At 67.8% G+C, this 222373-nt stretch carries 229 protein-coding genes, 5 tRNA genes, 1 other RNA gene, 15 pseudogenes and 1 riboswitch (2 of these 251 only partly in view); of the genes and pseudogenes, 104 read left to right on the top strand and 146 right to left on the bottom strand.

Translation table 11 applies throughout. The annotated features are described in order from the left end of the window. The 6 genes from ACFQBT_RS02340 to proC form a co-directional block, all read right to left on the bottom strand. Window positions 1-22 carry the start of an alpha-hydroxy-acid oxidizing protein gene (locus ACFQBT_RS02340; RefSeq protein WP_377820214.1) on the bottom strand. 1142 nt of this gene lie to the left of the window's left edge, so the window shows 22 of its 1164 coding nt (coding positions 1-22); the start codon lies at window positions 20-22; its stop codon lies beyond the left edge, outside the window. A gap of 68 nt (window positions 23-90) precedes the next feature. Then, entirely contained in the window at window positions 91-189 is a 99-nt protein-coding gene (locus ACFQBT_RS02335) for a 30S ribosomal protein bS22 (protein WP_003792170.1), read from the bottom strand. An 87-nt stretch (window positions 190-276) separates the two neighbouring features. Next, window positions 277-468: a helix-turn-helix domain-containing protein gene (locus ACFQBT_RS02330; RefSeq protein WP_377820213.1), complete on the bottom strand. Its 192-nt coding sequence runs from the start codon at window positions 466-468 to the stop codon at window positions 277-279. 182 nt (window positions 469-650) lie between these two features. Further along, a complete protein-coding gene (locus ACFQBT_RS02325) occupies window positions 651-1844 on the bottom strand; it encodes an acetoin utilization protein AcuC (RefSeq protein WP_377820212.1) in 1194 nt (397 codons plus the stop codon). A 5-nt stretch (window positions 1845-1849) separates the two neighbouring features. Then, window positions 1850-2362 (bottom strand): GNAT family N-acetyltransferase, encoded by a 513-nt coding sequence (locus ACFQBT_RS02320; protein WP_377820211.1) that lies wholly within the window; start codon window positions 2360-2362, stop codon window positions 1850-1852. Window positions 2363-2396: 34 nt separating this feature from the next. Beyond that, the gene (gene proC / locus ACFQBT_RS02315; RefSeq protein ID WP_377820210.1) at window positions 2397-3200 is read right to left on the bottom strand and encodes a pyrroline-5-carboxylate reductase; all 804 of its coding nucleotides are present in this window, start codon (window positions 3198-3200) and stop codon (window positions 2397-2399) included. Window positions 3201-3316: 116 nt separating this feature from the next. Here proC and ACFQBT_RS02310 point away from each other — a divergent pair, with 116 nt between their 5' ends. Continuing rightward, entirely contained in the window at window positions 3317-3673 is a 357-nt protein-coding gene (locus ACFQBT_RS02310) for a MazG nucleotide pyrophosphohydrolase domain-containing protein (RefSeq protein WP_377820209.1), read from the top strand. Here ACFQBT_RS02310 and ACFQBT_RS02305 read toward each other — a convergent pair. The 5 genes and pseudogenes from ACFQBT_RS02305 to ACFQBT_RS02285 all read right to left on the bottom strand — a co-directional run bounded on the left by ACFQBT_RS02305 (window position 3666) and on the right by ACFQBT_RS02285 (window position 8749). Further along, window positions 3666-4511 carry a transglutaminase family protein gene (locus ACFQBT_RS02305; RefSeq protein WP_377820208.1) on the bottom strand — a complete coding sequence of 282 codons (846 nt, stop codon included), beginning with the start codon at window positions 4509-4511 and terminating at the stop codon, window positions 3666-3668. The genes ACFQBT_RS02310 and ACFQBT_RS02305 overlap by 8 nt on opposite strands. Continuing rightward, complete coding sequence (locus ACFQBT_RS02300; protein ID WP_377820207.1) at window positions 4508-5434, bottom strand: alpha-E domain-containing protein; 927 nt, start codon at window positions 5432-5434, stop codon at window positions 4508-4510. Before ACFQBT_RS02300 ends, ACFQBT_RS02305 begins: the two co-directional genes overlap by 4 nt. Then, window positions 5434-6950, bottom strand: a pseudogene (locus ACFQBT_RS02295) (circularly permuted type 2 ATP-grasp protein). The gene ACFQBT_RS02300 and the pseudogene ACFQBT_RS02295 overlap by 1 nt, the downstream one beginning before the upstream one ends. Before the next feature lie 105 nt (window positions 6951-7055). Further along, a complete protein-coding gene (locus ACFQBT_RS02290; RefSeq protein ID WP_377820206.1) occupies window positions 7056-7832 on the bottom strand; it encodes a sugar phosphate isomerase/epimerase family protein in 777 nt (258 codons plus the stop codon). Next, on the bottom strand, window positions 7829-8749 hold the full coding sequence (locus tag ACFQBT_RS02285) for a Ppx/GppA family phosphatase (RefSeq protein WP_377820205.1): 921 nt from the start codon (window positions 8747-8749) through the stop codon (window positions 7829-7831). The genes ACFQBT_RS02290 and ACFQBT_RS02285 overlap by 4 nt, the downstream gene beginning before the upstream one ends. A gap of 32 nt (window positions 8750-8781) precedes the next feature. Here ACFQBT_RS02285 and ACFQBT_RS02280 point away from each other — a divergent pair, with 32 nt between their 5' ends. The 4 genes from ACFQBT_RS02280 to ACFQBT_RS02265 all read left to right on the top strand — a co-directional run bounded on the left by ACFQBT_RS02280 (window position 8782) and on the right by ACFQBT_RS02265 (window position 11519). Continuing rightward, complete coding sequence (locus ACFQBT_RS02280; RefSeq protein WP_377820204.1) at window positions 8782-9576, top strand: DUF3109 family protein; 795 nt, start codon at window positions 8782-8784, stop codon at window positions 9574-9576. An 82-nt stretch (window positions 9577-9658) separates the two neighbouring features. Then, the gene (locus ACFQBT_RS02275; RefSeq protein ID WP_377820203.1) at window positions 9659-10261 is read left to right on the top strand and encodes a class I SAM-dependent methyltransferase; all 603 of its coding nucleotides are present in this window, start codon (window positions 9659-9661) and stop codon (window positions 10259-10261) included. 68 nt (window positions 10262-10329) lie between these two features. Then, window positions 10330-10908 carry a hypothetical protein gene (locus tag ACFQBT_RS02270; RefSeq protein ID WP_377820202.1) on the top strand — a complete coding sequence of 193 codons (579 nt, stop codon included), beginning with the start codon at window positions 10330-10332 and terminating at the stop codon, window positions 10906-10908. Window positions 10909-10973: 65 nt separating this feature from the next. Beyond that, on the top strand, window positions 10974-11519 hold the full coding sequence (locus ACFQBT_RS02265; protein ID WP_377820201.1) for a hypothetical protein: 546 nt from the start codon (window positions 10974-10976) through the stop codon (window positions 11517-11519). 7 nt (window positions 11520-11526) lie between these two features. On the opposite strand, the pseudogene radA reads toward ACFQBT_RS02265, so the two are convergent. Next, window positions 11527-12887 (bottom strand): annotated as a pseudogene (gene radA, locus ACFQBT_RS02260) (DNA repair protein RadA). Window positions 12888-12973: 86 nt separating this feature from the next. Between radA and disA the strand changes: the two are divergent. Continuing rightward, a pseudogene (gene disA, locus ACFQBT_RS02255) lies at window positions 12974-14046 on the top strand (DNA integrity scanning diadenylate cyclase DisA). Continuing rightward, window positions 14043-14903 carry an HhH-GPD family protein gene (locus ACFQBT_RS02250; RefSeq protein WP_377820200.1) on the top strand — a complete coding sequence of 287 codons (861 nt, stop codon included), beginning with the start codon at window positions 14043-14045 and terminating at the stop codon, window positions 14901-14903. Before disA ends, ACFQBT_RS02250 begins: the two are co-directional and overlap by 4 nt. Window positions 14904-14914: 11 nt before the next feature. On the opposite strand, the gene ACFQBT_RS02245 is transcribed toward ACFQBT_RS02250, so the two are convergent. From ACFQBT_RS02245 to ACFQBT_RS02235, 3 genes are all read right to left on the bottom strand, one after another. Then, window positions 14915-15199: a hypothetical protein gene (locus tag ACFQBT_RS02245; RefSeq protein WP_377820199.1), complete on the bottom strand. Its 285-nt coding sequence runs from the start codon at window positions 15197-15199 to the stop codon at window positions 14915-14917. Between the two features lie 128 nt (window positions 15200-15327). Further along, window positions 15328-15678: a gluconokinase gene (locus ACFQBT_RS02240; protein ID WP_377820198.1), complete on the bottom strand. Its 351-nt coding sequence runs from the start codon at window positions 15676-15678 to the stop codon at window positions 15328-15330. A 23-nt stretch (window positions 15679-15701) separates the two neighbouring features. Next, complete coding sequence (locus ACFQBT_RS02235; protein WP_377820197.1) at window positions 15702-15875, bottom strand: hypothetical protein; 174 nt, start codon at window positions 15873-15875, stop codon at window positions 15702-15704. A gap of 65 nt (window positions 15876-15940) precedes the next feature. Here ACFQBT_RS02235 and ACFQBT_RS02230 point away from each other — a divergent pair, with 65 nt between their 5' ends. The 4 genes from ACFQBT_RS02230 to ACFQBT_RS02215 all read left to right on the top strand — a co-directional run bounded on the left by ACFQBT_RS02230 (window position 15941) and on the right by ACFQBT_RS02215 (window position 19464). Continuing rightward, window positions 15941-16747 carry an ABC transporter permease gene (locus ACFQBT_RS02230; RefSeq protein WP_377820196.1) on the top strand — a complete coding sequence of 269 codons (807 nt, stop codon included), beginning with the start codon at window positions 15941-15943 and terminating at the stop codon, window positions 16745-16747. Beyond that, window positions 16740-17531 carry an ABC transporter permease gene (locus tag ACFQBT_RS02225; RefSeq protein WP_377820195.1) on the top strand — a complete coding sequence of 264 codons (792 nt, stop codon included), beginning with the start codon at window positions 16740-16742 and terminating at the stop codon, window positions 17529-17531. Before ACFQBT_RS02230 ends, ACFQBT_RS02225 begins: the two co-directional genes overlap by 8 nt. Beyond that, the gene (locus tag ACFQBT_RS02220; RefSeq protein ID WP_377820194.1) at window positions 17528-18460 is read left to right on the top strand and encodes an ABC transporter ATP-binding protein; all 933 of its coding nucleotides are present in this window, start codon (window positions 17528-17530) and stop codon (window positions 18458-18460) included. The genes ACFQBT_RS02225 and ACFQBT_RS02220 overlap by 4 nt, the downstream gene beginning before the upstream one ends. A gap of 140 nt (window positions 18461-18600) precedes the next feature. Continuing rightward, complete coding sequence (locus tag ACFQBT_RS02215; RefSeq protein WP_377820193.1) at window positions 18601-19464, top strand: type IV toxin-antitoxin system AbiEi family antitoxin domain-containing protein; 864 nt, start codon at window positions 18601-18603, stop codon at window positions 19462-19464. Between the two features lie 98 nt (window positions 19465-19562). Here ACFQBT_RS02215 and ACFQBT_RS02210 read toward each other — a convergent pair. The 3 genes and pseudogenes from ACFQBT_RS02210 to ACFQBT_RS02200 form a co-directional block, all read right to left on the bottom strand. After that, a pseudogene (locus ACFQBT_RS02210) lies at window positions 19563-20048 on the bottom strand (amino-acid N-acetyltransferase); the annotation flags it as partial. A gap of 73 nt (window positions 20049-20121) precedes the next feature. Continuing rightward, the gene (locus tag ACFQBT_RS02205) at window positions 20122-22656 is read right to left on the bottom strand and encodes an ATP-dependent Clp protease ATP-binding subunit (protein WP_377820192.1); all 2535 of its coding nucleotides are present in this window, start codon (window positions 22654-22656) and stop codon (window positions 20122-20124) included. A 318-nt stretch (window positions 22657-22974) separates the two neighbouring features. Beyond that, the gene (locus ACFQBT_RS02200; RefSeq protein ID WP_377820191.1) at window positions 22975-23115 is read right to left on the bottom strand and encodes a hypothetical protein; all 141 of its coding nucleotides are present in this window, start codon (window positions 23113-23115) and stop codon (window positions 22975-22977) included. A 254-nt stretch (window positions 23116-23369) separates the two neighbouring features. Here ACFQBT_RS02200 and ACFQBT_RS02195 point away from each other — a divergent pair, with 254 nt between their 5' ends. After that, entirely contained in the window at window positions 23370-23936 is a 567-nt protein-coding gene (locus ACFQBT_RS02195; RefSeq protein WP_377820190.1) for a hypothetical protein, read from the top strand. Here the strand turns inward: ACFQBT_RS02195 and ACFQBT_RS02190 are convergent. Together ACFQBT_RS02190 and ku are read right to left on the bottom strand one after the other, a co-directional pair. Further along, window positions 23890-24450, bottom strand: a complete 561-nt coding sequence (locus tag ACFQBT_RS02190; RefSeq protein WP_377820189.1) for an arsenate reductase/protein-tyrosine-phosphatase family protein — start codon at window positions 24448-24450, stop codon at window positions 23890-23892. The two genes, ACFQBT_RS02195 and ACFQBT_RS02190, sit on opposite strands and share 47 nt — an antisense overlap. 2 nt (window positions 24451-24452) lie before the next feature. Beyond that, complete coding sequence (gene ku, locus ACFQBT_RS02185) at window positions 24453-25394, bottom strand: non-homologous end joining protein Ku (RefSeq protein ID WP_377820188.1); 942 nt, start codon at window positions 25392-25394, stop codon at window positions 24453-24455. 93 nt (window positions 25395-25487) lie between these two features. Between ku and ACFQBT_RS02180 the strand changes: the two genes are divergently transcribed. Next, window positions 25488-26339: an ATP dependent DNA ligase gene (locus tag ACFQBT_RS02180; RefSeq protein ID WP_377820187.1), complete on the top strand. Its 852-nt coding sequence runs from the start codon at window positions 25488-25490 to the stop codon at window positions 26337-26339. Beyond that, a complete protein-coding gene (gene ligD, locus ACFQBT_RS02175) occupies window positions 26339-27223 on the top strand; it encodes a non-homologous end-joining DNA ligase (protein WP_377820186.1) in 885 nt (294 codons plus the stop codon). The genes ACFQBT_RS02180 and ligD overlap by 1 nt, the downstream gene beginning before the upstream one ends. Here the strand turns inward: ligD and ACFQBT_RS02170 are convergent. Next, window positions 27220-27792, bottom strand: coding sequence for a dienelactone hydrolase family protein (locus ACFQBT_RS02170; RefSeq protein WP_377820185.1), 573 nt, complete (start codon window positions 27790-27792; stop codon window positions 27220-27222). The genes ligD and ACFQBT_RS02170 overlap by 4 nt on opposite strands. A gap of 136 nt (window positions 27793-27928) precedes the next feature. On the opposite strand from ACFQBT_RS02170, the gene ACFQBT_RS02165 reads away from it, so the two are divergent. Continuing rightward, window positions 27929-28882: a helix-turn-helix transcriptional regulator gene (locus ACFQBT_RS02165; protein WP_377820184.1), complete on the top strand. Its 954-nt coding sequence runs from the start codon at window positions 27929-27931 to the stop codon at window positions 28880-28882. Here the strand turns inward: ACFQBT_RS02165 and ACFQBT_RS02160 are convergent. The 5 genes from ACFQBT_RS02160 to ACFQBT_RS02140 form a co-directional block, all read right to left on the bottom strand. Beyond that, entirely contained in the window at window positions 28827-29021 is a 195-nt protein-coding gene (locus ACFQBT_RS02160; RefSeq protein ID WP_377820183.1) for a hypothetical protein, read from the bottom strand. The genes ACFQBT_RS02165 and ACFQBT_RS02160 overlap by 56 nt on opposite strands. A gap of 4 nt (window positions 29022-29025) precedes the next feature. Further along, window positions 29026-29529 carry a methylated-DNA--[protein]-cysteine S-methyltransferase gene (locus ACFQBT_RS02155; RefSeq protein ID WP_377820182.1) on the bottom strand — a complete coding sequence of 168 codons (504 nt, stop codon included), beginning with the start codon at window positions 29527-29529 and terminating at the stop codon, window positions 29026-29028. Continuing rightward, a complete protein-coding gene (locus ACFQBT_RS02150) occupies window positions 29526-30989 on the bottom strand; it encodes an AlkA N-terminal domain-containing protein (protein ID WP_377820181.1) in 1464 nt (487 codons plus the stop codon). The genes ACFQBT_RS02155 and ACFQBT_RS02150 overlap by 4 nt, the downstream gene beginning before the upstream one ends. Before the next feature lie 63 nt (window positions 30990-31052). Further along, window positions 31053-31910 (bottom strand): pantoate--beta-alanine ligase, encoded by an 858-nt coding sequence (gene panC / locus ACFQBT_RS02145; protein WP_377820180.1) that lies wholly within the window; start codon window positions 31908-31910, stop codon window positions 31053-31055. Between the two features lie 14 nt (window positions 31911-31924). Continuing rightward, window positions 31925-32809 (bottom strand): Rossmann-like and DUF2520 domain-containing protein, encoded by an 885-nt coding sequence (locus ACFQBT_RS02140; RefSeq protein WP_377820179.1) that lies wholly within the window; start codon window positions 32807-32809, stop codon window positions 31925-31927. A gap of 19 nt (window positions 32810-32828) precedes the next feature. On the opposite strand from ACFQBT_RS02140, the gene ACFQBT_RS02135 reads away from it, so the two are divergent. After that, window positions 32829-33785, top strand: a complete 957-nt coding sequence (locus ACFQBT_RS02135; RefSeq protein ID WP_377820178.1) for an SAM-dependent methyltransferase — start codon at window positions 32829-32831, stop codon at window positions 33783-33785. Here the strand turns inward: ACFQBT_RS02135 and ACFQBT_RS02130 are convergent. After that, a complete protein-coding gene (locus ACFQBT_RS02130) occupies window positions 33745-34284 on the bottom strand; it encodes a CGNR zinc finger domain-containing protein (protein ID WP_377820177.1) in 540 nt (179 codons plus the stop codon). The two genes, ACFQBT_RS02135 and ACFQBT_RS02130, sit on opposite strands and share 41 nt — an antisense overlap. Window positions 34285-34409: 125 nt before the next feature. On the opposite strand from ACFQBT_RS02130, the gene ACFQBT_RS02125 reads away from it, so the two are divergent. Together ACFQBT_RS02125 and ACFQBT_RS02120 are read left to right on the top strand one after the other, a co-directional pair. Then, a complete protein-coding gene (locus ACFQBT_RS02125) occupies window positions 34410-35390 on the top strand; it encodes an EamA family transporter (protein WP_377820176.1) in 981 nt (326 codons plus the stop codon). A gap of 5 nt (window positions 35391-35395) precedes the next feature. Beyond that, window positions 35396-36555, top strand: a pseudogene (locus tag ACFQBT_RS02120) (NADH-quinone oxidoreductase subunit D). A gap of 8 nt (window positions 36556-36563) precedes the next feature. Here the strand turns inward: ACFQBT_RS02120 and ACFQBT_RS02115 are convergent. The 13 genes and pseudogenes from ACFQBT_RS02115 to ACFQBT_RS02055 form a co-directional block, all read right to left on the bottom strand. Further along, window positions 36564-37346, bottom strand: coding sequence for a class F sortase (locus ACFQBT_RS02115; RefSeq protein ID WP_377820175.1), 783 nt, complete (start codon window positions 37344-37346; stop codon window positions 36564-36566). Beyond that, entirely contained in the window at window positions 37333-38682 is a 1350-nt protein-coding gene (locus tag ACFQBT_RS02110; RefSeq protein WP_377820174.1) for a DUF6801 domain-containing protein, read from the bottom strand. Before ACFQBT_RS02110 ends, ACFQBT_RS02115 begins: the two co-directional genes overlap by 14 nt. 87 nt (window positions 38683-38769) lie before the next feature. Continuing rightward, window positions 38770-39297, bottom strand: coding sequence for a DUF3180 domain-containing protein (locus ACFQBT_RS02105; RefSeq protein WP_377820173.1), 528 nt, complete (start codon window positions 39295-39297; stop codon window positions 38770-38772). Continuing rightward, window positions 39294-39788 (bottom strand): 2-amino-4-hydroxy-6-hydroxymethyldihydropteridine diphosphokinase, encoded by a 495-nt coding sequence (folK, locus tag ACFQBT_RS02100; protein WP_377820172.1) that lies wholly within the window; start codon window positions 39786-39788, stop codon window positions 39294-39296. Before folK ends, ACFQBT_RS02105 begins: the two co-directional genes overlap by 4 nt. Continuing rightward, on the bottom strand, window positions 39785-40165 hold the full coding sequence (gene folB, locus ACFQBT_RS02095) for a dihydroneopterin aldolase (protein WP_377820171.1): 381 nt from the start codon (window positions 40163-40165) through the stop codon (window positions 39785-39787). Before folB ends, folK begins: the two co-directional genes overlap by 4 nt. After that, window positions 40162-40953, bottom strand: a complete 792-nt coding sequence (gene folP / locus ACFQBT_RS02090) for a dihydropteroate synthase (protein ID WP_377825311.1) — start codon at window positions 40951-40953, stop codon at window positions 40162-40164. The genes folB and folP overlap by 4 nt, the downstream gene beginning before the upstream one ends. Window positions 40954-40994: 41 nt before the next feature. Further along, window positions 40995-41579: a GTP cyclohydrolase I FolE gene (gene folE / locus ACFQBT_RS02085; RefSeq protein WP_377820170.1), complete on the bottom strand. Its 585-nt coding sequence runs from the start codon at window positions 41577-41579 to the stop codon at window positions 40995-40997. Continuing rightward, window positions 41557-43591 (bottom strand): annotated as a pseudogene (ftsH, locus tag ACFQBT_RS02080) (ATP-dependent zinc metalloprotease FtsH). The gene folE and the pseudogene ftsH overlap by 23 nt, the downstream one beginning before the upstream one ends. A 179-nt stretch (window positions 43592-43770) precedes the next feature. Beyond that, complete coding sequence (gene hpt / locus ACFQBT_RS02075; protein WP_377820169.1) at window positions 43771-44322, bottom strand: hypoxanthine phosphoribosyltransferase; 552 nt, start codon at window positions 44320-44322, stop codon at window positions 43771-43773. A 5-nt stretch (window positions 44323-44327) separates the two neighbouring features. After that, a complete protein-coding gene (gene tilS / locus ACFQBT_RS02070; RefSeq protein ID WP_377820168.1) occupies window positions 44328-45302 on the bottom strand; it encodes a tRNA lysidine(34) synthetase TilS in 975 nt (324 codons plus the stop codon). A 4-nt stretch (window positions 45303-45306) separates the two neighbouring features. Continuing rightward, window positions 45307-46344: a zinc-dependent metalloprotease gene (locus ACFQBT_RS02065; RefSeq protein WP_377820167.1), complete on the bottom strand. Its 1038-nt coding sequence runs from the start codon at window positions 46342-46344 to the stop codon at window positions 45307-45309. 17 nt (window positions 46345-46361) lie between these two features. Continuing rightward, the gene (gene dacB, locus ACFQBT_RS02060; protein WP_377820166.1) at window positions 46362-47519 is read right to left on the bottom strand and encodes a D-alanyl-D-alanine carboxypeptidase/D-alanyl-D-alanine endopeptidase; all 1158 of its coding nucleotides are present in this window, start codon (window positions 47517-47519) and stop codon (window positions 46362-46364) included. Next, entirely contained in the window at window positions 47516-47764 is a 249-nt protein-coding gene (locus ACFQBT_RS02055) for a hypothetical protein (protein WP_377820165.1), read from the bottom strand. Before ACFQBT_RS02055 ends, dacB begins: the two co-directional genes overlap by 4 nt. 109 nt (window positions 47765-47873) lie before the next feature. On the opposite strand from ACFQBT_RS02055, the gene ACFQBT_RS02050 reads away from it, so the two are divergent. Then, the gene (locus tag ACFQBT_RS02050) at window positions 47874-48419 is read left to right on the top strand and encodes an inorganic diphosphatase (RefSeq protein ID WP_377820164.1); all 546 of its coding nucleotides are present in this window, start codon (window positions 47874-47876) and stop codon (window positions 48417-48419) included. Window positions 48420-48572: 153 nt separating this feature from the next. Further along, window positions 48573-50345 (top strand): S9 family peptidase, encoded by a 1773-nt coding sequence (locus ACFQBT_RS02045; protein ID WP_377820163.1) that lies wholly within the window; start codon window positions 48573-48575, stop codon window positions 50343-50345. 92 nt (window positions 50346-50437) lie between these two features. On the opposite strand, the gene ACFQBT_RS02040 is transcribed toward ACFQBT_RS02045, so the two are convergent. After that, on the bottom strand, window positions 50438-51742 hold the full coding sequence (locus ACFQBT_RS02040) for an MFS transporter (RefSeq protein WP_377820162.1): 1305 nt from the start codon (window positions 51740-51742) through the stop codon (window positions 50438-50440). Window positions 51743-51763: 21 nt separating this feature from the next. Here ACFQBT_RS02040 and ACFQBT_RS02035 point away from each other — a divergent pair, with 21 nt between their 5' ends. After that, a complete protein-coding gene (locus ACFQBT_RS02035; RefSeq protein WP_377820161.1) occupies window positions 51764-52573 on the top strand; it encodes an alpha/beta fold hydrolase in 810 nt (269 codons plus the stop codon). On the opposite strand, the gene ACFQBT_RS02030 is transcribed toward ACFQBT_RS02035, so the two are convergent. Then, window positions 52570-52788, bottom strand: a complete 219-nt coding sequence (locus tag ACFQBT_RS02030) for a hypothetical protein (protein WP_377820160.1) — start codon at window positions 52786-52788, stop codon at window positions 52570-52572. The genes ACFQBT_RS02035 and ACFQBT_RS02030 overlap by 4 nt on opposite strands. 24 nt (window positions 52789-52812) lie before the next feature. Here ACFQBT_RS02030 and ACFQBT_RS02025 point away from each other — a divergent pair, with 24 nt between their 5' ends. Further along, a complete protein-coding gene (locus ACFQBT_RS02025; RefSeq protein WP_377820159.1) occupies window positions 52813-53229 on the top strand; it encodes a VOC family protein in 417 nt (138 codons plus the stop codon). Window positions 53230-53238: 9 nt separating this feature from the next. Beyond that, the gene (locus ACFQBT_RS02020) at window positions 53239-54057 is read left to right on the top strand and encodes a Cof-type HAD-IIB family hydrolase (RefSeq protein WP_377820158.1); all 819 of its coding nucleotides are present in this window, start codon (window positions 53239-53241) and stop codon (window positions 54055-54057) included. A gap of 70 nt (window positions 54058-54127) precedes the next feature. Here the strand turns inward: ACFQBT_RS02020 and ACFQBT_RS02015 are convergent, their stop codons facing one another. Further along, window positions 54128-54679, bottom strand: coding sequence for a hypothetical protein (locus tag ACFQBT_RS02015; protein ID WP_377820157.1), 552 nt, complete (start codon window positions 54677-54679; stop codon window positions 54128-54130). Window positions 54680-54776: 97 nt separating this feature from the next. On the opposite strand from ACFQBT_RS02015, the gene ACFQBT_RS02010 reads away from it, so the two are divergent. Genes ACFQBT_RS02010 through ACFQBT_RS02000 form a run of 3 tightly spaced genes read left to right on the top strand, consistent with a single transcriptional unit; the run spans window position 54777 to window position 58685 of the window. Further along, window positions 54777-55970 (top strand): NAD(P)/FAD-dependent oxidoreductase, encoded by a 1194-nt coding sequence (locus ACFQBT_RS02010; protein ID WP_377820156.1) that lies wholly within the window; start codon window positions 54777-54779, stop codon window positions 55968-55970. Then, on the top strand, window positions 55886-57763 hold the full coding sequence (locus ACFQBT_RS02005) for a glycoside hydrolase family 15 protein (protein ID WP_377820155.1): 1878 nt from the start codon (window positions 55886-55888) through the stop codon (window positions 57761-57763). The genes ACFQBT_RS02010 and ACFQBT_RS02005 overlap by 85 nt, the downstream gene beginning before the upstream one ends. Window positions 57764-57788: 25 nt before the next feature. Beyond that, on the top strand, window positions 57789-58685 hold the full coding sequence (locus ACFQBT_RS02000; protein WP_377820154.1) for an SDR family oxidoreductase: 897 nt from the start codon (window positions 57789-57791) through the stop codon (window positions 58683-58685). Window positions 58686-58745: 60 nt separating this feature from the next. On the opposite strand, the gene ACFQBT_RS01995 is transcribed toward ACFQBT_RS02000, so the two are convergent. Next, window positions 58746-59291, bottom strand: coding sequence for a Dps family protein (locus ACFQBT_RS01995; RefSeq protein ID WP_377820153.1), 546 nt, complete (start codon window positions 59289-59291; stop codon window positions 58746-58748). A 79-nt stretch (window positions 59292-59370) separates the two neighbouring features. On the opposite strand from ACFQBT_RS01995, the gene ACFQBT_RS01990 reads away from it, so the two are divergent. Genes ACFQBT_RS01990 through ACFQBT_RS01975 form a run of 4 tightly spaced genes read left to right on the top strand, consistent with a single transcriptional unit; the run spans window position 59371 to window position 63078 of the window. Then, window positions 59371-60267: an SDR family oxidoreductase gene (locus ACFQBT_RS01990; protein WP_377820152.1), complete on the top strand. Its 897-nt coding sequence runs from the start codon at window positions 59371-59373 to the stop codon at window positions 60265-60267. After that, complete coding sequence (locus ACFQBT_RS01985) at window positions 60186-61538, top strand: alpha/beta fold hydrolase (protein ID WP_377825309.1); 1353 nt, start codon at window positions 60186-60188, stop codon at window positions 61536-61538. Before ACFQBT_RS01990 ends, ACFQBT_RS01985 begins: the two co-directional genes overlap by 82 nt. A gap of 11 nt (window positions 61539-61549) precedes the next feature. Beyond that, window positions 61550-62512 carry a GMC family oxidoreductase N-terminal domain-containing protein gene (locus ACFQBT_RS01980; protein WP_377820151.1) on the top strand — a complete coding sequence of 321 codons (963 nt, stop codon included), beginning with the start codon at window positions 61550-61552 and terminating at the stop codon, window positions 62510-62512. Next, window positions 62416-63078, top strand: a complete 663-nt coding sequence (locus ACFQBT_RS01975; RefSeq protein ID WP_377820150.1) for a GMC oxidoreductase — start codon at window positions 62416-62418, stop codon at window positions 63076-63078. The genes ACFQBT_RS01980 and ACFQBT_RS01975 overlap by 97 nt, the downstream gene beginning before the upstream one ends. A gap of 29 nt (window positions 63079-63107) precedes the next feature. On the opposite strand, the gene ACFQBT_RS01970 is transcribed toward ACFQBT_RS01975, so the two are convergent. The 3 genes from ACFQBT_RS01970 to ACFQBT_RS01960 form a co-directional block, all read right to left on the bottom strand. Next, a complete protein-coding gene (locus ACFQBT_RS01970; protein WP_377820149.1) occupies window positions 63108-63788 on the bottom strand; it encodes a cobalamin B12-binding domain-containing protein in 681 nt (226 codons plus the stop codon). 91 nt (window positions 63789-63879) lie between these two features. Next, entirely contained in the window at window positions 63880-66111 is a 2232-nt protein-coding gene (locus ACFQBT_RS01965; protein WP_377820148.1) for a YhgE/Pip family protein, read from the bottom strand. Next, complete coding sequence (locus ACFQBT_RS01960; RefSeq protein ID WP_377820147.1) at window positions 66108-66572, bottom strand: hypothetical protein; 465 nt, start codon at window positions 66570-66572, stop codon at window positions 66108-66110. The genes ACFQBT_RS01965 and ACFQBT_RS01960 overlap by 4 nt, the downstream gene beginning before the upstream one ends. Before the next feature lie 432 nt (window positions 66573-67004). Between ACFQBT_RS01960 and ACFQBT_RS01955 the strand changes: the two genes are divergently transcribed. The 6 genes from ACFQBT_RS01955 to ACFQBT_RS01930 are packed head-to-tail and all read left to right on the top strand — an operon-like array spanning window position 67005 to window position 72731. Further along, window positions 67005-67565, top strand: coding sequence for an HAD family hydrolase (locus ACFQBT_RS01955; protein WP_377820146.1), 561 nt, complete (start codon window positions 67005-67007; stop codon window positions 67563-67565). Beyond that, on the top strand, window positions 67562-68791 hold the full coding sequence (locus tag ACFQBT_RS01950; RefSeq protein WP_377820145.1) for a sedoheptulose 7-phosphate cyclase: 1230 nt from the start codon (window positions 67562-67564) through the stop codon (window positions 68789-68791). Before ACFQBT_RS01955 ends, ACFQBT_RS01950 begins: the two co-directional genes overlap by 4 nt. Beyond that, a complete protein-coding gene (locus tag ACFQBT_RS01945) occupies window positions 68788-69606 on the top strand; it encodes an O-methyltransferase (RefSeq protein WP_377820144.1) in 819 nt (272 codons plus the stop codon). Before ACFQBT_RS01950 ends, ACFQBT_RS01945 begins: the two co-directional genes overlap by 4 nt. Further along, window positions 69491-70384: a TauD/TfdA dioxygenase family protein gene (locus tag ACFQBT_RS01940; protein WP_377820143.1), complete on the top strand. Its 894-nt coding sequence runs from the start codon at window positions 69491-69493 to the stop codon at window positions 70382-70384. The genes ACFQBT_RS01945 and ACFQBT_RS01940 overlap by 116 nt, the downstream gene beginning before the upstream one ends. Beyond that, window positions 70381-71706 carry an ATP-grasp domain-containing protein gene (locus tag ACFQBT_RS01935; protein ID WP_377820142.1) on the top strand — a complete coding sequence of 442 codons (1326 nt, stop codon included), beginning with the start codon at window positions 70381-70383 and terminating at the stop codon, window positions 71704-71706. The genes ACFQBT_RS01940 and ACFQBT_RS01935 overlap by 4 nt, the downstream gene beginning before the upstream one ends. Continuing rightward, the gene (locus tag ACFQBT_RS01930) at window positions 71706-72731 is read left to right on the top strand and encodes a D-alanine--D-alanine ligase family protein (protein ID WP_377820141.1); all 1026 of its coding nucleotides are present in this window, start codon (window positions 71706-71708) and stop codon (window positions 72729-72731) included. Before ACFQBT_RS01935 ends, ACFQBT_RS01930 begins: the two co-directional genes overlap by 1 nt. A 515-nt stretch (window positions 72732-73246) precedes the next feature. On the opposite strand, the gene ACFQBT_RS01925 is transcribed toward ACFQBT_RS01930, so the two are convergent. After that, window positions 73247-73332, bottom strand: a tRNA-OTHER gene (locus ACFQBT_RS01925). 267 nt (window positions 73333-73599) lie between these two features. Between ACFQBT_RS01925 and ACFQBT_RS01920 the strand changes: the two genes are divergently transcribed. After that, a complete protein-coding gene (locus tag ACFQBT_RS01920; protein WP_377820140.1) occupies window positions 73600-74007 on the top strand; it encodes a nuclear transport factor 2 family protein in 408 nt (135 codons plus the stop codon). A 65-nt stretch (window positions 74008-74072) separates the two neighbouring features. Here ACFQBT_RS01920 and ACFQBT_RS01915 read toward each other — a convergent pair whose 3' ends face one another. The 3 genes from ACFQBT_RS01915 to ACFQBT_RS01905 all read right to left on the bottom strand — a co-directional run bounded on the left by ACFQBT_RS01915 (window position 74073) and on the right by ACFQBT_RS01905 (window position 75566). After that, window positions 74073-74291: a hypothetical protein gene (locus tag ACFQBT_RS01915; RefSeq protein ID WP_377820139.1), complete on the bottom strand. Its 219-nt coding sequence runs from the start codon at window positions 74289-74291 to the stop codon at window positions 74073-74075. Between the two features lie 144 nt (window positions 74292-74435). Beyond that, window positions 74436-74840, bottom strand: coding sequence for a nuclear transport factor 2 family protein (locus tag ACFQBT_RS01910; RefSeq protein ID WP_377820138.1), 405 nt, complete (start codon window positions 74838-74840; stop codon window positions 74436-74438). Between the two features lie 90 nt (window positions 74841-74930). Continuing rightward, complete coding sequence (locus ACFQBT_RS01905; protein ID WP_377820137.1) at window positions 74931-75566, bottom strand: TetR/AcrR family transcriptional regulator; 636 nt, start codon at window positions 75564-75566, stop codon at window positions 74931-74933. 67 nt (window positions 75567-75633) lie between these two features. On the opposite strand from ACFQBT_RS01905, the gene ACFQBT_RS01900 reads away from it, so the two are divergent. The 5 genes from ACFQBT_RS01900 to ACFQBT_RS01880 all read left to right on the top strand — a co-directional run bounded on the left by ACFQBT_RS01900 (window position 75634) and on the right by ACFQBT_RS01880 (window position 81203). Beyond that, the gene (locus ACFQBT_RS01900; RefSeq protein ID WP_377820136.1) at window positions 75634-77391 is read left to right on the top strand and encodes a CocE/NonD family hydrolase; all 1758 of its coding nucleotides are present in this window, start codon (window positions 75634-75636) and stop codon (window positions 77389-77391) included. 72 nt (window positions 77392-77463) lie between these two features. Then, window positions 77464-78084: a DJ-1/PfpI family protein gene (locus ACFQBT_RS01895; protein ID WP_377820135.1), complete on the top strand. Its 621-nt coding sequence runs from the start codon at window positions 77464-77466 to the stop codon at window positions 78082-78084. A 268-nt stretch (window positions 78085-78352) separates the two neighbouring features. Beyond that, window positions 78353-78982 carry a hypothetical protein gene (locus ACFQBT_RS01890; protein ID WP_377820134.1) on the top strand — a complete coding sequence of 210 codons (630 nt, stop codon included), beginning with the start codon at window positions 78353-78355 and terminating at the stop codon, window positions 78980-78982. Then, window positions 78898-79491: a hypothetical protein gene (locus ACFQBT_RS01885; protein WP_377820133.1), complete on the top strand. Its 594-nt coding sequence runs from the start codon at window positions 78898-78900 to the stop codon at window positions 79489-79491. The genes ACFQBT_RS01890 and ACFQBT_RS01885 overlap by 85 nt, the downstream gene beginning before the upstream one ends. A 179-nt stretch (window positions 79492-79670) precedes the next feature. Then, complete coding sequence (locus ACFQBT_RS01880; RefSeq protein ID WP_377820132.1) at window positions 79671-81203, top strand: class I adenylate-forming enzyme family protein; 1533 nt, start codon at window positions 79671-79673, stop codon at window positions 81201-81203. On the opposite strand, the gene ACFQBT_RS01875 is transcribed toward ACFQBT_RS01880, so the two are convergent. From ACFQBT_RS01875 to ACFQBT_RS01860, 4 genes are read right to left on the bottom strand one after another with little or no spacing between them, the layout of a single operon-like run. After that, on the bottom strand, window positions 81178-82716 hold the full coding sequence (locus ACFQBT_RS01875; RefSeq protein ID WP_377820131.1) for a LuxR C-terminal-related transcriptional regulator: 1539 nt from the start codon (window positions 82714-82716) through the stop codon (window positions 81178-81180). The genes ACFQBT_RS01880 and ACFQBT_RS01875 overlap by 26 nt on opposite strands. A gap of 32 nt (window positions 82717-82748) precedes the next feature. Then, window positions 82749-83876, bottom strand: coding sequence for an AAA family ATPase (locus tag ACFQBT_RS01870; RefSeq protein ID WP_377820130.1), 1128 nt, complete (start codon window positions 83874-83876; stop codon window positions 82749-82751). Between the two features lie 43 nt (window positions 83877-83919). Beyond that, window positions 83920-85623, bottom strand: a complete 1704-nt coding sequence (locus tag ACFQBT_RS01865) for an FUSC family protein (RefSeq protein WP_377820129.1) — start codon at window positions 85621-85623, stop codon at window positions 83920-83922. A gap of 18 nt (window positions 85624-85641) precedes the next feature. After that, window positions 85642-85803: a hypothetical protein gene (locus ACFQBT_RS01860; protein WP_377820128.1), complete on the bottom strand. Its 162-nt coding sequence runs from the start codon at window positions 85801-85803 to the stop codon at window positions 85642-85644. Window positions 85804-86056: 253 nt separating this feature from the next. Between ACFQBT_RS01860 and ACFQBT_RS01855 the strand changes: the two genes are divergently transcribed. The 4 genes from ACFQBT_RS01855 (at window position 86057) to ACFQBT_RS01840 (ending at window position 88393) form a co-directional block, all read left to right on the top strand. Further along, entirely contained in the window at window positions 86057-86269 is a 213-nt protein-coding gene (locus tag ACFQBT_RS01855) for a hypothetical protein (RefSeq protein ID WP_377820127.1), read from the top strand. Window positions 86270-86327: 58 nt separating this feature from the next. After that, window positions 86328-86564, top strand: coding sequence for a helix-turn-helix transcriptional regulator (locus tag ACFQBT_RS01850; RefSeq protein ID WP_377820126.1), 237 nt, complete (start codon window positions 86328-86330; stop codon window positions 86562-86564). Between the two features lie 497 nt (window positions 86565-87061). Continuing rightward, window positions 87062-87820 (top strand): site-specific integrase, encoded by a 759-nt coding sequence (locus tag ACFQBT_RS01845; protein WP_377820125.1) that lies wholly within the window; start codon window positions 87062-87064, stop codon window positions 87818-87820. 102 nt (window positions 87821-87922) lie between these two features. After that, entirely contained in the window at window positions 87923-88393 is a 471-nt protein-coding gene (locus ACFQBT_RS01840) for a hypothetical protein (protein ID WP_377820124.1), read from the top strand. 308 nt (window positions 88394-88701) lie between these two features. Here the strand turns inward: ACFQBT_RS01840 and ACFQBT_RS01835 are convergent. The 5 genes and pseudogenes from ACFQBT_RS01835 to tmk all read right to left on the bottom strand — a co-directional run bounded on the left by ACFQBT_RS01835 (window position 88702) and on the right by tmk (window position 93209). Then, window positions 88702-88778: transfer RNA gene (locus tag ACFQBT_RS01835), tRNA-Thr, on the bottom strand. 87 nt (window positions 88779-88865) lie between these two features. Beyond that, on the bottom strand, window positions 88866-89795 hold the full coding sequence (locus ACFQBT_RS01830) for a hypothetical protein (RefSeq protein WP_377820123.1): 930 nt from the start codon (window positions 89793-89795) through the stop codon (window positions 88866-88868). A gap of 87 nt (window positions 89796-89882) precedes the next feature. Next, complete coding sequence (locus ACFQBT_RS01825; RefSeq protein ID WP_377820122.1) at window positions 89883-91439, bottom strand: alpha/beta hydrolase; 1557 nt, start codon at window positions 91437-91439, stop codon at window positions 89883-89885. Window positions 91440-91453: 14 nt separating this feature from the next. Then, on the bottom strand, window positions 91454-92605 hold the full coding sequence (locus ACFQBT_RS01820) for a DNA polymerase III subunit delta' (protein ID WP_377820121.1): 1152 nt from the start codon (window positions 92603-92605) through the stop codon (window positions 91454-91456). Beyond that, window positions 92602-93209 (bottom strand): annotated as a pseudogene (gene tmk, locus ACFQBT_RS01815) (dTMP kinase). Before tmk ends, ACFQBT_RS01820 begins: the two are co-directional and overlap by 4 nt. Window positions 93210-93257: 48 nt before the next feature. On the opposite strand from tmk, the gene ACFQBT_RS01810 reads away from it, so the two are divergent. After that, window positions 93258-94601 carry a serine hydrolase domain-containing protein gene (locus ACFQBT_RS01810; protein WP_377820120.1) on the top strand — a complete coding sequence of 448 codons (1344 nt, stop codon included), beginning with the start codon at window positions 93258-93260 and terminating at the stop codon, window positions 94599-94601. 97 nt (window positions 94602-94698) lie between these two features. After that, window positions 94699-95850 carry a Fic family protein gene (locus tag ACFQBT_RS01805; RefSeq protein WP_377820119.1) on the top strand — a complete coding sequence of 384 codons (1152 nt, stop codon included), beginning with the start codon at window positions 94699-94701 and terminating at the stop codon, window positions 95848-95850. 2 nt (window positions 95851-95852) lie between these two features. On the opposite strand, the pseudogene topA reads toward ACFQBT_RS01805, so the two are convergent. Together topA and ACFQBT_RS01795 are read right to left on the bottom strand one after the other, a co-directional pair. After that, window positions 95853-98623: pseudogene (gene topA / locus ACFQBT_RS01800) on the bottom strand (type I DNA topoisomerase). Between the two features lie 168 nt (window positions 98624-98791). Beyond that, a pseudogene (locus tag ACFQBT_RS01795) lies at window positions 98792-99819 on the bottom strand (pyridoxal-dependent decarboxylase); the annotation flags it as partial. A gap of 184 nt (window positions 99820-100003) precedes the next feature. Here ACFQBT_RS01795 and ACFQBT_RS01790 point away from each other — a divergent pair. Further along, window positions 100004-100783 (top strand): dioxygenase family protein, encoded by a 780-nt coding sequence (locus ACFQBT_RS01790; protein ID WP_377820118.1) that lies wholly within the window; start codon window positions 100004-100006, stop codon window positions 100781-100783. Between the two features lie 104 nt (window positions 100784-100887). On the opposite strand, the gene ACFQBT_RS01785 is transcribed toward ACFQBT_RS01790, so the two are convergent. The 4 genes from ACFQBT_RS01785 to ACFQBT_RS01770 are packed head-to-tail and all read right to left on the bottom strand — an operon-like array spanning window position 100888 to window position 102689. After that, window positions 100888-101049, bottom strand: a complete 162-nt coding sequence (locus ACFQBT_RS01785) for a hypothetical protein (protein WP_377820117.1) — start codon at window positions 101047-101049, stop codon at window positions 100888-100890. Between the two features lie 8 nt (window positions 101050-101057). Then, a complete protein-coding gene (locus ACFQBT_RS01780) occupies window positions 101058-101909 on the bottom strand; it encodes a methyltransferase (protein WP_377820116.1) in 852 nt (283 codons plus the stop codon). After that, the gene (locus ACFQBT_RS01775) at window positions 101842-102351 is read right to left on the bottom strand and encodes a DUF7059 domain-containing protein (RefSeq protein WP_377820115.1); all 510 of its coding nucleotides are present in this window, start codon (window positions 102349-102351) and stop codon (window positions 101842-101844) included. The genes ACFQBT_RS01780 and ACFQBT_RS01775 overlap by 68 nt, the downstream gene beginning before the upstream one ends. Continuing rightward, on the bottom strand, window positions 102348-102689 hold the full coding sequence (locus tag ACFQBT_RS01770) for an STAS domain-containing protein (protein ID WP_377820114.1): 342 nt from the start codon (window positions 102687-102689) through the stop codon (window positions 102348-102350). The genes ACFQBT_RS01775 and ACFQBT_RS01770 overlap by 4 nt, the downstream gene beginning before the upstream one ends. 143 nt (window positions 102690-102832) lie before the next feature. Here ACFQBT_RS01770 and ACFQBT_RS01765 point away from each other — a divergent pair, with 143 nt between their 5' ends. Next, window positions 102833-103309, top strand: a complete 477-nt coding sequence (locus ACFQBT_RS01765) for a DEAD/DEAH box helicase (protein WP_377820113.1) — start codon at window positions 102833-102835, stop codon at window positions 103307-103309. Continuing rightward, window positions 103231-105123 (top strand): DEAD/DEAH box helicase, encoded by a 1893-nt coding sequence (locus ACFQBT_RS01760; RefSeq protein ID WP_377820112.1) that lies wholly within the window; start codon window positions 103231-103233, stop codon window positions 105121-105123. The genes ACFQBT_RS01765 and ACFQBT_RS01760 overlap by 79 nt, the downstream gene beginning before the upstream one ends. A gap of 78 nt (window positions 105124-105201) precedes the next feature. On the opposite strand, the gene ACFQBT_RS01755 is transcribed toward ACFQBT_RS01760, so the two are convergent. From ACFQBT_RS01755 to ACFQBT_RS01715, 9 genes are all read right to left on the bottom strand, one after another. Next, the gene (locus ACFQBT_RS01755) at window positions 105202-105558 is read right to left on the bottom strand and encodes an Rv3654c family TadE-like protein (protein ID WP_377820111.1); all 357 of its coding nucleotides are present in this window, start codon (window positions 105556-105558) and stop codon (window positions 105202-105204) included. Then, the gene (locus ACFQBT_RS01750; RefSeq protein WP_377820110.1) at window positions 105555-105884 is read right to left on the bottom strand and encodes a TadE family type IV pilus minor pilin; all 330 of its coding nucleotides are present in this window, start codon (window positions 105882-105884) and stop codon (window positions 105555-105557) included. Before ACFQBT_RS01750 ends, ACFQBT_RS01755 begins: the two co-directional genes overlap by 4 nt. A 53-nt stretch (window positions 105885-105937) precedes the next feature. Continuing rightward, window positions 105938-106132 (bottom strand): DUF4244 domain-containing protein, encoded by a 195-nt coding sequence (locus ACFQBT_RS01745; RefSeq protein ID WP_377820109.1) that lies wholly within the window; start codon window positions 106130-106132, stop codon window positions 105938-105940. Window positions 106133-106220: 88 nt separating this feature from the next. Continuing rightward, window positions 106221-106853, bottom strand: a complete 633-nt coding sequence (locus ACFQBT_RS01740; RefSeq protein ID WP_377825308.1) for a type II secretion system F family protein — start codon at window positions 106851-106853, stop codon at window positions 106221-106223. Next, entirely contained in the window at window positions 106853-107560 is a 708-nt protein-coding gene (locus tag ACFQBT_RS01735) for a type II secretion system F family protein (protein ID WP_377820108.1), read from the bottom strand. Before ACFQBT_RS01735 ends, ACFQBT_RS01740 begins: the two co-directional genes overlap by 1 nt. Beyond that, a complete protein-coding gene (locus ACFQBT_RS01730) occupies window positions 107557-108717 on the bottom strand; it encodes a TadA family conjugal transfer-associated ATPase (RefSeq protein ID WP_377820107.1) in 1161 nt (386 codons plus the stop codon). The genes ACFQBT_RS01735 and ACFQBT_RS01730 overlap by 4 nt, the downstream gene beginning before the upstream one ends. Further along, complete coding sequence (locus ACFQBT_RS01725; protein ID WP_377820106.1) at window positions 108714-109373, bottom strand: CpaE-like family protein; 660 nt, start codon at window positions 109371-109373, stop codon at window positions 108714-108716. Before ACFQBT_RS01725 ends, ACFQBT_RS01730 begins: the two co-directional genes overlap by 4 nt. Before the next feature lie 573 nt (window positions 109374-109946). Then, window positions 109947-110522, bottom strand: coding sequence for a hypothetical protein (locus tag ACFQBT_RS01720; RefSeq protein WP_377820105.1), 576 nt, complete (start codon window positions 110520-110522; stop codon window positions 109947-109949). A gap of 104 nt (window positions 110523-110626) precedes the next feature. Further along, complete coding sequence (locus ACFQBT_RS01715; RefSeq protein WP_377820103.1) at window positions 110627-111277, bottom strand: hypothetical protein; 651 nt, start codon at window positions 111275-111277, stop codon at window positions 110627-110629. A gap of 52 nt (window positions 111278-111329) precedes the next feature. On the opposite strand from ACFQBT_RS01715, the pseudogene acs reads away from it, so the two are divergent. Then, a pseudogene (acs, locus tag ACFQBT_RS01710) lies at window positions 111330-113353 on the top strand (acetate--CoA ligase). A gap of 75 nt (window positions 113354-113428) precedes the next feature. Here the strand turns inward: acs and ACFQBT_RS01705 are convergent. Next, a complete protein-coding gene (locus ACFQBT_RS01705; RefSeq protein ID WP_377820102.1) occupies window positions 113429-113884 on the bottom strand; it encodes a nitroreductase/quinone reductase family protein in 456 nt (151 codons plus the stop codon). Between the two features lie 129 nt (window positions 113885-114013). Here ACFQBT_RS01705 and ACFQBT_RS01700 point away from each other — a divergent pair, with 129 nt between their 5' ends. The 4 genes from ACFQBT_RS01700 (at window position 114014) to ACFQBT_RS01685 (ending at window position 116411) form a co-directional block, all read left to right on the top strand. After that, window positions 114014-114709, top strand: a complete 696-nt coding sequence (locus tag ACFQBT_RS01700; RefSeq protein WP_377820101.1) for a TetR/AcrR family transcriptional regulator — start codon at window positions 114014-114016, stop codon at window positions 114707-114709. Then, window positions 114699-115916, top strand: coding sequence for a Na+/H+ antiporter NhaA (gene nhaA / locus ACFQBT_RS01695; RefSeq protein ID WP_377820100.1), 1218 nt, complete (start codon window positions 114699-114701; stop codon window positions 115914-115916). Before ACFQBT_RS01700 ends, nhaA begins: the two co-directional genes overlap by 11 nt. Window positions 115917-116013: 97 nt before the next feature. Continuing rightward, window positions 116014-116247 carry a phage holin family protein gene (locus ACFQBT_RS01690; protein ID WP_377820099.1) on the top strand — a complete coding sequence of 78 codons (234 nt, stop codon included), beginning with the start codon at window positions 116014-116016 and terminating at the stop codon, window positions 116245-116247. After that, on the top strand, window positions 116151-116411 hold the full coding sequence (locus ACFQBT_RS01685) for a phage holin family protein (protein WP_377825306.1): 261 nt from the start codon (window positions 116151-116153) through the stop codon (window positions 116409-116411). Before ACFQBT_RS01690 ends, ACFQBT_RS01685 begins: the two co-directional genes overlap by 97 nt. Here ACFQBT_RS01685 and ACFQBT_RS01680 read toward each other — a convergent pair. Beyond that, entirely contained in the window at window positions 116408-117061 is a 654-nt protein-coding gene (locus ACFQBT_RS01680) for an NUDIX hydrolase (RefSeq protein ID WP_377820097.1), read from the bottom strand. The genes ACFQBT_RS01685 and ACFQBT_RS01680 overlap by 4 nt on opposite strands. A 139-nt stretch (window positions 117062-117200) precedes the next feature. Here ACFQBT_RS01680 and ACFQBT_RS01675 point away from each other — a divergent pair, with 139 nt between their 5' ends. From ACFQBT_RS01675 to ACFQBT_RS01640, 8 genes are all read left to right on the top strand, one after another. Next, a complete protein-coding gene (locus tag ACFQBT_RS01675; RefSeq protein ID WP_377820096.1) occupies window positions 117201-117506 on the top strand; it encodes an urease subunit gamma in 306 nt (101 codons plus the stop codon). Further along, entirely contained in the window at window positions 117487-118359 is an 873-nt protein-coding gene (locus ACFQBT_RS01670) for a hypothetical protein (RefSeq protein WP_377820095.1), read from the top strand. Before ACFQBT_RS01675 ends, ACFQBT_RS01670 begins: the two co-directional genes overlap by 20 nt. Continuing rightward, a complete protein-coding gene (ureB, locus tag ACFQBT_RS01665) occupies window positions 118334-118747 on the top strand; it encodes an urease subunit beta (RefSeq protein WP_377820094.1) in 414 nt (137 codons plus the stop codon). The genes ACFQBT_RS01670 and ureB overlap by 26 nt, the downstream gene beginning before the upstream one ends. Then, entirely contained in the window at window positions 118747-120471 is a 1725-nt protein-coding gene (gene ureC, locus ACFQBT_RS01660; protein ID WP_377820093.1) for an urease subunit alpha, read from the top strand. The genes ureB and ureC overlap by 1 nt, the downstream gene beginning before the upstream one ends. Further along, entirely contained in the window at window positions 120464-121108 is a 645-nt protein-coding gene (locus tag ACFQBT_RS01655) for an urease accessory protein UreF (protein WP_377820092.1), read from the top strand. Before ureC ends, ACFQBT_RS01655 begins: the two co-directional genes overlap by 8 nt. 95 nt (window positions 121109-121203) lie before the next feature. Continuing rightward, window positions 121204-121653, top strand: a complete 450-nt coding sequence (locus ACFQBT_RS01650; protein WP_377820091.1) for a GTP-binding protein — start codon at window positions 121204-121206, stop codon at window positions 121651-121653. Beyond that, window positions 121605-121832 carry a GTP-binding protein gene (locus ACFQBT_RS01645; RefSeq protein ID WP_377820090.1) on the top strand — a complete coding sequence of 76 codons (228 nt, stop codon included), beginning with the start codon at window positions 121605-121607 and terminating at the stop codon, window positions 121830-121832. The genes ACFQBT_RS01650 and ACFQBT_RS01645 overlap by 49 nt, the downstream gene beginning before the upstream one ends. Further along, on the top strand, window positions 121829-122782 hold the full coding sequence (locus ACFQBT_RS01640; RefSeq protein ID WP_377820089.1) for an urease accessory protein UreD: 954 nt from the start codon (window positions 121829-121831) through the stop codon (window positions 122780-122782). The genes ACFQBT_RS01645 and ACFQBT_RS01640 overlap by 4 nt, the downstream gene beginning before the upstream one ends. A 1-nt stretch (window position 122783) precedes the next feature. Here ACFQBT_RS01640 and nth read toward each other — a convergent pair whose 3' ends face one another. After that, entirely contained in the window at window positions 122784-123542 is a 759-nt protein-coding gene (gene nth, locus ACFQBT_RS01635) for an endonuclease III (protein WP_377820088.1), read from the bottom strand. 60 nt (window positions 123543-123602) lie between these two features. Here nth and ACFQBT_RS01630 point away from each other — a divergent pair, with 60 nt between their 5' ends. After that, on the top strand, window positions 123603-124280 hold the full coding sequence (locus ACFQBT_RS01630) for a Crp/Fnr family transcriptional regulator (protein ID WP_377820087.1): 678 nt from the start codon (window positions 123603-123605) through the stop codon (window positions 124278-124280). Here ACFQBT_RS01630 and ACFQBT_RS01625 read toward each other — a convergent pair. Further along, window positions 124277-125068, bottom strand: coding sequence for an MBL fold metallo-hydrolase (locus ACFQBT_RS01625; RefSeq protein WP_377820086.1), 792 nt, complete (start codon window positions 125066-125068; stop codon window positions 124277-124279). The two genes, ACFQBT_RS01630 and ACFQBT_RS01625, sit on opposite strands and share 4 nt — an antisense overlap. A 95-nt stretch (window positions 125069-125163) precedes the next feature. Here ACFQBT_RS01625 and ACFQBT_RS01620 point away from each other — a divergent pair, with 95 nt between their 5' ends. Next, entirely contained in the window at window positions 125164-126024 is an 861-nt protein-coding gene (locus tag ACFQBT_RS01620; protein ID WP_377820085.1) for a GH25 family lysozyme, read from the top strand. Window positions 126025-126032: 8 nt separating this feature from the next. Here the strand turns inward: ACFQBT_RS01620 and ACFQBT_RS01615 are convergent, their stop codons facing one another. The 5 genes and pseudogenes from ACFQBT_RS01615 to ACFQBT_RS01595 form a co-directional block, all read right to left on the bottom strand. Next, window positions 126033-126848 (bottom strand): NUDIX hydrolase, encoded by an 816-nt coding sequence (locus ACFQBT_RS01615; RefSeq protein WP_377820084.1) that lies wholly within the window; start codon window positions 126846-126848, stop codon window positions 126033-126035. Further along, on the bottom strand, window positions 126838-127299 hold the full coding sequence (locus ACFQBT_RS01610; RefSeq protein ID WP_377820083.1) for a RidA family protein: 462 nt from the start codon (window positions 127297-127299) through the stop codon (window positions 126838-126840). The genes ACFQBT_RS01615 and ACFQBT_RS01610 overlap by 11 nt, the downstream gene beginning before the upstream one ends. A gap of 3 nt (window positions 127300-127302) precedes the next feature. Then, the gene (locus tag ACFQBT_RS01605) at window positions 127303-127458 is read right to left on the bottom strand and encodes a DUF4177 domain-containing protein (RefSeq protein WP_170119925.1); all 156 of its coding nucleotides are present in this window, start codon (window positions 127456-127458) and stop codon (window positions 127303-127305) included. Window positions 127459-127582: 124 nt separating this feature from the next. Next, window positions 127583-128463, bottom strand: a pseudogene (locus tag ACFQBT_RS01600) (NAD(P)/FAD-dependent oxidoreductase). After that, on the bottom strand, window positions 128361-128795 hold the full coding sequence (locus ACFQBT_RS01595; RefSeq protein ID WP_377825305.1) for an FAD-dependent oxidoreductase: 435 nt from the start codon (window positions 128793-128795) through the stop codon (window positions 128361-128363). The pseudogene ACFQBT_RS01600 and the gene ACFQBT_RS01595 overlap by 103 nt, the downstream one beginning before the upstream one ends. Window positions 128796-129029: 234 nt before the next feature. Here ACFQBT_RS01595 and bagA point away from each other — a divergent pair, with 234 nt between their 5' ends. After that, window positions 129030-130040 carry an ATPase BagA gene (gene bagA / locus ACFQBT_RS01590; protein ID WP_377820082.1) on the top strand — a complete coding sequence of 337 codons (1011 nt, stop codon included), beginning with the start codon at window positions 129030-129032 and terminating at the stop codon, window positions 130038-130040. Further along, on the top strand, window positions 130040-131197 hold the full coding sequence (gene bagB, locus ACFQBT_RS01585; protein WP_377820081.1) for an ArsA family ATPase: 1158 nt from the start codon (window positions 130040-130042) through the stop codon (window positions 131195-131197). The genes bagA and bagB overlap by 1 nt, the downstream gene beginning before the upstream one ends. A gap of 27 nt (window positions 131198-131224) precedes the next feature. Here bagB and ACFQBT_RS01580 read toward each other — a convergent pair whose 3' ends face one another. Next, complete coding sequence (locus tag ACFQBT_RS01580; protein WP_377820080.1) at window positions 131225-131539, bottom strand: WhiB family transcriptional regulator; 315 nt, start codon at window positions 131537-131539, stop codon at window positions 131225-131227. 304 nt (window positions 131540-131843) lie between these two features. Between ACFQBT_RS01580 and ACFQBT_RS01575 the strand changes: the two genes are divergently transcribed. Next, window positions 131844-134114 carry a transglycosylase domain-containing protein gene (locus tag ACFQBT_RS01575; protein WP_377820079.1) on the top strand — a complete coding sequence of 757 codons (2271 nt, stop codon included), beginning with the start codon at window positions 131844-131846 and terminating at the stop codon, window positions 134112-134114. A 29-nt stretch (window positions 134115-134143) separates the two neighbouring features. Here ACFQBT_RS01575 and ACFQBT_RS01570 read toward each other — a convergent pair whose 3' ends face one another. Further along, window positions 134144-134593, bottom strand: coding sequence for a GatB/YqeY domain-containing protein (locus ACFQBT_RS01570; RefSeq protein WP_377820078.1), 450 nt, complete (start codon window positions 134591-134593; stop codon window positions 134144-134146). 55 nt (window positions 134594-134648) lie between these two features. Here ACFQBT_RS01570 and ACFQBT_RS01565 point away from each other — a divergent pair, with 55 nt between their 5' ends. Both ACFQBT_RS01565 and ACFQBT_RS01560 read left to right on the top strand, forming a co-directional pair. Further along, on the top strand, window positions 134649-135581 hold the full coding sequence (locus ACFQBT_RS01565) for a metallophosphoesterase (RefSeq protein WP_377820077.1): 933 nt from the start codon (window positions 134649-134651) through the stop codon (window positions 135579-135581). A 182-nt stretch (window positions 135582-135763) separates the two neighbouring features. Continuing rightward, window positions 135764-135837: transfer RNA gene (locus ACFQBT_RS01560), tRNA-Pro, on the top strand. Window positions 135838-136025: 188 nt separating this feature from the next. Here ACFQBT_RS01560 and ACFQBT_RS01555 read toward each other — a convergent pair. The 7 genes from ACFQBT_RS01555 to ACFQBT_RS01525 all read right to left on the bottom strand — a co-directional run bounded on the left by ACFQBT_RS01555 (window position 136026) and on the right by ACFQBT_RS01525 (window position 143971). Then, window positions 136026-136475: an RbsD/FucU domain-containing protein gene (locus ACFQBT_RS01555; protein WP_377820076.1), complete on the bottom strand. Its 450-nt coding sequence runs from the start codon at window positions 136473-136475 to the stop codon at window positions 136026-136028. 9 nt (window positions 136476-136484) lie between these two features. Further along, window positions 136485-137498 (bottom strand): ABC transporter permease, encoded by a 1014-nt coding sequence (locus ACFQBT_RS01550; protein ID WP_377820075.1) that lies wholly within the window; start codon window positions 137496-137498, stop codon window positions 136485-136487. Continuing rightward, the gene (locus ACFQBT_RS01545; protein WP_377820074.1) at window positions 137495-138460 is read right to left on the bottom strand and encodes an ABC transporter permease; all 966 of its coding nucleotides are present in this window, start codon (window positions 138458-138460) and stop codon (window positions 137495-137497) included. Before ACFQBT_RS01545 ends, ACFQBT_RS01550 begins: the two co-directional genes overlap by 4 nt. Beyond that, a complete protein-coding gene (locus tag ACFQBT_RS01540) occupies window positions 138457-140037 on the bottom strand; it encodes a sugar ABC transporter ATP-binding protein (protein WP_377820073.1) in 1581 nt (526 codons plus the stop codon). Before ACFQBT_RS01540 ends, ACFQBT_RS01545 begins: the two co-directional genes overlap by 4 nt. Window positions 140038-140117: 80 nt before the next feature. After that, window positions 140118-141206, bottom strand: coding sequence for an ABC transporter substrate-binding protein (locus ACFQBT_RS01535; RefSeq protein WP_377820072.1), 1089 nt, complete (start codon window positions 141204-141206; stop codon window positions 140118-140120). 243 nt (window positions 141207-141449) lie between these two features. Then, window positions 141450-142055 (bottom strand): LamG domain-containing protein, encoded by a 606-nt coding sequence (locus ACFQBT_RS01530; protein ID WP_377820071.1) that lies wholly within the window; start codon window positions 142053-142055, stop codon window positions 141450-141452. Beyond that, on the bottom strand, window positions 141986-143971 hold the full coding sequence (locus ACFQBT_RS01525) for a glycoside hydrolase family 2 protein (RefSeq protein ID WP_377820070.1): 1986 nt from the start codon (window positions 143969-143971) through the stop codon (window positions 141986-141988). The genes ACFQBT_RS01530 and ACFQBT_RS01525 overlap by 70 nt, the downstream gene beginning before the upstream one ends. 300 nt (window positions 143972-144271) lie before the next feature. On the opposite strand from ACFQBT_RS01525, the gene ACFQBT_RS01520 reads away from it, so the two are divergent. Then, a complete protein-coding gene (locus ACFQBT_RS01520) occupies window positions 144272-145021 on the top strand; it encodes a LacI family DNA-binding transcriptional regulator (protein ID WP_377820069.1) in 750 nt (249 codons plus the stop codon). A 5-nt stretch (window positions 145022-145026) separates the two neighbouring features. Beyond that, on the top strand, window positions 145027-145281 hold the full coding sequence (locus ACFQBT_RS01515; RefSeq protein WP_377820068.1) for a substrate-binding domain-containing protein: 255 nt from the start codon (window positions 145027-145029) through the stop codon (window positions 145279-145281). Here ACFQBT_RS01515 and ACFQBT_RS01510 read toward each other — a convergent pair. Beyond that, window positions 145278-146681 carry an ADP-ribosylglycohydrolase family protein gene (locus tag ACFQBT_RS01510; protein ID WP_377820067.1) on the bottom strand — a complete coding sequence of 468 codons (1404 nt, stop codon included), beginning with the start codon at window positions 146679-146681 and terminating at the stop codon, window positions 145278-145280. The two genes, ACFQBT_RS01515 and ACFQBT_RS01510, sit on opposite strands and share 4 nt — an antisense overlap. A gap of 9 nt (window positions 146682-146690) precedes the next feature. On the opposite strand from ACFQBT_RS01510, the gene ACFQBT_RS01505 reads away from it, so the two are divergent. Then, window positions 146691-147503, top strand: a complete 813-nt coding sequence (locus tag ACFQBT_RS01505) for an Fpg/Nei family DNA glycosylase (RefSeq protein ID WP_377820066.1) — start codon at window positions 146691-146693, stop codon at window positions 147501-147503. Between the two features lie 8 nt (window positions 147504-147511). On the opposite strand, the pseudogene ACFQBT_RS01500 reads toward ACFQBT_RS01505, so the two are convergent. The 3 genes and pseudogenes from ACFQBT_RS01500 to ACFQBT_RS01490 all read right to left on the bottom strand — a co-directional run. Next, window positions 147512-148768, bottom strand: a pseudogene (locus ACFQBT_RS01500) (DUF6177 family protein); the annotation flags it as partial. Window positions 148769-148890: 122 nt separating this feature from the next. Next, on the bottom strand, window positions 148891-150327 hold the full coding sequence (locus tag ACFQBT_RS01495) for a cryptochrome/photolyase family protein (protein ID WP_377820065.1): 1437 nt from the start codon (window positions 150325-150327) through the stop codon (window positions 148891-148893). Beyond that, the gene (locus tag ACFQBT_RS01490) at window positions 150324-151280 is read right to left on the bottom strand and encodes a cation diffusion facilitator family transporter (protein ID WP_377820064.1); all 957 of its coding nucleotides are present in this window, start codon (window positions 151278-151280) and stop codon (window positions 150324-150326) included. The genes ACFQBT_RS01495 and ACFQBT_RS01490 overlap by 4 nt, the downstream gene beginning before the upstream one ends. A 52-nt stretch (window positions 151281-151332) precedes the next feature. On the opposite strand from ACFQBT_RS01490, the gene ACFQBT_RS01485 reads away from it, so the two are divergent. Continuing rightward, window positions 151333-151812, top strand: coding sequence for a 2'-5' RNA ligase family protein (locus ACFQBT_RS01485; RefSeq protein ID WP_377820063.1), 480 nt, complete (start codon window positions 151333-151335; stop codon window positions 151810-151812). Here the strand turns inward: ACFQBT_RS01485 and ACFQBT_RS01480 are convergent. From ACFQBT_RS01480 to ACFQBT_RS01415, 14 genes are all read right to left on the bottom strand, one after another. After that, the gene (locus ACFQBT_RS01480) at window positions 151809-152291 is read right to left on the bottom strand and encodes a pyridoxamine 5'-phosphate oxidase family protein (RefSeq protein WP_377820062.1); all 483 of its coding nucleotides are present in this window, start codon (window positions 152289-152291) and stop codon (window positions 151809-151811) included. The two genes, ACFQBT_RS01485 and ACFQBT_RS01480, sit on opposite strands and share 4 nt — an antisense overlap. 2 nt (window positions 152292-152293) lie before the next feature. Then, window positions 152294-152563 (bottom strand): hypothetical protein, encoded by a 270-nt coding sequence (locus tag ACFQBT_RS01475; RefSeq protein ID WP_377820060.1) that lies wholly within the window; start codon window positions 152561-152563, stop codon window positions 152294-152296. Window positions 152564-152584: 21 nt separating this feature from the next. Continuing rightward, a complete protein-coding gene (locus tag ACFQBT_RS01470) occupies window positions 152585-152968 on the bottom strand; it encodes an SRPBCC family protein (RefSeq protein WP_377820059.1) in 384 nt (127 codons plus the stop codon). Continuing rightward, the gene (locus ACFQBT_RS01465) at window positions 152968-154029 is read right to left on the bottom strand and encodes an LLM class flavin-dependent oxidoreductase (RefSeq protein WP_377820058.1); all 1062 of its coding nucleotides are present in this window, start codon (window positions 154027-154029) and stop codon (window positions 152968-152970) included. The genes ACFQBT_RS01470 and ACFQBT_RS01465 overlap by 1 nt, the downstream gene beginning before the upstream one ends. Before the next feature lie 7 nt (window positions 154030-154036). After that, window positions 154037-154498, bottom strand: a complete 462-nt coding sequence (locus ACFQBT_RS01460) for a glycosyltransferase family 2 protein (RefSeq protein WP_377820057.1) — start codon at window positions 154496-154498, stop codon at window positions 154037-154039. Between the two features lie 415 nt (window positions 154499-154913). After that, entirely contained in the window at window positions 154914-155888 is a 975-nt protein-coding gene (locus tag ACFQBT_RS01455; protein ID WP_377820056.1) for a glycosyltransferase, read from the bottom strand. Then, window positions 155885-156025, bottom strand: coding sequence for a hypothetical protein (locus ACFQBT_RS01450; protein WP_377820055.1), 141 nt, complete (start codon window positions 156023-156025; stop codon window positions 155885-155887). The genes ACFQBT_RS01455 and ACFQBT_RS01450 overlap by 4 nt, the downstream gene beginning before the upstream one ends. Then, entirely contained in the window at window positions 156022-157107 is a 1086-nt protein-coding gene (locus ACFQBT_RS01445) for a glycosyltransferase family 2 protein (RefSeq protein WP_377820054.1), read from the bottom strand. The genes ACFQBT_RS01450 and ACFQBT_RS01445 overlap by 4 nt, the downstream gene beginning before the upstream one ends. Continuing rightward, entirely contained in the window at window positions 157104-158087 is a 984-nt protein-coding gene (locus tag ACFQBT_RS01440) for a glycosyltransferase (protein ID WP_377820053.1), read from the bottom strand. The genes ACFQBT_RS01445 and ACFQBT_RS01440 overlap by 4 nt, the downstream gene beginning before the upstream one ends. After that, window positions 158084-158842, bottom strand: coding sequence for a WcbI family polysaccharide biosynthesis putative acetyltransferase (locus ACFQBT_RS01435; protein WP_377825303.1), 759 nt, complete (start codon window positions 158840-158842; stop codon window positions 158084-158086). The genes ACFQBT_RS01440 and ACFQBT_RS01435 overlap by 4 nt, the downstream gene beginning before the upstream one ends. Next, window positions 158727-160112, bottom strand: a complete 1386-nt coding sequence (locus ACFQBT_RS01430) for a glycosyltransferase (RefSeq protein ID WP_377820052.1) — start codon at window positions 160110-160112, stop codon at window positions 158727-158729. The genes ACFQBT_RS01435 and ACFQBT_RS01430 overlap by 116 nt, the downstream gene beginning before the upstream one ends. Continuing rightward, the gene (locus ACFQBT_RS01425) at window positions 160078-161166 is read right to left on the bottom strand and encodes a glycosyltransferase family 4 protein (protein ID WP_377820051.1); all 1089 of its coding nucleotides are present in this window, start codon (window positions 161164-161166) and stop codon (window positions 160078-160080) included. The genes ACFQBT_RS01430 and ACFQBT_RS01425 overlap by 35 nt, the downstream gene beginning before the upstream one ends. Window positions 161167-161216: 50 nt before the next feature. After that, window positions 161217-162125, bottom strand: coding sequence for an FkbM family methyltransferase (locus tag ACFQBT_RS01420; protein WP_377820050.1), 909 nt, complete (start codon window positions 162123-162125; stop codon window positions 161217-161219). Next, window positions 162122-163144, bottom strand: a complete 1023-nt coding sequence (locus tag ACFQBT_RS01415; protein WP_377820049.1) for a DUF2332 family protein — start codon at window positions 163142-163144, stop codon at window positions 162122-162124. Before ACFQBT_RS01415 ends, ACFQBT_RS01420 begins: the two co-directional genes overlap by 4 nt. A 30-nt stretch (window positions 163145-163174) precedes the next feature. Between ACFQBT_RS01415 and ACFQBT_RS01410 the strand changes: the two genes are divergently transcribed. From ACFQBT_RS01410 to ACFQBT_RS01400, 3 genes are read left to right on the top strand one after another with little or no spacing between them, the layout of a single operon-like run. Next, window positions 163175-164350, top strand: coding sequence for an acyl-CoA dehydrogenase family protein (locus tag ACFQBT_RS01410; protein ID WP_377820048.1), 1176 nt, complete (start codon window positions 163175-163177; stop codon window positions 164348-164350). 20 nt (window positions 164351-164370) lie between these two features. Next, window positions 164371-164505, top strand: a complete 135-nt coding sequence (locus ACFQBT_RS01405; protein WP_377820047.1) for a hypothetical protein — start codon at window positions 164371-164373, stop codon at window positions 164503-164505. After that, window positions 164502-164834, top strand: a complete 333-nt coding sequence (locus ACFQBT_RS01400; protein ID WP_377820046.1) for a hypothetical protein — start codon at window positions 164502-164504, stop codon at window positions 164832-164834. The genes ACFQBT_RS01405 and ACFQBT_RS01400 overlap by 4 nt, the downstream gene beginning before the upstream one ends. Window positions 164835-164838: 4 nt before the next feature. Here ACFQBT_RS01400 and ACFQBT_RS01395 read toward each other — a convergent pair whose 3' ends face one another. The 6 genes from ACFQBT_RS01395 to ffs form a co-directional block, all read right to left on the bottom strand. Continuing rightward, on the bottom strand, window positions 164839-165897 hold the full coding sequence (locus ACFQBT_RS01395; RefSeq protein WP_377820045.1) for an aspartate-semialdehyde dehydrogenase: 1059 nt from the start codon (window positions 165895-165897) through the stop codon (window positions 164839-164841). Further along, the gene (locus ACFQBT_RS01390; protein WP_377820044.1) at window positions 165894-167162 is read right to left on the bottom strand and encodes an aspartate kinase; all 1269 of its coding nucleotides are present in this window, start codon (window positions 167160-167162) and stop codon (window positions 165894-165896) included. The genes ACFQBT_RS01395 and ACFQBT_RS01390 overlap by 4 nt, the downstream gene beginning before the upstream one ends. Before the next feature lie 116 nt (window positions 167163-167278). Next, window positions 167279-167875 carry a recombination mediator RecR gene (recR, locus tag ACFQBT_RS01385; RefSeq protein WP_377820043.1) on the bottom strand — a complete coding sequence of 199 codons (597 nt, stop codon included), beginning with the start codon at window positions 167873-167875 and terminating at the stop codon, window positions 167279-167281. Window positions 167876-167974: 99 nt separating this feature from the next. After that, window positions 167975-168643: a lysophospholipid acyltransferase family protein gene (locus tag ACFQBT_RS01380; protein WP_377820042.1), complete on the bottom strand. Its 669-nt coding sequence runs from the start codon at window positions 168641-168643 to the stop codon at window positions 167975-167977. Then, window positions 168643-170916 carry a DNA polymerase III subunit gamma and tau gene (locus ACFQBT_RS01375; protein ID WP_377820041.1) on the bottom strand — a complete coding sequence of 758 codons (2274 nt, stop codon included), beginning with the start codon at window positions 170914-170916 and terminating at the stop codon, window positions 168643-168645. The genes ACFQBT_RS01380 and ACFQBT_RS01375 overlap by 1 nt, the downstream gene beginning before the upstream one ends. A gap of 43 nt (window positions 170917-170959) precedes the next feature. Beyond that, window positions 170960-171056, bottom strand: an RNA gene (gene ffs / locus ACFQBT_RS01370) — signal recognition particle sRNA small type. Window positions 171057-171259: 203 nt separating this feature from the next. Between ffs and ACFQBT_RS01365 the strand changes: the two genes are divergently transcribed. Then, window positions 171260-171347, top strand: a tRNA-Ser gene (locus tag ACFQBT_RS01365). Window positions 171348-171470: 123 nt separating this feature from the next. Here ACFQBT_RS01365 and ACFQBT_RS01360 read toward each other — a convergent pair. Further along, on the bottom strand, window positions 171471-172097 hold the full coding sequence (locus tag ACFQBT_RS01360) for a nucleoside/nucleotide kinase family protein (RefSeq protein WP_377820040.1): 627 nt from the start codon (window positions 172095-172097) through the stop codon (window positions 171471-171473). 100 nt (window positions 172098-172197) lie between these two features. Between ACFQBT_RS01360 and ACFQBT_RS01355 the strand changes: the two genes are divergently transcribed. Beyond that, a complete protein-coding gene (locus tag ACFQBT_RS01355; protein ID WP_377820039.1) occupies window positions 172198-172986 on the top strand; it encodes a LytR C-terminal domain-containing protein in 789 nt (262 codons plus the stop codon). Between the two features lies 1 nt (window position 172987). Here the strand turns inward: ACFQBT_RS01355 and ACFQBT_RS01350 are convergent, their stop codons facing one another. Next, entirely contained in the window at window positions 172988-174640 is a 1653-nt protein-coding gene (locus ACFQBT_RS01350; protein ID WP_377820038.1) for a helicase HerA-like domain-containing protein, read from the bottom strand. Window positions 174641-174710: 70 nt separating this feature from the next. On the opposite strand from ACFQBT_RS01350, the gene ACFQBT_RS01345 reads away from it, so the two are divergent. The 3 genes from ACFQBT_RS01345 to ACFQBT_RS01335 all read left to right on the top strand — a co-directional run bounded on the left by ACFQBT_RS01345 (window position 174711) and on the right by ACFQBT_RS01335 (window position 175802). After that, window positions 174711-175004: a type II toxin-antitoxin system VapB family antitoxin gene (locus tag ACFQBT_RS01345; RefSeq protein ID WP_377820037.1), complete on the top strand. Its 294-nt coding sequence runs from the start codon at window positions 174711-174713 to the stop codon at window positions 175002-175004. Window positions 175005-175019: 15 nt separating this feature from the next. Then, window positions 175020-175565, top strand: coding sequence for a LytR C-terminal domain-containing protein (locus ACFQBT_RS01340; RefSeq protein ID WP_377820036.1), 546 nt, complete (start codon window positions 175020-175022; stop codon window positions 175563-175565). Between the two features lie 147 nt (window positions 175566-175712). Next, window positions 175713-175802, top strand: a tRNA-Ser gene (locus tag ACFQBT_RS01335). 1106 nt (window positions 175803-176908) lie between these two features. Here ACFQBT_RS01335 and ACFQBT_RS01330 read toward each other — a convergent pair. Then, on the bottom strand, window positions 176909-177136 hold the full coding sequence (locus tag ACFQBT_RS01330; RefSeq protein WP_377820035.1) for a hypothetical protein: 228 nt from the start codon (window positions 177134-177136) through the stop codon (window positions 176909-176911). A gap of 53 nt (window positions 177137-177189) precedes the next feature. On the opposite strand from ACFQBT_RS01330, the gene ACFQBT_RS01325 reads away from it, so the two are divergent. From ACFQBT_RS01325 to ACFQBT_RS01315, 3 genes are all read left to right on the top strand, one after another. Then, entirely contained in the window at window positions 177190-177663 is a 474-nt protein-coding gene (locus ACFQBT_RS01325; RefSeq protein WP_377820034.1) for a MarR family winged helix-turn-helix transcriptional regulator, read from the top strand. 25 nt (window positions 177664-177688) lie between these two features. Further along, complete coding sequence (locus ACFQBT_RS01320) at window positions 177689-178414, top strand: DUF4396 domain-containing protein (protein ID WP_377820033.1); 726 nt, start codon at window positions 177689-177691, stop codon at window positions 178412-178414. 79 nt (window positions 178415-178493) lie between these two features. Beyond that, entirely contained in the window at window positions 178494-179393 is a 900-nt protein-coding gene (locus ACFQBT_RS01315) for an LLM class F420-dependent oxidoreductase (protein WP_377820032.1), read from the top strand. On the opposite strand, the gene ACFQBT_RS01310 is transcribed toward ACFQBT_RS01315, so the two are convergent. Continuing rightward, the gene (locus ACFQBT_RS01310; protein WP_377820031.1) at window positions 179377-180831 is read right to left on the bottom strand and encodes an MFS transporter; all 1455 of its coding nucleotides are present in this window, start codon (window positions 180829-180831) and stop codon (window positions 179377-179379) included. The genes ACFQBT_RS01315 and ACFQBT_RS01310 overlap by 17 nt on opposite strands. A 163-nt stretch (window positions 180832-180994) precedes the next feature. Beyond that, window positions 180995-181870, bottom strand: a complete 876-nt coding sequence (locus tag ACFQBT_RS01305) for a LysR family transcriptional regulator ArgP (protein WP_377820030.1) — start codon at window positions 181868-181870, stop codon at window positions 180995-180997. Window positions 181871-181940: 70 nt separating this feature from the next. Here ACFQBT_RS01305 and ACFQBT_RS01300 point away from each other — a divergent pair, with 70 nt between their 5' ends. After that, window positions 181941-182591, top strand: coding sequence for a LysE/ArgO family amino acid transporter (locus ACFQBT_RS01300; RefSeq protein WP_377820029.1), 651 nt, complete (start codon window positions 181941-181943; stop codon window positions 182589-182591). Between the two features lie 5 nt (window positions 182592-182596). On the opposite strand, the gene ACFQBT_RS01295 is transcribed toward ACFQBT_RS01300, so the two are convergent. Continuing rightward, window positions 182597-183217 carry a response regulator gene (locus ACFQBT_RS01295; RefSeq protein ID WP_377820028.1) on the bottom strand — a complete coding sequence of 207 codons (621 nt, stop codon included), beginning with the start codon at window positions 183215-183217 and terminating at the stop codon, window positions 182597-182599. Beyond that, a complete protein-coding gene (locus ACFQBT_RS01290) occupies window positions 183214-184368 on the bottom strand; it encodes a sensor histidine kinase (protein ID WP_377820027.1) in 1155 nt (384 codons plus the stop codon). The genes ACFQBT_RS01295 and ACFQBT_RS01290 overlap by 4 nt, the downstream gene beginning before the upstream one ends. A gap of 149 nt (window positions 184369-184517) precedes the next feature. Here ACFQBT_RS01290 and ACFQBT_RS01285 point away from each other — a divergent pair, with 149 nt between their 5' ends. From ACFQBT_RS01285 to ACFQBT_RS01275, 3 genes are all read left to right on the top strand, one after another. Further along, window positions 184518-185594: an ABC transporter permease gene (locus ACFQBT_RS01285; RefSeq protein WP_377820026.1), complete on the top strand. Its 1077-nt coding sequence runs from the start codon at window positions 184518-184520 to the stop codon at window positions 185592-185594. Continuing rightward, the gene (locus ACFQBT_RS01280) at window positions 185591-186271 is read left to right on the top strand and encodes an ABC transporter ATP-binding protein (RefSeq protein ID WP_377820025.1); all 681 of its coding nucleotides are present in this window, start codon (window positions 185591-185593) and stop codon (window positions 186269-186271) included. The genes ACFQBT_RS01285 and ACFQBT_RS01280 overlap by 4 nt, the downstream gene beginning before the upstream one ends. 83 nt (window positions 186272-186354) lie before the next feature. Further along, window positions 186355-187371: a bile acid:sodium symporter family protein gene (locus ACFQBT_RS01275; protein WP_377820024.1), complete on the top strand. Its 1017-nt coding sequence runs from the start codon at window positions 186355-186357 to the stop codon at window positions 187369-187371. Window positions 187372-187416: 45 nt separating this feature from the next. Here ACFQBT_RS01275 and guaD read toward each other — a convergent pair whose 3' ends face one another. The 9 genes from guaD to ACFQBT_RS01230 form a co-directional block, all read right to left on the bottom strand. Next, window positions 187417-188712 carry a guanine deaminase gene (gene guaD, locus ACFQBT_RS01270; RefSeq protein ID WP_377820023.1) on the bottom strand — a complete coding sequence of 432 codons (1296 nt, stop codon included), beginning with the start codon at window positions 188710-188712 and terminating at the stop codon, window positions 187417-187419. Continuing rightward, a complete protein-coding gene (xdhC, locus tag ACFQBT_RS01265) occupies window positions 188709-189512 on the bottom strand; it encodes a xanthine dehydrogenase accessory protein XdhC (RefSeq protein WP_377820022.1) in 804 nt (267 codons plus the stop codon). The genes guaD and xdhC overlap by 4 nt, the downstream gene beginning before the upstream one ends. Further along, window positions 189509-191971, bottom strand: coding sequence for a xanthine dehydrogenase molybdopterin binding subunit (xdhB, locus tag ACFQBT_RS01260; protein ID WP_377820021.1), 2463 nt, complete (start codon window positions 191969-191971; stop codon window positions 189509-189511). The genes xdhC and xdhB overlap by 4 nt, the downstream gene beginning before the upstream one ends. After that, the gene (locus ACFQBT_RS01255) at window positions 191968-193422 is read right to left on the bottom strand and encodes a xanthine dehydrogenase small subunit (RefSeq protein WP_377820020.1); all 1455 of its coding nucleotides are present in this window, start codon (window positions 193420-193422) and stop codon (window positions 191968-191970) included. Before ACFQBT_RS01255 ends, xdhB begins: the two co-directional genes overlap by 4 nt. A 216-nt stretch (window positions 193423-193638) precedes the next feature. Next, window positions 193639-195570: a 2-oxo-4-hydroxy-4-carboxy-5-ureidoimidazoline decarboxylase gene (gene uraD / locus ACFQBT_RS01250; RefSeq protein WP_377820019.1), complete on the bottom strand. Its 1932-nt coding sequence runs from the start codon at window positions 195568-195570 to the stop codon at window positions 193639-193641. Between the two features lie 398 nt (window positions 195571-195968). After that, complete coding sequence (gene pucL / locus ACFQBT_RS01245; RefSeq protein WP_377820018.1) at window positions 195969-196895, bottom strand: factor-independent urate hydroxylase; 927 nt, start codon at window positions 196893-196895, stop codon at window positions 195969-195971. 5 nt (window positions 196896-196900) lie between these two features. Further along, entirely contained in the window at window positions 196901-197224 is a 324-nt protein-coding gene (uraH, locus tag ACFQBT_RS01240) for a hydroxyisourate hydrolase (RefSeq protein WP_377820017.1), read from the bottom strand. Beyond that, entirely contained in the window at window positions 197221-197727 is a 507-nt protein-coding gene (gene uraD, locus ACFQBT_RS01235; protein WP_377820016.1) for a 2-oxo-4-hydroxy-4-carboxy-5-ureidoimidazoline decarboxylase, read from the bottom strand. The genes uraH and uraD (ACFQBT_RS01235) overlap by 4 nt, the downstream gene beginning before the upstream one ends. Before the next feature lie 106 nt (window positions 197728-197833). Beyond that, entirely contained in the window at window positions 197834-198595 is a 762-nt protein-coding gene (locus ACFQBT_RS01230) for an IclR family transcriptional regulator (RefSeq protein ID WP_377820015.1), read from the bottom strand. A 124-nt stretch (window positions 198596-198719) separates the two neighbouring features. Here ACFQBT_RS01230 and ACFQBT_RS01225 point away from each other — a divergent pair, with 124 nt between their 5' ends. From ACFQBT_RS01225 to ACFQBT_RS01210, 4 genes and pseudogenes are all read left to right on the top strand, one after another. After that, window positions 198720-199970: a DUF6986 family protein gene (locus ACFQBT_RS01225; protein WP_377820014.1), complete on the top strand. Its 1251-nt coding sequence runs from the start codon at window positions 198720-198722 to the stop codon at window positions 199968-199970. Further along, a complete protein-coding gene (gene allB / locus ACFQBT_RS01220) occupies window positions 199967-201334 on the top strand; it encodes an allantoinase AllB (RefSeq protein WP_377820013.1) in 1368 nt (455 codons plus the stop codon). The genes ACFQBT_RS01225 and allB overlap by 4 nt, the downstream gene beginning before the upstream one ends. Then, window positions 201331-201812: pseudogene (locus ACFQBT_RS01215) on the top strand (hypothetical protein); the annotation flags it as partial. The gene allB and the pseudogene ACFQBT_RS01215, both read left to right, overlap by 4 nt. Window positions 201813-201824: 12 nt before the next feature. After that, window positions 201825-202385 (top strand): hypothetical protein, encoded by a 561-nt coding sequence (locus tag ACFQBT_RS01210; RefSeq protein ID WP_377825301.1) that lies wholly within the window; start codon window positions 201825-201827, stop codon window positions 202383-202385. Window positions 202386-202506: 121 nt separating this feature from the next. Here ACFQBT_RS01210 and ACFQBT_RS01205 read toward each other — a convergent pair whose 3' ends face one another. Both ACFQBT_RS01205 and ACFQBT_RS01200 read right to left on the bottom strand, forming a co-directional pair. Beyond that, complete coding sequence (locus ACFQBT_RS01205) at window positions 202507-203241, bottom strand: aspartate/glutamate racemase family protein (RefSeq protein ID WP_377820011.1); 735 nt, start codon at window positions 203239-203241, stop codon at window positions 202507-202509. A gap of 79 nt (window positions 203242-203320) precedes the next feature. After that, the gene (locus tag ACFQBT_RS01200; RefSeq protein WP_377820010.1) at window positions 203321-204967 is read right to left on the bottom strand and encodes an NCS1 family nucleobase:cation symporter-1; all 1647 of its coding nucleotides are present in this window, start codon (window positions 204965-204967) and stop codon (window positions 203321-203323) included. A 207-nt stretch (window positions 204968-205174) separates the two neighbouring features. Here ACFQBT_RS01200 and ACFQBT_RS01195 point away from each other — a divergent pair, with 207 nt between their 5' ends. The 5 genes from ACFQBT_RS01195 (at window position 205175) to ACFQBT_RS01175 (ending at window position 211481) form a co-directional block, all read left to right on the top strand. After that, on the top strand, window positions 205175-205810 hold the full coding sequence (locus ACFQBT_RS01195; protein ID WP_377820009.1) for a helix-turn-helix domain-containing protein: 636 nt from the start codon (window positions 205175-205177) through the stop codon (window positions 205808-205810). A 111-nt stretch (window positions 205811-205921) separates the two neighbouring features. Continuing rightward, window positions 205922-207337 (top strand): nucleobase:cation symporter-2 family protein, encoded by a 1416-nt coding sequence (locus tag ACFQBT_RS01190; RefSeq protein WP_377820008.1) that lies wholly within the window; start codon window positions 205922-205924, stop codon window positions 207335-207337. A gap of 246 nt (window positions 207338-207583) precedes the next feature. Next, the gene (locus ACFQBT_RS01185) at window positions 207584-208612 is read left to right on the top strand and encodes an EfeM/EfeO family lipoprotein (RefSeq protein ID WP_377820007.1); all 1029 of its coding nucleotides are present in this window, start codon (window positions 207584-207586) and stop codon (window positions 208610-208612) included. Further along, window positions 208609-209859 carry a Dyp-type peroxidase gene (locus tag ACFQBT_RS01180; protein ID WP_377820006.1) on the top strand — a complete coding sequence of 417 codons (1251 nt, stop codon included), beginning with the start codon at window positions 208609-208611 and terminating at the stop codon, window positions 209857-209859. The genes ACFQBT_RS01185 and ACFQBT_RS01180 overlap by 4 nt, the downstream gene beginning before the upstream one ends. Further along, window positions 209856-211481: a phospholipase C gene (locus ACFQBT_RS01175; protein WP_377820005.1), complete on the top strand. Its 1626-nt coding sequence runs from the start codon at window positions 209856-209858 to the stop codon at window positions 211479-211481. The genes ACFQBT_RS01180 and ACFQBT_RS01175 overlap by 4 nt, the downstream gene beginning before the upstream one ends. Window positions 211482-211528: 47 nt before the next feature. Here ACFQBT_RS01175 and ACFQBT_RS01170 read toward each other — a convergent pair whose 3' ends face one another. The 6 genes and pseudogenes from ACFQBT_RS01170 to ACFQBT_RS01145 form a co-directional block, all read right to left on the bottom strand. Then, on the bottom strand, window positions 211529-212245 hold the full coding sequence (locus tag ACFQBT_RS01170; protein ID WP_377820004.1) for a GNAT family N-acetyltransferase: 717 nt from the start codon (window positions 212243-212245) through the stop codon (window positions 211529-211531). Further along, entirely contained in the window at window positions 212242-213156 is a 915-nt protein-coding gene (locus ACFQBT_RS01165) for an FAD-dependent oxidoreductase (protein WP_377820003.1), read from the bottom strand. Before ACFQBT_RS01165 ends, ACFQBT_RS01170 begins: the two co-directional genes overlap by 4 nt. Window positions 213157-213188: 32 nt before the next feature. Then, window positions 213189-213434, bottom strand: a pseudogene (locus ACFQBT_RS01160) (FAD-dependent oxidoreductase); the annotation flags it as partial. After that, complete coding sequence (locus ACFQBT_RS01155; protein WP_377820002.1) at window positions 213362-214387, bottom strand: ABC transporter substrate-binding protein; 1026 nt, start codon at window positions 214385-214387, stop codon at window positions 213362-213364. The pseudogene ACFQBT_RS01160 and the gene ACFQBT_RS01155, both read right to left, overlap by 73 nt. A 75-nt stretch (window positions 214388-214462) precedes the next feature. Beyond that, a pseudogene (locus ACFQBT_RS01150) lies at window positions 214463-215241 on the bottom strand (amino acid ABC transporter ATP-binding protein). Next, window positions 215238-216206 (bottom strand): amino acid ABC transporter permease, encoded by a 969-nt coding sequence (locus tag ACFQBT_RS01145; protein ID WP_377820001.1) that lies wholly within the window; start codon window positions 216204-216206, stop codon window positions 215238-215240. Before ACFQBT_RS01145 ends, ACFQBT_RS01150 begins: the two are co-directional and overlap by 4 nt. A gap of 68 nt (window positions 216207-216274) precedes the next feature. Further along, window positions 216275-216390, bottom strand: a riboswitch (SAM riboswitch). Window positions 216391-216462: 72 nt separating this feature from the next. Between ACFQBT_RS01145 and ACFQBT_RS01140 the strand changes: the two genes are divergently transcribed. Then, on the top strand, window positions 216463-217149 hold the full coding sequence (locus tag ACFQBT_RS01140) for an enoyl-CoA hydratase-related protein (RefSeq protein WP_377820000.1): 687 nt from the start codon (window positions 216463-216465) through the stop codon (window positions 217147-217149). Then, window positions 217146-217343, top strand: a complete 198-nt coding sequence (locus ACFQBT_RS01135; RefSeq protein WP_377819999.1) for a Clp protease/crotonase-like domain-containing protein — start codon at window positions 217146-217148, stop codon at window positions 217341-217343. The genes ACFQBT_RS01140 and ACFQBT_RS01135 overlap by 4 nt, the downstream gene beginning before the upstream one ends. Before the next feature lie 10 nt (window positions 217344-217353). Here the strand turns inward: ACFQBT_RS01135 and tadA are convergent, their stop codons facing one another. Further along, window positions 217354-217833 carry a tRNA adenosine(34) deaminase TadA gene (gene tadA, locus ACFQBT_RS01130; protein ID WP_377819998.1) on the bottom strand — a complete coding sequence of 160 codons (480 nt, stop codon included), beginning with the start codon at window positions 217831-217833 and terminating at the stop codon, window positions 217354-217356. Here tadA and upp point away from each other — a divergent pair. After that, window positions 217832-218473, top strand: coding sequence for a uracil phosphoribosyltransferase (gene upp / locus ACFQBT_RS01125; protein ID WP_377819997.1), 642 nt, complete (start codon window positions 217832-217834; stop codon window positions 218471-218473). The two genes, tadA and upp, sit on opposite strands and share 2 nt — an antisense overlap. Here the strand turns inward: upp and ACFQBT_RS01120 are convergent. The 4 genes from ACFQBT_RS01120 to ACFQBT_RS01105 are packed head-to-tail and all read right to left on the bottom strand — an operon-like array spanning window position 218455 to window position 221763. Continuing rightward, window positions 218455-218943, bottom strand: coding sequence for an acyl-CoA thioesterase (locus tag ACFQBT_RS01120; protein WP_465252281.1), 489 nt, complete (start codon window positions 218941-218943; stop codon window positions 218455-218457). The two genes, upp and ACFQBT_RS01120, sit on opposite strands and share 19 nt — an antisense overlap. A gap of 29 nt (window positions 218944-218972) precedes the next feature. Further along, on the bottom strand, window positions 218973-220226 hold the full coding sequence (locus ACFQBT_RS01115) for an MFS transporter (RefSeq protein WP_377819994.1): 1254 nt from the start codon (window positions 220224-220226) through the stop codon (window positions 218973-218975). Continuing rightward, window positions 220226-220765, bottom strand: coding sequence for an ArsR/SmtB family transcription factor (locus tag ACFQBT_RS01110; protein ID WP_377819992.1), 540 nt, complete (start codon window positions 220763-220765; stop codon window positions 220226-220228). Before ACFQBT_RS01110 ends, ACFQBT_RS01115 begins: the two co-directional genes overlap by 1 nt. A gap of 32 nt (window positions 220766-220797) precedes the next feature. Continuing rightward, window positions 220798-221763: a small ribosomal subunit Rsm22 family protein gene (locus ACFQBT_RS01105; RefSeq protein ID WP_377819991.1), complete on the bottom strand. Its 966-nt coding sequence runs from the start codon at window positions 221761-221763 to the stop codon at window positions 220798-220800. Window positions 221764-221864: 101 nt separating this feature from the next. Here ACFQBT_RS01105 and ACFQBT_RS01100 point away from each other — a divergent pair, with 101 nt between their 5' ends. Both ACFQBT_RS01100 and ACFQBT_RS01095 read left to right on the top strand, forming a co-directional pair. Next, window positions 221865-222038, top strand: a complete 174-nt coding sequence (locus tag ACFQBT_RS01100; protein WP_377819990.1) for a hypothetical protein — start codon at window positions 221865-221867, stop codon at window positions 222036-222038. 12 nt (window positions 222039-222050) lie between these two features. Next, window positions 222051-222373 carry the beginning of a PH domain-containing protein gene (locus tag ACFQBT_RS01095; RefSeq protein WP_377819989.1) on the top strand. Its footprint extends 568 nt past the window's final position, so only the first 323 of its 891 coding nucleotides appear in the window; the start codon lies at window positions 222051-222053; the stop codon falls past the right edge of the window.

Below are 222373 nucleotides of genomic sequence, written 5' to 3'. Positions count from 1 at the left end.
GGAAATCGCCGTAGTTGCCCATACCGCGAGCCTAAAGACAACAGGGCCCACCCGATGACCGGGGAGCCCTGATGAATGCGAAGTCCGCAGTTACTTCTTGTTACGACGCTGGTGACGGGTCTTGCGCAGCAATTTGCGGTGCTTCTTCTTGGCCATGCGCTTGCGGCGCTTCTTGATGACAGAACCCATAGTGCCTACAACGTCCTTCGTGTGACTGCGGAAATACTGCGAGGAAAACTTCGGCCGAGTCTACGGCATGGGCGCGAATGAGCAGAATCAGGCAGTGCCCATGTAGGACTGGCGCAGGTACTCATCGACGGCGTTGGCCGGGACCCGGAAGGAGCGGCCCACCCGTACCGCAGGCAACTCACCGGAGTGCACCAATCGGTAGACCGTCATCTTGGAAACACGCATGATGGCAGCGACTTCGGCGACCGTCATGAAGTCGTCATGCCGCTCCTGCGTCATGCTCACTCCTCTTTCCAGCGCGACGTGCCGTCGCGAACCCTGAACACGAGAACATGCACACGGCTGGCGGTTGTGACTGCTGTGACGGACGTGCTCTCTGGGGAGCACGATAGTGGAGAGACACCCCAACTGGGAACACAATCCCGGGCGAAGATCCAGCCGACACGCCGGTCGGCCCTCCACTAGTCGAACCAAATGTCCAGGCCGAGGTGGGGGAAGACCGCTTCCCGGGTCGCCATGACCGCGTGATCGAGCGGGTCCTCGGGATTCACCCCGACGTTCCAGGACCTCCACCACACGCGATCCCCCTCGGCGACACCGTCACCCATCACCGTCGGGCCCTGCCGATCGGTCACCTGGTGCACGTAGTCACGCCACCCCTGCGGCACCGCAGTATTGAGCGGGACGGGTTGATGGGTGGCGATCGCGGTCAGGTGCGTCCAGGACCGGGGAACCACGTCGACCAGTTCGTAACCGCCCCCGCCCAGGGCTACCCAGCGCCCGCCGGTCACCTCGTGCGCGAGGTCGTGGATCGTCTCGTACGACGTGCGCTGGGCGTCCACGGTCAGTGCGAAGTGAGCCAGCGGGTCGGCGTAGTGCGAATCGCAACCCTGCTGGCTGACCAGGACGTCGGGCTCGAACGCGGCCACGACCTGCGGGATCACCGCGTGCATGGCGCGCAACCACGCCGCATCGCCGGTGCCGGGCGGAAGGGAGATGTTGACAGCGGTGCCGAGTGCGTCCGGACCGCCGATGTCGAGCGGGAATCCCGTGCCCGGGAAGAGCACCCGGCCGGTCTCGTGGATGGAAACGGTGAGCACCCGCGGGTCGTTCCAGAAGATCCGCTCGACTCCGTCCCCGTGGTGCACGTCCAGATCGACGTAGGCGACCTTCTCGGCACCGTGCTCCAGCAGCCAGTGGATACCGAGGGCCGCATCGTTGTAGATGCAGAACCCCGAGGCCCGGTCGGCCATCGCGTGGTGCAGCCCGCCGCAGAAGTTCACCGCGTGCTCTGTGGCGCCGGTCCAGACCCGCTCGCAGGCGTTGACGGTGCCCGCCGCGATCAGGGTGGATATCTCGTGCATCCCGCGGAAGGCGGGGTCGTCCTCGGTGCCCAGGCCTCGACGTACGTCGGCCGCGGCCGGGTCGGCACTGGCCTCCCGGACCGCCTGGACGTACGCCGGGTCATGCACCCACGTCAGGAATTCATCACTGCCGCCGGGCAGTTCGGGCTCCACGACGCGAGCCCGGTCGAGCACCCCCAGCGCATGGCAAAGCCGCCGGGTCAGGTCCAGCCGGACCGGATTCATCGGGTGCTGCGCGCCGAAGTCGTACCCGAGCAACCGGTCGCTCCAGGTGACATCGACCGAGGTCATGGCGGCTACTCGTTGACCGGGTCGTGCAAGGAATAGATCATCCGCATCTCTTCGTCGTCATCGCCGCCGCCGACGCGCATCGGCCGACGGGCGTCGGTCGGGCGGAAGCCGAAGCTGCTGGCGAACGCCACACCGCGGCCGTTGTCCGTGCCGACCCAGTAGGCAAGGAACCCGAAACCGTCCTCGCTGGCCTGACGGGCACCGGCCTTGACCAGTTGCCAGGCGACGCCGCTGCCGCGCTGCTCCGGCACGACCCACAGACCGAAGAGTTCCGTGGTGCGGTCATCGGTGTCCGGACGGCTGCCGACCGACACCACACCCACGGTCTTCCCGTCCTTCTCGGCGACCAGCCGACGCGACCTATTCATGCGATCGCGCCACTCGGACTCATCGAGCTTCTCCTCGTCTTCGTACGACGCGGCGAACGCGTCGGGTGAGTCCTGCAGCGCATCCAGGCGGGCCTGCCGGTACGTCTGCCAGTCCTCTTCGAGCAGGAGGCGTACGACGATGTCACTCATGGGACCACTGTCCCATGTCGCGGTGATCGTGTGGTCACTGACCGGACAGCTCTTGTGAGCGCCGCGCCGCCGCGCGCATCGCCTCGGCGACGTCGGCACGCACGGCCCCCGCATCGAGTGCGGCAATCGCGGCTGCGGTTGTCCCGCCCGGTGAGGTGACGCGCTCGCGCAGCAGGGTGGGATGAGCCTCCTCCTGACTCAGCAAGCCCGCGGCCCCACGGAGCGTCTGGGCAACCAGTTGCGTTGCCGTTGCTCGCGGTACGCCGAGCCCCACCCCCGCGTCGACCATCGCCTCCGCGAGGTAGAACAGATACGCCGGCCCGCTGCCACTCACCGCCGTGACGGCGTCCTGCAGGGATTCCGGCACGGTGACCACGGTGCCGGCGCCCCGCAGCAGGCGTTCGGCGATGTCCAGATCGGCATCGTCGGCGTGGGTCCCGGCGCTGATGGCGGTGACCCCCTCGCCGATCAGGGCCGGGGTGTTCGGCATAGCGCGGACGACGGCGACCCCGTCAGGCAATCGGCCTTCCAGGTAGGTCGTCGTCACGCCCGCAGCCACACTGACGACCACCGCACCGGCGCTCAGCCCGGGTGCGATCTGCTCCAGCGCCTGCGCCATGTACTGGGGTTTCACCGCGAGCAGGACCACGTCGGCATCGGTGACCGCGTCGGCGCTCGAAGCGGCCGTGGCGTCGTACTGCTGCGCAACCTGCTGGGCTCGCCCCGACGCGGCGTCAGCGACCACCACGTCGTCGAAGCCTGCCCGCCCGGCGCCGGCCAGCAGCGCCTCACCCATCACGCCGACACCGATGACGGCCAGTCGCCCCAGGTCACTCATGGCCGCCACTGTAGTTCTCGCCACCTCTGAACCGACCCCATCCCGGCTGCGGTCACGCGTTGTCGAGTTGCGGCAAACGGTCGCCATGCACCACCACCTGTTCCTAGTCTGTGGCCGTGGCGAGCTTCGCGGAAATGCACGAGAGAGCTCTCCAGGTCCGGCGGATGTACGCCGAGTGGGAGACAACTCGCTACGGGCGGGAGTGGACCGCGGAGGAACTAGCGCTCGGATTCGTGGGTGATGTCGGAGACCTGGTCAAACTGGTCCAGGGCAAAGCCGGCGTCCGCCCTCGGGAGGACCTCGACGAGGCGCTGGCACACGAGCTTGCTGACTGCCTGTGGTGTGTGATGGTCCTAGCTGAAAAGTACGACATCGACCTGGAACGCGCGTTCGCTGACGTGATGGCCGGCCTCGAGCAGCACCTGCGCACGGAGCGCAGCGGCGAACCGCGCCCGCACCCGCCGGTCAGCTGATCCGGCTGATCTCTACCGTCAGGAACATCTTGCTACCGGGTGCACCGGTGAAGATGCCGCGCAATGGCGCGACATCGTCGTAGTCACGCCCGTGCGCGACCTCGATGAAGAAGTCGTCGGGTACCTGGGCCCGGGCCGGGTCGTAGGCAATCCACGCGCGGTCGTACCACTCGATCCACGCATGTGACGATCCCGTGATGGTCTCCCCGATCTCGGTGTTCTGATCAGGCAGTACGTAACCGGTCACGTACCGGGCGGGGATACCCTGCGATCGCAGCGCGGCCAGCACCAGGTGCGCGATGTCCTGGCACCCGCCCTGCGCCGCCTGCCACGCCTCGGCCGCCGTCGGCAATGCACTGGTGCGGCCCGGGATGTAGTCGACCCGGTCGGTGACCATGGTGATGACCTGCTCGACGAATTGCGCCGGCGTGTCACTGCCGGCGCGTATCTCGCCCACCGCCGCCAGGAACTGCTCACCGGGGTCCGTGCGCTCGCTGTCCTGCAGGAGTTCGTCGAACTCATCACGGATCGCGACGTCGGCGTAGTCATTCCAGGTCATTCCCGCGCCCTCGACCGGTTTGCGGTCCACGGTGACCGTGCTGATCGAGACCACCTTGAGCTCCTCGTGCGGTTCGTGGACCTCGAAGGAGGTGACCGCCGTACCCCAGTAGTCGATCCAGCTCGCCGACCACGGGGTCGGGGTGACCTCCAATCGGGTGTGCAGGATGGTCTGCGCGGAGTTCGCGCGGGGCGCCAGGCGTGCCTCGTTGTACGACGCGACCGCCGGTCCGTTGTAGGTGTAACCGGTGCGGTGCACCAGTCGCAGCGTCCTGCTCACAGCGCTCCTCCCAACCATTCGGGTGCCGCGGCACCCTCGAAGTAGCGCTTGGCCACGGCATCGGTGGCGTCGGCGCAGACCAATTTCAGGGTGTCGATCTCACCGGGTAGGTCCGACAGCAGATCGGTCAGGGACAGGAACTCCAGACGCGCCCGTGCCTGCCCGATGATGCGTGCGGCGTCACTTCCGAAGCCGATGCGTCGCTGTCGTGGATCCAGGATCTCCAGACACGCCGCTGCTTGGTTCAGGCCGTAGGTGATGGATCGCGGGAAGGCCCGGTCCAGCAACAGGAATTCCGCTGCGGCCCTGGGCGATTCGATCGCACGGTAGGTGCGTGTGAACGCGTGGTGCGCACCGCAGGCCCGCAGCGTCAACTGCCAGGAGGCGGCCGAACCGGCGGAATACGTGGTCGTGAGGATCAACCGCGAGGTCATGTCCACCCGCTCGATGTAACGGCCGAGGACCGTGAACTGCCAACCGTCGTCGTGACTTTGCGTGTGGTCCATCAGCGCCGAGATCATGTTGGCCCGCTCGCGAGCGGTGCGGAACGCATCTGCTGGGCGCATCCGGGCCCAGCCGCCGCCGGCCATCGCGTTGTAAGTGGTGTTGATGGCTTCCCAGACCTCGGTCGAGACGACCTCGCGCGAGCGGCGGGCGTTCTCCCGCGTCGTCTCCACCGCGTAGGAAATGGACGCCGGGCTGCTGTGATCGGTCAGCAACTGCTCGAGGATGACGTTCTGGTCGACCGGTCCCTCGTATTCGATGCCCATCGCCGCCAACACCGACCGGCAGGTGGCTTCCTGGTCGATCGTGGGGTCTTCGACCAGTGTCTGCAGGTAGACGTCCAGGATGCGCGCGGTGCACTCGATGCGCTCGATGTAGCGACCGATCCAGAAAAGGGACTCCGCGATGCGGCTCAGCATCAGTCCAGCCCTCCCATCGTCTGGGTCATCGAGCCCATCGTCTGGGTCATGCCCGTCCTCTTCTCCCGAGCCCGCAGCGCCGGGTGCAGCACGGATCCGCTTCTGGCCGTGTCGGGTTCGGGGACGTCGCCGCCGACCTCTCCGGCCAGCACCCAGGTGTCCTTGGACCCGCCGCCCTGGCTGGAGTTGACGATCAACTCACCTTCGGGCAGAGCGACCCGGGTCAGGCCACCGGGAAGGACCCAGATCTTCTCGCCGTCGTTGATCGCGAACGGCCGCAGATCGACGTGCCGCGGGGCCATGTCGTTGTCGATCAGGGTCGGAACCGTCGACAGCTGCACCACCGGCTGCGCGATCCACCCGCGAGGGTCGGCCAGCAACCGGGCCCGCAACTGCTCCAACTGGGCGGCAGTTGCGTTGGGGCCGATGACGATTCCCTTGCCGCCGGCACCGTCGACCGGCTTGACGACCAGCTCGTGCAACCGGGGCAGCACCTCGGCCCGATGAGCCGGGTCCTCCATCCGCCAGGTGTCGACGTTCTTCAGGATCGGTTCCTGGCCGAGGTAGTAGCGGATCAGGTCGGGCACGTAGGTGTAGACCAACTTGTCATCGGCCACCCCGTTGCCGACCGCGTTGGCGACCGTGACGTTGCCGGCTCTGGCCGCATTCAGCAGACCGGGTACGCCGAGTACCGAGTCCCGCTTGAAATGAACCGGATCGATGAATTCATCGTCCACCCGGCGGTAGATGACATCGACGGGGTGCAGGCCGTGCGTCGTACGTACGTGGACCCGGCCGTTCTGGGCGACCAGGTCGCCGCCCTCCACCAGGCGCACGCCCATCAATCGCGCCAGCAGAGCGTGCTCGAAGTACGCTGAGTTGTAGGCGCCCGGGGTGAGCACGACGACCGTCGGGTCGCTAACCCCGCTGGGTGCGCAATTCCGCAGCGCGGCAAGCAGTTTCGCGGGGTACTGCGACACGGGGCGGATGCGGTGGTGGGCGAACACCTCCGGCAGCGCGGCGGACATGGCACGCCGGTTGGTCATGACATAAGAAACGCCGGAGGGAATCCGGACGTTGTCCTCAAGGACCCGGAAGTCGCCGTTGGCGTCCCGGATCAGGTCGATTCCCGCTACGTGGACGCGGACCTTGCCGGGGGCTGGATGCCCTTGGCGACCCGCAGGAAGTGCGGACTACTGGTCACCACGCGCCGGGGAATGACGCCGTCGAGGAAGACCTGACCCTCGCCGTAGATGTCGGCGAGGAAGGCTTCCAGGGCGCGGACCCGCTGGGCGACGCCGGCCTCGACGCTGGACCACGTCGCGCCGTCGATGAGGCGCGGGACGATGTCGAGCGGGAACGGGCGTTCCTCACCGCCGATATCGAAGGTGACGCCCTGGTCGATATAGGACTTGGAGAGGTGGTCGGCGCGCTGGCGCAGTTCCTGAGGGGTCAGGCGGGCAATCTGCCGCTGGACGCCGCGGTACTCCTCGCGCACCTGCGAGCCGTCGAACATCTCATCGAACGTGGCGGGACGACACTGATAGTCCTCGAACGATTGCTTCACAACACGAACTTAGCCAATCCGTGTTTCTGGCGGGTTGCCTGGCGATAACACCGCTTATCGCGGTGCCGCAAAATTCAACCTCGCGAAGGCGAGGGTCTCCGCCAACAACGCTTCCCGCTCGGAGTCGGATGCTTTACGGGTGGCGATCTCGGCGACGACCGTGCCGCTGAACCCGTCGCTGGCGAGGGTTTCCAGCACCTCGGCGCACGGCTGCCCGCCGCGTCCCGGCACGAGATGTTCGTCCTTGAACGAGCCGGAGCCGTCGGCCAGGTGCAAGTGGCGCAATCTCTCCCCGAGCGCCGCGACCATGGCCAGCGCGTCCGAGCCGGCGGTCGCCGTGTGCGATAGATCGAGGGTGACGTTGGCGTAGGGCAGCGGCGTCGGATCCCAGTCCGGCAGGTAGGCCTGCAACTCCCGGTTGCGCGCCCGCCACGGGAACATGTTCTCCACCGCGACCGCGACCCCGGTCGCCTCCTCGCGATCGGCTACCCCCTCCACGAACGACTCCGCGTAGCCCCGCTGCCAGCGGAACGGCGGGTGCACGACGACGGTGTCCGCCCCCAGGTCGGCCGCGAGCTGGATGGAGTTGTCGACCTTGTCCCACGGTTCGGTGCCCCAAACCCGCTGCGTGAGTAGCAGAGTCGGCGCGTGGATCGAGGTGACCGGCGTGCCGTAGTGCTCTGCGAGCGCCGCGAGCGCACCGGATTCCTGGGTGACCGGTTCGGTGGTCACCATGACCTCGACCCCGTCGTAACCGAGCCGGGCCGCCAGATCGAACGCGGCCGCCGCGCCGAGCGGGTAGACCGAAGCGGTCGACAGGGCGATGGTCACAGGCTGTCCAGCCGCCGCAGGATGATCCCTTCCCGCAACGCCCACGGGCACAGTGTGAGTCGGTCGACACCGAGCAGATCCATCGCCGCCTCGACCGCGATCGCCCCGGCGAGCAGTTGCGGCGCGCGACTGCTGGAGACACCGGGCAGCCCGGTACGTTCCGCGATCGTCATCGACCCCAGCCGGCCCACCAACTCACGCAGGTCGTCCAGCGCCAGGGTGCGCTCGACGTACGCGCCCTCGGCTCTGGGCGCCGCACCGCAGATCCGGGCGAGGGACCGGATGGTCTTGCTGGTGCCCACCGCCTGGTCGGGAGCGCCCACCTTGGACACGTCCCGCACGACCTTGGCGATCTGGGAACGCACCCGTCGGCGTACGTCGCGGATCACTTGGGCGTCGGGCGGGTCACCGGGCAGATCGAGGGTCAGGCGACCCGCGCCGAGCGGCAGGCTGATGGCGACGTCCGGATCCTCGTCGATGCCCGCGGCGAGTTCGAGCGAACCGCCGCCGATGTCGATCATCAGTACGCGCCCGGCCGACCAGCCGAACCACCGCCGGACGGCCAAGAAGGTAAGGCGCGACTCCGAGGATCCGGACAGCACCTTCAGCCGGACACCGGTCTGCTCTTCGACGTGTCGCAGGACCTCGTCGCCGTTGGGCGCTTCGCGGATCGCGCTGGTGGCGAAGGCCAGCATCTCCTCGACCCCGTTGTCCTCCGCGATCTGCAGGCACTCGCCGACGAACCGGGTCAACCGTTCGACGCCTTCGGGCCCGATCCGGCCGTCGGGCAGGACGTGCTCGGACAGCCGCAGTTCTTGCTTGTGCGAGGACGCAGGAGTGGGATGCGCGCCCTCGTGAGCATCCACCACGAGCAGATGGACGGTGTTGGAGCCGACGTCGATGACCCCGAGGCGCATGACGCAACGGTAGCGACACCTACAATCCCTGCGTGACCGAGACCCCGCTGGATACTCCCCGCACCTGGGTCGAATTCACCAATCCCGACGACCCGGCCGAGCGCTTCCGGTGCGACCTGACCTGGTTGACGTCGTCGTGGACCTGCATCTTCGGGCGGGGCTGCCAAGGGATCTATGCGACCGCGCCCGATGCGGGGTGCTGCACCCTCGGAGCGCACTTCAGCGGCAAGAAGGACCTCAAACACACCGCGAGCTTCGTCGACCAGCTGACGCCGGCGCGGTGGGAGAAGTACCGCAAGGGCCACCGCAAGAAGGGCTGGACCCAGCCCGAGGACGACGCGACCAAGACGCGGGTCGTCGACGGGGCGTGCATCTTCCTCAACTCCCCCGACTTCGCTGGCGGTGGCGGCTGCGCACTGCACCACCTGGCCGGCGACCTCGGCCTGGAACCGCACGAGACGAAGCCGGACGTGTGCTGGCAGTTGCCGATCCGGCGTACCTTCCGCACCGTCGAACTCACCGACGAGACGTCCTACCTGGAGATCAGCATCGGCGAATACGACCGCCGAGGGTGGGGCCCGGGCGGCCACGACCTGGACTGGTACTGCTCGGGAAATCCCGAAGCACACGTCGGCGCCGAGCCGGTCTACCTCGGTAGCCGGGGCGAGCTGGTCCGGTTGATGGGCCGATCGGCGTACGACGTGCTGGCGGGATACTGCGAAGCGCACCTTCTGCAGGTGGCGGCCACGGTCGCGGCCGGCCCGGCGGGCCGGCCGCTGCTGCCCCTGCTGGTACATCCGGCGACCCTTGCTGCGGAGGAACTGTGAGCTTCCAACCGATCCCTTCACCGAACATCTGGAACACCCCGGAGTTGTATGAGATCGAGAACCGGGGGTCGATCCCGACGGGTTGATCTGGGACGCAATGCGCTCGGTGCAGTCCTGGGACGGTGCGCGGGTGCTCGATATCGGCTGCGGCACGGGTTTCCACCTGCCGTTGCTCGCCTCCACCGCATCGTCGGTGATCGGCGTGGAACCCCACGAGCCGCTGGTCCGGCTGGCGCAGGCCCGCGTCGCCGATCTGCCGAACGTGGACGTCCGCCTCGGCGGGGCGGAGTCGTTGCCAGTGGAGGACGCCTCGATCGACGTCATGCACAACCGATGGGCCTACTTCTTCGGGGCCGGCTGCGAACCAGGGCTGGCCGAACTGGACCGGGTCATGGCACCCGGTGGCGTGGCGTTCGTGATCGACAACGACGCCTCCCGCTCCACCTTCGGCGGCTGGTTCGCAGCGTCGCTGCCGGCGTACGATCCGGCCGGCGTCGAGCGCTTCTGGGCACGGCAGGGTTGGACCTCGACCCCGGTGCTCATGCGCTGGCAGTTCGACAGTCGCGAGGACTTCGAAGCGGTGGTCGGCATCGAGTTCGCGACCCGGCACGCCGCGCAGATCCTGGCCTCCCACGAAGGCACCGGCGTCGACTACGCCGTCTACGTGCGTCACAAGCGGTACTGAGCAAGACTGCCTCCATGGGCGCTCCCAGTGCCCCGCCGCTACAGCGGGCGTGGCATCAGCAATCGTGGTTGAGCCCTGCACCGCGGTGGCTGCGGCGGACGCTGGGCGTGGCGTTCGCGGCGATGACGTTGCTTGCCCTGACCGCGTGTTTCCTGTGGTTCGAGGATTTCGGGCTGGTGATCCTGCGATCGGCCGCCCGGCCGGTGCCCCTGACAGTCCTTGCGGCGGCATTGCTGGTCGGCTGGTTGATCGCGCTCGGCGCGCACTGGCGGATCGGTGGGTACGTGCTCGGCGCGGTCTGCTCGATCGCGCTGGTCGTGGCGACGCCTCTCTATCTGCTCGTCACTTCGGGCACCGGCATGCCTGATCGCCGGCTGCTGTCACCGGACTCGTCCACAGTCCTGATCGTCGAGAACGACGCCGCAATGATCGACCCGATCTGGCCGGTGCGTCTGGAGCAGACCTCCGGCTTGACCGCCAAGTATTGGGACATCGGCTGCATCAACGGGGACTACCTGGAGTACACCGGTGCCCAGTGGATGTCGGACTCACTGATCGAATTCACTATCAGCGGAGAGCGCGTGCCGCTGCAGGTGGGACCGGACGGCCCGACAGGGACGACCGACCCACGCCTACGCAGTTGCTGAGGCGGCGGCTGGGCGACCACATGCCACAACCCACCCCGAAGCAACATCAGCTGTCAGAATGCGGGATGCCCGCAGCGTCGTTCCGTGACCCCGAGTTCACACCGTGGGAGGCCTTCACCGCGGACCCGTTGGTTGAGCGTCGCATCACTTCCTTCAGCGGTGCCGGCGGCGAAGCGGTCGACTCAGTGACGATGACCCTCGGCTCACGAGACGCCGGCACTCTCGTGATCGTCCGGACCAGTCTTCTCACCGATCGATTCATGTCGATCTGGGATCGCGGAGCAGAGCTCATGTTTCAACTTCTGGACTACGCCGACGACCCGCCGGACGCGGTCGGGATCGACACCATGCTGGCCATCACGCAACAAGCCAGTTCTGCTGAGTCGTGGCAGGGCACCGACGGGTTCCCGCACGTGGACCTCGCCGGGTCGAGCCACCTTTTCGAGGCCCTCGGTTTCCAGGTGCACCTCACCGTCGGCAGCGAGGTGGCCGTCTTCGTCGCCGGGACACCGGATGCTTTGCGCACAGTGACCAAGGTGTCGCCTATCTCGGACTGGAGCGCCTACCCGCCGCCACAGCCGTGGCAGAACTGGACCATGCCAAACCCATGACCCCGCGTCATCCGGTGATCACCGCGAGCGCACGGAACAGGTGATCGGCCTCAGTCACCTTGACCCCGGAGGGAATTCGATCCCGCCGCATACTGCCGGCCGGGACGATCGCGTGATCGAAGCCGATCCGCGCCGCCTCCGCCACGCGCCGCTCGACGCCGCCTACCGGACGTACCTCACCGGACAAGCCCACCTCACCGAACGCCACCACGCCCTTGCCGAGCGGACGATCGAGAGACGCCGACGCCACGGCGAGGGCCACCGCAAGGTCAGCAGCCGGCTCACGCAACTGGGCGCCGCCCACGGTCGAGATGTAACTGTCGTGATCGCCCAACGGCAGCCGTACCCGACTGGTCAGGACGGCGAGAATCATTGCCACCCGGGCAGATTCGATCCCGCTTACTGTCCGCCGTGGAGATCCCCCGTTGCCCTTCACCAGCAGTGACTGCACCTCGGTGACCAGCGGCCGCCGACCCTCCAACGCGACCGTCACGCAACTTCCGGCGACGCGGTCGCCGTGGGAGAGGAACAGGCCGCTGGGGTCCGGCAGCCCGACGATCCCTTCGTCGGTCAGATCGAAGCAACCGACCTCGTCGGTGGCTCCGAAGCGGTTCTTGACCGCCCGCACCAGCCGCAGCCGCGAATGTCGCTCCCCTCGAACTGGATGACCACATCGACCAGGTGCTCCAGGGTCCGCGGCCCGGCAATCGAGCCGTCCTTGGTGACGTGCCCGATCAGCAGCACCGCGATCCCGCGCTTCTTGGCCACCGAGATGATCGAGGCCGCGACCTCCCGCACCTGCGAGACGTTGCCCGCGGCGCCTTCGATCGAGGACGAGGCGACCGTTTGCACCGAGTCCACCACCAGCAGCGACGGCGACACCGCATCGATCTGCGCCAACACCGTCGCCAGGTCGGTCTCGCTGGCCAGATACAACTCCGGCGCCACGGCATCGATCCGCTCGGCCCGCGAGCGCACCTGCCCGGCCGACTCCTCACCGGAGACGTACAGCGCCCGCTGGCCGCACCGCGCTACCCGCGCCGACACGTCCAGCAGCAGGGTGGATTTGCCAATCCCCGGCTCGCCGGCCACCAGCACCACCGAGCCCGGCACCAAGCCACCGCCGAGCACCCGGTCGAACTCGCCGACACCGGTCGGAACCGCCGCGCTGGCGAGCAGATCCACCGAGCCGATCGGGACCGCGGGCTGCTCGATCACGGTGGCAGGCGGCGTACGGGCGATCACAGCACCGACCTCGGCGACGGTCCCCCACGCCTGGCACTCTCCGCACCGACCCACCCACTTGATGGCGGTCCAACCGCACTCACTGCAGCGGTAGGAGGTCGCGGACTTCTTGGTGATCGCCATGTGGGAGACGGTAATCGCAGCCTCCGACAACAACGATCTGTTAACGAACAGCAAGGATCGCAGCCCGCTCACCTACACTCGCCGCTGTGGAGCGCACCGACGAAGACGTGCTGCGCACGGTCCTTGCCGCCGTCGCACCGGGCACCCAGCTGCGTGATGCACTCGAGCGGATCCTGCGCGGTCGCACGGGCGCGTTGATCGTGATCGGCCACGACAGAGTGGTCGAGTCGATCAGCACCGGCGGCTTCCCCATGGACATCGAGTTCTCGGCGACGCGGCTGCGCGAACTGGCCAAGATGGACGGCGCGATCGTCGTGGACTCCGACGTCACGCGGATCATCCGGGCGGCCACCCAGCTCGTCCCGGATCCCTCGATCGAGACCGTCGAGTCCGGCACCCGGCACCGCACCGCGGAGCGCGTCGCCAAGCAGACCGGCTTCCCGGTCGTCTCGGTCAGCCAGTCGATGCAGATCATCGCGCTCTACGTCGGTCAGTTGCGTTACGTCATCGAGGGCAGCGCTGCCGTCATGTCGCGCGCGAACCAGGCGTTGCAGACCCTGGAACGCTACAAACAGCGCCTCGACGAGGTCACCGGCACGCTGTCGGCGCTGGAAATCGAGGACCTGGCCACCGTGCGCGACGTCGCGGCCGTGTTGCAACGCTTGGAGATGGTGCGCCGGATCAGCGAGGAGATCTCCGAGTACGTCATCGAGCTCGGCACCGACGGCCGGTTGATGTCCCTGCAGTTACAGGAGTTGATCAGCGGCCTGCACGACGACCGCGCCCTGGTGGTGCGCGACTACATCGAGGCGGCCGGGGACTCGGTGACCCTCGATGACGCGCTGAGCAACCTGGCCAACGTGGATTCCACCGCGCTGCTCGACCTCGCCGAAGCGGCCCGGGCCATCGGTTTCACCGGTTCGGACTCGCTGGATGACCCGGTCAGCCCCCGCGGCTACCGGATGTTGTCCAACGTCCCCCGGCTGCCCCAGACCATCGTCGAGCGCCTGGTCGACCATTTCGGCACCCTGCAGCGGCTGCTCGCCGCAGGGTCGACGACTTGATGGTGATCGACGGGGTCGGTGAATCCCGCGCCCGCACCGTTCGCGAGGGCATGTCGCGGTTGGCGGAGAGCAGCATCCTCGAGCGTTACGTGTGATCTCCCGGGTAATCGACTGGTACGGCGACCACCAGCGGGATCTGCCCTGGCGCCGGCCGGAGGCCAGCCCTTGGGGCATCCTGGTCTCGGAAATCATGCTGCAGCAGACGCCGGTCGCGCGGGCCTTGCCGGTGTGGCAGGAATGGCTGGAGCGCTGGCCGACGCCGCAGGCACTGGCGCAGGCCGCGCCCGGGGACGCCGTACGCGCGTGGGGTCGCCTGGGATATCCGCGCCGCGCCCTGCGCCTGCATGCAGCCGCTACCGCCATCGCCACCGAGCACGGTGGCCGGGTGCCGTCCGATCCGGACACCCTGCGGGCCCTGCCGGGCATCGGTGCCTACACTGCGGCCGCCGTCGCCTCCTTCGCGTACGGCGTGCGCATCCCCGTCGTGGACACCAACGTGCGCCGGGTGCACGCTCGTGCGGTCACCGGCGCGGCACAGGCCGCACCCAGTCTGACCGCGGCCGAAAGCCGTTTGGCCGCAGAGCTTCTGCCAGCGAACCCCGCCGAGGCGAAGGTCTGGAACGTCGCGGTGATGGAACTCGGTGCCCTGGTGTGCACGGCCGCCCGACCGGACTGCGATCACTGTCCGATCGCACGGCAGTGTGCGTGGCGGTCGGCCGGCTACCCGGCGTACGACGGGCCCACCAAGGCGGCGCAGCGCTGGCACGGCACGGACCGGCAGGTCCGCGGTCTGGTGCTGCAGCTGCTACGGGAGTCCCACGGTCCGGTCCCCGCGGCGCGTGTCGATCTGGTCTGGCCCGATGATGCGCAACGGCAACGGTGCGTCGCCAGCCTCATCGAAGACGGTCTTGTCGATCCGCTACCCGGAGGTCGCTACGCACTACCGGCCTGAGGGCGGACTGGTCAGGCTTCGAGTTTCGCCGCGATCGCATCGGCGAGCGCGATCAAGGTCCGCCCGCTGCCACTGCGGGCGGTCATCGTGAAGAGCACGTGCAACTCTTGCCCGAGGTCATCGACCTTCGTCTCTTGGCTCACGAGCTTCGACTCGATGGCCGCCAAGCGGTCCGCGATCTGCCCTAACAGCGCCAAGATCTGAGCATCGGGATCGACCTGAGGTAGGTCCGGAGTCGGACCCACGGGGATGAGGTGATCGAGACCCAGCCTGCTCAGGTCAGCGTCTTCAGACATGAAGTTCCCTCCGTCCCGGCCGGTCATGGTGGCGCAACACGAAACGACCTGCCGATTCGTCATCAATGGTTGCAGATCGGCCCGCGTGCTGCAGACGATCCGGACGGATCCGACCCACCCAGCGGTCGCTACGCCCTGTCGGCCTGAGTCGCCGAGCTCAGACCGAGCGCGGAAAGCGCCGCCGCCAGCACTGCGTCCGGGTCACCGGAGGCATCGACGACGATCCCGTCCTCGTCCGGCTGGAGCGGCTCCAGCGTTTCCAGTTGCGACGCGAGCAGTGAGGCGGGCATGAAATGCCCGGGCCGGTGGGCGACCCGGCGACGCAGTTCCTCGACCGGCACGGTGAGCATCAGGAAGCGCACGCCGCTGCGCCCCGCCCGCAAGCGGTCCCGGTAGCTGCGCTTCAGGGCCGAGCACGTGATCACCGCGCTGTCGCCGCGCACCTCGTGAGCGCTGATCCACGCCCCGACAGCGTCCAACCACGGCCAACGGTCCTCGTCGGTCAGGGGATTCCCGCACGCATCTTGGCGATGTTCGCGGCCGGATGGAAATCGTCACCCTCGACGTACGGCCATCCAGTGGCAACCGAAAGCCGTTGCGCGATAGACGTTTTACCCGATCCTGATACACCCATCACCATGACGAACGTGGGGTCGGCCAGGTCCATGGAACTCACGGTAACCACCTGCCGGGGCACATACGGCTGAAGCGGCCGGTCAATTCCGGTAGGCTCTCGTCTTTGTGTCTACCGCCCTGACGCCGTACTGGCTGATCTTCCGCGCGGGGGTGCGACGACAGTCGACGTACTGGCTGGCCACGATCGGCGGCCTGGTAGCCAACCTCACCTTCGGTTTCCTGAAGGCGGCGGTCTTGTTCGCCACGGTCGAGGCGGCCGGCGGGAATCTGCAGGGATACGACCTCGCGACCATGTCCGGCTATGTCTGGCTGTCCCAGGGATTGCTGGGCTGCATCAATGCGCACGGCCAGTCCGAGATCGGCGACCGGATCAAGACCGGCGACATTGCGATCGATTTCGCTCGGCCGACCAGCGTCTTCGGCTCGTTCGCGGCCAGTGATCTGGGCGGTGGCGCTTACTCGTTCCTGCCACGCGGATTGCCGGCGATCGTCGTCGGCTCGCTGACGACCGGGATCGCCCTCGCTCACGACGTGAGCGGCTGGGTGCTCGGACTGCTGGCCGTGGGGATCGGGATGATGCTGTCCTTCTGCGGCCGCTATGCGATCAACATACTCGGCCTGTGGTTGGTGGAGACCCGCGGTCTGCAGGTGTTCTACATGGTCGTCTCGACGTTCCTGATGGGATTGTTCATCCCGGTGGGGCTCTTCCCCGCCTGGCTCAAGACCCTCGCCCACGCCACTCCGTTCCCAGCCATGTTCATGACGCCCATCGATCTGCTGTCCGGGCGGATCGACGGCTGGGCCGGGATCGACGCGGTAGGGGTCCAGCTCGCCTGGCTCGCAGGTCTGATCGCGCTGTGTCTGGTGCTCACCGGCCTCGGGCGGCGCTACCTGGAGGTGCAGGGTGGCTGACGTCTCGGCGTACGCCGCGGTCCTGGCCGGTCAGGCCCGCGCCCAACGCTCCTACCGGACCAACTTCGCCATCGACCTGATCAGTTCCGGGGTGGTCGGCCTGGTCGAACTGGCCGAGGTGTGGATCCTGTTCCACAACGTCACGGTGCTCGGCGGTCTCACGTTCACCCAGATGATCCTGGTCTTCGGGCTGGCCGACGTCTGCTATTCCGTCGCGGACCTCGTGGTCGGGCACGTCGACCGGCTGCCGCGGTACATCCGGACAGGCACGCTGGACGTCTTCTACCTGCGCCCGCAACCGCTGCTGGCCCAGCTGATCTTCTCCGACATCTCGCTGCGCCGGATCACCCGGCTCGGCGTGGGTGTGGCGGCCGCCGCCTATGGCCTGCACGCCAACCAGATCGACTGGTCGCCAGCCCACATCGCGCTGCTGGTCATTACCCTGCTGTCCGGAATCGCCATCACCGGCGCCCTGTTCGTGCTGGCCGCGGGTTGCCAGTTCTGGCTGGTCGACGGCGCCGAGCTGACCAACTCCTTCGTCTACGGCGGCCGGTACGCCAGCACGCAACCGGCCACGGTGTGGCCGATCGGGATCAAGGTGGTCTTCGGCGCGATCTTCCCGGTGGCGTTCGTCGCCTTCGTGCCCGCCATGACGTTGCTGGGCCGTCCGGTGATCAACTCCTGGATCGGCTGGTGTGCGCCGCTGGCAGCCGGGTGGATCTGGGCGGTCGCGATGTTCATGTGGCGGGCGGGTGTGCGGCACTACCAAGGAGGCGGTGGATGATCATCGAGACCGACAGTCTGACGCGGACGTTCGTACGCCGGGGCAAGGGTTTGCGCCGCACCACGATGACCGCGGTGGACAACCTGACCGTTTCCGTCGCGGCCGGCGAGGCTGTGGGCTACATCGGCGCGAACGGTGCCGGGAAGTCCACCACGATCAAGATGCTGGTCGGGATCCTGGTGCCCACCAGCGGATCGGTGCGCACCTGCGGTCTGGATCCGGTACGCCGCCGCCGCGAGTTGGCGCGGCACGTGGGCGTGGTCTTCGGGCAGCGCTCGCAACTGTGGTGGGACCTGCCGACCCGCGACTCGTTCAAGATTCTTGCCGCTATCCACCGGGTGGACGGCACGCACCGACTGGATGAATTGGTCAGCGAGCTCGAGCTCGGGGAATTCCTGGACACACCGGTGCGGCAGCTGTCGCTAGGACAGCGGATGCGCGCGGAAGTCGCCGCAGCCCTGCTGCATTCACCCGAATTGGTCATCCTCGACGAGCCCACCATCGGTCTGGACGTCGTGTCCAAGCAGCGCCTGCGGCAGTTCCTGATCGCCGAACGCCAGCAGCACGGCACCACCCTGCTGCTGACCACCCACGACATGGGCGATGTCGAACGCCTCTGCGACAGAGTGCTGGTCGTAGATCACGGGCGCCTGGCCTACGACGGTTCGCTGGCCGGGCTCGCGGCATCCGTGGAGAGTCACCGGGTGCTCGTGCTGGACCTGGACGAAGCAGCGGCGCCGTTGACGGGAATCCCGGGCACGACGTACGTCGGCAGTGAGGTCAGTGGCGCCCGCCAGCGGCTCAGGTTCGATCCGGGGCAGACCACGATCGCTGCCGTCCTCGCCCAGGTGCCGGGGCTACGGGATCTGAGCATCGAAGAGCCGGACATCGAGGACGTCGTACGCCGGATCTACTCGGCGCAGCGCTGATCAGCCGCAGGCATCCGCGCGGGTTATCGACAGACGCGCGGGCTATAGGTCGCGCAAACGTCGACAACCCGCGCAAACGTTGTCCACAGCCTCGTAGGCAGTCCGCGTCCGCAGTCCTGCGCATCGGTCACGCTGTCCGGGTGGACGTGATCTCACGACGGCAGGCGCGCGAGCGTGGTCTCAGCGAGCGGGACCTCGAACGGCTGCTGGCGCAGGGGCAATGGACCAGACTGCGCCGCGGCTGGTACCTGATGCGGCCTGTCATCGATGAGCGGGACCGCCACCGTCAGCTGGTGGACACCTTCCTGGCCGAGCACGCCGGCACCGCAGTCGCCGGCTACGTCTCGGCTGCGGTGCACCACGGTCTGGCGCTGCATCGTGCGGACTTGTCGACGGTGCATCTATGCCGGCTCGGCCCCGGCCGGTCCAAGCGGGTGCCCGGACTGCACCTGCACACCGCGTTGCGCGGCCACCCCTCCTCGCACGGCGTCGAACACATCGCCACCACCGTCACGCAACTTGCGGCGGTCGATCTCGAGGCCGGACTAGTGGCCGCCGACGACGCGCTGCACCGTACTTTGCTGACGCCCGCGGATCTGAGGACGGCAGCGCAGGCGCGTCGCCTGGCGAACGGGGCCGAGCGGATGCGACAGCTCGTGGCTCGCGCTGACGGCGACCACGAGTCGCCGGGCGAGACGCTGTCGGCCGTGCGATTCAGCGAGGCCGGAATCCTGGTCGAAGCGCAGTTCACCGTCCCCGGCTCGCAGCGGTGGACCCGCAATGGGAAGGGCTACCGCGCAGACTTCCGGGTCGTCGGCACACGAGTGCTGGTGGAATTCGACGGCGCGACCAAGTACGACGAACCCGGAGCGTTGTGGCGCGAGAAGCAGCGCGAAGATCGGATCCGCTCCCTGGGCTGGATCGTGGTCCGCCTGGTGTGGTCCGACCTGTTCCACGGGCGGGCGGCGGCGAAAGTGCGGGCCGCGCAGGCGATGGCCGCCTGAGTTTGCGCGGGTTATCGCTAGACGCGCGGGTTGTCGACAGACGCGCGGGCTATAGGCCGGGCAAACGTCGACAACCCGCGCGAACGTCGACAAACCCCTCAGAGCTGAAGCAACATCCGGGCGTTGCCCAGGGTGTTGGGTTTGACCCGGTCGAGATCCAGGAACTCGGCGACACCCTCGTCGTAGGACTGCAGCAGTTCGGCGTAGACGTCGGGGGCGACGGGGTCGCCCTCGATCTCGGCGAACCCGTGCGCGGCGAAGAAGGCGGTCTCGAACGTCAGGCAGAAGACGCGCGAGACCCCCAGGGTCCGTGCCCGGTCCAGCAGGTCGGTCAGGATCGCCGAGCCGGCACCGTGGCCCTTGAGCGATGGATGTACGGCGAGGGTGCGGACCTCTGCCACGTCGTCCCACATCACGTGCAGGGCGCCGCAACCTAGGACGCGGTCATCGTCGGCGGGGTCGAGCACCACGAGGAACTCTTGCAGCGCCTCGAAATAGGACACCGCTGGTTTGGCCACGATGGCCCGGGAACTGACGTAGGGCTTGACCAGTTCCCGAATTCCTCGCACGTGCCGGGTGGTCGCAGGGACCGGGCCGCTCCACGCGGCGGCAGGCCCGGAGGAATCCCTCCGGGCCTGCCGTCAGTGTGCGCGTGGCTCACGCGTCGCTTTCGCCACCCTCGCCGATGGTGGCCGCCTCGACGTCAAGGCTGTCGGGCGCCTCCGGCTTCGGCGAGCCGACGAAGGTGAACGTGTCGTCGCGACCCTCACCGGTGGCATCGACCAGGACGATCTCGCCCGGGCCGACCTCGCCGTACAGGATCTTCTCCGACAGCACGTCCTCCACCTCGCGCTGGATCGCACGACGCAGCGGCCGGGCACCCAGAGCGGGGTCGTACCCGCGGATAGCCAACAACTTCTTGGCCGTCGGCGCGAGCTCGATCGCCATGTCCTTGTCCTTCAGACGCTCGTCCAGTCGCGCGATCATGTTGTCGACGATCTGGATGATCTCGTCCTGGGACAGCTGCGGGAAGACGATCGTGTCATCGACACGGTTCAGGAACTCAGGCCGGAAGTGCTGCTTGAGCTCCTCGTTGACCTTCGCCTTCATCTTCTCGTAGCCCGTCGCCGTGTCGTTGCCGGACGCGAAGCCCAGCGAGACGCCCTTGGCGATGTCCCGGGTACCGAGGTTGGTGGTCATGATGATCACGGTGTTCTTGAAGTCGACCATCCGGCCCTGGCTGTCGGTCAGGCGACCGTCCTCCAGGATCTGCAACAGCGAGTTGAAGATGTCCGGGTGGGCCTTCTCGACCTCGTCGAAGAGCACCACGGAGAACGGCTTGCGGCGCACCTTCTCGGTCAGCTGGCCACCCTCTTCGTAGCCGACGTAACCGGGCGGGGAACCGAACAGCCGCGACACCGTGTGCTTCTCGGAGAACTCCGACATGTCCAGGGTGATCAGGCTGTCCTCGTCGCCGAAGAGGAACTCCGCGAGCGACTTGGCCAACTCGGTCTTACCGACACCGGTCGGACCGGCGAAGATGAACGAACCACCCGGGCGCCGCGGGTCCTTCAGACCGGCGCGGGTACGCCGGATCGCCTGGGACAGCGCACGGATCGCGTCGTCGTTGCCGACGACCCGCTTGTGCAGTTCGTCTTCCATCTTGAGCAGTCGCTGGGACTCCTCCTCGGTCAGCTTGAAGACCGGGATGCCGGTGGAAGCGGCCAGGACCTCGGCGATGAGCTCCTCATCGACCTCGGCCACGACGTCGATGTCGCCGGCCTTCCACTCCTTCTCCCGCTGCGCCTTGGCGTTGATCAGCTTCTTCTCGTCGTCGCGCAGGGCGGCGGCCTTCTCGAAGTCCTGACCGTCGATCGCGGACTCCTTCTCGCGGCGGACGTGTGCGATCTTCTCGTCGAATTCGCGCAGGTCGGCCGGAGCCGTCATCCGCCGGATGCGCAGCCGCGCACCGGCCTCGTCGATCAGGTCGATCGCCTTGTCCGGCAGGTGCCGGTCGTTGATGTAGCGGTCGGCCATGTTGACCGCACCCACCAGCGCAGCGTCGGTGATCGTCACCCGGTGGTGGGCTTCGTACCGGTCGCGCAGACCCTTGAGGATCTCGATGGCGTGCGGAATGGTCGGCTCCTGCACCTGGATCGGCTGGAACCGGCGCTCCAGCGCCGCGTCCTTCTCGATGTGCTTGCGGTACTCATCCAGCGTGGTCGCGCCGATGGTCTGCAGCTCACCCCGGGCCAGCATGGGCTTGAGGATCGAGGCAGCGTCGATGGCGCCCTCGGCGGCACCCGCACCCACCAGGGTGTGGATCTCGTCGATGAACAGGATGATGTCGCCGCGGGTGCGGATCTCCTTGAGGACCTTCTTCAACCGCTCCTCGAAGTCACCGCGGTAGCGGCTGCCCGCCACCAAGGATCCGAGGTCGAGGGTGTAGAGGTGCTTGTCCTTGAGCGTCTCGGGCACGTCGCCGCGCACGATGTCCGCGGCCAGGCCCTCCACGACGGCGGTCTTGCCGACGCCGGGCTCCCCGATCAGGACAGGGTTGTTCTTGGTACGCCTGGACAGCACCTGCATGACCCGCTCGATCTCCTGCGATCTGCCGATCACCGGGTCGAGCTTGCCCTCGCGGGCGGCCTGGGTCAGGTTGCGACCGAACTGGTCGAGGACCAGCGAGCCGGCGGGGGTGCCTTCCTGGGGGTTGCCCTGGCCGACTCCTGCGCCAGCCTTCTCGGGGCCGCCCTGGTAGCCGGACACCAGCTGGATGACCTGCTGACGCACACGGGACAGGTCGGCGCCCATCTTGACCAGGACCTGGGCGGCGACGCCCTCACCTTCGCGGATCAGGCCGAGCAGGATGTGCTCGGTGCCGATGTAGCTGTGGCCGAGTTGCAGACCCTCGCGCAGCGAGAACTCCAGGACCTTCTTGGCGCGCGGGGTGAAGGGGATGTGCCCGGACTGGGTCTGCTGCGAGGGGCCGATGATTTCCTGGACCTGCTCGCGGACCGCTTCCAGGGAGATCCCGAGGCTGTCGAGCGCCTTGGCGGCAACGCCCTCACCCTCGTGGATCAGGCCGAGCAGGATGTGCTCGGTGCCGATGTAGTTGTGGTTGAGAAGGCGCGCCTCTTCTTGAGCGAGCACGACAACGCGTCGCGCCCGGTCGGTGAACCGTTCGAACATGAGGGCTCCTTGATCTGCCGTCGGTTCTTATGGATGCTAGCCCGCGCACTTGTGTCGTGTCCGGACTCTGGAGGGTGCAACGCAACACGGCACGCGCATGTTCCATGCATGCCATACGATGCCGCGCATGCCGGACCCGCTGTCGATCCACGCCCTGGGGTACCGGTTCGAGGTGGACCTGGAGGCAGTGCCGGCCGACGAGGTCGCCGCGCTGCGGCTGCAGTGGGCACGCTGCGCACCGGATGAGCAGGATCCCGCGCCCGCCGCGGACTCCCCGTCCGTCCCGCTGTCGGACGCGCAGGATCCCGTACGCCGTGACTACGCCCTGGCCTCCAGCGTCACCTTCGCGGCGATCCGGCAGGCGGCCGGCGCCGGGGTGATGCTGCACGCCTGCGGTATCGCTGACGACTCCGGTCGGGTCGCCGTGCTGGTTGCGGCCTCCGGCACCGGCAAGACCACGGCCGCAGCACGGCTGTGCGCCCGGGATTTCGGCTACGTGACCGATGAAACCGTGCTGATCCGGCCGGACCTGTCGGTGCTGCCCTATCCCAAGCCGCTCTCGGTGGTCCTCGAAGCCGGCGATCCGCACCACAAGCAACAACACGGACCCGACGAGCTTCACCTGCGCACCCCCAGCTTCCCTGCACGCCGGGGCGCTGCTGCTGCTGGACCGCATCGACCGCGCTTCGCGCGACGACGGTGCACCGCGCCCGATGGCGGTCCCGGCGCTGGAGCGGGTCGGCCTGTTCGACGCGATGCTGACGTTGATCCCGCAGACGTCGTCCCTGATGGCACTGGACCGGCCGTTGACCGCACTGGCCCAGCTCATCAACGATCTGGGCGGGGTGCAGACCCTGTACTACCGGGAGATCGACGAGACCGGCAGCCTCATCGAACAAGCCCTGCACGATCGCGGGGTCGTGACGCAATTCACATCGCTCACCGCGGACGGCGATCCCACTGACGCGCCGCGCGACCCGGGCGAGGAGCACCTGGTCCAGCGGGCGCCGTTCGACGACGCGGTGGTCGCCGACGACGAGGTGCTGGTGCTGGCCGGTTCGACGCCGCTGCGGCTGTCCGCCCTGGGCGCCACGATCTGGTTGGCCGCGGCGCAACCCCTGTCTGCCGGCGCCGCAGTGGAGGTGTGCCGGGCGGCGCACGGCGATCACCCGCAGGCAGCCGAACTCGTCGACTCGGCGCTCACCGAACTGCTCGAGGTGGGGGCGCTTGCGCCTATCCCGCGGGCTGCGATTGCGGGACCCCGGCCAGCCGTGCGGTGACGGCCGTGACGTGCCGATCCAGGAGTTCGGCGACCTCGGCCGCCTTCTCCGGTCCCTTGCGATACGGGTCCGCCACATCGAACTGCGAGCGCGTCGGCCTGCGATCTGCCCGAAGTGCACTCAGATACGCCTCGCCGACCACTTCTTCCGGCAGCGACCGGCTTGCCTCACCGGCGGTGCCCAGGGTCTGCACCCGCCGCACCATGGCCGGGAAGTCGCCCAGGATCACGTGCCGCTGGGCCTTTTCCATCGGCAGGACGAGGGTCGCGTCCTGGACGATCGCGCGGTTGACCTGCCGAGCGACGAAACCCGTCGCGTTGCCGCCCCGCGCCCTCAACTCTTGCGCCATCAGTTCATCCATCGGCGATCCGGCCAGCGCACCGACGCCGGCGCTGGCGAAGGTCCACCCGGCCAGCCCGAACTCCTCGGCACGCACCCGGGCCAGGCGCTCGGCGTACGCCGATCGGCAGATGTTGCCGGTGCAGATGAAGACGATGTGCCCTGCGACGGACATGGTCAGGCAGACTTCTTCCCCGCCGGCGCCTTCTTGGCGGAGGTGGTCTTCTTGGCGGGAGCTTTCTTCGCGGGGGCCTTTTTCGCCGGTGCCTTCTTGGCGGCTGCCTTCTTGGCCGGGGCTTTCGCAGCGGGAGCCTTCTTGGCGGGGGCGGGCTTCTCGCCGCGCGCGGCCTTGGCCCGGTCCACGCTCTGCTGCAGCGCCGCCAGCAGGTCGACGACCTGACCGCCTTCCTCCTGCGGTTCGGGTGCGGCCTTGACCTCGCCTCCTGCGAGTTTGGCCTCGACGACCTCGTGCACCGCCTGCTCGTAGTCGTCGGTGTACTCCTCCGGGTCGTAGTCGCCCGACAGGGACTCGACCAGCATCTGCGCCATCGCGGTCTCGGCCGGCTTCACCGACAGGTCCGCGTCGTCGAGCACGCCGAATTCTGGCGCGCGGACCTCGTCGGGCCACAGCATCGTCTGCAAGGCGATGACCTCATCACGCACGCGCAGCACCGCAACGGTCATCCGGGTGCGGATGGTGATCGTGACCAGCGCGACGCGGTCTGTCTGCAGCAACGCATCCCGCAGCAGCGCATACGGTTTCACCGCACTGGCGTCCGGCTCCAGGTAGTAGCTCTTGTCCAGGTACAACGGGTCGATCTCACCGGCCGGCACGAATTTGTCGACGGCGATCTCCTTGGAGGTCGAGATCGGCAGGTTGGCCAGGTCGTCGTCGGTGAGTACGACCATCTGGCCGTCCTCGGTCTCGTAGCCCTTGGCGATGTCGTCGTAGCTGACTTCCTCGCCGTCGATGGCGCACACCCGCCGGTAACGGATCCGGCCGCCGTCCTCGCGATGCACCTGCCGGAACTGCACGTCGTGGTTCTCGGTGGCCGAGTAGAGCCGGACCGGCACATTGACCAACCCGAACGAGACGGCACCCTTCCAGATCGCCCGCATTGTGCAAGAGTGCCCCATGCGTCCGATGCTTGCCACCCCTAGCGACGCAGTCCTGCGGGCGCCGATTGGCAGCACGAGGTGAAGTGGGACGGGATGCGAGTGCTCGTCGCGGTCGAGGGTGATCGGGTCCGCGTCACCTCGCGCACCGAACGCGACGTCACCGTCGCCTTCCCCGAACTCACCTGCGCCGGCAGCGGATTACCCGGCTACGACCACCTCCTGCTCGACGGCGAAGTCGTCGTGCTGAGGCAGGGGGCGCCCAGTTTCGCCGGTATCGCCGAGCGCTTCAACGTCACCAAGCCAGCCGACGCCGACCGGCTGGCGGCAACCGCTCCGGTGACGCTGATGGTTTTCGACCTGTTGCGCGTGGGCGGCCACGAGACGCTGTCACAACCGCTGCGGGTACGCCGCGAACTCCTGGAGGCGACCGGACTCACCTCCCCCTGGGTGCAGGTCCCGGCGGTCTTCGACGACGGAGAACTACTACTGGCTGCGACCGCCGAGCGCAAACTGGAAGGCATTGTGTCCAAACGTCTTTCGTCGCCCTACCGGCCCGGGACCCGTTCGCCGGATTGGCGCAAGATCGTGCACCGCCGCACCTCGTCGTACGTGGTCGGCGGTTGGCGCTTCGAGACCGACCGAGCGGACGTGCTGGGCAGTCTGCTGATCGGCTCCCCCGCCGAGGCGGGATTGAGGTACGTCGGCCGGATCGGTTCCGGGCTGGCCGGCGCCACGGGCGCTGCGCTGCTGCCACGCCTACGAGAACTACGGTCACCGACCAGTCCGTTCGAGACCCGCCTACCGGCCGCGGACGCTCGCGGCGCGCACTGGCTGCGGCCGGAGCTGGTGGTGGACATCGAGTACCACACGGTGACCGAGGACGGCCGGTTGCGCCAACCGAGTTGGCGCGGAGTCCGCTCCGATCTGACCCCGCGGGATCTGTGATGGCCGACGAGAAGATCAGTGTCGAGGTCGACGGCCAGCGACTGCAGCTCAGCAACCTGGACAAAATCCTCTATCCCGGAACGGAAACCACCAAGGGCGAGATACTGCACTACTACAGCCAGGTCGCGCCCGTGTTGCTGCGGGTGATCGCCGACCGGCCGGTCACGCGGGTGCGCTGGCCGCACGGGGTGGGCGACAACTCGTTCTTCGAGAAGAACGTGCCCAGTGGCACCCCTTCGTGGATCCGGCGGGTCACCGTTGCGTCCAGCGGCAGCCGCGGCGGCGGCGACAAGGTCACCTATCCCCTCATCGACGACGTGGCGGGCCTGACCTACTTCGCGAATCTGGCGGCGCTCGAACTGCATGTGCCGCAATGGAGATTCGTCGATGAGAAGCCGGTCAATCCGGACCGGCTGGTCATCGATCTGGACCCGGGCAAGGGCACCGGGCTGCCGGAGTGCGCCGCGCTGGCTCTGACGGTGCGGGATCGCCTGGCGCCGCTGGCCGTCGGCGAGGTCGTCCCGGTGACCAGCGGCAGCAAGGGCATGCAGTTGTACGCCACGGTCGATAGCTCCCGCACCAGCGACGAGATACGCGACTGGGTCAAGGAATTGGCGCAACGGCTCACCAAGGAACAACCGGACGCGGTGGTCTGGAAGATGACGACCTCGCTGCGCCCGGGCAAAGTCTTCGTCGACTGGTCGCAGAACACCGCCGCCAAGACGACGATCGCGCCGTACTCGTTGCGTGGTCGGGACCGGCCGACGGTCGCCGCACCGCGCACCTGGGAGGAGGTCGAGGACGGCGCGTCGTTACAGCAGCTGACTTTCGACCAGGTCCTCGCCCGGCTCGATGATCTCGGTGACCTGTGGCCGCTGGACTAGACGCGGTCGAGGAGGGCCAGAACCCGCTCTACCAGCAGATCAGTTGCCTTCGCATCGTATTGCGGCAGTGAGGAATCCTCGAAAAGATGCACATCACCGGGGTACAGGAACACCTCCGCGTCAGCGCCCGAGGCGACCAGTTCGCGCGCTGAATCCAGATCTCCTTCGTGGGCGAAGAACTCGTCGTCGTCCATCCCGTGGATCTGGGCGGGCACGCCGTCCGGCCACGGACCGAACGACCATTCGCCGGTGATCGGGAAGCAGGTCTCCAGCAGGACCGCGCCGCGGGCTCCGGGCCGGGTCTGCGCGAAGCGCTGGGCCTGGCCACCGCCCATGGAGATGCCGGCGTAGACGACGTGGGCGGGTAGGTCGGCTACCGCGGCATCGGAGAGAGCGTCGGTATCGAGTGCCTTCGAGAACTCGAAACCCTCGAGGATCGTCGCGAACGTGTGCCCGGCGTACAGGTCCGGTGTGTGCACCGTGTGCCCGCCCTCGCGCAGCCGCTCGGCCAGCTCGGCGACCCCGGGTGTCAGACCCAGCACGTGATGGAAGAGGACCACCGTGGTCACGACGCCACCGCCCAAGCCCCGACCCGGAAGTCATCGGGTTCCCGGGGCGGGTTGATGCGTTCGCTCGTCGTCATGAAACCGACATTACGGTCCATTCCGGACGGATCGCTGCCGGATTTGCTGCCAGTCTGGTCAGATGGACGAGACCAACCCGACGGCCCGGGCGCTGCGGACGCTGCAACTCCTGCAGGACAGGCCGGGGACGACCGCCGAGGAACTGGCGCGTCGGCTCGAGTGCTCGGAGCGCGCCGCGCGGCGATATGTGAGCATCCTGCGGGAAGCCGGCATACCGGTTCTCGCGACACGCGGCCGGTACGGCGGCTACCGGCTGGGCAGCGGGGTGCGATTGCCGCCGGTCACCTTCACCGCCGCTGAAGCACTCGGCCTGGTGATGGCGGTCCTTGACGGACACCACCGGGCCGGCGACGATACGGCACCGGTCGGCGCCGCCTTGGCCAAGGTGGTCCGCGCGATGCCTGCTTCGGTGTCCGGACCGGTGGAGCGCATCCGGCGCTGGATCGCGCCGGCACCCGACCGCAGTGCGGCGCGGCCGGATCCGGCCACCACCATGGAGTTGGTGCAGGCCTGGTCGGAACAGCAGGTGCTGCGCATCGGCTATCGCTCCGAACGCGGCACGACATGGCAGACCGATGTCGAACCCTGGGCGGTCGTGGTCCGCCACGGCCGCTGGTATCTGCTGTGCCGCGACCGCCGCCCGGATGCGGTCCGCGCCTACCGCGTCGATCGGATCACCGGCGTGCATCCGCTGGGGCAGACCTACGAAGCACCGAGCGACATCGATGCGGTCGCCCTCCTGGAGGAACATCTGGCCACCGGATGGGAGTACGACGTGCAGGTGCGGATCCACGCCGCCGCGGACCAGGTGCGGCGGGTACTCCCGGCATCCTCGGGTGGCCTCGAACAACTCGCGGACGACCTGACGCAGTTGTCGGCGACCACCGGCAATCCCTACATGTACGCCGAGTTGCTGGCCTGCCTGCCGTGGCCCTTCGAGGTGGTCGGTGGGCCGGAGGTCAGGTCCGCGGTGCGGGAGGTGGGTCGGCGGCTGGTGGCGTCGACGACGCCGTGACCTCGGCGTCCCTGGCGGCGTCCCACTGCGCCTGCGCGATCCGCTCGCGCCGGTCGGCCTCCATGATGTGCTTCATGATCACGTAGAAGAGGTAGACCAGCCCGATGGTCGGCAGCAGGGTCAGGATCGCGGGCCACACGCCTTCAGGATAGACCGGGCAGCAGCGACTCCTGACGCTCGAGGTCCAGCAGCCACCGCTTGCGCTCGACCCCGCCGCCGTATCCGGTCAGCGATCCGTCGGCGCCGATGACGCGATGACAGGGAATCACGATGGACAGCGGATTGCGCCCGTTGGCCAGGCCGACAGCACGGCTGGCGGAGGGGTTGCCCACGGCTGTGGCCAGTTCCCGGTAACTCCAGGTCACGCCGTACGGGATCTGTTGCAGGGCACGCCACACGCGCACCTGGAAGTCGGTTCCGATCGGCCGCAGGGGTAGGTCGAACTCTTGGCGCTCCCCCGCGAAGTACTCACTCAGTTGCGCAGCCGCCCGCGCAAGGACCGGGTCGCTCCCCGCCTGCCCCAGCGCCGTGCTGCCCGGGTGGTGGGCGTGGCCATCCATGTAGACCGCGACGAGGTCGTCACCGTCAGCGACGAGGGTGAGCGGTCCGATCGGGGTCGGTGCCAAGGTGGTGTGTCGTCGCGTCATGCGCTGGCCTCCATGGTCGGCAGGTGGTTGGTTTCGTGGTCGAGGGTGGCCCACAGGTGCTGGGTGACGTAGGCCCGCCAGGGCCGCCAGTTCCCGGCCGGCGGGCCGATGCGTTCGAGGATGCGCCGGACCGCCAGATCGGTCGCGGGAAACGCGTCCGGATCACCCAGCGCGCGCATGGCGATCGACTCGACCGACCAGGGGCCGATTCCCGGTACGTCGAGCAGCCGGGTTCGCGTGCGTGTCCAGTCCGCGCCGGGCGAAACATCGATCTCTTCGTCGGCCAATGCGCGAGCCAGTGATCGCAAGGTCCGCTTCCGGGTCGTCGGCATCGCGAGCACGTCGTCCGGGGCGCCGGCGACCACCTCTGCCGTGGGGAAGAGGCCGGTGAGGCGGCCCCCAGGGTCGCTGATGGTCTCCCCGAGCGCGGCCGTCAAACGGGCGGCGTGCGTGCGCGCAGCCCGGGTGGAGATCTGTTGCCCCAGCACGATCCGCAAGGCCATCTCGACCGGATCGGTGGTGTGCGGGACCCGGCGCCCGGGGGCGGCCGCGATCATCGGTGCCAGACGGGGATCGCGCGCGAGCGCCGCGTCGACCGCTTGCGGATCGGCGTCCAGATCCAGCAGGAACCGGCAGCGGCTGACTGCGGTCTGCAGATCGCGTACATCCCGCAACCAGACGGTGGTCCCCACGTGATCAGGTGCCGGTCGCAGCGCGACGATGCCCGCGCCGTACGTCAATCGCAGGGTGCGGCGATAGGCGCCGTCGCGCCACTCCTCGACCCCGGGCACCCCGGTGGCGACCAGATGACCGAAGACGTTGTCGGGCCAGAACGGCAGGCGCATCGGCAAGCGCAGATCGATGCGGTGCCAGGCAGGCGGGTCCGTGGCGCGCAGCGGCGACCGGCGGGCGCGCAACTGGGTGGGGGTGAGCGCGAACGTGGTGCGCACGACGTCGTTCATCGAGCGGATGCTGCCGAAACCGGCCGCGAACGCAATGTCCGCGAACGGCATCGCAGTGGTCTCGATCAGGATCCGCGCGGTCTGCGCGCGTTGCGACCGGGCCATGGCCAGCGGACCGGCACCCAGCTGTTCGCTGACCACCCGCTCGATCTGCCGACTGCTGTACCCCAGCCGCCGGGACAGGCCTTCGACGCCTTCACGCTCGACGACTCCGTCGGCGATCAACCGCATCGCCCGGGCGACCAGATCGTCGCGCACGTTCCACTCGGGCGAACCGGGTGTGGCATCGGGCAGACAGCGCTTGCAGGCGCGATACCCACGAGCGACCGCGGCAGCCGCGGACGGCAGGAAGTCGATCCGGTCGGCGCGCGGCGGCGTGGCCGGGCAACTGGGACGGCAATAGATCCTGGTGCTGCGGACCGCCGTCACGAACCAGCCGTCGAATCGCGCATCGCGACTGTGGACGGCGGCCAGACAGGTCGCGGTGCTCAAACGCATGCCCTCAGTCTGCGCCCCCGCCTGACCCGGGGCTAGCAGGAATCCGACATCGCGATGAGCGCCTCAGGCCGGCGCGACCGGCCCCACGGTGATCGGCAGGTTGTCGATGAGCCGAGTCGTTCCGACACGCGCAGCCACGGCAAGGATGGCGGTGCCGTGATACCACTCGGGCACTTCCTCCAGCCGGACCGGATCGACCAGCACCAGATAGTCGACCTGGGCCAGCGGTTCGCGGACGAGCACATCGCGGGCGGCCCGGCGGATGGCCGCCGGACCGCGCGCAGCCTGCGCCTCGCCTGCGCGCAGGGCACGCGACAAGGACAGCGCCGCCTCTCGGTCAGTGGAGGTCAGATAGACGTTGCGCGAGGACATGGCCAGATCGTCGGCCTCGCGGACCGTCGGCACCGCGATGACCTCGATCGGGAAGTCCAGATCGGTGGCCATCCGCCGGATGAGCAGCAACTGCTGGGCGTCCTTCTGCCCGAAGTAGGCCAGATCAGGTCGCACCAGATGGAACAGCTTGGCGACAACGGTGAGCACACCGTCGAAATGCCCCGGGCGCGAGGACCCTTCGAGCACCGACCCCAGTGCGCCGGCGCTGACCCGGATACCGGGCTCGCCGTCGGGATACATGACGTCGGGCGTCGGGGCGAAAACCAGATCCACGCCCTGCTCCCGGCAGATCTCCAGATCGGCCTCCAGCGTTCGCGGATACCGGGACAGATCCTCCCCGGCGGCGAACTGCAAGGGGTTCAGGAAGATCGTGACCACGACACTGTCGGCTTCCTTGCGGGCCTGAGCGATCAGTTGCGCGTGTCCGGGGTGCAACGCTCCCATGGTCATCACCACGGCGACCCGCCCGGGCAGCGCCGCCCGTGCGTCGCGTAATTCCTCACGGGTGTGCACCAACTGCGTCGTCATGGCGCTCACGGTACTCAGTCGCGGCGGCTCAGCAATTCGCGTAGCGGAAGCACCGCCTCGGCCGGCATGGCCCGGCGCAGCGCAGCGCGCTCGAGCGTCGCCGCGGCCAGCGCGCGATAGGCCGGCTCGATATCCGGACTGTGCTGGGCCAACGCATCCAGATGCGCACGCACCGTGCCGACATCCCCTCGGGAAACCGGACCGGTGAGGGCCCGGTCACCGCGTTCGAGCGCGTTGGCGGTCGCGGCCTCGACCAGCGGCGCGATGAACCTGCCCGGATCCTCGACCCCGATCTCGCGCAGCACCTGCTCGGACTGGGCGATGACCGTCACCAGATGGTTGGCCGCGTGCGCCAAGGCCGCGTGGTACGCCGCCCGGTCACCTTCGGCGATCGCGACCGGAACGCCGCCGAGGTCGAGTACGAGGGCTTCGGCGACGACTCCCACACCCGCGGAGGCGGTGATCGCGAACGGCGTGCCGGGTATCCGGTCCAGATCGGAGGCGGTGCCGGTGAACGTCATCACCGGATGCAGGGCGATCGCGTCGCCACCCACGACGGTCACGGCAGCCAGCGCGTCAACACCGTGGAATCCGCTGAGATGGATCACCAGTTTTCCAGGCTCCCAGAGGTTTTCGGCGGCAAGTCCGTTGGCGAGAGGTTCAATCGCATCATCCGGTACGCCGAGGATCACCACGTCCGCGTCGCTCACCACTTCTTGGACGGGCTTCACGGGGACGCCCGGTAGCAGTTCTTCGGCGCGCTGGCGGGAGGCTTCACTGACCGCGCTCGTCGCCACGATCTCGTGACCGGCGGCTCGCAACGCGGCGCCGATGACCGAGCCGGCGCGGCCCGCTCCCACGACACCGAAACGCAGATTGGGCCGGGACAGTTCGCTCACGCTGCCTACAGTAGTTCTCGTGCCCGCCCGACCGTTGATCGACGCGTGGGCCGAGGCGCTCTACGGGGACCGGGGTTTTTATCGGCAATCCGACGGCCCCGCAGCGCATTTCGCGACCGCCGGACAAGGCGTCCCGGGTGTCGGGGAGCTCTTCGCGTCGGCCGTCATCGCGCTGGCCGATCGGCTGGGCGCTACGCACATCCTCGATGTCGGCGCCGGTCGTGGAGAGTTTCTCTCGCTACTGCACGCCGCGCGACCTTCGTTGCGCTTGACCGGGGTGGACGTGGTCGCGCGGCCTTCCCGGCTCCCGGCGGCGGTCGCGTGGGTGCGCTCTCGCGGCGGATCGGCCATGCCTGCCCTCCCGGCCGACGCGCAGACCCTGATCGTCGCCAACGAATGGCTCGACGTGGTTCCGTGCCCGATCGCCGAATGGGATGGCGTGACCTGGCGGGACGTCCTGGCCGATGGCGCGCTGGGCGGCGAACTGGCCGGACCGGAGGATGCATGGCGTGAGCAGTGGTGGCCGGTGGCGGACCCGGCGGCGGGTGACCGTGTCGAGATCGGCCTGCCGCGCGACCGCGCCTACCGGGATCTGTGCTCGCGGGGAGCGCTGGCGGTGCTCGCCATCGACTACGGCCATCTGCAGGGCGACCGCCCGGCCGGTGGCACGTTGATCGGCTATCGCGGCGGCGTGACCGCGATCCCGCGATTCGACGGAAGCACCGACGTGACCGCGCACGTGGCGATGGACTCGCTCGGAGCCGGCGAACTCTTCACCCAACGAGAAGCGTTCTCGAGGTTGGGCATTCAGGCGCCGGCACCGTCGCTCGACCTGGCCCGCACGGCACCGGCCGATTATCTGGACGGCTTGGCTCGGCGTACCGCATTGGCTGCGGCCCGGGATCCGGGCGGGCTCGGCGGGTTCTGGTGGGCGCTCAGCTGCCCGCTTGCCGGGCCCGGAACGCCGCCACGTTGAGCCGGTTGCCGCAGCCGGCGTCGCAGAAGCGGCGGGAGCGGTTCCTGGTCAGGTCGATCAGCACGTTGTCGCAGTCGTCGGCCGCGCACACCCGCAGCCGGTCGAACTCCCGATCGCGGATCACGTCCACGACGGCCATGGCCGCCTCGACCACCATCCGGGTCGCCAGCGGCGCATCGGATGGGGTGGCGTGTAGATGCCAGTCGTATTCGTCGTGCTTGACCAGTTGCGGCACGGCATTGGCCTGATCCAGCAGCACGTTGACCCGCTCGACCGCGGCGTGCTCATCCGGCGCCCAGAGCGAGCGCACCTGCGCGCGGATGTCGCGCACCTGGCGAAGTTCGGCGGGGGTCCCCAGAACGGTGCCGGTCCACCCCCAGGCCAGTACGAAATCCGCGAGGTCCTGCACGGTGCTCAGCCCGTCGGGTGCGGCGTGCTCGGAGTTGGCCAGCGCCGCTGCGGCTCGCAGCGCCATGTCGGTGTCGTAGCCGAACGCCATGGGCGACTCCTTGATGAAGAGCGGCGGTAAGGGGCTAACCGCTCGTTGACCGGTAACCAGGCGGCACCCTAGGCTGACCTGGTTGTCAGGAGTATAGAGCTCGTTAGCCCATTACAGGAGGTGTCGTGAGCGCGACTGCCCCGGACGCCGTCGTCCCGGCACTGTCGAGTGACGAGGCCGCTCCTGGACACCACCGGTTCGCCGGGCTGATCCTCGCGATCGCGTCAGCCGCCGCGTTCGGGATGTCCGGGCCGTTCGCGAAGTCGCTGCTGCACGCGGGCTGGTCACCGGCCGCGGCCGTGACCGGCCGGATCGTCATCGCTGCGTTGGTGCTGCTGCCCATCACCGTCTGGCAGATGCGCGGCCGGTGGCATCTGGTCCTGCCTAACTGGCGGCCGATCACCGGCTACGGCCTGGCCGGTGTCGCGGGTGCACAACTGGCCTACTTCAGCGCCATCCAGACGTTGTCCATCGGGGTCGCCCTGCTCCTGGAGTACACCGCCCCGCTGTGGCTGGTGCTGCTCGCCTGGGTCACCACTCGCCGTACGCCGCACCGGCTGGTCCTGATCGGCGCCGCCGCTTCCATCCTCGGACTTCTGTTGGTGCTCAACGTGTTCGGCGGGGCGCAGCTGTCCGGCGCCGGCGTGATGTGGGGCCTGATCGCGGCCGCCTGCGCCGCGGCGTACTTCGTCATCGCCAGCAGTCCCGGTGGCGGCCTGCCCTCGCTGGCGCTCGCCGGCATCGGCATGCAACTCGGCGCGGTGGCCCTCATCGTCGCCGGACTGACCGGCGCCGTCGACGTGCACGCAAGCACGGCCCCGGTCCATCTGGCCGGGCACACGACCTCCTTCATCGTGCCGCTGCTCGGGATCGCGGTCATCTCAGCGGCGTTCGCCTACGTGGCCGGCGTCGTCGCAGCCCGGGATCTGGGCGCGCGCGTTGCATCCTTCGTGGCGCTGTCGGAGGTGCTCTTCGCGGTGCTGTTCGCCTGGCTGTTCGCCGGTGAGGTCCCCGCGGTCATCCAGTTGGTCGGCGGCTTGATCGTGATCAGTGGCGTGGTGCTGGTGCGGCTGGGCGAATCCCGGGACGTCCGACTGGCAGACTAGCCACCATGGCCACCCGCGAAGTCACCGTCGGCGTCGGAGCCGGCGGACTGGCCACCGCGGACATGGTCCTGAACATCGGCCCGCAGCACCCGGCCACCCACGGGGTGCTGCGGCTGCGCGTCACCCTCGACGGTGAGCGCATCGTGGCGGCCGAACCCATCGTCGGCTACATGCACCGCGGCGCGGAGAAGCTCTTCGAGGTCCGCGACTACCGCCAGATCATGGTGCTCGCGAACCGGCACGACTGGTTGTCGGCGTTCAGCAGCGAGATCGGCTTGGCCCTGCTGGTCGAGCGGATGCTGGGCATGGAGGTGCCCGAGCGCGCCACCTGGACCCGCACCCTGCTCGCCGAGCTGAACCGGGTGCTGAACCACCTGATGTTCGCCGGCTCCTATCCGCTCGAACTCGGCGCAATGACCCCGATCTTCTACTCCTTCCGCGAGCGCGAAGAGTTGCAGGCGGTCATGGAGCAGATCTCCGGCGGACGGATGCACTACATGTTCAACCGGGTCGGGGGCTGCGGGACGAACTACCGGCCGGCTGGTTGGACAACGTGTCGGCGGCTGTCGCCGCGGTGCGCCGGCGACTGCCGGATCTGGAAGGCATGTTGCTGGGCAACGAGATCCTCACCGCCCGCACCCGCGGGGTGGGGGTGCTCGACCAGGGCACCATCACGGCGTACGGCGTGAGCGGACCGATCGCCCGCGCGTCGGGTCTGGACGTGGACCTGCGCCGCGACCAGCCCTATCTGGCGTACGCCGAGTTGTTCGGCCCCAGCGGACCGGGCCGGGTCGTCACGCGCGCTGCGGGGGATTGTCTGGCCCGCCTCGAGGTGCTGCTGGAGCAGATCCACGTCAGCCTCGATCTGGCCGATGCGTGCGTCGAGCGCTTGAGGACGCTGCCGGAAGGACCAGTGAACGTGAAACTACCCAAGGTGCTCAAGGTGCCGGAGGGCACGGACTATCTCGCCACGGAGAACCCGCTCGGCTTCAACGGCTACTACCTGGTATCGCGCGGTGAGAAGACACCGTGGCGGCTCAAGCTGCGGTCGGCATCCTTCAACAACGTCTCGGTGCTGGCGGCGATGCTGCCGGGGCAATTACTCGCCGACATGGTCGCGATCCTCGGCTCGATGTTCTTCGTGGTCGGAGACATCGACAAGTAGCGGATGCCCTACGAGGAAAGGTTGGCCCAGACCACCCAGTTGCCCTCGAAGTGGCCGTCCTTGATCGGGGTCTTCGGATCGCAGGTGATCAGCCGCAGCACCGGCGTCGGGCTTGCGTTGTCCCACACACTGCCGTCCTTGCTCAGCGTCGATTTGGGCTTGGCCGCCGATTTGGTGGTCACGAAGGTGACCTGGTCACCGCTGCTGTAGCGAACGATGATCTTGTTGCCGGGCACCACCTCCGGCAGGTTGTAGAACGTGTCGGGCACGCCGCCGTACGTCACGTGTCCGGCCAGGATGGCTGCGCCCTGGTAACCGGGCATCGCCCAGCCGCGATCGCTCAGGACACCCGCCACGCCACCGGGTGGGGCGAGAATGCCCTGCGGATCGACGAAGATCGGCATCAGCGAGGCGTTGACGATGGTCTTGCCGGCCGCATTGAAGACGAACACCTCAGTGGGCGTGCCCTGCGGCGTGGCCGAGTTGTGACCGGACACCGCGGCGCCGCTGCCGTGGACGGCAGACCCGCCGGACGACGCCGAACCGGTCGCGGACGGTTTCGACCCGGCAGCCGGGGAAGATGCGGCAGGCGAGGACGCGGTGGGTGCAGAGCTGGTGGTCGGCGGGACGTACTGCGCGATCGAGGGCGGAGCCACACTGCCCAGGGTGGTACCCGGGGTCGCACTCTCAGACTGCGAGCACCCGGCGGCGGCGGACACCAGGCCCGCCGCCGCCAGGGTGGCTCCCGCTACTGCGAGAAAGCCGCGCTTCCTGGTGTTACTGCTGCTCACGCTTGCGACCGGCGAGGACCGCACCTCCCAGCGCAACAGCCCCGATGGCGGTCAGGCCGAAGCCCGCGGCAGTGATCATGTTGCCGCCCGTCGTGCTGGCGACGGAACCCGTCTGCACGGTGCTGGGCGTGACCACCGAAGCGGGGACAACGGTGAAGGTGGCGGACCCGGACACCGAACCCACGACCTCGATGGTGTGGGTTCCGGCCGCGAGGCTGTTCGGGATGGTGCCGGAGTAGGTCAGGTTGCCGTTGGCGTCCGCGGTCAGGTTGGTGGCCAGCGTGACCGGAGCCGAGTGGGCCACGATGCTGATGCCCTTCTCATTCGGCTTGAAGCCGGACGCGCTGAGGGTGAACGGGTCACCCGGCGCGTACGACGACCGGTTCAGCGTCACCGTCGCACCCGAGGGGCTCGGCGCAGTGGTGCCCGTCGGCGGCGGGGACGTGGGAAGGGTGCTGGTGGTCGACGGCGGCGGGGTCGTCGGCTCCGTGGTGCCGGTGGTCGACGGCGGCGGCGTCGTCGGCTCCGTGGTGCTGGTGGTCGACGGCGGCGGCGTCGTCGGCTCGGTGGTGCTGGTGGTCGACGGCGGCGGCGTCGTCGGCTCCGTGGTGCTGGTGGTCGACGGCGGCGGCGTCGTCGGCTCGGTGGTGCTGGTGGTCGACGGCGGCGGGGTCGTCGAGCCATTGGTGACGTTGATGTTGGTCAGGGTGCGATCCGCGTCGGTGCCCTGCATCGTGCAGTCGACGCCAAGGACGCTCGGAGGCTCGACGTTCCCGTCGTCGTCCGCGCTGTGGTGTGCGGTCATCTCCACATGGAAGTCACCGACGACCACCGGGTAGGTGCCCTCTGTGGGCGGAGCCGAGCCAGCAGCGCCCGAGCCCTTGGCGAGCGTCACCAGCGCGCCGGTGGCCGGGATCGTGGTCTGGGGGAAGGTCAACGCCGCGGTCTGGGTCGCACCGAAAACGGAGTACTTTGCCGCGCTCGAACCGTTATAGATGTAATCGACGTTCAGACCGCGGAGAGTGTTCGCCGCCTTGAGTGACGTCGTGACCTTCACCGTCAGCGCAGGGGCGTCGTACGCCGCGCCCGGAGCCACCGTGGTCGGCAGTTCGGCGGTGACGTCGACCGACCAGATGCCGAGGTCCTGACCCCAGTAGATGCAGCTGGCTTTCATCGACTTCGACACCGTCGTGGTGGTGGCCGCGTCCGCGCGGGGAGCCGCGACGGCGCCCATCCCGACCAACGCCAGTCCGCCAACCAGCCCGGTCGTCCCGACGACACCCAGCGTGCGGCGTACGCCATTGGATGCCGTGCGGCGAGTCGTGGTCCGTGTCATGAAGATGTCTCCTCCGTTGCGCGCGGCACCGTGCCGCCCTACGCTGCTGGAACTTACTAACAAGTAAGCCCCGGGGGACAACGTACGTCAGTGTGACCTAGATCGCAACGGCCTACGCGGGAATGGCCGGGTAACCATCCGCGGGTCGCTCGGAGTCCTCGTCTTCGGGGGCAGACGGCACCACGCCTGCACGATGAAACCGCACACTGCGACCACGGTCGCTGCCAGACCCGAGACCAGCGCGAGCCACAGCGGAGCCCGTTCGGCGCCGTTGGAGACCCGGTCGATGTGGACCAGCACCTGGGCCAGGTACCAGCCGGCGAACACCGATCCGGCCAGCGCGCAGGCCTGGGCCGCGACCAGCGTCGCCCGGGCCCGCTGGGGCGACGGAGGCGCGACGGCCTTCGGCGCACGTAGGTAGCGCCGGATCTCCCACCCGGCCACCATCACGGCGGCGGCGATCATCAGCAGCACGACAACGGTGATCCAGGAGTTCGTCGGCATCGAGTTGCCGTGCGAGGTCCACCACCGCAGTCCGAAGAAGGACAGCACCAGCACCACACCGGCCCCGATCAGCCCGTAGCGGATCCGCACACCCTCCGACAGGTCGATCACCAGCCACCTCCGGCCCAGTCCGGTCCTGGGCGGACACCCTGGTCCGGCAGCGCCTCGAGGAGTGTCGCCACCGGGAGTACTCCCTCCGGAGTCCGCAGCGCAGCAGCGGGGTCGGCCGACAGCCACGGCTGCAATACGAAGGCGCGCTCCCGGGCCCGCGGGTGCGGCAGGGTCAGCGTCGGCGTGTCCGATACGAGATCGCCCACCTGGATCAGGTCGAGGTCCAGACTTCGCGCGCCCCAGCGGGTCTCCCGCACCCGACCGAAGTCGGCTTCGATCCGGTGCAACTGTCGCAGCAGAGACGCCGGAGCCAGGCGCGTCCGGGCCAGGAGCACGGCGTTCAGGTAGTCCGGTTGCTCCGGTCCGATCGGGTCGGTTTCGACAATCGGACTCACCCGCAGTATCCGGAGACCGTCGATGGCGGCCACGGCTCGCACCGCGGCACTGAGGGTGCCCAGCCGGTCTCCGAGGTTGGCCCCGAGAGCGATCACCGCCCCCGGTCGGCCTCCCGGCGGATGCTGACCGATGGTCCGCCGCCAGGTGTGAAGTCGACCCCGGCCGGTGCATCAGGTTTGTGCAGCGTCACTTCGACGGCCTCGACCGCACTGCGGTCGAGGGCTGCCTCGGCGATGCGGGTGGCCAGGGTCTCGATCAGATCCACCGGCGGCCCGGCGAGGATCGCGACCGTCTCCTGGGCCACGTCCGCATAGCTGACCGTGTCCGCCAGATCGTCCCCGGCACCGGCGGGAGCCAGGTCGGTCTCGAGGATCACGTCGGCGATGAAGGGCTGCGGCTGGGTCTTTTCGAAGTCGAGGACGCCGTGGCAGGCGGTGACGGCGATGCCGTGCAGGGCGATCCGATCGGTCATGACGATCTCAACGCTGCCACGACTTCGACGGCCGCGAGGGTGGATCGGGCATCGTGCACCCGGATCCCCCATACGCCGGCCTGTGCCAGCAGCACGCTGACTGCGGCGGTGGCCAGATCGCGGTCCTGCGCAGGCACAGGTTCGACCCCGCGGGCACCGACGCGTTCAAGGAACCGTTTGCGCGAGGCACCCACGAGCACCGGCTGGCGCAGTTCGTGGAACCTGTCGATCGATCGCAACAGCAGCCAGTTCTGCGGTCCGGTCTTGGCGAACCCCAGCCCGGGATCGAGCACCAGCCGGTCCGGCAGCACCCCTGCTTCGAGCAGCGCGTCACGGCGCTCGGTCAACTCCCGCAGCACATCCTCGACCACGTCGTCGTAATGCGCCCGCTGCTGCATATCGGCGCTGTGCCCGCGCCAGTGCATGGCGATCATCGGCGCCTCGGCTTGGGCGACGACCCGGACCAGGTCGGGGTCGGCGAGCCCGCCGCTGACGTCGTTGACAATATGTGCGCCGGCCTCCAGCGCCGCCTGTGCGACGCGCGCCCGCATGGTGTCGATGGAGATCGGCAGACCCGCTGCGGCCAACGCCCGCACCACGGGTACGACGCGCCGCAACTCCTCGTCATCGCTGGGGCGACCGGCGCCCGGGCGGGTGGATTCACCCCCGATGTCGAGCAGATCCGCGCCGTCCGCGATCAGCTGGTGACCCCGCGCGATCGCATCGTCGGCAGCCAGGTACCGGCCACCGTCGGAGAACGAATCCGGGGTCACATTGACGACGCCCATCACCAACGGGCGATCGATCGGCCGGGCCGGCAGGGCGCTGGTCACCGCCGCGGTGCCGCGATCAGGCTCATCGCCTCTGCCCGGGTCGCCGCACTGCGCAACTGTCCCCGGACCGCCGAGGTGATGGTGAGCGCCCCGGGCTTCTTCACCCCACGCATCGACATGCACAGATGCTCGCACTCCACCACGACCAGGACACCCTGCGCACCGAGGTGCTCGACCAGAGCATCCGCGATCTGGCTGGTCAGTCGCTCCTGGACCTGCGGCCGTTTGGCGTAGACGTCCACCAGTCGGGCGATCTTCGACAGCCCGGTCACCCGGCCCGACTTCGCCGGGATGTACCCGACATGGGCGACTCCGTGGAATGGCACCAGGTGGTGTTCGCAGGTGGAGTACAGCTCGATGTCCCGCACGATGATCAACTCGTCGTGGGAGACGTCGAACGTGCGGTTCAGGACATCCTGGGGCTCCTGCCACATGCCGGCGAACTGCTCGGCGTACGCGCGCGCCACCCGGCCGGGGGTGTCGCGCAGACCCTCACGGTCCGGGTCTTCACCCAGTGCCAGGAGCAGTTCCCGGACGGCCGCAGCCGCCCGGTCCAGATCAACCTTCGGTGGGATTGACATGCCCGTTGCTGGACCCGTCGACGAAACCACCCTCAGGGACCTCGACGATCACTTCGGCCGGCAGCTTGTCCTCTTCCGGCTTCTCTCCCCGGGCGAGGGCTTCCTTCTCCGCCGGAGTCATGACCGGCGGACGGTCCGAGACCAAGCGCCGATCACTGGAGAGCCAGACCTGGCGCCGCGGGCGCTTGTGCACGTCCTTGAACAGTTCGGCCAGGGCGTCGGCGTTGAGGGTTTCCTTCTCGAGGAGTTCGAGGACCAGGTTGTCCAGGATGTCGCGGTTGTCGTTGAGTGCGTGCCACGCCTCGTCGTGCGCGGCCTCAATGAGCCGGCGCACCTCTTCATCGACGGTGCCCGCCAGCACCTCGGAGTAGTCGCGCTCATGACCCATGTCCCGGCCGAGAAAGACCTCGCCGTTACCGGAGCCGAGCTTGATCGCACCGATCCGCTCGCTCATCCCGAACTGCGTCACCATCTTGCGCGCCAGTCCGGTGGCCTTCTCGATGTCGTTGGAAGCCCCGGTGCTCGGGTCGTGGAAGACGATCTCCTCCGCTACCCGGCCGCCGAGGGCGTAGGCCAGCTGGTCGAGCAGCTCGTTGCGCGTGGTGGAGTACTTGTCGTCGGCCGGCAGCACCATGGTGTAGCCCAACGCCCGACCGCGCGGCAGGATCGTGATCTTGCTGACCGGCTCGGTGTGGTTCATCGCCGCCGCCACCAGTGCGTGACCGCCCTCGTGGTAGGCGGTGATCTTGCGTTCCTTCAGGCTCATCACCCGCGTGCGCTTCTGCGGGCCGGCCATCACCCGGTCGATCGCCTCGTCCAGCGCGCGGTTGTCGATGATCTGCGCATTGCTGCGTGCGGTCAGCAATGCGGCCTCGTTCAACACGTTGGCCAGGTCGGCGCCGGAGAAGCCGGGGGTCCGGCGGGCAACGGTCAGCAGGTCGACGTCGGGCGCCATCGGCTTGCCCTTGGCGTGCACCTGCAGGATGTGGTGCCGGCCGGCCATGTCCGGGGCCTCGACCGCGATCTGCCGGTCGAAGCGGCCCGGCGCAGCAGCGCCGGGTCCAGGATGTCGGGCCGGTTGGTCGCCGCGATCAGGATGACGTTGGTCTTGACGTCGAAGCCGTCCATCTCGACCAGCAGCTGGTTCAGGGTCTGCTCGCGCTCATCGTGCCCGCCGCCCAGGCCGGCGCCGCGGTGCCGTCCGACGGCGTCGATCTCGTCGACGAAGATGATCGCGGGCGCATTGGCCTTGGCCTGGTCGAACAGGTCACGCACCCGGGAGGCACCGACACCGACGAACATCTCGACGAAGTCCGAACCGGAGATCGAGTAGAACGGGACCCCGGCCTCACCGGCGACCGCGCGGGCCAGCAACGTCTTACCGGTACCGGGCGGGCCGTAGAGCAGCACACCCTTGGGAATCTTCGCGCCGACGTCGAGGAACTTCTTCGGGGCCTGCAGGAACTCCTTGATCTCGTGGAGTTCCTCGACCGCCTCGTCCGCACCCGCCACATCGGCGAAGGTCACCTTCGGCATGTCCTTGGTCGCGAGCTTGGCCTTGGATTTGCCGAACTGCATCACCCGCGAGCCGCCGCCCTGCATCTGCGAGAGCAGGAACCAGAACAGGCCGAGGAGCAACAGGAAGGGCAGCAAGCTCAGGAGCAGGCTCACAAAGACGTTCTGCTTCTGGGTGTCGTCATCGAAGCCCTGGGACGGGGGTTCTCGTTCAGCAGGTTGACGATGCTCGAACCGCGGGCGGTGACGTAGTTCGCCTGGACCTTGCTCAGGTTGGCGTTGCCGTCGATCTCCACCGGCTTGGTCAACGTCAGGCTCACCGAGTCGGGCGTCAACTTCGCCGACTCGACGTTCTTGTTCGTGATCTGCTCGATCGCCTGGGACGTGGTGATCTGGTTGTAACCGCCGACGCTGCCGACGCTGAACCAGATGACGCCCGCCACCACGACGAGCGCAAGCCAGAGCCCCGGACTACGGATGAGCTTCTTGAAATCCATGTACCTGCCGGGCTGTGCCCGATCCTCCCGGTCGGCGCGACCGGGGTCGCGACTGCCAAAACAACTGCGAATGAACTTGCTCAGGACGCTACACGCCGCCGTGAAGAGCAGCGAACGCCGTCCACCATCGCCAACGTCCGGGGCGTCGTGGGTGTTCCACAGCCCTCGGACCACCCAGTTTACGAATAAACGTGCGGAGCGAGTGTGCCGATGTCGCGCAGGTTGCGGTAACGCTCGTCATAGTCCAGCCCGTAGCCCACGACGAACTCGTTCGGAATGTCGAAACCGACGTACTTGCACTCGATGGTGACCTTGGCGGCGTCCGGCTTGCGCAGCAGCGTGCAGATCTCCAGGGAAGCAGGGCCCCGGGACAGCAGGTTGCTGCGGATCCAGTTCAGCGTCAGCCCCGAGTCGATGATGTCCTCGACGATCAGCACGTGCCGGTCGTGGATATCGGTGTCCAGGTCCTTCAGGATCCGTACGACGCCGGAGGATTTGGTGCCCGAACCGTAGGAGGACACGGCCATCCAGTCCATCGGCACACTGGTCGGGAGCGCCCGCATCAGGTCAGCCATGACCATGATCGCGCCCTTCAGGACCCCCACCAGCAGGACGTCCTTGCCCTCGTAGTCGACCGCGATCTGCGCCGCGAGCTCATCGAGGCGCTCATGGATCTCGCGCTCGGTATAGAGCACATGGTCGAGGTCACCGGAGATGTCCGAGGCATCCATGGCACCTATTCAACTAGACGTGACCGACCGGGTGAGGGGCCGACCTCGATCCGGCCCTCGCGTCGACTGACCCGGACCCCACCGGGTACGTCGATTCCCACCTGGCCGTGCCAGTCACCCAGGAGCCGCTCGAGTGCGTCGATGTGCACCTTGGCGGTCTCGGGAAACAGCCGGCGCCACACGCGCCGCCGGACGGGTTCGACCAGTCGGCTCAGTTCCCGCACGGGCCACGGCGGCGCACCCAGGGCAGCGGTTGCGGTAGCGGCCAACTCATCCAGGCCGTCGGCGTCGGACCGGGCCAGGCTCGCCGTACGGGCCAGACCGGCTACCACCCCGGGACCCAGGGCGTCCTCCAAGGCGGGCAGGATCTGCCGGGCGCGGACCCGGGTATACCGCGGGTCACGGTTGTGCGGGTCGTCCCACCAGGTCAGGCCCTGAGCTGCGCAGGCGGCTTCGGTCTGGGCGCGGGTGATGTCCAGGAAGGGCCGCACGAGCCCCCGCTGCGCATCGAAGGTGGCCATCCCGGCGATCGACCGCAGACCGGAGCCCCGCGCCAGCCCGAGCAGCACCGTTTCGGCTTGGTCGTCGCGGGTGTGCGCCAGCAGGATCGCGCTCGCGCCGAGGTCCTGCGCGGCATCGGTCAGCACGGAGTACCGGGCGTTTCGCGCGGCATCCTCCGGACCGCTGCCCTGCTGCGCCACCTGCACCCGCACCACCAGCGACGGCTCCAGACCAAGCGCTCCGCATTGCTGCGCGGCCCGGGCCGCGACCTGGCCGGAGCCGGACTGCAAGCCGTGGTCGACCACGACGGCGGCGCCCGCGACGGACAAGCGCGGTGCCTCGAAGGCTACGGCGGCCGCGAGGGCCAGCGAATCGGCTCCCCCTGAGCACGCCACGACGACTCGCTGTCCGGCCGCCCCGTCCAGCACCCGGCGTACCGCCGATCGGGTCGCGGCGACCGCGGGATCGGGTCCGGGCATCAGGTCAGGGGTGCACCCGCGCGACCCAGGCGGCGGGGTTCTCGATCTCCCGCGCGGTCGGCAGCGTCTGCGGCGAGGTCCAGACCTGGTTGAAACCGTCGATGCCCACCGCGTCGACGACCGCGCGCACGAAGACGGCGCCGTCGCGGTACTGACGCATCTTGGCGTCCAGGCCGAGCAGCCGGCGCAGCAAGCGGTCGACGCCGCCGGAGCCGCCGCGCCGGGCGGTGAACTTGCGACGGATCTCGGCAACGGTGGGTACGACCTGCGGACCGACGTCGTCCATGATCACGTCCGCGTGCCCCTCCAACAGGGACATGACGGCGGTCAGATCGGCCATCTTCTCGCGTTGCTGCGGCGTCGTGACCAGATCGGCCAGGCCGCCGCCGCCTTCGCGCAGCATTCCCGGCAGCGCCCGCAGCGCCTGCTGCAGCCGGTCGCCCAGTTGGTCGGGGTCGGGTACGAGGTCAAGCATCAGCTCCCGGGTGCGCTCGATCATGTGCTCGCGCAGCCAGGGCACTCCGGTCAATTGGACGCGGTGGGTCTCCTCGTGCAGGCACACCCACAGCCGGAAGTCGGTGGGATCGACCGCAAGCTCGCGCTCGGTGGCCACGATGTTGGGGGCCACGAGCAGCAGGCTCGGCGTGCCACCGGGGGCGATGTCGAACTGACCCAGCACCTTGCCGGCCACGAATCCGAAGACGGCCCCCACCTCTGCCGCGCCGACCTTGGCCGACACGGCGCGGCTCACCGGGCCGGGCTGCTTCTTGGCGAACACCTGCTCGATCACCGGGTCCAGCAAGGCCGATGTGGAGGCCAGGTTGATATCGGTCCAGACGGTGCGATCGACGATCAGCACCGGCGAATCAGCGCTGGACGGCGAATGCATGCGGGCGGTTTCCGCCACCGGACCCCGGGCCCGCTGCGCGGCATCGCGCAGATCCTCCACGGCGGCGTGCGCCTCGCCGAGGCTGACATCCGGGCCATCCTGGATCAAGCGGTGGGCGACCTTGCCCGCAGCGGCCCAGTCGACGAAACTCACGCGGCCAGCCTATGGCTTCACAGGGACACGACGGCAGCCACCACGTTGTCGATGGCGGCGCGCGCTCCGTACGGGCCCTGTGATTGCGGGCCGTTGGTGATGATCGCGAAGACCAGCAACCGTCCGCTCTGCGTCCGGACCGTGCCTGCCAGCGAACTCACCCCGGTCAGGCTGCCGGTCTTGGCCCGGACCTGGCCGGCGCCTGCATTGTTGGTCGATTGCAGGAACCGGTCGTCCATCGTGCCGTTCCAACCGCCGACCGGTAGCCGGCTCATGACCTCCTGGTACCGGGCGTCGGCACCGCTGGCGCCCTTCTCCAGCAGGTCGGCCAGCAATCGTGGCGGAAAGCTCGTGCCGTCGGCGAGCCCGCAGACATCCGCAAGTTTCACGCCGCTCACGTCGAAACCGCTCTGGGCGACGGTGTCCATCACCCATGCGGTCAGGGACGCGTCGTCGCCCGCGACCCCCTTGGTGAACGCCGCCTGCCGCACCAAGGACTCGATCATCGCGTTGTCGCTGTCCTGCAATGCCATCCCGAGTACGTCGACCAGCGGCGCCGACTGCACCGAACCCAGGGTGGTGCCGTCGGCCGGGCCCGACGAGGCGAACCCGGCGACGGTGATGCCTTGTGCGGTGAGGTTCTTGGCGAACGCCGCCGTCGTCGCCTTCACCGGGTCGGCGACGGCCGGAATGCCGGCCTTTGCGCGCTGCGTGGACAGGCCGAGCATGGCGATCCGGGCCGTGTATCCCATGCCCAGATAGGCCGGATCCCAGCCGGGGACGGTGAGCGGACCGGGAGCGTACGCCGTGTTGACCGCGATCACGACCGAGGTCTGCCCCTTCTTCTTCAGGGCCGTGGCGACCTGGGTCGCGAGGTCGCCGAGACCGGCGTATCCGTTGACGCTGCTGGGGTCGCCCTTCCCGGGGTTGAGCGCGGTGTCTCCCCCGGCCACCAGGACGATCTGGTTGCCGCTACCGGCGACGACCCGGGTGGTCAGTCGGTGCTGCAGGTCCATGGTGTGCGACACCGCCCACGCCGACAGCAGCTTGGTGACCGAGGCCGGCTCCATCGGGGTGCTGCCCGAAGCATCGAAGAGGGTCTGCCCGCTTCGGACATCCCGGATCACGACACCGGTCTTGGTGCCCAGCCAATTACTGGCCAGCGGTTGTTTCACCGCGGCAGCGACCTGTGCGGGCGTGATCGCAGCGTCCGGGGTCGAGGGATCGGAGGTGGGCGACGGGGACGGTGAGGGGGCGCGATGCTGGAGGTCGGCGTACCGGAAGCTCCCGGTGAGGCCAGCGGCGCCCGCGGCGCGTCGGCCAGGGTGAGGAAGCCGGGGACCTTGTCGAAGATGTCGAGGGTCAGGTAGCCGGCGAGCAGCACGAGGATCGTGGCGACGCTGAGCAGCGCCTTGCGCATATCACTCTCCTGCCCTGGGTTGGGGGCGCGCGCCCCGGTGCGCCAGACTGTCGGGCGGAAACCCGCAGCGACCCACCGGTCGCGACCCTACGTCAACGAGGCAGTATCGATGAGCACCGACAACAGCGCCCAGCTCGAATTCGACGTCAGCGTGGAGATCCCGCGCGGGACCCGCAACAAGTACGAGATCGACCACAAGACCGGCCGCATCCGGCTGGACCGGCGCCTGTTCACCTCGATGGTCTACCCCACCGACTACGGGTACATCGAGGACACCCTCGGTGAGGACGGCGACCCGCTGGATGCGCTGGTGCTGTTGACCGACTCGGTGATCCCCGGCGCGATCGTGGAAGCGCGGGCTATCGGTGTCTTCAAGATGGTCGACGAGGCCGGCGGCGACGACAAGATCCTGACCGTGCCGGCGGGCGACCCGCGCTGGGACGCCATCAACGACATCGATGACGTGGAGCCCTTCCTGCTCAAGGAGATCGCACACTTCTTCGAGACCTACAAGGCGCTCGAGCCGGGCAAGTCGGTCGAGGAGGGCTCGCACTGGGTGGGTGCCGCCGACGCGCAGAAAGTCGTCGCCGAGGCCATCGCGCGGGCGCAGGCCGAGGGCTTCTCGACCGCCCGCTGGGTAGTTCCCGGGCACTGATCCCATGCCGACCGCACCCTTCGGGTCCTGGGAGTCCATCGTCACGACCTCGATGCTGACCTCCCAGAGCGTCGGCCTGTCCAGCCCGATCCTCGACGGCGAGACGCTCTACTGGCTGGAGTCGCGTCCGTCGGAGCAGGGGCGCGTGGGTCTGTGGCGGCGGGATCCGGGGGCGAGCCGCAGCTGGTCGTCCCCGCGCCGTTCAACGTGCGCACCCGGGTGCACGAATACGGCGGAGGGGCGTACGCCGCCCGGCTCGGGGTCGTGGTCTTCTCCGACTTCGCCTCGGGCCAGGTCTTCCGGGTCACCGACGACGGCCCGATGCCGTTGACGCCCGCCGGTCAGGGCTTCCGGTACGCCGATCTGCGGGTGCACGCCGGACGCGGACTGGTGCTGGCGGTGCGGGAAGACCACTCCGGCGGCGGTGAGCCGGTGAATGAGATCGTGGCCTTGCGATTGGACGAGGAAGGCCCCGGCACGGTCCTGTGCACCGGCGCCGACTTCTATTCCGACCCGCAACTGTCGGCCGACTGCGAACTGGCGTGGACGCAGTGGGATCACCCGGCGATGCCATGGGACGCGACCCTGGTCCGACGCGGCGTACTCACCTCCGACCTGACCGTGGTCGACGTGACGGACGTTGCCGGTGGACCGCACGAATCGGCGATCCACCCGCGATGGGCTCCCGGCGGCGACCTGCTCTTCGTCTCCGACCGCACGGGCTGGTGGAATCTCTACGCTCAGAGCGGCTCCACCGTCACCGCGCTGCACCCCGATGAAGCCGAATACGCCGGCCCGCAATGGGTTTTCGGTCTGTCCCCCTACGTCGCCCTCAGCACGACGCACGTGCTGGCCACTCGCACTTTCGCCGGGGTCACCTCGCTGGTCGTGATCGAGCGGGGCACCGGGGAGGCGATGACCGTCCTGCCAGCCGGGGGAACCGAGTCACTGACCTCATGGGGCGGGACGGCCGCCGCGTTGATCAAGGCACCGGACGAACCGTTGCGGTTGGCCACGATCGGCCTGGAGTCGGGACAGTGGACCGACGTCCGTCACGCCAGCCCGCAATCCCTTCCGGCGGAATGGGTTGCGGCTCCACGACAGGTCAGTTGGGCCAGCACCGTGCCGTCGGTGCCGGGTGAGGTGCACGGGTTGTACTACGCGCCGACCAATCCCGACTTCGCGGCGCCCGAGGGTGAGTTGCCGCCGCTGATCGTGGAGTCGCACGGCGGTCCGACGGCTGCCGCGTCGTCCGGCTTCAGCCTCGCGGTGCAGTACTGGACGTCACGCGGCTTCGCGGTGCTGGATGTCGACTACCGCGGGTCGGCGGGTTATGGACGTCCGTATCGCGATGCGCTGCAGGGTAATTGGGGCATCATTGACGTCGAGGACTGCGCCGCCGGGGCAGTGGCGATGGCGCAGCAGGGACTCGCCGATCCGCAGCGGTTGATCGTGCGCGGTGGCAGCGCGGGCGGCTACACCACCCTGCAGTCCCTCGTTGCGACCGACACCTTCGCGGCCGGGGTCAGCTACTACGGCATCGGCGATCTGGAGATGCTGGCGCGGGACACCCACAAATTCGAGTCCCGTTACCCCATCGGCCTGGTCGGCCCGTATCCGGCCGCGGCCCGGACCTATCGGGACCGGTCACCGATCCACCATCTGGATCAGCTGTCGGCGCCGATGCTGCTGCTGCAAGGGGCCGACGACATGGTGGTGCCACCCAACCAGGCCGAGGCGATGGCCGATGCGGTGCGCGCCAAGGGCCTGCCGGTGGCGCTGATCCTCTTCGAGGGCGAGGGCCACGGCTTCCGTCGGGCAGACACCATCACGACTGCTACCCAGGCCGAACTCTCCTTTTACGGAAGGGTTTTCGGCTTCACACCGGCTGACTCGCTGCCGCCGGTCGAGATCGACAACCTGTAGCCGTTGCACTTGCTCGCAAATCTTCACATTCTCGGTCGTCCGGTGAGGCATCGTCCGAGAAAGCGCTGATTGCCGACAATGTGAGAAGCGCGTCAGCGGCCGAGGGGGCGCAGGTGGGCGTATTCGTCCTCAGTGTCGACCAGGGCACGGGTCTTACGCCGCAGCAGCAGGATCATCACGACGCCAACGCCCCACACGGCGTACTGGACCGACATCGCGGCGCGGAAGCCGTCCAAGGTGTACGCCGAGGCGCCGCCGGGATTGACCTTGTCCAGCACGACCCCGATCAGCCAGATCGTCGACAAGGATGCCGTGAAGCCGCCGACGTTGACGATGCCCGTCGCCGAACCGATCCGGGCCGGCGGGTTGAACGTGCGGGCCAGGTCGAAACCGACGACCGATCCCGGCCCGCCGATCGCGATCACCACGACCAGCAGGATCAGTAGCCACAGCGGCGCACGCCCGGGCCACAACAGCACCGCGGTCCACACCACTGCCATGGCCGCGACGATCCACAGCACGGACTGCGAGCGCCGGTAGGGGAACCGCGCGGAGAAGACCCCGATCAACGGACCGGCGATCGAGGAACTGACCACCATGATCGACAGCAACGTGCTGGCCATACCGGTCGACAACCCCTCCCCCGCGGTCAGGAACGGGAAACCCCAGATCAGCGCAAAGACTGTCGCCGCGAACTGTGAGGTGAAGTGGCACCACAGCCCGAGTTTGGTGCCCGGGTGCGCCCATGCCGCCCGCAGCGCCTGGGTCACCGCGCGCAGCCGCACCTCCTCCTGGCGATGGCTGACGTACGGCGAGTCCTTGACGATCGCGAGCAGCGCCACCCCGAAGAGGACGCCGGCCAGCGACGCCACCAGGAAGGTCTTCGTCCAGCCCCAGTCGTGCAACGCCACCGCGAGCGGGCCTGCGGCCACGAGCGCGCCGACCTGGCCGATGAGACCGGTGAACTGCGTGATCACGGCGGCCCGCCGCGAAGGGAACCACAGCGCCACGATCCGCAGCACCGACACGAAGATCATTGCGTCACCGGCACCGATCACGACGCGGGCGATGAGGCCCGCCGGATAGCTTGCGGCGAAGGCGAATCCGGCCTGCGCCACGGTCATCAGCACCAGCCCGGTGATGAGCAGCACCTTGGACCCGAACCGGTCCAACAACGCGCCCACCGGCACCTGCAACGCGGCGTAGACGAACAGTTGCAGCATCACGAACGTGCCCAACTGAGCCGAGGTGATGTGGAAGCGCTGCGCCGCGATGATGCCGGCGACGCCCAAGGAACTCCGGTGGAAGACGGCCAGGAAGTAGATGCTGACCGCGGTGCCCCACACCAGATAGGCCCGGCGTCCGCCGAGGGGGTATCTCAGGGCGGGATCGGTCATGACTCTGCCAGGCTAGTGCGCGTGGACTCCTTCACCCGAAACGGCCTGACCTTCGACGTCACCGACCGCGGCCCCGCCGACGGACCGGTCGTGATTCTGCTGCACGGTTTCCCCCAGGACCGCACCGCCTGGGACCAGGTGACACCGCTGCTGAACGAGGCCGGACTACGGACGCTCGCCCCCGATCAACGCGGTTACTCCCCGCGCGCCACGCCCCGCGGCCGATCGGCGTACGTCGTGCCGGAGTTGGTCAAGGACGTTGAGGCGCTGATCGATGCCAGCGGCCAGGAGAAGGTGCACCTGGTGGGGCACGACTGGGGCGGTGGGGTCGCGTGGGCCGCCCGCAGTGCGCTGGCCGACCGGCTCTGGGCGGTTACCGTGCTCTCGACACCGCACACCGCGGCGATGCTGAAGTCGCCCAGCCAGTGGCCGCACTCGGCGTACATGGTGGGGTTCCAGATCCCCTGGGTCGCCGAGCGGGCCGTCCAGCGCACCCTGCCGGGCCTGTACATCAAGGGCGGCGTCGCCAAGGAGCAGGCCCTGCACTACGCGGACCGGTTCAAGGATCCGAACTCACTCACCGGCCCGCTGAACTGGTACCGCGCGATGCTGAGCAAGACGCCGTCGACGCCGCGAGGCCCCAGGAGTCAGGTGCCAACCACGTATCTGTGGGGCAGCCGAGACCCGTTCCTGGGCCGGGCAGCGGCCGAGCGCACGGCTGAGTTCGTCTCGGGAGACTACGAGTTCCGGGAAATCAACGCGCAGCACTGGTTACCGGAGACCAACGCCCGCGATGTGGTCGATGCGATCACGCGGATCGCGGCGCCCTAATTCTTCTTCTGCGGCTCGCCGGGCTTGCCCAGGATCGGGTAGACCGGCGGCGGGGGCGGGCCGTTGCGCAGCCTGCGGCGGTGCCCGACGTAGGCCATGACCGCGAAGATGGCGATGAAGAACAGGGCCAACCCGAAGAAGCCGAGGGCGATCCCGATCGGATGGCCCGTCGGCTCATCGATACCGGCCATCGGTAGCGGAGACTGCGCATTCACCGCTCAAGTGTGCCACCGTGACCTATGGCTATTCGAGGACGGATCCCCCGCGGCTGGCTCGGTGTCGTGCTCGACGCTCCCGACGCGCGGGCGCTGGCGCATTTCTACTCCGATCTGCTCGGCTGGCCGTTGGCCGACGACGAACCGGACTGGTGCAGCCTGCAGATGCCGGATCTGCCGGTGAACCTCGCCTTCCAGACCGAGGCGGGGTACGTCGCGCCGACCTGGCCCTCGGACACCACCCACCAGCAGATGCAGCTGCATCTGGACCTGGAGGTGGACGACCTGGCCGGTGCCCTGGAGGATGCCGTCGCTCTGGGTGCCCGCCCGGCGGACTTCCAGCCCCAGCACAACGTGCGGGTGATGTTCGATCCGGTGGGACACCCGTTCTGCCTCTACGACAATGACCTGCCCGAGCCCGGGCTACCGATCACTTCCTAAGCTGGCCGGGTGCCTTCCCTGGATCTGCCCGATCACGCCGACGTCCGGCTCGTCGCCGCCGACATGGACGGGACCCTGCTCGACGGCGATGGTCAGGTCCCCAGCGACTTGTGGCCGCTGCTGGACGAGATGCGTTCCCGCGGCGTGGTTTTCGCCCCGGCGAGCGGCCGCCAGTACGCCACCCTCGAGCGCACCTTCGCCGCCCACTCGCAGGGAATGGTGTTCATCGCCGAGAACGGCACGTACGTCGTGCGCGACGGCGCCGAGATCAGTTCCGACACGCTGGAGGCGGGCGTCGTGGTGTCCATCGTCGAAACGCTGCGGACCCGGTCCGACCTGGATCTAGGCGTGGTGGTCTGCGGCAAGCGATCGGCGTACGTCGAGCGCAACGACCCGGCCTTCCGTGCGGAGGCGGACAAGTACTACGCCCGCCTGGAGGTGCTGCCCGACGTTCTGGACTACGAGGACGACGTGCTCAAGGTCGCGGTCTACGACTTCGAATCGTCCGCGACCGGTGCCGGTCCGGCGCTGGAGAAGTTCGCGCGCAGCCATCAGGTGGTGGTCTCCGGCCAGCACTGGGTCGATGTGATGAACCGCGGCGTGGACAAAGGCCAGGCGCTGCGGCGGCTGCAGGAAGCGCTGGGGGTGACCCGCGATCAGACCGTGGCGTTCGGGGATTACCTCAACGACAAGGAGCTCCTGGAGGCAGCGGGCATCTCGTACGCGATGGCCAACGCCCACCCCGACATCAAGAAGGTGGCCCGTTTCGAAGCACCCGCCAACACCGACGACGGTGTGGTGCGCGTCGTGCGCACGCTACTGGGTTAGCGCTTGCGCGCGCTGCGGTCCAGCGACCAGCGCACCAAGGCGGCTGAGAACACCGCGGTCCGTTGCGGCCCTACCAGGTCCGCCAACTCGTGCGGGTCGCTCGGATAGCCCAACTGCGTGGCCGCACGCCGGGCGCGAGTGTCGAAGAACGGCCGCACCGTGGGCCAGACCGCCTGCACCTCCCGGCAGAAGATGGCCGACCCGGTCGGCCCGATCCGGGGAACTCCTGCAACGCCTTGCGCAGCGCCGGCACGCCGCCTCGGTCATCGGGGGTGAGCCGGCGCAGATCGCCGTGAAGCCGGTCACGCACCTGTTCGGCCTGTTGCGCCAGGTAGTCCGCGGTGCTCTCGTCGTACCGGCGGTAGCCACCCCGCCCCAGCGCATCCACCCGCTCCTGCCAGGTCGACTCCAACAGATGTGTCGGTGTGCGCCACCCGGCCCGGAACAATTCGGACGCGGCGCGCGCGGCCGTGTCAGCCGAGATCCTGATCGACGAGAGCATCGTGAGAACGAGCAATTGATAGAGCGGAGCAGGCTTGTCCCGCAGAGTGATTCCTGCTTCTTGCGCGTACGTCGTGCCGTACGTGTCCAGCAGCCCGTCCGGCGTGATCCGATAGGCCATGGGACCAGCGTGCCCGGGTCAACAGCATTGGGACCACCTGACCGGGTACATACCCAGAGCCGTTGTCGGTCCCCGTCGGTCGTGGTTGCGTTGGACTATGGCCGATTCCACGCACTTCGACTACCTGATCATCGGCGGCGGAATGTCGGCAGACACCGCCGCGCGCGGTATCCGCGAACTCGACGAGACCGGGACCATCGGCATCCTCAGCGAGGACGTCGATGAGCCCTATACGCGCCCCGCGCTGAGCAAGAAGCTGTGGACCGATCCCGAATTCACCTGGGATCAGGTCCCACTCGGTACGGCCGCGGCCACCGGCGCACAGATCCGCCTGCAGTGCTCAGTTGCGGCCGTCCGACCGGACGAGCACGAGGTCGACACCACCGACGGCGACGTCGTCAGCTACGGCAAGGCGGTGATCGCGACCGGTGGAGCGCCCCGGCTGTTGCCGCTGCCCGCCGGCCCGAACGTGTTGCCGTTCCGGTCCGCCCAGAACTACCGCGAGTTGCGGGCACTGGCCGACCGACACGGCCGGATCGCCGTCGTCGGCGGCGGCTTCATCGGTACCGAGCTAGCGGCCGCGCTGGTGCAGAACGGTGTGGAGACCGTGCTGGTCCATGAGGGGTCAGTGGTCGGTGACAACGTCTTCCCGCCCGACCTGGCCAAACATTTCGAACAGCTCTTCGTCGACGCTGGCGTGGAAGTCATCGGCGGCACAAGGGTCGTCGGTGGTGAGGTCACCGAGGATGGCGTGCGGCTCGACCTTGCCGACCACGATCCCGTCACGGTGGACGCGGTCGTCAGCGGCTTGGGCATCACCCCGGTGGTGGACCTGATGGAAGGGTCGGGCGTCACGGTCGACGACGGCATCCTGGTGGACGAGCAGTTGCGCACGTCCGCGCAGGACGTGTGGGCATGCGGCGATGTCGCCAACTACCCCGACCGCATCCTCGGCCAGCGGCGGGTGGAACACGTCGACAACGCCGAGCAGATGGGCAAGGCCGCCGGCCGCAACCTGGCCGGCGCCGGACAGCCGTACGCACACACGCCGTACTACTACTCCGATGTGTTCACCGCCAGCTACGAAGCGGTCGGTCGCCTCGACGGATCCCTCGACGTCGTCGAGGACTGGCAGGAACCGTTCGACACCGGGGTCCTCTACTACCTGGACGACGGCAAACCGGTCGGCGTGCTGCTGTGGAACGTATGGGATTCCACCGACGCCGCCCGCGAGGTGCTGGCACACGCCGACTCCCTGTCCCGCGACGACCTGATCGGCAGGATCCGCTGAGCGCCTACCGGCCGATTGAGTCCTATGCCCCCATCGGCGACGGGCGCACGGTCGCCCTGATCGGCCGCGACGGACAGATCGACTGGTTGCCGTTGCCGGGCCTGGCCGCCCGGCCGATCTTCTCCCGTCTGCTGGATCCGGAGACGGGAGGCTGCCTGGAGTTGCGCCCGGTCGAGGACTTCGAGAGCACCCGGCGCTATCTGGAGGGCACGAACGTTCTGGAGACCACCTTTCGTACGCCGTCCGGTGCGGTCCGCGTGACCGACGCCATGGTCTCCGGGATCGCCGGGCGTCTGCCGTGGGCGCAGTTGTCGCGCCGGATCGAGGGCGACTCGGGGCAGGTGGCGATGCGCTGGACGGTGCAGCCCGGCACCTCCTGGGGTACCGCCTCACCGTGGGTCGAGCACACCGACGGTCACCAGGTCATGCGCTGCGCCGACGTGACTCTGGCGCTGGTGGGCACGGGCCACGGGCCGGCGGATCCGATCCACGATGCCCCCGGCGGCCCCGTCCTGCACGGCGGATTCACGACCCGCGAAGGCAGTCGGCATGGCCTGGCTCTGGTCGCGACGGAGGCCGAGCCGGTGCATCTGCCGGACCCCGACCTCATCGGTGACGGCATCGATCGGACCGTCGCCAACTGGCAGGACTGGTCGCAGGTCTTCCACTACGACGGCCCGTGGGCCAAGGAGGTCCAGCGCAGCGCGCTCGCCCTGAAGTTGTTGATCTACAGCCCGACCGGAGCGATCGCCGCCGCCGCGACCTCCTCCCTGCCGGAGAGCCCGGCCGGCGGCAAGAACTGGGACTACCGGTTCGCGTGGGTGCGCGACCTGGCGTACACCGCGCGTGCGCTCACCCGGTTCGGCCTGCGCGAGGAGACCCACGCGGCGTTGTCCTGGATGCTGCGCACCATCCGCGACGCCGGCCCGAAGATGCACGTCATGTACACCCTGGACGGTGGCCCGGTCCCGCAGCCCCGGCAGTTCGACGTACCCGGATGGCGTGGGATCGGCCCGGTCGTGCACGGTAATCCGGCGCAGGACCAGCTCCAGCTCGGCGCATACGGTGACCTGTTCGCGATCTGCCGCACCTATGTCGACGCGGGAAACCTAGTGGACCTCAAGACCGGCCGGTTGCTGGCCAAGGTCGCCGACACCGTCGCCGACCTGTGGCGACGCCCGGACTCCGGCATTTGGGAACTGCCCGAACTGCGCCACTACACCTGCTCGAAGATGAGTTGCTGGAAGGCGCTGGAGGACGCTGTTGCACTGGCGGAATCCAGTGCCATCCCCGGAAACAGCGAGCGATGGCAGACCGAACGCGACCGGATCCGGGCGTGGATCGAAAAGCATTGCTGGTCAACAGAACTCGGCTCGTACGTCGCCTACGCCGGCGGCTCCGACCTGGACGCTTCCGTGCTGCTCCACGCCCCGACCGGGTTCGATCGCGGCGAGCGCATGTCCGCCACCATCGACGCGGTCACCGAAGCCCTCGGCGCGGACGGCCTGCTCTATCGCTACTCCGGGATGCAGCAGGAGGAGAAGACCTTCGTGGCGTGCGCGTTCTGGCGCGCACAAGCCCTCGCCTGCGTCGGGCGGCACCAGGAGGCCGTGGACCAGATCGACCGCCTCGTGGCCGCCTCGAACGACGTCGGCATCTACGCCGAGATGATCGACCCCGACGACGGGTCGGCCTGGGGGAACACACCCCAGGCCCTTAGCCACCTGGGCCTGATCAACGCCGTACTGACCATCGCCGAACTCGTCCCCGACGAGATTCTCGGCAACCGCTGAACCACCCACCGCTGGAAGGAAAACCATGACCCGCGATCAATACACCCTCACCGACCCCACCACGATGTACCAGGACAACGAGCCCCAGGCGCAGAAGCTGGACGGTCCCGGCACCGACGCCGAGATGACTCCCGCTGCCGACCTGGGCGAGGAGACCTATCGCGGCACCGGCCGCTTGACGGGCCGCAAAGCGCTGATCACCGGCGGTGACTCCGGTATCGGCGGGGCGACCGCCATCGCCTTCGCCCGCGAAGGTGCCGACGTCGCCATCAGCTATCTGCCCGAGGAGGAAGAGGACGCCCAGCGCATCGCCGGACTGATCCGCGACGCGGGTGTCTCGGCGTACACCTTCCCCGGGGATCTGACCGACGCGGCGTTCTGCAAGTCGTTGGTCTCCGATGCGGTCGACGCGCTCGGCGGGTTGGACATCCTGGTCAACAACGCCGGCAAGCAGCAGTTCAACGAGGACCTGACGACGTTGTCCGACGAGGAGTTCGACGCCACGTTCAAGACCAACGTCTATGCGATGTTCTACATCACCAAGGCCGCGCTCCCGCACCTGAAGCCCGGGTCGACGATCATCAATTCGACGTCCGTGCAGGCGTATTCACCTGCGGCAATCCTGGTCGACTACGCCTCGACCAAGGCAGCGATCAACACCTTCACCAAGGCGCTGGCCCAGCAACTCGCCCCTAAGGGCATCCGCGTCAATGCGGTCGCTCCGGGACCGGTGTGGACCCCGTTGCAGCCGGCGGGCGGCCAGCCCCAGGAGAAGCTGAAGGATTTCGGCTCCGAGTCACCGATCGGCCGGGCCGGTCAACCCGCGGAGCTGGCCCCGGCGTACGTCTTCCTCGCCTCCCCTGAGTCCAGCTACGTCGCGGGCGAGACGCTCAGCGTCAACGGCGGGATGCCGACCCCCTGATCCCGCACGTACGACGCCCGCCCGGTCACGCGGACCGGGCGGGCGTTGGTGCGCCAGGGCTCAGTTCTTCTTGGGCACGCGGTTCTCCGCGGACACCATCCAGGACAGCTGCTCCAGCCGCTCGAGAATGCTGTGCAGGATGTCCGCGGTCGTCGGGTCCTCCTCGTCGACCGCGTCATGCACGTCGCGGCACGTGTGCGCGACATCGTCGATGCGCTCGGTCATGAGGTCGATCACGTCGGTGGTGAGGACCTCACCCTGCGGGAATTCCGGCAGCGTCGTGGACTGCGCCACGATGTCGCTGCGACCGTCGGGCAGCGCGTGCAGCGCCCGCATCCGCTCGGCAATCGTGTCACCGAATTCGCGGGCGGCGTCGATGATCTCGTCCAGCTGAAGGTGGGTGTCGCGGAAGTTGGTGCCGACGACGTTCCAGTGCGCCTGCTTGCCCTGAAGGGACAATTCGATCAGGTCCACCAGGACTTTCTGCATGTTCTTCGTCAAAGCCGCCGATGCCGCGAAACCGGTCTCGGCGTTCTCTTCCTTCGTGCGCTTGGCACCCACACCTCCGGGTGCTTTGCGATTGTTCGTCTTCTCGATCGTGGTCATGATTCGACGCTAACAACTCTCACCCGATGGGCTACACCAGCACGGGTGGGACAGCCGGATGTGGCCCTAGCGTGACTATGTGCCCGCCGATCAACTGACCTTCGACAACCCCCTCGAGCGTTACTCCCGGGTGGAGCCGCCGCTGCAGCACCAGGACGAGCCTGCGGTCCAGGACAAGATGTCGCCGGTTCCCGATCTGGGCGAGAAGACCTACCGCGGCACCGGCCGGCTACGCGGCCGTAAAGCTCTGATCACCGGCGGTGACTCCGGCATCGGCGGCGCGACGGCCATCGCCTTCGCCCGCGAAGGAGCCGACGTGGCCATCGTGTACCGCGCGGGAGAAGAGGACGACGCCGCGCACGTACTGACCGAGATCACCAACGCCGGTTGCACCGGTCACGCCATCGTCGCGGACCTCGCCCATGCGCCCGACTGCCAACGGGCTGTGTCCGAGGCCCTCGATGCGCTCGGCGGGCTTGACATCCTGGTCAGCAATGCCGGCAAGCAGACAGCCGTCGAATCCGTGCTCGACCTGCCCGATGAGCAGTTCGAACTGACCTTTCAGACCAACCTGTTCGCTTTCTTCCGGCTCGTCAAGGCCGCTCTGCCACACCTTCCGGCCGGGGCCAGCATCATTGCCACCGCATCGCTCGAGGCGTACAAACCCGCACCGGACCGACTGGACTACGCGGCATCGAAAGCGGCGATCAACAACTTCGCCAAGGGCCTGGCCCAACAACTGGCCCCCAAGGGCATCCGCGTCAACGTCGTGGCGCCCGGGCCGACCTGGACCGCCCTCCAGGTCTCCGATGGCGTCTCGGATGACCAAATGGTGCACTTCGACGACGAGAGCACCTATCGGCGGGCCGGGCAGCCGGCGGAGATCGCGCCCGCATTCGTATTCCTTGCGTCCGCCGAATCCAGCTACGTATCCGGGGAGACGCTGAACGTCAACGGCGGGATGGTGACCCCCTGAGCCGCCTGACCGCCGTCGCGCTACCCGGCCTCGGACTTGACGCGCACTACTTCGACCAGCTCGCCGTCGGCCTGCGATCCCAGGACATCGACCTGCTCGCGCTGGATCTGCGCGATGCCGGCTCGGTCCACGATCTCACGTCATCGGTGATCGCTCGGATCGCTGCCGAGGTGCGCGGTCAGTGGATCCTTATTGGACACAGTATGGGCGGCAAGATCGCCAGTTCTGTTGCCGCGCGGACACTTTCGGGGCAGATCGGACTCTTCGGGCTGCTCGGGACCGTGCTCCTGGCTCCCTCTCCGCCGACCCCGGAGCCGATGGATGAGGACCGCCGGGACACCATGCTGGACTGGGCTGCCGACGGTTCCATCGGTTCCTCCTCCGCCGCGGAGTTCATCGCCCAGAACGTCGCAGCACCCCTACCGTCCGCCGACCGGCAACGAGTCCTGGACTCTGTCACGGGGTGCCCCGCCAACGCCTGGCAACAGTGGCTGACCACCGGCTCGAAGGAGGACATCTCCGAGCAGGTCGGGACCCTTCCGTTGCCGGCGCTGATCCTCGGCGGGGACCAGGATGAAGACCTGGGAGCGGGCGCCCAGCCCGGGTTGCACGCAGGCACTTATCCGCGGGCGTCGTACGTGACGGTCCCGGACTGCGGCCACCTGATCGCCCTGGAACAGCCGGCGTTCCTGCTCTCCCGCGTCCTGGACTTCATCCGGACCCGGGTCCGGAGCGCCCCCGAAGTGCCCGACCAGTGGTGCGCGCTGCTCGCCTCCGAGCGGACCATCCCCGCCGTACGCCGATCGTTGGCGCTGCGAGCGATCCCCGACGACCCGGCGTACGCACCCAGCGTCCTGTCCCCGCAGCAACTGACCACCCTCCGGCTCCTCGCGGACGTCGTTGTCCCGCAGTCCGGTCCGGCGATCGATGTTGCCGCACGGGTCGATGCCCAGTTGGCCCGGGGCGAGGGCGACGGATGGCGGCCGAACGGGCAGCCCGCCGACCCGCAGGCCTACCAGGCAGGGCTGGATCATCTCGCCGACACCCAGATCGACCGGGGAACCGTCGAAGCTCTCATCGACGATGCGTGGTTCGAGGACGCTCGCGTCGACCTGGTCCGCCAGTGGCTCGGCCATCCGGCCTCGATGGCCCGGATCGGTTACGACGGATTCGCCGCCGGCTCCATCGCCACGGTCGGTCGAGGCTTCCATCTCATCGGCCCCGGGGAGCGCGACGCGTGGGAACCGAGTGAGTTGGGGACAGCGCTGTGAAGCTGGACGGGATGCGGCGGTTCGCACGCTCCGCCGAGGTCGACGCCGTCATCGTGGGCACCGGTGCGGGCGGTGCGCCCATCCTGGCGACGCTGGCTGCCAGAGGACTGGACGTCGTTGCGATCGAAGCGGGCCCGAATTTCGAGGTCACCGACTTCAGCGCCGACGAGGCGGACGCCGCGAAGATCAACTGGATGTCCGAGCGACTGTCCGGCGGCGACGACCCGACCGCGTTCGGTCCCAACAACAGCGGCCGCGGTGTCGGCGGCTCGACCCTGCACTGGGGAGCCTTCACGCCCCGGCCCGACCCGCGCGATCTACGGCTGCGCCAGACCACCGGCGAAGGTTGCGACTGGCCGGTGGACCCGCAGGAGATGACCGGATATCTGCGGCAGGCCGAACGCGACATCGGCGTGAGCGGCCCGACGCCGTACCCGTGGGATCCGGACCGGGTCTACGACCAGGCGCCGGTCGCCCGCAACGGTCCGGCCCGGTTGGTCGCGGCAGGATGCGAGGCGCTGGGCATCACCGCCACGGACGCCCCGGCTGCCGTGCTGTCCGCAGCGCGCACGCAACCCGGCTTCGGGCAGCGGCACACCTGCGTGAACTGCGGACAATGCCACCAAGGCTGCCGGTTCACCGCCAAGGGTTCGATGGACACCACCTATCTGCCGGCCGCGATCGCAAGCGGTGCTGAGATCCGGTCGGATTCGATGGTCACCGGCATCGAGCTCGATGCTCAGGGCCGTGTGGCTGCGGTGATCTACCAGCACGACGGCCGCACCCAGCGGCAGCGCTGCCGCACCCTGTTCCTGTGCGCCGGCGGGATCGAAACCCCCGGCTGCTCCTGCACACCGGCCTGGCCAACAGCAGCGGGATGGTCGGGCGCAACTTCCTGGCCCACGGCGGCACCCAGGTGTGGGCGCAGTTCGACGCGCCGATCCGCAACTACCGCGGTTATCCCTCCGCACTGATCACCGAGGATTTCGTCCGACCCCCGGATGCCGACTTCGCCGGCGGGTACCTGATCCAGTCACTGGGGGTGATGCCCGCGACGTACGCGACGTCCTTGGTGCGCGGCGGCGGCCTGTGGGGTGAGGAACTGATGACGGCGTTGGAGCACAGCCGGTTCACGGCGGGTATCGGGATCAACGGCGAGTGCCTGCCTTCGGATCGCAACCGACTCGAACTAGCCGACGAGACCGATGAATTCGGCGTCCCGCGGGCCTGCGTCAGCTTCAGCGCCGGGCCCAACGAACAGGCCATCGACGGCCACGCGACGCAGACCATGACCCGGATCATGGAGGCGGCCGGCGGACACCACCTGCGGGTGCTCGCGCGCACCGCGCACACCCTCGGGACCTGTCGCACCAGCGACGACCCGGCCGAGGGCGTCGTCGACGGCGACCTGCGAAGTCACGACGTGCCGAACCTGTGGATCTGCGACAACTCAGTTTTCCCCAGTTCGCTCAGCGCCAACCCGGGACTGATCACGATGGCCCTGGCGCTACGGACCGCCGATCGTTTCCTGGCGGGTTGAGAGGCCCGGCCGGCTGCTAGGCACCGACGTCAGGAAGCACCGACGTCGATCGGTATGGGGAGCTCGGTTGCCGCGGCGAGCACCTGGTCGCCCGCCACCCGCCAGTCGGCGGAGAGCGCGCTGACGCCGGGGATCGACGTACGGTCGCCCAGCGGACCGGCCACCAGTACCGGCGCCGAGTGCGCCAGCAGCTTCACCACGGCGGACCGGTGCCGCAGGCCGGCGGGCTTCATCCCCGACAGGACGCAGGCCTTGGCCGAGCACGAGCGCACCGCGGCGGCGGTCGCCTTCCACGGTGTATCGGCGCCCAGGACCACCGGGGTGAGCCCACGCTCCAGCAGCATCAGTGAGAACAGATGACTGGGCAGGTCGTGCAGCTCACCGGGCGGGCAGGACATCACGACCGGCGTCTGCACCTGGCTGCGGATCGCCGGGCGACGGAAGTCGGCCATGACCGAACGGATGATGCGCGAGGCATGGTGCTCGTGCAGAACGCTCAACTGACCGCTTGCCCACATGTCGCCGACCCGCCGCAGCACCGGAATGAGCACATCGGCGACCACGAGGTCGGTGCCGCCACTGCTCTGGAATCCCAGGATGAGTTCCCGCATCGTGTCGGCATCCAAACCCAGAATGGCGTCGAAGATCTCGTCGCGACCCTGCAACACGGTCGCCGCGTTGTCCGCCGAGTCGTGCACTGCCGGTCCCATCCGTAGGTGTGTGGCACAGCCGTACCAATTGCGAACCTATGCGCTCGCCCGACGGGCCCACCACGCCCCTACGGGGGAAGTGACCGATCCGTTACAGAGCGATCTCCGGCTTGATATCCGCGACCTTCCAGATCCGGCGCCGGTAGGCGGCCGCCGCCGTGAGCGCCAGGCTGCCGATCAGGTAACCGGCCAATACGAGTACGTCGGTGCGCACCTCACTGACCGGCGCGCCGTACATCAGGTGGCGCAGCCCGTCCACGGCGTAACTCATCGGCAGCACGTGATGGACGACCTGCAACGCCGGAGGCAGGGTCTGCCACGGGAACGTGCCACCGGCGGAAGCCAGTTGCAGCACCAACAACACCAGACCGAGCAGCTGGCCGACCGGGCCGAGCCACGCATTGAGTGTGTGCACGATCGCCACGAAGGTGACCGCGGTCAGCCCGAGGAACAGCAGCACCGGGATGCTCTCCAGCACGCTGATGTCCACGACCCGCACCACGATGGTCAACATCACCAGCACCTGTGCCACGGCGATCGCCGCCGGCGTGAGCCATCCGGCGAGCGCCGTGCGGCCCGGGCCCTGCCGGGCGGCGATGGCTCGCCGCGACAAGGGCCGCACCAGCAGGAACATCACGTAGGCGCCCACCCACGCGCCGATACAGCAGAAGAACGGGGCCAGCCCCGCGCCGTACGATCCGGCCTCGGCTTCGGCGACATCCTGGGTCTTGATCGGCGAAGCGATCGTGCTGGCCGTCGCGTTGCGACCGTCCTGATCGAGGTCGGGGATGGACCCCAGGCCCTCCCTCAGCCCGTCAGCCAGTTGCTTCGACCCGGTCACGGCCGAGCCGAGCCCCTTCTGCAGATCGCGCGCGCCGGTGGCCAGTTGCCCGGCACCGGTCTGTAGTTTGCGGGCGCCGCTGTCCGCCTGGCCGATGCCGGTCTGCAACTGGCGCGCCCCGCCGTCGACCTGCTGCGCACCCGAATGCAGTTGTTGCGCACCCGAGTTGGCCTTCGCCGCGCCGTCCTTGAGCTGGTAGGCGCCATCCCTTGCCTGTTGCTGGCCGGAGACCAGTCGGTTGCTGCCGCTCTGCGCGGTGCCGAGCCCGTCGACCAGTTTCTGGGAGCCGTCGACCAGCTGGTGGGCTCCCGTCGCAACCTGTTTCGAACCGCTCGCGAGCGTGTCCAGCTGTCCTTTGTCCTGCTGGACCTTGGTGTTCAGGTCGTCCAGCGGTTTGCGGACTTCGTCCAGTTTGGCCAGGATCTCCTGCTGCGTCGCTTCGGGTAGGCCCGAGGCCTTGAGCTTCTCGACCAGATCGGCGCGGATCGTGTCCAACTGACCGTGCGCGGTTTGCGAGGCGCCGGCGATCTTGTCGCCGATGTCGGCGATCTGCTGGTTGCCGGCTGCGACCTGGTCGGCGCCGCTCGCGAGTTTGACGGCACCTGTGTGCAAATCGGTGGCACCGGTCCGGGCGGTGCCGATCCCGGTGTTGAGCGTCTTCTGCCCGCTGAGCAACTGGTCCTCGGCGGTCGCGAGCCGGTCGGCGCCACTGGACAACGTGCTGGTGCCGTCGGCCAACTGTCCGCTGCCGGTGACCAACTGACCGGTCCCCGTCACCAGCTGACCCGACCCGGTCACCAGCTTGCCCGTGCCGTCGACCAGGGTGTCCGTGCCGGTCTTGAGCTGATCGGCTCCGGAGACGAGTTTGCCGGCCCCGCTCTGAGCCGAGAGCAGCCCCGTGTGCAGTTGATCGGCCCCCTCGCCGGCCTTCTTGATCTGCTGGTGGATGGTCGAGAAGCCCAGCAGGAAGCTGCTGGCTGCCTGTTCACTCACGTTCTGCTCGATCGATCGGGTGACCCTGCTCAGCACCTGGTCGGCGATGGTCGAGGACAGGTAGTTGTTGGCCTCATTGGTGGTCAGGATCAACGGGGCCCGGGTCGGGTTGAAGTCGGCGGTAGACGCCAGCGCGGCCGAGAAGTTCTTGGGAATGGTGAGCGAGAAGACGTACGAGCCGTCGCTGACTCCCCGGGCCGCCGTGTCGGCGTCGACCTCCTGCCAGTCGAACGAACCGTCGCCCTTCAGGTTCTGCGCGATCTGCGGGCCGACATGGATCGTGCCGCTGTTCTGCGACTTCGCCGGTTGATCCTGTACGACGACCGCGGCTTTGACCTGGCTCAGCGCGCCGTAGGGGTCTCGGTTGGCCCAGAGGTACAACCCGGCGTACAGCGTCGGGATCATCATGATCGCGACGACCGCCAGGGTCGGCCACTTACCGGAGGTCAGTCGGCGCCACTCGCTCAGCGCCATCCGGAATGCCTTCATGCCGCCACCCCGCCGATCCAGACCAGGCCTTCATGGGAGCGGACCGTGGGACTCGTCAGTTGCAAACAGACCGCCATCCCCTCGGCGGCAGCCGCTTGAGCGACCGTCAGTGCTTGGTCGTACGTCGTGCCGTACCGATCCGGGCAGCACACCACCAACGCTTCGATACCCGGGCGATGCGTCGCCATCTCGGTCAGCATCTCGATCCGGAACTGCCCGGACAGGTGCTCGATCCGGGTGTTGCGCAGCTCGTCGGCGTCGTGTTCGTGCAGCCAATGCGTCACGCCGGAGCGCCCGGCCGGCAGCTGGGCGATCGCCAGCTCCTCTCCGACGACGGTCTTGAGCGGCAGCACTTCGTCGGGGTCGCACACCTCGGGCACGTCCACCAGGGCGGTGATCCGGCGCAACCGGTGATTGTCCGACCGTCCGTCCACCAGGACCCGGCCTCGGTCCGGCGCCATCCGGCCCGACAGCACCAGGAGAGCGCGGTGTGGCCCGCACCCGGAATGCCCGCCACCACCGTGACCTCACCGGACTCGAGCGTCAGGCTGGTCGGCTCCAGGAGAACGCCATGCGGTCCGTCCACACTGACCTTGTCGGCATCGATCTGCATGACCATCAGTGTTTCACCGCTGCCCTACCCGCCCCGCCTCACGTGAGGGGCGCCGTGCCGCAGCTCACACCACCCGCCGGGGGATGTACGGGTCGAAAACCGGCTCGGTAGATTCACGACATCCCACCCCGCCCCGACACCACCCGCGCATCCTGCGCGGGTCGACGAAAGGGCACCACACAATGCCAAGTCTCCTGCTTGGTTCCATCAGCACTATCGCCGATACCTCTGAATTGCAACGGGATTCGTTCAACCAGGCGTTCGGCGAGCACGGTCTCGATTGGCACTGGGACCAGGCGAGTTACCGCGACCTCCTGACTGGCAACGGGGGAAGCAGCGGATCTCGCAGTACGCCGCCGACCACGGTGACAGCGTGGACGCCGGTGCGGTGCACGCCACGAAATCGTCGCTCTTCCAGGGCGCGCTGGCCGATGGTGTCCGCGCTCGGCCGGGCGTCGTGGATTCCGTTCGCGCTGCCCGAGAAGCCGGCTGGCGGGTGGCCCTGGTCACCACGACGGCGCGCGAGAATCTCGATGCGCTGTTCGACGGCCTGGGCGGAGAGCTCACCGCTGACGACTTCGATGTGATCGTCGACAGTGGCAGCGTCTCCGAGGGCAAACCCGACCCCGCCGCCTACGAATACGCGCTCGAAACCCTGGGCGAGGATCCCGCCGCCGCGGTCGCCGTCGAGGACAACGTCGGTGGTGTCGCCGCGGCGAGAGCCGCGGGGGTGAGCGTGTTCGCGTTCCCCAACGAGAACACTCGCGAGCATGATTTCGGCGCAGTCGAGACGATCGACGTGCTGGTGCCGGCGGACCTCGGCGTCTCGTTCGACGCATGAGCGCGACATCCCCCGACACCGTCCTGACGGTGTCGGACTCGACGTTCCGGGTTGCGGCCGTCGAGCGGATCGACTACTCGCTGAGCATCGTCGACAGCGTCTTCGCTCCTGAGCAGCCGCACCTGGCGGAGATCTTCCAGCCGTGGTCACGTTGCCTGGCCGTCGTCGACGACGAGGTGGAGCGCATCTACGGCGACCGCATGCGCTCCTACTTCGCCGCTCACGGCATCGCGCTGACCACCTTCGTGCTGTCCATCGACGAGACCGGCAAGACGATGCGCACCGCCGAGCGGATCGTCGATGCCATGGGTGCCTTCGGACTGGTCCGCAAGGAGCCGGTGCTCGTGGTCGGTGGCGGATTGTCAACGGACGTAGCCGGTTTTGCCTGCTCGATGTTCCGCCGGTCGACCAACTACGTGCGCATCCCCACCACGTTGATCGGACTCATCGACGCCAGCGTGGCCATCAAGGTGGCGGTCAACCACGGCCACGCCAAGAACCGGTTGGGCGCGTTCCACGCCAGCCAGCAGGTCATCCTGGACTTCGACTTCCTGGGCACCCTGCCGACGGATCAGATCCGCAACGGGATGGCAGAGATCATCAAGATCGCGACCGTCGGCAACGCGGCCATCTTCGAGCTGATGGAGAAATACGGCGAGGACCTGCTGGACACCCGGTTCGCCCGGGTGGACGGCAGTCCGGAGTTGCGGCGGATCGCCGACACCGTGACCTACGAGGCGATCCGCACCATGTTGGAGCTCGAGGTACCGAATCTGCATGAGCTGCAGCTGGATCGGGTGATTGCGTTCGGCCACACGTGGAGTCCTACGCTCGAACTGACCCCGCAGCCGCCGTACTTCCACGGTCACGCGATCAGTGTCGACATGGCGCTGTCCACGACCATCGCCGCGCTCCGGGGATACGTGGCGGAGAGCGAACGCGACCGCATCTTGTGGTTGTTCAGCCGGCTCGGCCTGTCGATCGACAGTCCGCACCTGACGGCCGGGCTGTTGCGGGACGCGACGCGGTCGATCATCCAGACCCGCGACGGGCTGCTGCGAGCCGCGATGCCGCACCCGATCGGTGACTGCATCTTCGTCAACGACCTGACCGACGAAGAGCTGGCTGCGGCGTTGCACGAGCACCGCATCGTCTGCGGCCGGTATCCGCGCAACGGGATCGGTGTCGAGGCCTTCGTCGGGTCCGGCGCCGTGTCCAAAACATGAGCACAGTGAGTGCCCCGGGGCAGGCCCGGCCGGTGACCCCGGTCGGGCTGCTCGCCGACCGGCTCGAGGCGCTGGCCGTCCGGGCCGAGTGCGAAGCGCCCGGGTTGGCCGGCGAACTCACCGAGCTCACCCGCCTGGCGGGTGGATTGGAGTCGTACGTCGATCGGCACACCTCACCCGCCGGCCGGAATCTGGTGGACCTCGCCGCCGCCACCGCTCGCCACGACTGGACTGCGCACGCCGGGACCGGGTTGGAGCAGGAGATGCTCTCAGGTCATGTCGAAGGACAATTCCTGCAGATCCTGACCGCGGCCACCGGAGCCCGGAGAGTTCTGGACGTCGGAATGTTCACCGGGTACTCCGCGCTCGCCATGGCACAGGCGCTGCCGGACGGTGGCCGGGTGGTCGCCTGCGAGGTCGACGCCCGGGTCGCGGCGATGGCGTCGGCATCGTTCCGCGCGGCGACCCACGGTGACCGCATCGAGATCCGCCTCGGGCCGGCCGGTGACACTCTCCGCGAGCTGGCCGGGGCCGGGCAGCGGTTCGACCTGGTCTTCATCGATGCGGACAAGGCCGGGTACGCCGACTACCTCAGCGTCGTCCTGGACGCGCTCCTGGCACCCGGCGGTCTGATCGTCGTCGACAACACCCTGATGCAAGGTCTGCCCTGGACCGCTCCAGGAAGTACGCCCAACGCGCATGCGATCGGAGCCTTCAACGACGCGGTCACGGCCGACGATCGCGTCCGGCAGGTGCTGCTACCGCTTCGCGACGGCATCACCCTCATTCAGCGAATCTCCGAAGGCTCGACGTGATCGTCCGCGAAACCCATCTGCAGCCCCTCGGCCTAAAGTCGAGGGGGTCGATCTGCGCACCATGGCCGACGATGACGTGCCGGGGCTGCGCTCACGACTGGCCGACCACGGCGTGCTGGTGTGGCGCGACCAGCAGGTCGACGACGACAATTTCCTGCACTTCCTGCGCTCCTTCGGAGATCTGCTCTTCACCGCCGGTGAGACCCCCGTCGACGGCTTCCCCGACCTCAATGTCATCACCAACGTGGCCCGGATGACACCGCCGCGCAGCGTGTTCCACGTGGACACCAGCTACGTGACCGAACCGCCGGCGTACACGGCGCTGCGGACCGTGCACGTGCCCGACCGCGGCGGCGAGACCCTCTTCACCAACCAGTACCGGGCCTATGACACTCTCCCGGCCGACCGGCGAGAGCTGCTCGCGGGACGCACCATCACCCACCGCGTCAGCGGCGTGAGCGCGCAGGACGCCGGTGATCAGACGCAGGCGGAGCACCCGGTCTTCCGGGTCCACCCGATCTCCGGTCGCACCAGCCTTTACCTGTCGACACCGGAGCGCTGCGTGGCGGTCAGCGGTATGGACCCTGCGCAATCGCAGGCCGCCGTCCAGGAGTTGTTCGAGCACTCGACGGCATCGCACAACGTGCTGCGTCACCGGTGGCGACCGGGAGACGTGGTGATGTGGGACAACGGGTGCGTCCTGCACAAGGCGGACCACTCCGGCGTGCACGGCGATCGGGTCATGCACCGGGGCATGGTGGCGAGGTACGCCGCGTGAGAGTGCCCGCGCAGCTCACTTCCCGCGCCCGGACAGCGGGTGCCCTCGTGCTATTGCAGTCCGCGTTGCCGGTGAACGCCGCTCTGACCGCTGCGTGGTGGCTGCGCGGCCTCGTTACAACGCCGCCGGTGATGGATCGCGCGGCGACACCGCTGACCGTTCTGCTCAGCGGGGGCAAGATGACCAAGGCACTGCAATTGGCCCGGTCGTTCCACGCCGCCGGTCACCGCGTCGTGCTGGTCGAGCAGGACAAATACCGCTGGAGCGGACATCGCTTCTCCCGCGCGGTCGACGCCTTCCACACGGTGCCGAAACCGCAGGACTCCGACTACGCCGCAGCACTCCTGCGGATCGTGCGGGCCGAAGAGGTCGACGTCTATGTGCCCGTGTGCAGCCCGGCCTCGAGTGTGCCCGATGCACAGGCTGCGGCGCTGCTCGCACCGTACTGCGAAGTGCTGCACGGGGACGCCGATATGATCGCCCGGCTGGACGACAAGGAGCGGTTCGTCGCATTGGCCGACACCCTGGATCTGCCGGTCCCGGATTCGGTGCGGGTGACCCAGCCAGCGCAGGTCGGTGCGTTCGACTTCGCGGGCGGCCACCCGCCGTACGTGCTCAAGAGCATCGGCTACGACCCCGTGAACAGGCTGGACCTCACCCCGTTGCCTCGCGAAACCAGCCAGCAGACAAACGAATTCGCGGAGAGCAAGCCCATTGACGAGGACCATCCGTGGGTGATGCAGCAGTACGTCGAGGGGACCGAGTTCTGCACCCACGGCACGGCCCGTGACGGCAGACTCCAGGTGTTCGCCTGCTGCCCGTCCTCGTCGTTCCAGGTGAACTACCGGCACGAGGACAAGCCGGCGATCGAGGACTGGGTGCGCACGTTCGTCGGCCGGCTCAGGCTGACCGGACAGTACAGCTTCGACTTCATCGAGGACCCCGACGGACACGTCTACCCGATCGAGTGCAACCCACGCACGCACTCGGCCATCACGATGTTCTACGACCACCCGGGCCTGGCGAGTGCCTATCTGGATGACCAGCGGGCAACGATCGTGCCGACCTCGACGTCCCGGCCGACGTACTGGCTGTATCACGAGGCGTGGCGGCTGATCCGCGGCGAAGGCTCTCGTCGCGAGCGGTTGGGCATCATCCTCGAGGGCCACGATGCGATCCTGTCCATGCACGATCCGTGGCCGTTCTTCATCGAGCACCACGTCCAGATCCCGCTGCTCTTGTGGCGAAACCTGCTGTCCGGCAATGGTTTCCTCCGGATCGACTTCAATATCGGCAAGCTGGTCGAGGCGGCCGGCGACTGATGCGGCGGGTCCTGCACCTGACCGGATCGCCGACCGACGAAGAATTCGCGGACCTGTCGCGGCTCTACGCCGCGGACTGTCTGCGCGCGGTCGCAGATCCCGGTCGCTACGAGATGTTGATCGCGGATGTGCAACCCGATGGGTCGTGGCGCTTTCCGGCGTCGCTGGAGGCGGCCGAACTGTCGGGCGCGCGCTCGCTGCCGATCACCGACGCATTGGTCCGGATCAGTCAGTGGCGACCGGATGTCATTGTGCCGCAATTGTTCTGCCCGGCCGGCATGACCGACTACCGCTCGATCCCGCCGCTGCTGGGCCTACCCATGATCGGCAACCCGGCCGCGGTGATGGCGCTGGGCGCCGACAAGCCGGCCGCCCGCGCCGTCGTCGCCGAGGCGGGCGTGTCCGTGCCGGACGGATTCGTCGTACGTCGCGACAAGACTCTCGCGGCCCATGACCGCTGGCCGGTCGTGGTAAAGCCGGCATCCTCGGACAACTCCTGGGGTTTGTCGCTGGTCACCTCGGCATCCGGGCTGCCGGCAGCGCTCGAACGTGCCTGGCAATGGGGCGATGCTGCGCTGGTGGAGGACTTCGTGCCCCTGGGTCGAGAGGTGCGTTGCGGGATCATCGAGCGCGACGGCGAGTTGGTGGGTCTGCCCCTGGAGGAGTACGCCGTGGACGCGCGCACCGCGCCGATCCGCACTGCCGAGGACAAGCTCCGCCGAGGAGGGGACGGCGAACTGGAGCTGGTCGCCAAGCAGGCGGACCGGGCGTGGATCGTCGACCCGCACGATCCGGTGGTCGGCCCGGTCCACGATGCGGCCCGTCGCGCCTACCGCGCACTGGGCTGCCGGCAGTACGGCCTGTTCGACTTCCGGATCGATCCCGCCGGGCGACCGTGGTTCCTGGAAGCGGGGCTCTACTGCTCGTTCGCGCCGAGCAGCGTGATCGTCACGATGGCGCGGGCCGCCGGCATCAGCGTGCGGGACCTCTTCGGTGAGTGCATCAGCGGCGCCATCGACGCCTGAGCCAGCCGATCGGCGTACGGCGATAATTCGCTTAGCGCAGGGCGTCAAGCCACCGGGGGCTGCCGCTAAGGTCGTCCGATCGACGTCCTTCAGCGCCGCATACTTGCTGGCACGCTGTCTACGGCGCATGAGGTTGAGCGGGGGTGAGGCGATGTTGCGGCGACCACGATTGCCTCGTACGCCGGCGGTTGCATCGTGGCGACCATCCCGCTGGTACTCCGCACCCCTGGCGGTCATCGCGATTTCCGCGGCGGTCGGGCTGCTCGTGATCGACCTGCGCTCGGTGTGGCCGTTCGCCATCGCTCTGCTGTTTGTCGCGGGATGCACGTTCGGACCACGGGTCACGTTGTACGAGGACTCCCTGGTCGTCCAGGGCATCCTCCGGCGATCAGTAATTCCTATCGAAGAGATCGCCGAGCTGACCAGCAGTCAACGGGGCGCCACCGTTGACTGGGGTCAATACCGCCTCCAACGCGAAGCGCTGACCGGCATTTTTGCTGGTCAGCGCCCTGTGATGGAGCCGCCTATCGGAATCGAACCGATGACCTATTCATTCCTCCCGAGCGTTTCCGCGAAGATGCACCACGGTGCAAAAGGCCGCCGTTCCGGGGAATTCTGGGGTTTCTACGGATCAGTAAGGAGCGCACGGGAGCACCAAAATCCACTCAAACGTGTCACAAACGTGTGACTCCTGGGACGTGGACCAGCGCGCCCACATCGATCAGGCCCTTCATCAAGCTGGTGGGGATGAGATGCGCGTGGCTTTCACCGACCCTGCTTAAAATCTCACCCTTTCGCGTCCGGTCGCTGGTACGGAGCGATCGACGTCCCTCTCGTTTGGTGACGCTGTATGGCAGGCTGAATCGCCATGAGCGCCAAAGACCTGCTGATCGAGATGTTCGACCGAATGGTCGTCGCCAAGGACGCCAGCCTGCTCGAGCACTACTACGACCCCGGCTTCCGGCTCGCCACCAACGGCGCAACCCAGACCTATGCCGAGTTCGCTGCGGGTCACGAAACCGTCTACGCAACTGCCATTGGCTACGACATCAGGTACGACGACGCGGCCTGGGTCGAGGGGGCCGACCGCGTGGCGGGTCGGGTATGGATCACCACGACCCGGCCCGGTGAGGAACCCACCGAGGTCGAGGTCGTTCTGATTGCGACCTTGAAGGACGGTCGCATCCACCGGCTGTGGGAGCTGACCTGGCCGGACTGGTCGCAGCTAAAGGCCTTCGAGTCCTACCAGGAGGCGGCCGGGTCGATGCGCACCTAACCGGGACGCAGACGAGCGAACCCGCTGCACCCAACGGGATGCAGCGGGTCCCAGCCCGAACCTCGTCAGACGATGGCCATGGCGGCCTTCTCTTCGGCCATTTCACCGTGCTTGATGGTGAGCAGGCTCATCACCAGCACCGTGCCCACCAGGACCATCATCGCCGACGCCCAGAAGCCGTGCGTGGAGCCGTAAGTTTGGGCCGTCAGCTGGATGTGGTGCGTTGCCGCAGCGATCTGCTCCCGGGTCGGTAGGTGACCTGCCGCAGCTGCCGTCTGCGCCACGACTTCGCGACGGCAGCTAGCTCGGTCCCACGCTGGGTGACGAAGTAAGTGAACACCGTTGTCAAAGCGGCAATTCCAAAGGACTACCGGGACGCTCAGAGCGCCGTGCCTCTGGACTTCCCACACTCGCCTCGGGGTTGCCAGTTACGAGAAAAGTTCGTGCACCTTGGTCTGGTCGTAGAATCCGATCACCTCACTGATCTGCTCTCCGGTGACGTGGATCAACCAGCAGTAATCGAGGCTGTAGTCCGTGCCGTTGCGCCCCTGACCGCCCGAGCCTCGGAACTGCACGGCGGCCCATTCGCCGTCGCCAATGATCCGAACCACGTCTGCACGCGGCCAGCTCACGAGATGGTCATCCAGCGGATGATAGACCCCACCGATGTAGGCCTGCTTACCACGGAAGACCCCCGAGACCGGTGACTCTCCGGTAGCCGTCCACACCATGTCGTCGCTCAAGACATCGAGAAATACTGCGGCGTCGAACCCTGTCCGACTCAGTTCAGCGAACCAACGCTGAAGGAACTGCTTGGCAGAAACTGTGGTCATCTGGTGATCCTTCGACATCGTGCTGCTGAGTGGTGGGCGTTGAGCTGGTTCTCGATGTGTTCCTGGCCGGTGGTGTATGGCGGCGGGCGCTCAGTCCAGCCGGCCGTCGACGTACCGCTGGATCGTGGGGCCGACCGCGGCGATCACTTCGTCGTCGGTCATGCTCGCGAGGGGCTCGACACCCCAGACATATCGCGCCATGGCGAAGCCCAGGAGCTGGGAGGCGATCAGACTAGCCCGGCGCTGGGCGTCGTCGGCGTCCGTCCCGATCGTCGCCGGCCCCATCAGCTGGTTCTGGATGAGACCGCGCAACAGGTCGCGGGTATCGGCGTGGTGGGCCGCAGTGAGCACCATCGCACGCAGGAAGGCGGAGGCATCCGGATCGCTCCAGTTGGCCATCGTGACGGTCACCAGGGCCGTGCCGAGCGCCCCCGCGGGGGTCTGCCACGCCTCGCGGATGCGGTCGCGCATCGCGGGAGGTACCTGGAGGCAGGCGGCGAGGAGCGCCTCTTTATCCCCGTAATAGTGATAGACGAGCCCCGGATCGACGTCGGCACCCCGTGCGATCGCGCGGATGCTGGTGCCCTGATACCCGTTCGCGGCGAACGCGTCGCGGGCGACGGCGAGGATGCGTGCGGCCAGCACTCCCCGTTCATCGCGCGGGCCCGGCTTGAGGTCATCCGAGTGCTCCGCGGAAGCTCTGCGCTCCCTGTCTGATCTTGACATTGTTTCATCATACCGTGAGACTAGTCTCACCGAACCGTGAAACACTGGCGCACTATAGGGAGACTCCATGCGCGTCGCAGGCATCGAACCGGGACAGCGCCACCTCAACGGCCCACAGACGACGGGGCGGACCTACCGCAATCTGTCCGCACCCGATCACGTGATGACCCATGACTTCGATGTCGCCGCCCCCATGCGCGACGGCGTCGACCTCATGGTCGACGTGTGGAGCCCGGAGGAACCGGGCCGGTATCCCGTGCTCGTCTCCGCCTCGCCCTACCCGCGACAGATCCAGGACCTCGGCGCACCCATGGGCTTCATCGAAGCCGGGGCGAGCGACTTCTTCGTCCCGCGCGGATACGTGCACGTGATCGCGAACCTCCGCGGTACGGGCGGCTCGGGCGGCGTGTTCACTCTGTACGACGGCCAGGAGCGCAAGGACATGTACGACCTCGTCGAGTGGGCGGCCGCGCAGGAATGGTCGGACGGCAACGTCGGCATGATCGGCATCAGCTACTTCGCGGGCACCCAGCTCGAGGCCGCCGTCGAGCAGCCTCCGCACCTGCGCGCGATCATGCCGGTGGCCGTGAGTTCCGATCTGTACGAGGCGACGAGCCACCACGGGCTCGTGAGCACCGGCTTCATCTCGCCGTTCATCTCCATGGTGGGAATCACGGCGGAACGGACGGACGCGCTGTGGCGCGGGAAGGTCCTCAATGCCGCTCGCCACGTCCTGAACACGCCCGCTCTGCACAAGAAGTTCGGGCGGATGAACGGCGAGGCGGCCGTGGTCCTGCTCAAGCGCCTCATGAAACTTCATCACGACCCGTACCCGTGGGACGATATGTGGCGCGACGGGGTCGTCGCCCATCAGCTGCACGACGAGTGGTGGGATGACCGCAATCTGCTCCCCCTGCTCGATCGGGTGCGCGTACCCGTCTACCTCGGCTGCGACTGGGAGAACGTGCCCCTGCACCTCCCCTCCACGTTCCCGACCCGAGCGGCGCTCACCTCGGCGCCTGAGGTTCGCGTCGCGATGCTCGGCGACTTTGGCCTCACCTGGCCGTGGGAGAGTCTGCACATCGAAGCGCTCGCCTGGTACCACCACTGGCTCAAGGGCCGGGACACCGGCATCCTCGAGGGTCCGCCCATCCGGTACGTCGTCCCCGGCGCCGATGTCGACGGAGATGCCGCGTGGCGCAGCGCCGATACGTGGCCGCCCGCCGAGTCGCACCTGCAGGAGTGGACGCTAGCCGCCGACGGGACACTCACCACGCAGGCGCCGGCGGACACCGACGGCGAACGCGTCTTCATGACGCTGGGCGCGGGCCTCAATCGGCCGGTGGCGAGCCCGACCGATCCGCCGTCGTCACTCGACTGGACGAGCGCTCCGCTCGCCGCCGACCTCGACGTCGTCGGCGACATCGAGCTGGCGCTGGACGCCACCATCACAGCCCCCGATGCAGGCTGGTTCGCGGTGCTCTCCGACGTCGGCCCCGACGGCACAGCGACCCCAGTGACCGCGGGCTACCTGCGCGCCTCGCTGCGGCGCGTCGACGAAGCGGCCAGTCGGCCCGGCGCTCCCGAACTGCCGTGCACCACAGCGGAGGCCGTGCCCGTCGGCGAACGCGTGCACTACCGCATCCCGATCGTGTCCAACGCGCGCCGCTTCCCGGGCGGCCACCGTGTGCGGATCACGGTGTTCGGCGACGATCAGCCCGACGACACGCCCGCGATCATGGGGTTCCGGCATGCCAGCGTCGGGACGAGCTCGATCAACCGCGTCGCCGCGACCTCCCGGCTGCTGCTCCCGGTGCTCGGCTGACCGCGTTCCCGCGGCTGGTCCTGGCATCGGATTGTCGGCGGGTACGTTGAGTCGAGGACGACAGGAGCGCGTATGACTGACGGAGCCACAGCGACGCAGCGAAAGGTGTCCGTGGTGCTCTTTGACGGCTTCGAACTCCTCGACGTGTTCGGCCCGGTCGAGCTGCTCAGCGTTCTGCCCGACCGGTTCCGTGTTGCGATGGTGGCCACCGAGGCAGGCCTGGTCGCGAGTTCCCAGGGCACCCGGGTGGAGGCGACCGAGAGTCTCGCAGCGGTCGCCGATGTCGACATCGTCCTGGTGCCGGGCGGCATCGGATGGCTGAAGGTAGTGCACGACAACGACTTCCTCGATCAGCTGCGGACCTTCGTCGCCGGTGCCGCTTTGGTGACCTCGGTGTGTACCGGCTCGGCCGTACTGGCCGCCGCGGGACTGCTGGAGGGGTATAGCGCTACGTCGAACAAGCGGTCCTTTGATCGCGTTGTCCAGCATGGCGATTCGGTGACATGGGAGCGTCGGGCCCGGTGGGTGCAGGACCGCGATCGGTGGACCTCGTCCGGTGTTGCCGCCGGCATCGACATGACCGCGGCACTCATCGGTCATCTCTTCGGGGACGAGGTGGCCAAGCACGCCGGAGAGGTCATCGAGTACGAACCGCAAACCGATCCCCACTACGACGTCTTCTCCGATCGCTAGGTGCCACCGGTGCGCGTCGAGATCAGTGTGCGACGCAGCAGCCTGGAGGCTGCGTGCAGCAATGCCGGACGATGGGGTTCCGACGACACTGCGGTCGTTGTTCGTCGTCCCCTGGACTGACTTGATCCCGCGACCGATTTCCGTACGTACCGGGTCACCGTCGAACCCCACCGCGATCTTTAGGGCACAACCCTAGGGTTATCCGTCAACGACCGGCCGACGATCAGATGGTCACTGATCGACCGACCCGAGGAAGCCCGAACCCGACATGTACACGACCAAGCACTCAGCCTGCTCCACCACCCACCGTCTGGCACTGGTGGCGGCCGTGCCGCTGTCGGCGGCACTGCTGCTCAGCGGCGCCGGCGCCGCCAGCGCCGCCCGCTTGCCGGAAGGGTCGTCGGGGACGACCTCGATCAGCTGGACCATCGTCAACACCACCGGGGTGAATCTGACCCTGGCCACGGCCAGCAACCCCTACGGGCACTGGCAGAAGCGGCCGGTGAACTTGGCCTCAGGTCAGTCCGAGACCATTTCGGACTACTCCGACAACATCGCAGGCGCGGAACTGAAAGTGACCTACACCGAACCCACCGGACAGAGGATCACGATGACGCTGACCGACCCGATCGCCGGGGACGACACCCTGACCGGGTCCTCCAACGACTCCACCATCGGGTTCGACAACTCGCTGAACCATGGCTACCACGTCTCCGGGACCACCGAGATCAACCAGGGACGCGTCACGTTGGACACCCCTGGGGGCCCTTCCAGTACGTCGTACCCGCCGGGGTCACCCAACTGCAGGTCAAGATGTCCGGCGGGGCAGGCGGCGGGTCCCACGGCCCGAACACGAGCAACGTCACGGATGGCTACGGCGGTGACGGCACGGAACTGAGCGGTATCATCCCGGTCACCCCCGGTGAGGTATTGGATGTCGCCGTCGGTGGTGCGGGTGGGACCAGCGGCTCCACCGGGGCGGCAGGAGGCTGGGGTGAGACTCTGAACGGCCAGAACTTCTCTGGTGGCAGCGGCGCCAACGGTGGCGGCGGCGGTGGCGGCGCCTCGGTCATCTCCGAGAACGGCACACCGCTCGTGGTGGCCGCCGGCGGCGGTGGCGGGGGCCTGGGCCAGCCGATCACCAGAATAAACAGCAACCCCCTTCAGGGGGCGAACGGTGGCTACAACGCCAATGGCAATTCGTTGGTCGGCATCCCTGGGTATGGTCCAGGCGGCACGGGCGGTCAGTTCGGCGGCCAGACCGTCAGCCAGGGACAGTCCGTGGCCACCGGGCAGGACGGGGAGCCGGCGGCGGCGGGGTGCTCGGCGGCGGCGCCGGCGGCACCGACAGCACGGACAAGGTCGGCGGCGGCGGCGGCGCAGGCACCTCACTGGTCGACACCCTGACCGTCGGCGCCGACTCATCGTCCTACCCGGGCAACGTCAACGGACAGATCCTCCTCACCCCATACTTCTGATCCCACCAAACAGGCCGCCCGCGGCCCATCGCATTGCCAACACCGGCCCCGGCAGCAGGCAGCGACGAACCCGAATCCTCATCCACCGTTCAGGTTTAGGTGACCATCATGACAATCACAGCCAACGAAGCCCCCATCCACTTCGCGTCCCACGCGCGGCTCACTCTCGATCGACTCGACGCCGACGCGCCCGACCGCATCGTCTGCACCGATTCGACGGGTCCTCATACCGCAGCAGACTTCGCGACACAGATCCGTCGGTTCCGGCGCGCACTAACCCGGCAGGGAATCGGCCACGGGCACATCGTGGCCCTCATCGCCCCCAACACCGCGGCCGCCGTGGCGATTCGCTTCGCCGCCGGCCTTCGCGGCGCGGTCACCGTGCTGTGCCCGGACGCCGATACGCCAACTCGACTCAACGCGTTTCTGGCCGCCATCGACCCACAGACGATCGTGGTGTTCGATGCGGCGGTCGCCGCCACCATCGCCGACGCCGAGAACCGACGAATCCTCCTGGCGGACGGACCGGACGGCATCGTGGCGGCGGACGATGAGGTAGGCGAGGACGAGAAGGAGAATGTCGCGGTCGCGCCCGACGACCACTTCGTACTCGTTGCCACCGGCGGCACGACCGGCGTCTCCAAGGCCAGCATTCGCGACGCCGCAACGTATTTACGCCTGATCAATGGACCCAGCGATCCGACGCGTCGGCAGTTGGTGTGCACCCCGCTGGCCTACATCGCCCAGACGGCCGTCGACCAGACCCTGCTGGCCGGCGGCGTCGTCGTGCTGCACGACAGCTTCGATCCGCGGCACGTCCTCCAATCCATCGATCGCGACCGCATCACCCACGTGGCACTTGTCGAACCTCTGCTCGTTGAGCTCGTTGACTGCCCGCAGCGTTCGGCACACGACCTGTCCTCGCTGCGTGCCATCATTCACGTGGGCGCCGACGCGCCGCCCGAGTTGCGACACCGACTGCTCACCGCGCTCGGCCCAGGAGTTCTCGTGCATGTATACGGCGCCAGCGAATTCGGCCCGGCATGTGTGCTCGCGGGCAACGACTACTCCTTGGATCGCCCTGACCTGCTCGGCAGTGCCGGGCGACCGTTACCTGGTTTCGAGGTGCGCGTCGTCGACGAGTCCGGTGAGCTGATCGGCCCCGGGCAGATCGGGCGCATTGAGGTGCGATCTCCAAGCGCGGCAAGCGGCTATCGGGGCAGCCCGACCGAATCCGACCGGTTCGGGGCTGACGGTTGGTTCCATGGCAGCGACTTCGGGGAGCTCGACGCGGCTGGGTACCTGCACGTGCGCGGTCGCGGAACCGACCGGCGGATGATCGACGGACGTCCGACCTGGCCCGTTGACATCGAGAACCCGTTGTGCAGCCATCCGGCGGTACGGTACGCGGTCGCGGCGCCGGTCGACGCCACGTCCTTCGCGGCCTGGGTTGTCCTTGCTCCCGGCCAGGCCATCTCCGACGTCGAACTGCGTCGGTACCTGTGCGCAGTCGGCGGTCCGCAGTTCGCCTCCGTTCCAGTGACCTCGGTGCCGGTCATACCGGTTACCGAGCAAGGTAAACCCGACCGTCAGACGCTGCTGCGCGGAGGCGGCTTCAGTGCTGGGCGGTTACCGCTCTGAGTTCTCGACGACCACGAATACCCAACTTGGCGTAGGAGTTTCCGAGATGGTACTCGACCGCCTTGACGCTGACGAAAAGCGTTGCGGCGATCTCCTTGTTGGTCCGCCCCTCGGCCGCCAAGGTCACCACGTCGCTCTCCCGGTCGGTCAGCCTGGCGAGCGTGGTGACGCGGCGATCCGGTGCCGGAGCTGCGATGACGGTGTCCGCTGAGTCGTCGAGTTCGGCGAGATAGGCGGCGGCGCCGGCGTCGGTGAGGAGGCGCCGGGCCACGGCCTGCTGTTCATGCGCCGACCGGCGACGACCACTCGCCCGCAGAAACGCAGCGTGGGAGCGGCGGAGCGCCGCCCGGTCCAAGATCGGGTGATGGGGAGTCTCGGTGTTCGACGCAGCCGCAAACTCTGTCGCCGCAGCCGAGGAGTCGCTTTCCATCATTGTCATTCGGGCCGCCAGCCAGTGCAGCTGCATCGCTAGATCGAGTCGCCGGCGAGTGGCCGCCGCACGCAACGCAGCCAGCTCGGTCCGGGCACCGTCGAGGTCACCCAGATCGAGGCGGGCGGCGATCAGCGAGGGCCAGAAGAAGAGGGGATGAGCCGGCGGCAATCGGGTTCCACCGTCGTGCGTCAACGGCGCCAGCGCCTCGACCACGCCGCGGCTGTCTCCACCGGCCTCGGCCAGTGCGGCACGTGCGCAGGCGATCATGCCGATGGCGTCGGCGGTTGCCACCAATCGCGCGACGTCCGTTCCCTGGTCGATGTGACGCCGCGCGACGACCTGGTCGCCACGGCCTGCATGGATCATCGCGGTGATGGCGTGGGCCTGCGGAGTGATCCACAGTTGGGATTCGTCAGCGGCGAGATCGAGGGCGGAATGAGCGCTGACCAGGGCGCGGTCCCAATTCCCGAGAACGTAGTCGCAGTGTGCCAGGATCACGTGACTCTGCGCCCGCCGGTCCCCCATCAGCGGGGAGAGTTCGCCTCTGAGCACACCCTCGGCCAACCGCAACCACCGTGCCGATTCGGCGAACCGGCCGGCGAAGTAGTTCTGCATCCCGCGAGCCCAGGCCAGGTTGACGTCGAGTGCGTCGGTGGGCCACGGGTCGGGGTATCGGGACAACAACAGGTCCAATCCGGCTACACCGCCCTCGGCTTGACCGGCCGCACCCACCGCCACGAAGGTCGCGAACTGCGCCTCAGGTGAATCGGGCGCGCTGAGAGCGAGCGCGGCGTTCGCATGCCGGATGCCGTCGTCGCCGCGGGTCTGGGTGTTGGACAGGACGCTCAGCGCCAAGTGAGCGCGAGCGCGCTCGGCGGCCGGCGCGTCCAGTTCTGCGGCCACCAGCAGGTACTCCTCAGCTTCGGGCAAGCGGCCGGATTGCCAAGCAAGCCAGCCCAATTCAATGTTTCGCTGGGCTGATACCGGGCACGCACGCAGCCGCGGCTCCAGGGCTCTCATCTCCGCCAGGTGCCGGCCGTTCATGTATCCCCGGCCGGCCGCCAGGACGCGGCGCGGCATATCATCACCCGCACCGATGTCGGCAGCCGCGGTCAGATAGGCACCAGCCAGTGTCGGATCAGTGGTGCGCGCCGCGACCCCATCCAGTTCGGCCGCCAGATCGGGGTCGAAACGGTCGGCCGCCGCAATGCGGTGATGAAGCCGCCGCGCGGGGTCAGTCGTCGCCGTTGCCCACGCCAGATGCAGGTCCCGTCGTCGCGCCGGTGCGAGGTTGTCGTAGACGGCAGCTCTGTAGAGCGGGTGGACAAACCGCACGCGGTGCATCGGATCGCGAGGTGTGTGGGCCAGGAGGCCGCCGCGCATTGCATCGGCGAGGGCGGCGGACGTATCCGGGGACCGTCGGCGACCCCCATCGCCGTACCGAGTTCGATGAGTCCAGCCGCTCCGCCCGCGACTGCCAGCGCCTCGACCAGCCGACGCGCCTGCTCAGGCAATGACTGCACGCGGCCTTCGACGCTCTGTGACAACGATCGCGGTGCGGGCAGCGGCGCGACGCCGTTGAGGTCGGCGGGACCGAGCTCGGTGAGCAGGGTGCGTACGTGCAGCGCCAGGCCCCCTGTCTGATGATGAAGGCGCGCAGCCGCATTCGGGCCCAGAAGCACGCCATGGGCCGCCGCCATGTCACCGACCTCGGAAACGCTCAGAGCGCCGACCAGAAGGTGCCGACCACGATCCGGGTCGTCGACGAGCCGCCGCCATGGCGAATCTGGCGGTAGCCCACCAGGTCGGGTGGTCACCACGGCAAGCACCCGGTCGCCCATCGTCAGCCTGCGCAGCGCGGTCGACAGGACAGCCGACGATATCGCATCGGCCCAGTGCAGATCCTCGATAACCAGCAGTACCGGCCCGTCGGACTGTCGCTCGCCCAGTAGAGCCAGAAGTTCCTGGCCAGCACCCAGCGGTGTGCGCGAATCGAATTCGCCCAGTTGCGCGACCAACCACATCGATGTGTGCGTGGCCAGTTCGTCAGCGTCGACGCGCAGGACGGTGAACGAATCGAGGTCAGCGATCGCCGCGCGGACCAGACTCGATTTCCCCACGCCGGCCTCGCCCTCGATCACCACAACCTGGGGCCGGGCGTCGGCGGCGGCCCGGGCGGCGTCGTCCAGCACGGCGCGCTCCGTCTCGCGACCGACCGTCGTACCGGTGGGTGGATTCATCGACCCAGTATGTCCTCGGCGACGACGCCAGGTCTGACAACGCTCATGGCGCGGCAGCAGCCGACGCCGCAGACCGCAGGTCGTGCAGACGCTCCCGCGTCCGGTCGACGGCTGGCGCGGTCGGCGGATCGGCGCCGTCGACCGACAGGGAGATGAGGGTGATCTCGTCCACGATCTCTTTTACTTCCATCGCCAACGGCAACATCTGGCGGGCTCGTGCCGGGATCGGCGGCGGCTCGGCAAACGCGGCCAGACACGCTGCCTTCGCCCCGTGCGCCCGCAGGTAGGCGTCGTCACGATGACGGACGAAGGCGGTCCGGTCGCGCGACGGGCCGGCGGCAGCATCATCGAGGTACCGCGTGGCCGCGTCGAGAGCATCGTCGAGGCGGGCCTGTTGCGGGAGGCGTCGGGCACCCGGCCAGAGGAGGTAGCCGAAGACGACGGCGATGACCGCGCCGATCACGGTGTCGAGGACGCGAATCGCTGGCGTCTCGATGTCCGCGTGGCCCATCGACGAGGCCAGGATCGCCGACAGCGTCAGCCCGATGACGCTGAGCGCGTACAGCTTGGGCGCGGTCAGCGCCGCGAACGCCAAGCCCAGCGATGCGGCGAAAGCAATCGCAAAGCCGTTGTCCCACAGCATGAGAACTGCGGCCGCCACCAGAGCGCCGATGATGGTGCCGGCGATCCGGTTCACCGTGCGCACCACGATCGAGGCGTACTCCGGTCGCACGATCACCGCGACGGTGAGCGGTAACCAGAAAGAATGGCGAGGATCGTGGGCGGCCAGGGTGACCGTGGTTGCCACGCCCAGACACACCGCCATACGGACGGCGTTCGGCACTGCTGCCCCGGTCAGCGACGGCAGCAGCGGTGGGTGCAGATCGTGATCGACGACCCGTGGTGGTTGTGAGCCAGGGCCGGACAACGCCTGCGTCATCGCGCGCAACCCGGCCGTCGCCGTCCATCTGGCCGAGACCTCGACAGGGTCTCCGGCCCGCAGTTGTCTTGCCGCCGTGCGGAGTCCGGCAACGACCTGCGGAGGAACCGGCGACCCCTCCGCATACAGGGCCGCGATGGCGTGGGCGACGCGTTCGGCTCTGGCGTCCCATCCGGCATTGCGTGCCTTCGCAGACGCGGCCGCCATCCGTGAGCGCGCCCCGTGGGCGTCCCGCCGTCCGATCGCCTCGCACAGGTCGGCGCCCGCGTCGTACACCCCGATCGTCGCGCGACGGTGCGCCACACCGCGACTGAAGGGCCAATCCGCGAAATGCACCACTCCGACGACGATCGCACCCACCAAGTACCAGAGCGCCTGCGCGATCGGCCCGAGGCTGGACCCGCCGAACTGGCCGAATGCGACACCGATGCTCAGCATCATCCCGAAGGCCGGTCCCGCCGGACCCACCGCGCCGACAAGGCCGGACACCGCACCCGCTGCGGTGGCCACCACGACCATCGTCATCGCTCCGCCGCCGCTGGATCCCGCCACAACGAGCCCGAGCACTGCGCCCGCGGCCTGCGCGCACAGGCCGGTCACCCGCCCCCGGTACGAATCGCCGACCACGAACGCAACCGAGCAGGCCGCGCCGAGATAGGCCACCCCCAGCCGGTCCCAATCTCCAATGGTCCATCCGAGAAGCAGCAGGGTCCCACCGGCGACCAGTGCGCGCACCGCCGATGACACGGCGAACGGGGCAGCCGACGGCCGGAAAGCCGCGGCCACTGCGTTCGCGACCTCCGACATATTCGGCAGGTTAATTGGTCACCCCGCGGTCGGCACACCAACACCGCCCACCTCATCACCGAGGATGCTGAGCACGCGCGCCGGCAGTGGGTCGACGTGTTCAACCGCAACCGCGCCGACGTCGGACCCACCCACGCCGCCCAACTCGCCGCCGACGACATCGAACGGTACGGCACCCAAGCACCCCGCGCCACACCACCAACGCCCGCGCTGCCCCGCCGGCCGCAACCCTCACTCCCAGGACCGGCCAGTCGCGGCGGGACCGGCGTCGGTCGGTGAGCGGACGTCTCAATCGGCAAGACCCGGTGACCGCTCAACCCACCCCCGACCCCTTGAGGAGACATCAGGGCACAACGGACGGCGCGAGATGTCACTGTCCGGGGGCCGCCACCAGCGCGAGCGAGTCGTTCGCCAGACCTCTACGGAGTAGCCCGTGACCATCAAACCCATTGGAGTCCCGAATGATTGGGACAACGACCACCTGCTCCTCTTCAAAGACTTCTGCACCATCATCCAAACCCCCGAGCGCACCGTCCGCGAATGGCGTCGCTGTGGACGAGGACCGCAGTGGCAGCGCTTCAACGGCAACGGTGCCCTCTATCTGACCGTCGGCGAACTGCGTCGCTTCCTCCAAGGAGCGGGGTAATGGTCTTTATCCATAGCCGCGTGAACTGCACCGACACGCCCTGCGGGAGGTGGCTACGTTGACGACTGAACCCGCCCAACCCGAGCGCAATCGGCCCGACGATCCGGTGCTGTCAGCGGCTGAGGTCTCGGCCATGCTCGGCGGCATTCCGCTGGCAACCCTCAAACGGTGGCGCACCGAAAGGACCGGTCCCGTGGCACTCCACATCGGCAGGCACGTCCGCTACCGCCGCTCGGAAGTAGAGAAGTGGCTGCAGCAGAAGGAATGCGAGGCCGCTGCGTGGATGGCGTCGTAGCTCATGGTGCAAACACGAATTCCGCGAGGCGAACACGGCTCTGTCATCTACCGCAAACAACCAGACGGCAAGTGGACGGCTCGGGTGCAGATCCGTGACTCTGACGGACGGATCAGATCTGTGCGGGTCGTGGCACCGACGAAGGGCGAGGCGGGGCGACGGCTGAAGGCTCGCCTGGCTGAACGGGGAGACCATAACGACAAGGCGATCCGAGCCCAAGACACCATACGGACACTCGCCGACGCCTGGATGCAGCACCGACGTGATCATGGCAAGACGCGCTCAAAGGGAACTCTTGCCCCACAGACGTTGGCCGCCTACGACTCCGAGATCCGCAACGTGATCCTCCCTGCGGTCGGCAGCGTCTTGATCAGGAGGCTACCGTGCCCTTCCTGGACCGCCTGCTGGCCGACATCGAACATGGCCCCCGGCGTGGCGATTACAACGCACGCGATGGTGGGCGAACGACACGACAACTGCGGGTGGTCCTCGCCGGAATGCTCGGCCTGGCGGTCACCCATGGCGCACTACCGGCCAACCCCATGCGGGACGTCGCTCCGTCCGCGCGGGAGCAGCGAGCCGAGGTCCAGCACCTGACCGTTGCCCAAGCCGTCCACCTGCGCCAACGGGTGCGGCGTGACACGATGCGCGTGCCCGACCGACGCAAGCCCAACGCCGACCTCGAGGAGTTCATCGACCTTCTCCCCGGCACAGGGTGCCGTGAAGGTGAAGGCCTTGCAATCCGGCCCGTCGATCTGATCGACCTCGATTCCGACACGCCGCTGCTGCATGTCTGCGGAACCGTCATCGAGCCCCGCACGACCTACGTCGAGCGGCTGCATCGACAGGACACCACCAAAACCCGAGACGACCGGACGCTGATCCTTCCGGATGCCGTTGCCACCATGCTTCGGGCGCGTATCGAACGTAATCAACCGGAACCCACCGCACCCATATTCGCCTCTCGCACAGGCAATTGGCTCTCTCCGGCAAATCTGCGAACCCGGTTGCGCCAAGCTGTTCAGCGGGCAGTCGAAAGCGGCAACGAGGAAGATCTGGCTCTCGCGGGTACTACCCTGCATACGCTTCGCCGCACTGTCGGCACGTTGCTTGCCCACGAGGTCTCCCTCGACGCAGCCCGCGAACAGCTGGAGCACCGCGACCCGTCCGTCACCTACCAGCACCACGTCGGCAAGCGGTTGATCGCTCCCGACGTCAGATCTACCCTCGACCAGCTCCTAACCCCGCTTCCCTAGTCCCCGGTGCCATTTGATCTCCGAGCGTGGGTCGACGAATCCGGCTCACATCACTCGCTCGACCCGGGCACCTATCTCCTTGCTGCGGCAATCAGTAATCCCGTGACCGAAGACGACACTCGCGAGCAGATCGCTCGGCTCAGACTTCCGGGCCAGGTCAAGCTTCACTGGCGCAACGAAAGCGACCGCCGACGCCGGGAGATCATCCGCGCCGTCGCCAGCTACAACCTGGCGCACCTTGTTGTCGTCCGCCCTTTGGAGCACCCAGAACGCAGTGAACGGCAGCGCCGCAAGTGCCTTCAGCGTCTTGTCGACGAGTTGGAACGGCTCAATGTGTTTGACATCCGATTGGAGTCGCGTGGCCGGGCGGACGATCGACGTGACGTCGAGATGCTGAATGTCCTCAAGACGTCCCAAGCCGCCGCTCGAACACGCCTGAGTCACTTCGTCGGCAGGACCGAGCCGATGCTGTGGATCCCTGATGCAGTCTGCGGCGCCGTCGTGAGCGCCCGAACCGGCAGCCGCGAGTACCAAGACGTGCTCCGCGATCGCCTGGCCGTTATCAACATCTGACGCTCAGCCCGCCCGCAAACAGACGCGAGCCCCGGGCCCTGCCGTCCGGCAGGAAATCCCGAGGCTCACTTTCCCGACCTCGAAAGACCAGGACTGCTCGATCATCATACGGCGGCAAGCGACTCGAGTCGACGGCTGTGGACACCGCCTCTGCGATTGAGGCGCCGCCGGTGAGCCACAGCACCCACTCCGGGCCGTCAAACGTGTCACTCCCGAGTTCAAACGTGTCACAAACGTGTCAATCAGGCGTTTTCCGCCTCCAACGCGAAGGGCGCTGACCGGCATTTCTGCTGGTCAGCGCCCTGTGGTGGAGCCGCCTATCGGAATCGAACCGATGACCTATTCATTACGAGTGAATCGCTCTGGCCAACTGAGCTAAGGCGGCGTCACCCGCCGGCTGAATCACAGCTGGACGGGCGCGACGAGTATACGCAGAGCGCCCCTTCGGCACCCAATCGGCGGCGCTGCGCCGTCAGGCGTAGTAGCCGATCACGTCGATGATCACCTGCGTCGAGCCGCCGGCTCCCCGCACGACCAATTGCGAGGCGAAGTTGACCGCGCACACGGTCGTAACCGCGATCGTCGTGCCGCTGGCGGACCAGTTGAGGTTCGAATTGCCCGGGTAGGAGATGCCGGCCTTGTAGAGCGCCAAATAGCCGCCGCCGGTGGTACCGGTCGCGGTGAGGCTGACCGTGACAGCGGACGAGCCGTTCGGCACACCACTCATGGTGATGGTGCGCGACCCACCGCTGAGAGCGCCATCGGAGCTGCGGGAGTCGTAGGTTCGGATGGCAGCCGGCAGGACATGGAACGCCCCGGTGCTGGCCGGGCCAGCGAGCTTGCGCCAGGAACCCGGCGAGCCCGCACCGACACATACCCACAGATTGCCGCCGCTGTCCTCGACGAACTCACCCACCTGATGCACGTCCGACCGGTTCACCGGTGCCGCACCCGACGGGACGAGCTTGAGCGCCGCCCGCGACCCCTGGGCCTGTACGCCGATCCCGCCGCCGCCGTGCACCCCGATGCCGCCGGAGTCGGAGTTTCCCCACAGACCCATGCCGTTCGGGCCCTTGCCGTCACCGCGGATCCCGTTGGCGTTGGCCAACGACGAAAGCCGGTTGTCACCCCACATCAGCGTCGGCTCGCTCGTCAGCGCGTTGCCCAACGCGGAGGAACCCACCTGGTTGGTCAGGTACGTCATGTTCTGGGCACCTTGGGAATACCCGATCCGCAGGTAGTCCCCGGTTGTGGCGTCCGCATCGCTGGACCGGCCGACCTCGAGCGCAGCGACACCCGCCACGGCGCCCGCGACGCCGAGGGTTCGCAGCATCGAGCGTCGTCCGAGTGCCTTGGCGGCGTCGGCGTCGATCGTGTCGTCTTCGACTGGAATGGCATTCATCGCGGTTCCTCCTTGACCGGCCGAGCACCCCTGCGCCCGGCTACGTACCGAAGAAGAGATCCGGCAGGTGCGATGAAATACCCCGGGTCAGCAGGCCTTACCGTCCGGCGGGACCGTGCCGCTGATCAGGTAGGCGTCCACCGTGTTGTCCACGCATGATGAGCCTTGGGAGAAGTACGCCGTGTGGCCGTCGCCGTCGTAGGTCAACAGGTGCCCGTCGGCGAGCTCGGCGGCCAGTTGCTGGGACCAGGCGTACGGCGTGGCCGGGTCACGCGTGGTGCCCACCACCAGGATCGGGCCGGAGCCAGCAGCGGTGATCTTGCCCAGCGGTTTGTCCGGCTGGTACGGCCACACCCCGCACACCAGCGACCCCCAGGCGAGCATCGGACCCCAGGTCGGGGCCTGCTTCGCGAACTCGGCGGCTTCCTTCTCGGTGGCCGCGAGGTCCGCTGAACCGCCGCGGTCCAGGCACGACACCGGGTTGATCACCTGCATCAGGTTGCCGGAGTAGCTGCCGTCGGCGTTGCGCTGCGCGTACTGGTTGGCCAAGTCCATCATCGGGTTTCCGTCGCCTTCGAAGGCGGATTTGAACGCATCGGTCAGCACCGGCCACAGGTCCTTGGAGTACATGGCTTCGGCGATGCCGTAGCTGGCCCAACCCTCCGTCAGCTTCGTGACGTCGGCATTGCCGGACACCGGCAACGGGTTGGCGTCCAGACCGTTGAGGAAGCTGCGGATCCTGGTCATCCCGGAGTCGACATCGGAGCCCAACGGGCACGATCCACCGGCGACGCAGTTGCTCACGTATGCCCGGGTCGCCTGCTCGAAGCCCTTGGCCTGGCCGAGGTTCATCTGCTCGCTGGTGATGTCCGGGGGCACGACCCCGTCCAGCACGAAGCGACCCACCTTGCCGGGGAACATCCCGGCGTAGACCGAGCCGATCAGCGTGCCGTAGGACTTGCCCAGGTAGTCCAGCTTGTCCTCACCGAGTGCCGCCCGCAGGATGTCCATGTCCTTAGCGACGTCGATGGTCGAGACGTGTGCCAGCAACGGCCCGGCCTTCGTCTTGCAGCTGTCGGCGAATTCCTTTGACTGCGTGAGTAATTCCTGCGCACCGGCGGTGCCGTTGGGCGTGGGATCGGCACCCAGCCACGAATCCATCGTCGTGTCGTCGACGCAGGTGATCGGCGCCGAGCGACCGACTCCGCGCGGGTCGAACCCGACGACGTCGAACTGGCTGCGGATTGCGCTGCTGACGATCTGATCGGCCGCTGCCGCGTAGTCATACCCTGAGCCACCCGGACCGCCGGGGTTGACGACCAGCGTGCCCTTCTTGGTGCCCGACGCTGCCACCTTCGACACCGCGATCTCGATCGAGGACGTGGGGTTCGCGTAGTCCACCGGGACCTTGAGCTTGGCGCACTGGACACCGCCGCAGTCCTGCCAGGTGAGTTTCTGGGAGTAGTACTGGCCAAGATCGGTCGCGCCCGGGCTCGAGGTGGCAGATCCCGTGGACGCGCTGGTCGTGGCGGAGGTCGAGCTCGAGGTCGCCGGTTGCACCGTCACGGTGCTGGAACACGCCGCCAGGCCGCCGACCGCCACGATCGCGGCGGCACTGTGCAGGATCGTGCGGGAGAAGCGCATGCTCAGACGGTATGTCATCGACGTGAGACGGCGGGGACCTGCAGACTGATCGCCATCGCCTCCAGCGCCAGTTGCGGCGGCACGTTTGCCTCGATCCGGGTCCGGGCCAGGCCGATGGCATCAAGCGCTTGCAGCAGACCCGGCGGATCCAGTCGCCCCGCCAACTCCTGCACCGCCGCGGCCTGGCTGGCATTGACCAGATCGACCTGCGCGCCGACGCTCACCATCAGGGCGTCCCGGTACGTCGAGGCCAGGTCGATCAGCGCCCGATCGACCATGTCCCGGGTGAAGCGGGTGGCCCGCGCCTTCTGCTCCTTCTCCAGTTGGGTCAGCGCCGAACGTACGGCGGGTGGCTGGGTCCGCGCGGCCGGGTCCGCCCCGAGCTGCAGCAGCAGCTTCTCCCGCTCGGCGGCGTTGCGCTCGGCCGCACTGGCGCCGGATTCCGCTCCCGCGACCTGCACCAACGCATCGGCCGCCGCCATGGCCGCGCCGAAGTCGGTGATCCGCAGCGGAAGCGCCACGATCTCATCGCGCCGCGCCCGGGCGTCGGGATCGCGAGCCAGTCGACGTGCCAAGCCCACGTGCGATTGGGCTGCTCGCGCCGCCGCTAACGCGGCCTCCGGATCGATGCCATCGCGCCGCGACAGCAATTCCGCGACCGCTTCGGGTGGTGGGGTCCGCAGTCCCAGGTGCCGCGACCGGCTGCGGATCGTGATGATCACGTCTTCCACGGACGGCGCACACAGCAACCAGATGGTGCGCGCGGTCGGCTCCTCCAGGGACTTCAGCAACGCATCGGCGGCCTGCTCGGTGAGTCGGTCGGCGTCCTCGATCACGATGACCCGCCACGCACCGACCGACGGCCGCCGCTGGGCCAGCTCGGTCAGCCGGCGGGCCTCCTTGACGGAGATCGACAGGCCCTGGGTCGCCACCAACTCGACGTCCGCGTGGGAGCCGTCGAGCGCCGTACGACACTCGGTGCACTCCCCGCACCCGCCGCGAGGGCACTCCAACGCAGCGGCGAAAGCCCGTGCCGCCGTTGACCTTCCGGACCCGGGCGGCCCGGTGAGCAACCACGCGTGCGTGTTGGCGGCCGGGTCGGAAACTGCTTCCCCCAGGGTGCGTACGACGTGTGGTTGCCCGATCACGTCCGTCCAGACACTCACGGAAACCGCTCCCGGACCGCGGCCTCGATGTCCTTGGCCAACTCGTCGGCCGGGCGGGTCGCATCCAGCACGAGGTACCGCTCCGGCGCGGCAGCGGCGAGCGCCAGGAAGTGCTCGCGGACCCGGGCATGGAAGTCATCGGCCTCCCGCTCCAGGCGGTCGTGAACCGCACCGCGCCGCTCGCGCCCGGTCTGCGCAGGCACGTCCAGCAACACGGTCAGGTCGGGCAGCAGCCCCTGCGTCCCCCACAAGGACAGATCGCGGACATCCTCGGCTTCGAGCGCACGCCCGGCCCCTTGGTAGGCGATCGAGGAGTCCAGGTAGCGGTCCTGCAGCACGATCGCGTCCCGCTCCAGCGCCGGCCGCACCACCGTGGCGACGTGATGCGCACGGTCGGCGGCGAACAACAGTGCTTCTGCCCGGGGTGCCACGTGCTCACCGTGCAACAGGACGTCGCGGATGGCCTGGCCGACCGGCGTACCCCCGGCTCGCGGGTGACCACGATCTCCCGGCCGGTATCGGCGAGCGCCTCACGCAGCGCGGTGAGCTGGGTGGTCTTGCCCGCGCCGTCACCGCCTTCGAAGACGAGGAAGTAGCCGGGCACGGCGCCACTCTAATCGGGTGGTCTGACAGCGGACGTAGGGTCGGTGCTGTGACCGATCTGCTGCCGTCCACCACCCGCGCCCTCGACCGGCTGGCCGTCGAGGCCCAGGTGACCAGTCGCACTCCCGCCCTGGTGGCCGGTGTCGCACGTCGCGGGACCCTCGTGTGGTCGACCGCGATCGGCGCGGCGGACCTGGGTGATCCGAGCGTTCCGCTGGGCGATAACACGCAGTTCCTGGTCGCATCGAACACCAAGACCTTCGTGGCGGTGCAGATCATGCAGCTGCGCGACGAGGGCAAACTGTCCCTGGACGACACGATCGATCAGCATGTGCCGTCGGCCCACACCGGGGTGACGATCCGGCAGATGCTCTCCCACCTGACCGGGATGCAGCGTGAACCGGTCGGCGACGTCTGGGACACACTGCAGTTCCCCTCCCGCGACGAGCTCATCGACGGCTGGGACGGCGCCCAGCGGGTGGGCCGCCCGCACGACCACTGGCACTACTCGAACCTGTGTTACGCGATGCTCGGCGAGCTCATCGCGCGTCTGGACGGGCAGTCGTGGGAGTCCTCGCTGCAACGCCGGCTGCTCGACCCACTCGGCCTGACCCGCACGACACTGTCGCTGCAGGCGCCGCACACGCAGCAGTACTACGTACCGCACTACACCGACGTGCCGGTCCGCGAACCGCTGATCATCAAGGGCGCGATGGCCTCGGCCGGGTCGGTGTGCAGCACGTTGTCGGACATGGTCCGCTGGCACGCGTTCCTGCTGGATCCCGATTCATCGATCCTGTCGCCGGACACCGCGCTGGAGATGCGTCAGCCGCAGGCGATGGTCGACGGGACCTGGGCCGCCGGTTACGGGCTGGGGTTGCAGCTGGTGCGGCACGAGGGGCGGACCTGGTTCGGGCACACCGGCGGGCTGCCGGGCGGGATCACCGGCTTCTTCTCCGAGGCGTCGTCCGGGACCACCGGCGCTGTGTTGATGAACAACTCCGCCGCCAAGGACCCGGCGGGGACCGCCGTGCGCTTGGGCACGTACGTCGAGACTCACGACCCGCTCGCGCCAACGCCCTGGGTGCCGGGCACAGAGGAGCCGCCGCAGCTCAAACCCCTTGTCGGACAGTGGTTCTCCGAAGGCGCTGGCTTCATCTTCTCGATCCGGGAAGGCCACCTCGAAGCGCGGGTCGAAGGCGCACCGGCGACCACCCCACCGTCGATCTTCGAGCAACAGGACCCCGACACGTTCCGCACGGTGTCCGGTCGCGAGCAGGGCGAGCTACTCGTCGTACGTCGTCGGCCGGACGGTTCGGTGCGTCAGTTCAACTGGGCCACCTACCGATTCACGCGCGACCCGCTGGGCTTCGGTGAGCCGACGCCGGAATGAGCAGTCTCGCCCTCGGGCCATGTCCCTATGTCCTTTACTGAGAGACATCACGCATCGCTTACTGATAGCCTTGTCCTTTATTTAAGGACATAGAGACATGCTGTACACAACACCAGACCTCGGACTCGATGATGTTCAGGTCATCGATGAGATCCAGCGTGTCCGAACCCAGCTCATCCAGGTTCTGCGGGCTCCACGCCGCTGGGACGGCGCACTCCGGCGAACCTCGACGGCCAAGGCCATTCAGGGCTCAAATACCATCGAGGGCTACTCGGTCACTGACCAGGACGCAGTAGCGGCAGTGGACGATGAGCCGCCTCTCACCGCCGACGAAGCAACCTGGGCGGAGATTGCGGGCTATCGGCGCGTCCTGACCTACGTCCTCAACGTGGCAACTCAGCCCGGATTCGTGATCGACGAGAGCGTGCTGGGATCCATGCACTTCATGCTCCTGGAGCACGACCTGACCAAGATGCCGGGCCGCTACCGGACCAGCGACATCTACGTGCGTGACGATCAGCGCGATGCCACGGTCTATCAAGGTCCGGCCCCCGAGATCGTGCCTGAATTGATGGCTGAGTTCGTCAAAACTCTTGCAGCATTGGACGGCGAAGAACCTCTGGTGCGAGCGGCGATGGCCCACCTCAATCTCGTCATGATTCATCCGTTCAAGGATGGAAACGGCCAAATGGCGAGAGCACTGCAAACAATGACCCTGGCCCAGGACCGCGTGATTGAGCCCGTCTTTTCGTCCATCGAGGAATGGCTGGGCAGCAACACCAGGGACTACTACGAGGTGCTTGCTGCGACAGGCCAGGGCTCCTGGAACCCGGAGCGAGACGCGACCCATTGGGTCAAATTCAACCTTCGGGCCCACTACTTCCAGGCGCAGACGGTCGCGCGCCGATTCGCAGAAGCCGACATCCAACTGCGCCGGATCGACCAGATCATCCGCGAACACTCACTTCCCGAGCGACTGAGCAGCGCCCTTTTCGACGCCGCGCTAGGACTTCGGGTGACCCGACCGTCGTACGTCAAACTGACCAACGTCGAGGAGCGGACGGCAACCCGTGATCTTGCCCTGGCGACGGACGCCGGCCTGCTCGATGCGCGAGGTGAACGGCGGGGGCGGCACTACGTGGCCGGCGAGGAACTGCGCTTGCTGCGGGACGAATTACGCTCACAACGCAAGCCGTTGGACGATCCGTACCCCGACTTGATAACGCAGATCCGTCGAGCACTGCCGTAAAGTCAGGCCTTCTTCGCAGCAGCCTTCTTGGTCGTCGCCTTCTTCGCAGCGGTCTTCTTGACGGTCCGCTTGGTCGTGGCCTTCTTAGCGGTCTTCTTCACCGGACCGCGCGCCCGCTTGTCAGCCAGCAGCTCGAATCCCCGCTCGGGCGTGATGGTTTCGAGCTCGTCGTCCTTGCGCAGGGTGGCGTTGGTCTCGCCGTCCGTCACGTAAGGCCCGAAGCGACCGTCCTTGACGACCACCGGCTTGCCGGACACCGGGTCGTCACCCAGTTCCTTCAGTGGCGGCTTGGCGGCGGCGCGGCCCCGCTGTTTGGGCTGGGCGTAGATCGCCTGCGCCTGCTCCAGGGTGATGTCGAACAATTGCTGCTCGGTCTCCAGCGAGCGCGAGTCCGTGCCCTTCTTCAGGTACGGCCCGTAGCGACCGTTCTGGGCGGTGATCTCGACGTCCTTGCCCTCGTCGTCCTGCACGACACCGACGACGCGCGGCAGCGACAGCAACTTCAGCGCCGTCTCCAGATCGATGGTCGCCAGATCCATGTCCTTGAAGAGCGATGCCGTGCGCGGCTTGGGGCCGGTGGCCTTCTTCGCCTTCTTCGGCGCCTCGTCCGAAGCGGCCGGCGCAGGCAACACCTCGGTGACATAGGGGCCGTATCGGCCTGCCTTGGCGACGATCTCGTGCCCTGTCGACGGATCGGTCCCAAGCACGCGGCCGTCGTCGTCGGAAGCCTCGAGCAACTCGCGGGCCTTGGCCGGAGTCATCTCATCGGGTGCGATGTCGTCGGTGATCGACACGCGCCGCGGGTCCTTGGGTTCCCCCGTGACCTCGCCGGTGGCAGGATCCACACCCGCCGGCACTTCTTCCTCGATGTACGGGCCGTAGCGGCCGACACGCACCACGATGCCGTCACCGATCGGGATCGTCGAGATCGCCCGGGCGTCGATGTCCGGCAGGTGCTCGACCATCGCACGCAACCCGTCGCCGGGCTCCTTCTGGTCGCCGAAGTAGAACTGCGTCAGCCACGCCACCCGGTCCGCGTCGCCGGCCGCGATACGGTCCAGGTCCTCCTCCATCGAGGCCGTGAAGTCGTAGTCGACCAGGGAGGGGAAGTTCTCCTCCATCAACCGGGTGACCGCGAAGGCCAGCCAGGTCGGGATCAGGGCGCTGCCCTTGCTGCGCACATAGCCGCGGTCCTGGATCGTTCCGACCGTCGCGGCGTACGTCGATGGGCGGCCGATCCCCTTCTCCTCCAGGGCTTTCACCAACGTCGCCTCGGTGTAGCGCGGCGGCGGGAGCGTGTCGTGGCCGTTCGCTGTCGCCTCGTCCACGTCGAGGGCAACCCCTCGGACAGCTTGGGCAGGCGACGCTCCTCGTCGTCGCCACCTTCGCGGGCGAGCACCTCGGTGTCGCGACCTTCCTCGTACGCCGCAAGGAAGCCCCGGAAGGTGATGACCGTTCCGCTGGCGGTGAACTCCGCGGTCTGTGCCACCCCGGAATCGGCAACGGGCACAGTCACTTTCACGGTTGCCGTGGAACCCGTCGCATCCGCCATCTGGGAGGCGACGGTGCGCTTCCAGATCAACTCGTACAGCGCGAACTCATCGCCACGCAGTTCGCCGGCGACCTGGGCAGGAGTGCGGAAGGTGTCGCCAGCGGGCCGGATGGCCTCGTGAGCCTCTTGGGCGTTCTTGGACTTCCCGGCGTAAACGCGAGGGGCATCGGGGACGTACGCCGCGCCGTACAGGTCCCGGGCCTGCGACCGGGCCGCGTTGATGGCCGAGGCGGACAGCGTGATGGAGTCCGTACGCATATAGGTGATGTAGCCGCCCTCGTAGAGCCGCTGCGCCACGCTCATCGCGTTCTTGCTGGACATCCGCAGTTTGCGGCTGGCCTCCTGCTGCAAGGTGGAGGTGATGAACGGTGCCTTGGGGCGCTGACGGTAGGGCTTCTCGGCAACCGAAGACACCGTCGCGGTCGCACTCGTGGCAACGCGGGCGATCGCCTGCGCTTGGGCCTGCGCCACCTGGATGACTTTGTCGCTCTTGAGGTTTCCGAGGTCGTCGAAGTCGTTGCCGCGAGCAACCCGGCGGTCGTCCAACGAGGTCAACCGGGCGGTGAAGGACTCTTTCGCGCCGCTCTGGGTGCTGAACGCTCCCTCGACGTCCCAGTAGTTGGCCGAACGGAACGCCATTCTCTCCCGCTCACGCTCGACCACCATGCGCGTCGCAACCGACTGCACACGCCCGCCGGACAGACCCTGACGGACCTTGCGCCACAGGACGGGTGAGACCTCGTAGCCGTAGAGACGGTCCAGGATGCGCCTGGTTTCCTGGGCGTCGACCAGGCGGTCGTCCAGGTCGCGGGTGTTGTTGACCGCGCGCTGGATCGCTTCCTTGGTGATCTCATGGAAGACCATCCGCTTGACCGGGACTTTGGGCTTGAGCACCTCGAGCAAGTGCCAGGCGATGGCCTCGCCCTCGCGGTCGTCGTCGGTGGCCAGCAGGAGTTCGTCGGAGTCCTTCAGCAGTCGCTTGAGCTCGGCGACTTTCTTCTTCTTGTCCGGGTAGACCTCGTAATACGGCTCGAAGTTGTCCTCGATGTTGACGGCGAACTTGCCGTAGGGGCCCTTCTTCATGTCGGCCGGCAGGTCGCGGGGAGTGGGCAGATCCCGGATGTGCCCGATGCTGGCGTCCACGACGTAATCGGGGCCGAGGTACTTGCCGATGTTGGCCACCTTGGACGGTGACTCGACGATGACGAGCTTCTTCGCCACTGCTGCTCCTGTTCCTGGCCGGCACGTGCAGCGGATTCGTCGCTGCTCCGGACGTGCAACCGGTTGCACCGTAGCCCCTCCGCCGCAAACCCGCCGCATCACCTCGCCATCCGGGCGTTGCGACCGTGGCGTGGCTCACGCGTTCGCCAAGCCAGGCAGCGGCGTACGTCAGTGGTGGAACTCCACGTGGGCGTGCTTCGGACGCGGAATCGGACCGTCCAAGCTGTCCAGGAAGTCGACTTGGGCGCGCATGTCCTTCAGCAGCGCCACGGCGAGGTCGTGACTCAGACCATTGCGCACCACGATGCGCTGGACGACGACGTCGCTGAGGTCGTCCGGCATCGGGTAGGCGGGGACCAGCCAGCCGCGAGCGCGCAGCCGGTCCGACAGGTCGCACAACGTCCAGTGGGACGTGTGCCCATTCTTCATCCGCCAGGCGAAGACCGGGATGTCCGAGCCGTCGTTCCACAGCTCGAACGGGCCCAGTTCCTCCGGCAGCAACGCCGTGGTCCGCCACACGACCCAGCCCAGGCCGGGATAGACCAGGCCGTACTTGTGCCCCGAGGTGTTGATCGAGGCGACCCGCTCCAGGCGGAAGTCCCACGTCAGGTCAGGCTGGCAGAAGGGTGCGATCATCGCGCCTGACGTGCCATCGACGTGGATCGGGATGTCCAGGCCGGTGTCGGACTGGATCTGGTCGAGCTTGGCGGCGATCTGTGCGACCGGCTCGTAGGTGCCGGTGCAGGTGACGTCCATGATGGCGACGACGCCGATGGTGTTTCATCGACGTACTTGTCCAGGTCGTGCCCGTCGAGTTGCTGGTGCTCCTCACTGATCGGCACGTAGCGCGCCTCGACCTCCCAGTAGTTGGAGAATTTCTCCCACACCACCTGCACCGCTGACGACATGACCAGATTCGGCGAGTCGGTCGACTTGCCGGCCGCCCGGCGCGCGAGCTGCCAGCGTCGTTTCAGGGCCAGCCCGCCGAGCATGCACGCTTCAGAGGACCCAATGGTCGACGTACCGATCGTGTTCTCCGGATCGGGGGCGTTCCACAGGTTGGCGAGCATCGTCCAGCAGCGGGTCTCGATCGCCGCAGTCTGCGGATACTCGTCCTTGTCGATCATGTTGTTGTCGGCCGCTTCGGCGTAGAGCCGGTTGGCCTCGTCGTCCATCCACGTGCCGACGACCCCTGCCGCTGGCGCGGTCGGGTGGCCATTACGCCCAACACTGCCCGCAAGCCATCCTGCCGATTCTGAGGATTTCGAGGTTGCTGAGGAGCGGAGGCGCCGTGCGGATCCTCAGAACGGTCGAAGTCCTCAGCAACGTCGTGGGGATCATCTAGTTGAATGTTTAACTACATTGGCCTACGCTGGGTCCATGACCGATCAGCAGCCCGTTCTCTACCTCAGCCACGGCGCCCCGCCGCTGGCCGACGACGCCACCTGGACCCGCGAGCTCAAGGCGTGGGGCGAGGAGTTGCCCAAGCCGGAGCAGATCCTGATCGTCTCCGCGCACTGGGAAGAAGCACCGGTCGCGTTGAGCTCAACCACCGGCGCACCCCTGGTCTACGACTTCTGGGGCTTTCCGCAGCGCTACTACGAGGTGACGTACGACGCCCCGAGCGCCCCAGCCCTCGCGGACTCCGTGACCAAGCTGGTCGGCACCTCGGTGCACCGTGACGAAGCCCGCGGCCTGGACCACGGCGCCTACGTCCCACTGAAGGAGATGTTCCCCGACGCCGACATCCCGGTGTTGCAGATGTCGATGCCCAGCCTGGACCCGCAGGTGCTCTACCGACTTGGCCAGCAACTCGCACCGCTGCGCGACGAGGGCACGCTCATCGTCGGCTCGGGATTCACGACCCACAACCTGCGCTGGTTCCACCCGCAGATGGGTCCGGGCTACGCGCCGCCTACTGCCAGTAGCGAATTCGACCACTGGGCTGCAGAGACCATGGCGGGCGGCGACGTCGACACCCTGATGGACTTCCTCGCCAAGGCACCCGCGGCCCACGAGGCGCACCCGCGCACCGAGCACTGGGCCCCGCTCTACGTTGCCCTCGGCGCGGCATCGAAGGATCCGGCCGAAGTCCGCAGCGTCATCGAGGGCTTCTGGTTCGGGTTGAGCAAGCGCTCCTGGCAGCTGACCGCCGCCTGACGGTCACCGCCCCCGCGGCACTGTCGCGGCAATCGGCTCTGTCGCGGGCGTTCGACGCGCGCAGGACCGCGTATGTGCAGATTGCCGAGTATGTGACGAGGCTGTCATCCCCGGATCAGGAAGCCGTCCGCGATCAACGACCTGATCTGCGGCACTACGGCGGCCAGCGAATCCACCTCCAGTAGTTGGGCAATCGCATCCAGCGCCACCCCCGCGGGCAGCGTCCCGTCGGCCACCGAAACGTACGCCGCGAGCGCCGTGTCCATCGGCACCGTCAGTCCCAGCCCGCCACCTTGGCGCAGCCGGATGACCGACGGGTCGTCGGCACCGGGTCGACCGAACCGCTCCTCGGTAACGTCGGGTGCCACCTGCCAGGCGACCGCCAGCACGTCGTCGTCGCTGGCCGAAACCAGCCAACTGCGCGCCGCCAGGCCGCGTCGATCGTCGGTCCCATGGGCGAGGCAACCGGCCCGCCAACGGCGACGAGGTCGATGAACGGCACCCGCTCACCGGCGGGCCGCTGCAGCGTCACGACCCCGAAGCCGATGTGATCGACATCCCGGGATGCGAAGTCAGAAAGCCAAGCGGCATAGAGATTTTCGTACTCAGCCGACCCGGGAGCCGCGCCACCGTCGCGGGCCCACAACTCGGCGTACTGCGCCGGGTCCTGGGTCTCCCGCTGGATCACCCAGGCGTCCAGGCCGGTGGGCTCCACCCATCGCCGTACGACGTCCCGCCAGTCCCCGCCAGCCGGCACCTCCCAGTTGGCCAGCAGTTGCGCCACTCCGCCCGCTGCCAGATGCCCCGGCAGGGAACGGATCAGCGTGCGGACCAGGGAGTCGCCGACCATGCCGCCGTCGCGGTATTCGTACTCCGGCACGTCCGGTCGGCGAGGCGTGATCACGAACGGCGGGTTGCTGACGATCAGATCGAATCGTTGCCCCGCAACGGGTTCCAACAGCGAGCCGCGGCGAAGGTCCCAGGACAGGTCGTTCAACGACGCGTTCAGACCCGCGAACCACAGCGCGCGGGACGACAGATCCGTTGCCACGACGTGATCAGCGTGCGTGGACAGATGCAGCGCCTGCACCCCGCAACCGGTCCCGAGATCCAGTGCCCGGGCCACCGGCCGACGGGGTCCACGACGCCAACGTGGTGGACGCACCGCCGATGCCGAGCACGTGGTCGGTACGCAGCGGGGCACGCGTCGCCAGCTCGGACAGATCGGAGGCGACGAACCAGTCGTGGCTCTCATCGCCGTACGGGCGCAGATCGACCAACGCATTCACCGCGCCTTCGGCGGCGCTCGCCAGTCCCAGCGAGACCAGGCCGGCCACGCCACACCGCGGCAGCGCCGACTCCGCCAGCGCCAGCGGAACGGGCAATCCGAGGGTGAACAGCCTCACCAGCGCAGCGATCCCGCCGCGCTCGCGGGTCGCCAGATCCGCCGCGACCGGTTGCTCCCGCATCAGGGCGGCTGAAGCGGCCGGTCCCAAACACTGCCGCACCGAATCCACGGTGTAGGGCAACGCCCGCAGATCCGCGGCAAGCGCGGCAAGGTCGCTCACGACAGGGCGGCGGTCGCTTCGGCGATCGTCGGGAAGATCCCGAACACCTTGTCCAGGCCGGTGATCGCGAAATTGCGCAACAACCGCTGGTCGCCGGTCACCAGCACCAGATCCCCTCCGGCCGAGCGGACCGCCTTCAGCCGACCGACCAGCACACCGAGCGCGGTGGAGTCCAGGAACGGCACGCGGCTCAGGTCCACGACGTACGCCGGGCCACCCTCCCCGACCGCCCGCACCAGTTCCTCGCGCAAACGAGCGGCTGTCGACACGTCGGCCTCTCCGACCAACGAGATCACCGTCACGTCCGGTCCCCCGTCGTCGGTCACCGAGATCTCCACGTTCTGCTCCTCAACGTTTTCTGCAGCCCACGAGCGTGGACCTACCCCCACCGGGGATTCTCGCATTCCGGTCGGCCGGGCGTTCGCCCGTTCCCCGCAAGTGGGTGCGCATACCTGTCATCATCCGGCGTTACCGTTGCCGGGTGAGCGACCCCATGGCACTGCTGGCCGAGGTGGCCGCAGCCTGCCCGGGCGGCAAAGTCGTGCACGTCGAGCAGCGCCCGGCCCGGGAGCCGGCGTACGGCGCGTGGCCGGCCTGGGTGCCGCCGGCCGTGGACGCCGCCGTGCGCGGGTCGGGGATTTCGCGTTTGTGGTCCCACCAGGCGCTGGTCGCGCAGTTGGCCCACGCAGGGGAGAACGTCGCGGTCAGCACGGGAACCGCATCGGGCAAGAGTCTCGGATACCTGCTGCCGATGCTGAGCGCCGCGCACGAGGGCTCATCGGCGGTCAACGGACGCGGCGCCACCGCGATCTACCTGGCGCCCACCAAAGCGCTGGGCGCCGACCAACTGAGCCGCATCGACGCGTTGGCCATTCCGGGGTGCGCGCCGCGGCCCTCGACGGCGACACCCCTCTCGACGAACGCCGCTGGATCCGGGAACACGCCAACGTCATCCTGACCAACCCGGACCTGTTGCATCACACCCTGCTGCCGGGGCACGAGCGGTGGGCGCCGTTCCTGCGGCGGCTGCGGTACGTCGTGATCGACGAATGCCACGTCTACAAAGGAGTGATCGGCTCGCACGTAGCCTCCGTGGTGCGACGGTTGCGCCGGATCGCAGCCCGGTACGGCGCGGATCCTGTCTTCGTGCTGGCGTCGGCGACCATGGCCGATCCGGCTCAGCATGCCTCGGACCTGATCGGTGCTCCGGTCCGGGCTGTCCAGGAGGACGGATCGGCCCGCGCTGCAGCGACTTTCGCTTTCTGGGAGCCCGGCGAACGCGAGTCGGGTGAGGGATCGGTCAGCGCGGTCGCAGAAGCCGCCGGGCTGATGCGAACCCTGGTCGCCCGACAGGTGCAGACGGTCACCTTCGCTCGCTCACGTTCCGGCGTCGAAGTCGTCGCGGACATCGTCCGGCGGTCCCTGTCGCTGGACGCACAGGAGGTCGCGGCGTACCGCGGGGGTTATCTGCCCGAGGAACGGCGCGCCCTCGAGCGCGGCCTGCGGCAACGATCCCTGATCGGGGTCGCGGCGACCAACGCGCTCGAACTCGGCGTGGACATCTCGGGCCTGGACGCGGTGGTGATGGCCGGCTGGCCGGGCACCCGGGCCTCGTTCTGGCAGCAGGCGGGGCGGGCCGGTCGCAGCGGCACGCCCGCCCTGGTCCTCTTCGTGGCCGGCGACGACCCGTTGGACCGATATCTGCTCCATCACCCCGACGCGGTCCTGGGGACGCCGGTGGAGCGGGCGGTCCTGGACCCGGCCAACCCGCAGGTGCTGATGCCGCACCTGATGGCAGCGGCCGCAGAGTTGCCGGTGACCCTGGAGGACGAGCGGTACTTCGGGCCGTCGATGACCGCGATGCTCGATTCCCTGGTCGAGCGGCGACTCCTGCGCCGCCGACCCAAAGGCTGGTTCTGGGCCGACGAGGGCCGCCCGACCGATCTGTTCGGGTTGCGCGGCACCGGTGACCAGGCGGTGCGGATCGTGGAGTCGCGCACCGGCCGGGTGCTGGGCACGGTCGATGAGGACCGGTCGCACAGCGCGGTCCACGAGGGCGCGGTCTACGTGCACCAGGGCGAATCGCACGTGGTCACCCGGCTGGACCTCGAGGACGGCAGTGCGCATGTGGTGCGCGGCGATCCGGGGTGGTCGACGCAAGCCCGCTCGGTCAGCGCTTTCGACGTCCTCACCGTCGACGAATCGGTGTCGCTGCCGTGCGCGCAATTGTGCTTCGGCACGGTCCGAGTCCGCTCACGGGTCACCTCTTTCCTGCGGCGGTCCCCTTCGGGTGAAGTGTTGGGTGAGCACGGTCTGGATCTGCCGGAGCGGTCGATGACGACCAAGGCCGTGTGGTGGACCATCGCGCTGGATCCGGTGCTGGACACCGGGCTGACGCTTGGGGACCTGCCGGGGTCCCTGCACGCCGCCGAGCACGCCTCCATCGGGATGCTGCCGCTGATCGCCCAGTGCGACCGCTGGGACATCGGCGGTGTCTCGACCGTGTTGCATCCAGATACCGAGTTGCCGACCGTGCTGGTCTACGACGGACATCCCGGCGGGGCCGGATTTGCCCGTCGCGCCTACGAATTGGGCACCGACTGGTTGACCGCTACCCGTACGGCGATCCTCACCTGTGCGTGCGACAGCGGCTGTCCGGCGTGTGTGCAGAGCCCGAAGTGCGGCAACGGCAACGAACCCCTGGACAAGGCCGGTGCGGTCATCGTGCTGGACGTCCTGCTGGGAGGACGCACGCAGTTTCCGGATCGCTGAGCCGCTGACCGTCCCGGGACCTAGGCTCGTGGCAGCACAAGCGAGCAGAGGATGCCGATGACCGCTGCGAAGGCCACGCTACTCAGCTGAGCCTGCCGCCGGACCCGCACGGGCCCGCGCCGTCGCCGGTCCCAGCCCCGGGATCGCAGTGTCGACCACGACCCGGATCGTCAGATCCTGGCCGTGCACGGTGCACGAGACCAACGACGCACCGTTGCGAGCCGCGGTCCGCGCAGCTTGCGCACAGGCCGGCGCCTCGGCGGCCGTCTGCAACACCCGGGCACCCGCGAGCGCGGCCATGTCGGCTGCGGCGGCTGCCCGGGCTGCGGCCCGGACCGCTCGCGCAGCGGTGAGCGCACCGCCCAGAACCACGATGACTACTGCGATCACACCGATGGCCAGGACGGTCGCCGATCCGCGATCGCGGGCCGTCACGGCGACCGTTCCAGCGGCGCGATGACGGACCCCGACAACCGGTGGTTGCCGATCAGCCAGCCGAAGGGACCTGGTGGCTGCGTGCTCACGGTCACTTCCACGGCATCCGCGACCGGTCGAAGCAGCACCGTCGCGCCGCCCGGTGCGGCCCGACGCCCGATGTCACTGATCTGCGCCGGACTGTCCCCGCGCGAGGCGCTGCGCGCCGCCATCCGTGCCGCATCGACACAGCGGATCTGGTCGATGCCGATCGCGACCGCGTTGAGCGCGACAGCGAGCACGAAGACGATCGCGGGCAGGACGGCCGCGAGTTCGGCGGTGACCATCCCGGCGTCTGCGGGCCGTCGACCATGCCGCCGCGGACGCGGCCGTCCCTTCCTCACGACGCGATGCTCAACGCCGCCTGGATGATGCCGGCCAGGGCCGACTTCACCGCCCCGGATTTGATCACCGCTATCAGCACCGTGGCGAAGGTCACCGCCGCCAGGGTTCCGACCGCGTATTCCGCCGTACTCATCCCTGCCTCTGCGGCGGGTGCTCGCAGCGTGTGCAGCCGACGCCTCACACCCGTCATTGCCGTTCTCATGTCCTACCCCTCTCTTCCTGGATCACTGAAAACCTCTACGCCGCAGCGTGATCCGGAACTACGGCGAGAACCACGGCTAGGTGCCCGCGAGCACGCTCCGAGCGATCACCGCCACCACGGGCAGCACCGTCAGCACCGCGAACGCCGGCAGGAAGCACCCGCCCAGGGGCAGGACGATCAGAACGCCGAGCCGCGCCGTACGCTCCTGCAGCGCCTGTCGCTCGTCACGGCGGATCGCCGCGGCCGCTTCTCGCAACAGCCCGGCCGCGGGCATCCCGACCCGGGCCGCCAGGGTCAGGGCGTCGGCTGCGGGTCGCCACACCGAGGGCAGTCCGCGCCATGCCTTGGTCTCATCGACCCCCCACTGCAGTGCCGCGGTCACCTGCCGTAACTGCACCGCGACGACCGGACCGCTGTGCTCGGCCACCGCGGTCAGTGAGTTCGTCAACGGGGCGCCGGAGGTGAGCGCGAGCGCGAGGAGATCGATCGCGGTGGCCACGCTGAGCGTGGTTTCCAGTGCGGCGACGGACCGCGTTTCGTGGCCCGTGCCGGCCGCCGATCTCGCCGTGTCCGTGCCTGCGACCGTGTCGAAGTCGACGTCGGCGTCGGACCACAGCCCGCCGATACCGTGCTGTCCGGCAGGAGCAGGGCGCCTGGGCGGCCAGCACAGCACCGCCATCAGCAGCGGCAGGGCGACGGACAGCGCCATCACGAGAGGACCTCCGAGCGGACACAGCGGCGCATCAGCCGACCCGACCACCACCGGCCCAGCAGGATCAGCACCACTCCCACCGACAGCGCGCCGAGGCCGGCCACACCGGTGTAGAGCTGACCGGGAGGGACCCCGGCCAGTGCCGCGATCCCCACGCCGGCAGCCGGAAGACCCGTCAACAGGTGCATCGTGGCCCGTGCGCCGGCAACTGCTACCCGCAGAGCGCGCTCACGATCGTCAGCGGCTTCCAGCAGGGAAACCGCGGCCGCGACAGCATCGGTCAAGCTACAGCCCAGTTCGTCCGACATCGCCCATGCGGCCGCCACCACCTCCAACTGCGGCAGATCGAAGTCGGTGCCGAGAGCCCGGAAGACCGGTGCCAGCTCCAGACCGGCCTCCGCACGAAGCGCGAGCTGGCTCATGGCCTCGCCGAACAGGGGATCGAGCACCGAATCCGCCGTCAGCCGTGCGGCATTCGCGACCGCCACCGTCGGCGGCACGCCGGCACGCAAGGCCGGGGAGACGGATCGCAGAAGCTGGGTGATCGCCGAGCGGCGCCGAGCCTGCCGCCGTCGCCGACCGGTGAACGACGGCCGGCGCCGCCGGGCATGGGTCTGGGCAGATCGGCGTACGGGAATCGGGATCGTGCGCCGCGGCCACGCCAGAACGGCCGCAGCACCCAGGAGTGCGACGAGCAGGCTCACGATGCCCCCAACGCCCGGCGAAGTTCGCTCCAGCCGTCCTCGCGTTCGAGCCGGTCGCCCGATCGCACCAACGCTGGTCGTACCTGCACCGTGCCGCCCACCCGCACCAGCACCCCGAGCTCCTGGACCACCCGCCGGTCGCCGGCCCGGCGCAGATGCACGACGACCCGGACCGCACTGGCCAACTGGGAATGCACTGCGGGAGTTGTCATCCCGGCCAACGCGCCCAACGCCTCGAAGCGCGCGACGACGTCCGCGCTGGTGTTCGCGTGGATCGTGCCGCAACCGCCGTCATGGCCGGTGTTCAGCGCCGTCAGCAACTCACGCACTTCGGCGCCGCGGACCTCACCGACCACCAGCCGGTCCGGTCGCATCCGCAACGACTGCCGCACGAGAACCGGCAGCGCGATCTCACCCGAACCTTCGACGTTGGCGCTGCGCCCTTCCAGACGCACCACGTGCGGATGCACGACCCGCAACTCGCGGACGTCTTCGACGATCACGATGCGCTCATGCGCCGGCACCTGCCGCAACAGCGCCGCGAGCAGGGTGGTCTTGCCCGAACCGGTGCCGCCGCTGATCACGAACGCAACTCGTGCAGCGATCAGTTCGGCCAACACCCGTGCTCCCGAGGCGTCCACCGCTCCGCCCTCCTGCAGCCCGGCCAGATCCAGGCCGTTGTCGCGCGGAATCCGCAGCGACAAGTGCGCAGCCGTCTCCACCAGGGGCGGCAGAATGGCGTGCAACCGGATCCCGCCGGGTAACAGGCCGTCGACGAACGGCTGGCTCTCATCGAGCCGCCGGCCGGCCAGTGTCGCCAGACGCACCGCCAGTCGGCGCACCTGGGCGGCGTCGCTGAAGGCCAGGTCGCGTCGTTCGAGGCCATGCCCGCGGTCGACCCAGACGCCGGCCAGTCCGTTCACGAGGACGTCGGTGACTCCCGGATCCGCCAGCAACGTCTCCAGCGGGCCGGCGCCCAGCACGTCTGACCGTAACTGGTCGCGCAAGCGGAGCACGTGATCGTCACCGAGCACCACCGGGTCGGCGCCGGCCACGTCGGCAACGCGGGTGTCGTCGGGCGACCGTCCGGCCCGGATCTGCTCCCAGAGCGCGAGCGCGGGGCCACCTCGAGCCGGACCACCGCGAGCGGCGCTCACGACGCCACCCGATGCTCGATGACCAGGTCCCGCAGCAACGCCGCCGCGAGCGCCGACACCGCACTGCGAGCACTGGCGCCGGGCACCGCCGGACTGGATTGGCGCTGATCGAGTTTGCGGTCGTGGGCCAGCACCCCGAGCAACGGCACGTCGCTGAGTCGCGCAATCTGCTGTGCCACGTGCTCCCGGGTGTCACGCACTACGAAACCCAGCGGCAGGTCCGGCTCGATCGCGCGGGCGTACCCGATGAGTTGCTCGGTGATGACCAGCACCCGCCGGTCGGGGGCGGTGACGACGATCAGTACATCGGCGACGGCGAGGGCAGCGCCGGCCGCCGCCAGGTCCCGCGGCACATCGACCACGACCAGATCGCTGGCACGTCGGCACGCGGCGATGACCTCGCGCAGCCGGTCCGGCGGGATGGGGTCCGGGCCGTCGCACGCCACGACGCGCGCGCCGCTGTCCGCCGTCGGCAACCGGTCCAGCAACGGCTGACCGGGTAGGGTGCCGTCACTTCCCAGCAGATCGGGCCAGCGCAGCCCCGGGTCGGCGGCCAGATCGAAGAGGTTGTCCAACCCGCCGCCCCACGGGTCGGCATCGATGGCGACGGACGACCACCCCGCACGGGCGGCAGTGATGGTCAGAGCAGTGCTCAAAGTGCTTGCACCACAGGCACTTCCGGCACCTACGACGGCGAGGCACGGTGCGAGCGGCTGCAGCGGGTCGAGGTCGTCCATGGACCCATCGGACGACGACCGGACCGGCCCCGGCCAGTCGGATCGGCGCCGGTGTGGACAACCAGCCACTCGGCGTACGCCATCCACAGGCGCTCGCTCGCGGGCACATAAGCGGGCGCCCCACGATGTGGGGCGCCCTCGTCCGTAACCTCATGGAGCGACCAAGCGTGCTGTTTCGTGTCCGTCGCCCCTGACTGGTCCTGGGGTCGAACTGTCCATCAAAGGACTGGCCTCGCGTGGGTACTCGATTCAGTTACGGAAGTACACCTCTGGTCTACACCCGTGTGGTGCACAGCACAAGGGATTCGCCGGAGTACGTCGACTCCCAGCCCAGGCCGACCGCCAAGTAAGGTGCGGCGCATGTCCGAGGTCTTCGACGCGCTGCTGTCCCTCGACGGTGTTCGCGAAGCTGCCGACCGGGCTCGCGAGGCCTGCACCCAGTTGCGGTGGCATGCCGCGCTGCGCCGCCGGATCCCCGAAGCGGCCGCCGAATCACGGGTTCGCGGAGCCCGCGCCACAGCGTTGCTCGAGGGAGTCGAGGTCGATGGGACCACCGTCCGCGATCTGCTGCGCGGCGCCCTGGACTGGCCGCCGGAGCCGGACCCGTGGGAGCTGACCCTGCGCGGCGCGGTGCAGGTCACCGCGGCCACCGAGGAAAGCACGGGAGCCGTGCTCCTGCAGGACCTGGTCCGCCTGCAGATCGCGGCGGCCGCACCGGTCAGCGGACCGGACGACCTCGGCCGCCCTCGCGCGGACGGCGAGACCTGCAGCGAGCTCGCGACCCTCGGTGAAGCGCCCGCCGCCGCGGAGGCCCTGGAGCGACTGCGATCCGTCCTCAGCCTGCTGGCCGCCGGCAACGTTCCGGCACCGATCGGCGGCGCCCTGCTGCACGCGGAGATCGCGGTGGCACGACCCTTCGTTCGCGGCAACGGCCTCGTCGCCCGCGCCGCGCACCGCGCCTATCTGCGCATCAGCGGCCTGGACCCGACCGGAGTGGCGGTAATCGAAGCCGGGTACGCCGCCAAGGGCAGCGCCGACTACCTGGGTGCCCTCACGGCGTACTCGCAAGGCGGCACGGAGGGTGCGCCTGTGGCTGATCCACAGCGCGGAGGCGGTCGTGGCCGCGGCGGCGGAAGGCAACCGGATCGCCGATGCGGTGCTGGCGGGCCGGCTCAGCTGACGTCCCGCTCCTCCGGCAAGGGGGTGTCGATCACCGTGTCGAGCTCGCTGTCGTCTGCCGGAAGCGACTCGACCGCCGCCCGGCGCAGTGCCAGCACCGCCCGGCCCACCCGCATCGTGAACATCACGCTGATGGTCAGCAGGAACGCGGCCAGCGGCAACTCGACCAGCAGCGCTGACAGCGTGGACCATTGCCGGTCGGACCGGCCGGCGGTTGTGACGTCGAACCACGCGTCCGCGATCAGCAATGCACCCGCACCGCTGGCGCTGACGACCAGCAGGAAACGTTGCCGCCACGCGAAGAACGCCGTCAGCCCCAGGAACACGGTCAGCAGGATGTCGAAGCCGACCCACGTGACGTCCCACCCCCGCGACAGATGCACCTCGGGCAGCCGGACCGCCAGGTAGAACGTCCACGGGATCAACAACACGGTCGCCAGCACCGTGACCACCAGGGCGCGGCGACGACGACGGCTGATCGTCGCAGCATCCACCGACAGCACGTCCTGCAGCGACATCCGGCCGGCTTGCTCACCGCGGTCGCGCGCATTGGCGACGTGGATCATCGCCAGCAGTTCCCGGCGTTCGCCGACGCTGAGGGCGGACACCTCTGCGGCGCTCAACGTGCGGCGCTGATCGTCCACGAAAGCCTCCAACTGTTGCCCGGGTCACATGCAACGTGTGTGCAACGGCACAATGGGTGAGATAGGAACTCTGTCACCGTACGCACGCCCCAAGGGAGAGGCCATTGTGAGCGAAGAGACCCTGTCCAACCTGTTGCACGAAGACCGCAGTTTCCCGCCCGACCCCGCCTTCGCCGCACAAGCCAACGGCACGGCGGCGCTCTACGACCAGGCCGACGCCGACCGCGACGCCTTCTGGGCCGAGCAGGCCCGCACCCGGCTGGCGTGGAGCAAGGACTTCGGACAGACCCTGGACTGGTCCGAGGCTCCCGTGGCCAAGTGGTTCGTCGGCGGTGAGCTGAACGCGGCGTACAACTGTGTCGACCGGCACGTCGAGGCCGGCAACGGTGACCGGGTCGCGCTGCACTTCGTGGGCGAGCCCGAGCAGGACACCCGCTCCATCACGTACGCCGAGTTGCTGGCTGACGTGCAGAAGGCCGCCAACGCGCTCAAGGACCTGGGCGTGCAGACCGGCGACCGCGTCGCGGTGTATCTGCCGATGATCCCCGAAGCGGTCGTCGCACTGCTGGCCTGCGCCCGCATCGGCGCCCCGCACTCCGTGGTCTTCGGCGGTTTCTCCGCCGACGCGCTGCGCTCGCGGATCTCCGACGCCGACGCCAAGGTCGTCATCACCGCGGACGGCGGTTACCGCCGCGGCAAGCCCTCGGCCCTCAAACCCGCCGTGGACGAGGCGGTCACCGGCGACAGCCCGGTCGAGCACGTACTCGTGGTGCGACGTACCGGCCAGGACGTCGCCTGGGGCGAGAAGGACGTGTGGTGGCACGACGCCCTCAAGGCCGCCGACCCCGAATGCCCCCGGTGCCAGTCGATTCCGAACACCCGCTCTTCCTGCTCTACACCTCCGGCACCACCGGCAAGCCCAAGGGCATCCTGCACACGACCGGCGGCTACCTGGTGCAAGCCGCTTACACCAACTCGGTCGTGCACGACGTGCACCCGGAGTCCGACGTGTACTGGTGCACCGCCGACGTCGGCTGGATTACCGGCCACTCCTACATGGTCTACGGACCGCTGGCCAACGGTGCGACGCAGGTGCTCTACGAGGGCACCCCGGACAGCCCGCACAAGGGCCGGTGGTGGGAGATCATCGAGCAGTTCAAGGTGTCGATCTTCTACACGGCACCGACGGCGATCCGCACCTGCATGAAGTGGGGCAAGGAGATCCCGGAGAAGTACGACCTGTCCTCTATCCGGGTCCTGGGGTCGGTCGGTGAGCCGATCAACCCCGAGGCGTGGATCTGGTATCACGACGTCATCGGCGCCGGGAAGGCTCCGATCGTCGACACGTGGTGGCAGACGGAGACCGGCGCGATCATGATCTCCGCCCTGCCCGGCGTCACCTCGCTGCGCCCCGGCTCAGCCCAGATCGCCGTGCCCGGTATCAGCGTGGACGTCGTTGACGACGCAGGCAATTCGGTGCCCAACGGCTCCGGCGGCTACCTCATCGTGGACAAGCCGTGGCCGGCGATGCTGCGCGGGGTGTGGGGTGATCTGCAGCGGTTCAAGGACACCTATTGGGCGCGCTTCCCCGGAGTCTATTTCGCCGGCGACGGTGCCAAGAAGGACGAGGACGGCAACATCTGGGTGCTCGGCCGGGTCGACGACGTCATGAACGTTTCCGGCCACCGCCTCTCGACCACCGAGATCGAGTCCGCGCTGGTCTCGCACCCGAAGGTCGCCGAGGCGGCGGTCGTCGGTGCCACTGACGACACGACTGGTCAGGCGGTCTGTGCGTTCGTGATCCTGCGCGGCGACGCGGTCCAAGAGGCTGACGAGCCCGGTGAGGGCGGTGACCTGGTCAGCGAGTTGCGCAACCACGTCGCCAAGGAGATCGGCCCGATCGCCAAACCCCGGCAGATCATGGTCGTCGCGGAGCTGCCGAAGACCCGCTCGGGCAAGATCATGCGTCGCCTGTTGCGCGACGTGGCCGAGAACCGCGAGGTCGGCGACGTCACGACGCTGGCGGACTCCTCGGTGATGGATCTGATCAAGAGCGGGCTGTCCAGCAGCAGCTGATCCGCCGCCCCCACCCGACTTGTGGAACGGGATTCACCCCAGACACGCAGATGTGGGTGAATCCCGTTCCACAAGTCACTGAGGGAGGTCGGCTGGCGTGAGGCGGAAGACCGGGTGCGCCTTGGCCGCCGCTGCCAGCTCGGCAACCGACGCGTCCGGTCCGACACCATCGAAGAACGACTTCACCTCGAAGCCCCATTTCTTCAGATAGGCCCGCAGCACCGGCACGGCATCGTCGCCGTACACCTGCTCGATGACGTACGCCGATCGCCGACTCCGCTTGCGCAGCACCACGGTGCCGACCGCCCGTGCGTTGCGCACCCACTGGGTCTCACCGCGAGCCGCCACCAGGTAGAGCTCGCCGTCCAGCGGCAGCGGGTTGACCGCAGCGGTCCGCTCCTGGCCGCTGCTGCGGCCACGAACGATCAACTGCTGCATGCCCATCGGCCCAAGACCGTGCCTCGCCAACCAGCTCATCAACCGGTTGAAGAGTCGTTCGAAACCATTCTGTTCGATCACCGTGGACGTCATGCCACCCTCCCTTTGTGAGCACTGCTCTCTATTTCTTCAGTAGAACATCGCCCTTCGCCAAAAACAAGAGCGCTGCTCACATTTGTGACTGGTGATCTCGCAGGAAATGCCGTCTGAGACAATGGAGCGGTGAGCGCAGGGGTACGAGCCAAGGCACGAGCGCAGACCATGGCGCAGATTCTGGAGCTGGGTCGCGATCAACTGGCCGAGCGCGGAGCCGCCGACCTGTCGGTGCGGGCGATCGCGCGTGACCTCGGCATGGTCTCCTCGGCGATGTACCGCTACGTCGCCAGCCGCGACGAGTTGCTAACGGCGCTGATCATCCAGGCGTACGACCGGCTCGGTGAGCAGGCCGAAGCGGCAGCCCGGTCGCGATCGACCCCGGGCCGGCGGTTCGTCCGCACAGCGACCGCTATCGGGGAATGGGCACACTCCCATCCGCATGAATGGGCGCTGCTGTTCGGGTCACCCGTGCCCGGCTACCAGGCCCCGCAGAGCACCGTCCAACCCGGCGTCCGGGTGCCCGCCGTACTGGTGGCCCTGGCGACCGAGCAGCACCACCAGGGCGGGCTCGACGCGCCGTTACCGACACCGCCGATCCCCCGGCGCCTGTCGGCGCAGGCCACCGCGGTCCGGGGCGCCCTGGACACCGATCTGCCCGACGCCGCCATCCTGCGCTGCCTGATGGCGTGGGGGATGATCAACGGCGTCATCTCATTCGACCTGTTCGGTCAGCTCGCCAACACCTTCGACCCGGGAGATGAAGCCCTGAAACACACCTTCGTCACGGCGGCCCTGCTGGTGGGATTCCCCGATGTCCGGTGACGGCCAGCCGGGAGTGATCCGCCGGTTGTTCTCCCGCAGCGACGACCCGGAGGAGAACCTTCGCCTCAGCGACCTGCTGCGCCAGGAGACCACCGGAGGCCTGTTCCTGCTCGCCGCCACCGCGGTCGCCCTGATCTGGGCCAACTCCCCCTGGCGCTCGTCGTACACGCATCTGTCCGACATCCAGATCGGACCGGACGCCCTACACCTGCATCTGAACCTGGCGACCTGGGCGGCCGACGGTTTGCTCGCGGTCTTCTTCTTCGTCGTCGGGCTGGAACTGAAACACGAATTGGTGCGCGGGTCGCTGCGCGACCCGGCCCGGGCCGCCATCCCGATCGTGGCGGCCATCAGCGGAATGATCTTCCCCGCCCTCTTCTACCTGGTCGTCCAGAGCCTGTCCGCCGACGGGGAACCGCACGGGTGGGCCGTCCCGATCGCCACCGACATCGCCTTCGCGCTCGCGGTCCTCGCCGTGGTCGGCAGTGCACTTCCGGACGGACTGCGCACTTTCCTGTTGACCCTCGCGGTCGTCGATGACCTCATCGCCATCATCGTCATCGCCATCTTCTTCTCCGGCGGCATCTCCTTCGGCTGGCTGGCGGCCGGTCTGGCCTGCATTGCCGTCTTCGCCTTCCTAGCGAACACGGGCCGGATGTGGTGGTGGGCGATGATCCCGCTGGCGATCGGCGCCTGGACCTGCGTCCACGCCAGCGGGGTGCACGCCACGATCGCCGGCGTGCTGTTGGGGCTGTCCATCCCGTCATCGAAGGTGGGCGCCCTCGACCACCGGATCCGCCCGGTGTCGGCCGGCTTCTGTGTCCCGGTCTTCGCCTTCTTCGCTGCCGGGGTCACGGTGGTCGGTGGCGGCATGGATCAGGCGTTGCGCGATCCGGTCACCATCGGCGTGATCGTGGGTCTCGCCCTGGGCAAGGTCGTCGGCATCAACCTGGCCACCTGGCTGATGGCCAAGCTGACCCGGGCCGAACTCGACGAGGAGATCACCTGGGTCGACATGATCGGTTTGGGCTTGCTGGCCGGTGTGGGATTCACGGTGTCGCTGCTGATCGGGGAGCTTGCTTTCGGACCGGGATCAGCCAAGGACGAGCACGTCAAGATCGCCATCCTGATCGGATCGCTGCTGTCGGCCGGGTCCGCCTCGATCGTGCTCGGCCACCGCAGCCGGCGGATCAAACTGAGTACGTGAACCCGTCCGGGGCAGAGCACACCGATACAGTGAGCACGCGCCCGCGGCAGCTCACGCCGCGGGACCCAACCGCGAGAACGTCCGCAGGAGGATGAGAATGGCCGACCAGCGCTCGATCGGGCAGATGGTGTCCGACGTGACCACGGATCTGTCCTCGATCGTCCACAACGAGATCGCCCTGGCCAAGCTGGAGATCAAGGGCGACATCACCAAGGGCGGCAGGGGGCGGTCTTCCTGGTTGTCGCGGCCGGAGCCGCGCTCTACGGTCTGGGCTTCCTGCTGTCGGCCATCGCATCCGGCATCCACGCAGCAGGCCTGCCGAGCTGGCTGAGCATCCTGATCGTCGCCCTCGTGCTCTTCGTCGTCGCCGGCATCACCGCGTTGATCGGCGTGAAGCACCTCAAGCGCATCCAGGGCAAGCCGGTCAAGGCCATCAGCAATGCGCAGGAAACGGTCGCCGACCTGAAGGTCGCGGCCAAGCCCAGCAACAACTAACGGGTCCAGAACCGCTCCGGCACCACCCGCCGGTCTGCCCGATCCCAGGGCCGGGTCAGGCCCGCCGCATCCAGCACGGTGTCCAGCAGGACTGCCGTGAATCCCCAGATGTAGAACCCGTCGACGTCGAACGCCGGTGCGGCGAAATCGCGGGTGGGATGCACCGCCGTGAAGCGGTTGGCCGGGTCGGTCAGGTCGTCGACGGGCACCCGGCCCACCCGGGCGACTTCGGCCGGATCGAGTACGCCGATCGGGTGCGGCGAGCGCCACCACGCCACCACCGGTTGTACGGCGAACCCGGTGACACTCAGCGGCATGGGCTCGATACTGGCCAGGACCTCGACTGTGGCTGGCTCCAGCCCGACCTCCTCGTGTGCCTCGCGCAGGGCCGCCGCGGTGGCGTCCGCGTCCGTGGGATCGATGGTGCCGCCGGGCAACGCCACCTGTCCAGCGTGGTTGCGCAACGTGTCGGAGCGCTGGGTCAGGACGATGTCGCTGCCCCGCTCACCGGGCCCGAAGAGCAGCAACACCGCCGAGCGGCGGGCGCGGTCGCTGACCGACTCAGCCCACGGCGTACCCACGGCGTGGGCATTGGCAGCCAGCCGGTCGAGCCAGCCGGGAATCGGCTCGGCCGCCGCGTGTTCGTTCATCGTGTCGCCTCCGGCCCGAGTCTAGGCAGCCTGCCGCGACTGACAGACAAGCGGCTCCTCACCCGCGCGACGGCGCTAGAGTCATCCCAACGAACCGTCCGCAGACGTCATCCGCGACCACGAGCATGGGGTAGCAGCAATGGATCTCAGCCCACGGGAAATCGACAAGCTCTACATCTACCAAGTGGCCGAACTCGCCCGGCGCCGCCGCGATCGGGGTACCAAACTCAACGTCAGCGAGGCCCAGGCCCTGATCTCCGAGGCCGTGCTCGAGGGTGCCCGTGACGGCAAGACGGTCGCCCAGTGCATGGAACTGGGCAAGACCGTCGTCACCGCTGAGCAGTGCATGGACGGAGTCCGCGAGCGCATCACGTTGCTGCAGATCGAGGCCACCTTCCCCGACGGCACCAAACTCGTCTCGTGCCATGACCCGGTCGCCGGCTGATCGGGTGGGCGAACCCGCTGAGCGGATCGTCCTCGTCGGCGGTCACGAAAGCCGCGACGGCGCCGATCTGGCCTCCTTGATCACGGCGGACCGCTCAATGGTCGCCGCCGGCACCGGTCGTGGATTGACCCAGAGCGTCGAGTCCGCCCTGGACGCAGGCGAATCCGTGACCGTGCTGCCGATGACCTTCGGCCGCGACCCGGTCCTGGTCGCCGAGACCGCCAAGGCACTGCACTGGATCCGCGAACGGCGTACCGGTCGGATTCTCCTCGCACCGCAGTTCGGGACCACCGACCACCTCATCGCCCTCCTGCGTGGTGCCGGCATCCGGTTGCAGCGCCAGCGCCCGGGTGCCGCCCTGGTGATCGCGGCCGATGCCAGCGACAACTTCAACGATGCCGAGTTGCACCGGGCGGCCCATCTGGTGCGCGCCGACTCCAGCGTCCCGGAGGTGACGGTGGCCCTGCTGCGACCGGGCCGTGACACGCTGGGCGACATCGCCGACCGGCTTTCGCGCCTTGGTCACACCGTCAGTGGAGTCGCGCCGGCCGGATTCGCGGCAGCGACGGAGTTGCCCGCCGCGGATGGGCATGCGATGACCTGGTGCGGTCCGCTGATGCGCGACAACGCCGTTCGACGCGTCATCGCCGAGCGCGTCATGGCGGCTCACCACGCCCACCGGCACGGCGACGACGGCATTGCGGCCGCTCTCGGCGCCGACCACGAGCACGGTTACGCCCACTCCCACGACGACGTGGCGGGCCACGGTCATGGCCACGGTCATGGCCACGGCCACTCGCACCCGACCCCTGCAGGAAAGGACCGCCATGGCCTCTCGCAAACCGCAGTATGAGATCCGGACCGAGGACATCGAGATCAACGCCGGTCGCGACACCGCGACCCTGCGGGTGACCAACACCGGTGACCGTCCGGTGCAGGTCGGCTCGCACTTCCACTTCTTCGAGGCCAATCGGGCGCTTCTCTTCGAGCGGGAGCGCGCGTGGGGCATGCACCTGGACATCCCCGCAGGCACCGGGATCCGCTTCGAACCGGGTGAGGTCAAGGAGGTCACCGTGGCGGCATACGCCGGCAGCCGATACCTGGTGGGCTTCAACGGCCTGGCCGATGGCGGTCTGGACGCCGAGCACACCAAAGCGAAGGCGCTGGCCGCGTTGGGGCCGCAGGGTTTCGAGAACGGCGATGCCGACGGCGCGTCGACGAGCACGAAGGGTGCCAACTGATGGCCATCATCTCCCGCAAGGAATACACCGACCTGTTCGGACCGACGCGCGGTGACAAAGTCCGCCTGGCCGATACCAACCTGGTCATCGAGATCGAAAAGGATTACGCCGAGGGCCATTACGGAGACGAGGTCGTCTGCGGCGGCGGCAAGACCGCGCGCGACGGTATGGCCCAGGATCCCAGCGCGAGCCGGACCCGTGGCTCCCTGGATCTGTTGATCACCAACGTCATCGTGATGGACCCGGTGCTGGGCATCATCAAGGCCGACATCGGCATCCGGGACGGCGTCATCGCCGGGGTGGGCAAGTCGGGCAACCCCCACCTGCAGGACGGCGTGGATCCGAACCTGCTGGTCGGTCCCGGCACCGAGATCATCGCAGGCGAGCACCTCATCGCGACCGCCGGTGCCATCGACTCCCACGTGCACTACATCTGCCCCCAACAGGCCTACGAGGCCCTGAGCAACGGGGTCACAACCCTGTTCGGAGGCGGTACCGGACCGACCGACGGTTCGAACGCCACGACCTGCACCCCCGGAGCGTGGAACATCCACCGCATGTTGCAGTCGGTGGAGGCCCTCCCGGTCAACGTCGGGGTGCTGGGTCGCGGCAACGGGTCGATGGCCCCCGCCCTGGCTGAGCAGGTCGAGGCCGGGGCTGCTGGCCTCAAAGTCCACGAGGACTGGGGCAGCACGCCCTCGGCGCTGTCCAAGGCGTTGGACGTCGCCGACGAGTACGACGTGCAGGTCGCCGTACATACCGACAGTCTCAACGAAGCGGGCTTCGTCGAGGACACGATCAACGCCATCAACGGACGCACCATCCACACCTTCCACACCGAAGGCGCAGGTGGCGGGCACGCTCCCGACATCATGAAGATCGCCGGCAGCGCCAATGTGCTGCCCTCATCGACGAACCCGACGCTGCCCTACACGGTCAACTCGGTGGACGAGCTGCTGGACATGGTGATGGTGTGTCACCACCTGTCGCACGACATTCCCGAGGACGTCGCCTTCGCCGACTCCCGGGTCCGCGCCGAGACCATCTCGGCCGAGACGGTGCTGCATGACCTGGGCGTGCTGTCGATCTTCTCCTCGGACTCCCAAGCGATGGGTCGCATCGGAGAGTCGGTGACGCGCGCGTTCCAGACCGCGCACCACTGCAAGGACAAGCGCGGCAAACTGCCGCAGGACGCCGAGGGCAACGACAACTTCCGCGTCCTGCGCTATCTCGCCAAATTGACAATCAATCCGGCCATCGCACAGGGCATTTCGGACTATGTCGGTTCGCTGGAGCCGGGCAAGATGGCCGACATCGTGCTGTGGCCGATCGATGCCTTCGGGGCCAAACCGAAGCTGGTGATCAAGGGCGGCATGGTCAACTGGTCACTGATGGGAGACCCCAACGCCTCCCTGCCGACACCGCAGCCGGTGTTCTACCGTCCGATGTTCGGTGCGATGGGCCGCACGCTGCAGCAGACCCGCGCGACCTTCGTGTCGCAGGCCGCCATCGACAACGGGGTACCCGGCCAGCTCGGCCTGGAGAGCCAGGTGCTGCCCGTTCGCCGTACACGCAGCATCGGCAAGAACGACATGGTCCGCAACGACGCCACCCCGGTGATCGAGGTCGACCCGGAGACGTACGTCGTGACCCTGGACGGGGTACCCGCGCACATCGAACCCGCAGAGTCCTTGCCCCTGACGCAACTGTTCTACCTTGTCTGAGCCGACCTCCGACGTCAGCCAGCTGCTCTTCAGCCTGCAACTGGCCGACTCGGCGTTCCCCAGCGGCCTCTACACGATGTCCCACGGCCTGGAAGGCTTCCGGCAACGCGGCCTGGTCGGTCCCCACGAGGTGGGTGATCTGCTGGAGGATCTGCTGCGCAACTCAATCGGCCCCGCCGACGCCACTGCGCTGGCCCGGGCGCACGATGCGGCGCGGGGCGGCGATCTCGGGCAGATCCAGCGGGTCGACCGACGACTCCTGGCCACCAAGCTCAACCAGGAGATGCGAGCCGCCTCGGTGCGCAGTGGGCGGCAGTTGATCCGGACGGCCGGTGCCCTGCTGGACGACCCGATCATCACGGCGTACGCCGATCTGCTCACCTCCCGCAGTACCCCCGGCTGCCAACCGGTGGTCAGCGGCATCTGTTATGCGGCAGCCGGTGTCAGTGTCGAACGCGCCGTCGCCGCAGACCTTTTCGCGTTCGCATCCAGCTTCACCGGCGCCGCACTGCGGCTGCGCCTGGCCGACCACGTCTCCGCGCAGGTGATTCTGCGCGGGATCGCACCGACCGTCGAGGAGGTCGCCGCCGCGGCCGTGGAGCGGGACATCGACGACATCGGCGGGTTCGCCCCCTGACCGACATCTGCTCAGCGGGCCACGAACGGGCCGACGCTCGCCTGTTCACCACGTAGCATCGGCCACACCCACGTCTATCAGGAGGGCGAAACCCCATGTCCACCAATGTTCTACGCATTGGGATCGGCGGCCCGGTCGGGTCGGGCAAGACCGCGCTCACCGAGGCCCTGGTGCCCATCCTGATTGAGGCCGGCCGGCACCCGGGAGTCATCACCAACGACATCTACACCCAGGAGGATGCCCAGCACGTACGACGGGAACTCGCCGGGATCCTGGACCCCGAGCGCGTGATCGGAGTCGAGACGGGCGCCTGTCCGCACACGGCGGTCCGCGACGACCCGACGATGAATCTGGCTGCGGGAGAGGACCTTCTGGAACAGTTTCCCGAGATCGACACCCTCATCTACGAGTCCGGCGGGGACAACCTGACACTGACCTTCTCCCCGCCCTGGCCGACGTGTTCGTCTTCGTGCTGGATACCTCCGAGGGCGAGAAGATGCCGCGAAAGCGCGGACCCGGGATCACCGAGAGCGACATCCTGGTGATCAACAAGATCGACATTGCGCAGTACGTGCGCACCGATCTGTCGGTCATGGAGAATGACGCGCATGCCGTGCGCGACGGAGCCCCTGTCGTCCTCACCAACTCCCTCGACGGCACCGGTCTGCCCCAGTTGCACGAGCAGATCATGGCGATCTGGACCAGCCGCCAGCCGGTGGGATGAGCGTCATCGCCCCGGACCACCGCCTGCAACCGGAGCACTATGAGATCGACCGGGTCCCACCGGAAGTCGCCGGGTATGGACCGGGTGGCGGTCACCTTCCGGTGGGCAGCCCCGGGAAGGTCGGCGTACTCGAACTCGATTTCGAGGTGCGCACCCACCGCGGTGCGCCACGCACGGAACTGACGCATCACTACCAGAAGAGCCCGCTGCAGATCATGCGCCCGCTCTACTACGACCAGGCTCGCCCCGACATCCCCTACACCTACGTGATGACCACGGGCGGCGGTGTCCTGCAAGGGGATCGACAGCGCATGGATCTGCGTTTCGGCCCGGACACGACCAGCCATGTCACGACGCAGGCGCACACCAAGATCTATCGGATGGACAACGGCTACGCCGCCGCACAGATCAACCTGGACGCGGAGCGCGGCGCGTACGCCGAATTCCTCCCGGACCCGGTCATCCCGTACGCGAACTCCCGGTACTACCAACGTGTTCGAGCCACGGTGCACCCTGAGGCAACCGCCGTGCTGGGCGAGACGGTCTACGCCGGACGGCTGTCGCGCGGCGAGCGTGCAGAGTACGACGTGTACGCCTCCGATCTGGAAGTGACCCGCCCGGACGGCTCGCCGTTGCTCCTGGACCGTGTGCGGCTGCTGCGGGGCGCCCGCGGCCCCGCAGGTCTCGCCGGCCGGGACATCACGGCCTCGTTGTACGTGGTCACCCCGCTGCAGCCGGCCACCTTCCTGGCCGACCGGCTGCACGATGCGCTGGCGGCGGCGACAGCTCCCGGCACGCTCTTCGGAGTGAGCGTGCTACCGGCCGATTGCGGTGCCTGGGTGCGCTTGCTCGGGGACGACACCGTGCGCATGCACCGGCTGACAACCGTTGCGTGGCACGTGACCCGCGAGGTGCTGCTGGGCTCGCCCGCCCCGCGCATCCGTAAGTAGCTCAGTCCACGCCGACAAACGTTCCGGACGGCGCACCTGCGGCCCCCGGAGCCAGCTCGAACTTGAGCAGCTTGCGCGCCTTCACCGGATCCAGTTCGCCTTCGCCGTACGACGGGCACCACTGAGCGACCGGACACACCCCGCACGCCGGCTTCTTCGCATGGCACAACCGGCGGCCGTGGAAGATCAGCACGTGGGACAGCATCGTCCAGTCCTTGCGCGGGAACATCGCGCCGATGATGGTCTCGACCTTCACCGGATCGGTTTCGTCGGTCCACCCCAGCCGCCGCACCAGCCGGCCGAAATGCGTGTCGACGGTGATCCCCGGCACCCCGAAGGCGTTGCCCAGCACGACGTTCGCGGTCTTGCGCCCGACGCCGGGCAGGGTGACCAGATCCTTCAACCGGCCCGGAACCTCACCGCCGAAGTTCTCCAGGAGCGCCTGGGCGAGCGTCTGCACGGAGTTCGCCTTCACCCGGTAGAACCCCGTGGGGCGCAGGATCTCCTCCAGCTCGGTGCGATCCGCGCCGGCGAGCGCCGCCGCGTCCGGGTAGCGGGCGAACAGCACCGGCGTCACCTTGTTGACTCCGACGTCGGTGGTCTGCGCCGACAGTACGGTCGCGATCAACAACTGCAGCGGGGTCTGGAAATCCAGTTCGCAGTGCGCGTAGGGATACGCCTCGTGCAGCACCCGATAGGTCTTGCGGGCCCGGCGGACCCGACCGGTCGGGGTCTCGGCGGTGATGTCCAGCCGTTTCAACTGATGCCGTCCTCGGTGTGGCCGCGAAAGCGTTCTTGTGTTGCATGGCACACTAACCCTGTGGAGATCGACGCCGTCCGTAAGGCAGCCCTGTTCGCGCCCCTCAACGACCACGACGCCCAGGCACTGCTGGAGTCGATGACTCCGGCACGGGTGCCCCGTGGGCGCGAGCTCTTCCACGAGGGTGACCAGGGCGATTCGCTCTACGTGATCACCGAGGGCAAGGTGAAGCTGGGCCGGCGCTCCTCCGACGGTCGCGAGAACCTTCTGGCGATTCTCGGGTCCGGCGAAATGCTCGGCGAGCTCAGCCTCTTCGACCCGGGCCCGCGCGCGGCCACGGCGACGGCCGTCTCCGACGTGGAGTTGGTCGGACTGGCCCACCCCGACATGACGGCGTTCCTGTCCACCCGCCCCGAGGTCGCGATGACGATGCTCGGGACGTTGGCACGGCGCCTGCGCCGCACCAACGAAGCACTGGGCGACCTGGTCTTCACCGACGTTCCCGGCCGCGTGGCCAAGGCGTTGCTGGACCTGTCGGAGCGCTTCGGCAAGCCGGTCGACGACGGCGTGCTGGTCGCCCACGACCTCACCCAGGAGGAACTGGCCCAGCTGGTCGGCGCCTCCCGCGAGACCGTCAACAAGGCGCTGGCCGACTTCACCTCACGCGGCTGGATCAAGCTGGAGGCCCGTGCGGTCACCCTGCTGGACCCCGAGCGCCTGGCGCGCCGCGCGCGCTAACGGCTCAGGTAGTCCAGCGTCGCACGGACCGTCGCGTACGCCGCCGGTCGCACGTTCTCCGGCACATCGGCGTAGACCGTGCTCACCACCGCATCGGCAGCGTCCGTTGCCTGCGGGTCGATACTGCCCAGCGCGGCCCGCACCTGATCCAGGCGTTGCGCCCGGTGGACTTGGTACTGCGCGATGACGACATCCGCATCCGGATGCGTCGGGCCGTGCGCCGGCGCCAGGGCGACGGTGCCGCCCTGCCCGGCGATCGCCGTACGTAACCGGTCCAGGGAGTCCAGGTAGTCCCCCAGGTCACCGTCGGGGAACGCGACGACCGTTGTCCCGCGGCCCAGCACCGTGTCCCCCGTCAGCAGCAAATGCTCCTGCGGCACGAGGAAACTCACCGAATCGGCGGTGTGCCCGGGAGTCAGGAGTACGACGATGCCCAGCGCCTGCTCGTCCAGCACCTCACCGTCGGCGAACGGCGCACCCCGGCCGGCGCCGCGCACCGGCGAGCCGGTCAGCTCCACCCACCGGTCGATACCGCCGGCGTGATCGTCGTGGTGGTGGGTGAGCAGGGTGAGCGCAACGGTGGCACCCCGCGCCGCGACCGCATCGCGTACGGCGCCCAGATGCTCCTCGTCGTAGGGCCCCGGGTCGACGACCACTGCCCGATCATGTGCGCCGAACAGCAGGTAGGTGTTGGTGCCGTCCAGGCTCATCGGCCCGGGATTGTTGCACAGCACGATCTCGACGCGGTCGCTGACGGGGCCGCCCTGCCACCTGGATCCATCGCTCATGCAGCGACGATAACGGCCGCCGCGATCCGCCCGCTCACCGTGGTGTCCGTGGTGGACTTGTTTCATCGCTCGCCGAACCCCCGAAGGACAGATCCATGAAGACCGTCACCCGCATCCTGGCCGGCACAGTCGTTCTCAGTTGCGCCCTCAGCGGTATGGCCGTCGGAGCCCCGGCGCACGCTTCGGACGCCGTCCGGGCAACCACCCAGCGCACCCTGGACGCACCGGCTCGTGCGGCCGGCCTGACGACTGCCGGCGGCGGCTACCCCGGTTGGGCGAAGCCGACGGTACGAAGGCAGGCCCGGGACGCATCGGCCCCGCGTCTGGTGGCCGGCGCGCAGCGGGGTATCGACGTGTCGCGCTACCAGGGCAACGTCGACTGGGCCGGTTGGGCGGCCAAGGGCATCACCTGGGCCTACACCAAGGCCACCGAGGGCACCTACCTTCGCAACACCTACTTCGCTTCGCAATACAACGGTGCATACAAGCAGGGCCTGATCCGGGGTGCGTATCACTTCGCCAATCCGGCCTCCAGCAGCGCCAAGGCCCAGGCCGAGTACTTCGTGGCCAACGGCGGCGGTTGGTCAGCGGACGGCAAGACGCTGCCGGGCATGGTCGACGTCGAAAACAACCCCTACGGTCCGACCTGCTACGGCCTGAGCACGACGGCCATGGTGACCTGGATCAGCACGTTCGCCGCTCGTTACAAGCAGCTCACCGGCCGGGACGTCGTGATCTACACCAATTCCCCCTGGTGGTCCTTGTGCACCGGCAACAGCACGGCGTTCCGGCTGTCCAATCCGTTGTGGATCGCGGCGTGGACCACGAAGCTGACCTCGTTGCCCGGGGGCTGGCCGACCTTCACCTATTGGCAGTACACCGACAGCCCGATCGACCAGGACTACTTCAACGGCAGCTACGCCCGGTTGCAGGTGCTGGCCAGGAACCACCTGTGAGGTAGCGGTCAGCGTGGATTCAACCGGGCCACCAGCAGCCAGCCGTCCGGGCCGCGCTGCGGCGAGGGCTCGACCGCGATCGGGATCTCGTGGTGCCGCGGCGCGTGCGGTTCGTCGCGCAGCAGTTCCAGTTGCAATACCGTCGGCGGCAGCATCAACGCCGACCCCGCCCGGTGCTCGGCGAGCAGCCGTGCCGGCTCGACCCACTGACTGACCGCGGACTCACTGGTGGCGTCGTCGGGCTCCTGACCGTCCGGCAGCACCGCGGTGAAGAAGAACGTGTCGTAACGACGTTTCTCGAATCCGGGTGTCACCCAGTGGTCCTGGACGAAGAGCAAATCGGAACGGACCGCGAGACCGCGCTCGTGCAGCACCTCGGCGAACGACTTCTCGTGGGCGATCAGCGCGGCCCGATCCGGCGCCCAGCTCTCGTCGACCTGCGCGAGGACAGCGTCCGCGGTGCCGGCGAGCAGCACGCCGCACTCCTCGAACAGTTCGCGCAGCGCGGCCATGACCAAGGTCACCGCGACCTCGGCCGATACCCCGAGCAGGCTCGCCCACTGCGCAGCATCGGGCCCGACCCAATCGACCGACACCTCGGCATCGCGCGGATCGACACCGCCCCCGGGGAAGACCCACATCGAGGGCGCGAACTGCATGGTGGGCACCCGGCGGATCATGAACACCTCTGAGCCGTCCGGGCGCACCAACAGCACGGTGGCGGCCAGCTTGGGCTGGACTCCCGCCGGGCGACCGTCGGCGTCCCAGCGTTCCAGGGTCTTCGCCAGGGGCCGCGGAGCCGGGAAGGCCCGCTCAGTCCTCAACCGACACCATGATCTCGACCTCGACCGGCGCATCCAGCGGCAACACTGCGACGCCGACCGCTGAACGAGCGTGAGCACCGTTGTCCCCGAAGGCGTTTGCCAGCAGTTCGCTCGCACCGTTGATCACACCGGGCTGTCCGGTGAAGTCCGGTGCGCTGGCGACGAAGCCGACCACCTTGACCACCGTCACGGTGTCCAGATCCTCGACGATCGACTTCACTGCGGCGATCGCGTTGAGGGCGCAGGTGCGTGCGTAGTCGTAGGCCTGCTCGGCCGAGACCTCCGCACCCACCTTGCCGGTGGCCGGCAGCTTCCCGTCGACGAGCGGCAGCTGCCCTGAGGTGAGGACCAGGTTGCCGGTCCGGACCACCGGGACGTACGCCGCGACCGGCGCCGCGACCGGCGGCAGGCTCAGGCCCAGGTCGGCCAGGCGATCTTCGACTGCACTCACGATTCAGGCTCCTTTGGGCCGTTTGAAGTACGCGACCAGGCCGCCGCCGGGACCTTCGATGATCTGCACCAACTCCCAGCCGTCGGCGCCGAACTGATCGAGGATCGCCTTGGTGTTGTGGATCAGCACCGGTGCGGTGAGATATTCCCAGGTCGTCATGGCCCCGACTCTACCTAGTGCGCTGCGCGCCACATTGTTCAACGCTTGGGGTGCGTGAAGGTTCTGGTCAGTCGCGGAGCAACTGGACAAGGACCTTCACGCAGCCCATCAGGACGTACGCCGCTCAGCGGGTCGGCGAGAACGGCGCCAACTCGCCGGGCGTGCGGCCCGTGACCATCTGTTCGGCCAGGAGTTTCCCGGACAGCGGCCCCAACGTGATGCCCCACATGCCGTGGCCGCCGTTGACCCAGACACCGGGCACATCGGTGGCACCCACCAGCGGAAGGCCGTCGACCGTGACCGGACGACCGCCGACCCAGGTGTCCTGTCGGTCGTCCCAATCGACGCCGGTCAGGAGCGGGCGGCCGCCCTTGACGATCGCGTCGACCCGGCCCTCTTGCAGGGGTCCTCGGTGTCGGCGAATTCCATGGTGCCGCCGACCCGCAACCGGTCGCCCAGCGGGGTGCAGGCGATCCGTTCGTAGGGGAAGTAGACCGGGCACGGCACCGGACGATTGGCCGGATCGGTGACCGCGACCGAGAAGCTGTAGCCGCGACCGGCCCGCAGTTGCACCTTCACCCCGCACCGCTTGGCCAGCTCGGGCAACCAGGCACCGGTGGCGATGACGACGTCGGTGCCGGAAATCGGTGTGCCGGAGACCATTTCGACGGTGACTCCGCCGGGACCGTGTCGCAACGCGCGGGCGTTGGACCCGATGACCAGTTCCCCGCCGCGCTCCTTGACCGCTTCGGCCAGCGCCACAACGTACTCACCGGGGTTGATGTAGCGCTGCCCGCCCAGCCGGATCGCCTTCTCCACGTCAGCGGAGACGATCGGCAGCTCGGCGCGCAGTGTGGCGTTGTCGACCTCGGTCGCTTCCAGCTCCAGGCCGGCCGCGTGGATCAGTTCCACCTCGTGCTCGAGACCGGCGGCGTCCTGCGCGCGGCGGAAGGCCGCCATGATCGGTGCCTCGTGCGATCGTGCGGCGACCCCGTGCGTCTCCAACTCGTCGTACGCCTCGATGGCCCGGCGGTTGACGGGCACGAACTTGTCCATCGTCTTCTTCCACTGCCCAGGGGTACAGCGGGCGGCGAAGCCCAGCAGGAACCGGGCCAGGCCGACGTCAGGCTTGAGCGGGACGTAGAGGGGGAGTCGGGATCCAGCAGCGCCTTGACGCCGTACTTGATGACCGACGGATCGGACAGCGGCACGCACAGGCCGGGCGAGATCCAGCCGGCGTTACCCCACGAACTACCCGCCGCGACCCCGGAGCGCTCCACCACGGTGACTTGGACGCCGTGCTCCTGCAGGTACCAGGCGGTCGACAGACCCACCATCCCGGCACCGATGATCACGACATGACGATGACCCTTCGCGAGGGCCGGACCGGCGACGGTCCCGGGCTCCTGCGACACGAATAACACCCTCTTCACAACGAAATTCGCCGACGCAGTCACGGCCACTTCGCCGTGGCTCTCGCCGGCGCTGCTGTCGCGCATCCCGCGACGGATACGACGCTATCAGCGCCCCGGACGGGGGCGAATCGCAGGGCACACGGTTACGCTGCAGCAGTGACCGGGCGGTGGGAGCAGCGACGTCTGCACATCGTCACGGGCAAGGGCGGGACCGGCAAGACCACTGCGGCCGCTGCTTTGGCGACGGCCCTGGCACGACAGGGCAAGACGGTCCTGATCGCCGAGGTGGAGGGCCGGCAGGGCATCAGCCAGGCGTTCGACGTACCGCCGTTGTCGACCGACGAGACACCCGTGGCCCGCGGCCTGGACGGCGGCTCGATCACCGGGCTGTCGGTGGACGCCAAGGCGGCGCTGCTGGAATACCTGCAGATGTTCTACAAGCTGGGCCGGGCCGGCGGAATGCTGGAGCATTTCGGCGTCGTCGATTTCGCCACCACCATCGCGCCGGGCGTGCGGGATGTGCTGCTCATCGGCAAGGTGTACGAAGCGGTCCGCCGCCGTGACGAACGCCGAGGCCACAAAGGCGAATATCCCTACGACGCAGTGGTTCTCGACGCTCCGCCGACCGGTCGGATCGGGAAGTTCCTCAACGTCAACGCGGAGTTCGCGGGGCTGGCCAGGATGGGGCCCTTGCACAACCAGGCGGACTCGATCATGCAACTGCTGCATTCCTCCCAGACCGCGGTGCACATCGTGACCCTGCTGGAGGAGATGCCGGTCCAGGAAACGGTCGAGGCGGTCGAGGAGTTGCGCGCCCTGAATCTGCCCGTCGGGGAGCTGCTGATCAACCAGGTCCGTGAGCCCCTGCTCAGTGATCGAGCACGCAGCATGGTCCGCTCCGCCGCCGCCGGTGGACGAGCCAGGACCCGGGACCTGATCGCCGAGGATCTGCGAGCCGCCAAGGTCCGGGTCAGCCCCGCTGTGGTCGACGGCCTCCTCGACACCGCGGTCAACGTCGATCAGCGTCTTGCCCTCCAGGACGCCGAGCGCGAGGACCTGGCCGGTCTGGCGCTGCCGACATCGGAACTACCCGCCATCCCCGGAGGCGTCGACGCCGGGGCGCTGCGCGAACTGGCCGACGTGCTGCACGACAGCGGAGCCGTGTGATGCAGCGACGTCTGGACATCGATGCCCTGATCGCCAATCGCAGCATCACGACGGTGGTGTGCTGCGGCTCCGGCGGGGTCGGCAAGACGACGACGGCAGCGGCCGTCGCGATCCGGGCCGCGGAAGCGGGCCGGAAGGTCGCCGTACTCACCATCGATCCGGCCCGCCGGCTGGCCCAAGCGCTCGGCGTGGGTGATCTGACCAACGACCCCAGCCCGGTCACCGCGATCGAGGGTGAGGGCAGCCTAGACGCGCTGATGCTGGACATGAAGCGCACCTTCGATGACGTGGTCCTCCAGCACGCAAGCGGGCAGAAGGCTCAGCAGATCCTGGACAACCCCTTCTACCAAGCGGTTTCGAGTTCCTTCGCCGGGACGCAGGAATACATGGCCATGGAACGGCTGGCCCAGTTGCAGGCCGAGAAGGGGCCGGACGGGTCCGCTGCATGGGATCTGATCGTCGTCGACACCCCGCCGTCGCGCTCGGCGCTGGACTTCCTGGACGCGCCCAAGCGGCTCAGCTCGTTCTTGGACGGACGGTTCATCCGGATCCTGATGGCACCGGCCAAGGCCGGTGGCAAGGTCTACCTGAAGGTGATGTCGGCGGGGCTGAACACCATCTCCGGGGTGCTGTCCAAGATCGTCGGCGGCCAACTGCTGAGCGACGTGCAGACGTTCGTGGCCGCCCTGGACACGATGTTCGGCGGCTTTCGGGAGCGGGCCGAGCAGACGTACGCCGTGCTGGCGGCACCGAGCACCGCTTTCCTGGTCGTGGCGACCCCCGACCGTGAGGCATTGCGCGAGGCGGCGTACTTCACCCAACGCCTCGGCGACGACGGCATGCCGCTGGCCGGCGTGGTGGTCAACCGGGTGCAACCGGCACTGGTGGCCGGGCTCAGCGGACCGCGCGCGCTGGCGGCCGCCGCCGTCATGGAGGAACTGCCCCGGCGGCCCGGCTCCGGCTGGCAGCCGATGGACACCGCGGGGCTCTTGCTGCTCCACGCCGAATCGGAGACGGTCCGGGAGCGCCACGAGGCGGCGATCGCACGATTCCGGGCCGCTCAACCGGAACTGGCCCTGGTCGAGGTGGCGACCCAGGCGACCGACGTCAACGATCTGGATCAGCTGCGCGAGATCGGCGCGGAACTGGCCCGCTGACCCAGGCTCGCGGTGAGGGCGAAGCGCCTAGCTGGCGCGTTCGCTTTCCTGCTGACGGGCCAGCCGGAACAGTTGCGCCCAGGAGCGGACCTCGGGACGGCGACGGAGCAGTGCCCGGCGCTCGCGCTCGGTCATGCCGCCCCACACGCCGTACTCAGTCCGGTTGTCCAACGCATCGGCCAGGCATTCGGCGACCACGGGGCATTTCTGGCAGATGATCTTGGCACTCTGCTGGGCGGCCCCCTTGGCGAACAGGTCGTCCGCAGCAACCGTGCTGCGACACACAGCGCGGGAGGCCCAGTTCTCATCCCAGGTGGTAGGTCGGGACGCAATCGCCGTCATCCCAGTCTCCGATCATTCACGTGCTCAAGGCACTGCTTAAACCTGTCTCCGGACCCCCTTGTCCGTCGATAAGAGTAGGCCTGACCAGCGGTCTTTACTAGGCCTTTACCTTGGTCAAATTTCGACATACCCACAGAAATCACCACTTTGTGGCACCTTATCCACAGGTGTACCCGGTAAAATTGGTCACGGTTTAACCGTTTACATAGGGTTCTCACAGGATTTTGGTCCGGACCAGTAGCTGATTCGTGGCGTGCGGCTCGCGTTCCGGAAACCTGCAACCGGCCGGGTTACCCTGACAAGCATGCCCCGCAACCGCCTGATGAACGTGTTCACTTTGTTGGCCGCGTTCGTTCTCGTCTCCCTGGCCATGGGCATGGTCGTCGCTGGCCTTGCGTTGCCCGCTCTCGGTGCCGCCGGTAAGGCGACCACGAGCAGCATCAAGATGTTCAACGATCTGCCCGGCGACTTCCAGATGAATCCGCTGGCCCAGCAATCCCGGATCCTGGCCGCGGACAACACGGTGATCGCCACGCCGTACAACGAGAACCGGATCGTGGTCCCGCTGAGCAGGATCGCGCCGATCATGCAGAAAGCCCAGATCGCCATCGAGGACGAGCGGTTCTACCAGCACGGCGGGGTCGACCCGCGGGGTCTGCTGCGGGCCGTGGCCTCCAACCAGTTGAGCAGCTCGGGCGTCCAGGGTGCTTCGACCTTGACCCAGCAATACGTGAAGGTGGCGCTGCAGGACGAGGCCCTCAGCTCCGGCGACCCCTCGGCCGCCCAGCAGCAGGTCACCCAGACCGGTATGGCCGGGTACGTGCGCAAACTGCAGCAGCTGAAGTACGCGATCAGCCTCGAGCAGAAGTACACCAAGGACCAGATCCTCGACGGCTACCTCAACCTGGTCTACTACGGCGACCAGGTTTATGGCATCGAGGCCGCCGCTCAGCACTACTTCAGCGTGCCCGCCTCCCAGCTGACGGTCGCCGAATCAGCGCTGCTGGCCGGCGTCGTCAACCAGCCCGGAACCACCGACCCGGTGAACAACCCGAAGGCGGCGATCGCGCGGCGCAACGTGGTGCTGCAGAAAATGCTCGACCAGGGGTACATCACCCAGAAGCAGTTCTCCGACGCGGTGAACACCCCGATCGAGAAGATGCTGAAGGTCAAGGACATCAGCAGCAGTTGCGCCACGTCGAAGTACCCCTACTTCTGCGACTACGTGACCCAGTGGCTCAGGCAGCAGCCTGCGCTGGGCGCCACCGTGAAGCAGCGCGAAGGCGCGCTGAAGAGCGGCGGCCTGACGATCAAGACCAGCTTCAATCCCAAGTACGCCGCAGTACTGGACGCCTCGATCAAGGCCAAGGTCCCGGTCGGCAACTCCGCGAAGGTGGACGCCGCCGGCATCATCATCCAGCCCGGCACCGGCCTGATCCTGGCCAGCGGCCAGAACACCAAGTACTCACTGAAGCCCGGCGCGGGCAACACGACGGTCAACTACACGACCCCCAGCGGCGGCAACGGCGGTGTTCAGATCGGTTCGACGGCCAAGGCCTTCGCGGTGATCACGGCGCTGGAGAACGGCTACAAGATCGACAGTTCGATCAACCTGCCGACCTACAACGGCAAGGCGGGCAACAAGGGCACCATTCCGGTCCGGGTCTTCACCCATTCGCAGTTCTCCGACGCCTGCGGTCTGGGCCGGGGCGACCCGCCGTGGCTGGTCGGCAACGACGTGTACGTCCCGCCGCACCTGATGAGCCTGTCGCAGGCGTTGGGCGAGTCGGTCAATACCGCGTTCGCCACGCTGGGCTCCGGCGTCGGCGTCTGCAAGATCGCCGACACGATGACCAAGGTCGGCCTGGTGCAGGGTGCGGGCAAGCCGCTGGAGCGCGTGCCGTCCGGCATCATCCTGGGCTCCAACGACGTCACCCCGCTCACCCTCGCCAACGCCTACGCCACGGTCGCCTCCGGCGGTAAGTACTGCGAGCCGCGGCCGGTGTCGCAGATCCTGGACTCCAACAACAAAGCGATGCCGCTGAAGGTCAGCCCCTGCAAGCAGGTCATGTCCAAGGACGTAGCGGCCGCGACCACCAAGGTCCTCCAAGCGGTCTTCGACAAGAACGGCACGGCCGAGAACGCCGGGTTGGCCGGCGGCCGTCCCGCCGCCGGCAAGACCGGCACGACGGACAACGCGGTCCAGACCTGGTTCGTGGGCTACACGCCCTCGCTGGTGACCGCGATCTGGGTCGGCTCGATCTCGACCAACACCCACTACCTGACCGACCTCAGGATCGGCGACACCTTCTACAAGGGAACGATCTTCGGCGGCACGCTTGCCGCGCCGATCTGGAAGACCACGATGGACACGATCCTGAAGGGCCAGCCGATCCAGCAGTTCCCGCAACCGTCGGACAGCATGTACGACGACCCGAGCCACAAGAATGACCCGAACTGGGTCAACACCGGCTCGATCATCGAAGGCAAGAACATGCGGTCGTACTCGGGTTATCGCTCAACGAACGACGGGAACTCCTCCAGCACCAACGGCGACGGCTCCGGCAACGACTGACCGGTGCCCGGCGGGCGCGGGGTGCGCGATCAGCCGAGCGCCCGGCGTACGGCGGCCGCGACCCGACCGCCCTCTGCGCGACCCGCGATCTGCGGTTGCACGATCTTCATGACCGCGCCCATGGCGCTCATGTTGTTGGCACCCAACTGTCCGACCGCCTCGGCCACCAGTGCGTCGATGTCCTCGTCGCTGAGTTGGGCGGGAAGGTAGCCCTCCAGCACGGCCAACTCGGCACGCTCGCTGTCGGCCAGTTCCGGTCGCTTCGCATCGTCGTACGCCGCGGCCGCCTCCCGGCGTTTCTTGGCTTCCTTGGTGATCACCGCAAGTACCTCGTCATCGGACAGCTCCCGATGTGCGTCACCGGCAACCTCCTGGTTGCTGATCGAGGCCAGGGTCATCCGCAGCGTCGCCGCGCTCACCTGGTCACGGGACTTGATCGCCGTGGTCAGGTCCGCGCGCAGCGTCTCCTTGAGGCTCATACCTGCAATCCTGCCACCTTCGTCCAACGGGTTCTTGCGGTGCGAGAATGGCCGCGTGCACCCCGCCATCGTCACTACCGGTTCGGTCGCCGGACTCGGAGCGGGAGCGCTCATCTGGGGCACCGTCATCGAACGCAACTGGTACGCCGTGCGTTCCGTCACGGTCCCCATGCTCGCCCCCGGCGCCGCGCCGGTGCGCATCCTGCAGATCTCCGATCTACACCTGGTCCCCCGGCAGCGGCGGCGCATCGAGTGGGTGCGCTCCCTGATCCGGCTGGAGCCGGACCTGGTGCTGAACACCGGGGACAACTGCTCGGACATGGATGCGGTGCCCTTCGTGCTGGAAGCGATGGAGCCCTTCCTGCACCTGCCCGGGGCGTTCGTGCTCGGCTCGAACGACTATTTCGCACCGTGGTTCAAGAACCCGTTCAGCTACTTCGCCGACCGTCGGGTCACTGCCGTGGACCGGCAGCCTGAGAAACTGCCGGTGCAGGAGTTGGTCGACGGGCTGGGCAGCGACGGCTGGGTCGACCTGCGCAACCAGCGAGAGACCGTCAAGGCCAACGGAACGTGCCTGGAACTGGTGGGCGTGGACGACCCGCACATCGACCTCGACGATTACTCGGCGGTCGCCGGCCCGCCCTCCCCCGAGGCTGCCGGGACGCTGGGGGTGGTGCACGCGCCGTACACCCGCGTGCTGAACGCGATGGCCGCCGACGACATCCCGCTGATCATCGCCGGCCACACCCACGGCGGCCAGGTGCGGGTGCCGTTCTACGGGGCGCTGGTGACCAACTGCGATCTGGACACCTCCCGCGCTTCGGGTCTTTCGCGGTGGTGGCCCGGCGCGGAGGCGGGGGTGCCCGCTCCGCAGGACCCGGCGTACCTGCAGGTCTCGGCCGGACTCGGGCACAGTAAATACTCGCCGGTGCGCTTCGCCTGCCGCCCGGAGGCGAACCTGATCACCCTGGTCCCGCGCGTCCCGTAGCCCCTCCCCGACAACACCGGGCCACTGGACCCGCCCGCACCACCAGATCCCGGCCCCACCCGACAACACCGGGCCACTGGACCCGGCGGCGGCGATGGCCTGACCCGATTGTGAGATCGATGGGGGCAGACGGTATCGTTTCCTCTCGCTGCCCGGTGATGTACACGTCCGGGTGAGCGCCACGGGGTGTGGCGCAGCTTGGTAGCGCGCTTCGTTCGGGACGAAGAGGCCGCAGGTTCAAATCCTGTCACCCCGACTCATCGAAACCGGCCCTGACCTGCGGAAACGCAGATCGGGGCCGGTTTCGATGTCAGTGGGACACAACACGGGCACAGTTGGGTCGTCGGGCATGACCGCCGCCTGGCAACCACTGCACCGGGAACCCAGAACCCCAGCGACGGCGATGAGGCCGGCATCAGCGCAAGCGGCATGCACCCAACATCGTCAGTCTGTCGTCGCTGCGACCACGTGTTTGCGAGGGATCACCGCCCCAATCGTCAGCAAGACGTTGGTGTAGTAGCGGTCGTCACCCGTGGCGACGGTGAGGGCCAGATCCTCACCTCGGCAGGCGGCCTTGAAGTCGGCCCGTACCGCCACATCGATCGGCACCGCACTTCCGATGAGATCCGCATAGCGCTGCTGCACCGGGGAGGCGCTGCCGTCGTCCGGCGCCATGACCGTGGCCCTCTCCACCGGCGCGGTCGCGACGATCGCAGTCAGGACTTGGTCGACGGTCACCGTGCCCGGGCTGAGGTTCAGGTGCACGATCGGTGCACCCGGCCGCGTCCCGGTGCTGTGCGCATAGTTCGCATCGGCGATGAGGACCGTGCTGCCGTGTCCTGCCGCCGCGAGCGCGGCAAGGATCTGCGGGTGGATCAACGACGAGTTGAGCACAACCGACCTCTATTCCGTTTCCGACCGGGACCGCGCCAGCAGTCGTTGGGCAACGACGACGACCAGCAGGAACGCGCCGCTGATGACTGACTGGATGTTGCTGTCGAGGCCGCCGATCTGGTTGATGATGTTGCCGATCACGTTGCGCAGCAGCACACCGACGATGGTGCCGATCAATGTCCCCGCGCCGCCGGTCAGCAGCGTGCCGCCGATGACCACGGCGGCGATCGCGTCGAGTTCCGTGCCGACGCCGATGACGGTGACTCCCGATTGCAGGTAGGCGGCCGTCAGAACGCCGGCGAAACCGGCGAGAGCACCGCTCATCACGTAGACCGTGAGCTTGACCCGCCGGACCGGCAAGCCCATGAGTACTGCCGATCCCTCGGCACCGCCGGTGGCGAACACCGCCTCTCCGAAGCGGGTGCGGCGCAGAATGATTCCGCCGATCCCGAAGAGCACCAGGGCAATCCACACCGGGATCCCGAGCCCGAGGAACGACGAACTACCGAGGTTGATGACCGCTTGGTCCTTGATCGTGAAGGTGGTCGAACCCTCGTCGGTGATGGCCAGCAGGAGTCCGCGAGCGAACAACAACGTTGCCAACGTCACGATGAACGGCGGTAAGCCGGCTCGCGACACCAGAACGCCGTTGATGAATCCGATTGCCCCGCAGAGCAATACAGGCAGAGCAATCGCCGCCAACAACCCGTACTGGGAGGCCCATGCAGCGACCACCCCGCCCAGTGCATACACCGAGCCCACCGACAGATCGATGCCGCCGGTGATGATGACGAACGTCATCCCCAGTGCGATGACCGCCAGGAACGAGCTCTGCAGGGCGATATCGCGCAGGTTCTCGGCCGTGCCGAAGGACGGCAACGACAACCAGGCGATGATGACGACGACCACCAGGACGGCCGCGGCACCTTGTCGTTGGACCAGACTCGCGACCAGCTGGCGGCGGACCCTCGGCGAGCCTGCGTCGTGCTCGGCGTCGCTGCGGACCGGGGTCGACGTACTCATCGTGTGCTCCGTTCGCGCGTTGCGTAGACGGCGATGACGATGATCGCTGCCTGCACCATCTGTGCGGTCGAGTCCGGCAGGTTGTGCTTGATCAGGGTCGCTCTCACCAGCTGCATCAGGAGGGCGCCCATGATGGTGCCCAGGATGCGAACCTTCCCACCGGACAACGGTGTTCCGCCGACCACGACTGCCGTGATCGCGGACAGCTCCATCAGCTGCCCGGCATTGCCCGGGTCGCCGGCACCCAGTCGCGCCGTCGCCAGCACGCCCGCAATCGCGGCCAGAAGTCCGCTGATGGCATAGACGGTGACCAGAACCCGTCGGACCGGCAGACCGGCCAAGGTGCTGGCTCGCCGGTTGTCACCGATCGCGACCAGTCGGCGACCGAACGTCGTACGGCTCACGACGAACCACACGATCACCGAAAGAACTGCGGCCACGAGTACGACGATCGGCACCCCCAGGACGTCGCCGGTCCCCAGTTGCAGGAAATTCGGATCGTCGATGTCCTTCAACTGCCCGCCGGCGATGACCAGCGCCAGGCCACGCCCGGCGACCAGCAGACCCAGGGTTGCCACGATCGGTTGGATCCGCAGGAACGCAACCAGGAACCCGTTGAAAAGTCCGGCGACCAGACCGACCAGGAGGGCTACGAGGATGGCGGGTGCCACGCCGTACCCCAGATACAACGGGATGATCGCGGCCGCCAGCGCCATGACCGAGCCGACCGACAGGTCGACCCCTTCGGTGCCGATGACCAGCGCCATCCCGAGCGCCACGATGACAACCGGTGCCGCCTGGATGAGCTGGGTGCGCACGTTAGCGCCCGAGAGAAAGTTCTCGGTGAACAAGACGTTGCCGAGGAAGAGTACGGCGACCGCGACGTAGACGCCGTACTCCTGCGCCCAGCCGGCTGCCCGCGAACGGTCGAAAGCCACACTCCGGGTTGAGGTTTGCGTCATCGTGGCTCCTCCGTGTCGGAGGCAACGGCGGCCTCTTCGATGATCTCTTCGAAGGTCGGTTCGCCGGCGGCGGCGTAGGCACCGAGGATGCGTTCGGCGGTGACCTCCTCCTCATCGAGCTCCAGCACCGATCGCCCGTCGCGGAGGACCACCACCCGGTCCGGGCCATCGACCAGCTCCTCCAGCTCCGAGGAGATGAGCAGTACGCCGAGCCCGTCCCGCGCCAGCTCCTCGATCAGCGCCTGCACCTCGGCCTTCGCGCCCACGTCGATCCCGCGGGTGGGTTCATCGAGCAACAAGACCTTGGGGTGGGTAGCCAACCAACGCGCCAGGAGCACCTTCTGCTGGTTGCCGCCGGACAACTCGACAACCTTCTGGTCCGGGCCCGAGGCTTTGATCCGTAACCGCTCCATCAGATCCCGCACCACGGCGTCCTGCTTGTCGCGGTTCACCAAGCCCGCAGATGAAAGGGTGGGCAGCGCTGCGAGACAGATGTTGTCGCGGATCGACAGGTGGGGAATGATCCCATCGGTCTTACGATCCTCAGCCAACATGCTGATCCCGGCCCGCATCGATGCCGCGATGTTGCCGCCGGGCACGGCCTTGCCGGCGAGCAGCACCTCACCACCGTCGCGGGGCAGTGCGCCCAGGATGGTGCGGGCCGTTTCGCTACGTCCCGAACCGAGCAGTCCTGCCAAGCCGACAATCTCCCCCGGCCGGATCTGGACGGTGACGTCCTCGATCCGACCACGGCTGCGCAAATGGTCCGCCTCCAGCAGAAGGGGCGCGGACTCGTCGACTTCGTGCGCTCGCTCCCCGAAGGTGGTCGCACCGTGCGCTCTGACCTCCCCGACGTCACGGCCGAGCATCATCGAGACCAGTTCCAGGCGAGGCAGGTCGGCCAACGGTCCGGTGTGTACCCGTCGCCCGTCGCGCAGGACCGTGACCGTGTCGCACACGGCGTACAACTCATCGAGCCGGTGCGAGACGTAAATGATCGCAATGCCCTGCTGGTGCAAGCGCTCGATCACCGAGAACAACGTGGCAACCTCGCGCGGCTCGAGCGAGGAGGTCGGCTCATCCATGATGACCACGTCCGCGGCCGTGGACACGGCCCGGGCCAGGGCCACCATTTGCTGGGCGCCCAGACCGAGCGAGCCGACCGGCCGGCGTACGTCGACCTCGATCCCCAGCCGGTCCAGATGCTCAGCTGCCTCGCGCTCCATCCGCCGCTTGTCGACCAGGCCGAACCGCGTGGGCTCCCTGCCCATGAAGATGTTGGCCGCAACGCTGCGCAGCGGAATGAGGTTGACTTCCTGGTAGATCGTGGAAATGCCGGCGCGCTGGGCCTCCGCCGGATTGGCGAACGCGACCGGTTCGCCGCGCAGCCGCACCTCGCCCTCGTCGAGTTGGTACACCCCGGTCAACACCTTGATCAATGTGGACTTGCCCGCGCCGTTCTCCCCGATGAGGGCGTGGACCGACCCGGGCTGCAACTCGAACGTGACGTCGTCCAAGGCGAGCGTGCCGCCGAAGCGCTTCGTCGCACCGTGCATCTGCAGCGCCTGCTGCGTCATCTTCTACTCCTTAGGAACCAGCAGGACGGTGGACCGGCACGATGACCCGGTCCACCGTCCGCGCAACTGCCGACGACGGATCAGTAGGCGTTGTTGACCTTCTGCGCCGCGTTGCCGGAGTCGTAGGCGTCGTCGCTGATCACGATCTTGTCCGGGATCGGCTGACCGGCTTCGAAGTCCTGCAGGGCCTTGAACGCCAGCGGACCGAAGCGGGGGTTGGATTCGATCACCGCGTTGTACTCACCCTTGGTGATGAGCTGGACCGCGTTCTTGGTCCCGTCGATCGAGACCACCTTCACGTCCTTGCCCGGGTTCTTGCCAGCGGCCTTGAGCGCATTGACAGCACCGATGCCCATTTCGTCGTTCTCGGCGTAGACGGCCGTGATCTCCGGGTGGCTCTGGATCAGCTGCTCCATGACGGACTGGCCCTTGGCGCGATCGAACTCACCGGTCTGTTCGACGACGACCTTCAGGCCCGGGTACTTGGCCAGTTCGTCCTTGAATCCCTTGGTGCGATCGGTGGTCACGTTGTTACCGGAGGAACCCAGCAGAATGGCCACCTCACCCTTGCCGCCGGTCGCCTTGTCCATCGCGTCCGCAGCGCGCTGGCCCTGCTGGACGAAGTTCGAACCGATGAAGGTGAGGTAGTCCGTGCACGGTTTCGAGGTGACCAATCGGTCGATGGTGACAACCGGCACCTTCTTGGCCTTGGCCGCGTCGAGGGCGGGCTGCAACCCGTCGGAGTTCAAGGGCGCGACGATCAGGGCTTGGGCGCCCTGGGCGAGCATCGACTTGATGTCGCTGATCTGTTTGTTCAGATCACTCTGGGCGTTGGTGGTCAACAGATTGGTGATGCCCAGTTTGGCCGCCTCGTCCTTGATCGACTGGGTCTCGGCGATGCGGAAGGGGTTGCCTTCCTTCTCCGACTGGGAGAAACCGACCTTGGCCTTGGTGAGGTCGAGCTTGGGATAACCGGTCTGGGCGATCGTGCAGTTGCCGCCGGAGCTCTGACTGGCCGCGGCGGACGCCGCCGGGCCCCCGCCCGCCGATCCGGCGGCCGATGATCCGCCGGTGTTCTCCGCTTTGGAGCAACCAGCGAGGGACAGCGCCATGACGGCCCCGATGGCCAGAGCCACCGGCCGGGTACGGCGGGACGTGAGGTTGTTCATCTGCACTCCTTCGGGCAGGGCGTTCGCTGGTCAGGCGGGTGCGGCAAGGTGACCGCCGACAGTGTTACATCGTTGGAACAGCGTTGTAAAGCATCTTTTGTGAGCTTCCTCACGGTCGTTATCCGACTGTTGCCAGAGCCTGTGCACGCCCCCGGACCAGCCACTGGTGCGACGCCGTGGGGATGTGGCCGAAGCCGGTCACGCCCCCACGGCGTCAGGAACCTCGCCGATCGGCCGCCGTCGTCAGGGGCGGCCCGCCGCGAACAACGTGGCAACCTCATCGGCCGACAAGGCCCGGTCGTAGGCGCGCACGTCGTCGACGGTCCCCGTGAGGAAGTCGACCGGCTTACCGCCGTACTTGCCGCGCCCCACCGCGAAACTGCCGGTGCCCACGTCGGCGGTGCCGAGCACACTGGTCGTGCCGGCCTTCTGGCCGTCCACGTAGATGGTCAGCGTCGATGCCACGGTGTCGCGCACCCCGACCAGGTGATACCACCGACCGGCCTGCGGTTGGCCGAGGTCTGCCGCGATGGCCCGCGCCCCGACGAAGGAGAACGCCCACCGCTGGTCCTGCCCCGAGTACTGCAGGAAGAAGGCGCTGTTGTTCTCGCCGTCCTCACTGACCACGGTCTGGAACCCACCGCCGAACTGATCCGCCTTGACCCACGCCGACACCGAGAAGTTCGTTCCCCGCGTGTTCAACACCGGCCCGTCGGTAGTGGCACTGGCCGAACCGTTGAAGACCAGTCCGTCCGGGCCCCACGTCGCCCCGGACAGCGTCAACGGGTGGTTACCCGCGGAGTCCGCGGCCGTCGTACCCGACCCGTCATCGAGCTTCCAGTGACCCACTCCTCCAGACCCGGCGTACCGGCCGGGGGCGCAGGGATCGGTTGGGAACCGGCCGCGATGGTCTGCAGATTGATCGCTCGCACCGCCGCCTCGTCCGGCTTCTCGACCTTGCGGTCGTAGGTGAACAAACCGTTCTGCTCGCCCTCGACGTCGGTGATCTGGGTGTAGATGCTTCCCGAGAGCCCGTACGGCGCCCCGACGTCCCGCAGGACCGACGTGTTCTCGACGTATCCCTTGGTCAACGCGGCCGCGTCCGGCACGGAACCATAGGGATTCACGTCCGCACCCGGCCACCGGTGACCCTCGACGCTCAGCGTCAGCCCACCGTGCTCGCCGTCGATGGACGCGCGGGTCGCATCGGGCGCGGGCAGCGCCGGACCCTGGTAGACGTGCCAGTCGATGATGTTCCCGCTGCCGGGATCGCCCGGGGTCTCACAGCAGTTGGCGCCGCTGCGCGAGTTGACCAGGCGGGTCGGATCGATCGCCTTGATCTGGGCGGTCACATCGGCGGCCGCCTGGATGCTCCACTGACCCCAGCCCTCGTTGAACGGGATCCACCCGATGATCGAGGTCTCGCCCTTGAGCTGGTTGACCATCGCCGAGACTTCCGAGCGGAAGTCGGCCTGGGCGCTGGCATTGTCGCCGCTGCCATTGCCCGCCGGCAGCGACGGCGCGTCCTGCCAGACCATCAGCCCGAGCTTGTCGGCCCAGTAATACCAGCGGGCCGGCTCGATCTTGATGTGCTTGCGGATGGTGTTGAAGCCCAGATCCTTGGTCTTCTGGATGTCGAACTTGAGCGCGTCGTCGGTCGGTGCGGTGTAGATGCCGTCCGGCCAGAAGCCCTGGTCAAGGGTGCCCAGCAGGAAGGTGGGTTTGCCGTTGAGCACGATGCGTTGTTTGCCGTCCACGTTCTTGACCGCGATGGTCCGCAGCCCGGCGTAGGACTCCACCGTGTCAGTACGCCCGTTCTTGGTGAGTGAGACCTTGAAGGTGTAGAGGAACGGGTCGGTAGGCGACCAGCGCCGCGGCTTGGGCAGATTCAGCCGGAACGTGCCGGTCGCACTGCCGGAGGAGGACGCGACCGCCTTGCCGTCCGCGAAGGCCGTGACCTTGAGTGTTGCGTTGGCCACCGAGCCGTTGAAGGTCGCTTTGACGTCGAACGCCTTCAAGTTGGTTCGCGCCGTGGCGACGACCGACGCGATGCTGGCCGGTTGCACCGGCTCCATCCACACCGTCTGCCAGATCCCGGACGAGGCCGTGTAGAAGATGCCGCCGGGCTTGAGGCTCTGCTTACCCACCGGGATGTCCGCGCCGTCGACGGGCGCGTGGACCGCCACGAGAATCTCGTTGGCGCCGTTCTTCTTCAGGGCGCTGGTGATGTCGGCACTGAACGCGGTGTACCCGCCGGTGTGGTGGGCGACCAACTTCTTGTTCACGTACACCGTCGCCTCGTAGCTGACCGCCCCGAAGTTCAACCGGACGTGGCGGCCACCGGCCGTGTAAGCGGCAGGCACGGTGACCGAGCGCCGGTAGACCATGAAGTCGGAGTGCGCCTGGATCCCCGACAGTGCTGATTCCGTCGGGTAGGGCACGAGGATCTGTTGCTTCAGGTTCTTACCGAACGGCAGCGAGCTGTAGCCGTCGGTCGGCTGGTACTGCCACAGCCCGTTGAGGTTGGTCCACTCCGGCGCCGCAACGGAGGGCCGGGCCAACTGCGGCCGCGGGTAATCCGGCAGGGCGTTGTCCGGGGTGACCTGGGTGGTCCACGGAGTGTTCAGCGGAGCGACCTTGCCGCTCCAGGTGGGCGGCTGGGGCGGGGTGTCCGCTGCCCGGGCCGTGCCGGGCAGGCACAGCACCAGCCCGACGCACACGGCAACCAGCAGACCCGCCCATCGACGTACGGCGCGCCAAGCCATCAGCACCACCCGCCCTGGGTCGAGGCCGGGTTGACGGTGCGATGGGGATGCTGCGACACGCGGGGGATGGGTGGTCGAGACATCGGGGCTCCTTGGATCGAGGACTTCGGGAGGGTTTGATGCACTGCGCTGTGACGTGGGCCACAGGTGACACCTAGCTGGTTTACATCGTTGGAACAGCGTTGTAAACCCTCGATCCGGCTCATATCATCAGTGCCAACCCCGCGACGATGGTCAGATTGACCTGGTCAGACCTACCGGGCCCGGACCGCTCGCGCGCTGTGGAAGGAGCCACTACAAGTGGTAACGCTCAAGGACGTCGCCGAACTAGCCGGCGTCTCGGTCAAGACCGTCTCCAACGTCGTCAACGGCTATTCGTTCGTCACCGAATCCAACCGCGAGAAAGTTGAAAAGGCCCTCGCAGCAACGGGTTACCGTCCCAACATCAGCGCCCGAAACCTGCGGCGCGGGCGCACCGGCTTCCTCGCGTTGATCGTGCCCGAGCTCGGCATCCCCTATTTCGGCGAACTCTCGGCCCTCGTGATCGCCGCCGCCCACCGACGCGGCTGGACCGTCCTGGTCGAGCAGACCTTCGGCACCCGCCAACGCGAGCACGAACTCGTCGCGGGCCTCGGGTCCCACGTCGTGGACGGGGCCATCCTCAGCCTCGAGGCGGTCACTGCCGAGGACCTACGGCAACTCGACCCGCACTTCCCCATGGTCCTGATCGGCGAGCACGAGATCGGACTGCCCCTGGATCATGTCGGCATCGACAACGTGTCAGCCGCTCGCGCCGCGGTGCAGCACCTGATCGACGCCGGCCATCAGCGCATCGCCGCGATCGGTGAACTACCCCACCGCGGGACGGCGGTGCAGCGGCTGCGGGGCTACCGCGATGCCCTGGCCGGCGCCGGACTCGTCGTTCCCGAGGACTACGTCGTCGGCGTCGACCAGTTCCACCGGGCGGACGGCGCCGTCGCGATGGCCCGGCTGTTGCGGCTGCCCGAACCCCCGAAGCAGTCTTCTGCCTCAACGACCAACTGGCCGTAGGGGCCTTGCATCAGGCGCTCGTCGCCGGACGGTCCGTCCCCGGCGATCTGGCGATCATCGGTTTCGACGGCTCCGAGGAGACGGAGTTCACCAATCCGCCTCTGTCGACGGTGGTCCCGGACAAAGCGGGAATCGCCGAGGCGGCCGTCGCACTGGTCGGGCAACGGTTCGAGGCCCACGCAGCGCGTGAGAACGCGCGGGATGTCGAACTGTCCTACCGCCTGCAGGCGCGGGCGACGACGGCCAGCCCGCGGGGCTAGGGCTTGATGCGCGACGTACGGCGCACCAACTCGTCGATCTGCACCTCACCGAATCCGAATACCGCACTGCGCGTGCGTCCTTCGAGCGGTTCGATCCAGTGCGCCGGGATCGCGACGTACCCGTTGAACGCCCCCGCCCACGACCCGGCGGTCGCGCCGATCGAGTCGGTGTCGAGGGCGGCCAGCACGGCCAGCCCGATCGTCGCGCTGAAGTCTCCCCCGCCGTACACGATCGCGGCAGTCAAGGCGCCCGCGTTGTTGAGCGTGTGGATCCAACTCATCCCCACGTAGCGCGCCTCCAGCGCGTCCATCGCCTCATCCCAGCTGCGTCCGGCCGTGTAGTCGGCGAGCACCGAGCGAATCTCGTATGCCAGTCGCGACGTCGGCGGGATGTGCCGTAGCGACTCCTCCAGGGACGAAAGCGGCGTGGTGGCGGTGAACGCCGACGCGACCAGCGCCGCTGCCCACATCTCGCCGTAGATGCCGTTCGCACGATGTGAGAGATAAGCGTCGCGGTGCGCCAAAAGCGCTGCCGCACGTGGGTTTCCGGCATAGACGTACCCGAAGACGTCCGCTCGGATCAGGGCGCCAATCCACTCGCGGTAGGGGTTGTGGAAGGCGCCGGCCAGCTCCAGCGGCACCTCCCGGACCAGGTTGTTGTACGCCGCTCGCTCGGCGGTGTAGGTCTGGTAGACCGGCATCCGGGTCAACCAGGTGCGTGCCAGGTCGTAGGCCGTGAAGCCGGGTCCGCACTCCTCGAGCAGTGCCAGATTCAGAATGGTCCAGTCGATGTCGTCGTCGCGCACCCCGCCCCGGATCCGGCCCCGCGACACGGCCGCGTAGTCCATGGCGCCGGGGACGAATCCCTGCACGTCCGGTCGCCAGATGTCCTCGTGCCGTCCGCCGCTGGACAACCGCCGCAGTTCGTCCTCCGGAATCGGCACGTAGTCCAGCAGCGGATAAGCCCCCTGGCTCAGCAGGTAGCTCTTCAAATCGGCTCGGCTCCAACCGAATTCGACCGGCTTCCCCAGGAGGTTACCGACGATCCGCCCGTACCACGCACCACGCAGCCGGCCATCGAGCCCATCGGGTACGACGACCGCGGACTGCGCTGGCAACTGGCCAAGGATCGCCTCCAGTTCCGACCCCTCGAAAAACGGCCACCCTGCGGGCGGCGTCTGCGGGACGGCGGCGTAGATCTGCTCCAGCTCGGCATCGTCGGAACCGTCCGACCGCAACTGCGCCACGCGGGCCTGCAACCCGGTGGCGTCGTGCCCGGTCTGCGCCGCCTCCTGGAGTTCGTGCACGGTGCGGCTGTACGGCTCCTGCGAGATGCCGAAGCGGCGGTCGAGATCCGAGATGTACTCCACGGTGTCATCCTCCCCCAACCGGTCAGACACACTAGGCCCGTGCCGGAATTGCCTGAGGTCGAAAGTGCGCGCAGGACGATCGAACGGGCGGCGCTGCATCGGCGGATCATCGACGTCGACGACAGTGACACCTACGAGTGCCGCCCGCACACACCCGGCGACATCCGGACCGCGCTGGTCGGCCGCGAACTGACGGCGGCGCACCGGCAGGGCAAGACCATCTGGTGCGACACCAGCGGCGACGGCCCGGAACTGGGCATCCACCTGGGGATGAGCGGCCGCATCCTGGTGCGCCGGGCCGACGGCACGATCGAGGAGGGCGGTGACTACGTGCCGCAACGGATCCGCGAGGGTCAGGACAACCCGGTGTGGACACGTTTCAGCATCACCTTCGACGACGGCGGCAGCCTGGACCTGCACGACAAGCGACGCCTGGGCCGGGTACGGCTCGACCCCGACCGGCACGTGCTCGGACCCGACGCCGAGCACATCGGTCGTGAGGACTTCCGCGCCCGAATCGGGAGCAGCAAGGCTCCCGTCAAAGCCCGGCTCCTCGACCAGCACGTTATCGCCGGGGTGGGCAACCTCCTGGCCGACGAGGCGCTGTGGCGTGCCCAGCTGCAACCGGCCCGCCCTGCCGACGAGCTGACCACGGATGATCTCGATGAGCTACGGCGCAGCCTCCGGTTCGCGATCCGAACGGCTATCGCCAAGGGCGGTGTCCACACCGGCGAATTCGCACGTGCCAGAGGCAAATCCGGGCACTGTCCACGGTGCGGAGCGCCTCTGTCCCGCGGCACGGTCGGCGGCCGTACGACGTACTGGTGCCCGATCGATCAACCCGCAGGCTGAGCCGGCGATCAACTGGCGAACCCCCGGCCTTCCAGGTGATCGTCGGGGCCGCGGAAGGCGACCTGGACGGTGCGTGGCCCTTCCCCGGTCCGCACCAACAACGCTCGGCCGACGGGCAGCTTCTGCGGTCGCACGGTGCCCAGTAGTTGACCTTCTGCGCGGTCGCCGGAGAACTTCAGACCCACCGCGCCGGAGTCGCGCACGGCGGCGAATACCGGCTCGAAGACACCGCGGGAGGCGCCGCTGGTGCGGCGGGTCAGGACCACATGCAGATTGACCTCGGCCGCCATCGTCACGAACGGCACCACCGGCTGCAGCGGTGAGCCGGACCCCGCCGTGAGGATCTCGTAGTCGTCGACCGCACGTTCGGCCAGGACATGGGCGTCGTGACGGGCCAGTAGGGCCATCACATGCGCGCGGCGAGCGAGCAATTCCTGGGCCGCCTCGGTCGACAGGTTTTCCGGAGTCGGGAACCTGATGACCCACCCCTGATCGACCGGCACCGCAAACTCTTCCGCGACAGCACCAACCTCGGAGCCGCTCAGAGATGGGAAGCGAGCCGCCGCGACAGCGATGAGGCCGGGCAGCAGCGGACCGGAGGCATACGAGGGTGCGACGAGATCAGAGCTGCCCAACCGATAGCCGAGCAGGGCCAGCTGGGCACCCGCCGCCAGGAATGCCCTTCCGAGGTCGGTCAATTGCTGCTCGTCGTACGGCGCGCCGGGGGCTCTCAGCAACAGCTCGTTGCGCTCGACCAGGCCCACCGGTTGCGGCACAAGCGAACACACCCCCTCGAAGCCGGCGCCACGCACGATCACCTGCGTCTGGCGCGGGGACTGGCTGCGCGCAAGCTCACGTAGGACGGATGGGTCCCAGCTTGCCTCGACCGGTTCCAGCAGACCGACCGCCGCCACCGGGCCACGCGAGAGAGCCGCGACGCAACGCTCCAGCAACCCACCCACGTCGGCCTCCTGGTAGGCCAGGGTTGTATCGACATCCAATGACAGGTTCCATTCCGCGTCGCGGGCCTGCGCGATCACAGGCACTGGATCACCGCCGGGCACATCCACGAACGCCGATCCATCCCATCGCACCGCGACATTGCGCCACGCCTCACTCGTACGCTGCTCGTCGTCGATGACCCAGCGCACCGTGCCGGCCCGGGTCAGCCGCTCCACCGCCGGACTCAGGACCACGGACGGCGGGGTCAACAGCACCAGTGTCTTCCCCTGATCCGTCGCCCACAGCAGCACATGCGTCAACCACGGCCCGAGCGCGGCGTCACGACACGATCAAGAGTCATAACGGGTGCAACCTGTCGGTGTCGGGTCCTCGGTTGACTCTAGGGATGCTAGGCGAATCAGCCCGGGTGGCCGCGACCGGCACGCTACGTCGCCCGGGCACGCGCCTGCTTGAGGACGAGGGCCAGCCGGTGGTTGCCAGCCAGCTTGTCGTCGTTGTCCGCAAGGAACTGCCAGTACCGGCGGGTGAACTCGGACTCCTTGGCCGCCGCAGCCGAGTCGAACCAGTGCCCCATCTTCTGCAGATAGTTGCCGCCAGCGATGTAGGGCTTGGTCGCCAGCATGCCGCCATCGGCGTACTGGCTCATGCCCATCACGTTCGGCACCATGACCCACTCGTAGGCGTCGACGTACATGCTCATGAACCACTCGTAAACCTCACGCGGCTGGTAGCCGGAGATCAGGAACCAGTTGCCGAAGACCATCAGCCGCTCGATGTGATGGGAATAGCCGTACTCGTGGACCCGATCGAGGCACACTCGCACGGGCGCCGGAAGCTCCTGCGGCACAGAGTTATTGGTGTACCACCACTCCTCCAGTGTGCGGCGGAACCCGAAAAAGTTGGCGTCGAAGGCGTCAGCACGACACCAGTAGAGCCCGTACATGAACTCGCGCCACCCGATGATCTGCCGCACGAAGCCCTCAACGCTGCTCAGCGGCGCGTCACCGCGGCGGTATGCCTCGACCGCCGCCTCGATGCACTCCTCCGGTAACAACAACCCGAGGTTGATCAGCGGTGACAGCACCGAGTGGAAGAGGAACGGCGCGTCCGCGGCCATCGCGTCCTCGTAGCGACCGAAGAGTTCCAGTCGTTCGTCGACGAACGCGTCCAGCCAGCGCACCGCCTGCTCGCGCGTCGTCGGCAACCAGAAGTTGTCCGACCGCCCTGGGTGATCGGCGAAGTGCTCGTCCACCAGCGCCGCGACGTCGTTCACGTGGCGGGTACGCCGAGTGGTCGGCAGTGCGGGAATCTTAAGTCGTCGCCTGGGCAGCGGGTGCCTGTTCTCCTGGTCGTAGTTCCAGCGGCCCCCTTCCGGCGATCCGCCGTCCATCAGCACATCGAGCCGGCGACGCTGCCAGCGGTAGAAGTTCTCCATCAGCGGAGCCGACTTCTCGCCCAGCCATCCGTCGAATTGTTCTGGCGTGGTGAGGAATTGCCGGTTCGCGAGAGTGACGGGCTCACATCCGTGCTGCGCCGCGATCTCCTCCAGGGCGGCGTTGGGCCCACGGTCACTGGTCTGCATCCAGATCAGCCGGGTCGCGTCGTACGTGTCGAGCTGTTCACCCAACTCGGTGCGGAACACGCTGCCCGGCCGGTACTCGACGTACGCCACCTCACGACGCGACGCGGCGGCGTAGTGACGCATCGAGGCGAGCACGAGCATCAGTTTGTGCCGGTGAAAGCGGTGCTGCCGGCAGATGTCGTCGGCCTCGATCATCACGATCCGGGCGTCGGGGTACTTGCGCAGCGCGGGGTGATCGGGCACCAGCTGGTTGCCCAGGATGAGGATGACGTCGGTCATGGTGTGGGCAGCAGGGTCGTGGGGTCGTCCGGACGGCTCAGCGTGAGCACCGCCCGCTCGACCATGGGATTCTGCTCCAACTCATCGGCCACCATGGCCAGCTTGGTCGCGACGTCGTGCTCCGCCTGGTCTCCGACCAGATCCACCGCCCCGACCAGGTAGATCCGCGACGCCCCGACCCACTCCATCCGCAGGAAACTGACCCGTTCGACGAACCGGTGCTCGTTCAGCGCGACCAATGCGGCATTCCGCACGATCGTCGGAACCCCTTCCCCTGTCAGGAAATCCATGTTCCGGCCGATCAGGAAGACGGCGACGCAGCCCAGCAGGACGCCGACGGCGATCGATCCGATCGCATCCCAGGCCGGGTTGCCCGTTATCTCGTGCAGGGCAATGCCGATCGCGGCCAGCACGATGCCGATCAGCGCCGACGCGTCCTCGGCGAAGACGGCGCGCAGGATCGGGTTGGACGTCTGCGCGATGTAGCGCAACGGATGCAGCCGGCTGCGCCGGGCGCCCTGCTTGGTCTGTCGGACCGCCTGCAGGAACGAGGTCCCTTCCAGCACCGCCGATATCGCCAGGACGACGTACGCCCACAGATAGTTCGTGTCACCCTCGTCCGGGTTGCGCAGCGCAGAGATGCCGTGCCAGATCGACACCGCCGAGCCGACGGTGAAAAGGCCGAATGCGGCGAACATGGACCAGACGTAGCCCACCCGGCCATAGCCCAGTTGATGCTCGTCGTCCGGCGGCCGCGAGGACTTGCGTTCGCCGATGAGCAGGAAGATCTCGTTGCCGGTGTCGGCCCAGGAGTGCGCCGCCTCGGCCAGCATCGACGCCGACCCCGTGATCGCCGCCACGACCGACTTGGCTACTGCGATCAGCAGATTCGCCGTGAACGCAACGATGACGGTGAACAGGCTGTCGCCTCCGGGTTGGCTGTCGTCGGACACCCTTCGAATGTAGCCGGGCGGGATCCGCCCTTAGGGCGCCTACCGTGGTGGGATGCAGTCGCTGGACTTCGTGCTCGACGAGGCCGGCGACACCGCCGTGAGGCGCCTGTGGCGGCAACTGCAGGACGTCGGCCTGCCGTCCCGCGGCGACCACCGCGGGGCCTCGAACCGGCCACACATCACGCTGTGCGCGGCGCCCGAGCTGTCCGCCCCCTGTCTGACGTACGCCGAGTGCCTGGCTCGCGAACTGCCCTTGCGTCTGCCCGTTGCCGGTGTGCGTACCTTCGACCGCAGCAACCTCGTATACCTTGCGGTGGACGTGCCGCCGATCTGGCACGAGAGGGTGCAGCGTCTTCGCGACTTGGCGGACCAGCACCGGCTGTCCTGGACGCCCCACGTCACGGTGTCCGGCCGGTTGACCGACGATCAGGTGACGGTCGCGCGGGAGGTGGTGGTCGGCGTACCCGACGTCCTCATCGTCACCGGTGTGACGCAGTGGGACCCCACCACCGCCCGCGTGCGAGCGCTCTAGAGATCGACCGTGTCGTTGTCACCGACGTCCGGGCGCTTGCCGGTGACGCGGGACTTGACCAGGTCGATCATCAGCGCGGCCTTGTTCTCCACGCTCCAGTACTCCGCGCCGTCGACCTCCACGGTCAGCACCTGCACCTGGGGATCCTCGGGGCCGACCTCGAACCACGCTGCCACAGAGTCGTTCCACAGCTCCTTGGCCTTCTCGGGGTTCGAGCCAACTCGCCCGGTTCCGCTGAGTGACACGAACGCGCTGCTGCCGCGATAGGACACGTTGACCGGTGCCGCTGACTGCAGGTCAGAGACGGTCCCCGCTTCAGCGGTCACGATGAAGTAGAGCGTGCCGTCGAACTGCGCTTCCTGGGTGGTCATCGGACGCGCGGTCAGCGCTCCGGTGCCTTCGTTGCGAGTGGTCACCATGGCGACCTTCTCGTCCTTGATCAGGTCGTGAATGGTCTTCAGGTCGTCGTCGCGCGCCATGGCTACACCGACTCCGCCGACGTGGGCCACGCCTCTTGGACCTGCGGCGTTCCTGCCGTCTCGTCCTGTTTGAGCGCAGCAATCTCATCGAGCAGACGATCGCGCTCACTGTCGGGCAGGCTCACCCCCGCTTCGCGAAGGCCCTCCGAGAGTTTGTCCTCGATCTTCTCGTCGGTCGCGCTGTAGTCCCAGGAAGTGACCGTGTCGACCACCTTCTGAGCTGCTTCTACGGCGGCGCTCATCTCCGCCTCGGACGTGCTGTCAGTTGTCATGACCTCGACACTAGGAAGCGCTCAGGCCCGTGTGAGCCTCCCTAAGGCCACAGCTGCGATCGGTAGATACGGCAGTACCACGACGGCCGGGCCGTCTGCGATCAACGAAGCGATGGTCCGCCCGCCCTCGGCCCTCAGCGCATGGGTCATCTCGACCTTCACCCCGAGTAGGGATACTCGCCAAACCCATTCTCGGACAGCGGTATCGACCTCCAGCACCTCGAAGGGCACCGCAAGTCCGAACGGACCCACCACCGCGCCGCGCAGACCGGGAGCCAGCTGGCGCCGGTCGGACCGGACCTTGCGGATCTGCGGGGACCAGTCCGACCAGGCATCCAGGTCGGCGTACCGCTGCCACGCCGTCTCGACAGAGGCGTCGCCGCGGCCGCCGACCTGCCCGCGCATCAGGCGGTGACGGCCGCGATGGGCTCGCCGGTGACCGGACCCTCGGTGTTGGACTCCCAGCCCAGCGCCGGCGCGACGTGCTTGGCGAAGCTGTCCAGCACGTGCAGGTTGTAGTCGACGCCCAACTGGTTGGGGATGGTCAGCATCAGCGTGTCCGCGGCCATCACGGCCTCGTCCTGCTTCAGCTGCTCGATCAGCACATCCGGCTCGGCCGCGTAGGTCTTGCCGAAGGTGGAGCGGAACCCGTCGATCACGCCGATCTGGTCGTCGTCGTTCGCCTGGCCGAAGTAGGCGGCGTCCTGGGCGTTGACGATCGGAAACACGCTGCGCGACACCGAGACTCGCGGCGCCCCGGTGTGTCCGGCCTCGGCGTACGCCGCGCGGAACCGGTCGATCTGCTCCTTCTGCAACGCGGCGAACGACTCACCGTTGGCTTCGGTCAGCAGCGTGGAGGACATCAGGTTCAGGCCAAGCTTGCCCACCCACTCGGCGGTTTCGCGGGTGCCGGAACCCCACCAGATGCGGTCGATGAGACCCGGCGCGTGCGGCTGCACCGGCAGGCGGGTGCCCTGCGGTGCCCGCTGCGGGTCGGCGTCCACCATGCCCGCTCCCTGGATCGCAGCCAGGAAGATCTCGAACTTCTCGCGCGCGATGTCGCCGCCGCGCGGATCCTTCGCGCCGGTGTAACCGAACGCCTCGTAACCGCGCACGGCGGTTTCCGGTGAGCCACGGGAGATACCGATGGCGATGCGCTGGTCGCTCAACAGATCGAGAGCGCCCAGCTCCTCGGCCAGGTAGAGCGGGTTCTCGTAGCGCATGTCGATGACGCCGGTGCCCACCTCGATGCGGGAGGTGCGCGCCGCGATGGCGGACAGCACCGGGATCGGGGCCGCCGCTTGACGCTCGAAGTGGTGGACCCGGAAGTAGGCGCCGTTGACGCCGATCGAGTCCGCTCCGACGCCGAGTTCCACGGCCTGCTTCAACGCAGCCGCGGCATCCCGGGTCTGTGAGCCGGGGAACCGGCCGTAGTGGCCGAAACTGAGGAATCCGAAAGCCTTCATAGAAAGTTCAACTACTTTCCGGGGTCATCTGTTCCGCGGCCACCCGCCAGCGTCCGCCGGGTCCATCCTGCTGCGCCAGACCCTGTGCGCGGAACCCCTCGAGCCAGCCCTCCATCGGCCACCAGCCCCAGCGCTGCGCGAAGAGATTGGCGTTGCGCACGATGTCGGCCAGGTGCCCGACCGGCGGCGACTGCGTCTCGTGCCATTGGTGCAGCGCCGTGGCGCCGCCGGTCCAGACCAAGCGGCCGCCGACCCGACCGAGGCGTTGGCCGAAGTCGGTGTCCTCCCCGCCGTATCCGACATACGCCTCATCGAAACCGCCGACCGCTGCCCAGTCAGATTGCCCCAGCGCGAAGTTGAGCGACCAGAACGTGGTGAAGTCACTTTCTGCCTGCACCGCCCCGTCGGCGAGCACCGGACGGCCGCGATCGGGCACCGCCATCGCCGACAGCACCGGCGGGTCGGCCACGGGGTAGTCCGCGCCCCCGCCAGTTGCGGCAGACGTGCCGTGGCTCCGCACCACACCGCCGGCACCGACCCGGCCCCGCGCCGGTCGCGGACCGCCTGGGCGTACCGCCCGACCAGTCCGGGCGTCGGCAGGCAGTCGACATCGAGGAAGACCAGCACGTCAGCGCCGGCCCCGAGCGCCAGCTCAGCGGCCCGGTTGCGCGCCGCCGCCAGCGGCAGGCCGGCCGGATCGGCTGGCAGGTCTTCCAGCAGCACGGGTGGGCCGTAGCCTTCGCTGTCGGCCAGGGCACGGCGTACGCCGGGGTCCCCCATCGCCACCACCACGTGCAGATCCGCAGGGCGTTCGCTGGTCAGCAGCGCCCGGCGCTGGTTGCGCAGGTGATCGTGGCGGCCGTGCACGATGGTCACGACGGCGATCACGCTGCGACCCGCCGCAACACCTGGGCCGCTCCGGCGGCGCCGCTGCCCAGCCACCGCGGCCACCTCTGGCCTCCCAGCGCGACAGCCGCTGCCAGCAGCTGCGGCCATTCTTGCTGCGCCGGCCACCGGCCGGCTCCCACGGCGACGCCGAGACGCTGCAGCGCGGCCACCGTCGCCAGCTGCTCACCGTGCGGTCGTTCGTCGGCGACCACCACCGCCGGCGCTCCGGCCACCGCCAGATCAGCGACCGCGCCCTGGCCGGCGTGCGACACCACCACCTCGGCCCGCTGCAACTCCTGCCACAGCTGCTCCGGGGGCAGATCGAGAGCCAACCGCCAGTCCCGCTCCGGTGTCGCCGACATGAGCGAATCTCGTTGCGCAAGCGCAAATTCCGCTCCACCCGAACCCCACACGATCAGACCGCGCCCGGGCTCACGACGCCCAAGGTCAGGCGTGCGCCCGGCGAACCGGGAGATACCTCCGACGTACGTCGTGCGCATGCCCCTCACGACTGAGTCCGGGTGCGCGTGCGCCGGCCAGGGAGCGATGATTGCGCTGGCGAGGTCGAAACCCAGGCGGTGCGCCCGGTCGTTGCGATCGCCGGGCATGGCCGTGACGACCACCGGCACCCCGAGCAATCTCACCAGAGCCGCCACTTCGACCGATACGTCGACCAGGACCGCCCGGGGCGCGGCGGTCTCGACCCAGTGGGCGATCAGCCGTTGCCGCTCCCGGAACCCGGCACGCAGCGGCGCGAAGTGCAGCACCCCGCCGGCGGTGGCTTGGGCTTCTGCATCGCCGGTGTGATCGACGGCCGGGTTGTCCGGCGGCAACTGGAGCCAGTCACCCGGCCAGTCCTCCGGCCTCGGCAGCGTGCTCAAACCGGTGACCGGGCAGTGCAGTTCGCCGGCGATCTGCACGGCGCGGGCCAGGTGGCCACCGCCGACGTGATGCACGTAGCAGCCGATCATGACGTGCGCCCACGACTGGCTTCGGCGATGACCCGGGCATCCACCGCCGCGGTTGCGTCCACCGGCAGGCAGACCACCCGGGCCGGCGCCGTTCCCGTCGCCGACAGCGCGAGGTCACGGGCGTGCAGTGCCGTCACCGCGGCGGCGCCTTCCCGGGGCGCACCCATGGCCACCGCGTCCAACCAGGGGACCAGCAAACGCACCGGGTCGTGGATATGCACCCGGAACCGACAACGCGCGACGACCTCGGGGGCGGATCCCCGGCGTGCACCCGCGGGTCCGCGCCGAGAGCTCGCAGCGACGCCTCGTCGGCGCTGCCGCCGAACCACACCCCCGCGTCGTCGCTACCGAGCCAACTGGGCACCGCGACCAGCACCTGCCCGAGGGTCCAGTCACCCACGTCTGCCTCGATCACGACATCGGGGATAGCGTGCACCAGACCACGGCCGCGGATCGCCGGATGGGTCAGGCGGGTCGCCAGATGGGCGGTCTCATAGTTCTTCAGGGCGACCAGGTCGTCCGGGCGGCCTGCCGCATCGGGACCGTCGTGCCAGGCGATGGCCTCGGGCAGATGACACAGGTCGGCACCGGCGAGCCAACACCGCTGGGCCAGCTCCCAGTCCTCGCCGCCATAGGCGACGAAGCTCTCGTCGAATCCCCCGAGGCGGCAAAGGAATTCGCGTTCAGCACCCATCACTGCACTGATGACGAACCGGAACGAAAGGTCGTCGGCGCCCTTCAGGTCGCCGGTGTCGCGGTATCCCTGCTCCAGCCATTCCGGGTCGGGCAACCGCATCGGTTCGGGGCCGTCGCCTGACAACCAGGTCCGCACCCTGTCCGGCGACCACTGCGTCAGGTCGACGTGTCGCCTCGACCCGACCAGCACCCTGCGGTCACCGGCGGCGTCCGCCATCCGCTGTAGGTAGTCCGGCGCGGGCACCAGGTCTGCATCCAAGAAGCAGACCAACTCGCCGGTCGCCGCGCCCAACCCCAGATTACGGGCAGCCGCGGCCCGGAACCCGCGACGCGGTTGGCGCACGATCCGCCCGGTGAGCTCGCCCCAGTCGATCCGAGGTGGCCGCGGTGATCCGTCGTCGGCGACGATCACCTCGAACCGGTCGGTTCCGAGGGTCTGTAGCCGTAAACCCTCGAGCAATCGCTCGAGTCGCTCTGCCGCGGCATAGTAGGGCACTACGACACTGACCGACGGGTGGCTCACGCCAGGGCCTCCAACCGGGCCGCGACCTGTGCGCTGCTGGGGCCGATCGCGATCTCGCCCAGCCGGGTCCGGTCGGGCTGCGCCAGAGCCTGCCGCACCGCCCCGGTCAACCGATCGACGTCGGCGACCACCTGCAGGGCACCGGGAAGGCGCTCAACGAGCTCCCGGACGTACGGCGAGTCCAGGACGATCGGACGACGGCCGGCGGCCAGCCACGTGTTGATCGATCCCGAGGCGGAGATGTGCTGATGCGGCGCGATCGGCACATCGACGGCCTCGATTGCGGCGGCCATGGCCGCGTCGTCCAGCCACCCCGTCACCGTGAGCGCAACACCTCTGTCCCGGGCCCGGTCCTGCAACGCCGGGACGAGGTCTTCGTGCCCGGCGGCGGCGGTGCCCAGATTGACCACCTGGGCCGGTAACCCCGCAACGGCATCGATGACCTGTTCGAGCCCCTTGCCCGGGTAGAGGTACCCGAGCACCCCGACGGTCGGCCAGCCCGGCTCCCAGCCCGAGGGCGGAGTTGCCGGCGAGCACCCGGCGTACGGCGATGGATCGACGGGCAGGGGGATGATCGCGGGACGTACGCCGGGAGCCACGTCACCGAGCAACCTCGCCTCGTGGTGGCTGCTGACCACCACAACGTCCGCGGCGCCGGCAACGCGGGCGTAACCCGCCCGGCGGCGCTGCCACGCGGAACCGTCGCTGGCCTGCGGCAGGTCGTGCAGGACGACGACACTGCGTCCGGCCGTCGCGACCAGGTGCTCCAGTGCGGCGGCCGCCGTCAACGCATCGGTGCCGAAGAGGCGGTCGGTGAACTGCACGATGATCCGGCGGCCGGCCACCGAGCGCGGCTCGGGCGGCCGCCGGCTGGTGCGCAGTTCAGCGGTGCCGGCCCGTGCGATGAGGTGACCGTGGCGGACGACACCGTGCCGGCGTGGGCCGACCAGCAGGTGCACCGCAGCTCGATCGCCGGTCATGCTGCCCGCTGGCCCAGCCACCCGGCGGCGGCGCGGATCGCGAGCGCGAGCGCCTCCGGTTGGGTCCGCAGCCATTCCCGGTGCGTGCGGTCGACGGCCTGCTGGCTGACCGGCGCACCGTCCACCACCCAGTCCGGCCGCGGCGCACCACTCAGGCCGAGAGCTTCCAGCGTCGCGGCCTCCAACGGCGCGAAGACCGATCGCAGCAGCTCGCGACCCGGATCGGCCACCTGCGGTGCTGCGCCGAGACGCTCCAGGATCCGCTCCGCGACGCCGATCAGCACGGGGTTTCCCGGGTGGTTGATGGTGTTGGTCCCCCGCGCACCAGCCTCGACGAAGAGGTCGTCGGCGGGGACGGTGCCCGACAGCTTCTGCCGACGGATGAGTTCCTCGCGGGTGCGGGCCGCGACCTGGCGCACGCCCTCAGCCGTCAGTTGCGGCGCCGGCAGGTCGGCCGCGGCGGCGATCGTCCGCACGTCGTAGTAGGGCACCAGCGGCGGGTCCGGCACCGTGGCCGAACGGGCCAGCAGGTGGTAGGGGTGCAGTGCGGCCCATCGCAGAACGGGGAACATCACCAGCGGCGAGCCCGCCGGCAGCAGCCCGAAGACCTGCGCGGTACCGAGGGGCAAGCCGCGATAGTCATCGGCAACGGGCTGGGCGATGAGGGCCGTTGCCGCGCGGTAGGTCCGCTGCACATACGGAAGGTCGTCGGCGGTCAGTTCGTGCACCGGGGGCAGCCGCACCGTTCCCGGCAGCTGCGGGTCCAGCAGGATCCGGATGGCTTCGGCCTGGCAGTTGCCGTGGACGACGACGAACCGCTGCGGCAGCGGCTCCAGGCCGTAGAAGGTGCCGTAGTGCACCTCCCGGGCGCTCGGGCCCTCCCGGTGCGTCACGCCTGCACCGCGCTGCCCATGAGCTGGCGGTACAGCGCCCGGTGGGCGTGCTGGCTGCCCCGGTCGGTGCGTGCGCGATGCGTCGCCCAGCGCGCGGCCTGCACGGGACTACGCCCGGCTGCCGCCTCGGCCACTGCCGCGCGGAGCGCGGCGTCCAGGGATGCGGGATCGGGGCCTCACCGGCCCAGCGGAAGGTGTGCGTGCCGGACTGTTCCGCCAGGTAGCCGACGTCGCCCGCCACCGGGACCACTCCGAGATCCCGGCACTCCTCCAGCCATCCGGAGTGGCTGCCCCACCGGTGCGGCAGCACCGACACCTGCAGTCCCCGCAGGTAGTCCCACAGCTCGCGGTCGGTGAACCGCTCGTGCCACCTGACCTGGACGCCGTCCATCGCCGCGGCCCGGTCCAGCGCGGCCACGGTCGCCGCGTCGTACCGGGCGAAACCAGGATCCCGGATCTCCCGGTGCGCGTTGATGACCAGCTCGACGTCCCGGCGCCCGGCCCTCAACCGAGCGACAGCCTCGGCGACCGCGGGCACACACTCACGGGCAACGTTGGCGCGCAGGCTCTTGAGGTGGATGCCCACCCGGATCTGCTTCGGCGCACTGCGGGCACTGTGGCTGATCTCGCGCAGCGAGACCATCCGCGGATGTGACACCACGATCGGGTCACGGCCGTATTCGCGTCGGATCTGGCGCGCGGCGCCCGCGGTGAGGGTGATGACATCGTCGGCGGCCGCGACGAGAGTCGCCAGCTGCCGGCGATAGAGGCTCTGATCCCTGACGTGCGGCAATTGCAGGTCGTGCACCGTCACCACCAGCGGGATCTGCAGGTCTCGCAGCGTCCGCGCCCACTCCGCCAGCTGTGCCGGAGACCGGCCCTCGAAGCCGAAGTGCAGATGCACCAGGTCGATCTCCTGACGATGCTCCCGCACCCAGGTGGGCTCCAGTGCAGGCGAGGGCGCCCACCGCAGGGCGTCGGCACTGTCCGCCGGGAGATCACGGACGAACTCGACGTGGCCCGCGTCGTCACCGATGGCGAACCGGACATAACGGTGCTCGCCCGGGATGACGAGAACCCGCGGCCCAGCGACACCTTCACGCAGAGTCCTGGCGTGCTCCAGCAGCGGCAAAATCGTTCCCTCCCAACACCATTCGGCGATATGTGCGCAGGTAGGACTTCGTCATCTGTTGCACCGAGAAATGGCGTTCTGCGCGACGGCGAACCCGGCTGCGTGACAAGGCGTGAACGGCGTCGACCGCCGCTGCCGCCGCTTCGAGGTCACCGGCGGGGACCGTCACGCCGCTCTCGCCGTCGACGATCTCAGGCAATCCGCCCCGCGCAAAGGCCACGACCGGAGTACCGCACGCCATGGCTTCGGCAGCCACGAGCCCGAACGGCTCGTCCCAGGCCGGAGTGACCAGAGCCGCGGCGCACTGTCCCACCAGCTCGGCGAGAGCGTCCTCGGCCAGGTGGCCGGCGTACCGGATCGGACCGCCGAGCAGCGGCTGCACGCGCTCGGCGAAGTACCGCCGGTCACTGATCGGCCCGGCCAGATGCAGCACCCGGCCGGCGCGCCGGGCGATCTCGATAGCCAGGTGTGGCGCCTTCTCCGGCACCATCCGCCCGGACCACACGAGGTCATCCCCACCGGGCCCCGGGCGCCACACGGCGGTGTCGACGCCGTTGTGGACGACCTCCGCATCGACGACGTGATTCCACGCGCTAGCGGTGAATTCACTGACGGCACAAGTGTATTGACCCTGCGGTGGGGCAAGCTGAAGCGCCGACTCCATCCAGGCGATGGGTGGGGTGTGCAAGGTGGTGAGAACGGGTACGTCGAGCAGACCGCTCAAGGCGATCGGCAGGTAGTGCAGGCTGTGGTTGTGCACGACGTCGAACGGGTCGTCGCGCTGCAACCGCAGCATCAACTCCAAGTACGCATGGTGGACCTCGAGATGGTCGCCGCTGCCCAACGACTCCACCGAACGCGACGGAGGCCAGGGCGCAACCGGGTTGATCACCCGCACCGCGGGACCGCAGTCGCTACCCGGTGCCGCGAATACCGTGACATCGTGACCGTCCGCCGCCAGCCGGTCCGCCAAGTGCCACGTGGCGCTCTCCAAGCCGCCGGCAAACGGGGCACCTATCGCGAACCTCGTATGGCCGACGAGCAGTATCCGCACGCACACCTCCCACCTGTCGACAGCGAGCCGACCCTCGGCCCTCTGGCAAGTTACCGAGGGGAGGGCGTGGTGAGGGATCGATAGGCCATGAGCGCATCCTTTGGCATATCACCCGCACGGGTGAGTTGGTCCAGGCATCGCAGGGCCAGACCCACCGCCCGGTACGAGCTATGGGCAATGAGGGCAAGGGATTTCAGCTGACCAGGAGTCCACTGGGCCATCGATGTGAGATCCCTGACATAGAGCACGTCCGCCTCGACCAACTGACGTGCATCGGACTCCCAGGGATCGGCCCATTGCGTCGGTGCGAGCGGCCAGGTGCGCACGCTCACGAACGCCGCCGGTCGCAGCCCCAGATCACGCAGCTTCCGGTCGACATCGCCGAACGTCGGCGCCCCCTCGTAGAGCCGGTGGAATCCGACCTCCGTCTGCACCGCAACGCAGTCCCGCAGTTGCTCCTCGCCGCCGTCCAGGATCGCCAGTTCGCCGCCCTGCACGTCCATCTTCAGCAGGTCCACACCGTCGATCTCCGTGATGTCGTCCAGGCGCACGGTCGGCACCTGCTCCCGCTGGACCACCTGCGCCAGCTTCGGGAAGTCGGTCAGCAACTCCAACTGGGCAGCGTCGGGTTCGAACAAGCTGCTGAAGCCGTCGGAAGCGCAGATCCGCAGTTCGTGCGGTGCTCCGTCGCCGACGGCATACGGCAGATAGGTCTCGTGCGGTCCGGCCAACTGCCGCAGCCGCGCGAGTGCGTCGTGCTGCGGCTCGAAGCCCACGACGCGGCCCAGACCCGTGCTCAGCAAGGTGGCGTACTGCGGCTGGTCGTCGATCGGATTGGCGCCAACGTCCACGATGCGCACCGGCATCGGATCGTCCAGCAGTGCTGCGAGCGCCCGCAGGCTGCCCGGGTCACTGGCCGTGCGCTGCTCCTCCAGCGCCGGCCTGGGTCGGTGGGTCACGCGACACCTTCCTCCGAGCCGCGCAATGCCATCCACCCGCCCACGATCCAATCCGCACCCCACAGCGATCCGACGACCTGCCCGTCGAGGTACTCCCGCAACAGGGTGACCCGTGCCTGACCGTCGAGCCGACCGACCTTCGGATCCGATGAAACCCGCGCCAGGTACGGCGCGTGGTCGTCCACCAGCCAGATCGTGCGGCCCGCCCGGGCCCGGATGGTCGCTTCCAGCACCGGCAACTGCACCTGCAGGTCCGAGCCGAGGACGACCGGAACCGCATCGCCCAGCGCTTGCGCTCGCTGCGCGACGGCGACCGCATCGCCCTGTCCTACGACGACTTCCAGTGACAACGCTCGTTCGATGGCCTCGTGGATCCGGTCCCAGCGTTGCGCGTCGTCGGGCGGACAGTGCGCAATCAACCAGTCGCGCAGCCGGGGATCGGCCAGCCGCTGGGGCGCCGGGTCGAAGCACCTGCGGCGCACCACACGGTGCGGTGCGAGCAGCGAACCGCCGGCGGGCTGCCCCACCAGGTCCGTGACCACCTCGACCCCCGCCCGAGCGTGCACGTTCAGCAGGTCCAGCTGCATCGGTGCGCGCTCGGCGTACGCCGCGAGCACGTTGAGCATCCGCCAGCCCGGCTCCGGGTCGTTGGCTTCCCGTGGCAGCAGCCGGGTGTCCAGCAGCAGCGTGCGGTGGTCACGCACGAACTCCACGAAGAGCTGCTGGGCCCGCGCGTCCGGCCCTAGCCGGCCGCCTGCGGAGGCGTAGTAGTGCGCCAGTTCGTCCCGGCCGCGCCGTTGGAGCAGCGTGTAGTGGACGGCCCGGAACAACGAGTCCACGTCAGCAGGACTCACCACCGGCCACCCGCGGGCGGCGAGGGACTCGAAGGCTTCGCGTTCGGCGTACGAGCCCTGGGCGATCGCGCGGCACAGGGCACCGTAGAGCGCGCTGGTCGGATAGTCCGGCGCCGCCGCGGCAAATGCCCGCAGCGTCGCGGACGCGTCGTACCAGCCGGTCATTCACCCAGCCTACGGTGGCAGGATGTGAGCGTGATCTCATCGAACCAAGCCCTGTCCGATCTGCTGGGCGTCGACGATCAGTTGACCGAGTCCGAGCGTGACCTGATCGCTCTGGTACGCCGATTCGCCGACGACCGCCTGCGACCGCACCTGGCGCAGTGGTTCGAGGAGGGGACCGTCCCGGCCCGGGATCTGGCCAAGGAGCTGGGCGCACTGGGGCTGCTGGGGATGCACCTGGAGGGGTACGGCTGCGCCGGCTCGACCGCCACCGAATACGGTCTGGCCTGCCTGGAGATGGAGGCGGCGGACTCCGGTCTGCGCAGCCTGGTGTCGGTGCAGGGATCCTTGGCGATGAAGGCAATTCACGCGTTCGGCAGCGAGGAACAGAAGCAGGAGTGGTTGCCCCGGATGGCGGCGGGTGAGGCGTTGGGCTGCTTCGGACTGACCGAGCCCGACTTCGGCTCCGACCCCGGCGGGATGCGCACCCGGGCCACCCGGGATGGTGACGACTGGATCCTGAACGGGTCGAAGATGTGGATCACCAACGGCTCAGTGGCCGACGTCGCAGTGGTGTGGGCGCAGACCGACGACAAGATCCGCGGCTTCGTCGTGCCGACAGACACCAAGGGTTTCGAAGCCCACGCGATCAAGCACAAGATGTCGCTGCGGGCCTCGGTGACCTCGGAGTTGTCGTTCAGCGACCTGCGGCTGCCGGCGGATGCGGTCCTGCCGGACGTGAAGGGTTTGCGCGGCCCGCTGACCTGCCTGTCCGAGGCGCGCTTCGGGATCGTCTTCGGCTCGATCGGTGCGGCGCGCGACTGCATCGAGACGGCGATCGACTATGCCCAGACCCGGATCGTCTTCGACAAGTCGCTGGCGAGTTACCAGCTGACCCAAGCGAAACTGGCTGACATGGCGGTCGAGTTGCAGAAGGGCATCCTGCTCGCGCTGCACCTGGGCCGCACCAAGGACAACGGTGGTGTCAGCAACGAGCAGGTCAGTGTCGGCAAGCTCAACAACACTCGCGAGGCCATCCAGATCGCCCGCACCTGCCGCACCATCCTGGCCGCTAACGGCATCACGCTGGATTATCCGGTGATCCGGCACGAGAACAACCTGGAGTCGGTGCTGACCTACGAGGGCACTCCTGAGGTGCACCAGTTGATCATCGGGCAGGCGTTGACCGGAGCGAACGCGTTCCGCTGATCCGCCCGTAGGGTTGGGGCATGTTCAAGGTCCTGCTCTTCCTGCACCTGCTGACGGCTATCTTCGCGATCGGTCCGCTGGTCCACGCGGTGACCACCGCGTCCCGGGGCTGCGCCGTTCCGACCCGGAAGCGATCGCGGCGTCCTCACGCATGACCAAGATCTACGCCGGAGCCTCGATCCTCACGGTGATCTTCGGGTTCGGCCTGATGTCCTCGACGTCGCCCTACACCGGCAAGAAGGTCGCATCCTTCGGCGAGACCTGGATCTGGCTGTCCCTGGGTTTGTGGGTGGTCGCCGCCGCGATCGCGATTGCCGTCGTCGTGCCCGCACTGGACCGGGCCGGCGACGGCTTCGCGCTCACCGACCGCGACGCGGACCAGCCCGCCTCGTCGGCGGTGGCCCGCGTCGCCGCGAGCGGCGGCGTCGTCGGGATCCTGATGGCCGTGGTGGTCGCCCTCATGGTGTGGCAACCGGGCCACTGAGCGATCAGCCGCGTGCCGCCAAGATGTGCTCGGCGATCTGCACGGTGTTCAGTGCGGCCCCCTTGCGCAGGTTGTCGTTGCTGACGAAGAGCACCAGCCCCTTGCCGTCCGCGACCGCCTGGTCCTGACGGATCCGTCCGACGTACGACGGGTCGGAGCCAGCCGCCTGCAACGGCGTCGGGACGTCCACGACTTCGACACCCGCTGCAGCAGAGAGGATCTCGGTCGCACGTTCCGGAGTGATGGGCTCTGAGAACTCCGCGTGGATCGACAACGAGTGGCCACTGAAAACCGGCACCCGCACACAGGTCCCCGACACCAGCAGGTCCGGCAGGCCGAGGATCTTGCGGGACTCGTTGCGCAGCTTCTGCTCCTCGTCGGTCTCCCCGGAGCCATCATCGACAATCGACCCGGCAAGGGCCAGCACGTTGAAGGCGATCGGCGCGACGTACTTCTTGGCCGGTCCGAGGTCGACGGCGTGCCCGTCGTACGTCAATCCTTCGAGGTTGCCCTCCACCCCCTGACGGACCTGACCGGCCAGCTCCTCCACGCCGGCGAGCCCGGAGCCGGACACGGCCTGGTAGCTGGAGACGAACAGGCGCACCAGCCCGGCCTCCTCGGCCAACGGCTTGAGCACCGGCATCGCGGCCATCGTGGTGCAGTTCGGGTTGGCGATGATGCCCTTGGGCGGGTTCGCGATCTGGTCGGCATTGACCTCGGTGACCACCAGCGGCACCTCGGGGTCCTTACGCCACGCCGACGAGTTGTCGATGACGGTCACTCCGGCGGCGGCGAAGCGGGGCGCCTGAGCCAGCGACGTCGAGCCGCCGGCGGAGAAGATCGCGATATCCAGACCGCTCGGGTCAGCGGTTGCAGCGTCCTCCACGACCAAGCGGTGGGTGCCGAACTCGATCTCCCGGCCGGCCGATCGCGCCGAGGCGAACAGCCGCAGCGACGCCAGCGGGAAGTCGCGATCCTGCAGCAACTGCAGGACGACGCCGCCCACCTGGCCGGTCGCGCCGACAACTCCGACGTGCAGACCGTTCTCGTCTCCCAGGCTCATCGCCCGCTCCCTCCGTAGACGACGGCCTCTCCGTCAGCGGAGTCCAACCCGAAGGCGGAATGCACTGCGCGGACGGCGTCGTCGAGTTGGTCGTCACGCGTCACGACGGACACGCGGATCTCCGAGGAGGAGATCATTTCGATATTGATGCCGGCGTCAGCGAGCGCCTGGAAGAGCGTCGCGGAGACACCGGGGTGACTGCGCATCCCCGATCCGATCAGCGACAGCTTGCCGACCTGGTCGTCGAATTGCAGTGTGTCGAAACCGATTTCGGCGCGGTGCGCCTGCAGGGCCTGCACCGCGAGCTGGCCGTCGGTCTTGGGCAACGTGAACGAGATGTCGGTGCGGTTGGTGTCCAGCGCGGACACGTTCTGCACGATCATGTCGACGTTGATCTGCTCCTGGGCGATGATCTGGAAGACCTGGGCGGCCTTGCCCGGCTCGTCCTTCAGACCGACCATGGTGATCTTGGCTTCGCTGCGGTCGTGGGCCACGCCCGCGATGATCGGGTCCTCCACGGACACTTCTCCTTCGTTGTCGATGACCCAGGTGCCTTCGTGGTGACTGAACGAACTGCGCACGTGGATCGGCACGCCGAACCGGCGGGCGTACTCCACGCAGCGCAGCATCAGCACCTTGGCTCCCGAGGCCGCCATCTCCTGCATCTCCTCGTTGGTGATGCGGTCGATCTTGTGGGCGGTGGGCACGATGCGCGGGTCGGCGGTGAAGATGCCGTCGACGTCGGTGTAGATCTCGCAGACGTCGGCCTTCAGCGCCGCAGCCAGCGCGACCGCGGTGGTGTCGGAGCCGCCCCGACCCAGCGTGGTGATCTCCTTGGTGTTCTGGCTGACGCCCTGGAAGCCGGCGACGATGACGATGTCGCCGGCGTCGAGCGCCTCGACGATCCGGCCCGGTGTGACGTCGATGATGCGCGCCTTGCCGTGCACGTCCTCGGTGATGACACCGGCCTGCGACCCGGTGAAGGACCGTGCCCGATCGCCCAGGTTGGCGATGGCCATGGCCACCAGCGCCATCGAGATGCGCTCCCCGGCGGTCAGCAGCATGTCGAGTTCGCGCTCCGGCGGGGCCGGGGAGACGGCGTCGGCGAGATCGAGCAGGTCGTCGGTGGTGTCACCCATGGCCGAGACCACGACGCACACCTGGTTGCCCGCCTTGCGGGTGTCGACGATGCGCCGCGCGACACGCTTGATGCTGTCGGCGTCGGACAGGGATGAGCCGCCGTACTTCTGGACAACAAGGCTCACGAGTTGAGGACACTTTCGGATCAGGACACGCACGGACACCCCGTGCACCGAAGATTTTACGGCTCGCTGACCTGTGCCTTTTCCGCCGGACCAGATGACGGGACCGGGCGGAAGTCTTACACCTGGATCGCGCGACGGCCTTCGAATGCCCGCCCGAGGGTCACCTCATCGGCAAATTCCAGATCGCTGCCGACCGGCAGACCGGAAGCCGGCCGGCTGACCGTCAGTCCCATCCCCTGCACCTGGCGCATCAGGTACGTCGCGGTGGCCTCCCCGGTGATCGTCGGGTTGGTCGCGATGATGAGTTCCGCGACGGGTTCGGTGCCGAGGCGTCGCATCAACTCGGTCAGGTGCAGATCGTTCGGGCCGACGCCGTCGATCGGATTGATGGCGCCGCCGAGCACATGATAGCGGCCCTTGAACTCGCCGGTGCGTTCGATCGCGACGATGTCCTTGGGTTCTTCGACCACGCACAACAGCGTGTCGTCACGGCGCGGGTCGATGCAGATCCGGCACAGCGGACCCTCCGCGATGTTGAAGCAGCGCTCGCAGAACCGCACCTCTTTGACCGTGCCGAGCACGTCGATCAGTCGTTGTACGTCGGCCGGTTCGGCTTGCAGCAGGTGGAAGGCGATCCGTCCCGCGGACTTCGGGCCGACGCCGGGCAGTCGGCCGAGTTCGTCGATCAGGTCCTGCAGAACGCCTTCATACACAGGCATCAGCCTAATGCGCCGCGCCCACCCCGATTTTTGGAACGCAGTTCACGTCGCGAACGCGGTTTCGGGTGAATCCCGTTCCACAACGCGCAGGGGTCAGGTCTCGACCGGGTGCTCGTTGTATTCCGCAACCCGTTCCTGCCCGGTCAATGCCGCGATCGCGTCCATCACGTCGTCCGTCGCCAGGCGCCGGGCCTTGCCGGCCGGCAACCCGGCGTACGTCGTGTGCGGAGTCTGCGGGACACCGAACCGGACCGTCACCGGCGCCCTGCGCAGACGGTTGGAGCCGACCGGCTGCACATCGGGGGTACCGATCAACCCGACCGGCACGATCGGAACCTGCGCAGTCAGGGCCAGGTAGGCGACTCCGGTGTGGCCGCGGTAGAGGCGGCCGTCGCGGGAGCGGGTGCCTTCGGGATAGATGCCGAAGGCGTGCCCGTCCTGCAGGATCTTCAGGCCCACCTCCAGCGACTTGATCGCGGCTCGCGAGTCGTCGCGGTTGACCGGGACCATGCCCATGCTGGTGAAGAAGACCCGTGACGCAGACCCCTTGACGCCGGTGCCGGTGAAGTAGGAGTCCTTGGCCAGGAAGTGCACCTGACGCGGTGCGGAGAGCGGGATGACGACGGAGTCGATGAAGGACAGATGATTGCTGGCTAGGATCACACCACCGGTGGCCGGGACGTTGGCGCGGCCCTCGACCGTGGGCCGCCAGATCGCCTTGATCAGCGGCGCGACCACCGCCCGCGACGTGAGGTACAGCATCAGGGGCGCCCGTCGACCTGTTCATCGATGATCTTGGCGCCGAGCAGGCTCTGCACGACGGGGATGCCCAATTCGCCCTGGACGTCGATGTTCTCGTCGTCGAGAGACTCGATGGGGTCCGGGGTGGGGACGGGCGCGACCCCTTGCCCACCGCGTTCGCGGTGCCGGGCCATCGCTTCCCGGGCTGCGGTGCGCGCCTTGTCCGCCCCGTTGGCGGCGCTGGCCCGGCGAGCTTGGATGTCGTCGGCTGGATCGGCGGACGGCCGGTCGCTGCCCTCGGCATCAGACACCGGCACGAGGTCGGCCTCGCCAGCGGTGTCCTGTGCCCAGTCGGGAGCTGCGGCGGTGCTCGCGGACCATTCTGGAGACCCAGCCGCCGCAGCGGGCTCGGGTGGCGTGGGTCGAGTGTCCCGCTGTTGCGGGGCCGCGGACTTTTCCGGGTGATCCTGCCGGTCGAGTGTCCCGGTGTTGTCGGTCCCGGTGTCGTCGCCAGGGCGGCTCGGCACAGCCTGCGCAGGCGCGGAGGCCCCACCCGGCTCGAAGCGGGCTGTCACCCGCACCTCCGCGCCGAGTTCGTCGCGGATCGCCTGCTGGATGAGCGCCGCGTGCGAACCGGCCTCGAAACCATTGGCCAGTCCCTGGTTGCTGATCCCGAGCACGACGGTCCGGCCGTCGAACTCACTGACGCGTGCGTGCTGGGTCACCATCGACCAGGTCACGCGGCGCACGCCCTTCACGCGTTCGACGACATCGGGCCAGGCGCGGCGGACCATCTCCAGCGTCACCGCGCTCGGGTCGCCAGCGGGTGCCGGTGCCTGGTGGCTGCCCGGGGCTGCGGCCTCGGCAGCAGGGGGCGGGATCGGGGCCGGCGCGGTGGGTTGCGCGGCCGGGGTCGCCTGCGGCGCCTGTGCCGCCGGAGATTGCGCCGGCAGCGTCGCTGGCCCGTCAGCTGCTTCCGGCGGGGTCGGCGGTTGTGTCACCGGCGCCGCCTCCTGCGTCGGCGCAGCCTGCGATGTTGGCGACGAGGGCGCTGACTGTGGTGCTCGCGGCGCCGGTGCGGACTGCGATGCAGGCGCCGCTGCCGGTACTGCGGTAGCGGGTGCGCCGGCCCCTGCCATGTCGAGGCGACGCTCGACGCGATCCAGGCGCGCGGCGTACCCCTGCTCACCTGACACGGCCGGCAACAGCACCCGGGCGCAGATCAACTCCAGCTGCAGCCGGGGACTGGTGGCGCCGGTCATCTCGGTCAGCCCGGTGTTGACCACGTCCGCGGCTCGGGAGAGGGAGGACGCGCCGTACGCCGCGGCTTGCTCCCGCATCCGCGCCAACTGGTCCTCGGGGACCTCGCGCAACACCTGCGCGGCGTTCTCGGGCGCGGCCGCCACGACGATCAGGTCACGTAACCGCTCGAGGAGGTCCTCGACGAACCGGCGCGGGTCGTGACCGGACTCGATCACCTTGTCGATCTGACCGAACACCGCTGCGCCGTCGCCGGCGATGAAGGCATCGATCGTGGCGTCCAGGAGCTCGGAGTCGGTGAAACCGAGCAGGCTGGCGGCACCGGCGTACGTCAGACCCTCAGGACCGGATCCGGCGATCAACTGATCGAGCACGGACAGCGAGTCGCGGACCGAGCCCCCACCGGCGCGGGTGACGAAGGACAACACGCCCGGCTCGACGGCGATGCCCTCGGCGTCGCACAACGACGCGAGGTATTCGGCGAGGCGAGCGGGCGGCACGAGTCGGAACGGGTAGTGGTGGGTCCGGGAGCGGATCGTGCCGATGACCTTCTCGGGCTCGGTGGTCGCGAAGACGAACTTCACGTGCTCCGGCGGCTCCTCGACGACCTTGAGCAGCGCGTTGAAGCCGGCCGAGGTCACCATGTGCGCCTCATCGATGATGTAGACCTTGTAGCGGCTCTGCGCAGGACCGAAGGCGGCGCGTTCGCGCAGGTCACGTGCATCGTCGACACCTCCGTGGCTGGCCGCATCGATCTCGATGACGTCGACCGTGCCGGGACCACCGCGGGCCAGGGCCACACACGACTCGCACACTCCGCACGGCGTCGGCGTGGGGCCTTGCTCGCAGTTCAGGCAGCGAGCCAGGATGCGCGCGCTGGTCGTCTTGCCGCAGCCGCGCGGGCCGCTGAAGAGGTAGGCGTGGTTGACCCGGCCGGTTTCGAGGGCCCGCATCAGCGGCACGGTGACGTGCTCCTGGCCGATCACGTCCGCGAAGGTCTCGGGACGGTAGCGGCGGTACAGGGCGATGCTCACCCCGCCAATCTAGTAGCGGTCGCCGACAGGCTGGGAGCGCGGATGTGAAGATCCCTCACGCACCTGGAAGAGCTCACCTGCCCTTGCTGCATTCCTGCCCTGGGGGAGTTCAGTGAGGTACCACCGCGTGAGGGACCACCCTGAGAGTAATCGCTGCCGGGTGGCCGCTCCAAGTTGCCACATGGTGGCGGTCCCGCTGCGACCGATGGCAGATCGGCGGTCATCTCCAGTTCAGCGGTTGTCTGCCGTGCAATGCGTCCGCTGGATTGCCGATTGCCGCTGGTCCGCCGACGCTTGCCGATTCGGCGCATCGGCCCGCGGCAGGTAGCATCGTGCGTCGCCTGGAGGATTCGCATAGTGGCCTAGTGCGCACGCTTGGAAAGCGTGTTGAGTGAAAGCTCTCGGGGGTTCGAATCCCCCATCCTCCGCCAATGTCAGTGGCCGGCCCCGAGCGCAGCGAGTGGGTTGGCCACTGACATTTTTGGATGCTGCGGATTCGGGAGGAGCGAGGAGCGCAGCGACGACTCCCCCATCCCCTGACGCGATGTGACGGGTTACGTCACAAAAGCTCCCGTGACACCGTCCACGAAACGGTCCGCCAGGTGGGCCGACGCAACGACCAGGTCCGCGTTCGGCTCATCCACTCGGCGTACCCACTCCTCGGCCTCAGCCGGTGACTTGCCGAACTCGACGTGGCGCGCGATCAGTCGCGAGCGCCGTACGTCCGGGTCCAGCCGCACGAACCACACTTGGTTCAGTTGCGCCCGCACCGCCGGCCAGTGCAGCAGGTAGTTGCCCTCGGTGATGATCAACCGGGCGGCGGCGGGCACGATCAGGTCAGCGGCGATGGGTTGCTCGAGCACGCGGTCGAAGCTGGGCACGTAGACCGGGCCACTCGCCGTACGCAACCTGGCCAGGGCCGCGGCGTACCCCTCGTCGTCGAACGTCTCCGGTGCTCCCTTGCGGTCGAGCAGGCCGAGCGCCATCAGCGCCCGGTCACCGAGGTGGAACCCGTCCATCGGAACGTACGCCGCGAACCCGGCCCCGTGGGCGGCCGCCAGATCCGCGACGAGCCGCTGGGCGATCGTCGACTTACCCGCTCCCGGCTGCCCGGCGATCCCGAGGACCGCCCGACCCTGTCCGACCATGGACTCGCACGCCGAGAGGTGGTCAGCCGTCACGCGCCAACCGTAACGACTCCGTCACGTTCACCCGCTCGCCATCCGGATGTGCCGCGGATTCATGGGTTGCCTTCCTTACGATGACCCCGGAGGTCTCGGGATGCAGGTGAGAAGCGCAGGAGCGGCGGCGGCCGCGCTCGTTGCGGTGCTCGCGTGCTCGACGGTGACGGCGTGCGGTTCCTCCGATGAACCCAAGGCGTCGTCGACGGCCAAGAACTCCTGCACTCCGCTGCCCAAGCCCACAGCGGCCATTGCTCCCAACACCATCCCGGTGCGCGTCTTCAACGCCAGCGACACCGGCGGCCTGGCCCAGGACGTCGCGATCGAACTGCGGGCCCGTCAGTTCCGGGTGCTGAGCGCGGGCAACTACACCGCCGACGCGACGCCGGCGCCCTACGCCACGATCGTCTACGGATCGATCGGCAAACAGATCGCGCTCACCCTGGCCCAGCAGGTCAAGAACCCGCAGTTGGTGGAGGACACCCGGGTGGATCCGTCCGTCGATCTGGTCCTCGGGACGAAGTTCGCGCTGATTCCCGTGCCACCGCCGGCCCCCGGCAAGGTCCAGCTGAACGTGTACAACACCACGGCCGTCACCGGCCTGGCCAGCGATGTTGCGAGCCAACTCACCGCTCGTGGGTTCAAGGTCCTCGACACCGGCAATGACCCAGCCGGTCACTTCTGGCCGGACGACACGGCGGTCGTGCTCTTCGGCAAGGAAGGCGAGCCCTACGCGCGCCGCGTTGCCTTGCAGATCAAGGGTTCTCGGATGGTGCAGGACGACCGCTCAGGAACCGTCGTCGACCTCGACCTGGCTGCCAAGTGGTCCGGCCTGGTGCCGGTCGCCCAGGCGACTCCGGCGCCGAGCCCGAGCAACTCGTCCTGCTGAACTACTTTCGCAGCAGCGTCCCGAAGATGGTCCGGGACAGTTCGCGCCCGATGACCGTTCCTGCGGAACGCATCGCCGACTTCATCGGCGCCGAGTTGAGCACCTCTTCCAAGGCCGAGGGTTGCGGCCTGGGCTCCTTCTTGGCTGCCGACTGACGCGGCGGTGCGGGCTGCGCAGGGGTGGCTGGTTGGTCCGGCGCCGGCGCGGCCGGCGATCCTGCCGCGGCGCGCCCGGACAGGATCTCGTACGCCGATTCCCGGTCGACCGTGTCGCGGTACTTGGGCGCCAACTGGGACGCCGCGACGACTGCATCGATGGTGCTGTCCGGTGAGGGCGCCATCAACGACTGCGGCGCGATGATCCGGGTCCATGCCACCGGTGTCGGGGCACCCTTCTCCGAGAGCACGGTGACGACTGCTTCGCCGGTGCCCAGTTCGGTCAGCAGTTTCGTCAGGTCGTAGTCGCTGTGCGGGAAGGTGCTGACGGTCGCCTTGAGCGCCTTGGCATCGTCCGGGGTGAAGGCACGCATCGCGTGTTGCACGCGACTTCCCAACTGCGCCAGCACATTTGCCGGAACATCCTTGGGGACCTGCGTCACGAAGAAGATGCCGACCCCCTTGGAGCGGATCAGCTTCACGGTCTGCTCGATGGAGGCCAGGAACGCCTTGGACGCCCCGTTGAAGAGCAGGTGCGCCTCGTCGAAGAAGAAGACCAGCTTCGGCTTGTCCAGGTCCCCGACTTCAGGCAGTTCCTGGAACAGGTCCGCCAGCAGCCACATCAAGAAGGTCGAGAAAAGCGCCGGCTTGTCACCCACCGCCGGCAACTCCAGCACGTTGATCAGTCCGTGGCCATCGGGGGTGACGCGCAACAGGTCAGCGGTCTCGAACTGCGGCTCACCGAAGAACACGTCCGCGCCCTGGTCGGTGAAGGCGATCAAGTTGCGCAGGATGACGCCCGCCGTCGCCGACGACAGCCCGCCGAGCCCCTTGAGCTCGGCCTTGCCCTCATCCGAGAGCAGGTACTGGATGACCGCCGTCAGGTCCTTGATGTCGAGCAGCAACCAGCCTTTGCTGTCCGCGAAGTGGAAGATCAGCCCGAGGCTGGACTCCTGGGTTGCGTTGAGACCCAGCACCTTTGACAGCAGCGTGGGGCCGAAGTCGCTGACCGTGGCCCGAATCGGGATGCCCTTGCCCTGGCCGCCGAGGCAGAAGAACTCGGCCGGGTACGCCGTGGGTGTCCACTGCTGCCCGAGTGCGGCAGTGCGCGCGAGGATCTTGTCGTTGGACTCCCCGGGGCTGGCGACACCTGAGACGTCGCCTTTGACGTCGGCGATGAACGTGGGTACGCCGTGCAGGCACAACTGCTCGGCCATCACCTGGAGCGTCTTGGTCTTGCCGGTGCCCGTCGCACCGGTCACCAAACCGTGCCGGTTCAAGGTGGACAACGGAATCCGCACGATGGCTTCTGGGTAGACCGTGCCGTCGAAAAGCGCCGGCCCCAGTCCGAGTGCCGCGCCGTCAGTCTGGTAGCCGCCGGCAATGGTCGCGATCCATTCCGGTTCCTGCGCAGGTGCGTCCTGTGCGGCTACGGCCTCCGGCTGGGCGGCAGGCTCCTCCGCCGCAGACGCGCTCTCAGGCGCTGAGTCAGTGGTCACCAGTCGAGACTAGCGACCTCGCCTGCGTGTCACCTCGGACAACGCCGGGGCGAGTTCGTACAATCTGGCAGTGATCTTCAAGGCTGTCGGGGAGGGCCGTCCCTACCCTCCGCACGACCTCGTGACCCCCCGCGACTGGCGGGATATCACTCCGCGCATGGTCCGCCTCGATGAGCTGATCACCACCAAACGCACCCTCGATCTGGGCGCCCTGCTGTCCGAGGACTCGACGTTCTACGGCGACATCTTCGCCCACGTCGTGCAGTGGAACGGCGACCTCTACCTGGAAGACGGACTGCACCGAGCGCTGCGGGCAGCGCTCCAACAACGACCGGTGCTGCACGCCCGGGTACTCGTCCTCTGACACCGGGGACCGTTGATGCCGGCCAACCGACCGACAACCGGACTGGAGCGCGCGCGCCGACGCCGTGAGCGCCGTACGCTCATCGCGATCATCGGCGCCCTGGTCCTGGTGGGCGTCGCGGTGACGTACGCCGCGGCGTACGTCACGGGCTTGGCTCCGGGCAGCAAACCCCCGCCCCCACCGGCCAGCTGCGTGCGCACGACCGCGCCGCCGGCGCCGCAGTCGCTGTTCACGCTGAACGTCTACAACGCCTCGAAGGACCAGGGCGTGGCCAAGCGGACCGCGGCGGCGCTGCGATCGCGCGACTTCACGGTCGGTGCGGTCAGCAACGATCCCTACGGCGAGCAAGTGGACGGCGTGGGTGAGTTGCGCTTCGGCGTGGAGGGCGCGGCGTACGCCAAGCAGTACGTGTTGCCCCTCTTCCCGGGCGCGAGCCTGCAACAAGACGGGCGCACGGGCACCTCCGTGGACGTCGTCCTCGGCTCGGAGGCGCCGTCGGTCAGTGAAGGTACGCCGACCCCCACCCAGACGCTGCCAGCCGACTGCGCGCAGTACGAGTAAGCCCCCGCCCCACGGGCCACCGCAACACAGGGCCACTCGACCCGCTGCCGTCACCCAGCACCGCCGCCCCACCGCAAAACAGGGCCACTAGACCCGCTGCCAGCGCACGTTTGGGCGGTACGGCGCGGGTCGGGTACCCTCGTCGGCGGTGGCGTGTCCGAGCGGCCTAAGGAGAACGCCTCGAAAGCGTTTGTGGGTGAAAGTCCACCGAGGGTTCAAATCCCTCCGCCACCGCCAAACGAAGTAGGCGGGTGCCCGAGCGAAGCGAGGGTGCCTGCCTACTTCGTTTATTGGAGTCGGGGATTTGGGAGGAGCGAGGAGCGCAGCGACGAGCGACGGTTCCCTCCGCCACCGCCAAACGAAGTAGGCGGGTGCCCGAGCGAAGCGAGGGTGCCTGCCTACTTCGTTTATTGGAGTCGGGGATTTGGGAGGAGCGAGGAGCGCAGCGACGAGCGACGGTTCCCTCCGCCGCGCACTGAGCGTCGATCCTGGAGATCCGGTCCACGGCTTACGGGACGGGAAGCCTAATCGCGATGCCGGAGCCGGAGACTTCATCGTCAGTGCGCTGGTAGCACGCTCGGCACTCGCTACTGTTTCCGCACGGGCGATCTCGATCCGACTACCGCCGTGAGCCCTAGACAGCCCCGATTGAGGACGATGTGAAGAGCGTGCAGTCCCATAGCGCGTTGGCTCGGCCGTTCCAATCGCGCGTCCTGTTGTCAAATGTGATCGGTTTGGCCATCATCCTGAGTTGCGCTGGCTGCACCAGTGAAAGCGGACGGAAGGCTACTACCAGCACCTCATTCACGGGAATTCAACTCTGGCGCAACAGCACTCCTGCTAACTGCGGTTATCGTCGGTGCAGTCATAGAACTGGCGGTGACGATCATGTGCAACCTCCGGGGGTCAGGTGAAGTCTTAATTCTTGCTTGGCAGCTTGGCATCATTCCCGCGGCGGTTACGTTGAGTTTTTTGATTGGCCTCGTGCCAGCTACAACTCAGCATCATTCAATGCGGTGGATTATCACCCGATACCTGCCTTTGTCGGTTGCCTCGCTTGCGCTGGTTCTTCTCGTGATAATTCTCAGCGGTCATCGCATACCGAACATCTGGTCCAACGGGCCCGAGAATCACGTGGCGTTTGTAGGTGTAGTCAACGGAATAACGTCCCAACACCATCACCGCCAATGAAGCAGGTATGCATCCCGAGCGAACCGAGAGTGCCTGCCTCATCCATGTGGCGGAGTCGGGGATTTGAGAGGAGGCTCGCGAGGGATGAGCAAGCCGACGGTTCCTCCGCCACCGCCGCCCTCCGCCGGAAGCGAAAAGACCGCCGGTCCGCCCTAGGCCCAGCGATTGGAGTCGGCGGACGTCGCCGCGCTCCTCGATACCGCAGCCTCGACCCGGGCCGCGCGCTGCCGGCGCATCCGCTCCCGTGGGTCGCGGTGCAGCGGCATCTGAGCGGGACCGCCCCAGGCCAGCAACGTGTATTGCAGGCGCCACACGAATCGGTAGCCAAGGGAAAGCCCGCGGGTTTCGGCGGGGATCGGGGTCGGTCGCGCCTCGCTCATGGACCTGACTGTATACCAATTATTGGTGCACCAACTATCGCTAAGCTGACGTCGTGACCGACGACCCCCTCGCCCTGGAAAATCAGGTCTGCTACGGCCTGGCTCTCGCCGCCCGCGGCATCATCGGCGCCTACCGACCGGTGCTCGAACCTCTCGGGCTCACCCACCCGCAGTACCTGGTGATGCTCGCCTTGTGGCAGGAGCATCCACAGTCGAACCGCCAGCTGAGCGAGGCGCTGCGCCTGGACCCGGGCACGGTCACTCCCCTGATCCGGCGCCTCGAACGCGAGGGCTACGTGACACGCCAACGCCAGCCGGACAACGAGCGCACCCTGGACATCGACCTCACCGAACGCGGACTGGCGCTGCGGGAGCGCGCGCTCAACGTTCCGTCGATCATGCTGCGCCGCCTGGGGTTACAGGACATGGATCTGGCCGCGCTGGCCGACACGCTGCACGGGCTGATCGCCGCCGCGGATGCGCCGCTGCCGCTCACCGCCGAGGAGGCGGCAGCGCTCAGTCCGTGACCGCCGATTCGGATACCGTCGCCGGGTGGAATCCCTGAGCACGGCCGACTTCCCGGCCTGGCTGACCGTCCTGTCGTGGGTTTCCCTGCTCCTGGCCATCGGCATCGCCCTCTGGGTCGTCCTGGACCTGCGGGCCCGGCCGCAACCGATGAAAGTCATGAACTTCGTGTGGCCGCTGACCATGCTCTTCGGCAGCGTCATCTGGCTGTGGCTCTACCTAAGATGGGGTCGGGCCGAGCCGGCGTCGAGTGACGCCGAGCGCCCGGAGAAGCCGTTCCCGGCGTCGGTGGCGGTGGGTGCCAGCCACTGCGGTGCGGGCTGTTCCGCCGGCGACATCGTCGCGGAGTTCTCGGTGGCGCTCATCCCCGGCCTTGCCGCGGCCCTGGGCCTCGGAACGCTCTACCAGACAGAGGTTTTCGCTGGTTGGATCCTGGGGTTCGTCCTCGCCTACCTCTTTGGTGTGGTCTTCCAGTACTTCTCCATCGCCCCCATGCAGGGCCTGTCGTTCTGGCCGGGCATCCGAGCGGCCATCAAGGCGGACACGCTGTCGATCCTCTCCTGGCAGATCGGCATGTACGGCGTCATGGCCATCGCCCAGTTCGTGATCTTCTCCCGGCTGTACGGCGCCCCGGCCTCCCCGTTGACGCCCGAGTTCTGGTTCGCGATGCAGATCGCCATGCTCGGCGGCTTCGCCACGGCGTACCCGATGAACTGGTTCCTGATCAAGGCCGGCGTCAAAGAAGCCATGTGAGTACGCGACTCAGGACCGCCGCACCGCCCTACAGTGTTCCCGTCAGCGGGTACGCCGGTACGGCGTTCCCCTCGTGCCAGTGAGGACCAGGACGTCGATGCAGATCGGTTTGCATGCTCTGGGCATCGGCCCGGGAGCTCGTCCCGACGTCATCCGCGCGGTATCCGTCGAGGCAGAGCGGCACGGGTTCGCCCGGCTCTGGGCCGGTGAACACGTCGTGATGGTCGACCACTCCCGCTCGCCATATCCCTACGCCCCGGACGGGCGGATCGCGGTCCCTGCGGAGGCCGACTGGCTCGATCCGATGCCGACCTTGGCCTACGCGGCGGCGGTCACCTCACGGATCGGTCTGGCCACCGGAATCCTCCTGCTGCCTGAGCACAATCCGGTGGCAATGGCAAAGACGGCGGCCACGCTGGACGTGCTGTGCGACGGTCGGCTGACCCTCGGCGTCGGGGTGGGGTGGTCTGCAGAGGAGTTCGCCGCGCTCGGGGTGCCGTTCCTCGGGCGGGCACGGCGCACGGCCGAGTACGTCGAGGTGATGCGTCTGCTATGGCGGCGCGACGTCGCGGACTTCGCGGGGGAATTCGCCGCGTTCGATGAGATCCGGGTCTACCCGAAACCAGTGCACCGATGCATCCCGGTCATCGTCGGCGGCAACAGCGACGCCGCTCTCGATCGCGTCGCTGCCTGGGGCGACGGGTGGTACGGCTTCAACCTCGACTCGGTGCCGGCCGTGGCCGAACGGTTGGACCGACTGGATGCCGCCTGTCGCCGCGTCGATCGGGACCGCAGCACACTGCACTGCGCTGTCGCGTTGCGTGATCCGGACATTGCGGACCTGTCGGCGCTCACGGAGCTGGGAGTCGACGAACTCGTGCTGGTGGCCCCGCCCCCAGCCGATACGGATCGGGTCGTGCAGTGGCTGGCCGATATCGCCGACCACTGGCGCCCGGGGCGGTTCAGTCCTCGGCCGTAAGCGGTGTGGCGATGTCCTCCAAGGACTTCTGCTCCGCATCGACAGACAGGAAGATCGCCAGCACCCCGCCGACGATCATCAGCGCCGCACCGAGGTAGTAGCCGGGTGCGATCCCGGTGATGTCCTTGGCCGCGGTGGCGTTGTCGATGAGTTTGCCGAAGAGCAGCGGTCCGCTGATGCCGCCGGCCGCCGTGCCGATCGCGTAGAAGAACGCGATGCACAGCGCCCGCGTCTCCATCGGGAAGATCTCCGACGCCGTCAGGTACGCCGAGCTGGCACCCGCCGACGCAACGAAGAAGGCGACCATGCCGAAGATGGTGAGGGTGACCGCGGTCAGATTGCCCAGCATGAAACCCGCAATCGCCAGGACGATGCCCGAGACGATGTACGTCGCGGAGATCATGATCTTGCGCCCCACCTTGTCGAAGAGCGGACCGAGGATCAGTGCACCGGCGAAGTTGCTGATCGCGAACGCCGCCAGATACCAACCGGTTTGACCGACGCCGAGGAAGGTCTGCAGGGTGTCGCCGAAGGTGAAGAAGAACGCGTTGTAAAGGAACGCCTGCCCGATGAACATACCCAGGCACAGGATGGTGCGCCGCGGGTACTCGGAGAAGACGGTCCGTGCGATCGTCGGCAGGCCGATGGTGTGCCGTTGCTTGATCTTCAGCGTTTGGTCGACGGGCTCCAGCTCGACGTCATCCTCCTGCGCGACCCGCTTCTCGATCCCGTCGACGATATCCTCGGCCTCGTTCTCGCGACCGTGGATGAACAGCCATCGAGGCGATTCCGGCACGTTGCGGCGCACGAACAGCACCCCGATGCCCAGGATCGCGCCGAGGGCGAAACAGAACCGCCAGCCGAATTCCGGGTTCACCAGCTGTGGGTCGAGCAACGGGATGGTCAGCAGCGAGCCTGCCGCAGCTCCAAGCCAGTACGAGCCGTTGATGGTGATGTCGATCCGCCCGCGGAAGGCAGCGGGGATGAGCTCGTCGATGGCTGAGTTGACCGCGGCGTACTCCCCGCCGATGCCCAGTCCGGTGATGAACCGGCAGGCGAAGTACCACGTCGAATTCATGGAGGCTGCGGTCAGCACGGTGCCCACCAGGTAGACCAGCAAGGTGATGATGAAGAGCTTCTTGCGGCCGAAACGGTCGGTGAGCTGACCGAAGAACAGCGCCCCGATGCAGGACCCCGCGACGTATACCGCACCCGCCAGCCCGATCTGCGAGCTATTGAGCCCGAGACCGTGCGTCGAGTCCTTGAGGACATCGGACAGGTTGCCGACGATCGTGACTTCGAGGCCGTCGAGCACCCACACCGTGCCCAGCCCGATCACGATCACCCAATGCCATCGCGCCCACGGCAACCGGTCCAACCGGGCCGGTATGTCCGTGGTGATCGTGCCGAGCTCCTGGTCCCCCTGCGTTTGTGCCATGGCCCCCTTCTACTCCTGCCCGGGGGCTTGGCACCACCCATCAGAGCCGCAGCGCGATTCATGAAAGGGCGGCGAACCTCCCTGAGCTGAGCCACGTTGAACTGACGGCGTCGGGGCGGGCGGGCAGCTGCGATCCCACGTTCAGCGAGCTCTCAGCCCGGTGCTAGTTCAGGGTGGCACGCGCGGCCCCGGCGACCAGGTCGGACACGGTGTCCAGCACGACTGACCGCAGTTTCCAACGCTGCCAGTACAACGGGATGTCCAGCGGCCTTGGATCAACCTGGACCAGTTCGCCGCCGGCCAGTAACTCGGAGCAGAAGATCTGCGGGATCATCCCCCAGCCCAGGCCGAGCCGCACCGCCGAACGATGCTCGGCCGCTGATGGTACGTAGTGCCGCGGAGCGGTCAAGGGCTTGCCCGAATGGGCTTGAAACTGCCTGTCCTGCAGATCATCTGACCGATCGAAGGTCACGATCGGTGCGTCGGACCTCAGCCGCGGCCGCCCACCCAGCCAATCATCGACGTACGACGGGCTGGCCACTGCCAGGTAGCGCATCACTCCCAGCCGGGTCGAGCGACAGCCCACAACGGCACGCCGGTCAGCCGTCACGGCGGCCATCACCCGGCCAGCGCGCAACATCGCGGCCTTCGACTGCTCGTCCTCACGGTGCAGATCCAGGGTGATGCCGTGGGTATGGGTGATGCGTTCGAAGGCGGGCAGTAACCAGGTGGCCATCGAGTCGGCGTTCACCGAAATACTCACTGCGCGAGGCGTATCAGGTGCCTGCACCAGTTCGGCCTGCAGATCGTCGGCGAGCACCTGGAACTGTCTGGCGTAGCGCAACACCCGGGTCCCGGCTTCCGTTGCCCGGGCGGGCAACACCCGCTCGATCAGGGTTTGGCCGAACTCACCCTCCAACGCCCGGATCCGCTGCGACACGGCGGACGGGGTGATGTGCAGCGTCTGGGCCGCCGCATCGAAACTGCCGTGGTCGATGACGGCGGCGAAGGTCTGCAGTTGGGCAACATCCAGGCGCATGAAGCAACTCTAATGATTCTTAAGAATCAATCGCTAGACTGCTGGCCCGGAGGCAACCCAGGATGAATGCGTGAGTTTCTACCTGATCGGCCTGCTGACCGGCCTCAGCCTGATCGTGGCCATCGGCGCCCAGAACGCGTACATCCTCCGGCTCGGGCTGAGCGAGCCCGGTCGGGTCGTCGCACCCGTCGTCGGGTTCTGCATCGCCTCCGACGCGGCCCTGATCGTCGCCGGGGTGGCGGGCCTCGGCGTACTCACCGCCCGCGCTCCGTGGCTGCTCACCACGCTGCGATGGGTGGGTGTCGCCTGGCTGATCGGGTACGCCCTGCTGTCGGCCCGGCGCAGCCTCGCCGGTGCGCGTGCGCAACGAGCCGGTCAGGGCAGCACCGACCCGTTGACCGGCGCCGCACCGGTTCCGGGTGTCAACGCCGGCCCGACGCTGTTCCGAGCGCTGCTGACGGTGGCCGCATTCACCTGGCTCAATCCGCACGTCTATCTGGACACCATGCTGCTGATCGGGTCCTTGGCCAACGCTCATCCGACCGGCCGCTGGTGGGTCGCCGGCGGAGCGATCACCGCCAGCATCGCCTGGTTCATCGCGCTCAGTGCCGGAGCGCGACTACTGCGCCCGCTGTTGCGCCGGCCGTTGACCTGGCCGGTCATCGACGGCACGATCGCGGCCACGATGGGCGTCCTCGCGCTACGGCTCGCCCTGCACTGAGGTCGCTAGGCAATGATGCCCAGTGATCGAGCACGGGCTACAGCAGCAGTGCGGGACGATACGTCGAGCTTCGAAAACACGTGGACCAGATGGGATTTCACCGTCGCTTCGGAGATGAACAAAGCCCCGGCGATCTCGCCGTTCGATGCACCGTCGGCCACCCTCTGCAGCACGTCGATCTCCCGCGCCGACAAACTCACCGCCGGCGACCGGAGCCGTGACAGCAACCGGGCGGCGACCGCCGGGGCCAGCGCGCTCTCACCGCTCGCCGCCGCCCGGATCGCCGCGATCAACTCTTCCGGCGGCGCATCCTTGAGCAAGTACCCGCTCGCACCTGCTTCGACCGCGCCCAGGATGTCCCCGTCCGTGTCGTAGTTGGTCAGCACCAGCACGTACGGCGCCGCCTCCTGGTCGCGAATACGCCGGGTGGCATCTGCCCCCGTCGCGTCGTCGCCGAAGCGCAGATCCATCAAGATCAGCTCCGGCGACAACTCCTGGGCAAGAGCGACGGCCTGCTGCGGCGTGCCCGCCTCGCCGACGACCTGCAGATCCGGCTCTGCGGCCAGCATTGCGCGCAGACCGCTACGCACCACCGGATGGTCGTCGGCGATCAGGATCCGGATCATTGCGCCGACCGCGGGAGCCGTGCCGTCACCGTCGTCCCATCGCCGGGCACCGACGCGACACTGAGGCTGCCACCCCACTGCTCGACACGCTCTCGGATTGCGCGCAACCCGAAGGAATCACTGCTTCCCGCCTTGCCGCTGGGAGGATCGAATCCCTGCCCGTCGTCGGCGATTTCGATGACCAGCTCCTGTCCGCCGAGATCCAAGCGGATACCTGCGTGGGTTGCGTGTGCGTGCTGTGCGACGTTGGCCATCGCGCCTTGAACGATGCGCAGCACCGTCGTCTGGAGATCCATGGGCAGATCGACGGTTGCCGGGGTGTCGACCGTGACCGATACGCCGGGGGTCGAGCCGGCGATCCGGCGCAGCGCACTGGGCAGGCCGTCATCGAGCACCGGCGGGCTCAGCTCCCGGACGATGCCGCGGGTCTCCGCCAGCGCCGTACCCGCAGTCTCCCGAGCGGTGCGGAGGTATTCGGCGCCCGGATGCTCGGGGTCCGCTCGCTCAGCGGCGTGCAGGAGCATCCCGATGCTGGACAGGTCCTGTGCGACCGTGTCGTGGATCTCGCGGGCCAGCCGTGCGCGTTCGGCCAGCATGCCCTGCTCCCGCTCACTGGCAGCCAACTTCTCCTGGGCCGCGACCAAATCGGCCAACAGCCGTTCGCGGTCGACTGCTTCACGCTGCAAGGCCTGGTACCCCAACCCGATCAGCAGCGCGACGCCGGCTCCGACCACCGGCCCGACGACACCCCCGACGCTGAAACCCGAATGCCAGCCGATGCCCCAGACGGTTGCCGCCGTCGCCGCCACGACCGCCAGCGGACCGGTAATGCCCGGCAAGAGATGCAGATAGAGGAAGAACATCGGGAAGGCAAGGTAGGCCGCTTCAGGCACCAGCACGAGCAGACCGAGCCAGCACAACGACAGTGCGGCCAGCCAGCCGTAGGTCAGTCCGGCGGTGCGCCGGGTCGCCACCCGCGCCCCCGCGAGGTAGATCAGCGCGAACACCACGCACAACGACATCGCCAGGACGGGGTGGTCCGGCGATCCCACGACGATCCGCACCGCGACGACCGTCAACAGCGCAGCGGTGAGTGCATGCAGCCCTAATCGCAGCCCGGTGAAGACCGGAGTGAGCTGGTGATCCGCCATCGCCACCAGCCTAGGGCCGCACCGGCGGTGGGCCATCCATCGAAAGTTCGATGTCGAGACCAGCCTCAAGCGTGATGTTCGCGGATGCCCAAACCGCCACTCTTGAGAGGTGGCCGTCGGAGACTCCCTCGGCCTGAAGGGATTACCTCATGTTTGTCGCGTGGCGCGAGTTACGGTTCGCTCGCGGGCGTTTCGTCCTCATCGGGTCGGTGGTGGCGTTGATCACCGTGCTGGTCGGCTTCCTCACCGGGCTGACCGGTGGCCTGGCCGCCCAGAACGTCTCGGCTCTGCTGGGTCTGCCGGGTGACCGGATCGTGTTGCAACAACAACCCTCGGGTACGGCGACCTTCAGTGAGTCGGCGATCTCACCTTCCGTGCAGGAACAGTGGCGATCCTCCCCCGGTGTCCGCAGCGTGACGCCGATCGGGATCGCGCAGACCCGGGCGGCCCACGGCTCGACCGGGACCGGCGTGGCGATCTTCAGCGTGCCGACGGGCGCCCCGGCCAGTACGGTGTCCGACCTCGCGCCGGCCACGGACGAGGAAATCGGCCTGTCTGCCGGCGCGGCTGACGCGCTCCATGCAGGAACCGGCGACACCGTGTCGCTGGGCGGCTCGCAGTACCGGGTCAGCCGGGTCGGGGGCGATGCGTGGTACAGCCACACCCCGGTGATCGCGATGACCCCGGCTGCGTGGGCCGCGTTCGACAAACGGACCGGTGGTGACGGCCTGGCGACTCTGCTTGCCGTACAGGGGGATCCGGACTGGTCTGCTGTCGCCAAGGCCACCCACACGGTGGCGCAGCCACCGCTGTCCGCATTGCCGCACCTGGAGACGTTCCGCTCCGAGATCGGCTCACTGGCACAGATGGTGGCCATGCTCTTCGGTATCTCCGCCCTGGTCGTCGGCGCCTTCTTCACGGTGTGGACGATGCAACGTGCCGCGGACATCGCTGTGCTGAAGGCCCTGGGCGCCAGCACCAACACGTTGATGCGGGACGCACTCGGCCAAGCACTCGTCGTACTCGTCGCAGGGGTCGGTGCCGGACTGCTCATCGTCGTCGGGCTCGGCCTGCTCGTCAGCGGCGCGTTGCCCTTCATGGTCAACGCCTTCACCACCGCAGTGCCCGCGCTCGCCATGGTCGTCCTCGGCCTCGCCGGTGCCGCAGTCGCACTGCGCACCATCACCAAAGCCGACCCCCTCACGGCACTAGGAAGTAACCGATGATCAGCCTCGACGACGTCACCCTCACCTTCCCCGACGGTGACCAGCGAATCACCGCGGTCGACCACGTCACCCTGCGCGGTGACCCGGGAGTGGTCACCGGCATTACCGGACCCTCCGGCTCCGGCAAATCGAGCCTGCTCGCGGTTGCGGCGACGCTCATCCGGCCGGATTCGGGACGGGTCCTGATCGGCGATACCGACGTCACCACGCTGACCCGCTCCCAAGCGACCATGGTGCGCCGCCACCGGATCGGCATCGTGTTCCAACAGTCCAACCTGCTGCCATCGCTGACCGCGCGGGAACAGCTGGAGGTCATGGGCGAACTCGGTCATCGACCGAGCCACGACCAGCGAAGGTCGCTGGCCGAACGCGCCGACGAACTGCTGGAAAGTGTCGGATTGACGCAGCACGCCGCCAAACGACCGGCCCAACTGTCCGGCGGGCAGCGGCAGCGGGTCGCCATCGCCCGGGCGTTGGTCAACGAGCCCGAGGTGCTGCTGGTGGACGAACCGACCAGTGCGCTCGACCAGGAACGCGGCGCGGCCGTCATGCACCTGATCCAGCAACTCACGCACGAACGCGACACGGCGACCCTGCTGGTCACCCATGACCTGCAGCACCGTGCGGCCCTGGACCGGCTGGTCACCGTCGTCGACGGACGGATCACCGATCACTAACGGCCACGGGCCTGTTCGCTACAGGTAACCGCATAGCGAGACCCACGTCCCGCATCGCGGACGTCTGCGTATAGTCAGGCAATGTGTCACAGATCACCAGCTCCCCGTCACAGCAGCGGCAGGACCGCAGCGCCCTCATTGCCGTCACGGTCTTCCCGGTGCTGGTGCTTGCCGCAGGCGCGGCCGGCTATTTCTTCCCGGACACGTTCACCCCGCTCACCACCAAGGTGCCCTACCTGCTGGGGATCGTCATGCTGTGCATGGGTGTCACCCTCACCCCGCCGGATTTCGCCCGGATCGCCAAGCGGCCCTGGGTGGTGCTGCTCGGCCTGGTGGCGCACTACGTGATCATGCCGCTCGCCGGCTGGGCGATCGCGCACGCCCTGGGCCTGAGCCCGGCCCTCGCGGTCGGCGTCATCCTGGTCGGCTGTGCGCCGAGCGGCACGGCCTCGAACGTGATGGCCTACCTCGCCAAGGGTGACGTCGCTCTGTCGGTTTCCGTGGCCACCTTGTCGACCCTGGTTGCCCCGGTCCTCACGCCGCTGCTCACCCTGTGGCTCGCCGGCTCCTACCTGCATGTGGACGCCGGCTCGATGTTCCTGGACATCGTCAAGACCGTGCTCATCCCGGTGATCCTGGGTGTCGTGATCCGCCTGGTCGCCGGGCGATGGGTCGACCGGGTCGCGGGCATCTTCCCCTGGATCTCGGTCGCCGCGATCTCGTTGATCGTCGCGATCGTGATGGGCCACAGCGCCGCCGCGTTCCGTACCTCCGGTCTCCTGGTGATCGTCGCCGTGGTACTGCACAACGGCTTCGGGCTGTTGCTCGGCTACCTCACCGGCAAGGCGGCCCGGTTGGACCACCGTGCCCGCCGAGCCCTCGCGTTCGAGGTCGGCATGCAGAACTCCGGCCTGGCCGCCTCGCTGGCCGCGGGGCACTTTGCGTCGATGCCCGCGGCGGCATTGCCGCCGGCAATCTTCTCGGTGTGGCACAACGTCTCCGGCGCCGTCACCGCGGCGTTCTTCCGACGGCGCCCGCTACCGGAGGCCGAACTCGCCGCCGCCGAGGCCGACCGGGTCACCGCCGGCCAGTCGCACTGAACCCGGCTCGACGACCCGTCGCGAAGTGTCCGCTTCGACGCGGACTCAGTCGCGCGCGTGCACCTGATCGCCGGCGATCCAGACTTGCGCCACGTCGTACGTCGTGCCGAGGACGAAGATCTTCGCCAGCGCATCGCTCGGGCCGGCGGCGTTCTCCAGGCATACGTCGAGCGTGGATCCCTTTGCGGGACGCACGAGTATGGCGTCGAAGGACTTCCCGACGGACAGATCGCCGACCGTGTCGGCCAGGTCGAGCGCCTGTGCGCCGGCGGCAGTCGCGAGATAGAGCAGATGTGCAGGGGTGAGCGGCACACCACGGTCCCCGAGCAGCTGCTGCACGAAGTAGGCCTGCAGTCCCTCTTTGAACAGACTGAAACCGGTGCCGCCGCCGACGTCGCTGCCCAGAGCCACCCGTACTCCGGCGTCCCGATGCTCACGCAACGGGAACAGGCCGCTGCCCAATGAGGAGTTGCTGGTCGGGCAGTGCGACACCGAGGCGGATGCGGCCGCCAGCGCGGACAGTCCCGCCGCTTGGGGGTGCACGTTGTGCGCCAGGATGGTCCGCCGGCCCAGCAATCCGTACCGGTCGTAGCAGTCGACGTAGTTCCGTGAATCCGGAAAAAGCGTTGCCACCTCGGTGATCTCGCGGAGGTTCTCGTTCACGTGCGAGGTGACGAAGACATCCGGTGTCTCCTTCACCAGTTGCTGGCAGGACTCCAGCATCGGGCCCGAAGCGGAGAGCGCGAACCGCGGAGTGACGGCATAGCGCAACCGTCCGCGGCCGTGCCACGTGTCGATCAGGGTCCGGCTCTGCTGGTAGGCACGCTGGGGTGTCGTCAGCAGATCCGACCGGAGGATCCGGTCGCTGACGACCAGCCCGGCCGTAGCCCGGACGCCCGCCCGCGACGCCTCTTCGAAGAACGCGTCCATCGCGGTGGCGTAGTGCGCTCCGAAGACCATGGCCGAGGTCGTACCGGCTCTGAGTAGGCCGGACAGGAACTCCCGCGCGATCCGGCCCGCGTAGTCGCGGTCGGCCAGGCGTGCCTCCTCGGGCAACGCGCAATGCTCCAGCCAGTCCAGCAACGGCATCCCCAGCCCGCCGATGACGTGCACCTGGGGGAAATGCACATGCGTGTCGATCAGTCCGGGTAGCAGCACACCTGCACGCAGATCGACGACTTCAGCATCCGCGGCGCTCTGTCGGACGACCGCGAATTCATCACGGGCCATGATGATTCCGTCATCCACCAGCAGGCCGACGTCGTCGCCGGAACGCAGCTCACCGCCGGAGAACGGATCCGCGGGCGTATCCAGTACCCGCACCCGGTAGATGACGCTCACGCGTGGGCCACCGCGAACTGTGACGCCAACTGTGCGGCCACACTGAGCGCGATCACCGCCGGCTCCTTGCCGGTGATCGACGGCAGACCGATCGGACAGCTGATGGCTGCGACCGCCTCCGGCGAATGCCCCTCGGCCAGCAACCTCTTCTCGAACCGTCGCCACTTGGACCGCGAGCCGATCAGACCAATGCTGCCCAGATGGCCGCATCGCAGCGCTGCGTCACACAGCGCCATGTCCTCGGAGTGGTCATGCGTCATGATCAGCACGTGCGTGCCGCGCGGCACCTGGCCCAGGACGAGTTCGGGCACCGGCGCGTGATGCGTGGTGAGCGTGCCCACCGGATCGCTGAGAATCCCCAGACGCTCGGGCGCCAGCTCGCCGGCCCGGGAATCGATCAGGTGCAGATCGAGATCCTGCCGCACCAGGATGCGCGACAACTCCAGACCGACGTGTCCGGCGCCGAAGACGGCGATCGCCGGGACCGGCGGGATCGGCTCCAGCAACAAGGTCACCTCGCCGCCGCAGCATTGCGTGCCGTGCTCGACCGGAGCATGCTCATTGAGGGCGAAATCCATTGTCACGGGGACGATCTCGTCAGCGGCGATCATTTCCCGCGCTTTCTCGATCGCGGACGCCTCGAGGTTGCCGCCACCGACGCTCCCGCTCTCGCGGGTCGCCGTCACCACCATCTTCGCGCCCGCGTCGCGCGGCACGTGGCCCCGCGCCGACGTGACTGTCACCAGGACGGCAGGGTCACGTCGGGCCCGGGCCGCCGCGACCTGCGACACCCAGCTCACGGCCGGCTCCCCGCCGGCTGCGGCTGTTCGGCCGCCGCAACCCGTTCGGACTCCGGCCGCATCGGGTGACCACCCGGGATCGGTTCGGGGTCAACGGCAGCCGAGTCCCGGCGTACGTTGCCATCGGCGTGGCCCGACCGCGCTGACTCCAGCGCCCAGTAGACGGCCTCGGGCGTAGCCGGGAGGGCGAGGTCCACGCTGGCCCCCTCCGGCCCGAACGCAGCAGCCGCGTGCCGTAGCGCTTCCCGTACGGCGAACGCGAGCATCAGGGGCGGCTCGCCGACCGCTTTGGAACCGTAGACCGCGCCTTCCTCGTGCGCATGCTCCAGCAACGAGACATGGAATTCCTGCGGCATCTCCGAGAAGCTCGGCAGTTTGTAGGTGCTGGCCGCTTGCGTCGCGAGGCGGCCGCGGCGCGGACCGTCGGACTCGTCCCAGACCAACTCCTCCAGGGTCATCCAGCCGGCGCCCTGGACGAAGCCACCCTCGATCTGGCCGATGTCGACCAGCGGCGAGAGGCTGTCACCGACGTCGTGCACGATGTCCACGCGGCGCGTCTGGTAGGCGCCGGTGAAACCATCGACCTCCACCTCGCAGACGGCGACCCCGTTGGCGAAATACTTGAACGGCGAGCCGGTCATCGTCGAGGAATCCCAATGCAGGCCCTCGGTGCGGTAGTAGCCGGCCGCTGAGAGTTGCACCCGTTGGAAATAGGCGCGTTTGGTCAATTCCTCCCAGGGCAGCGGGTCGGCCGTGCTGCCGATGGCCGTGACGACGCCGTGGTCGAACCGCACGTCGGCGGGGTTGACCCCGAAGTGCTGCGCTGCGACCGGTCGCAGCCGCTCGATGATCTGCTCGCACGCGTTCTTGACGGCTCCACCGTTGAGGTCGGCACCCGAACTTGCCGCTGTCGCAGAGGTGTTCGGCACCTTGTCGGTCCGCGTCGCCGCCAACCGGACGGTTGACAGTGGTACGCCGAGGGCGGTGGCCGCGACCTGCAGCATCTTGGTGTGCAGGCCTTGACCCATCTCGGTGCCGCCGTGGTTGATCAGTACCGAGCCGTCCTTGTAGACCAGCACCAGTGCGCCGCCCTGGTTGAACGCCGTCAGGTTGAAAGAGATGCCGAACTTGACCGGCGTGACCGCGATCGCCCGCTTGGTGTGCTCGTGGGTGGCGTTGAACGTCTCGACGTCGCGTTGCCGATCGGCCAATCCGGCCTGTTTGCAGGCCTGTTCCCAGGCCCTACCGAGCCGGTCCCACTGGGTGACCTCCTGCCCGTACGGCGTGGTCTGCCCCGGTCCGTAGAGGTTGCGTTCGCGCAGGCTGACCGGGTCGATCCCCAGCAACGGTGCGCACCGGCCCAGGATGTCTTCGATGACCAACATCCCCTGCGGACCGCCGAAACCGCGGAAGGCGGTCTGGGACGTCTTGTTGGTGCGCGCAATGCGGCCGTCGACCCGCACGTTGGGGATCCAGTAGGCGTTCTCGATGTGGCACACGGCTCGCGCGAGCACCGGCTCGGACAGGTCGAGGCTCCAACCCGCATCAGAGGTGATCGTCGCTTCGAGTGCGGTGAGATGGCCGTCGTCATCGAAGCCGACCTTCCACTCGGAGTGGAAACCGTGCCGTTTGCCTGACATCGTCATGTCCAGGGTTCGGTTGAGCCGCAACCGGACCGGGCGACCGGTGAGGATGGAGCCGAGCGCCGCGATCGCCGCGAAGCCGTGCGGCTGCATCTCCTTGCCGCCGAAGCCGCCACCCATCCGCAGGCACTGCACCGTGACCTCATGCGAGGCCAGACCGAGCACGTGGGCGACGATCTCCTGGGTCTCGCTGGGGTGCTGGGTGCTGGACTGGATGAAGATCTGGCCGTTCTCATCGACCTGGGCCAGCGCTGCGTGCGTCTCCAGGTAGAAGTGCTCCTGGCCCTTGAATTCGAATTCGCCGCTGAAAACGTGTGCGGCATCGTCAAATCCGGCCGTGACGTCACCGCGCTCCATATGCGGGCGGGCGCCCTGGAAGCTCTCGGCGGTGATGGCCTCGGTGACCGTCATGATCGCGGGCAACGGCTCGTAGTCCACTTCCACCTTGCTCGCCGCCACCCGGGCGGTTTCCAAGGTGTCCGCGAGCACCCAGCAGATGGCGTGGCCATGGAACATCACTTCGCTGGGGAAGAGCGGCTCGTCGTGTTTGACACCGGCGTCGTTGACGCCCGGGACGTCGTCGGCGGTCAGGATGCGTACGACGCCCGGCACCTCCAGCGCGGCGTCCAGTCGGATGCCGGTCACCAGGGCGTGGGCATGCGTCGACTGCACCGGCCAGGCGTGCAGCACGTCTTTGGTGCGGAAGACCAGGTCGTCGGTGTAGAGCGCCTGTCCCGTCACGTGCAGGCTGGCGGCCTCGTGCGGGATGGACTCGCCGACAATGGGATTCGCCGGTCGCTGCGACAGGCTGCTCATGCCGAAACCTCCTGCACGGACGTGATTTCCACGTAGAACTTGTGCAGCGCAGTTCGCAACATCGCGGTGCGGTAGGCGCTGCTGGCACGGTGGTCGCTCATCGGCGTACCGGCATCGGCCAACGCGGCCGCTGCCTCTCGCACGGTCTCAGCCGTCCACGGACGCCCTTCCAACACACTCTCTGCAGCGGTGGCGCGCAGCGGAGTTGCAGCGACACCGCCCAGGCCGATCCGCGCTCGGGTGACGATCCCGTCGCTCACGTCGATCGCGAATCCGACAGCGACACTGGAGATGTCGTCGAACCGGCGTTTGGCGATCTTGTGGAAGGCGGTGTGGGCCGCCAGGGGTTTGGGGATGACGACCGCCTTGATGATCTCGGCTCTGTCCCGCACCGACTGGCGGTACCCGGTGAAGTACTCCGCGAGCGGTACGGTCCGCTCGCCGCCGGGCCCGGCCAGCACCAGCGAAGCCTCCAGCGCAAGCAGCGCCGGCGGCGTGTCGCCGATCGGCGAGCCGGTGCCCAGGTTGCCACCGATCGTGCCGCCATTGCGGATCAGTCGGGAGGCAAACTGCGGAAACAGTCCATCCAACAGGGGAATTCGTCCGTCGAGCCGGTTCTCGACCTCAGACAGGGTCAGCGCCGCACCGATCATGAAACTGTCGTCGTCCTCGGTCAGGTCACGCAGCTCGGGCAGTCGGTCGATGGCGATCAGGGTGGTCGCCCGGGTCATCAACAGGTTGGCGGCGACGCCCCAGTCGGTGGATCCCGCGACCAACTGGGCTTTGTCATCGGCAGCCAGGAGGTCGATGGCTTCGATCAGAGTCTTAGGCCGTACGTACCGCGCTCCCGCCACCGTGACGTCGGTGTGCGCAGCAGCGGGTGCCGGCTTGCCCCGGCGGGCGGCCAGGTCATCGGAGCCATCAGGGACACCCAGGGCGTACGCCGCGTCGCGGATCGGGCGGTATCCGGTGCACCGGCACAGGTTGCCGCTCAACGCATGCAGATCGAAGCCGTTCGGTCCGTACTCGTGCGCACCGTGCTCATCGGCTTCGGTGCCAGCTGCCGAACCCGGGGTGCGGTCCTTGCGGTAGTACTCGGCCGCCATGCTGCAGACGAACCCGGGAGTGCAATAACCGCACTGCGAGCCGCCGCGCACGGCCATCTCCTGCTGGACCGGATGCAGGTCGCCGGGCTCTCCCAGGCCTTCGGCGGTGACGACGGTCTGATCCTCCAACGACAACGCCGGGATGAGGCAGGCATTGACCGCGGTCCAGGTCGTCGCGCCATCCCTGTCAGGGCGGGCCACGAGCACCGAGCAGGCACCGCACTCCCCCTCTGCGCACCCCTCCTTGGCGCCGGTCAGGCCCTGGTCGCGCAGCCAGTCCAGGGCGTTGGTGTGGGCGGTCACCTCGTCCAGTGAGGTGGGGCTCCCGTTGACCGTGGCTCGCATCGCGGCCTCCTTCGCATCTCGCGTCCGTCCCCGCCGCGCTGCGGATCCACTACCTAGGGGACCACAGCAGCCGGGGACATGGTTGGTCTGATCGAGGAAGTCGCCCGGTTATCCATGTCGAACGAGCAACGACCTTGTGAGGCGGGTCACACACTACCGCACCGTGGAGTCAATTCGGAATATCGATTCCACGATGCGGAGTGCGCCACGACCTGCTTACCGATCGTGCGGGGTGTTCAGGTGGCTCAGCGCCGCCGCCTGCAGCGGGTTGGCCTCGGCAACCAGGTCATCGAATCGGTATCCGGCGATCTTGGCGATCTCCACCATCGCGCTGTTGTGCTCCTGGACCACGGAGTTGTGCAGTCGGCGTTCGCCGTGCTCGATGATCTGATCGAAGCCGCCCTCATCGCGCAACGACACCACCAGCGGGAAGCCGAACCGCTCCCGGTAGGCCGAGGTCAACGCATCCAACCGCTCCTGGTCGGCGCCGTTGAGGTGGGTCAGGCCCCGCAAGGACTGCTCCTCCTGGGAGGCAGCACCCGTGGTGCCCTCGATGACCTCATCGGAACCCAGCCGCGGGTAGCCGGCGATCAATTCGGCCTGCTCCTGCGGGGTCGCGGCGAACAGCGCCTCCTGGAACGAGCGTCGGAGATCTGCGGTGTCACGGAACGGCCGCTGTGCGTAGGCACGGTGCACGACCCAGTCCGGACCCTGGAAGAGGCCGCCGAAGGTCTGGGCGAATTCGTCCTCGGACATCTGGTTGACCTGCTCCAAGCGGATCAGGTTGCCCGGCGAGCCCGCGACGGCGGGTCCTCGATCGTTACCCACGTGGTAGAAGACGAGGTACAGCACGAAGGCCGCGATGCTGCCGATCGTGATACCGCTGCCCAGCAGGACCTGCAACTTCTCCGGCAGGGCCTTGGCGATCCCCGGTTGTGCGGTCACCATCATCGCCAGCGCCAGACTGGTCGCCACGATGATCACGTTGCGATGGTCGTTGAAGTCGACCTTGGACAGGGTCTGGATACCGACGACCGCCACGGTGGCGAACATCGCCAGACCGGCACCGCCGAGCACCGGCTTGGGGATGCCGGCGACCAGAGCGCCTGCCTTCGGCAGGAGACCCAGGATGATCATGAACAGACCAGCGGTGGCCACGACGTACCTGCTCTTGACCCGGGTCAGGCGCACCAACCCGACGTTCTCGGCGAAGCAGGTGTAGGGGAAGGAGTTCAGGATGCCGCCGATGAAGGTGGCGACACCGTCGGCCCGCAGCGCACGGGTGACGTCGGTGGAATCCACTCTCTTCTCGACGATTTCGGCGGTGGCGAACACATCGCCGGTCGTCTCGACGGCCGTGATCATCATGACGATGATCATCGAGATGATCGCCACGACACTGAATTTCGGAATACCGAAGTAGAACGGCGTCGTCACGCCCACCCAGGACGACGAACCGACTTCGCTGAAGGTCGCATCCCCGAGCATCCAGGCGATCAGGGTGCCGCCGACCAGACCGATCAGGACGGCGATGGTGGCGATGAAGCCGCGGAAGACCCGCTGCAGCGCGACGATGACCAGGATGGTGCCGATCGCGTAGCACAGGTTGCGGCCGTTGGTCGGATCCGCTTTGCCGGAGGTGTCCATGACGGCGTCACCCGCGGCGACCGGTAGCAGCGACAGGCCGATGACCGTGATGACCGTGCCGGTGACGACCGGCGGGAAGAAGCGCACCAGCTTGCCGAAGTACGGCGCCACCAGGAACGTGACCAGACCCGCGACGATGACCGATCCGTAGATGGTCAGCAGACCGTCGGTGCCGCCACCCGCGGCCAGGCCGATGGTAATCATCGGTGCGACGGCAGTGAAGGTGACCCCCTGCAGCAACGGCAGTCGGACGCCGATCTTCCAGAAACCGATCGATTGGATGATCGAGGCGATACCGCAGGTGAACAGGTCCGCGTTGATCAGGTGGATGAGTTGTTTGGTATCGAGGCCGATACCGCTGGCCAGCAGGATCGGGACGATGACGGCGCCGGCGTAGAACGCCAGTAGATGTTGTAGACCGTAGATCGCAAGCTTCGGCGCCGGAAGCACCTCGTCTACGGGGTGGACGGCTTTGCGAGGAGGCGCGGCCACAGTGGTCATAGCGGACCTTTCCGCTCGAGAGCCGGTGACGTGTCGTCACCAGCAGGCATGGTTTTGCTGACCGAACATCCGCGGCTGGTTATCCATGCCGAACACCCGCGGGGACTCTGTGAGCCTAGTCACAAATGCAGTCCGGTCAAGCAAAAAACGAAAACAAATTTCCGCCAGTCGGATAGTGAGCTTGGCCGCCGCGCAACACACGGCCACTCGACCCACGCATGCACCCGTGGATCGACGTACGGAAGCAACACAGGGCCACTCGACCCTCGCATGCACCCGTGGATCGACGTACGGAAGCAACACACGGCCACTCGACCCACGCGCCCGACCGCAAGCGCACAGCGAACGGCGCCGCCACCCCGCACAGGGGCGACGGCGCCGTACGTCGATCGGCTGGCTCAGGCGTCAGCCGGCACCTTGGCCGCGGCCTCGGACCAGGCCTGGCCCGGGTCGTACGCCGCGGACGCGTCGACGTCGGCGGTCCGCTTGATGGTGGCCTCGATCAGCCCGTAGGGCCGGTCGTCGGCGTGGAAGACCTCGTTGTTGTTCTCCAGGTCGAAGGAGGACAGGTCCAGCACGAAATGGTGTTTGTTGGGGCAGCTCATCCGGATCTCGGCGATGGTCGCGTCCGCGTCGAGAGCGGCCTGGCCCATCTCCCAGATGGTGTGCTGCAGCGCGTAGCTGTAGGCGCCCGCGAAGGCCTTCGTGATGGCCTCGAACACTGCGTCGAACGATGCGCCCCAGTCCTTGTCGTTGCTCGAGTGCGCCCACTGGGACTTGATCGCGGTCGCCATGACGCGGTCGTTGGTCGGCTGCAGCGTCGTGTACTTCTCCTGGTAGAACCCGTGGAACTCCGAGTCGGTGGTCTTCAGGACGGTGAGGTCCTTCAGGCCGCTGACCACGGTCGCCGGCGCGGAACCGCGGCGGGTCACGGTCACGGTCCGCACGTAGTCACCGTTCTTGACGAACGCATGCGGGTTGTCGTGCGAACGCACCCACGGGAAGGCTTCGATGTTGATCCGCGCGGTCTCCACCTGCGGCACGTCGTCGACGAAGTGGTTGGCCAGCGCGAGCGCGAAGGACTCCGGCTCGCGGACGGCGTCACCGGCCTCCTTGGCGAAGGCGTTGACGGTGTTCTTGCACGCGTCGGTCGTCAGCACCTTGGCCTGGTCGCCGGTCTGGTGGGCTTCGTCGAAGTCCCCGGTCAGCGCGACGCTGACGTTGTAGTCGACCAGGTCGTGCGGGGCGGTGGGGTCGTCGCGGAAAACGCGCACGACGTGCACCTCGGCCTTGCCGTATTGGTTGTATCCCAGGACGTAGGACATCGTTGTCAGCTCCCTCGGTAGGTGGAAAAGGCGAACGGGCTCAGTAGGACTGGCACGTGGTAGTGGCGCTCATCGGCAACCGTGAATGTGATGTCGACCTTCGGATAGAAGGCCGCGACGCCGATCCGGTCGAAGTACTCACCGGTGGCGAAGCTGATGGTGTAGATCCCGTGCGGCAGGCCGCCGGGCGCGAGGTCGGCGATCCGGCCGTCCTCATTGGTGACGCCCGCACCGACCGGCGCGTCGTCCGGGCCGGTCACGGTGACCGCGATGCCGGGCGCCGGGACACCGCCCACAGCATCGAGGACATGGGTGGACAACGAGCTCACGACAGAGCTCCTTCCAGTCGTAAACGGGTGATTTGGCGCAGCTGCTCGCGGACCTCGGCGATCTCGGCATCCTCGTCGTTGCCGAGGCGGCGCTGCAGTTCGGTCAGCATCTCCTGCGGCGAGCGGCCGGCGGCCCGGATCAGGAAGACCCGGTCGAACCGCTGCTCGTAGGCGATGTTGCCCTCGCGCAGCGCGGTCTTCACCCGGTCGTCGGCCGACGCCATCGACGACTGCTCGGAGCGGGACAGGTCGGCGCTGTGACCTTCGGCCGAGACCTGTGCGCCGATCCGCGGGTGACCCGCGAGCGCAGCATCCAGATCGGCAGGATCCAGACCCGCGAACACGGCATCGGAGGTTTCCAACAGAGCCGAGCGGTCGGCGTACGGGCGAGCGTCGGTCACCTCGGCCGCCCAGCGCGGCGAGGAGCACAGTTGCTCCAGCCACGCGCGGGCATCGGCACTTGGCAGGGCGTTGAAGGTGCCCAGCTCAAGGGACTGACTCATCCGCTTCCTCCAAATTCCATTCTGCGAAATTGTTATTCCGTATGAAGAAACTAAAGAGTGATGCGCGTCACTGTCAAGGGTTTGGCGACTACTTTGTCGCCGGCGGTCATGCGGACGCGACGTCGAGCTGCGCGGCCAGATCGGCGGCGACCTTGGTCAACAGAGGTACGGCGCGTGCCCGCACCCGCTCGTCCACCCGAACCGCGGGGCCGGAGATGGAGACCGCGAGCGACGCGATCGAACTGGGCACCGGCACCGCCAGGCAGACGACACCCTCCTCGAGTTCGCCCTCGTCCACGGCCCAGCCCCGCTCGCGCACGGTGGCGAGCTGGGTGAGCAATTCGTCCGGCGAGGTGATCGTGCGCGGCGTGAACGCCGGCATCCCGGTGCGCCGCAGGATGGTGCGGATCTGCTCGTCCGGCAACTGCGAGAGCAGTGCCTTCCCGGTGGCGCGGCAGTGGGCCGGGACATGGCGGCCGAGGTCGGTGAACATCCGCATCGCGTGCGGCGAGGGCACCTGGCCCACGTAGACGACCTGGTCACCGTCGAGCGTTGCCAGGTTCGCGGTTTCGCCGAGCTCGCTGACCAGCCGGCGCAATTCCGGCGTACTGCGCGACCCGAACGCAGTCAGGGCCGTGCTACCGAGCGGGATCAGCCGCGATCCGAGTGCGTAGCGCCGATCGGGTAGTTGGCGCAGATAGCCCCGGTCGACCAGCGTGCGCACCAGGCGGTGGATCGTAGGGGTGGGCAGACCGCTGGCGGCGGCGATGTCGATCAACGCCAGTTCGCCGCCCGCACCGTCGATAGCCTCAAGGATGTCCAGGGCGCGGGTCACCGACTGCACGCCACCCGGTTTGTTCTCGGCCATTGCTCCTCGTCGCACTGAGGGTCCCGATCGTGCGACCAGCGTAGGGCGCCGCACCCCATTGACAGCCATAGTACCGTCGAGTGGAAATCATTTTCCGTATTTCGGAAATCATCCAGGAGGCCTCATGGACTACTCAGACACCGTCACCGCCCTGCAGCGCCGGCTGGACACCACCTTGCAGGAAGCCGACGCGGACCTGGCCGCCCGGTATCCCGGTGATCGCACCGACCGCCAGCCGATCCACACCGTCTACGTGCCCGCCGACCGGGTCACCGACGACCTGCCGCGCGCCTGGGGCGACGAGGCGCTGCGACTGCTGAGCGCCTACGCACCCGATGCAGCGACCCTGGCCGCCGCCCTCGGCGAACCGGTGTCGGACATCGAGCCCATCTATCCCCTCATCGTGGCCAAACTGCAGCAAGAACCGATCGAGGACCTGCGGATCGATTTCGAGGACGGCTACGGGCGCCGGCCCGACGCAGTGGAGGACGCAGACCTCGAACGCTGCCTCTCGGCGTACGCCGATCAACGGACTGCCGGGATCCGCCCACCCTGGTGGGGCATCCGGTTCAAGTCCTTCGAAGCACCCACGCGCGACCGCGGAGTCCGCACGCTCGCCGGCTTCCTGGCCGGGGTTGTCGAGGGCGGCCAGGTGCCGAGCGGGCTCACCCTCACGTTGCCGAAGGTGACCTCGGTGGCGCAGGTGGCCGCGATGGCCGATGCGCTGGACACCCTCGAGGAAGCACTCGGCGCCCCGGCCGGCAGCATCGGCTTCGAGGTCCAGGTCGAGACCGCGCAGGCGATCATGGCGCCGGACGGCACCGCAGCGGTCGCCGCGATGGTGCACGCGGGCCGCGGCCGGGTGACCTCGCTGCACTACGGGACCTTCGACTACTCCGCCGGGCTCGGCATCGCCGCGGCCTATCAGTCGCTGGACCACCCGGCCGCCGACCACGCCAAGAACGTCATGCAGGTCGCCGCGGCACAGACCGGGGTGCGGCTGTCGGACGGTTCCACCAATGTGGTGGCGTTCGGGACGGCCGAGCAGGCGTTCGCGACGTGGCGACTGCATGCCGGCCTGGTGCACCGCTCGCTGATCCGGGGCATCTACCAGGGCTGGGACATGGCACCGGGACACCTGGTGTCCCGGTACGCCGCGACGTACCTGTTCTTCCGCCGTGCCTTCGATCCGGCGTGCGATCGGCTCGCGGCCTACGTGCAGCGGATCGAGGGTGACGTCATGGACGAGCCCGCCACCGCCCGCATGCTGTCCAGTGCGCTGCTGCGCGGCGTCGCCTGCGGTGCGTTCAGCCAGGAGGACGTGAGCGCGCGCACCGGCCTGGATCAGGCCGCACTGACCGGGCTGACCCGATGACCGGGGATACTGGCGTGGTGACCTACGACCTCGTCCTGCGGGCGCATGACAGCGTGCTCGGTTCCGGCGACGACGTGCGCACCGGGCCGGTGAGCGTGGCGGTGCTGGATGGCCGCATCGCACAGCTTGGTCCGTTCGATGCCGATTGGGATGCAACGGAATTCATCGAGCTCGGACCTGACGAAGTCCTGCTGCCCGGCGGTGTCGACACCCACGTGCACGTCAACGAACCCGGCCGCACCGACTGGGAGGGCTTCACGACCGCGACCCGCGCGGCGCTGACGGGCGGCACGACCAGCATCATCGACATGCCGTTGAACAGCCTGCCGTCCACCGTCACCGTGGACGCCCTTCGGACCAAGCAGGATGCCGCGTCCGGCCAGTGCTACGTCGACGTGGGCTTCTGGGGTGGAGCCATCCCCGGAAACCTCGACGATCTCGAAAAGCTCGACAGTGCAGGGGTTTTCGGTTTCAAGTGCTTCCTGGTGGATTCTGGGGTTCCGGAGTTCCCACCGCTGTCGACGGCCGAGTTCAACACCTACCTGGCCCGGACCGCCGAGCTCGGGGCGTTGATGATCGTGCACGCCGAGGACGGTGAGGAGTTGGCGAAGGCTCCTGCTGCGCACGGGCCCCGCTACACCGACTTCACCGCCTCCCGACCGGACGCCAGCGAGATCACCGCGATCCGGACGGTCATCGACGCGGTGCGTGCCACCGGCGGGCGCGCGCACATCCTGCATCTGTCGAGCGCCGCCGCGTTGCCGGACATCCGCGCGGCCAAGGCAGAGGGGCTGCCGATCACCGTCGAGACCTGCCCGCACTACCTGACGTTCGCAGCCGAAACCATCCGGGACGGCTCGACCGCGCACAAGTGCTGCCCGCCGATCCGCAGCGACGCCAACCGCGACGCGCTGTGGGAAGCGTTGCGCGACGGCACGATCGACATCGTGGTGAGTGATCATTCGCCGTGCACGGTGGACCTCAAACTGGTCGAGTCCGGCGACCTCGGGGCCGCCTGGGGTGGAGTGGCATCGGTGCAGTTGGCGCTGGCTGCCGTCTGGACAGAGGCCCGGCGTCGTGGCTTCGCGCTCACGGACGTCGTGCGCTGGATGAGCACGTCCCCCGCCGCACTGGTGGGGCTTTGCGGCAAAGGTGCGATCGAGGTCGGCAGGGACGCCGATCTCGTAGCGTGGGCGCCATCGCAGACCTACACCGTGCATGCGGCGGATCTGCAGCACAAGAACAAACTGACTGCCTACGAGGGCGTTCCGCTATCCGGTGTGGCCCGCCGGGTCTGGCTCCGCGGCGTACCGGCGACCATCGAACGCCCTGACGGGCAGTTCCTGATCAGAGGAGAACGATGACCCCACCCAACCGCCGCAGCCGGCGCCTGGCCACCGAGGCGGATCTGCCGGACTTCGTGGTCCTGCCCGACCTCGCCTCCCGCGCCATGGGGTCGGGAGTCGTGGCAGCCAACGATGAGTTGTTCGCCGAGAAGGAGAACCTCATCAAGCCGGAGGAGCCGACGTACTCCACCTACACCTTCGGCCACAAAGGCCAGGTGTACGACGGGTGGGAGACCCGCCGTCGCCGCGAACCCGGATTCGACTGGGCCATCGTGCGATTGGGCGCTCCGGGTGTCGTGCGCGGCATCATCGTCGACACGGCGTACTTCAAGGGCAACTACCCCCGGAGGTGTCGGTGCAGGGTGCCGTCATCGACGGCTACCCCTCGGTGGCCGAGCTGGAGGGCACCGACTGGTTCGACCTGGTCCCCCGCTCGGCCGTGAAGGGCGACGACCTGAACTCCTTCGACGTGGACTGCGACCGGCTGGTCACCCACGTGCGGTTGTGCATGCACCCCGACGGCGGTATCGCCAGATTGCGAGTGCACGGAGAAGTCGTCGCCGACCCGCAGTTCGTCGGCCGGGTCAACGTCAACCTGGCCGCGTTGGACTGCGGCGCAGGCATTTCCGGTTGCTCCAACATGTTCTATTCGTCCCCGACAAACCTGATCATGCCCGGCAACGCCCGGCTGATGGGCGAGGGCTGGGAGACGTCACGACGCCGCGATGACGGCAACGACTGGGTCGAGGTGCGTCTTGCCGGCCCGGGGACGGTCGGCGTCGTGGAGTTGGACACTCGCTACTTCCTGGGTAATGCCCCCGGCTGGGCCCAGGTGACCGGCTGGTCGACGGACCGTTCCCGGGAGGTCGAGATCCTGCCCAAGACGCGCCTGCAGCCCGACACGCGGCACCGCTTCCGCGTCGACAGCACCGACGAGATCGCCTTCGCCCGGTTGGATGTATACCCCGACGGCGGTATGGCGCGACTGCGGTTGCTGGGCGAACTGTCCGAAGCGGGACGCCAGGCCATTCACCAGCGGTGGACGAGCGCTGGCGGCCCGGCCCGCTGATCGGCGTACGCCGCACCCACCTGCCGCACTCCCTCTCCGACTTTTGGAAAGCGATTCACCCGCTGGTCGCGCGAATAGGTGAATTGCGTTCCAAAAGTCCGGGGGTCAGCGGATTTCGGGCTCAGCGGATCTCGAACGGGGCCAGCAACCCGGCCATCGCCTTCGCCGGCGGCGCGGCGTACTCGCCCCGCCGACTGGTGCTCACACCCATCCGGATCAGGCCCTGCAACATACCGGTCGCCGCGACCACCCCGTCGATCACCGGAACGCCGACCACCTGGCTGATCTGCGGGCAGAAGTCCGCCATTCCGGCGCACCCCAGGACGACGGCGTCCGAGTCATCACGCTCGACGGCTTCTCGGCACGCCTTCGCGATGCCGTAGATGCCGTCCTCACCCAACGACTCCAACTCCAACACGGGGATGTCACATGCATGCACCCCGGCGCAGTCGCCGGCGAATCCGTAGCGCTCGATCAACTCCTGCGCTCGACCCCGCGTCCGGCTCAAGGTGGTCATCACGCTGAACCGGCGACCGACCATCGCGGCGGCGTGGAAGGCGGCCTCGGCGATTCCGAGCACGGGTCCGTTGCTCAGCTCACGCGCGGCATCCAGGCCCGGGTCACCGAAGCAGGCGATCGCGAACCCGTCGACGCCGGAAGCATTTCCAAGCGCTATCTGCTCCAGGAGACCCGGCACGGCGAGGGCTTCCTCGTAGTGCGACTCGATCGAGGCCGGACCCATCGACGGATTCACGGCGTCGATCCGCACATCCGCCGGGACAACCCGGGCGGCAGATCGTTCGACGAGTTCGGTCATCGCGAGCGTGGTGTTGGGATTGATCAGACGGATGTGCATGGGCACCTTCCTGCTCGTCGTTGAGCGTTGGTTGCCCGGGTCCGGAGCGAGCGCACTCTCGCCCCGAACCCGGGAGTCGTCAGTGGCCGGCGGACAGACCGACACCCTTCTTGGCGGCGATATCCTCCGCGCAGTCGGAGATGTGGTGCACACGGTCCGGGTGACCGGCGCCGTCGCTGACCTTGGGGTCGTCGCCGGACAGAGTCGGCAACCACGGGTGGATGCGCTCCAGCACGATCATGATCACGAAGCCCAGCCCACAGCCGATGAACCACGAGTAGTCGCTGATCTTGGTCACGTCGAACCAACCCAGGTCGGCGAACGTCTTGGGCAGGACCGCACAGGCAATCGAGATGATGCCCGCGATCACGACGGTGATGACGGCGTTGGGGTTGTAGCCGCCCTTGAACCAGTACTTGCCCTGCGGAGACATGGTGAACATGTCGTCGACGAGGACCTTCTGCTTGGAGCAGATGTAATAGCCGGCGATCAGGATCCCGAACAGCGGACCGATCAGCGCGCCGAGAACACCCAGCGTGTAGTGGATCGCGGTGTCGTTGTTGTACCAGTTCCACGGCGTCAGCAGCACCGAACCAACGGCGGCGATCATGCCGCCCATCCGCCAGCTGATCTTCTGCGGGGACACGTTGGAGAAGTCGAAGGCCGGCGAGATGAAGTTCGCGACGATGTTGATCCCCACGGTGGCGGTCACGAAGGTCAGGCCTCCGAGCAGGATCGCGAACCACGAATCGATCGCCTGCACGGTCTGGATCGGATCGGTGATCAGCTTGCCGAAGACCGGCACGGTAGCCGAGGCGCAGATGACCGTCAGGATGGAGAAGAACAGGAAGTTGACCGGAAGACCCCAGAAGTTGCCCTTCTTCACCGAGGCGAACGACCTGCCGTAGCGGGCGAAGTCACCGAAGTTCAGCATCGGCCCCGAGAAGTAGGACACGACCAGGGCAATCGCCGACAGCATCACCGGGATGGAGGCGGCGAAGGACAACTGCGGTCCGGTCGAGAGGTTCAGGGAGATGTGGCTCCAGCCGGCTTTGCTCACCAGGTAAATCGCCAGTGCGATCATCACCACGTAGACTGCCGGGCCGGCGTAGTCGATGAACTTGCGAATGGTGTTCATACCGGTCATGAACAGCGCCGCCTGGGCGACCCACAAGATCGCGTAGGAGATCCAGCCCAGCGCGCTCAACCCCAGGAAGCTGTGGTCGAGCAGGTGGGCCGAGCTCGGGATGAACTTCAGGAAGATGATGTTCAGCGACTCCGCCGCGAGGAAGGTTTGTACGCCGTACCAGGCCACCGCGATGAACCCGCGGATGATCGCCGGGATGTTGGCGCCCTTGACACCGAACACGGCTCGGTTGATCACCGGGTAGGGCACCGCGGTGCGCTGGCTGGGTTTGGCGACCAGGTTGCAGAAGAAGAACACGATGGTGATGCCGATCAGCAACGCTGCGAGCACCTGCCAGCTCGCGATGCCGAGGGCGAAGAGACTGCCGGCGGTGACGTAGCCTCCGACGCTGTGCACGTCCGACATCCAGAAGGCGAAAATGTTGTACGTCGACCAGGTCTGCTTGCGTAGCGGTGCCAGATCCTCGTTGGTGAGTGCCGGGTCGTAGGCGGACTTCACTTCGCCGGCGCCCGGCGGAAGGCCAGCGGCTTCGACGACGTCGTGGGGAAGGTCGTCCCAGCTGACTGCTTCAGTGGCCATAACTGCTCCAGATGATTCACGAAGGGATGGGGAGCGCGGCGCTGCGCCGGGAGGATCGGCACCGGGGGTGTCGATCGAACTGATAGCGTGCGGAGCGAGGGTTCACACCGTCGTCCTGTTGTTAAGTTGTTAGTTAACAATGAGACGTAGGTTACGAGTGGGTTAACAAATCCGTCAAGGGGGTCCGTAGCGGTGACGAGGGACGAGTTGACCACCGATGATGTGGGTACGCCGACCGAGACGGGGGCACTCGATCAGTTCGACGCGCAGCTGACCGGGATGCGGATCCGCGAGGTCAGGGAACGTAAGAAGCTGTCGCTGCGCGAAGTAGCTCGCCGGATGGACATCTCGGCGAGCGCGCTGTCGCAGATCGAACGCGGCCTCCTGCGGCCGTCGGTCAACCGCCTCTTCGCGATCGCCAAAGCGCTCGACGTTACGGTGCTCGAGGTATTCGGAGAGAGCGATTCTTCGGGATCTGAGCTTATGGATATGGCTGCGGCACAGTCGTATTCGCTGCGCCGCAGCCTGGAGATGGAGACAGTCACACTGGATGGCGGTGTCAGCTATCGCCGGCTCTCGCCGGGCCGGACGCATGGGGTCGACTTCTTCGAATCCACCTATCCCCCGCACAGCACCGCCGGCGACATGCACGAGCTCAACACGCACACCGGCTTCGAGGTGGGCACCGTCGTCAGCGGCGAGCTCACCATCGATTTCCCGAAAGAACGCGTCCTGCTGCGCGCCGGTGATTCCATCTCTTACAGCTGTGCCTTGCCGCACCGGCTCTCCAACCAGTCCGATGAACCGGCCGTCGCCACTTGGTTGGTCGTCACCCAGACGTAGTAGCCGTGCACCGGAGGGTGCACACCGTTCGGCATCACAACGGTTACACGGCTGCACAATCCCTAACACGCCGTTAACCCACGGCCACCCACGCGGCTCTAGCGTCGATCCATGACGACAGCAGACACCGTCCGGCCCGAGGACGAGAAGCTCGGGTGGCTCCCCTCCCTGGGGTACGGCGTGCAGCACATCCTCGCGATGTTCGGCGGCGTGATCGCCGTTCCCCTCATCATCGGCGGCGCCGCAGGCCTGTCCGGCGCGGAAAAGGGCCTCTTGGTCTCCTGCGCCCTCCTGATCAGCGGCCTGGCGACGTTGCTGCAGACCCTCGGCGTGCCCTACTTCGGAGCGCAATTGCCTCTGGTGCAGGGCATTTCGTTCGCGTCGGTATCCACGCTGCTGACCATCGTGCTGGGCAAGGGCGGCGGCCACGCAGGGATGCAAGCAGCCTTCGGTGCGATCCTCATCGCCGGTCTGATCGGCCTGGTGATTGCACCGTTCTTCTCGATGGTCGTCAAACTGTTCCCGCCGGTGGTGACCGGGTCGATCATCACCATCATCGGTCTGTCCCTGATGCCGGTGGCTGCCGGTTGGATCACCGGTCAGGCCACCGTCAACGGCAAACCCAATGCCGACTTCGCCAACACCGGCGACATCCTGCTGGCCGGGTTCACGCTGCTGGTGATCCTGGTGCTGATGAAGATCGCCGTGCTGTCCCGCACCGCGATCCTGCTCGGCCTGGTCATCGGCACTATCGCGGCCTTCATCGTCGGCAAGGGCAGCACCGACTCGGTCAAGGGCACCAGCGCCTTCGCCTTCCCCAGCCTTTTCCACTTCGGCGCACCGACCTTCCAGGTGGGCGCGATCGTGTCGATGACCGTCGTGATCCTGGTGATCATGGTCGAGACCACCGCCGACATCATCGCCGTCGGCGAGGTCGTCGGCACCAAGGTCGACTCGAAGCGGGTGGCCAACGGTCTGCGAGCGGACATGATCTCCACGACCGTCGCTCCCGTCTTCAACTCCTTCCCCGCGACGGCGTTCGCACAGAACGTCGGACTGGTCGCCATCAGCGGGATCAAGAGCCGCTTCGCAGTGGCGATCGGCGGCGGCGTCCTGGTGCTGCTCGGCCTGTCACCGTTCCTCGCCGGCGTGGTCAACATGATCCCCCAACCGGTCCTGGGCGGCGCCGGGATCGTGCTCTTCGGCACCGTCGCGGCATCGGGCATCCGGTCGCTGTCCAAGGTCGATTACCAGGGCAACAACAACCTGGTCATCGTCGCTACCTCGCTGGGGTTCGGGCTCATTCCCGTTGTCTCCAGCGGCTTCTTCGAGAACTTCCCGTCCTGGGTCGACACCATCTTCGGCTCCGGCATCTCGGCGTGCGCGATCATGGCGGTCCTGCTGAACCTGTTCTTCAACTGGTTGCAGCCGGGTGAGCCGGAGGACCCCTCCGGTCTCGCGGCGGCACCCGCATTGCAGGTGACGGACGAGGACATCGACACCCTGGAAAGGGGCGGGACTCTCTAGCCGCGGACGCGCCGAACCCGCACCTCGGGCGACTTTCCTGAAGATAGCCTCCCAATTCATCCAACGGGCAAGGAACGCTCGGTGAACTGCGGCTGAAGTCACCAATTCCGCACCTAGCCTCGGCTGCGTGCGCCCGCTCGTTGGAATCGCCGTCTTGGCGACCGTCGTCCTCAGCGGCTGCAGCGCACCCTGAGCACCCCCGCCAGTACCGGTGCCCGGCCGACGGCAGCCGCTTCGGTGGCAGCCATGTCGCTCAGCCATTGCGGTCAGGGCTGGAGCCGCGCGACCACCGGCGCCCTGCACCTGCAGATCCACAACGTCGACACGGCAGCCGGTGAGGCCTACCTGGACACCAGCGACGGCGCGATCCTGGCCGAAGCCGACCCGGTGGGTCCCGGCTCCTGGGGCACCCTGGATGCGGTGCTGGCGCCGGGGACCTATCACCTGGTCTGCACCATGGACGATGCCGATCCCGTCACCGGTCCCGCCATCACCGTCACCGGCGCAGCCGAACCGGGCAGCCCCCAGGTGCACCCGGTCACCAGCGGCGACCTCGCGCCGTACGCCATCGCCGACTCCCGCCGGATAGCCGGACGCCTGCTCACCCTGCACGCCCAGAGCCGCGAGCTGGGTGCGGCGCTGGCCGCCGGAGACCGCACCCGGGCCGAACGGGCCTGGCGCAGCGCCTATCTGACCTGGAACACGCTCGGGGTGGCGTACGGCGCGTTCGGGGCCGGAGCGGACAAGGTCGCCGGCCTGCCCTACGGGCTGCCGCTCGGTGTCGCCGACCCCGGCTGGACCGGCCTGCACCGCATCGAATACGGCCTATGGCACGGCCAACCCCTGTCGCACCTCGCCGCTCTCGGAGAGCGGTTGACCGGCGACGTCGCGGCACTGCGCACCACCGTGCAGCAGACCGAACTGGACCCGGGTGAGATGGTTCTTCGCACCCACGAGATCGCCGAGCAGTCGATGCAGCAGACGCTCTCCGGTGTCGACGACTTCGGCAGCGACACGACGACGACCGCGGTCACCGAACAACTCACCGCCACTCAGGAACTCCTCACCAGCCTGCGGCGCCTGCTGGCACCGCGCTATCCCGACCTTGCCCGCACCGAAGAGTTACTGCAGCAGACACACTCGGCAGCCGCGGCGATCCCTGCGTGGCAGCGGGCGACCCGGAAGCAGCGAGAAACCCTGGACGCCGACCTCTCCGGGCTGTGTGAGTTGCTCGCGCCGGTGGCCACCATCCTCGAACCCAGGGTTGTGTCGTGACCGGTGTCAACCGCCGTCAGTTGCTCGCGGGATCCGCCGCCGCGGGCGCCGTCGGGCTGGGCGGCGTACTAGCCGCCCGCGACGTCGCCGCAGCAGCACCGCCTGTCACGACCGCGACTTCTGCACCATTCCACGGACGTCATCAAGCGGGAGTTCTCGAGCAACCGCAGGCCAATTCGGCACATGTCGCGTTCGATCTCACCATCGCCGGCCGCCACGCGCTGGCCGCACTGATGAAGACCTTGACCGAGCGTGCGCGGGCGCTCACCGCCGGTGGGCCCTCCCGGCCGTTGGGTATCGCCGGGCCCGCGACGGACTCCGGCACGATGGGTCCGGACCAGCCGGCCTCCGGTTTGCAGGTCACGGTGGGCCTTGGTGCCACTGTGTTCGACGGCCGATTCGGGCTGGCCGGTGCCAAGCCGGCCCGTCTGCGGACGATGGACACCTTCGTCAACGACCGGCTGGATCGCGCTGAGTGCGACGGTGACCTGCTGCTGACTCTGAGTGCACCAGACCGTGACACGGTCCTGCACGCCCTGCGCGACATCTGTCGCGCCACTCGTTCATCGATGCAGATCCGTTGGCGGATCGATGGATTCACCCCGCCGGCCCGGCCGACCGGTGCACCGCGCAACCAGCTCGGCTTCAAGGACGGCACCGCCAATCCGGACGTCACCGACCCCGCCGAGATGGACCGACTGGTGTGGGTGCGGCCGGGCGGTGACGAGCCGGCATGGACCGGCGGCGGCAGCTACCACGTGGTCCGCATCATCCGGATGCACGTGGAGTTCTGGGACCGGGTGTCGGTCAGCGAGCAGGAGCGGATGTTCGGTCGGCGCAAAGACACCGGCGCACCGTTGAGCGGAGTCCATGAGTCGGATACGCCGGACTACACCGACGATCCGAAGGGCACCGCGATCCCTCTGGACAGTCATATCCGGATGGCGAATCCGCGTACCCCGCAGACTGATCAGAGTCGGATCCTGCGCCGGTCCTACTCCTACGACCGCGGCGTCGACGAGGTCGGCAACCTCGACGTCGGGCTGGTCTTCGGTGCGTTCCAACAGGACCTCGACCGGCAGTTCGTCGCGGTGCAGAAGCGTCTGGCCGATGAACCGCTGGTGGATTACATCACGCCGACCGGTGGCGGCTACTTCTTCACGTTGCCCGGCGTACGGGACACCTCGACACCTACGCCAGCGCCCTGCTGGCGTAGTACTTCTCCACCGAAAGGAAGTACCGCATGAGCAAGCGACGCCTGCTGCTCCCCGCAGCAGCGGCGACGGTCGCAGCGACCACCGCCGTCGGCATGTCGACCGCCTCGGCCTGGCCATGGCAGCACCAACCCGGCCACGGCCACGGATCCACCGGGGCAGTCCGCACCACTACCCCGATCAAGCACCTGGTGGTTCTCTTCGACGAGAACGTGTCCTTCGATCACTACTTCGGCACCTATCCGCACGCCGCGAACACCGACGGGACGACGTTCACGGCGTCTTCGCGGACCCCGCGCAACATCAACACCGAGCAGCGCGCTGGCAAGATCACGACGAATGCCAACCTCTACGCACCGTTCCGGCTCAGCGCCGACCAGGCGGCAACGTGCGACCAGAACCACAGCTACCTGCCCGAGCAGAAGGCCGCCAACAGCGGGGCCAATGACCAGTTCGTGCAGAACACCAGCGTCGACAAGTGCACCGGCCTCTTCGGTGCACCCGGCCTCACCATGGGGTACTACGACGGCAACACGGTGACCGCCCTGTGGAACTACGCCCAGCACTACGCCATGTCCGACAACGCCTACGGCACCACCTACGGTCCGTCGACACCCGGTGCACTGAATCTGATCGCCGGACAGACGTACGGCGTGACGGCCGTCAATCCGACGACGCTGCAACCGACGACGGACTCCTACGTGGTGTCGGGGGCGACCGCCTCCGGTGTCGGCACCGTGACCAACGACCCGGACCCCGCCTACGACGACTGCTCGGACAAGAACCACACGTCCACCAACAACCTCGGCTCGATGTCGGGGCAGAACATCGGTGACGAGCTCAACGCCCGCGGCGTCACCTGGGGCTGGTTCCAGGGCGGGTTCGCGCCGACCACGGCGGCGGGCAACAGCACGACGTACGCCGTGTGCGCAGCGACGCACACCAACATCGCCGGCGCAACGGTCACCGACTACAGCCCGCATCACAACCCGTTCGAGTACTTCAAGTCCACCTCGAACCCGCACCACCTGCCGCCGGCATCGCTGGCAGAGGTGGGACACGACGGGCAGGCCAACCACGAGTACGACCTCAGCTGGTTCAACCAGGCGGCCGAACACGGCAGTCTGCCGGCGGTCAGCTTCGTCAAGGCACCGGAGTACCAGGACGGCCACGCGGCGTACTCCGACCCGATCGACGAACAGCACTTCCTGGTCGACGAGATCAACACGATCCAGAAGTCGCCGGACTGGAAGAACACCGCCATCGTGGTCGCCTACGACGACTCCGACGGCTGGTATGACCACCAGTCGACGGCTGTTCTCAACGGTTCCACCGATGCGGCGCTGAACTCGGCGACCTGCACCAGCGGCCCGGCGGCCACGGCCGGCTACCAGGACCGTTGCGGACCGGGACCCCGGTTGCCGTTCCTGGTGATCTCGCCGTACAGCAAGCGCAACTACGTCGGTCACACCCAGTTGGAGCAGACCTCGGTGCTGAAGTTCATCGAGCGCAACTGGCGGGTCCCGGCCCTGGGTAACGGGTCGTTCGACGCCCGTGCCCGCGATTTCACCGGCCTGCTGGACTTCTGGCAGCGGCCGCAGGATCGACCGGTCCTGTTGAACGCCGACGGTTCCCTGCAGAACTCGGCCTCCTAGGAGGGTCCGGCGGCCGGGACCGAAGTCCCGGCCGCCGGCACGCTGCTCTATCGGGCGGGTGCCTGCACCGCTGCGAACTCGGCGGCCCGGCGCAACCGGAACCCGAGCGATTCGTAGAGCCGGATGGCGTTGACGTTCTGCCGCCCGGTGTGCAGGAAGGCTCGATCGCCGCGGGCCCTGATATTGGCGACGACCGCCAGCACCAGCCGGCTTCCCAGGCCCTGACCGCGGAATCGCTCGTCCGTGCAGACAGCCGAAACCTCGGTCCAGCCGGGCGGTTTCATCCGTTCCCCGGCCATCGCGATCAACTCACCGCCGCGGCGGATGCCCAGATACGTTCCGAGTTCGATCGTGCGAGGCTGGAACGGGCCGGGCCTGGTCCGCTCGACCAGCGCAAGCATCTCGGGGACGTCACGGGTGGTCAGGACGATCGCCTCGTCATCGGATCGCCCCACCACGCCTTCACCGGACAGTTGCACACCGTCGACCGGCTGATGCCGCCGCCAGTCCTGCGGCGGATCCCAGTGCACCCCCGCCGATACTCCGACCCGGCCGTCGACGAGGTGTCGCAGATCGGCCCAGTTCTGTTGTGTCGCAGGCAAAGGCAGTGCGGCGAACGGGCTGACGTCACTGGGATAGCGCACCGCTGTTCCCGACCGCTCGGCCAAGTGCGCTTGCGGACCGTTGAGGGCGAAGTACGCCGGGTTGTCCAGGACCGCCTCGCCCAGCGGCACTGCGGCAATGGAGGCGTCGGTCGTGGTCATCGAGAACCTTTCGTCGCAAGCAGCGATGTGCGGGACAAGGAGAAGGCCGGCAAGGCGGGGCGGCCCTCGATCAGGTCTACCGCAAGTGATCCCAGCACTGACCCGAACTTGAAACCGTGACCGGAGAACCCGGCCATGACCGCGACAGGCCCCCGGCGGTCGGCGATGAAGTCATGGTCGGGAGTCAGCGTGTAGAGGCAGGTCTGGGCGCTGGCCCGGTCGGCGTCCACCCCCGGAATCCACTGTCGCGCGTAGGCCTTCACCTGCTGGACGGCGACACCGTCGATGCTGCGGTCACGGTCCCCGGGGAAATCGACCTCGCGGCCAACCGCGTGGAATCCCACCTTCACCCCGTCCACGCTACCCACGCCGTACGTGCCGCCACCGGCCGGGAGGCCCGCGCCGCCGTGATGTATGAAGCTGGGCCACGCCAGCGGATCCGTCGCCGCGAAGTGGACCGGCTGTTCCTGGGTCACCCGCAGTCGCGGCAACTGGACCAGACCGTCCAGCAACTGGCCGATCGCCCAAGCGCCAGGAGCGACCACCACCTGATCCACAACGTACGCCGAGTCATCCGTTTCCAGCGAAACCCGCCCGTCGGTGCGCACCAGCAGGCGGCGCACCGGCGTGCGGAAATGAAGCGTCGCACCCCGTCGGGCAGCCGCCGACTGCAACGCGGCCACCGCACCGTCGGCATGCAAGCGTCCCGCATCCGGATGGTGCAGGGCCGCGGTGTCGACCCGCAAGCCCGGCCACCGATCGGCCACATCCGCCGCGGACCAGTACTCCGTCCGTTGTCCAGCCGCACGCAACGCTGCGTGCAGGGGCTCGAGAGCAGCGGGCGGTCCATGGTCGATCCCCCGGTCAACTCCAACAGCGGGGCGGACACCTCCTCCTCGAGCACTCGCCACTCCAGCAACGCGCGCACGGCCAACGCGACGTACGTCGGGTGGGGATAGGCCAGCCGGAAGATCCGCGACGAACCATGTGAACTCCCACGATCGTGCCCGGCCTCGTATTGCTCGAAAACCTCGACGTCGTAACCGGCGCGCGTCAGGTGCCAGGCGGCCGAAGACCCCGCCACCCCGGCACCGACGATGCCGATCCGGCCTCGGGTCACGAGTTGTCCAGAGGCAGACCGGGCGGGTTGATCTGCGAGGTCTTCACCGCCTCGTTGGACAGGTTCCATACCTTCAGCCAGGTGGCGTACGTGCCGTCCTCGATGAGGTGGTTGATGGCTGCGGCCAGCGGTTTGGCCAGGCCGGAGTCCTTCTTCGTGGTGGCGGCAATCAGACCCTGCAGGCTGGAGCCGGCCCCGGAGAAGGTGCCCGCGATGCGCACCGCGTTCGGTGTGGACTGCGTCTGTCGCACCTGGTAGGCGGCGCCCGGATTGGGGCCGAAGTAGGCGTCGATCTTGCCGGCCGCCAGTGCCACGAACGTGTCGTTGTTGCTCGGGAAGTACTTCACCTGAAGATCCTTGCCCTCACCCTGCAGCTTCTTCTTCCACTCCAACAGGATCCGCTCCTGGTTGGTACCCGAGCCGACGGCAACCGTTTTGCCGGCAAGGCTCTGGTAGTCGGAGAAGTTCCACGAATCGGTCTTCGGCACCACGAACGCCAGGTTGTCCTGGCGATAGCTGGCGAAGTCGTACTTGCGCTTGCGCTCTTCGGTGTCGGTGATGTTGGAGACACCGACCTCGGTCTTACCGCTGTCGATCCCGACGAAGAGGTTCTCCCAGGTGGAGTTCTTGATGTCCGGCTCGAGCCCGAACACGGCGGCGACCAGACGGCCCAGGTCCGGCTCCGAACCGGTGAGCGTCTGCTGGTCGTCGCCGACGAAGGCCAACGGTGGGAACCCGGCCGGTAGTGCGCCGATGCCGATGACCAGCTTTCCGCCGTCCAGGACGCCCTGAGGCAGGGTGTTTCGAATCGCGTCAACCTGAGCCACCGTTACTTTCGCCGGTACGGCCGCTCCGTTGGAGTGCTGGCCCAGGGTGAGTTCGGTCTTGCCGTCTTTGCTCCTGGACTCAGCGGCGTCGGAGGAGGAGCAGGCCGTGGCGAAGCTCGCGAGGCCAAGGGCAGCGGCGCCACCGACGACCCCGCGCAGCAGGGTGCGGCGATCGGGCTGGGAACGATAGGTCATGACGTTTCCTTTCGGGAATGGTTCGTGGACCGGCCTGTTGACGACAGGGCCGGGTGAGACTGCGCTGCGGAATTGCTAGAGGACCGCGGACAAGAAGGCGCGGGTCCGCTCATGCGCCGGGTTGTCCAGTACCTCGACCGGTGGCCCCTGCTCCAAGAGGACCCCCTGGTCGAGGAAGACGATGCGGTCCGCGACTTCACGGGCGAAACCGATTTCGTGCGTGACGATCACCAGGGTGCGACCGCTGCGCGCGAGATCCTGATCACCGCGAGCACCTCACCGACCAGCTCCGGATCCAGAGCCGAGGTGGGCTCGTCGAAGAGGATCACGCCCGGATCGAGAGCTAGCGCCCGGGCAATCGCGACCCGCTGTTGCTGACCTCCGGACAGTTGCCGTGGGTAGGCATCTTCCTTCTGCGCCAAACCGACCTGGGCGAGGAGTTCGGCAGCTCGCCGCCGAGCTGTCGGCCCATCCGTGTGACCGGTGGCGACGGGTGCCGCGGCGACGTTCTCCAGCACCGTCAGGTGCGGGAAGAGATTGAAGGACTGGAAGACGAAGCCGATCTGTGCACGTTGCTTCAGGATCTCGCGCTCACTGAGTTCCTTCAGATCAGAACCGTGTTCGCGGACGCCAATGAGCTCGTCGCCGACCTGCACATAGCCCAGGTCCGGCTTCTCGAGGTGGTTGATCGTACGCAGCAACGTCGACTTTCCGGATCCCGACGGGCCGATGATCACGACGACCTCGCCCGGCCGCACGGTCAACTGCACGTCGTCGAGAACGGCGTTGTCGGCGTACCTCTTGGTCACGTTGTGGACGTGGATTGCGGCGGAGGTGACCGGCGCGGCGCTCATGCCGTCACCTGCTTGCGACCGATGACGGCGCGCAGCCGTTGCAGCGGCGTCGGCGGCAACGTCCGCACTGCCCCGCGGGCGTAGTGCCGCTCGACGTAGAACTGCACCACGGACAGAGCACTGGTGAGGATCACATACCAGACGGTTGCTACCAGCAGCAGCGGGATGATGTCGCCGGGATAGGTGCTGCCCAGCGTCTGCACCTGCCCGAAGAGGTCGAGTAGCGAGACGTAGAAGACCAGCGAGCTCGCTTTGATGAGCCCGATCAACTGATTGACGAAGTTCGGCACGATCGAGCGAAGCGCCTGCGGCAGAACGATTCTGCGGAACTGGTACCTCTTGGGCAGACCCAGCGCGGCAGCCGCCTCGTGCTGGCCCTGGTCGACCGACAGGATGCCGGCGCGCACGACCTCCGAGCCGTAGGCGGCTTCCGCCAGGGACAGACCGATGATCGCCAACGCGATGTCGGTGGCCAGCCGCGATTCGTCGAAGCGGACGAACTCCGGCCCGAAGGGCACCCCGAGACTGATGGTCTTGTACAGAGCGCCGAAGTTGACCAGGAACAGCAGGATCACGATCAACGGGATCGACCGGAACAACCAGGTGTAGGCCCAACTGGCCGCCCGCAGCAACGGATTGCTGGACAGACGAGCGACTGCCAGAACGAGCGCTCCGATGAAACCAAGCACCGCCGCTGCGGCCGTCACTTTCAACGTGATCCAAAGTCCCTGCAGGACAACGGGTCTGGTGAACCAGTAGCCGAAACGATCCCATTGGAAGAACGGGTTGGTGATCAGCGCGTTGATCGCCATCGCTGCCAGGACGGCGACACCGGCGGCGGCCACCCAGCGCCACGGGTGCCGTTGCGGGATGACCCTGCGGGCAGTGCGGTCAGCAGAGGGGTCCGAAGCAACGTCGGCAACCTGCTCGACTGCGGCTTGTGCATAACCGGGAGGTGAGGACATGGACGACTCCAACGAGTTCGAAGGCCACGACGTGAGCCGACGACCTTCGTGACGCGGCCGAGGCTGCGTCACTGCGCTTGCCCGCGCGGGTTCGCTAACGGGCCGGGCTTTCACCTGGAGCACCCCACCGCGGAACGAGGGTTGCTGGTCGACCAGCCAGGGCTTGTCATCGACGCTCAATGCCTACCGGGAGAGTAGACATTGTTTCAGTGACCCGTCAACTCCACGTGCCGACGCCGTGCGGGATGATCGATCCGTGAGCGACTACGAAACCCTGGACTACAGCGTCGTGGACGGGATCTGCACGCTGACCCTCAACCGGCCCGAGCAACTGAACTCCTTCACCGTGACCATGGCGAACGAGTTGGTCGACGCCTTCACCCGCGCCAGCACGGACGACGACACCCGCGTCGTCGTGGTCACCGGCGCCGGGCGGGCCTTCTGCGCCGGTATGGATCTGACCAAGGAGGGCAACGTCTTCGGCCTCACGCCGGGGCTGGCGCCGACGGTGCAGGACCTGACCGAGCGCCTTGACGACCCCGAGATCTTCGAGGGTGTGCGCGATACCGGCGGGCGCGTTTCCCTGGCCATCTACGCCTGCACCAAGCCGGTGATCGCCGCGATCAACGGCGCCGCCGTGGGCATCGGGGCGACCATGACGCTGCCGATGGACATCCGCCTGGCCTCGACCAAAGCCCGGATCGGCTTCGTCTTCGGGCGCCTGGGCATCGTGCCCGAGGCCACCTCGTCGTGGTTCCTGCCGCGCATCGTGGGCATCTCCCGCGCCCTGGAATGGACGTACGCCGCGGACATCCTCTCCCCGACGAGGCCCTGGCGGGTGGCTTGGTCCGCTCACTGCACGAGCCTGACGAACTGTTGCCCGCGGCGTACGAACTGGCCCGCAAATTCATCGACGGTCGCTCGGCGGTCGGTATCGCGTTGACCCGGCAGATGATGTACCGCAACAGCGCCCAGCCGCACCCGATGGAAGCGCACCGGATCGACTCGCTGGCGATGTACTACACCAGCTTCGCCGACGGCCAGGAGGGCGTGCGAGCGTTCCTGGAGAAGCGCGACACCGAGTTCACCGGGCGCACGTCCAGCGACATGCCGCCGTTCTATCCCTGGCAGGAATGAGCCGGCCGGGCTAACGGCGTCGCGCGCGGAAGAAGTCGGTCAGGAGCTGGGCACATTCGTCCCGCCGGACCCCGCCGAGCGAGTCCACGCGGTGCGGGGATGGGTTCTGCTCGATGACATCCCAGGCGCTCCCGCACGCACCGGCCTTGGGATCCCAGGCGCCGAAGACGATGTGCGCGATCCGCGACTGCATGATCGCGCCCGCGCACATCAGACACGGCTCCAACGTGACCGCGATGGTGCAGTCGTCGAGGCGGTAATGGCCGAGGGTCGCCGCGGCCGCCCGGATGGCGACGATTTCGGCGTGCGCCAGCGGATCGGCGTCGGCGACACGGCGATTCGGACCGGCCCCGATGAGCCGACCGTGTGCGTCGACGATGACTGCGCCCACCGGCACGTCATCGGTGGGGAGGGCGACGCGCGCCTGGTCCAGAGCCAGACCCAGCCACTCGGCGTACGGCGACGAATCCACGGCTAAAGTCTCAGGCATGCGCGTCCTTGTCGCCAATCACCCACTGATCGCCCACAAACTGACCTACCTGCGCGACAAGGAGACCGACAGTCCCACCTTCCGCCGGCTCGCGGACGAGCTGGTCACGCTGCTGGCGTACGAGGCCACCCGCGAGGTGCGGGTCGAGCCCAAGGACATCGTGACTCCGGTCGCCCCGACGACCGGGATCAAGCTGAGCAACCCCAAGCCGCTGGTCGTGCCCGTGCTGCGCGCCGGTCTTGGCATGCTCGACGGCATGGTGCGGCTGCTCCCGTCGGCCGAAGTCGGGTTCCTGGGGATGCAGCGCGATGAGCAGACGCTGCAGGCCATCACCTACGCCAACCGGCTGCCCGATGTGCTGACCGGCCGACAGTGCTACGTCCTGGACCCCATGCTGGCGACCGGCGGGACCCTGGCGATGGCGATCCGCTACCTCGCCGAGCGCGGCGCCGACGACATCACCGCCGTCACGTTGCTGTCGGCGCCCGAGGGTATCGAGGCCGTGGCCGACGAGCTGGCGGATCTGACCATCCCGATCACCCTGGTGACCGGCGCCGTGGACGAACGCCTCAACGAGCACGGCTACATCGTGCCGGGTCTGGGAGACGCCGGCGACCGGCTCTACGGCGTCGTCGACTGATCGAGCGCCTGCTCGACCTCCTGGGTGACCCGCCGGCGACGGATCGCGTCGTTCCAGCGCCGCTTCTCGACGTCGCTGACCGGCTCGAACGGCGGTACGGCGATCGGTCGCCGTTCCGCGTCCAGCGCCACCATCGTGAAGTAACACGTGTTCGTGTGCCGGATGCTCTGTGTCGCAACGTTTTCCGTGGTCACCCGGATTCCGACCTCCATCGAGGTGCGGCCGACGTAGTTGATGCCGGCGTCGAAGGTCACGAGCTCGCCGACGTGAATGGGTTGGCGGAAGACCACCCGGTCGACGGAGAGCGTGACGACGTACTGTCGGGCGTACTTGCTGGCGCACGCGTAGGCGACCTCATCGAGCAGCTTGAGGATCTGGCCACCGTGCACGTTGCCGCTGAAGTTGGCGTACTGCGGCGTCATCAGCACGGTCATCGACAACGCGTGCCGCGGCGCTTCGGGCTGGCTCACCTCGGGCATGCCTCAGTCTGGCACGGGCCTCAGTCGGTCGGGGCCAACGCGGCTTCGGTGGCTGACTCCTCGCTGCGCTGGCGGAGGGTGCGCACCGACGGTACCAGCAGAGTGCTGAGTGCGACTGCGGCATAGACGATTCCGGCGCCCACGAGCACCGTCTCCGTGGGCGCGATCGTTGCCAGCCAGCCGAAGAGCACCATGCCGACCGGGATCGCGACGAACGAGCCGAGCATGTCGTAACTCACGACCCGGGAGAGTACGTCGCCCGGCACGTTCTGCATCATCGCCACGTTCCAGCCGGTGCCGAAGGTCTCGATGCCGGCCCCGCCGACGACGGCGGCCGCCATCAACGGGACCGTCACCGGGTCGACACCGAGCAGGACGATCGTGACGCTCAGAAGACTGACTCCCAGCATCCCGGACAGTAGTGGCCGGTTCAGCCGAATCTTCAACAACACCAATGACATCAGCAACATCCCGATGGCTTCGGCGCTGAGAACGAGACCCCAACCGCGGACGCCGAGGGAGTCGTGACTCTTGGCGATGACCGGACCGAGCACGCCGATCGTACCGGACTGGATCGCATTGAGGACCGAGAACGCCAGCACGATGACCCACAACCAGGTGCGGGAGCGGAATTCACCCCAGCCCGTGCGTAGATCGGTGATGAAGCTGGTCGCACCCTTCGCCGGCGGTGGCAGTTTCACCGGCAGCAACAGCAGACTGCTCGCCACGAAGGTGAGCGCGTCGATGACGAAAGCCCACTGCGGTCCGCCCGCGACCACCAGCGCGCTACCCAGGGCAGGGCCGAGGAAGTTGGATCCGTTGCGCACGAACGACATCAGCGCATTGGCCTCCTGCAGCTGCCCCTCCGGCACGAGCTGCGGGACGATTCCCTGCAACGCCGGCATGGAGAAGGCGCTGATGCCGCCCGCCAGGCCGCCCAGCAGCATGAACCAACCGATCGTCGCGTGCCCGGTGAACATCAGCGCGGCCAGCGCACCCAGCACGATGGCCATCGCGATCCGGCAGGTTTGCAGCACCAGCCGGCGTGGCAGCCGGTCGGAGACGACCCCGCCGAAGAGGACGAAGACGATGTTGGCGGTCATCTCCACCGCGAGCACCTTGGCCAGCGCGCCGGCCGAGTTGTCGACCGACAGCACCGCGAAGGCCAGCGCGATCGGCGTCATCATGCTGCCGAGGGTGTTGGTCACGCCCGAGGCGAAGAACCAGCGGAACTGCCTGTGCTGCAGCACTCCAGCCGCTTCGCTGACCCGCATCACTGCTCCATCTCGAAGAGGATGGCCATGAAGTTGACCCGCTTCGCACCCTCGCTGCGCGGCGGTTTGGCCCGATCGTGCACCAGCATCGATGCCTGCTTCACCAGCTCGCGGGCCTGCGCCCAGTCCTCCGGGTCCAGCCACACCTCGGCATCGCTATCGAAGATCCCGTGCGAGCGCTCCAGCAGGCGCCGCCGCAACTCCGCCTGGTGGGCGATGAGCCAGAGCTCGAACTCGGCGTCGGTCGGCTCGTGGCGCACCGCGTCCGCCGGCATCTCTCCGGCGATGTAGCGATACTTCTTGGCCACGCCGCCACGGATCTTCTCGGTGCCGGCCTCGATCAGATAGCCGGCTTTGACCAACGCCCTCAGGTGATAGCTGGCGTTGGCCTGGGTGATGTCGAGTTCGCGGGCGACCTCGCTGGCACTGAGCTCGGCGCCGGTGAGCAACGACAGCATCCGCAGCCGCAGCGGGTGCGCCATCGCCCGCAGCGAGGTCCGCTGGCGATCGTCCGCCGCCGACTCATCTCCCAAAGACATACTTGAGAGTCTGAACCCACCGTCGCAAACTGTCAAACGTTTCTTTGGGTCTTGCTGTCGAAGTCGTCGCCCCACTGCACGTCGCGGGCAGCGCGGTAGCGCGGCCCCTGCTTCTTCGACACGATCTCGCGACCGGCGGTGCCGTCCGGCCGACAGAGCGTCAGTTCGACCAGGCCCTTGCGCTTCACCGGATGCCGCAGCACCCGAGCCGACGGCGCCGGCATCTCGACCCGCGGCGCGACGGCGAGCAGATAGCTGAACTTCTCGTCCTCATACGACAACTCGCCGCCTTTGATCTGGCGATGTAACGCCGACCGCGACACCCGCACCGCGAAATGACACCAGTCCGGTGCGACCAACGGGCACTGCGCCGCGTGCGGACACGGCGCCGCAATCTGCCAGCCCGCACCCAGCACCTGCGCCCGCGCCCGCAGGACTCGCTGATAACCACCGGGCGTACCGGGCTCGATCAGCAACACCGCGGACTCCGCTTTGGAAAGGGCCAGCGATACCAACGAATCTTGTTGTTCCTCAGTCAATTCCGTCAGTACGTAGGACACCGTGACCAGATCGGCGGCCACCGACAACGACTCGCCCAGACGCCACGGCACTGCGGTGACCGTCGGCCCACCGGTCGCCAGCCGAGCCCCCAGGTCACGCGCGAGCGGCACCTGCTCAGCGATCGTCGTACGTGCACCGGGCCACAGCGCATCCACCGCCCACGCCACCGCTCCGGTGCCCCCGCCGAGGTCCAGGACGGACGAGATGGACACGTCGGCCGGCACCATGGACAGGGCAGCGCGGCACGCGGCGTACGTCGCGGGCATCCGGTACGCCGCATAGGCGAGGACATCGATCGCCGAGCCCATCAGGGGTGCCGACGCAGGTAACTCCTGGCGATAACGCTCGCTCAGCCGGCGCACTGCGGCGGACAACTGCGCAACGGGTACACCGCGGGTCGCGGCATCGAGCGCGTCGCCCAGGGACGATTCCGACACTCCGAGGCTCCTTCACAGCCGTCACACGCGTCACTTCTGGCACACTGAGCGGTGGCGCAACCGCGCCTATTCTTGCTGCACCCGTCAATCCGGAGATCGCCATGGCCCTTGCAAACGCCAAGAAGTTGCTGGTGCTGCTCGTAGTGGCCTTCGTGATCTATGCGATCGTGCAGAGCCCGCAGCAGGCCGCCGACATCGTCCACACGGTCTGGAACATGATCGTCGCAGGGTTCCACGGGATCGCGGACTTCTTCAACAAAGTCCTGCACGGCTGAGCGATCCGGGCCATGTCGCTCGTCGACCCCCGCGCCCAGCGTCAGCTGGGCGACGTCCTGCTCCCGACCGAGCGCGTCGTCGTCGCCACCCACGAGCACTGGAGCCGCTGGATCAGCACGATCGGTGGCATCCTCACCGCCATCGTGCTCACGTTCCTGATCGACAGTCTCGCCCCCGCCAACTGGGGCGGGCTGGTCAACCTGTGCTGGATCCTGCTCTATTCGGTGATCTTCTACGCGATGTGGCAGGTGATCGCTCGCCGGTTCGACTGGTTCGTGGCGACGGACAAGCGGCTGATCCTGCGCCAGGGCGTGCTGTTCCGGCGCACGATGAT

Origin of the sequence: Branchiibius cervicis (genome assembly GCF_042661605.1) — a bacterium.
In the GTDB taxonomy this organism is placed as follows: domain Bacteria; phylum Actinomycetota; class Actinomycetes; order Actinomycetales; family Dermatophilaceae; genus Branchiibius; species Branchiibius cervicis.
This window is presented reverse-complemented; position numbering and strand designations above follow the sequence as displayed.

What these genes read in the sequence shown, in the direction of transcription:
- ACFQBT_RS01620 (WP_377820085.1), top strand. Translation starts at nt 125,164, where the DNA reads ATGAAGACCGTCACCCGCATCCTGGCCGGCACAGTCGTTCTCAGTTGC.
- ACFQBT_RS02180 (WP_377820187.1), top strand. Translation starts at nt 25,488, where the DNA reads ATGCGAGTGCTCGTCGCGGTCGAGGGTGATCGGGTCCGCGTCACCTCG.
- ACFQBT_RS01285 (WP_377820026.1), top strand. Translation starts at nt 184,518, where the DNA reads ATGTTTGTCGCGTGGCGCGAGTTACGGTTCGCTCGCGGGCGTTTCGTC.
- ACFQBT_RS02205 (WP_377820192.1), bottom strand. Translation starts at nt 22,656, where the DNA reads ATGTTCGAACGGTTCACCGACCGGGCGCGACGCGTTGTCGTGCTCGCT.
- ACFQBT_RS01380 (WP_377820042.1), bottom strand. Translation starts at nt 168,643, where the DNA reads ATGCTGTACCTCACGTCGCGGGCGGTGGTCGCGCCGCTGATCAAGGCG.
- ACFQBT_RS01745 (WP_377820109.1), bottom strand. Translation starts at nt 106,132, where the DNA reads ATGACGGGTGTGAGGCGTCGGCTGCACACGCTGCGAGCACCCGCCGCA.
- ACFQBT_RS01155 (WP_377820002.1), bottom strand. Translation starts at nt 214,387, where the DNA reads ATGACCTATCGTTCCCAGCCCGATCGCCGCACCCTGCTGCGCGGGGTC.
- ACFQBT_RS01480 (WP_377820062.1), bottom strand. Translation starts at nt 152,291, where the DNA reads ATGGCGCGCGACGACGACCTGAAGACCATTCACGACCTGATCAAGGAC.
- ACFQBT_RS01885 (WP_377820133.1), top strand. Translation starts at nt 78,898, where the DNA reads ATGTCCGGCGGGGCAGGCGGCGGGTCCCACGGCCCGAACACGAGCAAC.
- ACFQBT_RS02195 (WP_377820190.1), top strand. Translation starts at nt 23,370, where the DNA reads ATGGCGGTCCCGGCGCTGGAGCGGGTCGGCCTGTTCGACGCGATGCTG.
- ACFQBT_RS01575 (WP_377820079.1), top strand. Translation starts at nt 131,844, where the DNA reads ATGCCCCGCAACCGCCTGATGAACGTGTTCACTTTGTTGGCCGCGTTC.
- ACFQBT_RS01455 (WP_377820056.1), bottom strand. Translation starts at nt 155,888, where the DNA reads ATGATCGGCTGCTACGTGCATCACGTCGGCGGTGGCCACCTGGCCCGC.
- ACFQBT_RS01865 (WP_377820129.1), bottom strand. Translation starts at nt 85,623, where the DNA reads ATGTCGGAGGTCGCGAACGCAGTGGCCGCGGCTTTCCGGCCGTCGGCT.
- ACFQBT_RS01230 (WP_377820015.1), bottom strand. Translation starts at nt 198,595, where the DNA reads ATGGCCGAGAACAAACCGGGTGGCGTGCAGTCGGTGACCCGCGCCCTG.
- ACFQBT_RS02055 (WP_377820165.1), bottom strand. Translation starts at nt 47,764, where the DNA reads ATGCGCAAGGCGCTGCTCAGCGTCGCCACGATCCTCGTGCTGCTCGCC.
- xdhB (WP_377820021.1), bottom strand. Translation starts at nt 191,971, where the DNA reads ATGAGCAGCCTGTCGCAGCGACCGGCGAATCCCATTGTCGGCGAGTCC.
- ACFQBT_RS01550 (WP_377820075.1), bottom strand. Translation starts at nt 137,498, where the DNA reads ATGAGTACGTCGACCCCGGTCCGCAGCGACGCCGAGCACGACGCAGGC.
- ACFQBT_RS01895 (WP_377820135.1), top strand. Translation starts at nt 77,464, where the DNA reads ATGACTGACGGAGCCACAGCGACGCAGCGAAAGGTGTCCGTGGTGCTC.
- ACFQBT_RS01790 (WP_377820118.1), top strand. Translation starts at nt 100,004, where the DNA reads ATGACCGATCAGCAGCCCGTTCTCTACCTCAGCCACGGCGCCCCGCCG.
- ACFQBT_RS01400 (WP_377820046.1), top strand. Translation starts at nt 164,502, where the DNA reads ATGACCAAGATCTACGCCGGAGCCTCGATCCTCACGGTGATCTTCGGG.
- ACFQBT_RS02025 (WP_377820159.1), top strand. Translation starts at nt 52,813, where the DNA reads ATGGCTATTCGAGGACGGATCCCCCGCGGCTGGCTCGGTGTCGTGCTC.
- upp (WP_377819997.1), top strand. Translation starts at nt 217,832, where the DNA reads ATGCGCGTCCTTGTCGCCAATCACCCACTGATCGCCCACAAACTGACC.
- ACFQBT_RS01535 (WP_377820072.1), bottom strand. Translation starts at nt 141,206, where the DNA reads ATGAACAACCTCACGTCCCGCCGTACCCGGCCGGTGGCTCTGGCCATC.
- ACFQBT_RS01900 (WP_377820136.1), top strand. Translation starts at nt 75,634, where the DNA reads ATGCGCGTCGCAGGCATCGAACCGGGACAGCGCCACCTCAACGGCCCA.
- ACFQBT_RS01910 (WP_377820138.1), bottom strand. Translation starts at nt 74,840, where the DNA reads ATGACCACAGTTTCTGCCAAGCAGTTCCTTCAGCGTTGGTTCGCTGAA.
- ACFQBT_RS02285 (WP_377820205.1), bottom strand. Translation starts at nt 8,749, where the DNA reads ATGCGCCTCGGGGTCATCGACGTCGGCTCCAACACCGTCCATCTGCTC.
- ACFQBT_RS02050 (WP_377820164.1), top strand. Translation starts at nt 47,874, where the DNA reads ATGAGCACCGACAACAGCGCCCAGCTCGAATTCGACGTCAGCGTGGAG.
- ACFQBT_RS01395 (WP_377820045.1), bottom strand. Translation starts at nt 165,897, where the DNA reads ATGAGCCTGGGAGACGAGAACGGTCTGCACGTCGGAGTTGTCGGCGCG.
- ACFQBT_RS01145 (WP_377820001.1), bottom strand. Translation starts at nt 216,206, where the DNA reads ATGTCCTCACCTCCCGGTTATGCACAAGCCGCAGTCGAGCAGGTTGCC.
- ACFQBT_RS01965 (WP_377820148.1), bottom strand. Translation starts at nt 66,111, where the DNA reads ATGAAGGCATTCCGGATGGCGCTGAGCGAGTGGCGCCGACTGACCTCC.
- ACFQBT_RS01650 (WP_377820091.1), top strand. Translation starts at nt 121,204, where the DNA reads ATGTCCACCAATGTTCTACGCATTGGGATCGGCGGCCCGGTCGGGTCG.
- ACFQBT_RS01680 (WP_377820097.1), bottom strand. Translation starts at nt 117,061, where the DNA reads ATGAACGAACACGCGGCGGCCGAGCCGATTCCCGGCTGGCTCGACCGG.
- ACFQBT_RS02130 (WP_377820177.1), bottom strand. Translation starts at nt 34,284, where the DNA reads ATGGCGTTCGGCTACGACACCGACATGGCGCTGCGAGCCGCAGCGGCG.
- pucL (WP_377820018.1), bottom strand. Translation starts at nt 196,895, where the DNA reads ATGTCCTACGTCCTGGGATACAACCAATACGGCAAGGCCGAGGTGCAC.
- ACFQBT_RS02010 (WP_377820156.1), top strand. Translation starts at nt 54,777, where the DNA reads ATGGCCGATTCCACGCACTTCGACTACCTGATCATCGGCGGCGGAATG.
- ACFQBT_RS01540 (WP_377820073.1), bottom strand. Translation starts at nt 140,037, where the DNA reads ATGACGCAGCAGGCGCTGCAGATGCACGGTGCGACGAAGCGCTTCGGC.
- ACFQBT_RS02300 (WP_377820207.1), bottom strand. Translation starts at nt 5,434, where the DNA reads ATGCTGAGCCGCATCGCGGAGTCCCTTTTCTGGATCGGTCGCTACATC.
- ACFQBT_RS01705 (WP_377820102.1), bottom strand. Translation starts at nt 113,884, where the DNA reads ATGACGTCCACGGTGATCGAACAGAATGGTTTCGAACGACTCTTCAAC.
- tilS (WP_377820168.1), bottom strand. Translation starts at nt 45,302, where the DNA reads ATGCCCGGACCCGATCCCGCGGTCGCCGCGACCCGATCGGCGGTACGC.
- ACFQBT_RS02330 (WP_377820213.1), bottom strand. Translation starts at nt 468, where the DNA reads ATGACGCAGGAGCGGCATGACGACTTCATGACGGTCGCCGAAGTCGCT.
- ACFQBT_RS01255 (WP_377820020.1), bottom strand. Translation starts at nt 193,422, where the DNA reads ATGCGAGCCACGGTCAACGGGAGCCCCACCTCACTGGACGAGGTGACC.
- ACFQBT_RS01945 (WP_377820144.1), top strand. Translation starts at nt 68,788, where the DNA reads ATGAGCACAGTGAGTGCCCCGGGGCAGGCCCGGCCGGTGACCCCGGTC.
- ACFQBT_RS01170 (WP_377820004.1), bottom strand. Translation starts at nt 212,245, where the DNA reads ATGACCACGACCGACGCCTCCATTGCCGCAGTGCCGCTGGGCGAGGCG.
- ACFQBT_RS01100 (WP_377819990.1), top strand. Translation starts at nt 221,865, where the DNA reads ATGGCCCTTGCAAACGCCAAGAAGTTGCTGGTGCTGCTCGTAGTGGCC.
- ACFQBT_RS01225 (WP_377820014.1), top strand. Translation starts at nt 198,720, where the DNA reads ATGGACTACTCAGACACCGTCACCGCCCTGCAGCGCCGGCTGGACACC.
- ACFQBT_RS01290 (WP_377820027.1), bottom strand. Translation starts at nt 184,368, where the DNA reads ATGGCGGATCACCAGCTCACTCCGGTCTTCACCGGGCTGCGATTAGGG.
- ACFQBT_RS01605 (WP_170119925.1), bottom strand. Translation starts at nt 127,458, where the DNA reads ATGACGACCTGGGAATATCTCACCGCACCGGTGCTGATCCACAACACC.
- ACFQBT_RS01200 (WP_377820010.1), bottom strand. Translation starts at nt 204,967, where the DNA reads ATGGCCACTGAAGCAGTCAGCTGGGACGACCTTCCCCACGACGTCGTC.
- ACFQBT_RS02040 (WP_377820162.1), bottom strand. Translation starts at nt 51,742, where the DNA reads ATGACCGATCCCGCCCTGAGATACCCCCTCGGCGGACGCCGGGCCTAT.
- ACFQBT_RS01280 (WP_377820025.1), top strand. Translation starts at nt 185,591, where the DNA reads ATGATCAGCCTCGACGACGTCACCCTCACCTTCCCCGACGGTGACCAG.
- ACFQBT_RS02150 (WP_377820181.1), bottom strand. Translation starts at nt 30,989, where the DNA reads ATGCGTTTGAGCACCGCGACCTGTCTGGCCGCCGTCCACAGTCGCGAT.
- ACFQBT_RS01570 (WP_377820078.1), bottom strand. Translation starts at nt 134,593, where the DNA reads ATGAGCCTCAAGGAGACGCTGCGCGCGGACCTGACCACGGCGATCAAG.
- ACFQBT_RS02335 (WP_003792170.1), bottom strand. Translation starts at nt 189, where the DNA reads ATGGGTTCTGTCATCAAGAAGCGCCGCAAGCGCATGGCCAAGAAGAAG.
- ACFQBT_RS01830 (WP_377820123.1), bottom strand. Translation starts at nt 89,795, where the DNA reads ATGAATGCCATTCCAGTCGAAGACGACACGATCGACGCCGACGCCGCC.
- ACFQBT_RS01340 (WP_377820036.1), top strand. Translation starts at nt 175,020, where the DNA reads ATGCCGGCCAACCGACCGACAACCGGACTGGAGCGCGCGCGCCGACGC.
- ACFQBT_RS01960 (WP_377820147.1), bottom strand. Translation starts at nt 66,572, where the DNA reads ATGGCGCCGGACCGAGGCCGGGTCCTGGTGGACGGACGGTCGGACAAT.
- hpt (WP_377820169.1), bottom strand. Translation starts at nt 44,322, where the DNA reads ATGGATGCCTCGGACATCTCCGGTGACCTCGACCATGTGCTCTATACC.
- ACFQBT_RS01295 (WP_377820028.1), bottom strand. Translation starts at nt 183,217, where the DNA reads ATGATCCGGATCCTGATCGCCGACGACCATCCGGTGGTGCGTAGCGGT.
- ACFQBT_RS01750 (WP_377820110.1), bottom strand. Translation starts at nt 105,884, where the DNA reads ATGGTCACCGCCGAACTCGCGGCCGTCCTGCCCGCGATCGTCTTCGTG.
- ACFQBT_RS01940 (WP_377820143.1), top strand. Translation starts at nt 69,491, where the DNA reads ATGCGATCGGAGCCTTCAACGACGCGGTCACGGCCGACGATCGCGTCC.
- ACFQBT_RS01905 (WP_377820137.1), bottom strand. Translation starts at nt 75,566, where the DNA reads ATGTCAAGATCAGACAGGGAGCGCAGAGCTTCCGCGGAGCACTCGGAT.
- ACFQBT_RS01405 (WP_377820047.1), top strand. Translation starts at nt 164,371, where the DNA reads ATGTTCAAGGTCCTGCTCTTCCTGCACCTGCTGACGGCTATCTTCGCG.
- ACFQBT_RS01670 (WP_377820095.1), top strand. Translation starts at nt 117,487, where the DNA reads ATGACCCGGTCGCCGGCTGATCGGGTGGGCGAACCCGCTGAGCGGATC.
- nhaA (WP_377820100.1), top strand. Translation starts at nt 114,699, where the DNA reads ATGTCCGGTGACGGCCAGCCGGGAGTGATCCGCCGGTTGTTCTCCCGC.
- ACFQBT_RS01675 (WP_377820096.1), top strand. Translation starts at nt 117,201, where the DNA reads ATGGATCTCAGCCCACGGGAAATCGACAAGCTCTACATCTACCAAGTG.
- ACFQBT_RS01825 (WP_377820122.1), bottom strand. Translation starts at nt 91,439, where the DNA reads ATGCGCTTCTCCCGCACGATCCTGCACAGTGCCGCCGCGATCGTGGCG.
- folP (WP_377825311.1), bottom strand. Translation starts at nt 40,953, where the DNA reads ATGGGCGTCGTCAATGTGACCCCGGATTCGTTCTCCGACGGTGGCCGG.
- ACFQBT_RS01190 (WP_377820008.1), top strand. Translation starts at nt 205,922, where the DNA reads ATGACGACAGCAGACACCGTCCGGCCCGAGGACGAGAAGCTCGGGTGG.
- ACFQBT_RS01785 (WP_377820117.1), bottom strand. Translation starts at nt 101,049, where the DNA reads ATGGACACGGCGCTCGCGGCGTACGTTTCGGTGGCCGACGGGACGCTG.
- ACFQBT_RS01525 (WP_377820070.1), bottom strand. Translation starts at nt 143,971, where the DNA reads ATGGCTTGGCGCGCCGTACGTCGATGGGCGGGTCTGCTGGTTGCCGTG.
- ACFQBT_RS01310 (WP_377820031.1), bottom strand. Translation starts at nt 180,831, where the DNA reads ATGGCACAAACGCAGGGGGACCAGGAGCTCGGCACGATCACCACGGAC.
- ACFQBT_RS01545 (WP_377820074.1), bottom strand. Translation starts at nt 138,460, where the DNA reads ATGACGCAAACCTCAACCCGGAGTGTGGCTTTCGACCGTTCGCGGGCA.
- ACFQBT_RS02110 (WP_377820174.1), bottom strand. Translation starts at nt 38,682, where the DNA reads ATGACACGGACCACGACTCGCCGCACGGCATCCAATGGCGTACGCCGC.
- ACFQBT_RS01740 (WP_377825308.1), bottom strand. Translation starts at nt 106,853, where the DNA reads ATGGCGCTGTCCGTCGCCCTGCCGCTGCTGATGGCGGTGCTGTGCTGG.
- ACFQBT_RS02265 (WP_377820201.1), top strand. Translation starts at nt 10,974, where the DNA reads ATGCCCGCAGCGTCGTTCCGTGACCCCGAGTTCACACCGTGGGAGGCC.
- ACFQBT_RS01870 (WP_377820130.1), bottom strand. Translation starts at nt 83,876, where the DNA reads ATGAATCCACCCACCGGTACGACGGTCGGTCGCGAGACGGAGCGCGCC.
- ACFQBT_RS01580 (WP_377820080.1), bottom strand. Translation starts at nt 131,539, where the DNA reads ATGACGGCGATTGCGTCCCGACCTACCACCTGGGATGAGAACTGGGCC.
- ACFQBT_RS01415 (WP_377820049.1), bottom strand. Translation starts at nt 163,144, where the DNA reads ATGACCGGCTGGTACGACGCGTCCGCGACGCTGCGGGCATTTGCCGCG.
- ACFQBT_RS01970 (WP_377820149.1), bottom strand. Translation starts at nt 63,788, where the DNA reads ATGGGACCGGCAGTGCACGACTCGGCGGACAACGCGGCGACCGTGTTG.
- ACFQBT_RS01640 (WP_377820089.1), top strand. Translation starts at nt 121,829, where the DNA reads ATGAGCGTCATCGCCCCGGACCACCGCCTGCAACCGGAGCACTATGAG.
- ACFQBT_RS02005 (WP_377820155.1), top strand. Translation starts at nt 55,886, where the DNA reads ATGGGATTCCACCGACGCCGCCCGCGAGGTGCTGGCACACGCCGACTC.
- ACFQBT_RS01440 (WP_377820053.1), bottom strand. Translation starts at nt 158,087, where the DNA reads ATGACCGGCGATCGAGCTGCGGTGCACCTGCTGGTCGGCCCACGCCGG.
- ACFQBT_RS01930 (WP_377820141.1), top strand. Translation starts at nt 71,706, where the DNA reads ATGCGGCGGGTCCTGCACCTGACCGGATCGCCGACCGACGAAGAATTC.
- uraD (WP_377820019.1), bottom strand. Translation starts at nt 195,570, where the DNA reads ATGACCACTGTGGCCGCGCCTCCTCGCAAAGCCGTCCACCCCGTAGAC.
- ACFQBT_RS01205 (WP_377820011.1), bottom strand. Translation starts at nt 203,241, where the DNA reads ATGCACATCCGTCTGATCAATCCCAACACCACGCTCGCGATGACCGAA.
- ACFQBT_RS01595 (WP_377825305.1), bottom strand. Translation starts at nt 128,795, where the DNA reads ATGGTGGGTCTGTCGACCGCCTGGTACCTGCAGGAGCACGGCGTCCAA.
- bagB (WP_377820081.1), top strand. Translation starts at nt 130,040, where the DNA reads ATGCAGCGACGTCTGGACATCGATGCCCTGATCGCCAATCGCAGCATC.
- ACFQBT_RS01920 (WP_377820140.1), top strand. Translation starts at nt 73,600, where the DNA reads ATGAGCGCCAAAGACCTGCTGATCGAGATGTTCGACCGAATGGTCGTC.
- ACFQBT_RS01110 (WP_377819992.1), bottom strand. Translation starts at nt 220,765, where the DNA reads ATGTCTTTGGGAGATGAGTCGGCGGCGGACGATCGCCAGCGGACCTCG.
- allB (WP_377820013.1), top strand. Translation starts at nt 199,967, where the DNA reads ATGACCGGGGATACTGGCGTGGTGACCTACGACCTCGTCCTGCGGGCG.
- ACFQBT_RS01475 (WP_377820060.1), bottom strand. Translation starts at nt 152,563, where the DNA reads ATGACAACTGACAGCACGTCCGAGGCGGAGATGAGCGCCGCCGTAGAA.
- folB (WP_377820171.1), bottom strand. Translation starts at nt 40,165, where the DNA reads ATGACCGATCGGATCGCCCTGCACGGCATCGCCGTCACCGCCTGCCAC.
- ACFQBT_RS02320 (WP_377820211.1), bottom strand. Translation starts at nt 2,362, where the DNA reads ATGAGTGACATCGTCGTACGCCTCCTGCTCGAAGAGGACTGGCAGACG.
- ACFQBT_RS01690 (WP_377820099.1), top strand. Translation starts at nt 116,014, where the DNA reads ATGGCCGACCAGCGCTCGATCGGGCAGATGGTGTCCGACGTGACCACG.
- ACFQBT_RS01845 (WP_377820125.1), top strand. Translation starts at nt 87,062, where the DNA reads ATGCTCGGCCTGGCGGTCACCCATGGCGCACTACCGGCCAACCCCATG.
- ACFQBT_RS01875 (WP_377820131.1), bottom strand. Translation starts at nt 82,716, where the DNA reads ATGCCGCGCCGCGTCCTGGCGGCCGGCCGGGGATACATGAACGGCCGG.
- ACFQBT_RS01175 (WP_377820005.1), top strand. Translation starts at nt 209,856, where the DNA reads ATGAGCAAGCGACGCCTGCTGCTCCCCGCAGCAGCGGCGACGGTCGCA.
- ACFQBT_RS01980 (WP_377820151.1), top strand. Translation starts at nt 61,550, where the DNA reads ATGCGGCGGTTCGCACGCTCCGCCGAGGTCGACGCCGTCATCGTGGGC.
- ACFQBT_RS01880 (WP_377820132.1), top strand. Translation starts at nt 79,671, where the DNA reads ATGACAATCACAGCCAACGAAGCCCCCATCCACTTCGCGTCCCACGCG.
- ACFQBT_RS01210 (WP_377825301.1), top strand. Translation starts at nt 201,825, where the DNA reads ATGCACCCCGACGGCGGTATCGCCAGATTGCGAGTGCACGGAGAAGTC.
- ligD (WP_377820186.1), top strand. Translation starts at nt 26,339, where the DNA reads ATGGCCGACGAGAAGATCAGTGTCGAGGTCGACGGCCAGCGACTGCAG.
- ACFQBT_RS02245 (WP_377820199.1), bottom strand. Translation starts at nt 15,199, where the DNA reads ATGTCTGAAGACGCTGACCTGAGCAGGCTGGGTCTCGATCACCTCATC.
- ACFQBT_RS01470 (WP_377820059.1), bottom strand. Translation starts at nt 152,968, where the DNA reads ATGCGCGGGCAGGTCGGCGGCCGCGGCGACGCCTCTGTCGAGACGGCG.
- proC (WP_377820210.1), bottom strand. Translation starts at nt 3,200, where the DNA reads ATGAGTGACCTGGGGCGACTGGCCGTCATCGGTGTCGGCGTGATGGGT.
- ACFQBT_RS02155 (WP_377820182.1), bottom strand. Translation starts at nt 29,529, where the DNA reads ATGACGCGACGACACACCACCTTGGCACCGACCCCGATCGGACCGCTC.
- ACFQBT_RS01465 (WP_377820058.1), bottom strand. Translation starts at nt 154,029, where the DNA reads ATGAAGGCTTTCGGATTCCTCAGTTTCGGCCACTACGGCCGGTTCCCC.
- ACFQBT_RS01305 (WP_377820030.1), bottom strand. Translation starts at nt 181,870, where the DNA reads ATGCGCCTGGATGTTGCCCAACTGCAGACCTTCGCCGCCGTCATCGAC.
- ACFQBT_RS02190 (WP_377820189.1), bottom strand. Translation starts at nt 24,450, where the DNA reads ATGTCCGTCGCAGGGCACATCGTCTTCATCTGCACCGGCAACATCTGC.
- ACFQBT_RS02015 (WP_377820157.1), bottom strand. Translation starts at nt 54,679, where the DNA reads ATGGCCTATCGGATCACGCCGGACGGGCTGCTGGACACGTACGGCACG.
- ACFQBT_RS01890 (WP_377820134.1), top strand. Translation starts at nt 78,353, where the DNA reads ATGTACACGACCAAGCACTCAGCCTGCTCCACCACCCACCGTCTGGCA.
- ACFQBT_RS01330 (WP_377820035.1), bottom strand. Translation starts at nt 177,136, where the DNA reads ATGAGCGAGGCGCGACCGACCCCGATCCCCGCCGAAACCCGCGGGCTT.
- ACFQBT_RS01950 (WP_377820145.1), top strand. Translation starts at nt 67,562, where the DNA reads ATGAGCGCGACATCCCCCGACACCGTCCTGACGGTGTCGGACTCGACG.
- panC (WP_377820180.1), bottom strand. Translation starts at nt 31,910, where the DNA reads ATGACGACGCAGTTGGTGCACACCCGTGAGGAATTACGCGACGCACGG.
- ku (WP_377820188.1), bottom strand. Translation starts at nt 25,394, where the DNA reads ATGCGGGCGATCTGGAAGGGTGCCGTCTCGTTCGGGTTGGTCAATGTG.
- uraD (WP_377820016.1), bottom strand. Translation starts at nt 197,727, where the DNA reads ATGAGTCAGTCCCTTGAGCTGGGCACCTTCAACGCCCTGCCAAGTGCC.
- ureB (WP_377820094.1), top strand. Translation starts at nt 118,334, where the DNA reads ATGGCCTCTCGCAAACCGCAGTATGAGATCCGGACCGAGGACATCGAG.
- tadA (WP_377819998.1), bottom strand. Translation starts at nt 217,833, where the DNA reads ATGCCTGAGACTTTAGCCGTGGATTCGTCGCCGTACGCCGAGTGGCTG.
- ACFQBT_RS01645 (WP_377820090.1), top strand. Translation starts at nt 121,605, where the DNA reads ATGCCGCGAAAGCGCGGACCCGGGATCACCGAGAGCGACATCCTGGTG.
- ACFQBT_RS01805 (WP_377820119.1), top strand. Translation starts at nt 94,699, where the DNA reads ATGCTGTACACAACACCAGACCTCGGACTCGATGATGTTCAGGTCATC.
- ACFQBT_RS02165 (WP_377820184.1), top strand. Translation starts at nt 27,929, where the DNA reads ATGGACGAGACCAACCCGACGGCCCGGGCGCTGCGGACGCTGCAACTC.
- ACFQBT_RS02325 (WP_377820212.1), bottom strand. Translation starts at nt 1,844, where the DNA reads ATGACCTCGGTCGATGTCACCTGGAGCGACCGGTTGCTCGGGTACGAC.
- ACFQBT_RS01995 (WP_377820153.1), bottom strand. Translation starts at nt 59,291, where the DNA reads ATGACCACGATCGAGAAGACGAACAATCGCAAAGCACCCGGAGGTGTG.
- ACFQBT_RS01975 (WP_377820150.1), top strand. Translation starts at nt 62,416, where the DNA reads ATGGTCGGGCGCAACTTCCTGGCCCACGGCGGCACCCAGGTGTGGGCG.
- ACFQBT_RS01485 (WP_377820063.1), top strand. Translation starts at nt 151,333, where the DNA reads ATGCAGTCGCTGGACTTCGTGCTCGACGAGGCCGGCGACACCGCCGTG.
- ureC (WP_377820093.1), top strand. Translation starts at nt 118,747, where the DNA reads ATGGCCATCATCTCCCGCAAGGAATACACCGACCTGTTCGGACCGACG.
- ACFQBT_RS01495 (WP_377820065.1), bottom strand. Translation starts at nt 150,327, where the DNA reads ATGACCGACGTCATCCTCATCCTGGGCAACCAGCTGGTGCCCGATCAC.
- folE (WP_377820170.1), bottom strand. Translation starts at nt 41,579, where the DNA reads ATGTCAATCCCACCGAAGGTTGATCTGGACCGGGCGGCTGCGGCCGTC.
- ACFQBT_RS01115 (WP_377819994.1), bottom strand. Translation starts at nt 220,226, where the DNA reads ATGCGGGTCAGCGAAGCGGCTGGAGTGCTGCAGCACAGGCAGTTCCGC.
- ACFQBT_RS02000 (WP_377820154.1), top strand. Translation starts at nt 57,789, where the DNA reads ATGACCCGCGATCAATACACCCTCACCGACCCCACCACGATGTACCAG.
- ACFQBT_RS02220 (WP_377820194.1), top strand. Translation starts at nt 17,528, where the DNA reads ATGATCATCGAGACCGACAGTCTGACGCGGACGTTCGTACGCCGGGGC.
- ACFQBT_RS01185 (WP_377820007.1), top strand. Translation starts at nt 207,584, where the DNA reads ATGTCGCTCAGCCATTGCGGTCAGGGCTGGAGCCGCGCGACCACCGGC.
- ACFQBT_RS01625 (WP_377820086.1), bottom strand. Translation starts at nt 125,068, where the DNA reads ATGAGCGATGGATCCAGGTGGCAGGGCGGCCCCGTCAGCGACCGCGTC.
- ACFQBT_RS01355 (WP_377820039.1), top strand. Translation starts at nt 172,198, where the DNA reads ATGCAGGTGAGAAGCGCAGGAGCGGCGGCGGCCGCGCTCGTTGCGGTG.